At 68.5% G+C, this 230,686-nt stretch carries 169 protein-coding genes, 4 tRNA genes and 3 pseudogenes (1 of these 176 cut by a window edge); 109 read left to right on the top strand and 67 right to left on the bottom strand.

Annotated elements, in window-relative coordinates:
- The 10 genes from A6745_RS00855 to A6745_RS00810 all read left to right on the top strand — a co-directional run.
- A protein-coding gene (locus A6745_RS00855) for a branched-chain amino acid ABC transporter permease (RefSeq protein WP_066123657.1) crosses the window boundary here: on the top strand, positions 1-953 show its 3' portion. 322 nt of this gene lie to the left of the window's left edge; the window shows 953 of its 1,275 coding nt (coding positions 323-1,275); the start codon falls outside the window, past its left edge; it ends in the stop codon at positions 951-953.
- Positions 950-1,705 carry an ABC transporter ATP-binding protein gene (locus A6745_RS00850; protein ID WP_066122450.1) on the top strand — a complete coding sequence of 252 codons (756 nt, stop codon included), beginning with the start codon at positions 950-952 and terminating at the stop codon, positions 1,703-1,705. Before A6745_RS00855 ends, A6745_RS00850 begins: the two co-directional genes overlap by 4 nt.
- 41 nt (positions 1,706-1,746) lie before the next feature.
- Positions 1,747-2,451 (top strand): ABC transporter ATP-binding protein, encoded by a 705-nt coding sequence (locus A6745_RS00845; protein WP_066123654.1) that lies wholly within the window; start codon positions 1,747-1,749, stop codon positions 2,449-2,451.
- 40 nt (positions 2,452-2,491) lie between these two features.
- Positions 2,492-3,433 carry a BKACE family enzyme gene (locus A6745_RS00840; protein WP_066122449.1) on the top strand — a complete coding sequence of 314 codons (942 nt, stop codon included), beginning with the start codon at positions 2,492-2,494 and terminating at the stop codon, positions 3,431-3,433.
- A 127-nt stretch (positions 3,434-3,560) separates the two neighbouring features.
- On the top strand, positions 3,561-4,532 hold the full coding sequence (locus tag A6745_RS00835) for a Bug family tripartite tricarboxylate transporter substrate binding protein (RefSeq protein ID WP_066122446.1): 972 nt from the start codon (positions 3,561-3,563) through the stop codon (positions 4,530-4,532).
- Between the two features lie 127 nt (positions 4,533-4,659).
- Entirely contained in the window at positions 4,660-5,709 is a 1,050-nt protein-coding gene (locus A6745_RS00830) for a tripartite tricarboxylate transporter substrate binding protein (protein ID WP_407922711.1), read from the top strand.
- 14 nt (positions 5,710-5,723) lie between these two features.
- Positions 5,724-6,368, top strand: a complete 645-nt coding sequence (locus tag A6745_RS00825; protein WP_066122440.1) for a flavin reductase family protein — start codon at positions 5,724-5,726, stop codon at positions 6,366-6,368.
- A 39-nt stretch (positions 6,369-6,407) separates the two neighbouring features.
- Positions 6,408-7,025, top strand: a complete 618-nt coding sequence (locus A6745_RS00820) for a glutathione S-transferase N-terminal domain-containing protein (protein WP_066122437.1) — start codon at positions 6,408-6,410, stop codon at positions 7,023-7,025.
- A 20-nt stretch (positions 7,026-7,045) separates the two neighbouring features.
- Entirely contained in the window at positions 7,046-7,660 is a 615-nt protein-coding gene (locus A6745_RS00815; RefSeq protein WP_066122434.1) for a carboxymuconolactone decarboxylase family protein, read from the top strand.
- A complete protein-coding gene (locus A6745_RS00810; protein WP_066122431.1) occupies positions 7,657-8,562 on the top strand; it encodes an amidohydrolase family protein in 906 nt (301 codons plus the stop codon). Before A6745_RS00815 ends, A6745_RS00810 begins: the two co-directional genes overlap by 4 nt.
- 13 nt (positions 8,563-8,575) lie before the next feature.
- Here the strand turns inward: A6745_RS00810 and A6745_RS00805 are convergent, their stop codons facing one another.
- The 6 genes from A6745_RS00805 to A6745_RS00780 all read right to left on the bottom strand — a co-directional run bounded on the left by A6745_RS00805 (position 8,576) and on the right by A6745_RS00780 (position 16,322).
- Positions 8,576-9,538: a LysR family transcriptional regulator gene (locus A6745_RS00805; RefSeq protein ID WP_066122429.1), complete on the bottom strand. Its 963-nt coding sequence runs from the start codon at positions 9,536-9,538 to the stop codon at positions 8,576-8,578.
- A gap of 82 nt (positions 9,539-9,620) precedes the next feature.
- On the bottom strand, positions 9,621-10,592 hold the full coding sequence (locus tag A6745_RS00800; RefSeq protein ID WP_066122426.1) for a Bug family tripartite tricarboxylate transporter substrate binding protein: 972 nt from the start codon (positions 10,590-10,592) through the stop codon (positions 9,621-9,623).
- A 35-nt stretch (positions 10,593-10,627) separates the two neighbouring features.
- Positions 10,628-12,973, bottom strand: a complete 2,346-nt coding sequence (locus A6745_RS00795; RefSeq protein WP_066122423.1) for an acyl-CoA dehydrogenase — start codon at positions 12,971-12,973, stop codon at positions 10,628-10,630.
- Positions 12,970-14,193, bottom strand: a complete 1,224-nt coding sequence (locus A6745_RS00790) for a CaiB/BaiF CoA transferase family protein (RefSeq protein ID WP_066122420.1) — start codon at positions 14,191-14,193, stop codon at positions 12,970-12,972. The genes A6745_RS00795 and A6745_RS00790 overlap by 4 nt, the downstream gene beginning before the upstream one ends.
- Positions 14,194-14,281: 88 nt before the next feature.
- A complete protein-coding gene (locus A6745_RS00785) occupies positions 14,282-15,079 on the bottom strand; it encodes an enoyl-CoA hydratase/isomerase family protein (RefSeq protein WP_407922710.1) in 798 nt (265 codons plus the stop codon).
- A 22-nt stretch (positions 15,080-15,101) separates the two neighbouring features.
- The gene (locus A6745_RS00780; protein ID WP_066122417.1) at positions 15,102-16,322 is read right to left on the bottom strand and encodes a CaiB/BaiF CoA transferase family protein; all 1,221 of its coding nucleotides are present in this window, start codon (positions 16,320-16,322) and stop codon (positions 15,102-15,104) included.
- Between the two features lie 344 nt (positions 16,323-16,666).
- Between A6745_RS00780 and A6745_RS00775 the strand changes: the two genes are divergently transcribed.
- The 4 genes from A6745_RS00775 (at position 16,667) to A6745_RS00760 (ending at position 20,755) form a co-directional block, all read left to right on the top strand.
- Complete coding sequence (locus A6745_RS00775; protein ID WP_156513238.1) at positions 16,667-16,891, top strand: hypothetical protein; 225 nt, start codon at positions 16,667-16,669, stop codon at positions 16,889-16,891.
- 100 nt (positions 16,892-16,991) lie between these two features.
- Positions 16,992-17,912 carry a LysR substrate-binding domain-containing protein gene (locus tag A6745_RS00770; protein ID WP_066122411.1) on the top strand — a complete coding sequence of 307 codons (921 nt, stop codon included), beginning with the start codon at positions 16,992-16,994 and terminating at the stop codon, positions 17,910-17,912.
- Between the two features lie 153 nt (positions 17,913-18,065).
- On the top strand, positions 18,066-19,610 hold the full coding sequence (locus A6745_RS00765; protein ID WP_066122408.1) for an acetolactate synthase large subunit: 1,545 nt from the start codon (positions 18,066-18,068) through the stop codon (positions 19,608-19,610).
- 164 nt (positions 19,611-19,774) lie between these two features.
- Positions 19,775-20,755, top strand: coding sequence for a Bug family tripartite tricarboxylate transporter substrate binding protein (locus A6745_RS00760; protein WP_082852827.1), 981 nt, complete (start codon positions 19,775-19,777; stop codon positions 20,753-20,755).
- Positions 20,756-20,826: 71 nt separating this feature from the next.
- Here the strand turns inward: A6745_RS00760 and A6745_RS00755 are convergent, their stop codons facing one another.
- A complete protein-coding gene (locus tag A6745_RS00755) occupies positions 20,827-22,047 on the bottom strand; it encodes a pyridoxal phosphate-dependent aminotransferase (protein ID WP_066122402.1) in 1,221 nt (406 codons plus the stop codon).
- A 215-nt stretch (positions 22,048-22,262) separates the two neighbouring features.
- Here A6745_RS00755 and A6745_RS00750 point away from each other — a divergent pair, with 215 nt between their 5' ends.
- The 4 genes from A6745_RS00750 to A6745_RS00735 all read left to right on the top strand — a co-directional run bounded on the left by A6745_RS00750 (position 22,263) and on the right by A6745_RS00735 (position 25,727).
- A complete protein-coding gene (locus A6745_RS00750; protein WP_066122399.1) occupies positions 22,263-22,802 on the top strand; it encodes a DUF6314 family protein in 540 nt (179 codons plus the stop codon).
- A gap of 57 nt (positions 22,803-22,859) precedes the next feature.
- A complete protein-coding gene (copC, locus tag A6745_RS00745) occupies positions 22,860-23,216 on the top strand; it encodes a copper homeostasis periplasmic binding protein CopC (protein WP_066122398.1) in 357 nt (118 codons plus the stop codon).
- A gap of 4 nt (positions 23,217-23,220) precedes the next feature.
- A complete protein-coding gene (copD, locus tag A6745_RS00740) occupies positions 23,221-24,099 on the top strand; it encodes a copper homeostasis membrane protein CopD (protein ID WP_066122396.1) in 879 nt (292 codons plus the stop codon).
- 188 nt (positions 24,100-24,287) lie between these two features.
- Complete coding sequence (locus A6745_RS00735) at positions 24,288-25,727, top strand: NAD-dependent succinate-semialdehyde dehydrogenase (protein WP_066122390.1); 1,440 nt, start codon at positions 24,288-24,290, stop codon at positions 25,725-25,727.
- A 102-nt stretch (positions 25,728-25,829) separates the two neighbouring features.
- Here A6745_RS00735 and A6745_RS00730 read toward each other — a convergent pair whose 3' ends face one another.
- Both A6745_RS00730 and A6745_RS00725 read right to left on the bottom strand, forming a co-directional pair.
- On the bottom strand, positions 25,830-26,330 hold the full coding sequence (locus tag A6745_RS00730; RefSeq protein WP_066122387.1) for a GNAT family N-acetyltransferase: 501 nt from the start codon (positions 26,328-26,330) through the stop codon (positions 25,830-25,832).
- A gap of 142 nt (positions 26,331-26,472) precedes the next feature.
- Positions 26,473-27,432, bottom strand: coding sequence for a LysR family transcriptional regulator (locus A6745_RS00725; protein ID WP_066122384.1), 960 nt, complete (start codon positions 27,430-27,432; stop codon positions 26,473-26,475).
- 229 nt (positions 27,433-27,661) lie between these two features.
- Between A6745_RS00725 and hydA the strand changes: the two genes are divergently transcribed.
- The 8 genes from hydA (at position 27,662) to A6745_RS00685 (ending at position 35,422) form a co-directional block, all read left to right on the top strand.
- Positions 27,662-29,158, top strand: coding sequence for a dihydropyrimidinase (gene hydA, locus A6745_RS00720; RefSeq protein WP_066122381.1), 1,497 nt, complete (start codon positions 27,662-27,664; stop codon positions 29,156-29,158).
- Between the two features lie 62 nt (positions 29,159-29,220).
- Complete coding sequence (locus A6745_RS00715; RefSeq protein WP_066123645.1) at positions 29,221-30,072, top strand: transporter substrate-binding domain-containing protein; 852 nt, start codon at positions 29,221-29,223, stop codon at positions 30,070-30,072.
- 28 nt (positions 30,073-30,100) lie between these two features.
- Entirely contained in the window at positions 30,101-30,853 is a 753-nt protein-coding gene (locus A6745_RS00710; protein ID WP_066122378.1) for an amino acid ABC transporter ATP-binding protein, read from the top strand.
- Complete coding sequence (locus A6745_RS00705) at positions 30,853-31,530, top strand: amino acid ABC transporter permease (RefSeq protein ID WP_066122375.1); 678 nt, start codon at positions 30,853-30,855, stop codon at positions 31,528-31,530. Before A6745_RS00710 ends, A6745_RS00705 begins: the two co-directional genes overlap by 1 nt.
- Positions 31,531-31,544: 14 nt before the next feature.
- Positions 31,545-32,213, top strand: a complete 669-nt coding sequence (locus tag A6745_RS00700; RefSeq protein WP_066122374.1) for an amino acid ABC transporter permease — start codon at positions 31,545-31,547, stop codon at positions 32,211-32,213.
- Between the two features lie 94 nt (positions 32,214-32,307).
- Positions 32,308-33,261, top strand: a complete 954-nt coding sequence (locus A6745_RS00695) for a dihydrodipicolinate synthase family protein (RefSeq protein WP_066122369.1) — start codon at positions 32,308-32,310, stop codon at positions 33,259-33,261.
- Positions 33,262-33,332: 71 nt separating this feature from the next.
- Entirely contained in the window at positions 33,333-33,992 is a 660-nt protein-coding gene (locus tag A6745_RS00690) for an aspartate/glutamate racemase family protein (protein WP_066122368.1), read from the top strand.
- A 5-nt stretch (positions 33,993-33,997) separates the two neighbouring features.
- Positions 33,998-35,422, top strand: a complete 1,425-nt coding sequence (locus A6745_RS00685; protein ID WP_066122365.1) for an FAD-binding oxidoreductase — start codon at positions 33,998-34,000, stop codon at positions 35,420-35,422.
- A 217-nt stretch (positions 35,423-35,639) separates the two neighbouring features.
- On the opposite strand, the gene A6745_RS00680 is transcribed toward A6745_RS00685, so the two are convergent.
- The 4 genes from A6745_RS00680 to A6745_RS00665 all read right to left on the bottom strand — a co-directional run bounded on the left by A6745_RS00680 (position 35,640) and on the right by A6745_RS00665 (position 39,962).
- Positions 35,640-36,404 carry an SDR family oxidoreductase gene (locus A6745_RS00680; protein ID WP_066122363.1) on the bottom strand — a complete coding sequence of 255 codons (765 nt, stop codon included), beginning with the start codon at positions 36,402-36,404 and terminating at the stop codon, positions 35,640-35,642.
- Positions 36,401-37,357, bottom strand: a complete 957-nt coding sequence (locus A6745_RS00675) for a 3-hydroxyacyl-CoA dehydrogenase NAD-binding domain-containing protein (protein ID WP_066122354.1) — start codon at positions 37,355-37,357, stop codon at positions 36,401-36,403. The genes A6745_RS00680 and A6745_RS00675 overlap by 4 nt, the downstream gene beginning before the upstream one ends.
- A 76-nt stretch (positions 37,358-37,433) precedes the next feature.
- Positions 37,434-38,123: a class I SAM-dependent methyltransferase gene (locus A6745_RS00670; RefSeq protein ID WP_082852826.1), complete on the bottom strand. Its 690-nt coding sequence runs from the start codon at positions 38,121-38,123 to the stop codon at positions 37,434-37,436.
- Between the two features lie 378 nt (positions 38,124-38,501).
- A complete protein-coding gene (locus A6745_RS00665; protein WP_066123639.1) occupies positions 38,502-39,962 on the bottom strand; it encodes a phospholipase D-like domain-containing protein in 1,461 nt (486 codons plus the stop codon).
- A gap of 163 nt (positions 39,963-40,125) precedes the next feature.
- Here A6745_RS00665 and A6745_RS00660 point away from each other — a divergent pair.
- Positions 40,126-40,201, top strand: a tRNA-His gene (locus A6745_RS00660).
- 325 nt (positions 40,202-40,526) lie between these two features.
- Positions 40,527-41,420 (top strand): LysR family transcriptional regulator, encoded by an 894-nt coding sequence (locus A6745_RS00655; protein WP_066122352.1) that lies wholly within the window; start codon positions 40,527-40,529, stop codon positions 41,418-41,420.
- 63 nt (positions 41,421-41,483) lie between these two features.
- Here the strand turns inward: A6745_RS00655 and ligD are convergent, their stop codons facing one another.
- The 3 genes from ligD to A6745_RS00640 form a co-directional block, all read right to left on the bottom strand.
- Positions 41,484-44,027: a DNA ligase D gene (gene ligD / locus A6745_RS00650; RefSeq protein ID WP_066122348.1), complete on the bottom strand. Its 2,544-nt coding sequence runs from the start codon at positions 44,025-44,027 to the stop codon at positions 41,484-41,486.
- 2 nt (positions 44,028-44,029) lie between these two features.
- Complete coding sequence (ku, locus tag A6745_RS00645; protein WP_066122345.1) at positions 44,030-44,953, bottom strand: non-homologous end joining protein Ku; 924 nt, start codon at positions 44,951-44,953, stop codon at positions 44,030-44,032.
- A 223-nt stretch (positions 44,954-45,176) separates the two neighbouring features.
- A complete protein-coding gene (locus A6745_RS00640) occupies positions 45,177-47,267 on the bottom strand; it encodes a TonB-dependent siderophore receptor (protein WP_066122342.1) in 2,091 nt (696 codons plus the stop codon).
- 206 nt (positions 47,268-47,473) lie between these two features.
- Here A6745_RS00640 and A6745_RS00635 point away from each other — a divergent pair, with 206 nt between their 5' ends.
- Positions 47,474-47,671 carry a hypothetical protein gene (locus A6745_RS00635; RefSeq protein ID WP_066122339.1) on the top strand — a complete coding sequence of 66 codons (198 nt, stop codon included), beginning with the start codon at positions 47,474-47,476 and terminating at the stop codon, positions 47,669-47,671.
- Between the two features lie 116 nt (positions 47,672-47,787).
- Positions 47,788-48,060, top strand: a complete 273-nt coding sequence (locus tag A6745_RS00630) for a hypothetical protein (protein WP_156513237.1) — start codon at positions 47,788-47,790, stop codon at positions 48,058-48,060.
- 13 nt (positions 48,061-48,073) lie between these two features.
- Here the strand turns inward: A6745_RS00630 and ypfJ are convergent, their stop codons facing one another.
- A complete protein-coding gene (gene ypfJ, locus A6745_RS00625) occupies positions 48,074-48,916 on the bottom strand; it encodes a KPN_02809 family neutral zinc metallopeptidase (protein ID WP_066122333.1) in 843 nt (280 codons plus the stop codon).
- Between the two features lie 49 nt (positions 48,917-48,965).
- On the opposite strand from ypfJ, the gene A6745_RS00620 reads away from it, so the two are divergent.
- From A6745_RS00620 to A6745_RS28495, 6 genes and pseudogenes are all read left to right on the top strand, one after another.
- Positions 48,966-49,595 carry an L-threonylcarbamoyladenylate synthase gene (locus tag A6745_RS00620; protein ID WP_066122329.1) on the top strand — a complete coding sequence of 210 codons (630 nt, stop codon included), beginning with the start codon at positions 48,966-48,968 and terminating at the stop codon, positions 49,593-49,595.
- Between the two features lie 100 nt (positions 49,596-49,695).
- Entirely contained in the window at positions 49,696-50,343 is a 648-nt protein-coding gene (locus A6745_RS00615) for a site-2 protease family protein (RefSeq protein ID WP_066122325.1), read from the top strand.
- A 242-nt stretch (positions 50,344-50,585) separates the two neighbouring features.
- Complete coding sequence (gene dapA / locus A6745_RS00610) at positions 50,586-51,491, top strand: 4-hydroxy-tetrahydrodipicolinate synthase (RefSeq protein WP_066122322.1); 906 nt, start codon at positions 50,586-50,588, stop codon at positions 51,489-51,491.
- Positions 51,492-51,506: 15 nt separating this feature from the next.
- Positions 51,507-52,634: an outer membrane protein assembly factor BamC gene (bamC, locus tag A6745_RS00605; protein WP_066122318.1), complete on the top strand. Its 1,128-nt coding sequence runs from the start codon at positions 51,507-51,509 to the stop codon at positions 52,632-52,634.
- A gap of 120 nt (positions 52,635-52,754) precedes the next feature.
- Positions 52,755-52,871, top strand: a pseudogene (locus A6745_RS28910) (integrase arm-type DNA-binding domain-containing protein); the annotation flags it as partial.
- Positions 52,872-53,254: 383 nt separating this feature from the next.
- Positions 53,255-53,581, top strand: a complete 327-nt coding sequence (locus A6745_RS28495) for a hypothetical protein (protein WP_156513236.1) — start codon at positions 53,255-53,257, stop codon at positions 53,579-53,581.
- 242 nt (positions 53,582-53,823) lie between these two features.
- Here the strand turns inward: A6745_RS28495 and A6745_RS00590 are convergent, their stop codons facing one another.
- The 3 genes from A6745_RS00590 to A6745_RS00580 form a co-directional block, all read right to left on the bottom strand.
- Complete coding sequence (locus A6745_RS00590) at positions 53,824-55,023, bottom strand: cupin domain-containing protein (protein WP_066122311.1); 1,200 nt, start codon at positions 55,021-55,023, stop codon at positions 53,824-53,826.
- 44 nt (positions 55,024-55,067) lie between these two features.
- Entirely contained in the window at positions 55,068-57,704 is a 2,637-nt protein-coding gene (gene mutS / locus A6745_RS00585; RefSeq protein WP_407922709.1) for a DNA mismatch repair protein MutS, read from the bottom strand.
- A 177-nt stretch (positions 57,705-57,881) separates the two neighbouring features.
- Positions 57,882-58,106, bottom strand: a complete 225-nt coding sequence (locus A6745_RS00580) for a transcriptional regulator (RefSeq protein ID WP_066122306.1) — start codon at positions 58,104-58,106, stop codon at positions 57,882-57,884.
- A gap of 325 nt (positions 58,107-58,431) precedes the next feature.
- Between A6745_RS00580 and A6745_RS00575 the strand changes: the two genes are divergently transcribed.
- The 6 genes from A6745_RS00575 (at position 58,432) to A6745_RS00550 (ending at position 64,700) form a co-directional block, all read left to right on the top strand.
- Positions 58,432-59,370: a LysR family transcriptional regulator gene (locus A6745_RS00575; protein WP_066122303.1), complete on the top strand. Its 939-nt coding sequence runs from the start codon at positions 58,432-58,434 to the stop codon at positions 59,368-59,370.
- 120 nt (positions 59,371-59,490) lie between these two features.
- Entirely contained in the window at positions 59,491-61,623 is a 2,133-nt protein-coding gene (locus A6745_RS00570) for an FUSC family protein (RefSeq protein ID WP_231885865.1), read from the top strand.
- On the top strand, positions 61,613-61,807 hold the full coding sequence (locus tag A6745_RS00565; protein ID WP_066122300.1) for a DUF1656 domain-containing protein: 195 nt from the start codon (positions 61,613-61,615) through the stop codon (positions 61,805-61,807). The genes A6745_RS00570 and A6745_RS00565 overlap by 11 nt, the downstream gene beginning before the upstream one ends.
- Positions 61,800-62,729 carry an efflux RND transporter periplasmic adaptor subunit gene (locus A6745_RS00560; RefSeq protein ID WP_066122296.1) on the top strand — a complete coding sequence of 310 codons (930 nt, stop codon included), beginning with the start codon at positions 61,800-61,802 and terminating at the stop codon, positions 62,727-62,729. The genes A6745_RS00565 and A6745_RS00560 overlap by 8 nt, the downstream gene beginning before the upstream one ends.
- Before the next feature lie 9 nt (positions 62,730-62,738).
- Positions 62,739-64,262: an efflux transporter outer membrane subunit gene (locus A6745_RS00555; RefSeq protein WP_066122294.1), complete on the top strand. Its 1,524-nt coding sequence runs from the start codon at positions 62,739-62,741 to the stop codon at positions 64,260-64,262.
- A gap of 33 nt (positions 64,263-64,295) precedes the next feature.
- The gene (locus A6745_RS00550) at positions 64,296-64,700 is read left to right on the top strand and encodes a hypothetical protein (protein WP_066122291.1); all 405 of its coding nucleotides are present in this window, start codon (positions 64,296-64,298) and stop codon (positions 64,698-64,700) included.
- Positions 64,701-64,786: 86 nt separating this feature from the next.
- Here the strand turns inward: A6745_RS00550 and A6745_RS00545 are convergent, their stop codons facing one another.
- Positions 64,787-65,551 carry an AraC family transcriptional regulator gene (locus tag A6745_RS00545; protein WP_066122288.1) on the bottom strand — a complete coding sequence of 255 codons (765 nt, stop codon included), beginning with the start codon at positions 65,549-65,551 and terminating at the stop codon, positions 64,787-64,789.
- 95 nt (positions 65,552-65,646) lie between these two features.
- Between A6745_RS00545 and A6745_RS00540 the strand changes: the two genes are divergently transcribed.
- Both A6745_RS00540 and A6745_RS00535 read left to right on the top strand, forming a co-directional pair.
- Complete coding sequence (locus A6745_RS00540; RefSeq protein ID WP_066122285.1) at positions 65,647-66,363, top strand: class I SAM-dependent methyltransferase; 717 nt, start codon at positions 65,647-65,649, stop codon at positions 66,361-66,363.
- A 91-nt stretch (positions 66,364-66,454) separates the two neighbouring features.
- Positions 66,455-66,973: a lipocalin-like domain-containing protein gene (locus tag A6745_RS00535; protein WP_066122282.1), complete on the top strand. Its 519-nt coding sequence runs from the start codon at positions 66,455-66,457 to the stop codon at positions 66,971-66,973.
- A 93-nt stretch (positions 66,974-67,066) separates the two neighbouring features.
- On the opposite strand, the gene A6745_RS00530 is transcribed toward A6745_RS00535, so the two are convergent.
- Together A6745_RS00530 and A6745_RS00525 are read right to left on the bottom strand one after the other, a co-directional pair.
- Positions 67,067-67,555, bottom strand: a complete 489-nt coding sequence (locus A6745_RS00530) for an NUDIX hydrolase (protein WP_066122280.1) — start codon at positions 67,553-67,555, stop codon at positions 67,067-67,069.
- Positions 67,556-67,592: 37 nt separating this feature from the next.
- Positions 67,593-68,504: an NAD(P)-dependent oxidoreductase gene (locus A6745_RS00525; RefSeq protein WP_066122277.1), complete on the bottom strand. Its 912-nt coding sequence runs from the start codon at positions 68,502-68,504 to the stop codon at positions 67,593-67,595.
- Positions 68,505-68,663: 159 nt separating this feature from the next.
- Between A6745_RS00525 and A6745_RS00520 the strand changes: the two genes are divergently transcribed.
- A complete protein-coding gene (locus tag A6745_RS00520; protein ID WP_066122274.1) occupies positions 68,664-69,104 on the top strand; it encodes a MarR family winged helix-turn-helix transcriptional regulator in 441 nt (146 codons plus the stop codon).
- Between the two features lie 31 nt (positions 69,105-69,135).
- On the opposite strand, the gene A6745_RS00515 is transcribed toward A6745_RS00520, so the two are convergent.
- Positions 69,136-70,263: a transketolase-like TK C-terminal-containing protein gene (locus tag A6745_RS00515; RefSeq protein WP_066122271.1), complete on the bottom strand. Its 1,128-nt coding sequence runs from the start codon at positions 70,261-70,263 to the stop codon at positions 69,136-69,138.
- Between the two features lie 105 nt (positions 70,264-70,368).
- Between A6745_RS00515 and A6745_RS00510 the strand changes: the two genes are divergently transcribed.
- Positions 70,369-71,037 (top strand): glutathione S-transferase family protein, encoded by a 669-nt coding sequence (locus A6745_RS00510; protein WP_066123633.1) that lies wholly within the window; start codon positions 70,369-70,371, stop codon positions 71,035-71,037.
- Between the two features lie 28 nt (positions 71,038-71,065).
- On the opposite strand, the gene A6745_RS00505 is transcribed toward A6745_RS00510, so the two are convergent.
- The 4 genes from A6745_RS00505 to A6745_RS00490 all read right to left on the bottom strand — a co-directional run bounded on the left by A6745_RS00505 (position 71,066) and on the right by A6745_RS00490 (position 92,063).
- Complete coding sequence (locus A6745_RS00505) at positions 71,066-72,343, bottom strand: MFS transporter (protein ID WP_066122270.1); 1,278 nt, start codon at positions 72,341-72,343, stop codon at positions 71,066-71,068.
- Positions 72,344-72,607: 264 nt separating this feature from the next.
- Positions 72,608-73,360 carry a SapC family protein gene (locus A6745_RS00500; protein WP_066122269.1) on the bottom strand — a complete coding sequence of 251 codons (753 nt, stop codon included), beginning with the start codon at positions 73,358-73,360 and terminating at the stop codon, positions 72,608-72,610.
- 9 nt (positions 73,361-73,369) lie between these two features.
- Positions 73,370-90,301 (bottom strand): two-partner secretion domain-containing protein, encoded by a 16,932-nt coding sequence (locus tag A6745_RS00495; protein ID WP_066122265.1) that lies wholly within the window; start codon positions 90,299-90,301, stop codon positions 73,370-73,372.
- A gap of 31 nt (positions 90,302-90,332) precedes the next feature.
- Positions 90,333-92,063, bottom strand: a complete 1,731-nt coding sequence (locus A6745_RS00490) for a ShlB/FhaC/HecB family hemolysin secretion/activation protein (protein WP_231885864.1) — start codon at positions 92,061-92,063, stop codon at positions 90,333-90,335.
- Positions 92,064-92,597: 534 nt separating this feature from the next.
- On the opposite strand from A6745_RS00490, the gene A6745_RS00485 reads away from it, so the two are divergent.
- The gene (locus A6745_RS00485; protein ID WP_066122262.1) at positions 92,598-92,807 is read left to right on the top strand and encodes a dodecin; all 210 of its coding nucleotides are present in this window, start codon (positions 92,598-92,600) and stop codon (positions 92,805-92,807) included.
- Between the two features lie 244 nt (positions 92,808-93,051).
- Here the strand turns inward: A6745_RS00485 and A6745_RS28490 are convergent, their stop codons facing one another.
- Positions 93,052-93,417: a hypothetical protein gene (locus A6745_RS28490; RefSeq protein WP_156513235.1), complete on the bottom strand. Its 366-nt coding sequence runs from the start codon at positions 93,415-93,417 to the stop codon at positions 93,052-93,054.
- A gap of 27 nt (positions 93,418-93,444) precedes the next feature.
- On the bottom strand, positions 93,445-93,993 hold the full coding sequence (locus A6745_RS00480) for an NADPH-dependent FMN reductase (protein WP_066122259.1): 549 nt from the start codon (positions 93,991-93,993) through the stop codon (positions 93,445-93,447).
- A 327-nt stretch (positions 93,994-94,320) separates the two neighbouring features.
- Between A6745_RS00480 and A6745_RS00475 the strand changes: the two genes are divergently transcribed.
- The gene (locus A6745_RS00475) at positions 94,321-94,905 is read left to right on the top strand and encodes an antibiotic biosynthesis monooxygenase (protein WP_066122256.1); all 585 of its coding nucleotides are present in this window, start codon (positions 94,321-94,323) and stop codon (positions 94,903-94,905) included.
- Between the two features lie 171 nt (positions 94,906-95,076).
- On the opposite strand, the gene A6745_RS28485 is transcribed toward A6745_RS00475, so the two are convergent.
- The gene (locus A6745_RS28485; RefSeq protein WP_156513234.1) at positions 95,077-95,214 is read right to left on the bottom strand and encodes a hypothetical protein; all 138 of its coding nucleotides are present in this window, start codon (positions 95,212-95,214) and stop codon (positions 95,077-95,079) included.
- A 383-nt stretch (positions 95,215-95,597) separates the two neighbouring features.
- On the opposite strand from A6745_RS28485, the gene A6745_RS00470 reads away from it, so the two are divergent.
- From A6745_RS00470 to A6745_RS00450, 5 genes are all read left to right on the top strand, one after another.
- Positions 95,598-96,908, top strand: a complete 1,311-nt coding sequence (locus tag A6745_RS00470) for an imelysin family protein (RefSeq protein ID WP_066122253.1) — start codon at positions 95,598-95,600, stop codon at positions 96,906-96,908.
- Between the two features lie 278 nt (positions 96,909-97,186).
- The gene (locus A6745_RS00465) at positions 97,187-98,536 is read left to right on the top strand and encodes a di-heme oxidoreductase family protein (protein WP_407922714.1); all 1,350 of its coding nucleotides are present in this window, start codon (positions 97,187-97,189) and stop codon (positions 98,534-98,536) included.
- Positions 98,537-98,641: 105 nt separating this feature from the next.
- Positions 98,642-99,727 carry an imelysin family protein gene (locus A6745_RS00460; RefSeq protein ID WP_066122250.1) on the top strand — a complete coding sequence of 362 codons (1,086 nt, stop codon included), beginning with the start codon at positions 98,642-98,644 and terminating at the stop codon, positions 99,725-99,727.
- A 2-nt stretch (positions 99,728-99,729) separates the two neighbouring features.
- The gene (locus A6745_RS00455) at positions 99,730-100,854 is read left to right on the top strand and encodes a DUF1513 domain-containing protein (protein WP_066123628.1); all 1,125 of its coding nucleotides are present in this window, start codon (positions 99,730-99,732) and stop codon (positions 100,852-100,854) included.
- Between the two features lie 145 nt (positions 100,855-100,999).
- On the top strand, positions 101,000-101,896 hold the full coding sequence (locus A6745_RS00450) for a mechanosensitive ion channel family protein (RefSeq protein ID WP_082852825.1): 897 nt from the start codon (positions 101,000-101,002) through the stop codon (positions 101,894-101,896).
- An 81-nt stretch (positions 101,897-101,977) separates the two neighbouring features.
- On the opposite strand, the gene A6745_RS00445 is transcribed toward A6745_RS00450, so the two are convergent.
- Positions 101,978-102,769, bottom strand: coding sequence for an IclR family transcriptional regulator (locus A6745_RS00445; RefSeq protein ID WP_066122247.1), 792 nt, complete (start codon positions 102,767-102,769; stop codon positions 101,978-101,980).
- A 161-nt stretch (positions 102,770-102,930) separates the two neighbouring features.
- On the opposite strand from A6745_RS00445, the gene A6745_RS00440 reads away from it, so the two are divergent.
- A complete protein-coding gene (locus tag A6745_RS00440; protein WP_066122244.1) occupies positions 102,931-103,923 on the top strand; it encodes a tripartite tricarboxylate transporter substrate binding protein in 993 nt (330 codons plus the stop codon).
- 324 nt (positions 103,924-104,247) lie between these two features.
- A complete protein-coding gene (locus A6745_RS00435) occupies positions 104,248-106,227 on the top strand; it encodes a BCCT family transporter (RefSeq protein ID WP_066122242.1) in 1,980 nt (659 codons plus the stop codon).
- On the opposite strand, the gene A6745_RS00430 is transcribed toward A6745_RS00435, so the two are convergent.
- Positions 106,228-107,010 (bottom strand): RNA methyltransferase, encoded by a 783-nt coding sequence (locus A6745_RS00430; RefSeq protein ID WP_082852824.1) that lies wholly within the window; start codon positions 107,008-107,010, stop codon positions 106,228-106,230.
- 97 nt (positions 107,011-107,107) lie between these two features.
- Here A6745_RS00430 and A6745_RS00425 point away from each other — a divergent pair, with 97 nt between their 5' ends.
- The 3 genes from A6745_RS00425 (at position 107,108) to A6745_RS00415 (ending at position 110,611) form a co-directional block, all read left to right on the top strand.
- Entirely contained in the window at positions 107,108-107,893 is a 786-nt protein-coding gene (locus A6745_RS00425; RefSeq protein ID WP_066122238.1) for an inositol monophosphatase family protein, read from the top strand.
- Positions 107,894-108,130: 237 nt separating this feature from the next.
- Entirely contained in the window at positions 108,131-109,726 is a 1,596-nt protein-coding gene (locus A6745_RS00420) for a TerC family protein (RefSeq protein ID WP_066122234.1), read from the top strand.
- Between the two features lie 24 nt (positions 109,727-109,750).
- A complete protein-coding gene (locus A6745_RS00415; protein ID WP_066122231.1) occupies positions 109,751-110,611 on the top strand; it encodes an undecaprenyl-diphosphate phosphatase in 861 nt (286 codons plus the stop codon).
- A gap of 21 nt (positions 110,612-110,632) precedes the next feature.
- Here the strand turns inward: A6745_RS00415 and A6745_RS00410 are convergent, their stop codons facing one another.
- Entirely contained in the window at positions 110,633-111,586 is a 954-nt protein-coding gene (locus tag A6745_RS00410; protein ID WP_066122230.1) for a LysR family transcriptional regulator, read from the bottom strand.
- Positions 111,587-111,664: 78 nt separating this feature from the next.
- Between A6745_RS00410 and A6745_RS00405 the strand changes: the two genes are divergently transcribed.
- From A6745_RS00405 to A6745_RS00365, 9 genes and pseudogenes are all read left to right on the top strand, one after another.
- Complete coding sequence (locus tag A6745_RS00405) at positions 111,665-112,675, top strand: alpha/beta fold hydrolase (RefSeq protein WP_231885862.1); 1,011 nt, start codon at positions 111,665-111,667, stop codon at positions 112,673-112,675.
- A 48-nt stretch (positions 112,676-112,723) separates the two neighbouring features.
- Positions 112,724-113,698: a Bug family tripartite tricarboxylate transporter substrate binding protein gene (locus tag A6745_RS00400; protein WP_066122227.1), complete on the top strand. Its 975-nt coding sequence runs from the start codon at positions 112,724-112,726 to the stop codon at positions 113,696-113,698.
- A 266-nt stretch (positions 113,699-113,964) separates the two neighbouring features.
- Positions 113,965-114,645, top strand: coding sequence for an RraA family protein (locus A6745_RS00395; protein WP_066122224.1), 681 nt, complete (start codon positions 113,965-113,967; stop codon positions 114,643-114,645).
- On the top strand, positions 114,642-115,844 hold the full coding sequence (locus A6745_RS00390; RefSeq protein ID WP_066122220.1) for an aminotransferase class I/II-fold pyridoxal phosphate-dependent enzyme: 1,203 nt from the start codon (positions 114,642-114,644) through the stop codon (positions 115,842-115,844). The genes A6745_RS00395 and A6745_RS00390 overlap by 4 nt, the downstream gene beginning before the upstream one ends.
- Positions 115,845-116,020: 176 nt before the next feature.
- On the top strand, positions 116,021-116,737 hold the full coding sequence (locus A6745_RS00385) for an ABC transporter substrate-binding protein (RefSeq protein ID WP_231885893.1): 717 nt from the start codon (positions 116,021-116,023) through the stop codon (positions 116,735-116,737).
- Positions 116,738-116,784: 47 nt separating this feature from the next.
- Entirely contained in the window at positions 116,785-117,471 is a 687-nt protein-coding gene (locus tag A6745_RS00380; protein ID WP_066122215.1) for an amino acid ABC transporter permease, read from the top strand.
- A complete protein-coding gene (locus A6745_RS00375) occupies positions 117,464-118,156 on the top strand; it encodes an amino acid ABC transporter permease (RefSeq protein ID WP_066122212.1) in 693 nt (230 codons plus the stop codon). Before A6745_RS00380 ends, A6745_RS00375 begins: the two co-directional genes overlap by 8 nt.
- Positions 118,157-118,175: 19 nt before the next feature.
- Positions 118,176-118,913 (top strand): amino acid ABC transporter ATP-binding protein, encoded by a 738-nt coding sequence (locus A6745_RS00370; protein ID WP_066122209.1) that lies wholly within the window; start codon positions 118,176-118,178, stop codon positions 118,911-118,913.
- Positions 118,914-119,074: 161 nt separating this feature from the next.
- Positions 119,075-120,006 (top strand): annotated as a pseudogene (locus tag A6745_RS00365) (LysR family transcriptional regulator).
- Between the two features lie 101 nt (positions 120,007-120,107).
- Here the strand turns inward: A6745_RS00365 and A6745_RS00360 are convergent.
- From A6745_RS00360 to A6745_RS00350, 3 genes are all read right to left on the bottom strand, one after another.
- Entirely contained in the window at positions 120,108-120,887 is a 780-nt protein-coding gene (locus tag A6745_RS00360; RefSeq protein ID WP_066122206.1) for a UDP-2,3-diacylglucosamine diphosphatase, read from the bottom strand.
- Positions 120,880-121,389: a peptidylprolyl isomerase gene (locus tag A6745_RS00355; protein WP_066122204.1), complete on the bottom strand. Its 510-nt coding sequence runs from the start codon at positions 121,387-121,389 to the stop codon at positions 120,880-120,882. The genes A6745_RS00360 and A6745_RS00355 overlap by 8 nt, the downstream gene beginning before the upstream one ends.
- 131 nt (positions 121,390-121,520) lie before the next feature.
- On the bottom strand, positions 121,521-122,210 hold the full coding sequence (locus A6745_RS00350) for a tetratricopeptide repeat protein (RefSeq protein WP_066122203.1): 690 nt from the start codon (positions 122,208-122,210) through the stop codon (positions 121,521-121,523).
- Between the two features lie 324 nt (positions 122,211-122,534).
- On the opposite strand from A6745_RS00350, the gene cysS reads away from it, so the two are divergent.
- The 8 genes from cysS (at position 122,535) to A6745_RS00310 (ending at position 132,582) form a co-directional block, all read left to right on the top strand.
- The gene (gene cysS, locus A6745_RS00345) at positions 122,535-123,998 is read left to right on the top strand and encodes a cysteine--tRNA ligase (protein WP_066122200.1); all 1,464 of its coding nucleotides are present in this window, start codon (positions 122,535-122,537) and stop codon (positions 123,996-123,998) included.
- 24 nt (positions 123,999-124,022) lie between these two features.
- Complete coding sequence (locus A6745_RS00340) at positions 124,023-124,658, top strand: DNA-3-methyladenine glycosylase family protein (RefSeq protein ID WP_066122199.1); 636 nt, start codon at positions 124,023-124,025, stop codon at positions 124,656-124,658.
- Positions 124,659-124,699: 41 nt separating this feature from the next.
- Positions 124,700-125,665, top strand: coding sequence for an acetyl-CoA carboxylase carboxyltransferase subunit alpha (locus A6745_RS00335; RefSeq protein ID WP_066122197.1), 966 nt, complete (start codon positions 124,700-124,702; stop codon positions 125,663-125,665).
- Positions 125,666-125,714: 49 nt separating this feature from the next.
- A complete protein-coding gene (gene tilS, locus A6745_RS00330; protein ID WP_066122191.1) occupies positions 125,715-126,734 on the top strand; it encodes a tRNA lysidine(34) synthetase TilS in 1,020 nt (339 codons plus the stop codon).
- 239 nt (positions 126,735-126,973) lie between these two features.
- Positions 126,974-128,239 carry an aspartate kinase gene (locus A6745_RS00325; RefSeq protein ID WP_066122188.1) on the top strand — a complete coding sequence of 422 codons (1,266 nt, stop codon included), beginning with the start codon at positions 126,974-126,976 and terminating at the stop codon, positions 128,237-128,239.
- A gap of 88 nt (positions 128,240-128,327) precedes the next feature.
- Positions 128,328-128,421: transfer RNA gene (locus A6745_RS00320), tRNA-Ser, on the top strand.
- 172 nt (positions 128,422-128,593) lie between these two features.
- Positions 128,594-130,267: a VRR-NUC domain-containing protein gene (locus tag A6745_RS00315; RefSeq protein WP_066122186.1), complete on the top strand. Its 1,674-nt coding sequence runs from the start codon at positions 128,594-128,596 to the stop codon at positions 130,265-130,267.
- The gene (locus tag A6745_RS00310) at positions 130,264-132,582 is read left to right on the top strand and encodes an ATP-dependent DNA helicase (protein ID WP_066122183.1); all 2,319 of its coding nucleotides are present in this window, start codon (positions 130,264-130,266) and stop codon (positions 132,580-132,582) included. Before A6745_RS00315 ends, A6745_RS00310 begins: the two co-directional genes overlap by 4 nt.
- Before the next feature lie 9 nt (positions 132,583-132,591).
- On the opposite strand, the gene A6745_RS00305 is transcribed toward A6745_RS00310, so the two are convergent.
- Positions 132,592-132,957, bottom strand: coding sequence for a winged helix-turn-helix transcriptional regulator (locus A6745_RS00305; protein WP_066122180.1), 366 nt, complete (start codon positions 132,955-132,957; stop codon positions 132,592-132,594).
- Positions 132,958-133,048: 91 nt separating this feature from the next.
- On the opposite strand from A6745_RS00305, the gene A6745_RS00300 reads away from it, so the two are divergent.
- Together A6745_RS00300 and A6745_RS00295 are read left to right on the top strand one after the other, a co-directional pair.
- Positions 133,049-133,375 (top strand): nuclear transport factor 2 family protein, encoded by a 327-nt coding sequence (locus A6745_RS00300; RefSeq protein WP_066123622.1) that lies wholly within the window; start codon positions 133,049-133,051, stop codon positions 133,373-133,375.
- The gene (locus tag A6745_RS00295; RefSeq protein WP_066122177.1) at positions 133,375-134,154 is read left to right on the top strand and encodes an SDR family oxidoreductase; all 780 of its coding nucleotides are present in this window, start codon (positions 133,375-133,377) and stop codon (positions 134,152-134,154) included. The genes A6745_RS00300 and A6745_RS00295 overlap by 1 nt, the downstream gene beginning before the upstream one ends.
- Positions 134,155-134,321: 167 nt before the next feature.
- Here A6745_RS00295 and A6745_RS00290 read toward each other — a convergent pair whose 3' ends face one another.
- From A6745_RS00290 to A6745_RS00280, 3 genes are all read right to left on the bottom strand, one after another.
- Positions 134,322-143,327, bottom strand: coding sequence for a two-partner secretion domain-containing protein (locus tag A6745_RS00290; protein ID WP_066122174.1), 9,006 nt, complete (start codon positions 143,325-143,327; stop codon positions 134,322-134,324).
- A 53-nt stretch (positions 143,328-143,380) separates the two neighbouring features.
- Entirely contained in the window at positions 143,381-144,961 is a 1,581-nt protein-coding gene (locus tag A6745_RS00285) for a ShlB/FhaC/HecB family hemolysin secretion/activation protein (protein ID WP_066122170.1), read from the bottom strand.
- Positions 144,962-145,668: 707 nt separating this feature from the next.
- Positions 145,669-146,283, bottom strand: coding sequence for a DUF938 domain-containing protein (locus A6745_RS00280; RefSeq protein ID WP_066123621.1), 615 nt, complete (start codon positions 146,281-146,283; stop codon positions 145,669-145,671).
- Between the two features lie 350 nt (positions 146,284-146,633).
- Between A6745_RS00280 and A6745_RS00275 the strand changes: the two genes are divergently transcribed.
- The 4 genes from A6745_RS00275 (at position 146,634) to A6745_RS00260 (ending at position 158,802) form a co-directional block, all read left to right on the top strand.
- A complete protein-coding gene (locus A6745_RS00275; protein ID WP_066122167.1) occupies positions 146,634-147,041 on the top strand; it encodes a Zn-ribbon domain-containing OB-fold protein in 408 nt (135 codons plus the stop codon).
- A complete protein-coding gene (locus A6745_RS00270) occupies positions 147,038-148,210 on the top strand; it encodes a thiolase (protein WP_066122165.1) in 1,173 nt (390 codons plus the stop codon). The genes A6745_RS00275 and A6745_RS00270 overlap by 4 nt, the downstream gene beginning before the upstream one ends.
- Before the next feature lie 350 nt (positions 148,211-148,560).
- Positions 148,561-150,318, top strand: a complete 1,758-nt coding sequence (locus tag A6745_RS00265; protein ID WP_066123616.1) for a ShlB/FhaC/HecB family hemolysin secretion/activation protein — start codon at positions 148,561-148,563, stop codon at positions 150,316-150,318.
- An 84-nt stretch (positions 150,319-150,402) separates the two neighbouring features.
- On the top strand, positions 150,403-158,802 hold the full coding sequence (locus A6745_RS00260) for an MBG domain-containing protein (RefSeq protein ID WP_197488065.1): 8,400 nt from the start codon (positions 150,403-150,405) through the stop codon (positions 158,800-158,802).
- Between the two features lie 69 nt (positions 158,803-158,871).
- Here A6745_RS00260 and A6745_RS00255 read toward each other — a convergent pair whose 3' ends face one another.
- The 3 genes from A6745_RS00255 to A6745_RS00245 form a co-directional block, all read right to left on the bottom strand.
- The gene (locus A6745_RS00255) at positions 158,872-159,261 is read right to left on the bottom strand and encodes a hypothetical protein (RefSeq protein WP_066122160.1); all 390 of its coding nucleotides are present in this window, start codon (positions 159,259-159,261) and stop codon (positions 158,872-158,874) included.
- Positions 159,262-159,392: 131 nt separating this feature from the next.
- Entirely contained in the window at positions 159,393-160,373 is a 981-nt protein-coding gene (locus A6745_RS00250; protein WP_066122157.1) for a Bug family tripartite tricarboxylate transporter substrate binding protein, read from the bottom strand.
- A 117-nt stretch (positions 160,374-160,490) separates the two neighbouring features.
- Positions 160,491-162,701, bottom strand: coding sequence for a putative bifunctional diguanylate cyclase/phosphodiesterase (locus A6745_RS00245; protein WP_066122150.1), 2,211 nt, complete (start codon positions 162,699-162,701; stop codon positions 160,491-160,493).
- 285 nt (positions 162,702-162,986) lie between these two features.
- On the opposite strand from A6745_RS00245, the gene A6745_RS00240 reads away from it, so the two are divergent.
- From A6745_RS00240 to otsA, 4 genes are all read left to right on the top strand, one after another.
- Positions 162,987-163,409, top strand: a complete 423-nt coding sequence (locus tag A6745_RS00240; RefSeq protein WP_066122147.1) for an HIT family protein — start codon at positions 162,987-162,989, stop codon at positions 163,407-163,409.
- A gap of 231 nt (positions 163,410-163,640) precedes the next feature.
- On the top strand, positions 163,641-164,552 hold the full coding sequence (gene ppk2, locus A6745_RS00235; protein WP_066123612.1) for a polyphosphate kinase 2: 912 nt from the start codon (positions 163,641-163,643) through the stop codon (positions 164,550-164,552).
- A gap of 248 nt (positions 164,553-164,800) precedes the next feature.
- Complete coding sequence (gene otsB / locus A6745_RS00230) at positions 164,801-165,577, top strand: trehalose-phosphatase (protein WP_066123610.1); 777 nt, start codon at positions 164,801-164,803, stop codon at positions 165,575-165,577.
- Between the two features lie 60 nt (positions 165,578-165,637).
- Complete coding sequence (otsA, locus tag A6745_RS00225; protein ID WP_066122144.1) at positions 165,638-167,065, top strand: alpha,alpha-trehalose-phosphate synthase (UDP-forming); 1,428 nt, start codon at positions 165,638-165,640, stop codon at positions 167,063-167,065.
- A gap of 81 nt (positions 167,066-167,146) precedes the next feature.
- On the opposite strand, the gene A6745_RS00220 is transcribed toward otsA, so the two are convergent.
- From A6745_RS00220 to A6745_RS00195, 7 genes are all read right to left on the bottom strand, one after another.
- On the bottom strand, positions 167,147-168,193 hold the full coding sequence (locus A6745_RS00220; protein WP_066122141.1) for an NADP(H)-dependent aldo-keto reductase: 1,047 nt from the start codon (positions 168,191-168,193) through the stop codon (positions 167,147-167,149).
- Positions 168,194-168,357: 164 nt separating this feature from the next.
- On the bottom strand, positions 168,358-168,819 hold the full coding sequence (locus A6745_RS00215; protein ID WP_066122138.1) for a hypothetical protein: 462 nt from the start codon (positions 168,817-168,819) through the stop codon (positions 168,358-168,360).
- A gap of 216 nt (positions 168,820-169,035) precedes the next feature.
- Positions 169,036-169,539 carry a hypothetical protein gene (locus A6745_RS00210; protein ID WP_066122133.1) on the bottom strand — a complete coding sequence of 168 codons (504 nt, stop codon included), beginning with the start codon at positions 169,537-169,539 and terminating at the stop codon, positions 169,036-169,038.
- A 90-nt stretch (positions 169,540-169,629) separates the two neighbouring features.
- A complete protein-coding gene (locus A6745_RS00205) occupies positions 169,630-170,220 on the bottom strand; it encodes a TetR/AcrR family transcriptional regulator (protein WP_066122128.1) in 591 nt (196 codons plus the stop codon).
- A gap of 215 nt (positions 170,221-170,435) precedes the next feature.
- On the bottom strand, positions 170,436-171,353 hold the full coding sequence (locus A6745_RS00200) for a DnaJ domain-containing protein (RefSeq protein ID WP_066122125.1): 918 nt from the start codon (positions 171,351-171,353) through the stop codon (positions 170,436-170,438).
- A gap of 31 nt (positions 171,354-171,384) precedes the next feature.
- Positions 171,385-171,642, bottom strand: a complete 258-nt coding sequence (locus A6745_RS27565; protein ID WP_082852819.1) for a hypothetical protein — start codon at positions 171,640-171,642, stop codon at positions 171,385-171,387.
- 35 nt (positions 171,643-171,677) lie between these two features.
- Positions 171,678-172,622: a M14 family metallopeptidase gene (locus A6745_RS00195; protein WP_066122122.1), complete on the bottom strand. Its 945-nt coding sequence runs from the start codon at positions 172,620-172,622 to the stop codon at positions 171,678-171,680.
- 172 nt (positions 172,623-172,794) lie between these two features.
- On the opposite strand from A6745_RS00195, the gene A6745_RS00190 reads away from it, so the two are divergent.
- The 4 genes from A6745_RS00190 to A6745_RS00175 all read left to right on the top strand — a co-directional run bounded on the left by A6745_RS00190 (position 172,795) and on the right by A6745_RS00175 (position 174,796).
- Complete coding sequence (locus A6745_RS00190) at positions 172,795-173,025, top strand: DUF3820 family protein (RefSeq protein ID WP_066122119.1); 231 nt, start codon at positions 172,795-172,797, stop codon at positions 173,023-173,025.
- Between the two features lie 153 nt (positions 173,026-173,178).
- Positions 173,179-173,496, top strand: coding sequence for an ArsR/SmtB family transcription factor (locus tag A6745_RS00185; protein ID WP_197488064.1), 318 nt, complete (start codon positions 173,179-173,181; stop codon positions 173,494-173,496).
- Positions 173,497-173,556: 60 nt separating this feature from the next.
- The gene (locus A6745_RS00180; protein WP_066122116.1) at positions 173,557-174,669 is read left to right on the top strand and encodes an alkene reductase; all 1,113 of its coding nucleotides are present in this window, start codon (positions 173,557-173,559) and stop codon (positions 174,667-174,669) included.
- Positions 174,670-174,719: 50 nt separating this feature from the next.
- Positions 174,720-174,796 (top strand) — tRNA-Arg (locus A6745_RS00175).
- A 117-nt stretch (positions 174,797-174,913) separates the two neighbouring features.
- On the opposite strand, the gene A6745_RS28480 is transcribed toward A6745_RS00175, so the two are convergent.
- Both A6745_RS28480 and A6745_RS00170 read right to left on the bottom strand, forming a co-directional pair.
- Entirely contained in the window at positions 174,914-175,063 is a 150-nt protein-coding gene (locus tag A6745_RS28480) for a hypothetical protein (protein ID WP_156513232.1), read from the bottom strand.
- Positions 175,064-175,449: 386 nt separating this feature from the next.
- The gene (locus A6745_RS00170; protein WP_066123604.1) at positions 175,450-176,259 is read right to left on the bottom strand and encodes an AraC family transcriptional regulator; all 810 of its coding nucleotides are present in this window, start codon (positions 176,257-176,259) and stop codon (positions 175,450-175,452) included.
- A 177-nt stretch (positions 176,260-176,436) separates the two neighbouring features.
- Here A6745_RS00170 and A6745_RS00165 point away from each other — a divergent pair, with 177 nt between their 5' ends.
- The 3 genes from A6745_RS00165 (at position 176,437) to A6745_RS00155 (ending at position 181,265) form a co-directional block, all read left to right on the top strand.
- Positions 176,437-177,687, top strand: coding sequence for an MFS transporter (locus A6745_RS00165; RefSeq protein ID WP_066122113.1), 1,251 nt, complete (start codon positions 176,437-176,439; stop codon positions 177,685-177,687).
- Between the two features lie 221 nt (positions 177,688-177,908).
- Positions 177,909-178,367, top strand: coding sequence for a type III secretion system chaperone (locus tag A6745_RS00160; RefSeq protein WP_066122110.1), 459 nt, complete (start codon positions 177,909-177,911; stop codon positions 178,365-178,367).
- A 27-nt stretch (positions 178,368-178,394) separates the two neighbouring features.
- Entirely contained in the window at positions 178,395-181,265 is a 2,871-nt protein-coding gene (locus tag A6745_RS00155) for a hypothetical protein (RefSeq protein WP_066122109.1), read from the top strand.
- 27 nt (positions 181,266-181,292) lie between these two features.
- Here the strand turns inward: A6745_RS00155 and A6745_RS00150 are convergent, their stop codons facing one another.
- Both A6745_RS00150 and A6745_RS00145 read right to left on the bottom strand, forming a co-directional pair.
- Positions 181,293-182,447, bottom strand: coding sequence for an aminotransferase class V-fold PLP-dependent enzyme (locus A6745_RS00150; protein ID WP_066122108.1), 1,155 nt, complete (start codon positions 182,445-182,447; stop codon positions 181,293-181,295).
- A 26-nt stretch (positions 182,448-182,473) separates the two neighbouring features.
- Positions 182,474-183,448 (bottom strand): tripartite tricarboxylate transporter substrate binding protein, encoded by a 975-nt coding sequence (locus tag A6745_RS00145; RefSeq protein ID WP_066122105.1) that lies wholly within the window; start codon positions 183,446-183,448, stop codon positions 182,474-182,476.
- 232 nt (positions 183,449-183,680) lie between these two features.
- On the opposite strand from A6745_RS00145, the gene A6745_RS00140 reads away from it, so the two are divergent.
- From A6745_RS00140 to A6745_RS00120, 5 genes are all read left to right on the top strand, one after another.
- Entirely contained in the window at positions 183,681-184,385 is a 705-nt protein-coding gene (locus A6745_RS00140) for an STN domain-containing protein (protein WP_066122102.1), read from the top strand.
- On the top strand, positions 184,382-184,897 hold the full coding sequence (locus tag A6745_RS00135; protein WP_066122099.1) for an RNA polymerase sigma factor: 516 nt from the start codon (positions 184,382-184,384) through the stop codon (positions 184,895-184,897). The genes A6745_RS00140 and A6745_RS00135 overlap by 4 nt, the downstream gene beginning before the upstream one ends.
- Before the next feature lie 97 nt (positions 184,898-184,994).
- Positions 184,995-185,972, top strand: a complete 978-nt coding sequence (locus tag A6745_RS00130) for a FecR family protein (protein WP_066122096.1) — start codon at positions 184,995-184,997, stop codon at positions 185,970-185,972.
- 176 nt (positions 185,973-186,148) lie between these two features.
- Positions 186,149-199,234, top strand: a complete 13,086-nt coding sequence (locus A6745_RS00125; RefSeq protein WP_066122093.1) for a filamentous haemagglutinin family protein — start codon at positions 186,149-186,151, stop codon at positions 199,232-199,234.
- 108 nt (positions 199,235-199,342) lie between these two features.
- Positions 199,343-199,419 (top strand) — tRNA-Arg (locus A6745_RS00120).
- A gap of 72 nt (positions 199,420-199,491) precedes the next feature.
- Here the strand turns inward: A6745_RS00120 and A6745_RS00115 are convergent.
- Both A6745_RS00115 and A6745_RS28475 read right to left on the bottom strand, forming a co-directional pair.
- Positions 199,492-199,977, bottom strand: coding sequence for a lysozyme inhibitor LprI family protein (locus A6745_RS00115; RefSeq protein ID WP_197488063.1), 486 nt, complete (start codon positions 199,975-199,977; stop codon positions 199,492-199,494).
- Positions 199,978-200,057: 80 nt separating this feature from the next.
- Positions 200,058-200,489, bottom strand: coding sequence for a hypothetical protein (locus A6745_RS28475; protein ID WP_156513231.1), 432 nt, complete (start codon positions 200,487-200,489; stop codon positions 200,058-200,060).
- 242 nt (positions 200,490-200,731) lie between these two features.
- Here A6745_RS28475 and A6745_RS00110 point away from each other — a divergent pair, with 242 nt between their 5' ends.
- The 5 genes from A6745_RS00110 to A6745_RS00090 all read left to right on the top strand — a co-directional run bounded on the left by A6745_RS00110 (position 200,732) and on the right by A6745_RS00090 (position 206,375).
- A complete protein-coding gene (locus tag A6745_RS00110) occupies positions 200,732-201,226 on the top strand; it encodes a MarR family winged helix-turn-helix transcriptional regulator (RefSeq protein WP_066123600.1) in 495 nt (164 codons plus the stop codon).
- A gap of 331 nt (positions 201,227-201,557) precedes the next feature.
- The gene (locus A6745_RS00105) at positions 201,558-202,772 is read left to right on the top strand and encodes an ABC transporter substrate-binding protein (RefSeq protein WP_066122090.1); all 1,215 of its coding nucleotides are present in this window, start codon (positions 201,558-201,560) and stop codon (positions 202,770-202,772) included.
- A 36-nt stretch (positions 202,773-202,808) separates the two neighbouring features.
- Positions 202,809-204,737: an ABC transporter permease gene (locus A6745_RS00100; RefSeq protein ID WP_066122087.1), complete on the top strand. Its 1,929-nt coding sequence runs from the start codon at positions 202,809-202,811 to the stop codon at positions 204,735-204,737.
- A gap of 31 nt (positions 204,738-204,768) precedes the next feature.
- Entirely contained in the window at positions 204,769-205,545 is a 777-nt protein-coding gene (locus A6745_RS00095) for an ABC transporter ATP-binding protein (RefSeq protein WP_066122084.1), read from the top strand.
- A 56-nt stretch (positions 205,546-205,601) separates the two neighbouring features.
- Complete coding sequence (locus tag A6745_RS00090; RefSeq protein ID WP_066123595.1) at positions 205,602-206,375, top strand: ABC transporter ATP-binding protein; 774 nt, start codon at positions 205,602-205,604, stop codon at positions 206,373-206,375.
- Here A6745_RS00090 and A6745_RS00085 read toward each other — a convergent pair.
- From A6745_RS00085 to A6745_RS00075, 3 genes are all read right to left on the bottom strand, one after another.
- Complete coding sequence (locus tag A6745_RS00085; protein ID WP_066122081.1) at positions 206,365-209,340, bottom strand: cytochrome c; 2,976 nt, start codon at positions 209,338-209,340, stop codon at positions 206,365-206,367. The genes A6745_RS00090 and A6745_RS00085 overlap by 11 nt on opposite strands.
- Entirely contained in the window at positions 209,337-209,816 is a 480-nt protein-coding gene (locus tag A6745_RS00080; RefSeq protein WP_066122076.1) for a (2Fe-2S)-binding protein, read from the bottom strand. Before A6745_RS00080 ends, A6745_RS00085 begins: the two co-directional genes overlap by 4 nt.
- Positions 209,817-209,913: 97 nt before the next feature.
- A complete protein-coding gene (locus tag A6745_RS00075; protein WP_066122073.1) occupies positions 209,914-211,071 on the bottom strand; it encodes an FAD-dependent monooxygenase in 1,158 nt (385 codons plus the stop codon).
- A 313-nt stretch (positions 211,072-211,384) separates the two neighbouring features.
- Between A6745_RS00075 and A6745_RS00070 the strand changes: the two genes are divergently transcribed.
- The 5 genes from A6745_RS00070 to A6745_RS00050 all read left to right on the top strand — a co-directional run bounded on the left by A6745_RS00070 (position 211,385) and on the right by A6745_RS00050 (position 216,983).
- The gene (locus A6745_RS00070; RefSeq protein ID WP_066122070.1) at positions 211,385-212,137 is read left to right on the top strand and encodes a maleate cis-trans isomerase family protein; all 753 of its coding nucleotides are present in this window, start codon (positions 211,385-211,387) and stop codon (positions 212,135-212,137) included.
- Positions 212,138-212,153: 16 nt separating this feature from the next.
- Complete coding sequence (locus tag A6745_RS00065; protein WP_066122066.1) at positions 212,154-212,966, top strand: alpha/beta fold hydrolase; 813 nt, start codon at positions 212,154-212,156, stop codon at positions 212,964-212,966.
- 78 nt (positions 212,967-213,044) lie between these two features.
- Entirely contained in the window at positions 213,045-214,082 is a 1,038-nt protein-coding gene (locus tag A6745_RS00060; protein WP_066122060.1) for a M29 family metallopeptidase, read from the top strand.
- Between the two features lie 26 nt (positions 214,083-214,108).
- Positions 214,109-214,765 carry an isochorismatase family protein gene (locus tag A6745_RS00055; RefSeq protein ID WP_066122057.1) on the top strand — a complete coding sequence of 219 codons (657 nt, stop codon included), beginning with the start codon at positions 214,109-214,111 and terminating at the stop codon, positions 214,763-214,765.
- On the top strand, positions 214,728-216,983 hold the full coding sequence (locus A6745_RS00050; protein ID WP_066122054.1) for a xanthine dehydrogenase family protein molybdopterin-binding subunit: 2,256 nt from the start codon (positions 214,728-214,730) through the stop codon (positions 216,981-216,983). The genes A6745_RS00055 and A6745_RS00050 overlap by 38 nt, the downstream gene beginning before the upstream one ends.
- A 30-nt stretch (positions 216,984-217,013) precedes the next feature.
- Here A6745_RS00050 and A6745_RS00045 read toward each other — a convergent pair whose 3' ends face one another.
- The 7 genes and pseudogenes from A6745_RS00045 to A6745_RS00015 all read right to left on the bottom strand — a co-directional run bounded on the left by A6745_RS00045 (position 217,014) and on the right by A6745_RS00015 (position 228,719).
- Positions 217,014-218,213, bottom strand: a complete 1,200-nt coding sequence (locus tag A6745_RS00045; protein ID WP_066122053.1) for an acetyl-CoA C-acyltransferase — start codon at positions 218,211-218,213, stop codon at positions 217,014-217,016.
- Positions 218,214-218,312: 99 nt separating this feature from the next.
- Entirely contained in the window at positions 218,313-220,703 is a 2,391-nt protein-coding gene (locus A6745_RS00040) for a 3-hydroxyacyl-CoA dehydrogenase/enoyl-CoA hydratase family protein (protein ID WP_066122050.1), read from the bottom strand.
- An 83-nt stretch (positions 220,704-220,786) separates the two neighbouring features.
- Positions 220,787-222,091, bottom strand: coding sequence for an OmpP1/FadL family transporter (locus tag A6745_RS00035; RefSeq protein ID WP_066122047.1), 1,305 nt, complete (start codon positions 222,089-222,091; stop codon positions 220,787-220,789).
- A 124-nt stretch (positions 222,092-222,215) separates the two neighbouring features.
- Positions 222,216-224,150, bottom strand: coding sequence for a 3-hydroxyacyl-CoA dehydrogenase NAD-binding domain-containing protein (locus A6745_RS00030; RefSeq protein ID WP_066122045.1), 1,935 nt, complete (start codon positions 224,148-224,150; stop codon positions 222,216-222,218).
- 107 nt (positions 224,151-224,257) lie between these two features.
- Positions 224,258-225,553 (bottom strand): annotated as a pseudogene (locus tag A6745_RS00025) (acetyl-CoA C-acetyltransferase); the annotation flags it as partial.
- Positions 225,554-225,644: 91 nt separating this feature from the next.
- Positions 225,645-227,987, bottom strand: a complete 2,343-nt coding sequence (locus tag A6745_RS00020) for an acyl-CoA dehydrogenase (protein WP_066122044.1) — start codon at positions 227,985-227,987, stop codon at positions 225,645-225,647.
- 48 nt (positions 227,988-228,035) lie between these two features.
- Entirely contained in the window at positions 228,036-228,719 is a 684-nt protein-coding gene (locus A6745_RS00015; RefSeq protein ID WP_066122042.1) for a TetR/AcrR family transcriptional regulator, read from the bottom strand.
- A 342-nt stretch (positions 228,720-229,061) separates the two neighbouring features.
- On the opposite strand from A6745_RS00015, the gene epsC reads away from it, so the two are divergent.
- Both epsC and A6745_RS00005 read left to right on the top strand, forming a co-directional pair.
- Positions 229,062-230,006 carry a serine O-acetyltransferase EpsC gene (epsC, locus tag A6745_RS00010; RefSeq protein ID WP_066122039.1) on the top strand — a complete coding sequence of 315 codons (945 nt, stop codon included), beginning with the start codon at positions 229,062-229,064 and terminating at the stop codon, positions 230,004-230,006.
- Positions 230,003-230,686 (top strand): NAD-dependent protein deacetylase (locus tag A6745_RS00005; protein WP_066122033.1); only part of this gene is annotated, 684 nt, incomplete at its 3' end. The genes epsC and A6745_RS00005, both read left to right, overlap by 4 nt.

Raw genomic sequence — 230,686 nt, 5'->3', positions numbered from 1 at the left:
GCAGCGGCACGTACTTCGCCATGATCACGCTGGCGATCGCCGAACTGGTGCACTCGCTGGCGCCGCACCTGAAGGGCATATTCGGCGGCGAAGCGGGCATGTCCACCATGCGCATGCCCTCCCTGGGCCTGGACTTCGGTTCCATCACGCAGGTGTACTACCTGACGCTGGCCTGGGTGCTGCTGTCGATGGCGCTGCTGTATCTGTACACCCGCACCCCGCTGGGCCGGCTGACGCTGGGCCTGCGTGAAAACAGCCACAGGCTGCGCTTCCTGGGCTATCACGTCCACGGCATCGCCACGCTGGTTTTCGCGCTGTCGGCCATGTTCAGCGGCATCGCCGGCAGCCTGCAGGCGATCTCCAACGAGTCGGCCAATTACGTGGTGTTCGACCCGGCGCTGTCGGCCGCGGCGGTGCTCAATACCTACATCGGCGGCGTGCAGGTCTTCCTGGGGCCCGCGCTGGGCGCGGCGCTGATGACGTTCTTCGGCTACGCGGCGTCCGACCTGACGCGATCCTGGCTGTTGTATCAGGGCATCGTGTTCGTGCTGGTGATGATGTTCATGCCCGCCGGCCTGAGCGGCCTGCCGGGCCTGGCGAGCCGGCTGTGCGAACGGCACGGCGCGGCCCGCATGCTGCCGGTGTTTCTGATGGCGGCGGGGGCGGCGGCGGCGCTGGCCGCGGGCACGGTGTTCGTCGTGGAAATGCTGCAGCGCCTGTTCTCGCAGGAATACCGGTCGATGCTGCGGCTCGATCCGGCCGCGCCGTGGCCGCCCGTGGAACTGCTGGGACATGCGTGGCAGGCCGGGGCCGTGGCCACCTGGGCCGTGCCTGCCCTGCTGCTGGCGGCCGGCGCACTGCTGGCCTGGGGCTGCCGCAGGGGGATGGCGGCATGCGAGACGTCTGTGTCCTCGGCCCCGCGCGGCGGGCACGCCGCCAAGGAGATCGCATGATGGCGGCCGTACTCAGCCTGCAGGGCCTGCGCAAGTCCTTCGGCCCCACCGAGATCATCCGTGGAGTGGACCTGGAGGTGCGCGAGGGCGAGCGCCATGCGCTGATCGGACCCAACGGCGCGGGCAAGTCCACGCTGTTCCACCTGATGTCCGGCCAACTGGCGCCGACGTCCGGATCGATCCGGTTCGAGGGCCGCGAGATCGCGGGCCGTCCGCCGCGCGCGATCAACCGGTGCGGCGTGGCGCGGTCGTTCCAGATCACCAACATCTTCCCGCGCCTGACCACGTTCGAGAACGTCCGCCTTGCAGTGATGCGCGCGCACGGGCTGCAGTACACGTTCTGGAAGTTCGTCGACGGCGACGCCCGCGTCCGCGACGAATCGCTGCGGCTGCTGGAGGACGTGCGGCTGGGGGCAAGGGCGTCCGCCATCGCCGGCGAGATGGCGTATTCCGAGCAGCGCTCGCTGGAGATCGCCATGACGCTGGCTTCCAATCCGCGGCTGATCCTGCTGGACGAACCCATGGCGGGCATGTCGCACGAAGAGACGGCGTACACGGCCGAGCTGATCCGCAAGGCCGCCGCCGGCCGCACGCTGATGATCGTGGAGCACGACATGGACGTGGTGTTCGCGCTGAGCGACCGCATCAGCGTGCTGGTGTATGGCCAGGTGGTGGCCACGGGCACGCCCGACGAGATCCGCGCCAATGCCGCCGTGCGCGAGGCCTATCTGGGCGGCGAGGGGCAGGCATGAGCGCCCCGCACGGAGGTGTATCAGTGAACCCGAACGATGCCATGCTGCTGGGCGTGGAGAACCTGCACGCGCATTACGGCAAGAGCCATGTGCTGCATGGCGTGGACCTGCATGTGGCGCGCGACGAGGTGGTGAGCCTGCTGGGCCGCAACGGCTCGGGGCGTTCCACCGCCATGAAGGCCATCATGGGCCTGGTCGCACCCACGTCCGGCCGCGTGCGCCTGCTTGGCCGCGACCTGGCGGGGGAACGGCCCTACACGATCTGCCGCGCCGGCGTGGCGTACGTGCCCGAAGAACGCGAAGTCTTTGCGAACCTGACGGTAGACGAGAACCTGCACATGGGCCAGCAGCCGCCCGTGGCCGGTGCGCATCGCTGGACGGTCGAGCAGATGTTCGACTACTTCCCGCGCCTGAAGGAGCGGCGCAATACCAAGGCCGGCAGCATGTCCGGTGGCGAACAGCAGATGCTGACCATCTGCCGCTCGCTGCTGGGCAACCCGCTGGTGATGCTGATCGACGAGCCCACGGAGGGCCTGGCGCCAATGATCGTGGCACAGGTCGGGGAATGCATCCAGGACATGCACCGCAAGGGGGTGTCCGTGTTGCTGGTCGAGCAGAAGCTGACCATCGCGCTGAAGGTCGCCACGCGCGTCTGCGTAATGGGCCATGGCCGCATCGTCTTCGAAGGCAGCCCGCGGGACTTGGGTGAAAACCCGTCGCTCGTCTCCCAATGGCTGGCCGTGTAGCCGGCGCCCGCCGGCCTCAACCCAGGCAATCGATACTCACATGAAGAGCAAACAGGAAAAAGTCATCATCTCGTGCGCGGTCACAGGCTCGGTCCATACGCCGACCATGTCTCCGTACCTGCCCCTGACGCCCGGGCAGATCGCCGAGCAGGCCATCGAGGCCGCGCAAGCGGGCGCGGCCATCCTGCACCTGCATGCGCGCGATCCGCGGGACGGCCGCCCCACGGCCGATCCGGCCGTCTTCGACCAGTTCATTCCACGCATCCGCGATGCCACCGATGCGGTGATCAACATCACCACGGGCGGCAGCACGCGCATGACGCTGCAAGAGCGTCTGGCCTATCCGCTGCAGGCCAAGCCGGAGATGTGCTCGCTGAACATGGGCTCGATGAACTTCTCGATTCACCCCGCCGCAAGGCGCATCGGACAGTGGCAGCACGACTGGGAGCAGCCCTACGTGGAAGGCATGGAAGACCTGATCTTCCGCAATACCTTCCGCGACATCCGCCACATCCTGAAGGTGCTGGGCGAGGAGTGCGGCACGCGCTTCGAGTTCGAGTGCTACGACATGGGCCACCTGTATAACCTGGCGCATTTCGTCGACGAGGGACTGGTGCGGGGGCCACTGTTCATCCAGAGCATCTTCGGCATCCTGGGCGGCATGGGGCCGGACCCCGAGAACCTGGTCTCCATGAAGACGACCGCCGACCGCCTGTTCGGGCGCGACGGCTACCGCTTCTCGGTGCTGGGCGCCGGCCGCCACCAGATGCCGCTGGTGACGATGGGCGCGATCCTGGGCGGCAACGTCCGGGTTGGACTCGAGGACAGCCTGTATCTGTCCAAGGGGCAATTGGCCCGGTCCTGCGCCGAGCAGGTGTCCCGCATCCGCCTGATCCTGGAGGCGCTGTCGCTGGAGATCGCCACGCCGGACGAAGCGCGCGCCATGCTGGGCCTGAAAGGGCGGCAGGCCGTGGGATTCTGACGCGCGGGGCATCCCCTCTCCGGCGTCCACCCCTGCATAACTGCTATGCCGCCTGGCGCCTGCCGTCGGGGCGTGCGGCCTACTACCATGCCGACTGTCGAAAATCACTTACAAGACAGGAGACGACATGACACTCGCGCGCGCGATCGCCGTTCTGGGGCTTTGCCTGGGCGCATCCGGGGCCGTATCGGCGGCCGGCTATCCCGACCATCCCATTCGCCTGATCGTGCCCTTTCCCGCGGGCGGCGCCACGGACCTGATGGCCCGGGCGCTGGCGCAGGGCCTGGGCGAGAAGCTGGGCCAGTCCGTGGTCGTCGAAAACCGCGGCGGCGCCGGTGGATCGATCGGCGCGGAGGCCGTTGCCAATGCCGCGCCCGACGGCTACACGCTGCTGTACTCCACCATGGGCGTGCTGACGATCAATCCGTCGCTGTATCCCAAGCTGCGCTACGACCCGCAGTCGAGCTTCGCGCCCATCGCGATGACCAACCTGACCTCGAACCTGCTGGTGGTCAGCAAGGCATTGCCGGTGAATTCGGTGGCCGAACTGGCGGCCTATGCGAAGCAGCATCCCGGAGAACTGACCTTCAGTTCCTCGGGCAACGGCACCACGAGCCATCTGGCGGGCGAGATGTTCAAGTCGACCGCCCAGGTCGACATCCGGCACATCCCTTACAAGGGCACCTCGGGCGCCATCAACGATTTCCTGGCCGGGCGCATCTCGATGATGATCGACACTTCGTCGAACTTCATCGAACAGGTCAAGGAAGGCAAGATCAAGGCGCTGGGGGTGACGCGCCGCGAGCGCCTGCCGGTGCTGCCGCAGGTGCCCTCGATCTCGGAGACGCCAGGATTCGAGAGCTATGAAGTCAGCCTGTGGTCAGGCGTGCTGGCGCCCGCGCATACGCCGCAACCCATCATCGACCGGCTGAACCAGGAACTGCGCGGCGTGATGACCGCGCCCGACATGGTGCAGCGCATGGCTTCCTACGGCATCCAGACCACCTACAGCACGCCGCAAGCGTTCTCCGAGCGCATCCGGGTGGACGGCGAGAAGTGGGCCAAGGTGATCCGCGAGTCGGGCGCCAAGGCAGACTGATCCCAAGGTCTCGCTCCGCGAATGCGGCGGCGCCGTGCATAGCTGCTATGCCAGCCCCGGCATGGCGCCGGGCGGGCATGCCGCCTACGATGCTGCTCATAAAAGCCATCACAGGATCGGAGACAGCATGAGCAAGGTGTGCGTGCCGCGCGCGGCAGGAAAGGGTGGAACGATGACGCCATGGCGGTTCGGGCGAGCATCCGCCTGGCTATCGGCGTTTCTGGTGTCAGGGGCCGCCGTCACCGCAGGCGCGCCTTGCGCAGCCACGGCGGCCGAGGCCGCCTATCCCACCAGGCCGATCACCCTGGTCAATCCCTACGCGGCAGGCGGCCCGGCCGATCTGCTGGCCCGCAGCCTGGCCCGGGGCCTGGAGCAACGGCTGGGCCAGACCGTGATCGTGGAGAACAAGGCGGGCGGCGGCGCTTCCATCGGCACCGGCTACGTGGCCCGCGCCAAGCCCGATGGCTACACGCTGCTGCTGGGCACTTCCGCCGGCCACGTGGTGACGCCGCTGATGCAGAAGACGCCGTACGACGGCGTGGATGGCTTCGCCTTCTGCTCGGTCGTGGCGGTGCAGCCCATCATGCTGGCGGTCAATCCCGCGCTGGGCGTGAAGAGCGTGGCCGACCTGGTCAAGCGCGCGAAGGCCGAACCGGGCAGGCTCAGCTATGGCTCGGCCGGCGTGGGCGGCGCGACGCACCTGGGGGCCGAGCTGTTCCAGCAGGCCGCGGGCGTCAAGCTCAACCACATTCCCTATCCCGGCGCCTCGCAAGCCATCAACGATGTCGTCGGCGGACAACTGGACATGGTCATGCTGAACCTGTCGGCCAGCCTGCCATTCATCCGCCAGGGGCGGCTGGTGGCGCTGGGCTATGCGGCGCCGGCGCGTTCGCCGCTGCTGCCCGACGTGCCCACGCTGGACGAGGCCGGCGTGTCCGGCGCGCAGTCAGCGACCTGGTACAGCCTGGCCGCGCCGGCGGGTACGCCGGACGCCATCGTGAGCAGGCTCAGCGATGCCGTGCGCCAGGTCAACCAGGATCCGCGGTACCGCCGCGCCATGCAGGACCAGGCGATCGAACTGATGGGATTGTCCCCCTCGGAGGCCCAGGCATACGTGAGAAAGGACCGCGCCGACATGCGGGCGCTGCTGGGCCGCCTCGGTCTGCTGGCCAAATAGGCGGAGGCATACGCATGAACTTCGATTTCAGCGAACTGGCGTCCGCGGATGCGTTCAAGCTGCTGGCCAGCGTGGTGGTGCCCCGCCCCATCGCGTGGGTGGTCAGCCAGTCGGCACAGGGGCAGTTGAACGCCGCGCCGTTCTCGTTCTTCAACGTGGTCAGCAGCGACCCGCCCATCATCGCGCTGGGCATCGGTCCGCGCGGCGGCCAGTTGAAGGACACCTCGCGCAATATCCTGGACAGCGGCGAGTTCGTGGTCAATGCAGTGTCCGCCGAACTGGCCGAGCACATGAACCACACCAGCCTGGACTACGAGGCCGGCGTGGACGAACTGGCCCGCGCGGGCCTGCAAACCGCGCCGTCGCTGAAGGTATCGCCGCCACGCATCGCGGCGAGCCCCGCGGCCCTGGAGTGCCGGACCTGGCAGGTGATCGAGGCCGCGCCCCGGCGCGTGATCGTGCTGGCGCGCGTGGTGGCGATGTATCTGCGCGATTCGGCTCTGGCGGGCACCGGCAGATTCCATGTGGATACGCCCAGCCTGCATCTGCTGGGCCGCATGCAGGGGGCGGGCTGGTACGCCCGCACCACCGATCTGTTCCAGATGCGCGCGCCCGATGCGGCCAACGACCCGCTGGTGCGTCCCGCGCAGGGGCATTGATCCGCTCGCGCCGGCACCGAAGAACACACTGGAGACATCATGAAGTTGCATTGGTCCCCCCGCTCGCCCTTCGTACGCAAGGTGATGATCGTGCTGTACGAAGCCGGCATCGAAGACCGCGTCACGCTGGTGCGCACGCCGGTCGCCATGGACAAGCCCAATCTCGACCTGATTCCGGACAACCCGCTGATCAAGCTGCCCACCCTGGTGCTGGACGATGGCACGGCGGTCTATGACTCCGCCGTGATCTGCGCCTACCTGAACGAGCTGGCCAACGCCGGCCTGATGCCGTCCGAACCGCGCGCGCGCCTGACGGCCGAGCGCCGCCAGGCGCTGGGCGACGGCCTGATGGATGCGCTGCTGCTGTACCGGCAGGAGCGCAACAAGCCCGCCGAACGCCAGACGCCTTCCTGGCTGGCGTCGTTCGCATTGAAGACGTCGTCGGTGCTGGACGCGCTCGAGAAGGAGGCCCCCGGTTTGCAGGCCGCGCGCCTGGACCTGGGCCTGATCGCCATCGGCTGCGCGCTGTCTTATCTGGATTACCGTTTTCCCGACCTGCCGTGGCGTGACGGACGCGCGGCGCTGGCCGGCTGGCATCGCGGTTTCTGCGAGCGTCCGTCGGTGGCGCGCAGCCAGCCCGACGACGCCGCCGCCTGACCCCATTTCAAGGATTTTCGATGAGCCGTATTCCCTTGCCCGACCCGCAGGACATGAACGACGCGCAGCGCCAGGTGTACGAGCGCATCGTGTCCGGCCCGCGCGGCCGGCTGGTGGGGCCGCTGCGCGCGGCCCTGCACAATCCCGAGCTGGCCGAGCGCTGGCAGGCCTTCGGCGCCTTGCTGCGTTTCGGCACGAGCCTGCCGCCGCGCGTCAGCGAGCTGGCCATCGTGGTCACCGCGCGCCGCTGGAACAGCCAGATCGAGTGGCACATCCACGCGCAGGCGGCCGCCGATGCCGGCATCCCGGCCGCCGTGCTGCGGGACATCCAGGCGCGCCGCGCGCCCTCGTTCGAGACCGAGGCCGATGAGGTCGCCTACGAGTACGCACGGCAGATGCAGGAGACCGGCCAGGTGGCGCCGGGTTGGTACCAGCGCGCGGTGTCGCTGTGGGGCGCCGTGGGAGTGGTGGAGCTGACCGCCGTCATCGGCTACTACACGCTGGTCTCCATGACGCTGAACGCGCATGAGATTCCGATGCCGGATGGCGCGCCCGAGCCGCTGGACGTGCCCGTCGAACACGGCATCCCCGCGTTGAGCCGCCTGGCGCCGCTGCCGGGCAAGGAGCAGGCATGACCACGGACGCGACGCAGCCCACGCCCTATGTGCCCGCGCACACCGAGACGCCGCGCATGCCGGATCGCCCGCGCCATGTGCTGCCGCCGAACGCTTGCGATGGCCATTGCCATGTTTTCGGCCCCTACGACCGGTTTCCGCTGCAGCATCCGTCCAGCTATGCCGCACCCGATGCGCCGGCGGCGCGGCACCGGCGCATGCTGGACACACTGGGCGCGCAGCGCGGCGTGCTGATACAGCCTGCGCCCTACGGCACCGATCCGTCCGCGTTGCTGGACGCGCTGGCGCAGGGGCAGGGCCGTCTGCGCGGGGTGGCGGCCGCCGATCCCGGCGTCAGCGATGCCCAACTGGCCGCCTTGTACGAGGGCGGCGTGCGCGCGCTGCGCTTCGTCGAGGCGCGCGATCCGGCGGGCAGGCTGTTTCCCGGCAGCGTGGGCTTCGATCAGTTGCCCGTGCTGGCGCCTCGGTTGAAGGCGCACGGCCTGCATGCCCAGCTGTGGGCGCCGTGCGACGTGTACCTGCGCCATCTGCCCGGCCTGGCGCGGTTGGGCATTGCGCTGGTCATCGATCACCTCGGCAGCCTGGTCCCGTCGCGCGGGCCGGACGACGCGGTATTCCAACTGCTGCGCGGCCTGCTGGCCGACGGCGGGATCTGGATGAAGCTGACGGTCTGCCGCGTGGGCAAGGCGCCGGATTACGCGGATGCCCGCTATCTGCACGACGCTTTCACGCAGGCCAACCCCGACCAGGTGCTGTGGGGGTCCGATTGGCCGTTCGTGCGCATGGGCGACAAGGCGCCCGCGGCCGATGCGCTGGTGGACATGGCGTGGGAGTGGCTGGGCGACGATGCGTTGCGCCACAAAGTGTGGGTGGACAATCCGGAGCGCCTGTACGGGTTCTGAGAACGGCGGCGCGTCAGGGGCCGACGTGCCAGACGCCTTCGCCGCCGATCTCGCGGGCCAGGGCTTCGATCTGGCTGGCGACTTCCGTCACCGTGCGGCCAGGCCCCTTCGCCCGGGCATACGCCATCGATATCACGCGGCCCATGGCGGGGTTGCGCAGCATGGCGATGCTCAGGCGGCCTTCCTGCACCTCCTGCCATACCGCGTGCAGTGGCAGCACCGTGTACATCTTCTCGTGCTCGACGATGGATTTCATCAAGGGCAGCGAATCGGCCTCGATCAGGGGGGCGATGGTGATCTTGCGCGCCCGCGCCAGGCCGTCCAGCGCGTTGCGCAATCCGTTCGGCGCGCCCGGCAGGATGAAGGGCAGGCCGTCCAGGGCCTCGAAATCGATGTGGCCGGATTGCGTGCGCGCATCGCCGGCCGCGCCCACCAGATAGGAATCCACGTAGGCCAGCGCGGTTTCGCCGGGCGGGGATTTCTCGCCATAGCGGTACAGGATGGCGATGTCGACGCGGCTGTCGGTCAGCCATTCCTCGATCTGGCCGCTGGAACCTTCCAGGATCTTCAGGTGCACCTTGGGAAACTGCTGCCGCAGCCGCGAGAACAGGCGGCGTATCAGCGGATGCGAGGTCGAGGGCAGCAGCCCCAGCGTGACTTCGCCAGCGGGTTCACGCGCCTGGCCGTTGACTTCCAGCTCCAGGCGTTCGGCGTTCTCGAGCAAGGTGCGCACCAGGGGGAACAGGCGTTCGCCCACTTCCGAAAGATGCACGCCGCGCCCGGTGCGGTTGAACAGGCGTGCGTTGCACTCGCGCTCCAGCGCGTTGATGCGCCGGCTCAGGACCGACTGGTCCTGGTCCAGGTGCAGGGCCGCCCGGGTGATGCTGCCCAGTTCGGCGATGGCGACGAAGGCGCGCCATTTGTGCAGGTCTGCGGTCAGGTCCAGGCTGGGACCCGCGGCTTTGGCGGATGGCATGGTGGCGATGGCTTGGCGTCTACAGGCCCGAGAAGGGGCGAACACACTATACGGCAGGCCGCGCGCGGGCCGGCGCGCACCGCTACTGCAGGCCCAGTTTGCCCTTGCGGATCACCTCGCCCCATTTCCTCGATTCCGCTTCCATCAGCGTCCGGTATTCGTCGGGCGTGCTGGCCTGCGGCACGGCGCCCTGGTCGATCATCTTGCGGCGCAGGTCGGGGTCCCGCAGCGACTCGGCGATGGCGCGGGCCATGCGTTCGACGATCTGCGGTGGCGTGCCGGTGGGGGCGATGACGCCGTAGTTCGATTCGACCATCACGCTGGGATAGCCCAGCTCCTTCGTGGTGGGCACGTCGGGCAGGCCCTCGAAACGCGTGGCGCTGCCCACGGCCAGGGCGCGCAGCTTGCCGGCCTTCAGGAAACCCATCACCGCCGACGCATCGCCCGGGAACATCTGCACCTCGTTGGCCAGCAGGGCCGTGACGGCCGGCGACGCGCCCTTGTAGGGCACGTGCATGATGTCGATCTTCGTTTCCTGCCTGAGCAGTTCGGCCGCCAGGTGCGGGGTCGTGACGTTGCCTGCCGAACCATAGTTGTACTTGCCCGGCTCCTTGCGGGCGGCCTCGATGAAGCCTTTCAGCGTGGTCTCGGGCATCGAGGGGTTCACCATGAACACCATCGGAATGCGCGCCACCAGCGAGACGTACTGGATCTTCGAGACGTCGTACGGCGTCTTCATCACGTGCGGCAGGCCCGAGATGGCGCCGGGCACGCCGAAGCCGAAGGTGCTGCCGTCGGGCGTGGCGCGCACGGTGGCGTCCACGCCGATGGTGCCCGAGGCGCCGGCCTTGTTCTCGACCACGATGGTGGTGCCCAGCTTCTGTCCCAGGGTGGGCGCCAGCAACCGCGCCAGACCGTCGACCGACCCCCCGGGCGGGTAGGGCACGATCATGCGGATGGGCTGGTCGGGCCACGCGGCGGCGGCCAGGGTGCCGCACAGCGCCAGCGTGACGCCGGCCATGGCGCGGGCCAGTGCGTTCAGGGGCTTCTTCATGATGATGTCTCCGTTGTGGGCGCGTCGCGCGCCTGTTATGCGTCCTGCAGTCCCAGCACCTGCTTGGCGTAGAGGTTGCGCTGGATTTCGTTGGTGCCGCTGAAGATGGTGGCCGCCAGGGCATTCACGTACGGCGCCAGGGGGTACACCTTGCCGTGGCGTTGCGCCATGGCCGCGCCGCCGTGTTCCTCGCACGCCTGGATCAACAGCGCGCCCAGGCGTTCATGCGTTTCCGTCGCCCAGATCTTCAGCAGGGACAACTCGGGCGGCAGCAGCTTGCCGGCCCGCGCCATGTCCGCGAACACCTCGTAGGTGGCGGCCAGGTCGGCGGCATCCAGGCGCAGTTCGTTCAGCCGGTCGCGGAAGGCCGGGTCGGCCAGCAGGCCGCGCTGGCGGGCCACGGCATAGATCTGCTGCAAGGCATGGTTGGCGTGCTTGGGGCTGCCGCTGAACAGGCGCTCGAAGCCCAGCAGGGCCTTGGCGATGGTCCAGCCGGCGTTCAGGTCGCCCACCAGATTGGCGCGTGGCACGCGCACCTGATCGAAGAAGACCTCGCAGAATTCCTCGTGGCCCGACAGCGTGCGGATCGGGCGGCGGGTGACGCCCGGGCTGTTCAGGTCCACCAGCAGGAAGCTGATGCCGGCCTGCTTCTTCACGGTCTTGTCCGTGCGCACCAGCATGAACATGTGGGTGGCGTCCTGGGCCAGCGTGGACCAGGTCTTCTGGCCGGTCACCACCAGTTCGTCGCCGTCGATCAGGGCTTCGCAGCGCAGCGAGGCCAGGTCGGACCCGGCGTTGGGTTCGGAATAGCCCTGCGCCCAGACGTCCTGGCCGGACAGGATGCGGGGCAGGAAGCGCTCGCGCTGTTCCTGCGTGCCGTAGCGCAACAGAATGGGGCCGAGCATGACCAGGCCCTGGTCGGGCGCACGGGCCACGCCGTGGCGTTCGGCCTCTTCGATGTAGGCGATCAGCCGCGCGGGAGACAGCCCCATGCCGCCATGTTCCCTGGGCCAGGACGGCGCGATCCATCCCTGGCGCGACAGGGTGTGGTACCAGTCCTTGATCTCGTCCCAGTGCAGCCGCCAGGGCACGTGGCGCAGGTGTTCGGGGTAATGCGCCTGGAAAAAGCGCCGCAGCATGGCGCGAAACGCCTCCTCGGGCATGGCGTTCCAGTCGGTGCCGGCCTGGCCAGCCTCGTGCGCGAAATCCTCCGTGTCCGGGGCGGATTCGCCATGGCTGTCCGGCGGCGCGGGCTCGGGCGCCAGCGCGCCGTAGCGTTGGCGATGCGCGGTGGCGTTGCCCAGCCACGCGGCATGATGCAGCGCGCTGCCGAAATACAGGCTGACGTCGCATTCTTCCGTGTAGCCGATGGCGCCGTGCAATTGCACCGCCAGCCGGGCCGCCTGCAGGCTGGCCTGCGCGGCGCGCGCCTTCACGCGGCTGGCCGCGATGCGATGGGCGCGCGGCTCGCCGCTCTCCGGCAGGGCCGCTCGCAGGCTGTTTGCGGCCAGTTCGATCTGCATGGCCGCGTCCACCAGGCGATGCTGCAGGGCCTGGAAACTGGCCAGCGTCCTGCCGAACTGTTGGCGCGTGTTCAGATAGCCCACCGTGTCGGCCAGCACCTGGCGGGCGGCGCCGATCATCTCGGCGGATTGCAGCAGCCGGCCCAGGTCCAGCGCGGCGTCGACGGCTTCCAGCGCCTGGACATTGCCCAGCAAGGCCTGTGGCTGTACGTTTTCCAGCATGAGATGGCAGGCCGGCGCGCCATCGGCGCGCGCGTGCGGCACGACCGTGATGCCCGCGGCATCCGCCGGCACGAAGAACAGGGCGGGACCGGATTCGCTGTCCGCCGACACCAGCCAGCCGTCCACGTCCGCGCCCGGCATGACGTGGCGCTTCTCGCCATTGAGCACATGGGCGCCGTCGCGCGGCGTGGCGGTGACGCCGAAGGCGCCAGCGGGCTCGGCGGCTTCGAGCTGGCCATCCGATTCCTGCCAGGCCAGCCCCACCAGCCATTCGCCGGCAATGATGCGTTCCAGCAGCGCCGCGCGGTGCGCCGCACCCGTCTGGCCCGTCAGGCGCGCCAGCACGCCGGTCGGCAGCACGGCGGCCGCCAGCAGCGGCTCCGGCAACTGCGCGCGGCCGGCTTCCTCCAGCACGGCGGCCAAGGCGGCCGCGCCCAGGCCCAGTCCGCCCAGCGCCTCCGGCACGTTCATGCCCAGCCAGCCCATCTCGGCGATTTCCCGCCACACCGCGCGGTCGGCGGGGGCTGCCAGGCGCTTGCGGGCCTTGTGGTCGCGGCGGCGCAGGAAGTCGCGGGCGCTGTCCCGTATCTCTTCCACCAACGTTTCGTCGCCTGCCAGGGCGAGCGGCGCGTTCATACGATGCCCTCCGCACGCAGCCCGGCGATCTCCTCGGCGCTCAGGCCCAGTTCTTCCGCCAGCACCGCCTCGGTGTGTTCGCCCAGCATCGGGGGCGCGGTTGCCACGCCGATGGGCGTGTTCGAGAAACGGATGGGATTGCGGATGTAGGGCATCTCGCCCAACCGGGGATGGGGCATGCGCCCCAGCATCTGGCGATGGCGTATCTGAGGATCCTGGAAGACCTGTTCCATCGTGTAGATGGGGCCGCAAGGCACCTTGGCCTGCTCCAGCGCCTGGTTCCAGTCGGCCACCTTGCGCCGTTTCATCGCGGGCTCCAGCAGGGCCGACAGTTCGGCCTGCGCCGCCGCGCGCCTGGGGTTGGTGGCGAAGCGCGCATCGTCGGCCAGCCCGGGCAGGCCGATCACCTGGCAATAGGCGCGGAACTGCGTGTCGTTGCCCACCGCCACCATCAGGTGGCCGTCTTCGCACTCGAAGGCGCGGAACGGCGCCGTGATCTGCGAGGCCGAGCCGGTGCGGGCGGGTTGCTGGCCGCTGGCCAGGTAGTTCATGCCGATGTGCGACATGGCGGCGATCTGCGAATCCAGCAACGCCAGGTCGATGTGCTGTCCCTGGCCCGACACCTGGTCGCGGTGGCGCAGCGCGGCCAGGATGGCGCACACCGCGTAGAAGCCCGCCGTCAGGTCCGACACCGAATAGCCCGCCTTGACCGGGCCCGCGCCCGGCTCGCCGTCGGGCACGCCCGTCACGCTCATCAGGCCGCTCATGGACTGGAAGATCGGATCGTAGCCGGGCAGGTGGCTATAGGGGCCGTCCTGGCCGAAGCCGGTGATCGAGCAGTACACCAGGCGTGGATGCAGCGCCGACAGGGCGTCGTAATCCAGCCCGTAGCGGCGCAGGTCGCCCGCCTTGAAGTTCTCGATCAGGATATCCGCCTTTCCCGCCAGCCGGCGGATCAGCGCCTGGCCCCGCGGACGCGCCATGTCGATGGTCAGCGAACGCTTGCCGCGGTTCATCGCCACGAACGACGAGGTTTCGGTGCCGGGCCTGCCGTCCGGGCCGGGCATGGGATAGCCCTGGTGGCGCACGTCGTCGCCCCGGCCGGGACGCTCCACCTTGATGACCTCGGCGCCGAAGTCCGCCAGCATCTGCGCGGCCCAGGGGCCCGAGAACACGCGGCTGAGATCCAGCACCTTCACGCCTTGCAGCGCTCCTGCCATATCGTCTGTCTCCTTCCTCGTTGCCATCGCGCCCGCGCCGCGCTGGCGGCGGCTCGCGGCGGGCGCGCGGTGATATCGCGCAGGCCGGTCAGCGGCCCTGGAACACGGGTTCGCGCTTTTCCAGGAAGGCGCGGCGCGCCTCCTGTGCGTCCTCGGTCCTGGCGATGGCGGCCGTCATGTCCTGTTCGTAGCGGTAGCCGTCGCGCAGGCTCATCTCCTCGATGGCGTTGAGCGTCTGCTTGGCCAGCATCGAGGCCAGCGGGCTCTTCGAGGCCAGTTCGCGGGCCAGGTCCATCGCCCGGTCCATCAACTGGTCCGCCGGCACCGAGGCTTCCACGATGCCCAGGCGGTACAGTTCGTCGCCGTCCACCCGCAGGCCCGTCAGCATCATGCGGCGCAGCCGCGAGTGGCTGAAGAGGCGCATGCCATGCCGGCCGCCGCCCAAGAGGCCCACGTTGATCTCGGGCAGCCCCACCGTGGCGGTCGAGGCCGCCAGCAGGATGTCGCACGAGGCCACCATCGCCAGCCCCGCGCCCAGCGCCGCGCCGTTGATGGCGCCCACCACCGGCTTGCTGCATTCCCGGATCGCATGGAAACACTCGCGGGTGCGGCGCGAATGCTGCGGCAGGTCGCCCGGCCCCTTGATGGTCGTGGCGCGGTTCTTCAGGTCGGCGCCCGCGCAGAAGGTCTTGCCCTGCCCGGACAGCAGCACCGCGCGCACCTCGGGCGTCTCCGAGATGCGGTCCAGCACCCAGGACAGCTCGTTCATCATCTCGGTGGACAGCGCGTTGACGGGCGGATTGGCCAGCAGGATGACGGCCACGCCGTCTTCCAGGCGCACGTCCAGCGCGGTGTAGGGGCCCGTCAGGGCCTCGGGCATGCTCATGGGTGTCTCCCCCCTGGGGTTGTCAGATGATCTTTCGGGCGCGGTAGTCTTCGATCCGGGCATCGCTCAGGCCCAGTTCGGCCAGCACCTCGTGCGTGTGTTCGCCCAGCAGCGGGGGCGCGCGGTCCACGCGCAGGTCCGCGCCGCCGAAGCGCAGCGGCGTCATCACCTGCGGCACCAGGCCCGCCGCCGGATGCGGCAGATGGCGCAGCATGCCGCGGTGCACGACCTGCTCGTCCTCGAACACCTCGGCCACCGAGTTGATCGAACCGGCCGGCACGCCTGCGTCCTTCAGCTTCGCCAGCCAATGGGCGCGCGGCTGGCTGGCCAGGATCTCGTCCAGGATGGGGTCCAGCTCGGCCTGGTTCCTGACACGCCGGCCATTGGTGGCGAAGCGTTCGTCGCGGGCCAGCTCGGGCCTGCCGATCACGTCGCACAGCGTCACGAACTGCGCGTCGTTGCCCACCACGATGATGATGTCGCCATCCGCGCACGCGAAGGTGCGCTGCGGCTGGATATTGGGGTGCGCGGTGCCGGTGCGCCTGGGCACGCGGTTGCCCAGCAGGAAATTCATCGCCTGGTTGGCCAAGAGACCGACCTGCACGTCCAGCATGGCCACGTCGACGTACTCGCCACGCCCCGTCTGCGTGCGGCGCAGCAGCGCGGCCACGATGCCCAGCGCCGCGTACACGCCCGTGCTCAGGTCCACGATGGGCACGCCGACCTTCTGCGGGCCGCCGCCCGGCTTGTCGTCGCGTTCGCCCGTCACGCTCATCAGGCCGCCCATGGCCTGGATGAGGAAGTCGTAGGCGGGTTCCGCCGCGCGCGGGCCGGTCTGGCCGAAGCCCGTGACCGAGCAGTACACCAGGCGCGGATTGACCTCGGACAGCGATTCATAGTCCAGGCCCAGCCGGGCCAGCGTGCCGACCTTGTAGTTCTCCAGCACCACGTCCGCGTCGCGGCACAGGGTTCGGACCAGTTCCTGGCCCTCGGCCGTCTGCAGGTCCAGCGTGATGGAGCGCTTGCCGCGGTTGGTGGCGACGAAATAGGCGCCGTCGGCGGTGTCCTCGCCGTCCTCGTCCTTCAGGAACGGCGGCCCCCACGACCGTGTGTCGTCACCGCGTCCGGGACGCTCGACCTTGATGACGTCGGCGCCCAGGTCCGCTAGGATCTGGCTGGCCCAGGGGCCGGCCAGCACACGGCTCAGATCCAGCACCTTGATGTTCGATAACAGCGGCTGCAAGGCCTACTCCCGGGGAATTCTGACGATGACGCCAGTCTAGGAATCCCCGGGCCGAGCAGGCAGGGCCGGCGGCGGCATAGCTGTTATGCGGTTTGCATCACGCATCCGGGAGTACGCTGGGGGCCGTTCATCACCCGGCGGCTGACACGCATGACGCAAGGCTTCGATTGCTCCCCGGACCGTCCGCTGCCCGCCGATCTTCTCGCGCACTTCCGGCGCATCCAGGCGCAAGGCCTGGCGACCCCGCGTCCGGACAGAACCGCCTGCTCGCCGAGGCGGATGCGAGGATGCCTGCGGGGCAACGGGCATTCCATCCCCTGGTCCGGGTGCTGGATGGCGTTGCATTGGACGATCCGCAGACCAGCAATCGCCATCTCTACGTCATGGCGGGGCCGTTGCGCGGGTCGGTATTTTCCCTTTCGCACGACGACGCAAGCCGCGTGGTGTATGCATCGCTACCGGACTATCTGGCTCAGGCCCGGCTGGCGCGCGATGACGGCGCATTGCTCGAAAACCGCCATCCCGAGGTTTCTCCCTCCGCCGGGGATCAACCGGCACTGGCTGCGTGATGCGGGCCTGCGTGGCAACGGTGGGCGGCATCGAGGCGGCGCTCGCGCGGACCGCTTAAACTCGGTCGGTTCGCCCCCTCTCGCCCTGGTGACCTGAATCATGCGCCGCATCCGCACGCCGAGCATGGCCGCGCTGAGCGCGTTCGAAGCCGCTGCCCGCCACGAAAGCTTCACCCTGGCCGCCCGTGAGCTTTCCCTGACGGAAAGCGCCGTCTCGCGCCAGATCAGCCTGCTGGAAGCGGGGCTGGGCGTGTCGCTGTTCATCCGCGTCAAGCAGCGCGTGACGCTGACCCGCTCGGGCCGCCTGTACAGCGAGCAGGTGCGCGAAGCCCTGCGCGCGCTGCGGCGCGACACGATGTCCATCGCCGCGCACGGCAGCGGACGCGGCAACCTGGAGCTGGCCGTGCTGCCCACGTTCGGGCAGGAGTGGCTCATTCCGCGCCTGCCGCGCTTCTATGCGGCGCATCCCGACATCCGCATCAACATGGGGGTGCGGACCGCGCCTTTCTCGTTCGAGGAAGAACACTTCGACGTCGCCATCCACCATGGCAAGCCGGTGTGGCCGCACGCGAAGCTGGAGCTTCTGTTCGGAGAACGCATGATCGTGGTCGCGCGCCACGACCTGATCGGCGGCCGCATCGAGCGCGCCGAGGACCTGTGCGAGTTCCCCTTGCTGTACTCGACGACACGGCCCGAGTCGTGGCGGCAGTGGTTCGATGCCGCGGGCGTGCCGTTCAGGCCCGATGCCGTGCACAGCGCGGGGTTCGAACTGCAGTCGCTGGTGGTGCGCGCGGCCGAGTCGGGCCTGGGCGTGGCGCTGGTGCCCGAGTTCTTCGTGCCCCAGTCGGCCTGGGACAACGGCCTGGTGCGGGCGCACCCACTGGCGTTGCCGGGCGAGGACGCCTATCAGCTGTCCTATCCGCTGGAAATGCACGACAAGTACCCCTTGCAGTGCTTCCGGCAGTGGATCCGCGCCGAGGCCAGGCAATTCGCGCTGGAACAGCAATTGCCCACCTGGTGACGCATTGTCCTCATCGTTATCCCTAGTTGTCCCAGGGCGAGACTCGATGTTGATGAGTAATACTCATTACATGGCAACTATTTATTGCTTTACGCCGGCCCGCTGCGCGCCAAAAATGGATCGGTTCTGGGCAAATTATTCGGAGATCCCCTGATGAATGGCGCGAAGAGCCTGGTCAAGACGCTGCTGGCAGCCGGCGTCGACACGTGTTTCGCCAACCCCGGCACCAGCGAGATGCACTTCGTGGCCGCGCTGGACCAGGTCCCCGGCATGAAATGCGTGCTGGGCCTGCAGGAGAACGTCGTCACCGGCATGGCGGACGGCTATTTCCGCATCGCCCGCAAGCCCGCCTGCACGCTGCTGCACTGCGGCCCGGGCCTGGCCAACGGCATGGGCAACCTGCACAACGCGCGCCGCGCGCGCAGCGGCATCGTCAACATCGTGGGCGACCAGGCCACCTATCACCGTCCGTTCGACGCGCCGCTGACCGCCGACACCACCGGCATGGCGCGGACCGTGTCGCAATGGGTGCGCACCAGCATGCGCAGCGAAGACCTGGGCCGCGACGCGGCCGAGGCCATCGCGGCCGCGCAGGTATTCCCGGGCCAGATCGCCACGCTGATCCTGCCCGCCGACACCTCGTGGAACGAGGGCGGCGTGGTGGGCGCGGCGGCCAGCGTGCCGACGCCGCCGGCCATCGACGGCAACGCCATCGAGAACGCGGCGCGCACGCTGCGCCAGCATGGCAAGGACACCCTGATCCTGCTGGCCGGCCATGCCGTGCTCGGCGAGGCGCAGAAGCTGGTGTGGCGCGTGGCGCGGGCCACCGGCGCGGCCGTGATGGCCGACTACGTCACCGCGCACGTCTCGCGTGGCCGCGGCCGGCTGCAGCTCGAACGCGTGCCCTACGTGATGGAAGCGGCGATCAAGGCGCTGGAGCGCTTCAGGCACATCATCCTGGTCAACGCCAAGGGGCCGGTGGGCTTCTTCGGCTACCCGGGCATGCCGTCCGAGCAGTACGCGCCCGACGCGCAACTGCACGTGCTGTCGCGCCCCGACCAGGACCCGGTGCAGGCGCTGGCGGGTCTGGCGAAGGCGCTGAATGCGCCGGAAGCCGAGATTCCCGATCCGGGGCCGCGTCCCGGGATCGCCACGGGCGCGCCCACGCCCGAGGGCCTGGCGCAGACGCTGGCGGCGCTGATGCCCGACCACGCCATCGTGTCCGACGAGAGCGTGTCGTTCGGCCGAGGCTTCTACAAGTTCACGCACGCCGCGCCTCCCAACGATTGGCTGCACCTGGCGGGCGGCGCCATCGGCGACGGCCTCCCCGTCGCCACGGGCGCGGCCATCGGCGCGGGCAAGCAGCGCCGCGTGATCAGCCTGCAGGCCGATGGCTCGGCCATGTACTCGCTGCAATCGCTCTGGACGCAGGCGCGCGAGCAACTGCCGTGCACCACGATCATCCTGAACAACAGCAAGTACAACATCCTGATCGGCGAGTACAAGAACGTGGGCGCCACGCCCGGCGCCACGGCCATGAGCATGCTCGACCTGGGCAACCCCGGCATCAGCTGGGTCGGCCTGGCCAACGCGATGGGCGTGGAGGGCGCCCGCGCCACCACGCTGGAGCAGTGCGCCGACCTGATGAAGAGCAGCTTCGGCAGGGCGGGGCCGTTCCTGATCGAATTGATGATCTGACGGCGGCGCGTGCGGTCCGGGCGGGCGCCGTGCACCGTACACGGCGAGGCGCCCGAAAAGGAGGACCGGATCGACTGCGCATGCCGAATGCGGCAGCGCACTGGCGGCAGCCCGGAAAGAGGCGCGGGCCATGACAGCCTCGGCAGCATAAGGAGACAACACCCATGAAAACAATGTCGATCGTGAAAGGCCTGGCGGCCCTGGCGCTGGCGGCCGCGAGCGTCGCGGCCCAGGCGCAGGCATATCCCGCCCGGCCCATCACCCTGATCGTGCCGTATCCCGCGGGCGGCACCACCGACTTGGCCGCGCGCATCATCGCGCAGGCCATGGGGCCGTACCTGGACCAGTCCATCGTGGTGGAAAACCGCGCGGGCGCCGGCGGCAACATCGGCATGGGCATCCTGAAGCGTTCGCCCGCCGACGGCTACACCATCGCCATGGGCACCGTCGGCACGCAGGCGATCAACCAGTCCATCTATCCGGACATGCCCTTCGACGCGGCCAAGGATTTCGCGCCCTTGGCGATGGTGTTCACCACGCCCAACGTCATCGCGGTGCGCAAAGACTCGCCGATGAAGACCCTGCAGGATCTGTTGGCCAAGGCGCGCGCCAGCAAGGACCGCCCGATGACGTACGGTTCGCCTGGCGTGGGCTCCTCCGTGCACCTGACGGGCGCCTATCTGGAGCAGATGGCCGGCATCAAGATGCTGCATGTGCCCTTCAAGGGCGTGGCGGCCTCGATGCCCGCGCTGATCGGCGGCCAGATCGACATCCTGATGGACAACCTGCCCAGCACCCTGGCCCAATTGAAGGATGGCAGCCGCGTGCGCGCGCTGGCCGTGACCTCGGCGCAGCGTTCGGCGGCCTTGCCCGACGTGCCCACCGTGGCCGAGTCTGGCCTGAAGGGCTTCGACGTGACGGCCTGGTTCGCCCTGTATGCGCCCGCCGGCACGCCGGATGACGTGCAGAAGAGGCTGATCGACGCCGCGAACAAGGCGCTGGCCTCGCAGGGCGTGAAGGATCAGTTTGCCGCGCTGGGCGCCACGCCCGGCACGATCAGCGGCAAAAAGCTCGGCGCCTTCGAGGCCAGCGAACGCAAGCGCTGGAGCGCGCTGATCAAGGAGAGGAACATCACGGTCAACTGAGGGCTCGATCGTCCGGCATCGCTCCACGGGCGAACGGCGGCGCGCACGCGGCCGCGCGGTCTGCCAGGGACTCAGCCTTCCTTGCGCAGGCGCGCCAGGAAGCGCTCTATGCGGCCGATGGCTTCCGTCAGGTCTTCCATGTTGGGCAGGAACACCATGCGGAAGTGGTCGTGGTTGACCCAGTTGAAGCCGGTGCCCTGGACGATCAGCACGCGTTCCTGGTCCAGCAGGTCGTAGGCGAACTGCTGGTCGTTCTGGATCGGATAGACCTTGGGATCGAGCCTGGGGAACAGGTACAGCGCGCCCTTGGGCTTCATCACGTGCACGCCCGGGATCTGCGTCAGCAGGTCGTAGGCCAGGTCGCGCTGGCGGCGCAGGCGGCCGTTGGGGCCGACCAGGTCGTTGATGCTCTGGTAGCCGCCCAGCGCCGTCTGGATGGCCAACTGGCCCGGGGTGTTGGAGCACAGGCGCAGCGAGGCCAGCATGTTCAGGCCCTCGATATAGCCTTGCGCATGGCGTTTCTCGCCCGACACCACCATCCAGCCCGCGCGGTAGCCGCATGCACGGTAGTTCTTGGACAGGCCGTTGAAGGTCAGGATCAGCACGTCGTCGCACAGCGAGGCCATGCTGATGTGTTCGTGCCCGTCGAACAGCGTCTTGTCGTAGATTTCGTCGGCCAGGATGACCAGGCCATGCTCGCGCGCGACCTGGATGATCTCCAGCAGCGTTTCGCGCGGATACAGGGCGCCCGTGGGGTTGTTCGGGTTGATGACCACGATGCCGCGCGTGCGCGGGGTGATCTTGGCGCGGATGTCGGCGATGTCGGGCAGCCAGCCCGATGCCTCGTCGCACAGGTAATGCACCGGACGGCCGCCGGACAGGCCGGTGACGGCGGTGTACAGCGGGAAGTCGGGCGAGGGGATGAGCAGTTCGTCGCCGTCGTTGAGCAGCGCGTTGATGCTCATCGAGATCAGCTCGGAGGCGCCGTTGCCCAGGTAGACGTCGTTGACGTCGACGCCCTGGACGCCCTTGCTCTGCATGTAATGCACGACGGCCTTGCGCGGCGCGAACAGGCCCTTGCTGTCGGTATAACCGGCGGCATCGGCCACGTTGCGGATGATGTCCTGCACGATCTCGTCCGGCGGCTGGATGCCGAAGGCCGCCACATTGCCGATGTTCAGCTTGATGACCCGCTGTCCCGCCTCTTCCATCTCCCGCGCTCGGTCCAGCACGGGACCGCGAATGTCGTATGCAACGGCGTTGAGTTTGGTCGACTTGTCTATGACTTTCACGACGAATAATCCTACGGGGGGAAGAGAGCGGTTGGCCGGCCATGATAAATCATGGCAAGCGGGCGACGCGGACTGTCCGGAATCTGGATGACAAGGTGTCATGGTGGACCGGCCGGAAAGCGCGAAAGCGGTACGCTATCGGCTTCGCGCGTCTTTTTTGCGGCGCGTCCGTACCGTGTCCCCGTTTCTTCCGCCGCCAGCCGGCGTGCCGCTCCATGATGAATCCCTCCGCAGACCCCCAGGCGCGTTCCCGTCAGGCCGAGGGGGGCTGGTCGGCCCCGAACGTGCTCGGCCGCCTCAGTGGCGCCTGGACCTTCGAGCGGGGCATTTCCAACCAGGCCAACATGACCGGACGGGCCCGTTTCCTGCCGGGCCAGGGCGATCACCTGCGCTACGAAGAGTCGGGCACGCTGATCCTGCCCACCGGGCAGGCGATCCAGGCGCACCGCTCCTACCTGTATTTCGCGCTGGAGAACGGCTTCAGCGTCTGGTTCGACGAGCCCGAACCCCGCCTGTTCCACGAAGTGCGGCTGGCCGCCGCCGGCGACGTGCTGCGCGGCGCGGCCACGCATCCGTGCGGGCGGGACCAGTACGACACGGTGTACGAGTTCCGGCCCGATGGTTCGTTCCTGATCCGCCACGACGTGAAGGGGCCGCGCAAGGACTATGTCTCGGTGACGGTGTTCCGCCGGGATGAATCCCCCTCGGCCCCTGGGGACCTGTCGCCGGATGGTTTTGGGCAGCCGTCAGCCTGACGGTCTAAGCTGCCTTCTGGCGCGGCACGGGCCGCGGCAGTCACCGGAGTATCGAAGATGAAGAAAGCCCTGTTGGCCATCGCGGCCGCCGTGCTGGCCCCTCAACTGGCCTGGGCGCATGCGCACCTGGACAAGTCCACCCCCGCCGCCAACAGCGCCGTGGCCTCGCCGGCATCCATCAGCGCCACGTTCACCGAGCGCCTGGAACCGGCGTTCTCCAGCCTGTCGGTGACGGGCGCGGACGGCAAGGCGGTGGATCTGGGCCGGGCCGCGTTGGACCCAGGCGATGGCAAGACGCTGGTGCTGACGGTGGGCAAGCCCCTGCCGCCCGCGGACTACAAGGTGACGTGGAAAGTGCTGTCCAAGGACGGCCACAAGACGAACGGCCAATGGGCCTTCACCGTGAAGCCCTGATTCCGTGAGCACGCTGGAGACGGCCAACGTCGTCTGCCGCTATCTGGCTGCCCTGGCGCCGATGCTGGTCTTCGGCGGACATTGCATGCTGGCCGCGTGCGGCCGGTGGCCAGCCGCCGCCCAATTGGGGCTGCGCCTGCGGCCGCTGTGGCGGGCGTTGGCGGTGGCGGGCCTGCTGGCGACCCTGCCGCTGCTGGGCATCCAGGCGGCCTCGATCACCGGCGATCCGGCCGGGATGACGTCGCCCGGCACGCTGTGGCAGGTGGCCAGCCAGACCGCCTACGGCCAGGCGTGGATGGCCAAGGCCTGCGCCGCGGCCGCCCTGTGCGTGGCGCTATGCCTGCCGGGCGTGCGTGCCCCGGCGTGGCTGGCGGTGCTGTCCGGCTGCGCGCTGGCCGCCACGGCCGCCAGCGGCCATGCCCGCATGGACGACGGCCTGCTGGGCCTGGCGCACGTGCTGAACAACATCCTTCACGTCCTGTGCGCGGCATTCTGGCTCGGCGCGCTGGCGGTGGTGCCGCCGCTGCTCGGCCTGTGGCGCACGCATCGCGGGCTGGCCGTGCCCATGCTGATGCGGTTTTCCACGCTGGGCCATGTTGCCGTGGCCGGCGCCTTGCTGACCGGAGGCGTGAATGCCTGGCTGATCCTGCGGCGGGTGGGCGTGGATGCCGGCTCCGCCTACCAGCAATGGCTGGCCGCGAAGATCCTGGCGGTGCTGGCGATGGTGGTACTGGCGCTGGTCAATCGGTACGTGCTGGTGCCGCGGCTGGCGGGCGACGCCGGTGCGCTGCGCCGGCTGCGCCGGCAGACCGCGTATGCCTTGTGCGCGGGGGCGCTGGCGGTTCTGAGCGTGGCCGTGCTGGGCACGCAATCGCCTGGATGAACGGGCGGCTTGGTGCAGGCCCGGGGGTGGCGGATAATGATCCCCTGTTTTCCCCGATGCGGGGCGTGTTCCGCGCACCGGGCAAATGGCCGCGCGGGGTTACGCGATCCGGGCCGGCAGTGATAGTCTCTTGCCCGATACCGGCGGCGTGACGCCGCGGCACCCAGACACAACCTTATGGAGATGGCATGAGCAACTACCCCGACACCCTGCTGTTGATCGACAACGAGTGGCGCGAAGCCCGCGGCAACCAGCGCATCGACGTCGTCAACCCCGCCACCGGAAGCAAGATCGGGCAGGTGGCCAGCGCGTCGCGCGAAGACCTGGATCTGGCCCTGGCCGCCGCCCAGCGCGGTTTCGAGACCTGGCGCAACATGTCGGCCCACGAGCGCTGCGCCATCATGCGCAAGACCGCCGTGCTGGTGCGCGAGCGCGCCGAGGCCATCGCCCGCCTGCTGACGCAGGAACAGGGCAAGCCGCTGGTCGAGGCCAAGGGCGAAGTCATGGCCGGCGCCGACATCATCGACTGGTTCGCCAACGAAGCCCTGCGCGTCTACGGCCGCATCATCCCGGCCCGCAACGTCAATGCCCAGCAGATGGTGCTGAAAGAGCCCGTCGGCCCCGTGGCCGCCTTCACGCCCTGGAACTTCCCCGTCAACCAGATCGTGCGCAAGATCGGCGCCGCGCTGGCCTCGGGCTGCTCTTTCCTGGTCAAGGCCCCGGAAGAGACTCCCGCTTCGCCCGCCGCGCTGCTGAACTGCTTCGTCGACGCCGGCATCCCGAAGGGCGTGGTCGGCCTGGTGTTCGGCTCGCCGGCCGAGATCTCCAGCTACCTGATCCCGCACCCGATCATCCGCAAGATCACGTTCACGGGTTCCACCCCGGTGGGCAAGCAGCTGGCCGCGCTGGCCGGCCAGCACATGAAGCGCGTCACCATGGAACTGGGCGGCCACGCGCCGGTGATCGTGGCGCAGGACGCGGACGTCGAACTGGCCGTCAAGGCGGCGGGCGCGGCCAAGTTCCGCAACGCCGGCCAGGTGTGCATTTCGCCCACCCGCTTCCTGGTGCACAAGGACCTGAAAAGCCAGTTCGAGCAGGCCATGGTGGCCCACGCCGAGAAGCTGAAGCTGGGCGACGGCCTGGCCGAAGGCACCACGCTGGGCCCCCTGGCCAACGACCGCCGCCTGTCGGCCATGGACAAGGTCGTGAAGAACGCCGCCGAAAAGGGCGCCCGCGTCGCCACCGGCGGCGAGCGCGTCGGCAATGCCGGCAACTTCTTCGCGCCCACCATCCTGACCGACGTGCCGCTGGACGCCGACGTGTTCAACGAAGAACCCTTCGGCCCCATCGCGGCCATCCGCAGCTTCGAGAACCTCGAAGACGCCATCCTCGAGGCCAATCGCCTGCCGTTCGGCCTGGCCGCCTACGCCTTCACGCGTTCGTTCAAGAACGTCACCGAACTGTCGCGCCGCCTGGAAGTGGGCATGGTCTGGATCAACCAGCCGGCCACTCCGTCGGCCGAACTGCCTTTCGGCGGCGTGAAGGATTCGGGCTACGGCACCGAAGGCGGGTTCGAGGCGCTGGAACCCTATCTCGTCACCAAGGCGGTGTCGGTGGTGGGCGTCTAAGCCTGCCGCCACGCGCGTACGGCGGGCTTCTCCGCCCGCCTGACGCGCTCCTCGTCGCGCAGGTTCTGGAGCACGGCGGGGGAACCGCGCGGCCCGTGCCGCTCAGCCGTTCAGCGTCATCATCATTTCGTGCCAGGCCATGCCGCCATGGTTCGAGGCGGACGGCTTCACGTAGCGGTAGCCGAGCTTTTCGTACAGCGCGACGTGGCGGTCCCTGCACATCAGGTGGATGGTCTTCTTGCCCATCTGGCGCATCTGGGCCACGAAGGCCCGCATCATCCGCGTGGCATGGCCCTTGCCCTGTTCGGCGGGGTCCAGCACCACCGACATGACGACGACGTTCGGGGCTTGCGGATCGTGTCCGACCAGTTCCTTGAAGGCCTCGTCGGACATCACGACCTCATGCGCGCAGCCGGAATTGATGAAGCCGATGACGCGGCCCGCGCGTTCCAGGATCAGGAAGCCTTGCGGATACCGCGCGATTCGGGTGGCGATCTTTTCCCGGGTGGCGGCTTCGTCGCCCTCGTAGGCCGAGATTTCGATGGCGTGGCAGCGGTCGGTGTCCTGCGGCCGGGCCTGGCGGAAAGCGACTTCGTGATCCATGGCGATGCGTGCTCAAAGACGGATTGAAACCCGCCTATGCTAGTGCAATGCCGGGATGCGTGCGCCGGGTCGGGCCGTGCCGCCACATCCTTCCGGCTTGCACACCCGCGTGGCCGAGGCCGGGAATTTCCCCAGCGTCGTTTCAGCCGCGCGCGGTCTTGCCTGGCGCATCATCCATGGGCGGCGGCACGGCGGGAGGCATTTCCGCGTGGCCGTCCTTGCGGATCACTTCCTTCAACGTATCGATGAACGACTGCGATATCTGCGACAAGGGCTCGTCGCGCAGCCGCACCAGATAGGCCTTGAGCGCCGGCCCGTCCGCGATGGGCCGCGTGACGAAGCGGCTGGCCGACCAGCTGCGCGCCGAGAACTGGTCGACCAGCGCCACGCCCGCGCCGGCCTGCACCAGCGAACACGCATTCTGCGGCGATCCCACTTCCACCACCGGCCGCAGCGAGATGCCGGCGGCGTCGCACATGGCCTGCACCATCTGGCCGAAGGGCGAGGTCTTCTCGTACGAGATGAAGGGATAGGGCAGCAGGTCCTTGATTTCCAGGATGGCGCGGCGCGACAGCGGGTGGTTGTAGGGGCAGATGCATACCAGGCTGGCATCGGCCAGCTCTTCCTGCTCCAGGTTGGGGTGATGGATGGGCAGGATGGTGATGGCCAGGTCGGCCTGGCGCTTGACCAGCCGGTCGGTCAGCGGCAGGTGCGTCAGGTAGTGGAACGTGAGCTTCACGTTCGGATGCGTGTGCCGGTAGCTGGCGATGGCGGTGGGGATGAGCATCTGGCCGATGCTGGGACTGGCCACGATGTTGAGGATGCCTTCCTGGTGCTCGAACAGTTCGCGCGCCATGTCGTTCACGCGCTGTACGCCGTCGTAGACGATCTCGACCTCGTGGAACAGTTTCCTGGCCTCTTGCGTGGGATGCAGGCGGCCGCGGATGCGCTCGAACAGCGCGAAGCCGATGCGCTGCTCGGTGTGCGACAGCAGCCGGCTGACGGCGGGCTGCGAGACGAACAGCAGCTCGGACGCGCCCCGGATGGTGCCGGTGATCATCACCGCGCGGAACACCTCGATCTGGCGAATGTTGAGCTTCATGCTGGATGGCTATTCGACCCAAGGGTTAACACCTATGCCGAGTTCGGCGATGAAGGTGCGCATGCAAGCGCCATTTTGCCCTGGAAAACAAAGGCCGTCCCATGCCGCAATGACGGGATACACGGAAAACCCTTAACACGGTGTTAAGGGTGGGCGTCAAAGAATCAATGGTCACGAGGGGGTTGGCGGGAACAGAATTTCCCTCGACACGGACATCGCGAGCCTCACCATGCAGCATTCGACAGACGCCACGCAGCCTTTCGACCTGGTCATCCGCAATGGCCGGATCTCCAACGCCGACCGCACCTTCCATGCCGATATCGGCGTGCGCGATGGCGTCATCGCCGGGATCGGCGAGAACCTGCCGGCGGGCAGGGAAGACGTCGACGCCAGGGGGCTGTGGGTGCTGCCGGGCGGCATCGACAGCCACACCCACATCGAGCAGTTGTCGGGCATGGGCGTGATGTGCGCCGACGATTTCTACTCGGGCACGGTATCGGCGGCCTTCGGTGGCACCACCACCATCCTGTCGTTCTGCGCGCAGCACCGCAACGACCGCATTCCCGACGTGCTGCGGGACTATTCGCGCCGGGCGCGCGAGAAAGCCGTCATCGACTACGGCTTCCACCTGATCCTGACGAATCCCGACGAACAGGCGCTGACGAAGGACCTGCCGGCGGTGATCGAGGGAGGCATCACGTCGCTGAAGGTCTACATGACCTACGACAAACTGAAGCTGGACGACTACGAGCTGCTCGACGTGCTGGCGGTGGCGGGCGAGTACGGCGCCATGGTGATGCTGCACGCCGAGAATCACGACATGATCCGCTGGGTGGCGCGCCGCCTGCTGGAACGCGGCCACAAGGCGCCGAAGTTCCACGCGGTGGCCCACGACCCGCTCGCCGAGTCCGAGGCCACGCACCGCGCCATCGCGCTGTCGAGGCTGGTGGATGTGCCGGTGCTGATCGTGCACGTGGCCGGCGGCGAAACCATCGACATCATCCGCAAGGCGCAGAACCTGGGCGCGCAGGTATTTTCCGAAAGCTGCCCCCAGTACCTGTTCCTGGAAGCCGGGGACTCGGACCTGCCCGGCGTGGAGGGCGCCAAGTTCTGCTGCAGCCCGCCGCCGGGCGACAAGGCCTCGCAAGAGGCGGTGTGGGAAGGCTTCAAGGACGGCACGCTGAACGTGTACTCGTCCGATCATGCGCCCTACCGGTTCGACGAGTCGGGCAAGCTGCCCAAGGGTGACGCCACCACGTTCAAGGAAATGGCCAATGGCGTGCCCGGCATCGAGCTGCGCCTGCCGCTGCTGTTCTCCGAAGGTGTGATGACGGGCCGCATGAGCGTAGAACAGTTCGTGGCCCTGACCGCCACCAATCACGCGCGGATGTACGGCCTGGCCCCGAGGAAGGGAGCGATCGCCGTGGGCGCCGACGCCGACCTGGTGCTGTGGGACACCGAACGGCGCACCACGGTGACGGCCGGCATGCTGCACGACCAGGTGGGCTACACGCCGTACGAGGGCCGCGAGCTGCGGGGCTGGCCCATCCAGGTGTACAGCCGCGGCCGCTGCGTGGTGAGGGACGACACCCTGCACGTCGAACGCGGCAGCGGACAGTTCATCGCCCGTTCGCGTCCGCAACCCGTCATCGAACGCCGCGCCGATCCGTCGCGCGGATTGTTCAGCCAATACGTCGGCTTGAAGCCGGCTGCCGAGAACAGATAAACGGGCAGCCCGGCTTCGGATTTCCAGCGCTTTCACTTGCACATCATTCAAGGGGAATGTCCATGCAAAGTCTCAATCTGTTCCGCCGTTGCCTGGTGGCCGGCGCCTTCCTGGCCTGCGCGGCAACCTCGTCCTTCGCGCAGAACACGCCGATCAGGACGGCCGTCGACGCGACCTTCGCGCCGCATGCCATGGCCAACCTGGGCGGCGGCGTGCAGGGCTTCAACGTCGACCTGGGCCGCGAGATCGCCAAGCGCCTGGGCCGCGAGATGAACATCGAACCGGCCGAGTTCTCGGGCCTGGTGCCGGGGCTGAACAGCCGCCGCTACGACTTTCTGATCGCGCCCGTGACGGTGACCCCCGAGCGCGCCAGGTCGCTGCTGTTCACCGAGGGCTATCTCGATACCGACTACACCTTCCTCGGCCGCAAGGACGCGCCGCCGCTGAAATCCCTGGAGGCGCTCAAGGGCAAGGTGATCGCGGTGAACAAGGGCTCGAACTACGAGGCGTGGGCCAGCGAGAACGCCGCCAAGTATGGCTTCCGCTATGACGTGTACGGCGGCAACGCCGATGCCGTGCAGGCCGTGCAGGCGTCGCGCGCCGACTACAACCTGGCCGGCACCACGGTGGTGGCCTGGGCCGCCCGGCAGAATGCCCGCCTGGCCACCAGCTACACCATCAAGACGGGCCTGGTCTGGGCGCTGGCGTTCCGCAAGGACGACGAGGAAGGCCGCGCGCGGGTGTCCAACGTGCTGAAGTGCATGAAGCAGGACGGCACGGTGAAGAAGCTGGCCGAGAAGTGGTTCGGCTTCACGCCGGAAGCCGGCAGTTGGGCCGTGCGCGTGGCGCCGGGCACGGGCGTGCCCGGCATGGAGGGCTACGACGCCACGCCCGTGACGCCGAAGTGCTCGTGATACCAGCCTGACCAGACCAGGAGGCGCCATGGGCACCCAAGTCATTCTCGAGATAGCCGACCTGTGCAAGCAGTACGGCGGCAATCAGGTCCTGCGCGGCGTCAGCCTGCGGGTGAACAAGGGCGAGCTGGTGTGCGTCATCGGCCCTTCCGGTTCCGGCAAGAGCACCATGCTGCGCTGCTGCAACCTGCTGGAAGTGCCGACCTCCGGCCGCATCGTGGCCAACGGCCATGACGTGATGGATGCGAAGACGGACGTGAACCGCATGCGCCAGGACGTGGGCATGGTGTTCCAGCAGTTCAACCTGTATCCGCACCTGACCGCCCTGGGCAACGTCACGCTGGCGCTGTGCAAGGTGCAGAAGCGCGGCCGTGCGCAAGCCGAGAAGATGGCCCGCGCGGCGCTGGAGCGCGTCGGGCTGGGCCACAAGGCCGGCGCCATGCCGTCGCAGCTGTCCGGCGGCCAGCAGCAGCGCGTGGGCATCGCCCGCGCCATCGCCCTGCAGCCGCAGATCATCCTGTTCGACGAACCCACCAGCGCGCTGGATCCCGAACTGGTCGAAGACGTGCTGAGCGTGATGCGCGAGCTGCGCGAAAGCGGCATGACCATGCTGGTGGTCACGCACGAGATGGCTTTCGCGCATGCCGCGGCCGACAGGGTCGTGTTCATGGACGGCGGCGTGGTCGTCGAGGAAGGATCGGCGCAGGACCTGTTCGAGCGGCCCCGGCAGCCGCGCACGCAGAGTTTCCTGTCGCGCTACGCAAGCAGGCTGGCCCATTGATGGAAAGCCTGAACGGTTTCTTCTTCACGTTCTTCAACATGGACGTCGCGGCGCAGTACGCGCCGGCGCTGGCGCGCGGCGCGCTGTTGACGGTTGCCACCGGCGCGGCGGTGGTGGTGACCGGCACGGCGCTGGGCATCGTGCTGGCCATCCTGCGCGCGTTGCAGTGGCGTCCCTTGACGTTGCTGATCGTTGCCTTCGCCGACGTGCTGCGTTCGCTGCCGCCGCTGGTGATCCTGATCGTCCTGTACTTCGGCCTGCCCGAAGCGGGCCTGCCGCTGTCGGCGCTGTTCGTGACCTGGTTCACGCTGTCGCTGGTGCTGGCGGCGTATGCCGAAGAAAGCGTGTGGGCGGGCATCTCGTCGCTGCCCGCGGGCCAGATGGAGGCGGCGCGCTCGACCGGCCTGAGCTGGTGGCTGGCGATGCGCTGGGTCGTGCTGCCGCAGGCCGTGCGCCGCGCCGTGCCGACGCTGACCAACCGCATCATCTCCATCACCAAGAACACCGCGCTGGGCTCGGTGGTGTCGTTGGGCGAGCTGCTGAACGCGGCGCAAGGGGCCAGCAGCCTGTCGGGCAACCCCACGCCGCTGATGATGGCCGCGCTGGCGTACGTGGTGATCTTTCTTCCGCTCGTGGTGTTCTCTCGCTGGCTTGAGCGGAACTGGGTACGCGGCTGAGGCCGGGAGCCGACATGGAAAACCTCATCCAGAGTTTCTTCAACCTGCAGACCTACCGGGACGTGTTCCCGTATCTGCTGCAGGGCCTGTGGACCACCGTGTGGCTGTCGGCCATCGTGATTCCGCTGGGCGCGCTGGCCGGCTTGCTGCTGGCCGTGGCGCTGACGCAATCCGGCAGCCGCGCGCTGCGCGGACTGGTGATCGCCTGCATCGATTTCTTCCGCGCGTTTCCGCCGCTGGTGCTGCTGATCCTCGTGTATTTCGGGTGGCCCTTCCTGGGGGTCGAGCTGGACAAGCTGACGGCGGTGATCATCGCCTTCTGCCTGAACAACGCCAGCTATTTCGCCGAGGTGTTCCGGGCCGGCATCGAGGGGGTTCCCAAGGGCCAGATGGAAGCGGCGCGCTCGACGGGCCTGGCCCGCTGGCAGGCGCTGCTGTACGTGGTGATTCCGCAGGCCACGCGCAACGTGCTGCCCGACCTGGTCGGCAACGGCATCGAGGTGCTGAAGCTGACGACGATCGCCAGCGTGGTGGCCCTGCCCGAACTGTTGCGCGCCGCCCGCGATGCGCAGTCGCTGCTCTACAGCCCGTCGCCCGTCGTGCTGGCCGCGCTGATGTACCTGGCGCTGCTGTGGCCGCTGACGCGCTGGCTCGGCCGCCTGGAGCACAAGCGGGCGCGCTGACCGGGGCATGCCTTGTCGATATGCGGGGCGCCCTCCTCGTGAAGACATGATGCCCCGCGCGGGCCAACCGAATTTTCATGGAGTGATTCCAGACATGCCAACCGAACAGAACAACCGCCTGACCGAACAGGCATCCGGCGTCTACATCATTGCAGCCACCCCGTTTGGAGACGACGGCGAGGTCGACCTGTACAGCGTCGACAGCCTGACGGATTTCTACCTGGAGCAGGGCGTCACCGGTTTCACCATCCTGGGCATGATGGGCGAGGCGCCCAAGCTGAGCGAGGCCGAGACCACGCAGGTGATGGCGCGCATCATGAAGCGCGTGGCGGGCCGGGTGCCCGTGGTGGTGGGCGTCAGCCACCCCTCCAACCGGCACGTCGAACGCCTGTCGAAAGAGGCGATGGACCTGGGCGCCGCCGGCGTCATGCTGGCGCCCGTGCCGAACCTGAAGACGGACGAGCAGGTCTACGGCTACTACGCCGGGGCCCTCGACACGCTGGGCCCCGGCATTCCCGTCTGCCTGCAGGATTTTCCGCAGGCCACCGGCGTGCACATGTCGGTGCCGGTGGTGCACCGCCTGGTCGACGATTTCGAACAGGTCGTGATGCTCAAGCACGAAGACTTCCCCGGCATGCGCAAGCTGAGCCAGATCCGCCAGGCCAGCGACGCCGGCGAGCATCGCCGCGTCAGCATTCTGGTGGGCAACGGCGGCCTGTTCCTGCCGCAGGAAATGCTGCGCGGCGCCGACGGCGCCATGACGGGCTTCGCCTATCCCGAAATGCTGGTGCGGGTGTGCGCGCTGTTCGACCAGGGCAGGCCGGAAGCGGCCGAGGACCTGTTCAACGTCTACCTGCCGTTGCTGCGCCATGAGTTCCAGTACGGCATCGGCCTGGCGCTGCGCAAGGAAACCCTGCGCCGCCGCGGCGCGATCCGCTCGGCTTTCGTGCGCAGACCCGGCCCGCGGCTGGACAGGACGGACCTGGACGAATTGACGCGCCTGACCGCGCGCCAGGAGGCGGCGCTGGCGAAGTTCGAGGCCCGGTGATCGAGCCAGGCGGGATCGGGCCGTCATCGCGGCCCGCCGATAAACGCGTGCGGAGCCGCCCAGGAGGCGTCATGGCGAAGAAGCTGTATGTCATCAATCCCAACAGCAACACGGCGGTCACGGCGGGCATCGATGCCGCGCTGGACGTGTTGCGCCAGGAGGGCGGCCCCGTCATCGAATGCGTGACGTTGGCCGAGGGGCCGCCCGGGGTACAGACCCAGGCGGACGTCGATCGGGCGGCGGTGCTGGTGCGGGCGTTCGCCGAGGCGCACAGGCCGGATGCGGCGGGTTTCGTCACCGCCTGCTTCAGCGACCCGGGGCTGCATTCGCTGCGCGAGATCCCGGGCATGGTCTCCATGGGCATCAGCGAGGGCGCCGCGCTGACCGCGATGACGCTGGGCCAGCGCTTCGGGGTCATCGCGATCCTGGAGGCCTCGATTCCCCGGCATCTGCGCGCCTGGGCCGCGATGGGCGTGTCCTCGCGCCTGGCGGGCGAGGTGTCCATCGGCCGCACGGTGGCCGAACTGGCCGACAGCGACGCCACCCTGGCGGGCATGGCCGCCGCCGGCAAGGTGCTGCGCGACACGCACCGCGCCGACGTGCTGGTCATGGGTTGCGCCGGCATGGCGCGCTTTCGCGAAAGCTTGCAGGACGCCGTGGGCCTGCCGGTGGTCGAGCCCAGCCAGGCCACGGTGGCCATGGCGCTGGGCCGCCTGCGCCTGGGCTGGTGAGCGCCATGGAAGCCTTTCCCCATCATCACTCGCAGTTCCTGCAGCGCCTGCATGCCATCGTGGGCGATGCGGGATTGGTGGCGGATGCGGACCAGAAGGCCGCCCACGACGTCGACTGGCTGAAGAAGTGGCGGGGCCGCAGCAGCGCCGTGGTGCGGCCCGCCAATACCGGGGAAGTGTCGAGGGTGATGCGGCTGTGCCACGACACGCGCACGCCCCTGGTCACGCAGGGCGGCAACACGGGCATGAGCGGCGGCGCGACGCCCGACGACAGCGGCGCGCAATTGATACTGAGCACGTCGCGCCTGCGCGCCATCCGCGACGTGGATCCGCTGAACAACACGCTGACCGCCGAGGCCGGCGTGCTGCTGGCGCACGTGCAGGAGGCCGCGCGGCAGGTGAACCGCTATTTTCCGCTGAGTCTCGGCTCCGAAGGCAGTTGCACCATCGGCGGCAATCTGGCGACGAACGCGGGCGGCATTGCCGTGCTGCGCTATGGCAATACGCGCGACCTGGCGCTGGGCCTGGAAGTGGTGCTGCCGGACGGCCGCATCTGGAACGGCCTGCGCGCGCTGCGCAAGGACAACACCGGGTATGCGTTGCGAGACCTGTTCATCGGCTCGGAAGGCACGCTGGGCGTGATCACGGCTGCGGTGCTCAAGCTGTATCCGAGGCCGGCCGCGCGCGCGGCGGCCTGGATCGGTTGCGCCGGCATGGAGGCGCTGTTGCAGGTGCTGGCGCTGATGCGCGAGACCTGCAGCGACCGGCTGGTGGCGTTCGAGATGATGACCGAGCAGTCCGTGCAACTGGTGATGGGCCACGTGGCCGACGTGCGGCGTCCTCTGGAAAGCCCGCATCGCTTCCACGCCCTGATCGAACTGGCCGACACGCGCGAGGCCGGCCTGGCGCAGATGCTGGAAGGCACCCTGGAAAGCGCCATCGCTTCCGGCTGGGTCGAGGATGCCGCCATCGGCGTGAACCTGGCGCAGCGGCAGGCCTTCTGGAAAGTGCGCGAAGGCATCTCGCAGGCGCAGGTGCGAGCGGGCAAGGCCATCAAGCATGACATCGCCTTGCCCATCTCGCGCCTGCCGGGTTTCGTCGATGCCGCCTGCGCGGCGGTGCGCGGCGAACTGAAGGACGCGAAGATCATCAACTTCGGCCACTTGGGCGATGGCAACCTGCACTTCAACGTGCTGATGCCGCTCGCCATCCCGCCCGCCGAGATGGCGAGCACCGTGCAGCGCCTGAACCGCGTGGTGCACGATCTGGTGAACGAGGCGGGCGGCAGCATCAGCGCCGAGCATGGCGTGGGCCAACTGCGGCGCGACGAGCTGCGCCACTACAAGTCCGCCGTGGAGTTCGACCTGATGATGCTGCTGAAGCAATCGATGGATCCGAACCAGATCATGAACCCCGGCAAGCTGCTTTGAGTTTCCCGGCGTAGAGGATGTAAAGAGGTGGATCCCGGAATCGCCGGCCAGACGGCGAACTCCTGGCCGGGCGTGGTCGTGCCAATTCCCAATCCGGGCCGGCCGAACGCGTTGCGCACCAGCCCGCCGGCCTGGCGCGAGGATCGTCCGGTGGAACTGGTGGCCGCCGACCGCGCCGCCACGATGCCGCCGGGCCGTCTTCGCATGCGCAAGGGGATCACCCCGCGTACTGCATGTCGTTGTCGATGGGCAGCATCTGCCCCGAGATGGACTTACCGGCGTCCGACGCCAGGAACAGCGCCAGCGCGGCGATATCCTTCGGATCGACGAAACGCCGCAGCGATTGCGCCGCCATCGCTGTCTCGCGTTCGTCGTCCACCGAGCGTCCGCTGACCGAGGCGCGCCCGGCCAGCACGTTCTCGATGCGCTCGCCCGCCACCGCGCCAGGCAGGATGGCGTTGACGCGGATGCCGTCCTCGCCCAGTTCGCGCGACAGCGTCTTGGTGAAGCCGATCAGTCCCCACTTGCTGGCCGAGTACGCGCTGCGGTTGGAATAGCCATAGCGGCCCGCCACCGAGGACATCACGATGATGCAGGCCTGCCGCGACTGCTTCAGGAAAGGGATGGCCAGCCGAGTCACATTGAATGTGCCGGACAGGTTCACGCGCATCACCTGATCCCAGGCGATGGGATCATAGTGTTCCACCGGCGAGGTGGGTCCGGCGATGCCCGCGTTGTTGACCAGCACGTCCAGGCCGCCCATCAGCCGGATGGCCGTGGGTACGGCGCGTTCGATGTCTGCCAGGTCGCAGACATCGCAACGCGAGGTGCGTATGCCCGGCAGCTCCCGGGCCAGCGCGGCCAGGCCCGCATCGTCGATGTCCAGCACACAGACCTGGTCGCCGGCCGCGGCGAAGGCGCGCGCGATCTCGCGGCCGATGCCGCCCGCCCCCGCGGTGATCAGGACTTTCCTGCCGCTCATGCCGCGGCGTCCGGAGGCAGGCTGGTCGCCGCCTTCAGGCGCAGCAGCTCGATCAGGACCTTGTCGCGCCGCGTTTCCAGCCAGAACGGGGTGAGATTGCCGGTGGCCTCGTCCACGCCTTCGACGACCTTGTCCTTCAGCGAGTCGCTGAGCACCGGTTGGCCCAGGTCCTTCCACCAGTCTTCGATGGGGCCGCCCAGGTGCGCCAGCATGTGGTCGATGCCGCCATTGCCGCCGGACAGGTGCATGTTCAGGAAGGGGCCCAGCAGCGCCCAGCGCAGGCCCGGGCCGTGCGCGATCACGGTGTCGATGTCGGCCACGCTGGCCACGCCCTGGTCCACCAGGTGAAAGGCCTCGCGCCACAACGCGGCTTGCAGGCGATTGGCGATATGGCCGCTGACCTCGCGCTTCACATGCACGGGACGCTTGCCCAGGTCCGTGTAGAAATCCATGGCGCGCTGGATGGCTTCGGCGGAGGTCTGTTCGCCGCCGCAGACTTCGACCAGCGGAATCAGGTGCGGGGGATTGAAGGGATGGCCCAGCACCACCCGCCCGGGATGCACGCACGCCTGCTGCATCGCCGTGACCGACAGGCCGGACGAGCTGGAGGCCAGCAGCGTCTCGGCCGGCGCGGCGGCATCCATGCGGCGGAACAGATCCACCTTCAGGTCGATGCGCTCGGGCGCGCTTTCCTGCACGAAGGATGCATCCGCGACAGCCTCTTCCAGCGACGCCGTGAAGCGCAGGCGGGCAGGGTCGGCGCCGGGCGACAGGCCCAGCGCCTGCATGGTCGGCCATTGCGCGGCGACGCGCGCGTGCAGGGCGGACTCCGCCCGCGGGGACGGGTCGGTGGCGACGACGTCGTAGCCGCGGGCCAGGAACAGCGTGGCCCAGTTGGCGCCAATGACCCCGGTCGAGACAATGGCGACTTTCTTCGTGTTTTGTGCGTGCATCTGGTCTCCTCCTGACCGCCTTTTTTAGCGGGATGATGAACAGTACCATCCTGGCGGCAACAGCAGACCGTCGATCTCAATCAATCCAGCGCCTGCGCCGCGTGATCTTCCAGACCTGCGCCGGCGGCACGTTGAGATATACGACACGCGTGCGGCGCGCGCGCAGGCCCAGGCGCGAGAGCGCGCGCGGCGAGATCGGACAGCGCCAGCCATACGTGAACAGATAGCAGGCCCCGCCCGGTTGCAGGTGCGAGAACGTGCTGCGCATGATGTGCGCCTGCTGGCGCACCGGGAAATTCAGCAGCGGCAGGCCGCAGACGGCCGATGCGGCCTGCCGGCCGCCGAACAGCGGCACGGCCATCAACTTGCCGGCATCGGCCTGGCAGACCTGCGCGCGCGGAAAGCGTTCGGCCAACTGCCGGGCGAAGGCCTCGTCCATCTCGATCAGCGCCAGGTCTTCCTGCGCCACGCCGCGCGCCAGCAGGGCGCGCGTGAAGACGCCGGTGCCGCTGCCCAGCTCCAGCACGGGGCCGTCCTCGGGCCGGATCTCGCGCGTGATGGCGGCGGCCAACGCGGGACTGGACGGCAGCACGGCGCCGATGCCCCGGGGGTTGGCGCGCCAGGCGCGGTAGAAATTCCATTGTTCGGTCAGCCAGCGCGAAGTGGCGCCGGGCTCGCGCTCGGGGCGGCACTGGCTGACGCGCTGCCAGAATATGCCGAACAGGGCGTACAAGGGATCGAGGTGTTGCCGGACTCTGTATGTCATTGTGCGGTTCCTGAACTCGGTGGAGACGCCGGCCGCTGGGCGCGGGGGCCGGTGCCCGGGATGGGAGCGGAAGCAATGGGCGCCTGGCCGGGGGGCTTCACGCGAAAGGACGTTGCTGTCAGGCGGCCCTTGCATGGAAAAGTTCCGGATCGTCGACGCCGAGGGGCGCGGCCCCAGCAGGCCGCGCCGGCCGGTGGTGGAACGATCCGCTGCCGGGACCGCATCGTTTCGGTGCGGGCATCGTCCAGGCACGAGGGCGGGACGCCGGGCGGTAGAGGGCCCACGATGCCCACGGCGACGCGCGGGCGGGCGATGCGGGGCGCATGTGGGCGGGCGCGCCGGGCAGGTCCCTAGCGTATCAAACGTCGAGGCCCTCGATCAAAGATAGGGGGTCGCCAGCCAGATCACGCGGTTGCGCAGGCGCTGCGCGAAGGGCATGCCGCGCAATTCGTCCAGCGTGACGCGGTGCGCGCCGCCGATCAGCGTGTCGATGCGGCCGCCGATCCAGAGCGCCAGGTCGTGGTCGTAGACCTCGGTATCCAGCTCGAAATTCAGCCGCAGGCTGCGCGGGTCCAGGTTGGACGAGCCGATGTAAGACCACGAATCGTCCACCGTCATCAGCTTGGAATGGTCGAACGGCCCGTGCGTGCGCCAGACGCGGCAGCCGGTGCGCACCACCTGGTCCAACTGCGCCGTCATGGCGTAGTTGACCAGCCGCAGGTTGTTCGAGCCCGGAATCACGATGTCCACCTCGATGCCGCGCCGGGCCGCGGTGGCCAGCGCGCCGATCAGCGTCTGGTCGGGCAGGAAGTAGGGCGACTGGATGCGCACGTGGCGTTGCGCCACCGCCAGCGCGCCCAGCAGCATGGCATGCGTGGAACCCAGCGCGCGGTCGGGGCCCGAGGGCACGCAGCGCATGGGCACCGTGCCCGCGCCGCGCGCCAGCGACTTGGGAAACCAGTCCTCGCCTTGCAGCGTTTCGCGGGTGGTGAAGTTCCAGTCATGCGCGAACACGGCGCTCAACTGGGCCACCACGGGGCCTTGCAGGCTGAAGTGGGTGTCGCCGTTGGTGCGGTCGCCGGACAGGGCATGCACGAAGGCCGCGCGCACGTTCATGCCTCCCGTGAAGCCCCGCACGCCGTCCACCACCAGGATCTTGCGGTGGCTGCGCAGGTTGGCATAGGGCATGCGCAACAGGCCCAGCGGGTTGGTCATGAAGCGCGCGGTGGGCACGCCCGCGCGCGCCAGCATGCGCACGATGGGCGGCCGCGAATAGTGGCTGCCGATGGCGTCGATCAGCACGCGCACCTGTACGCCGCGCTTGTGGGCCTCGATCAGCGCCAGGGCCAGTTCGCGGCCGACGGGGTCGTTGTCGAAGATGTAGCTTTGCAGGGCGACGCTGCGTTTGGCGGCATTGATGGCCTCCAGCATGGCGGGATAGGCGTCGTCGCCGCCCGCCAGCGGCTGGATGGCGTTGCCGCCGACCAGCGGAAAGCGGCTGACCTGATCGCCCAGGAGGCGCAGCGAGGCGAACTGCGCGGCGCTGTAGGGCACCACGTCGATCACGTCGCGCGATTCCAAATGGCCCGCGTAGTCCAGCATGGCCTGGTCGCGCTGCTGCGACATGCGGGTCTGGCGGGTGCGGTTGATGCCGGCCGCCACGTAGAACAGGGCGCCGAATAGAGGCGAGAACAAGGCCAGGCCGACCCAGCCGATGGCCGCGCGCACGTCGTGCTTGGTCATGGCCGCATGCACCGCCGCGGCGGTGCCCGCGATGATGCTGAAGGCCAGCGCGACGTGCGGCCAGTAGCGGGTGACGAAATCCTCGAAGGCGTCCATGGGCATCGTGGGTGTCCTGGGCGGGGGAGGCGCGCCGGGGCCTAGGCCCTGGCACGGGGACGGATAGGTGCCACAAGGATAGCAAAGGAGGAGGCTGCAGATTTTTGACAGTCCATTTGGCGGGTGCGAAAAAGCTGTGCTATAGTTTCGCTTCTTTGCAGCGGTGGCTGTAGCTCAGTTGGTAGAGTCCTGGATTGTGATTCCAGTTGTCGTGGGTTCGAGCCCCATCAGCCACCCCACCGAATTTGCGAGAAATCGTTAGAAAAAGGCACTTGCGCGAAAGCGCAAGTGCCTTTTTCTTTCCCTCATCGAAACGGGAGCCGTCGTGGGGAGCGGTACGGTTTTCGGTAGAGGGGTGTCGAGCAGGACGAGCGCTTTTTCTGTGCCACGCGGCGCAGGCCGGTACCGGAACCCTGCCGGACGGGCCGGGATGCCATAAAGCATAAAGAGGAAGACACACTCCGCCATGCTCTGTCCCTAAAAATGGAAGGCAGGGGGTTATGCTTCGTCATGGCCCGGCGTGCCGATGACGCGCACTCCGGGCGGACCTTTCTTCCGCCTACGATGCACTTCGACCTCGCAGACATCCAGCTTTTCATCCACGTCGCCGAATCCTCCAGCCTGACCAAGGCATCGCGACGGGCGCACCTGTCGCTGCCTTCGGTCAGTTCGCGCATCAAGGCGCTGGAAGGCCAGCTCGGAAGCGTGCTGCTGTACCGCACCCACAGCGGCGTGGAACTGACGCCGTCCGGGCATCGCCTGTACGACCATGCCCGCGCCATCATGCGCAACGTGGATGCATTGAAAGGCGATTTCAGCGCGGGCGGCATCGACGCCACGGGCCGCATCCGCATCTTCGCCAACACCACCGCCGTCAACGGCTTCATGCCCGAGATCCTGGCGCCGTTCCTGGCCGAGCGGCCCGCCATCGTGGTCGACATGCAGGAGCGCAATACGCGCGACACGGTGCGCGCGGTGGCCGAGGGCTCCATCGACCTGGGCATTACCGCCGGGCCCGTGGCCGCACAGGGCCTGGAGCGCATTCCGTTCTATACCGACCGGCTGGTGCTGGGCGTGCCCGTGGGGCACGAACTGGCCCAGCGGCAGGACGTCTCCATCCTGGATTCACTGGAGTATCCGCACATCAGCCTGCACGACAACAGCACGCTGCTGACCTTCCTGCGCGACCAGATCGAGGCCAGCGGCCGGGCGTTCGCCCTGCGCATCCAGGTGCCGGGTTTCGAGTCGGTGTGCCGGCTGATCGAGGGCGGGGCGGGGGTCAGCGTGATTCCCGAGTCGACGGCGCGGCGCTACCAGCGGTCGATGGCCTTGCGGTTGGTGCCGCTGCAGGAGCCGTGGGCGGTGCGGCAACGGGACATCCTGGTGCGGGATCTGCAGGCCTTGCCGACCTACATCCGCGCATTGGTGGACGCGGTGGCGGCTTACAGGCAATTCTGAACGGAAGTATCGCGATAAGCCTCCTGGTTCGGCGCCGCCGGCCGATCCGTGAGACGACGGGGGCTATCTGAAATCCAGCGCCTTCATGGCCTTGCCCAGCGATTGGGCCGCATAGTCTTCCCAGGGCTCGTTGCCGACATCCAGGCGCTCATGGATGCCGGAGATCGTCCAGTGCGCCGAACTCGATAGGCCGGGCAGTTCGTCCCAGGCAATCGGCACCGAGATGCCCAGCCCGGGGCGGGCGCGGGCGGACCAGGCGGCGACGGTGGTGGCGCCGAAGCCGTTGCGCAGATAGTCGACGAAGATCCTGCCCACGCGGTTCTTCGGGCCGCTCTTGGCGACGAAGCGGTCCGGCACGGTGCTGGCGAGGTGGCGGACGATGGCTTCCGAGAACTGGCGGACGGTGTCCCAATCGTATTGTCTGCGTAGCGGGACGACGACGTGCAGGCCCTTGCCGCCGCTGGTCTTCAACCAGCATTTCAGGTGCAGTTCGTGCAGCAGGGCTCGCAGCAGCCGCGCGGCTTCCTGCATCGCCTTCCACGGCACGCCTTCGCCGGGGTCCAGGTCGAACAGCATGCGGTCGGGACGGGCGATGGCGGTCTTGACGGCGTTCCAGGTGTGGAACTCGACGACGTTCATCTGTGCCGCGGACAGGATGCCCAGGCCGGACATCACTTCCATCATGGGGGGATGGCCGGGACTCAGCTTCCGGGGCAGCGGCTTCACGCCGGCGATGTCGTGGTCGAGGTGCTTCTGGAAGAACTGCTGGTGATCGACGCCTCGAGGGGCTCGCATGAAGGCGACGGGGCGTGCCTTCAGATGCGGCAGCATCAGCGGGGCGACCCGTCCGTAGTATCGGGCCAGGTCCAGTTTGGTCAGGCCCGTGGACGGGTCGATGACGCGGTCGGGGTGCGAGAGTTTGCCGATGCTTTCGCGCGGCGATGCCGTCTTCGCGCGAGGGGCCTTGCCGGCGTGGGCGGACCGGGCCGGCGTCGTTCTGGCAGCCTGCCTGCCGCCAGTGTCCGCCGGTGCTTCAGGCTCGATGCGCCGCGGATCGAGCGCCTGTTCCCGCGTGACGGCCTGCGCGGGCTTGTCGGCGCGCAGGCCGCGGAACACGGGGTGGCGCGCATGGCCGGACTGGGTCCACTCGCTGAACGACACCTCGGCCACCAGCTCCGGCCGTACCCATTGAGGACGGCCTTGCACGCCCTTGGCGCTGGCCAGGGGGCAATCGCCGGTGCGCAGGGCGTCCAGCCGTTTTTTCAGGCGCGCCAGCAGCGCGTCGTCGAAGCCCGAGCCGACGTTGCCGGCATAGCGCAGCTTGCCCCTTTCGTCGTGCACGGCCAGCGCCAGCGCGCCAAAGCCCACGCGGCTGCCCTTCGGCGCGGTGTAGCCCACCACCACGAACTCCTGCCGTTGGCCGCATTTCAGCTTGATCCAGCTGTCCGAGCGGCGCGACACGTACGTCGAATCCCGCCGCTTGCCGATGATGCCTTCCAGGCCCATGCGGCAGGCCGAGGCCACCAGGTCCTTGGGACGGGCGTCCAGCGCCGCGCTGAACTGCACGGCCTTGCGGCGGATGGGCGCGATCATCTCTTCGAGCAGCGCGCGCCGCAGGTGCAGCGGTTCGCCGCGCAGGTCGCGGCCCGCCACGTAGGGCATGTCGAAGGCGAAGAACTGGATGCGCGCGGGGCGCTCGGCGTCGAAGGCGTTCTGCAGGGCCTGGAAGCTGGGCACGCCGTTTTCCTCCATGACGACGATCTCGCCATCGATCCAGCCGTCGGCCCTGGCGCGGCCCAGCGCCTGCGCGATCCGCGGCAGCCTGGCGGTCCAGTCGTGGCCGTTGCGGGTGTACAGCCGCACTTCGCCTGCCTCGATACGGGCCAGGATGCGGTAGCCGTCGAACTTGAGTTCGTACAGCCAGTCTTGCGGCGAAGCGGGGGCGTGTTCCACGAGGGTGGCAAGCTGCGGGGACAGGGTCCGGGGCAGCGCGCAGGATACGCCGGGCAGGTCGTCGCCGGATGCCTCGGCGCCGCTTTTCTCCGGCTTCCCGGTTGCCTTGCCGCGCAAAGGCACCACGCTGTCCGGCATCTCGTCCACCACGCTGAAATCTCCCTCGTCGCGCGCGAACGCGTCGCGATCCTTGATCAGCAGCCAGGTCGGCTTTTTCTCATCCCCGCGCAGTCTCACCAGCGCCCATTCGCCCTGCATCTTCGACCCATGCAGCGCGAATTTCAGATGCCCCTTGCGGTAGCCCTGGCGCGGATCGCCCAGCGGTTCCCAGGTGCCTTCGTCCCAGATGATGACCTTGCCCGCGCCATACTGGCCCGCGGGGATCTCGCCTTCGAACTGGTTGTAGGCGATGGGATGGTCCTCGACCTGCACGGCCATGCGCTTGATGGAAGGGTCGTAGCAGGGGCCCTTGGGTACGGCCCAGCTCTTCATCGCGCCGTCCAGTTCCAGCCGCAGGTCGTAGTGCAGCCGCGTGGCCCAATGCTTCTGGATGACGAAGGCAGGCTGGCGCGCGTTGGCGCGGCCGCCACCCTTGGGTTCGGCGGTGACCTTGAAATCCCGTTTCTGCCGATAGGTCTTCAGGGCGGCGGGCATGGTCAGGCCGCCTTGCGAGCGCGGGTTCCTGTCTTGGCGGCCGGTTTCTTCGACGCGCGCTTGGCGGGCGTCTTCCTTGCCGCCTTCTTCGCGGCGGGCTTGCGCGCCGCCTTCGACGATGCCCCTCGCTTGCCCTTCAGGCTGCGCTGCAGCAGCTCGGTCAGGTCGATGACGTTGTCGCCCTCATAGCGCGGCGTCTCCTCCTGCGGCTCGATCACGGTCTTGGTCTTGCCGGCCTTCACCTTCTTGTCCACCAGTCCCATGATGGCGTGGCGGAATTCGTCCTTGAAGTCGTCCGGATTCCAATCGCCGGACATGTCCTCGATCAGCATGCGCGCCATTTTCTGCTCGCTGGCGCTGGCGGCCATGCCCTTGGCGCCGGCGCGGGGCAGATCCAGGTCGGACAGCGGCCTGACCTCGTCGCCCCAGCGCATCAGGTTCAGCACCAGCGCGTCGCCAGCCGGTATCAATGCGGCCAGGTGCTGCTTGGTCTGGATGACGACTTTGGCGATGCCTATCCTGCCGCTCTTGGCGAGCGTGTCGCGCAGCAGCGCGTACACCTTGTGCCCCTTGTTGATCGGCTCGATGTAGTAGGGGCGCTCCAGGTACACGAACGACACCTGCGCCGCCTCGACGAACATCTGGATCTCGATGGTCTGCGTGGTGCGGGGGTAGGCCTGCTCGATCTCGCCCTGCGAGAGGATCACGTACTCGCCCTTTTCGTACTGCACCCCCTTCACGATGTTCTCGCGGTCGATCTCCTTGCCCGTGCGCTTGTTGATCCGCTTGTAGCCCACGGGGTCCATCGACCGCTTGTCCAGCCAGTCGAAGTCCACGCCGGATTCCGTGGCGGCCGTGTGCAGGCCGACGGGGATATGAACCAGGCCGAACGAGATCGCGCCTTTCCAGAGGGTGCGTGTGGCCATCGTGTCCTCCTGATGTGATCGAGGCTTGCAAGGGGACGTCTGGTCAGCAACCCGCGTGCCTGGCGAGCCCAGGGACGGGTGTGCACCGCCGCGTCGTCCCTGGGATTGCTGCGCGAGGCGCCGCCCCGGCGCGGCGCAGGCACGTCTGGTTGCGGTCCACGGATCGACGGCGAAGCGGCGAGCAGGGCGGGCCGGGGCGCCCGGCCGGCCTCGTGGGCGATGGTCAGTAGCGATACCCCAGCGTCATCATCGCCGTGCGGCCATCGCCCAGCGCGACCGCTTGCGCCAGGCCGCCCGAGTAGTAGTCCTTGTCGAACAGGTTGCGCACGGTCAGCGCGGCGCGCCAATGCGCGGCGTTGTACGCCACGCCGGCATCGAACACCGTGTAGCCGGGGATCTGGTAGCCGTACGCATGCCGCGTGCTTTCGCCGCGCAGTCCGCCCGTGAACTCCCAGCCCAGCGCCTGGCCGCGCGGACGGAAACGGGCCGTCAGGGTATAGCTGTGGCGCGGCACGTTGTTCAGCCAGTCGCCTTCGGTCGAGACGGCCTGGCCGCCGTCGTCGGTGATCACCGCCGCCGTGTAGGCATAGCCGCCCATCAGGCTCAGTCCGTCGCCCAGGTCGGTCACGATGCCGATCTCGCCGCCGCGCGTGCGCTGTTCGCCGACGGCGATGCTGAATCCATCGTTCAACGGATCGGACTGCAGCACGTTGCGCCGCCGCAGGTCGAACGCCGCCACGGTCAGCGAGGTGCTGCCGTCGCCCAGGTCGATCTTCATGCCGGCTTCCCATTGCGAGCCCTTTTCGGGATCGAAGAGGCTGCCGTTGGCATCGGTGCCGCTGTTGGGATAGAACGACGAGGCATAGCTGAGGTAAGGCCGCACGCCTGGCAGCAATTCGTACATCACCGCCGCCGAACCCGTGGTGGCCTGCGACGGGTTGTCGCCTCGGCTGCCGTTCAGGCGGTTGTCCGTGTAAGTCGCCGCGTCGTCGCGACGCAGGCCCGCCACCACGCGCCAGCGTTCGCCCAGGCGCATTTCGTCGCGCAGGTAGACGCCCACCGAGCGCACCGTCGTCGCACTCCGGGTGCGCGGCGTGGCGGGGCAGCGGATGGGCGAACCATAGACCGGCGCATAGACGTCCAGCGAGGCCAGCGTGCAGTTGTACTGCAGGGCGTTCTCGCGGGTGCGCAGGTAGTCCGTGCCCACGGTGATCGTGTGCTCGCCCAACGCGGTGTCGAAGCGGCGTTGCGCATGGGTGTCCACGGTGAACGTGTCGCCGTTCCAGTACTGGTCCTGGGCGCTGCGGCGCAGCGTACGGTTGTCCGCGCCCAGCACTCCGTTGGTCGCAAGCTGGCCGGTCATCGAGAACTCCTGCCAGCGCAGGTTCTGGTTCACGGTCCAGCCGTTGTCGAACCGGTGGGTCAGGGCGTAGCCCACGCGGGTCTGGAAGGCGCGGTACGGATCCTGTCCCGGTTCGCCGGTGAAGCGGTTGCGCGGAATGTCGCCCAGCGGGTTGGGCAGGACCGAGCCGGCCAGCGGCAACCCCTGCTGGCGGATGTAGCGGCGTTCCTGATAGCTGGTCAGGATGGTGAAATCGGTGCGTGCCCCCAGGTCCAGCGACAGCGACGGGGCGATCCAGCGGTTCTTGAACCACACGTAGTCGGTGGCGTCATGCGAATTCATGGTCAGGGCATTGAGCCGGAATGCCGCGCGGCCGTTGTCCGACAGCGGCGTGCCCATGTCCACCGTGCCCTGGTAGAGGCTGTGGCTGCCGACGGTGACGTCCGCGTTGGCGAAGGCATCGGCCCGCGGGCGCTTGCTGACCATGTTGACCAGCCCCCCCGGCAGCACCAGGCCATACAGCATGGACGCCGGCCCTTTCAGCACTTCGACCTGTTCCAGGCCGAACAGCTGTTCGGCGACGCGATTGGAGGCCGCGGTGCGCAGGCCGTCCAGGTAGAGCGAATCCGAGGCCACCTGCCCACGGATGATCAGATCGTCCCAGCCACGCCGGCCGAACTGGTTGCTGACCACGCCGGGCACATTGTGCAAGGCATCGGCCAGCGTCTGCGCCTGCTGGCTGTCCAGCACGGCGCGCGGCACCACGGTGATGGACTGCGGTGTTTCCGACAACGGCGCCGAGGATTTGCCGACCCGGGGCGGCAGCACGGGATTGAAGGTGCCCGTTTCACCGTCCGCCGTCACCTGGACGGACGGCAGCTCGGCGACGGGGGCGGCGGATTGCGCCAGGGCGAGCGCGGCAGGAAACAGTGAGAGGCCGGCGAGGGCGCCACGCAGCAGAGGAGATGGCATGGGAGAAGGCGACAGCTTGTCGAAGATGAGGGGCCGCCGGGCGGCTCGCAAGCCGGCGGCGGAAAACCAGGAATTGTATTGATAACAATTATCGTTTGTGTTGTTGTGTTGTTGCTTCGCAACAATGCAATTCTCCGCTGGCGTTCTTCCCGTCGCTCAGGCACGGGTATTGCTGGAAAGAACCCTCCCAACCCGGAGGACTTTCCATGAAGAATGACCATTCCAGCCAGGCTGATTCCCCACACCGTCCGACGCCCGCCAGCGGGGCTCACCAGAAGGACCAGGACGAGCGCATACGCAGCCGTAGCGCGGATCCTGGCCAGAGCAGCTATGGCGGATTCAAGGGAGAGGACACGCGCCGCCAGGCCCAGGACCTGGGCGAGTCCGGCAAGGGCGAGCACTGATTCATTGCGAGCGCCCTACAGGGAAAATACTGTTCTGTCCCTGTAGCGGCACTGCGACATTCGTGCATTCATGACAGCCATTGCGCGGTATGCTCGACGTCAGAGAGGACGTCCGAGTGAACCAGAACAATTTGATTTACAAGGGGTATCGATTGACGGCCAAGGTCGTCAGAGGTCCCCTTGCGACGCTGGCCGAAGCGCCCAGCGGTCCGGTGTTCAGGGCCACGGTACTGGTCGTTCCGGCCAGCGCAGTGCAGGACCCGGGCGATGAATATCCGGTGCCTTGTTTCGACAACGGCGGTTTCGTCTACAGCCCGCGCGAGGCGGTGCATGCGGCCGTATGTCACGGCCAGCACATCGTCGACGGGATGATGGGCGTGCAGTCCTAGCCAGTTGCCCCGCCTACAGGCGCTGCGCGCCGAAGGTGTCGCACTGGCTCAGGTCCCCGCTGTCGTAGCCCCGTTTGAACCAGCGCACCCGCTGCGCGGAACTGCCGTGGGTAAATGCGTCGGGCACCACATATCCCTGGCTGCGGCGCTGCAGCGTGTCGTCGCCGATGGCGCTGGCGGCATTCAGGCCCTCCTGGATATCGCCGTCCTCCAGGATGTGCCGGGCCTGGTCCGCGCGCCGCGCCCACAATCCCGCATAGCAGTCCGCCTGCAGTTCCATGCGGATCGACAACGCGTTGGCCTGCGCGGGATTGCGTTGGCGCAACTGGGCCACGCGGTCGGCGGTGCCCAGCAGGTGCTGCACATGGTGGCCGACCTCATGGGCGATGACGTAGGCCTGCGCGAAGTCGCCCGGCGCGCCGAGCTTGCGCGACATCTCATTGAAGAAGCCCGTGTCCAGGTAGACCTTGCTGTCGGCCGGGCAGTAGAACGGTCCCATCGCCGACTGGCCGGTGCCGCAGGCGGTCGGGGTGGCGCCGCGGAACAGCACCAGGGTGGGCGGGCGGTATTGCCGGCCGAGCTGTTGCTGGAATATCGTGCTCCAGGTGTCTTCGGTTTCGCCCAGCACACGGGCGACGAACCGGGTCTGTGGATCCGTGGCCGCCGGCTGGCGCGTCTGCTGCACGGCGGGCCCCTCGGCCATCTGCAGCACGACGGACGGATCGACGCCGAAATACGCCGCGACCAGCGCCAGGACGATGGTCCCGATGCCGATGCTGCCGCGGCCCAGCCGGGGCCCCCCGCCGCCTCGGCGGTCTTCGATGTTGCTGCTTTCCCGTGAATCGTCCATGCGCATGATGTGTCTCCGGCCGTACGCCGCCCCTGGGCGGTGTTAGGATAATCGCATGGCTCTGCTTCTTTCCATCCATCCAGAAAACCCGCAGCCGCGGCTGATCAAGCAGGCGGTGCAATGGCTGCGTGACGGCGGCCTGCTGGCCGTGCCCACCGATTCCAGTTATGCGGTGGTCGCGCGGCTTGACGACAAGGCCGCCGCCGACGCGCTGCGCAGGCTGCGCGGGCTGGACGAACGTCATCACCTGACGCTGCTGTGCGGCGACCTGGCCGAGATCGGGCAGGTCGCGCGCGTCGACAACCAGCAGTACCGCCTGCTGAAGGCCGCCACGCCGGGACCCTGGACGTTCATCCTCGAAGCCACGCGCGAGGTGCCGCGCCGGGTGTCGCATCCGTCTCGCAAGACCATCGGCATCCGCGTGCCCGACCACAAGGTGGTGCATGCGCTGCTGGCCGAGGCCGGCGAGCCGCTGCTGTCGACCACGCTCATCCCCCGCGGCGAGGAAGATGCCCTGAACGACCCCGAGGACATCGCCTCGCGCTACGCCCACGAGCTGGCGGCGGTGGTCGACGCGGGCGCCTGCGCCCAGGCGCCCACCACGGTGATCGACCTGACGGGCGATACGCCGGAAGTCGTGCGCGTGGGCCGGGGCGATCCCGCGGCGCTGGGGCTGGCCGCTTGAGGCGCCGCGCCGTCTCCGCCTTCCCGTCCGTTTCCCGAATCGTTGCCAGGGCCGCGCCGTCATGGGCATGCCTTGGCCGCGCACTACAATCGCCCTCGCTATGAACGACATCATCCAGACCATCGCGGTCTATGCCATCCCGGTGATCTTCGCCATCACCCTGCATGAGGCCGCCCACGGCTACGTGGCGCGCATGTTCGGCGATCCGACGGCCTATCAGGCCGGGCGCGTCAGCCTGAATCCGGCCCGCCACATCGATCCCATCGGCACGCTGCTGGTGCCGGCGCTCATCCTGCTGACTTCCAAGGTGCTGGGCGGCGCGGGCCTGCTGTTCGGCTGGGCCAAGCCCGTGCCCGTCGATTTCGGGCGGCTGCGCCGTCCCAAGAAAGACATGCTGTGGGTGGCGCTGGCCGGACCGGCCGCCAACATGGTGATGGCGCTGCTCTGGACCTTCGCCCTGCGTGCCTACCTCGAAAACGGCACGCAGGAGGGCTTCTGGTTCGAGATGGCCATGGCCGGGGTGAACGTCAACCTGGCGCTGATGGCGCTCAATCTGCTGCCCGTGCCGCCGCTGGACGGGGGCCGGATCGTCTACAGCCTGCTGCCCAACCGCGCCGCCTATCAGTACGGCCGCATCGAGCCCTACGGCCTGGTGATCGTGCTGGTGCTGCTGGCCACCGGCACCCTGTGGGTGGTGCTGGGGCCGATCCTGGCCCTGGGCCGGCAGGTCGTCACCTGGTTCCTCTAGCGCCGGTTTTCATAGGGAGCGGGCGGATATCCGCCCCGGACAATATCCGGTAAACTCTTCGGTTTAATCGGTTCAGCCTGGGTGCCGTGTGCGCCCGGGTGGTTCGGCCAGGCGGCGGGAATGGGTACGGCATCGCCGTATCGCATGGGCGCCAGCCAGGCTGGTCACAGTCAAGCCGGGGACGACGTATCCCTGGTGATTACGCCGGGGACAGGACGTTCCCGGATGCGGAGTTACCCCGAATGGTCTCTACTGCTCGCGCTGCGGATCCCGTCTTCCAAGGCAGCATGGTCGCATTGGTCACGCCCATGCGTCCCGATGGCAGTCTCGATGTCGACGCCTATCGCGCGCTGATCGACTGGCATGTCGCCGAAGGCACCGACGCGCTCGTCGTGGTCGGCACCACCGGCGAGTCGCCCACCGTGTCCATGGACGAACACGCCGAGCTCATCCGCATCGCGGTCGAGCATGCGGCGGGCCGCATCCCGGTCATCGCCGGCGTCGGCGCCAATTCCACCGACGAAGCCATCCACCTGGCGCGCCATGCGCTGGCCGTGGGCGCGCACGCCGGCCTGTCCGTGGTTCCGTACTACAACAAGCCCAACCAGGAAGGCATCTACCGTCATTTCCGCGCCATCGCGGAAGCGGTCGAGCTGCCCACGGTGCTGTACAACGTGCCTGGCCGCACCGTGGCCGACATGAGCAACGATACCGTGCTGCGCCTGGCGCAGGTGCCCGGCATCATCGGCATCAAGGACGCCACCGGCGACATCGCCCGCGGCGCGCTGCTGCTGCGCGAATTGCCGGACACCTTCCAGGTCTTCAGCGGCGACGATCCCACTGCCGCCGCCCTGATCCTGCTGGGCGGACGCGGCAACATCTCGGTTACCGCCAACGTGGCGCCCAGGCTCATGTCCGAGCTCTGTGCCGCCGCTTTGGCCGGCGACGTGCCACGCACGCGTGAACTTAATGCGCGCCTGGCTCGTCTCAACAAGGCTTTGTTCGTCGAAGCCAACCCGATCCCGGTCAAATGGGCGCTCGCCCAGATGGGCCGCACCGAACTGGGCTATCGCCTGCCGCTGGTCGAACTTGGGGACGCACACCACGCTACGGTGCGCACCGCCCTTCAGGAAGTCGGCCTGCTTTAATACGTGAGGACTTGTATGAACAAACGTCATGCCGGCTTGTCGGCATTGATGGTCTTGACCCTGCTGTCGGGCTGCAGCGAGGTCAATCAGGTGCTGGGCACCGATGAAGCGATCGACTACAAGAGCACGCAGCGCGGGCAGCCCCTGAGCATTCCGCCCGACCTGACCCAGGCCGCGTCCGATCCGCGCTATCGCGCGCCGGCCGGTGCTCCGACCACGTATTCGCAATACCAGCAGCAGGGCCAGGCCCAGCAGCAGGCCGCCGCCACGCCGCAAGGCTCGAACGTGCTGCCGTCCCGCACCGACATGCGTGTCGAGCGCGACGGCAACGTGCGTTGGCTGGTGGTCGATCGTCCGCCCGAGGAAGTGTTTCCCAAGGTGGTCGACTTCTGGACGGACACCGGTTTCGCGGTCAACCAGAACAACCCGCAGGCTGGCCTGATCGAGACCAACTGGGCCGAGAACCGCGCCAAGATCCCGGAAAGCTGGCTGCGCCAGGCCCTGGGTTCGGTCATCGACATGGCGTTCGATAGCGGCGAGCGCGAGAAATTCCGCACCCGCGTCGAGCGCGTCAACGGTCACACCGAGATCTACATCAGCCACCAGCAGATGCTGGAGAAGCGCTATGGCGCGGACCAGGGCCAGGTCGAGTGGACGCACGGCAAGGAAGACCCGGGCCTGAATGCCGCCATGCTGGCGCGCCTGATGGTCTACCTGGGTACCGACACCGATCGCGCCCGCCAACTGCTGCAACAGGCCGAAGCCCGTCCGCAGCAGGCCGTGGTGCAGCAGGAAGTGCGCGCACAGGGCGCGCTGCTGGTGGTCGACGAGTCCTTCGAGCGGGCCTGGCGCCGCGTCGGCATCGCGCTGGATTCCGGTGGCTTCACCGTGGACGACCGCGATCGCACCGCGGGCGACTACTACGTGCGCTACCTGGATACGGACACGGGCGCCAAGCGCGAAGATCCCAATATCTTCAGCCGCATGTTCGGCGGCAAGCCGGCCACCGCGCCGCAGTACCGCATCCACCTGTCGTCCAGCGGTTCGCAGACCCAGGTCACGGTGCTGGACGCCAACGGCGCGCGCGACACCGGCACCACCGCCCAGCGCATGCTGAGCGTGCTGCGCGACAAGATGATGTAAGCATCACGCTGCGGGCCCGTTCTGGCGGGCTCGCGGCGGGCGGGGCGGTCGCCGCTGCGTTGCCTGCAAAAAAACCGGTGAGCATTTGCCATGTTCACCGGTTTTTTTTGTTCACGATGACTCCAGTACCGCTCGAACGCGGGCGAGCGCCGCAAGCCCGCCCTGGGCCAGTACGGGGAACTGACCGTCGATCAAGCGCGCACGATGGCGCAGGAGTGGCTGGCCGAGGTGCGCCGCCCGCAGTGTCAACGCGCCGATGACGGCCAGCGCTCCCTCAAGGACGACAAGCGGCAGTCGTGCGTCCCGGCTACTGCCGTCGGGCTCGCGGACTGCGCCCCGTGCTTCGGGCCGAATCACCGCCATGCGGCGCTGATCCCTGACGCCTTCGGCCTGGATCGTTGATCCGGGCCTGCGCGTGCTGCGCACTTGCCCAGGGCGGGCATGGGGCTGAGTGGGGCGTAGGCGGTCTTGCTGTTCCCTTCACCGTATCACGGCGTCCGCAGCCAAATGATCAGCCCGCGTGCCGTGTGGACACGCGGGCTGATCGCGAGATGGGCGGGGAGGATGCCCAGGCGGACCGGCGTGGGGGTCGCGGTGACTCTGATACGCGTCACCGGTCCATGCGGCCTGGCATCCGGCCTGCCGGTACGTGGCCGGCAGGCCGGGAGAGCGATTACGACGAAGGCGTCGTCGAACCGCCCGAGCCACCTGTCCCGCCGGTGCCGCCGGCCGGAGCGGGCGAGCTGGGTGCGGGCGTGGTGGGCGCCGGGGTCGACGGAGCCGGGCTGCTGGTGGACGGGGCCGGGGTGCTGCTGGCCGGGGGAGCCGCCTCTTCACTCTTCTTGCAAGCGCTCAGCGAAACGGCGGCAACCATGGCGGCAGCGAGAATCAGCGATTTGCGCATCATCATGTCGAACTCCTCTTTGATTGAGATATATGGCCCTTAGGGGAAACCATGACTCAGGCTACAGGAATCCGTCAGACGCGACCGTTTGGAAATTAAAGCGGTGGCATCCCAATCGCAACAGATCTTGCGTGTCGGTGTCTTGGATGTGGAAATGTCACCGCCCCCTCAGAGTCGCTAGCGTTCTGTGGGATGCGGACACGCGCAGGTGTCAGGATGCTACGAAAACGGCCCCGCAAGGCCGTTCGCCGTTGTTTTCGCACAGCAAGAGCCGTTCCGGCGGCCTCAGGCCGGGCGGTAGTGCAGCCAGCCGTCGTCCAGCCATTGCGTCAGCAGGTCGCGGGATTCTCCGTCCAGCTTGCGGCATGCCGGGTCGGCGCAGCGCAGTTCGCGCGCATCGGCCAGGGCGCGCAAGGCGGCGGACGGGGCGACGGGCGCGGTCTCGCCGTTGATGAAGAGCTGCTTGCCGCGATACAGCATGCGAGTGCGGCGGTCGAGCACCAGGCGGCCGGCGTCGGGCCAGTCCTGCGCCAGGTCGGGCGCGTCCTCGCCGGGACCGTCGAACACGCTGAGGCTGTTGGGCTCCGTCAGCCAGCAGCCGAGGAAGCGCGCCGCCAGGGCCTCGTCGAAGCGCAGCTTGTTCAGCGTGTCCAGCGTGGCGTCGAGCAGGGCGTCGGGCAAGGCGGCCGGCGTCGCCGTGGCCGGCTGGCCGGGATCGCGGTACAGGCCGGCGGGGGCCGGGCCGGGCAGCGGCGGCTCGCCGTACGGACCGCTGGGCTGGCCCAGCCGCGCCATGGCCTGGTCGCCGGCGGCCTCGAGCAGGCCGCGCACCAGGGTGGCCAGGGTGGGTGCCCGGAAACCGATCGAGATGGTCATGCAGTCGTCGTCCAGCGCCACGCCGTCGTGCGCGGCCTGGGGCGGCAGGTAGAGCATGTCGCCGGGTTCGAGGATGTGTTCTTCCTCGGGCTCGAAGTGGCTGAGGATCTTCAGCGGCAGGCCGGGTTCGAGCGACAGGTCGCGCTGGCGGCCATAGCGCCAGCGGCGCCGGCCGCAGGCCTGCAGCAGGAACACGTCATAGCTGTCGAAATGCGGGCCCACGCCGCCGCCGGTGGAGGCGATGCTGATCATGATGTCGTCCAGCCGGGCGTCGGGCACGAAACGGAAGCGCCGCAGCAGGTCGCTGGCGGCGTCGTCGTGCAGGTCCACGCTTTGCACCAGCAGCGTCCAGTCGGGCTCGGCGGGCTTGGGCAGGCGCGCGAAGGGGCCGTTCTCCATCTGCCATTGGCCTGCTTCGCGCCAGATCAGGCGGGACTCGACATCGTCGCGGCGCGCCATGCGCCTGAGTGCGGCGGCGGGCACCGGCGGCTTGAAGCCGGGGATGGCCTGGCGGATCAAGAGCGGCTTGCGCTGCCAGTAGCGGCGCATGAAGGCCTCGGGCGTCAGGCCGCCCAGCAGCGTGTCGGGTTGGCCGGGCGCAGGCGGCATGCGGGAAGCGTCGGACTGCGCAGCAGCGGTTCGGGAGGGTCGTTTCATGCCAGATGGGCCTTCAGGCGGTACAGGGCGTCCAGCGCTTCGCGCGGAGTCAGGGTGTCGGGGTCGATGCCGGCCAGTTCGTCGCGCAGGGCGTCCAGCGCGAAGGCGGCGTCCTGGCGGTCGGTCTGGGCCTGCGCCTGCGCGTCGGCATCGATGGCGGCGGCGAACAGGCCCAACTGCGGCGTGGGCGCGCCCTGGGCTTCCAGGCGCTCGAGTTCGCGCGAGGCCTGGCGGATGACCGCGGGCGGCACGCCGGCGCGTTGCGCGACCTGGATGCCGTAGCTGCGGCTGGCGGGGCCTTCGCGCACTTCGTGCAGGAACACGATGCCGCCGGCCGACTCGGCGGCGGCCAGGTGCACGTTGGCGGCGGTGGCTTGCTCGGACGGCAGGCGCGTCAGCTCGAAATAATGGGTGGCGAACAAGGTAAGCGCGCGGTTGTGCGACAGCAGCCGGCAGGCGATCGCCCAGGCCAGCGCCAGCCCGTCGTAGGTCGAGGTGCCGCGGCCGATCTCGTCCATCAGCACCAGGCTGTGCGGCGTGCTGGCCGACAGGATGGCGGCGGCCTCGGTCATCTCCATCATGAAGGTGGAGCGCCCGCCGGCCAGGTCGTCGGCCGCGCCGATGCGGGTGAAGATGCGGTCGATGGCGCCGATGCGGGCGCGGGCGGCGGGCACGAAGCTGCCGGTGCGCGCCAGCAGCACGATCAGCGCGGTCTGCCGCATGTAGGTCGATTTGCCGCCCATGTTCGGGCCGGTGATCAGCAGCATGCGGCGCGTGGCGTCCAGGCGGCAGCCGTTGGGCGTGAAGCGCTCGATGGCGCGTTCGACCACGGGATGGCGGCCGGCCTCGATCTCGATCTCGGCATCGCCGGTCAGCTCGGGCGCGACCCAGGCGTGGCGGCGCGCGTGTTCGGCCAGCGCGGCCAGGGTGTCGAGCTCGGCCAGCGCCACCGCGCACCAGGACAGCGGCATCACGTGGCGGGCCAGCGCGTCCAGCAATTGCTCGTAGAGCCATTTCTCGCGCGCCAGCGAACGGTCCTGCGCCGACAGCACGCGGTCTTCCCAGGTCTTCAGCTCGGGCGTGATGTAGCGCTCGGCGTTCTTCAGCGTCTGGCGGCGGCGGTAGTCGTCGGGCACCTTGTCGGCCTGGCCGCGCGTGACTTCGATGTAGAAGCCGTGCACGCGGTTGAACTCGACGCGCAGGTTGTGGATGCCCGTGCGCTCGCGCTCGCGGGCCTCGATCTGCATCAGGAAGTCGCCGCCATCGGAGGCCAGTCCGCGCAGTTCGTCGAGTTCGGCGTCATACCCTTGGGCGATGACGCCGCCGTCGCGGATCTGCACCGACGGTTCGGCGGCGATGGCGCGTTGCAGCAGCGCGGCCAGTTCGGGATCGGGGCTGAGGTGGCCGGCCAGTTCCTGCAGGCGCGGCGTGGCGGGTTGCAGTTGCCCGAGCAGCGCGTGCAATTGCGGCAGCGCCGCCAGTGCATCGCGCAGGCTGGCCAGTTCGCGCGGACGCACCGAGCGCAGCGCCACGCGCGAGGAGATGCGCTCCATGTCGGGGAACGGATTCAGCGCCTGGCGCAGGGAGTCGAGCAGTTCGTCGGCGCCGAACGCCTGTTCGGGATGCAGGCGGGCTTCCAGCAGCGCGGTGATGGCCTGCTGGCGGGCTTGCGCCGGCGCGTTCTCGCGCAGTGGATGATGCAGCCAGCGGCGCAGCAGGCGGCTGCCCATGGGCGTGCGGCAACCGTCGAGCAGCGAGAACAGCGTGGGCGAGTCTTCGCCGGCCAGCGTCTGCGTCAGTTCCAGGTTGCGGCGGGTGACCGGGTCCAGCACCACGTATTGGCCGGGACGCTCGGCCGTGATCAGTTGCACGTGCGACAGGGCCTGCGACTGCGTGCGCGCCGCGTAGCGCAGCAGCGCACCGGCCGCGCAGATCGCCGCGGGCATGTCCTCGATGTCGAAGCCGCCCAGCGTATCGGTCTTGAAATGGGCCAGCAGGTGGGCGCGCGCACCGTCGCGTTCGAAATGCCAGTCGGGCACGCGCGACAGGGCGCCGTCGAAGCCGGTGATCGGATCGGCGCCGTCGGCGCAGATCAGTTCGGCCGGCGCGATGCGGGCCAGTTCGGATTCGAGCTGCGCGGGTGCGCATTCGGTGACGCGGCATTCGCCGCTGGCCAGGTTCAGCCAGGCCAGGCCGACGCGGGGATCGCGCGCCTTGCCGCTGGCCCATACGGCGGCCAGCGCGCGGTCGGCCTTGGCCGGCAGGAGGGCGTCGTCGGTCAGCGTGCCGGGCGTGACGATGCGCACGATGCGGCGTTCGACCGGCCCCTTGGAAGCGGCCGGATCGCCGATCTGTTCGCAGATCGCAACGGATTCACCCAGGGCCACCAGTTTCGCCAGGTAGGACTCCATGGCGTGCACGGGCACGCCGGCCATGGGGATGGGCGAGCCGTTCGACGCGCCGCGCTTGGTCAGCGTGACGTTGAGCAGGCGCGCGGCGCGTTCGGCGTCTTCGTAGAACATCTCGTAGAAATCGCCCATGCGGTAGAACAGCAGCAAGGGACCTGCCTCGGCTTTCAAGGCAAGGTATTGCTGCATCATGGGAGTATGTCCAGACACGTCTGTTTTTTTCATCAAAATCAATGGCTTATGTGTTTCTATGGCTTCGTGGTGCGGTGTGGGTATGGATGCGGGCCACGTGGCGCATGCCGCCGCCCTGCGCGGTGGAGGCTTCACGCGCCGGCGGTCGAGGCGCAGCGGCACGTTCCGTCCGAGCCCGCATGGGCCGTTGCCCGCGCCATTTGACCTGCCTCACGTGGAATCGTCATGGTGGCGGTCGAGCGTCCATTGATTGGTCTTGAGCATGAACAGCTCGAACAACCCTGGCGGCATGGCCCGGTCTCCCGCCTCCCATTGCTGCCAGCCGCGCAGCGACGACCGGACGACATTGGCGGCTTCCGCTTGCGTGAGCCCCACCACAAGGCGGGCAGTACGGATGGCATCCGGTTTCGGGGCGTGGGGTTTCGCGGCGGTCATGGTGCCGGTCGCAAGGTGCGTGGCAAGGAAGCGGTCAGGGGCGGGACGTAGCGGGCGATGTTACGCTCATTGCGCGTATTCGTCCATGTCCGCTTGCGCGCCTTCTCTTTCAAGCCGGGGGCGCTGGAAGGCGCTCGTCGAGGGGGCATCGACCCTCTCATGGCGAAGGAGGCGCGCCGCGCTGGCCGCACGCCGCCCAGTGGCGGCCGGTAAAGGCCTGGGCCTGCACGCCACGAGTGCGTGGGACGCACGGATATCTTCGTGCTTCTCATCGGACGGACATGGGTTTAGGATTGCGCTGGACGAAACCGGACTGACACACGCGATGGAGCATCCCGACCTGAACCTGCTGCTCGCGCTCGACATCCTGCTGGAAGAGGGCAGCGTGGTCGGCGCGGCCAGGCGGATGAACCTGAGCCCTCCGGCCATGAGCCGCACGCTGGGCCGCATCCGCGAGACACTGGGGGATCCGGTGTTCGTGCAGGCGGGGCGCAAGCTGGTGCCGACGCCGCGGGCGCTGGCGCTGCGCGAGCAGGTGCGCGCAGCGCTTGAGCAGGCAACCCAGGTGCTGGCGCCCACCCCTGAGGTCGATCTCAAGGCACTGGAACGGCGCTTCAACGTGCGGGCCAACGACGTGTTCGTCGGCTTGCACGCGGGCCGCCTGCTCGAGGCGCTGGCGGCCGAGATGCCGCGCGCCGTACTGCGGTTCTCGCCCGAGGAGGACGACGTGGACGATGAGGCGCTGCGCAGCGGGCGGATCGACCTGTTCATCAGCGCGTCACGCAAGCTGGGCCCGGAAATCCGCGTGCAGCCTTTGTTCTCCACCGCCTTCGTCGGCATCGCCCGCCAGGGCCATCCGATCTTCGAGGATGACATCACGGCCGAGCGGCTGACGCGCTGGGGCCACATCGGCGTGTCGCGGCGCGGCAAGTCCTCCGGCCCGATCGATGCCGCCCTGCAGGCGCTGGACCTGCGCCGGCATGTCGCCCTGGTCGTCTCCACGCCGTTCACCGCCTTCTTCGCGTTGCAGGATTCCGATCTGCTGCTGCCGCTGCCGGAGCATCTGGTGGACAGTGCGCTGGCGGCAGGCCTGCGCATTCGCGCGTTCGATCTGCCCATCCCGCTGGAGACGGTGGTGTTCACCCAGGCGTGGCATCCGCGTTTTCAGAACGACCCCGCGCACCAGTGGCTGCGCCGCACGATTCGTGATCTCTGCGATGACGGTGAAGCCCTGGATTCCAGGCGCGGCAAGGCCAGGGCATAGGATGCGACCGCGCGCTCGATCAGTGCGTCGTGCGCAACTGTGGATTCAGATAAAGTCACTTTTCTGAACGATGGCTCCCCCCTAAAGTGATGCCAATGATCACTGCAGGAAAGGGTTATCGTGCGTCCCGCGACAGTTTCGCCGGTGCCTGCGGGCACTCCCGTTTCGGCCCGTGGCCGGCTGATCGCCGCGCTGGCCCGCGGGCTGGCACGGCTGGATCCCGCCACGCCGCGCGTGGCCTATGTCCTGCGCTCGGTTCTGGCGGCGCTGCTGGCGCTGACGGTCGCCTATTCGCTTGAGCTGGAGATGCCGTACTCCGCGGCGACGACGGTTCTGCTCGTGCTCAACCCCTTGCAGGGGGCCGTCATCGGCAAGGGCAGCTGGCGGTTGCTGGGTACGCTGGCGGGCATGGTCGCGGCCCTCGCGCTGATGGCGGCATTCGCGCAGATGCCGTGGCTGTTCGTGCTGGCCGATGGTTTTTGGCTCGGAATCTGCGTGGCGGCCATGAGTCTGCTGCGTCACTTCCGGGCCTACGGCGCGGCGGTGGCGGGCTATACGATTGGCTTGGCCACGCTGGGAGCCATGCAGCATCCCGAGCACACGTTCGAGCAGGCCGTGGGCAGGACGGCCACCGTGGCCATCGGCGTCATCTGCCTGGGATTGGTGTCCGCGCTGTTCAGCCGGCGCAGTGCGCGGGGCAAGCTCGAAGCACTCGTTGGACGGCTGGCCGCCGGGACGGCAAACGCCATCGCGTCACGGCACGAGACATCGAACGAAAGCGGCGGCGCCGGCACGTCTGCACGGATTGCGCCGGAACAGCGCAGGCTCATGGCCGAAATCTATGGCGTCGACGATCTGCTGGCGCTGGGCAAAGCCGAATCGGCCGACCTGGCGCAACGCGCCGTCGCCGTGCGCCATGCGATGGCATCGCTGTTCGCCGCGCTGGCCGGCGGCGCGCCGCCGTTGCCGGCGCACGGCGCCAGTGCGCGGGCATTGCGCACCTTGCAGCCGGCGCTGGAAAACGCATGGCGTGATGCGGCGCAGGCACTGGCGGGCGGCGCGCCAGGAGTCGAACCGGCGATAGCGCAATTGCGCCAGGCCCGCGCGCGGCTGACTGCGGCCCTTGCCGAGCCGGCCCTGGACGACCCCGCGCAAGAGGCCGCATTGCAGATCGCCGGCGACCGGCTGATCGAGCAGATCGACGACTATCTGGCCGCCCTGGCTGGCATCGCCGCGCTGCATCGCCCGAGCCCTCGCGGCGCGGCGCATCCCGTGCGCTTTCACCGGGATACGGCGGCGGCGCTGCGCAACGGCTTGCGCGCGATGCTGGTGCTGGTCTCGGCAGGCGCGCTCTGGATCGCAACGGGCTGGCCCGCCGGGGACGTCATGGTGCTGATCATCGCCCCTTATTGCGCGCTGCTGTCTCCCTCGCCCGATCCCGCCGCGGGTGCGTTTCAGTTCTTGAAGGGAACCCTGTACGCCATCCCCGCGGCGTTCCTGTGCGCATTCGGCGTGCTGCCGCACATAGAGGGGATGGCGCTGCTGTCGGCCGTGCTGGCCCTGTTCTGGCTGCCCGGCATCTATGCCACGAGCGTTCCCGCGCACACCCTGGCGGGGCTCGCCTATCTCGTTGGATTCAATACGCTGGTCGCCGCGGACAATCCGATGCATTACGACCTTGCACGGTTCATGAACTGGTCGCTGGCCTGGTTCGCCGGCACCGCGCTGACGCTGCTGGGATTCAGGATCGTCCTGCCGCGCGATCCGGTTCGCGACATCGAGCGGCTGCGCCGCCGCATCCGTGACGAGGCCCTGGCTGTCCTGCGCGGGGGCGCGGCCGACCGCCGCCTGTGGCAACTGCGCCAGCAACATCGCATGGCACAGCTCGGCGCCATGCTCAAAGCCCAGCCCGCCACGATGGACCATGCGATTGGCGACGCGCTGGCAAGCTTGCATCTGGGCCGCGAGCTGCTGCGGCTGCGCCAATGGCTCAGGCAAGCACCGCCCGCATCGGCCATGCGCCCGTTGGTGACCACGGCGCTGGACCGGATGGCCCGCCGCGCGGACGCTCCCCTCAAGGCCGCCGGCCACGCACGCCGCGCCGCGCTCGGCCTGCGGCGAATCGTCACGGACGGCGCCCCGGGGGGCGACCGGCACCGCCTGGCCGCCACGCTGATCGACATTGCCGCGCTGCTGGAAGGCCACGCCGGCTATTTCTCCCCGCTAACCCAGGGTCCTGCCCATGCTCAGTGAAGTCGCCGTGGCCGGCATCTATCTGCCGCCATTCCTTGTCTATGCCTGCATCGCCCTACCGCTTTTCCTCGGACTGCGTTTCCTGCTCGCGCGCGGCGGCGTGCTGCGCTGGGTCTGGCATCCCGCACTGTTCGAGTTTGCCCTTTCACTTTGCCTGGTTTCGCTTCTGATTCTGTATGTCTAGTGCCTCCTCCCTCTTGAAGCCCGCCGCGAAGGCGGCCCTGACACTGTTGGCCGTCGCCGCGGCGGGGATGCTCGTCACCGCGCTCTGGCGGGCATACGTGCTCGCCCCCTGGACCCGCGACGGCCGCGTGAGCGCGCAGATCGTGGGCATTGCCCCCGAGATAAACGGCACCGTGATCGAGGTGCCGCTGATGGATGACCAGTACGTCAAACGCGGCGACGTGCTCTATCGCATCGACCCCGAGCGTTTCGAACTCGCCGTGGCCCAGGCCGAGGCGCAACTGGCGGCGGCCACGGCCGCGCTGAGCCAGAAGCGGGACGATGCGCGGCGCCGCCAGGGCATGGATGGCCTGGTGCCACGCGAGGACATCCATCACGCCGCTCAGGCCGTCGCCATTGCCGAAGCCGAGCAGCGCCGCGCGCGGGTGGCGCTGGACGTGGCGCGCCTGGACCTGGAGCGCACGACCTTGCGGGCTCCCGTGGATGGATACGTGACGCACCTGCGGTTGCGCCGAGGCGACTACGCGGTAGCCGGGCATCCGAATATTGCCTTGCTCGACGCGCACAGCTTCTGGATCACGGGCTACTTCGAGGAAACCAAGCTGCACGGCATCCATCCAGGCGCGCCCGCACAGATCCGCCTGATGGGATTCGACGACCTGATACACGGGCATGTCGCCAGTATCGGACGCGGCATCACGAACGCCAACGAAATGGCCGATGCCCAAGGCCTGCCCAGCGTCGAGCCGAGTTTCAGCTGGATACGCCTGGCCCAGCGTATTCCGGTCCGGGTCGAAATCGACCAAGTGCCCGCGAGCATCGTCCTTGCCGCCGGGATGACGTGCAGCATCGGGGTCGGCCAGCCGGGACAGGAGCGCGTGCCCGAAGGGCGTCTGGCCATGCTGCTGCACCGTTGGTTGTAGGCCGTCGTCATGAAATTCCCATTCTTGCCACGCTTGCGCCGCGCAGCCGTTTGCCGCGCCCGCTTGGCCGCGCTGGCCACCGCGCTCCTGACGACCCTGCCGGGCTGCACGGCGGTCGGCCCGGACTATCATCCGCCCCAGGTCGACCTGCCGGCGCGGTGGACCGAACCCCACGGGAGTTTTGCGGTCGCGGATCGTGAGCGCCTGCGGACATGGTGGCGGGCATTCGGCGATCCGATGCTCGATCGCCTGGTCGACCAGGCGCTGGCCAACAACCAGGATCTCGGCATCGCCCAGGCGCGGCTGCGGCAGGCGCGCGCCGAGCGCGTTCAGATCGCGTCCAGCCTTCAACCGGCCATTTCGGCCGGGGCGGCGGCGGATGCCCTGCGTTCCAGCAAGGCCCTGGACTGGCCGCCGGGGATCGGTCAATCCCGCACCTGGCGCGCGGGCTTCGACGCGAGCTGGGAGTTGGACGTGTTCGGTGGCACCCGGCGGGCCGTGGAAGCGGCCGACGCGGGTATCGACGCCTTGTCGGATGACCTCCATGCCCTGCAGGTCAGTCTGCTGGCCGAGCTCGCGGCCGACTACGCCGAGCTGCGCACGGCGCAGGCGCGCCTGGCCATCGCCCGCGACAACATCGGCAACCTGCGCGAAGGCGAACGCCTGGCCGAGCGGGCATTGCGGGGCGGCCTGGGCACGCCAGCCGAAGTCGCCCAAGCGCGCGCCGAGCGTGAAGCCGCGCAGGCGCAGCCGCCCGTGCTGGAGGCCGCGGTCGCGCGCCTGAGCCACGCCATCGGCGTGCTGGCCGGCGGATTTCCCGGCGATTGGCGCGCCGCGCTGGCCGAGTCCGCGCCTGTGCTGCCCGTGGCGCCGGCCTTGCCGTTGGCATTGCCGTCAGAGGTGATCCGCCAGCGTCCCGACCTGCAGGCCGACGAACGGCGCCTGGCCGCGGCCACGGCGCGGATCGGCGTGGCGCAGGCCGCGCGGCTGCCTCGCTTCAGCATTCCGTTGAGTCTCGGCACCACCGCCAGCCTGCTGCACGACCTGTTCTCGGGCGCGAGCCTGGCGTGGTCGGCGGGCGTGCAGGCTGGCCAGTCGCTCTACGACGGCGGCCGGGCGCGAGCTGGCGTCGCCGTGGAACAGGCCGGCGCGGCCGCGGCGCGGCTGGCCTACGAACGTGACATGCGGCTGGCGCTACGCGATGTGGAAGACGCCTTGACCACACTGAACAGCGAACGCCAGCGGCAAGCATCGCTGATGGCCGCGGTCGCCGACAGCCAGCAGGCGCTGGATCGCGCGACGCGGCTCTACCGCGGTGGCCTGAGCGCCTACCTGCCGGTGCTCATCGCCCAGCGGTCGGCCAATCAGGCCCGCGACGCGCTGGCACTGAGCCGGGCAGGCGAAGTGCGCGGCGCCATCGCACTGTACAAGGCGCTGGGCGCGGGCTGGCAGGACACGCCGATGGCCCGCTCCGCCGGCGCTTCCGATCCATCCGGCCAGCCTGCCGTGGCGCAAACGCCCGCCGCCCCGTGACCACCCTCCCTTTGTCCCAAGGAGTCCCTCGACATGAGCCTCGATCCCGCTATCTTCACCGTTCACGACATCCGCGAGTTTCCATTCGTGGTTTTCAACCAGGCCGCGGCAACGCCGGGGTATGCGCTTCAGTGGGAAACCGAAATGGAGGCCCTCTTGCGGCATGGCCAGCCGTTCGTCGTGGTGTACGACCAGCTCGGCACCGATGAGACCCACGAAGATCGCAAGCATCGTGGCCTCTGGCTCAAGCACAACAAGGAACCGCTGGGCCACGTCTGCAAGGCGCTCATCAGCATCGAGCCGGACGATGTTCGGCGGGCCGAAATCCTGGCCATGTCCGGGGTCACCGTCAAGGCCTTCGGCATTGCGCACGAGGTCGTCGCCACGGGCGGCGAGGCGCTGGCGCTGGCGCGCCGATTGACGGCCGTCCAAGGCTGAGAAGCCGTCTGCGCGCGGCAGGCCAGGCAAGCCGTTGCGGCCGGATGGCAAGCCGCGCCGCACGGGCCACGCCGCTTGCGTGCGTATCAATGCCGGGACTTGCTCTGGATCGGCGGATAACCATACTTGCGTGAAAACGCGCGCGAAAAGGCGGCTGGGCTGCCGAAGCCGACCATCGCGGCCACCGTTTTGACGCTGCGCCCGGACAGTAGCTTGGCCCGACCCAGCGCCAGCCGCCATCCGTTCAGGTAGGCGCCGGGCGACCGGCCGACGGTCTGCTTGAAGGCTGCGATGAACTGTCCGCGCGACATGTCCGCCAGGGCCATCAGATCCGCGATCCGCCAGTTGCGCGCGGGATCGTCATGCATCGCAATGAGGCTGACATGCAGCTTGGGATGGGCAAGCCCCGCCAGCAACCCGGCATCGACCGTGCCCACCGCGATCGCCTTGCGGATGGCCAACACCACGATGACCTCGCACAACCGCGCCCGGATCGAACCCGCGCCGCAGCGGGCCACTTTCACTTCCGCCACGATCAGCTTCGACAATGCCAGCAGCGGCAAGTCGTCAGCCAGCGAGAAGCACAGTTCATCAGGCAAGGCGCCGACGAGCGGATTGGCATTGCCCCCGAAATCCACTTTCGTGGCCGCGCAGAGGACCGCGCCTTGCGGCAGCGTGGCAGCGGATCGGGCCCGATAGAGCAAGTGGGTCGGTTCACCCTCACCCTTGAGATCGACGATGAGGAGATTGGCCTCCTGCACGCTGTCGCAATGCGTCGCGCACAGGGAAAAGGCATTCAGGAAGGCCACGAGCCGATCATGCTTTGGTTCAATTATCGAACTTTCGATCATGAATATTCTCAATGTGTTGATCGTAAGTCTTTTATCATGATGGGCAGTGGCGCACCAGCCGCCCCAAGATGCAAACACACCATGCAAGAGGCCGTATGACGCAGAGTTCCGCCCGCAAATTCGATGCTGCCCGCGCAGGGGAATATGCGTCCCAGAGCCGGATCGCGCTCGCGGGCTATGACGCTTGCCATGAACTCTCCGCCTGCATGCTGTCGGCTGCCCTGGGCGAAGGAAAGCCCGCGCGGGTCCTGGTGGTCGGCGCCGGGGGAACCGCGGGTGAAATCATCACCGCCGCGCGGCTGGAGCCGGCCTGGTCTTTCGTCGCCGTCGATCCATCGCCTCCCATGCTGGACCTGGCACGCGCACACCTGGACGCAGCGGGTATCCCGGATCGGGTGCAGACCGTCCTGGGTACGGTGCGGGAGATCGATTCAAGCGCCTCATTCGACGCCGCGATCATGATCGGCGTGCTGCACCACCTGCCTGAGGATGAGGCGAAACAAGAGATCCTGGCGCAGATTGCCGCGCGTTTGCGGCCCGGCGCCCCCTTGGTCATCGCCGGAAATTACCGGCCCTACGCTTCGCAACCCTTGCTGATGGCGGCCTGGGCCGCTCGGTGGCGAATGAATGGGGCGATGCCGGACGAAGTCCAATCCAAGATGAACAAGATCCTGCACGGCGCGCAGCCGCCTCAGTCGGAAGAGGCGGTGATTTCGCTGCTCGGGCAAGCCGGTTTCGTGGCGCCCCTGCGCTTCTTTGCCAGCCTGTTCTGGGGAGCGTGGCTGGCCCGGCGTGCTTCGACCGCGACGTAAACGGTCAGCGGCGCCTGATCGCGCGATGCGGCCTGCAACGGCCTTGACGCGGCCTTGTCCACCACCCCAGTAACGAGAAGGAAAGCAGTCCATGAATGGCCAGAAAATTCTCAAGCGCGGCCTGTTAGGCGCCGTTGTTTCAACCAGCCTGTCGTGGGCGGCGGTCTTGCCTGCCGACGCGGCGACGGTCGACCCCTCGATGGTCGGAACCTGGACATTGGTCGCCGCGGATGTGCTGCACCCCGATGGTTCACGGACACGCGACTACGGCGCCGCTCCCAAGGGCATGCTGATCATCGATGCGCAGGGACATTACTCGCTGCAGATTTTCAAGGCCGAACGTCCCCGGTTTGCCTCCGGCGACAAGAGCGTGGCGACACCCGCCGAGTACAAGGCGGCCGTCATGGGCTCCAGCACGCACTTCGGCACCGTCAGCATCGATCCGGCCAGCGCCACGCTGGCTTTCCATATCGAAAACGCCTCCTTTCCCAATTGGGAAGGACAGCAGCAGAAGCGGAACTACGAGCTCAAGAATGGCGAGCTGAGCTATCGCGTCGTTCCGCGGCCCAATGGGGATGTACCGATCTCTGTCTGGCGGAAAGTCGACTGAACAGTTCCCCGCCTGATGGAAGGCGGGGGCGGCCTGTCGCCCGGCCGGGCCGCTCGACAGGTCCAGGCTGACGTGACCGCGGCGCTGCGCCCGTCACGGCGGGCGGCTTCCACCTGGCGTGATCGCCCCTGGCGTCCGGGCAAGCCGCGCTCCTTCGCGGGCGACCCTGGCCACGTCGTGGCTGAGCGCCAGATCCGACGCATCCAGCGCATCGAGTGGAAACCATTGCGCGTCCAGCGCATCGTCGCCGCCAGCCGGTTCGCCGCCCAGGTAACGGCACAATACGGCCACCAGCAGAAAATGCTGGCGAAGCTCGCCAGACAGGGCGTGGTCAAAGGCATCGACCGCCGTGAACACCTGCCGCGCTTCGCCGCGGACACCCGTTTCCTCAAGCAGTTCGCGCTGCGCCGCCTGCTCGATGCTTTCGCCGAAGTCGATCTTCCCTCCAGGGAATCCCCAGCGGCCCGCGTCTGGCGGGTTGGCACGCCTGACCAGCAGGACGTGCTGGGCGCGGATGACGACGGCAATCGCCGCGGGAATGGGACGGCGCCCCGGGTCGGGCGTCCTCGGCGATCGGGCCATTGGGTATTCCCCGGACGGAACCGGGCCGCTCGATGAGTTATCTGGAATGAGGCGCTTCGGAAGGGGACGCACCGTCAGCCGTGCGTCGTTCCAGCGCGCGGATGACTGCGATCATGTCCTGTGTTCCCAGCCCCAGCGCTTCCGTTTCGCCATAGAGTGCATGGCAGACATCCAGTAGCGGCGATGCGATGCCCATGTGCCGCGCGGATTCCGCAACCAGGCGGCTGTTCTTCAACACATCGGTAATGGCCGCCTGCACCGAAAAATCCTGCGTGGCGAGCTTGCCTATCTTCACGCGCGAGACGTCGCTTGCCATCGGGCCGGCATTCAGCGCGTGCGCATATTGCTCCAGCGGGATACCGTGGCTTTGCGCAAAGTGCGTCGCTTCGGCCAGTCCCGTCACCATGGTGATGAGGAACAGGTTGACCGCGAGCTTCATCGTCAAGGCTTTGGGCACGTCGCCGCAGAGCACGCTTTCCCGACACAAGGGCCGGACCAGGGCTTGCACGGTCTGCACGTGTTCCGGCCGGCCCGCCAGCATCACGACGAGCTGCCCGGTTTCCGCCGGCTTGCGAGATCCCGATACGGGCGCCTCGACATAGTTTCCATTGTGGGCCTCGATCTCCGCGGCCAGCGACCGCGAGTACTCGGCGGATGTCGTGCTCATGTTCACGATCAGGTGCCCAGCGACCAGCGCCGCAAACCGGGGCGTTCCCCTGCCGAGAACGTCGTCTATCGCGCCTTCGTTGGCCAGCATGAGCAGAATGGTCTGGCATTTGGAGGCCAACTCCTCGGGACTGCCCGCGACGCCAGCCCCCGCTTCACGCAGCGTGTCGTACTGCGTGTTCGAGCGGCTCCACACCGTCAATGGTATGGCGCTGCGCGCCAGGTTGAGCGCCATGGGAGTGCCCATCACCCCCAAACCGATGAATCCGACATTCGTATGCATCTCACGGCTCCAGGAAAAGTGAAATCCGACCGATCTGGATCAAATCGGCATGGCGATGCGTGGGCAGCCAGTCGATTGATTGCAATTGCAATCTTCAGGGCTGTCATTCTAAGTCCGCTACAATTGCAAATGCAATAGTAAATACGAGAGGAGCTTGCCATGGCGAAGGGCGGAACGGATCTCTGGTTCTCGTTTGTGCGTGCCCATCGCTTGATGATCCGTGAGGTGGAGCGTCGTCTGGGGGCGGCCGGCTTGCCCGCCTACGCCTGGTACGACGTGCTTTGGGGGTTGGAAAGCGGGCCGGACGGAACGCGGCGCATGCACGAGCTCGCCGACGCGCTTGCGATAGAGCGCTACAACCTGACGCGTCTGGTCGATCGCCTGGAGCAGGAAGGGCTGGTCAAGCGTGCGCGCTCGGCCGAGGACGGCCGGGCCGCCTTTGCGACGATCACGAAAGAAGGGCGTGCGCTGCGCAGGAAAATGTGGAAAGTCTATGAAGGCACGGTCGCAGAGGTCTTTCTGAACCAGTTCAGCGTCGAGGAGCAAGACAGGTTTTCCGGGGCGCTGGATCGGGCCGCCGCGGCGGCGCGTGCCCAATGACTGTCTTGCCCGAGCGGGGCGGCGCCGGATTTCAGACCAGCGCATATCGTTTCAAGGCTTCCTCTGCCCGCCGCGTGGGCAGGCTGCCCTCATCGCAGAGCGCCTTGAGCGCGGCGGCCACGATCCAATGGACACCACGAGGACCGTTCGCTGCCCGGTGAGAGTCCGCCCCCAGGGCAATGAAGCGGGCGGGCACGAAGCCGCCGATCTGCTCGGCGACGTGCTGTCCGTACCCCGTGACGGCGAGCACAGGGGGCTGCCCCGGCCCAAGGCAACGCTGGAGGTGGGACGCTTTCTTATCCGATAACGGGTGGAGCATGTTCCAGCGTTCGACTTCGTAAGCTTCCCGGGCCAGGCGGGTATAGCTCGGGCAGCTCCAGACCTCGCAGGCCGCGCCCCAGTCTTCTTGCAGCAGATCCGCGGCCTGGATCACCTGCCCCAGGGCCTTGCCGGCGCCCAGCAACCGGATGACGGGGACATCCGGCCGGATGGCTGCCGTGATCCGATACATCCCCTTGTACGCATCATGCACATCGGCTCGCGATGGCCGGGGGACGTTGCCATCGTCATCGTGCAGGGTCAAATAGAAGAACCCTGGCTTATTGTCCACGTACAGTGTCTGCAGGGCGGCGCGCAGAATGGCGAGCGCTTCCTGGCCCGATGCGGGGTCGTAGGGAACGCCGTCCAGGCCGCCGGCCAGCCAGAGGGGAACGGCGGGCTGGACGCCTTTCGGCCAACGAGACGCGGTGGTCTCGGCATCGTTGCACAGGATGCCGCGATCGGCGGTTTCGTACATCGCCGCGCGCAGGCCGGCTACGGATTCGCAGCGCAGCAGGTACAGCAAGGGGACCTCGAAACGGCCTGGCCCCTGCCGGAACCAGAGAGGCCAGGCGCTGATGTTGCGCGGTGCGATGGCAATCTCGCCCGCCGAAGCCGCTTGCGCCGTCGAGGTTCCTGGAGAGGTCTTCACCAACCAGACGTTGCCGTGGGTGGCTTCGTCTTGAGCCAGGCGCCGGGCGATGGCCTGGACGGCGGCATAGGGGGTGGCGCCGCGGCACGCCCGCTCGATATCTTCCACCGCGAGTCTTTCGAGGCATGCAGCGGCCGCCAGCCGGGTTTGCGGCGCGGACGCGGACGGATAGGGGCGCTCCCGATTCATGATCGACCTCTGCGGATGGACTGGATTGCACGGCTCTGCGTCGTGCCTTACGATTGCATATGCAATGATTGCAATTGCAATTCAATTCGTCAACCGAGGATGGATATGGCGCCAGACACCGATCTTGCCTTTTTTACGGCGGACACCCCCAACGGGCAGAAAGTCAGCATCTTTCTCAAGGAGGCCGGACTGGTTTATGAACAGTTCGACCTCGATCTCGACAGGGGCGACCAGCATCGGCCGGATTTCCTGAAGATCAATCCCAACGGCAAGATCCCGGCCATCGTGGACTGGAAGAACGGCGTGACCGTCTTCGAGTCCGGTGCCATTCTTTCCTATCTTTCGTCGAGGACCGGGTGTCTGCTGCCCGCGACGCAAGCCGGGAACGTTGCCGTGCAGCAATGGCTGCATTTCCAGGTGGGCGGCATCGGTCCGATGCTGGGGCAGCTATGGTGGTTTCTGCACGCCTCGAAAACGGGGAATGCCGAGGCAATACAGCGATATCGGGAACAGTCGCTTCGTCTCTACCAGGTGGTGGATACCCGCTTGGCCGATTCCGCCTTCATCGCTTCGGATCACTACAGCATCGCCGATATCGCCGCGTTCACCTGGCTGAGAACCTGGAGCGAGCTGAATCTGGACATCGCGCCCTATTCGCATGTACGGCGCTGGCTCGATGTGATCGCCGCACGGCCGGCGGTGCATGCCGGGCTGCTGGCAAACAAGCCGCCCTCCAGGGCCGCGGCCGAGCGTCCGGCGTCCGGGAAGGGCTGAGCGGGCGCCGTGCCATATGGCGCACGGCCTATGCCGCCGAAGCGGGCTGGGCATCCGCCCGCTCGTTCTCCACCGCGCCCTGCACCATCTCTTCGGTCACCCGCAGTTCCACCCCCACCGGCGTCATCTGCGCGGCCGAGGCGAACGGCGCCACGGGGGTAGGCGGTGCATACTTGCTGCGCTGGCGGATGAAGGAGGCCAGCAAGGCCACGTTGAGCACCGCGAACGACAGGAACAGGCCACTGGCGCCCACCTGGTCCATCAGCCAGGAAATGGCCAGCGGACTGGCCGCCGAGCCGATGGAGTTGATCAGCAGCAGACCCTGGATCATGCGCACCAGTTCGTCCGCCGGGGCGCGGTCCGCGGCGTGGCTGACCGCCACCGGATAGACCGCGAAGACGCCGCCGCCCAGCAGGAACAGCAGCACCAGCAGCAGGGTGGGCGAGGGCGGCAGCGCCACGATGGCCAGCGACAGCACCAGGCAGAAGGCCGCCAGGGCAATCAGCACGGTGCGGCGGTCGCGGTGGTCGGACCAGCGGCCCACGGGGTACTGCAGCACCATGGCGCCCAGGATGGTGGCGGCCATCATCTGGCCGACCTGCTCGACGCTCATGCCGATGCGTTGCAGATACAGGGGCAGCAGGGTGTAGACGGCCGCGATGGCGATGCCCGAGCCGAAGCAGCCGGCCACGCCGGTGGGCGACATGCGCAACAGCATGCGCGGCGACAGCGGTTCGATGCGTTCGACCAGCGGCGACACACGCGGAATGATCACCATGGGCATGACCGACAGCGAGGCCAGCATGCCGGCGACCATGAAGGGAGCGGTGCCGCCCCAGCCGTCGATGGTGCCCAGCTTCAACTGGCCCAGCATGCCCGAGCCGTACAGCACGATCATGTAGACCGCCAGCAGGCGGCCGCGCAGTTTCTGGTCGCCCGCCAGCAGCAGCCAGCTTTCCACCACCAGGTACACGCCCACGATGGCCCAGCCGCAGATCATGCGCAGGATGAACCAGGCCGTGGGGTCGAGATACAGGCCCTGCAGCAGCACCGTGACGGCGATCAGCGAGGCGAAGCTGCTGTAGGCGCGGATGTGGCCGATGCGCACGATCAGGCGGTCGTTGAAGACGGCGCCTAGCGACAGTCCGATGAAATACGAGGCGGACACCATGCCGATGACGGTGGCCGAGACGCCCGCGGCATCCAGCCGCAGGGTGGTCAACGAGGAGATGAACCCGTTGCCGATACAGACGATGAACAGCCCGAGCAAGGGCCCGAGCACCAGGGCAAGCAACTGCCGTGACATAGCGTTCCAGAAGCGAGGAATGGCCGTGCGGAAGGCTCCGCGCGCCGGATGGTTCCCCCAGGCAACGCCCGCATCGGATTCTGGGTGCCGGTGCTGGAAAATTGCGCCGCGAATTTTACTCTCAAGAAGGATTCCGGGCGGAACGGCTTGAGCGCGGCTGTTGCGGCGATGCCGCAGTCACCGATGGGGCCACGCGAGGGGGTGGCCCCATCGGCGCGGAAAGCGGACCGGCGCCACGGCCGGTCTGGCTTCGCGCGGGGAGGATTACGCCTCGGGGGCGGCTTCCTGGGCGGCGGTCGGCTGGATCTGGTTGATCAGGGCGGGCCAGGTGTTGATCGACAGCAGGTGGCAGTAGACCAGCGGCAGCCAGCCGTTGGCGCGCCAGCGCAGGAAGGTCTCGTCGGGCAGCTTGTTGAACTTGGCTTCGTCGATCACCTTGAAGCCCGACATGGCCAGGCGCTCGCCGCCGGGCAGGGTGATGTCGGCGCGGTTCTCGATCAGCAGGTCGGCTTCGGCCAGTGCCTTTGCGAACTCCAGCGTGTAGGCGTGCTGGTTCTGGTAGTCGCGGCAGAACTCCAGGGCGCTGCGCGCCATGGCGGTGGGCTCGCCGGCGTCGTCGAAGAACGGGTTGTCGCGGCCTTCGACCACCGAGGCGGCCTTCTCGTCCACGCACAGCGTGAACTGGCTGCGGTCTTCGTTCTCCATGAAGATGAAGGGGTAGCGGCGGACATAGGCCGGGATGTAGGTGCCGGCGCGCCATTGGCCCTCGGCATCCACGAACAGGTTCTCCTGGCCACGCACGCCCAGCACCGCCACGGGCGTGGGCTGGTCGCCGTCGGTGAAGACGATGGGGAAGTGGCGGCAGGCCGTCGGCAGTTCGGTGGCCACCAGCGGCACCGCGTTGGTCTTGGCGGCGTAGGCGAATCCCGTATTGCCGGCCAGCGACAGGTTGGCGTGCACGCCGGCGGCCAGGGGACGGGGTTGCTCGTAGAACAGCGGAAGCGAAGTCGAAGTCATTTCTGGGTATCAGAGAGAACGTTGGGCATCGGTTTGGTCGCTCTGGTCGTCGGACGATTGCGAGCCACCGATGGCCGGTTGTTGCGACGATCCGGTCGGCGCCTGCAGTACCGAACCGTTGCCCGAGGGCACATTCAGCATGTTGACGTCGCCGGCGGGCAGTTGCCACGTGGTGGTGTCCGCGAAAGCCACCCTCAGGACCTGCGGGTCGAGATATGCGCCAAGCACATCCGGACCGTAGGCATCAGGTGTCACCGTACCACGGAACAGGGAGTCGGCCGTGGGCTTGGACGGCGCGATCCAGCGCGGCGCCGTCACGGCGGCCACGCGGTTGACGACATCGGTCGGGCCCCAGACGGCGCCGTTCATGTAGAACGGCGCGCCGGCCAGCGAGCTGGTGACCAGGGAGGCGGCGAAGGCGCCTGTCTTGGCGGCCAGCGTGCCGTAGACCTGCGCCGAGCCAGCGGAGGGCACGGCCAGGACGGCGACGTCGAGCTTGTGGCTCGGGTCGGCGTCGTTGATGCCGATGGCCAGGTTGCCGACGGCGCCCAGGGCGACGTTCAGCGTGGCCTGCGGGCCGATGATGCCGGTGGCGGTGAGGTCGCCGTTGGTGCGGATGACGGCGCTGTCGCCCTGGATGCGCGCGACGGCGCCCAGGTTGATGGCGCCTTGGTCCACCAGCAGTTGGGCCGGCAGCAGCAGGGCGGCGCCGCCGGTCTGCGAGAAGCCGGAGGCGGCGCGCACGGTGGCGCCCTGGGTGAAGGTGACGGAGCCGGCATTGTCGGTGTTGACGATGCGGATGGCGCCGTTCTCGGCGCTGACGTCGCCGCCGAAGGCGACGCTGCCGCCGGTCAGGTCGATGCTGTCGGCGGCCGTCAGCTTGCCCTGGTAGGTGGCCGACTGGGCCTGCAGTTGCTGCACGCGGTAGGCGCTGACGTCGCCGTTGAACACGATGGTGTTCACGGCTTGCAGGGTCAGGGCGCCCAGGTTGGTCGCGTTGCCAGCGGCCCGGATGTCGCCGTTGGCGGCGCTGAGCGACAGGTTGTTGCCCGCGCCGTCGAGGGTGCTGCCGAACACGATCGAACCGTTGCCGCTGGCCAGATCGCGCGCGCCCGTCATGGCCACGGCGCCGCCGTAGATCTGGTCGCCGGCCGTGGCGACCGAACCGCCGTCCATGGCGGTGGCGCCCTCGATGGCCAGGTCGCGCAGCGTGGCTTGTGCGCCGAGGTTGCCGCGGATGTCGGCATTGCCGGCGATGCGCAGGCCCTGCTGGCCCGCTTGCGCGGCGTCGGCGCCCGCCAGCAGCGTGACGGTGGCGCCGCTGAGCACGGTGTCGGTACCCAGCACGGCGCGTTCGCCGTAGGTCTGGGTGCCGGTGGTGTCGACCGAGCCGCCGTTGATCTGCAGCGTGCCGGCCTCGCTGGTGCTGACCGAGGCCGCGCGCACCGCGCCGTCGAAGCGGGTGTCGCCGCTGGCGTCGATGACCAGCGCGCCCAGGCGGTTGGCCGCGCCGACGGTGCCGGCGAAGGCGATGTCGCCGCCGGCCTGGACGGAGAAGTCGGCCGAGCCGTCGACAGTGCCGTCGAAGCCGATGTTGCCGCTGGCGCTGGCCAGGGCTTGCGTCGCCGCCAGGGTGACCGCGCCCAGGTAGGACTGGTCGCCCGTGGTGGCGATGCTGCCGCCGTTCAGGGCCGTGTCGCCATGGACCGTCAGGGAGGCCAGTGCCGCGTTGGCGCCGAACGTGCCACCCAGGATGGCGTTGCCGTCGATGTCCAGCGCGTAGGCGCCGTCGCCGCCGCCCAGCAGGGCGACCTGCGAGCCCGTCAGGGTGGTGTCGGCGCCCAGCAGCACCCGGCCGTCGTACTGTTGCGCCCCGACGGTGTGGACCGTGCCGCCGTCGATGGCGAGGGTGCCTTGGCCGGCCGCCTGAACCGAGGCCGCTTGCACGGCATCGCCGAAGCGGGTGAGGCCGGCGCTGTCGATCGACAGGTTGCCCAGGCGTGCGGCATCGCTGCCGACGGCGCCGCTGAATGCCACGTCGCCGTCCTGCGTGGCGATGTTCAGGTCATGGCTGCCCGACAGCGTGCCGGCGAACGAGACCGCGCCGCCCTGCGTGGCGAGCGACTGCGCGCCGGCCAGCGTGACGGCATCCTGATAGGACTGCGCGCCGGTGGTCGCGATGCTGCCCGCGTTCAGGGTGGTCAGGCCGGTCACCGTCAGGCTGGCCAGCCTGGCCGCGGCGCCGATGTCGCCGCCCAGCAGGGCATCGCCGGTGAGGGTCAGCGCATGGCTGCCGTCGGCGCCCGCCAGGATCTGGATCTCGGTGCCGCCCAGTCCGGTGTCCTGGCCCAGCGTGACGTGGCCCGCGTACGACTGGCCCCCGGTGGTCTGGATGCTGCCGCCGTCGATCGCCACGCTGCCCGTGCCGGTCTTGGACAGCGACGCCGCCCGCACCGTGTCCGAGAACGTGGTGGCGCCGGTGGTATCGATGGACAGGTCGCCGATCGTGGCGGCCGCGCCGATGGCGCCGCCGAACGAGACGTCGCCGCCGCCAGCCGTGACGGCCAGCGAATGCTCGCCTTCCAGCGTGCCGCCCAGGTGCACGTTGCCGCCCTGCGTGGCCAGCGCGACGTCCTGTCCCAGCGTGACCGCGCCCTCGTACGACTGGCTGCCGGTGGTGGCGATGCGGCCGGTGTCGATGGCGGTGGCGCCGGTGACGGCCAGCGAGGCCAGCGCGCGCGTGGCGCCCAGGGCGCCGTCCAGCGTTGCGTTGCCGTCGATGGTCAGCCCTTGCGCGCCCTCCGTGGCGGCGTCCGCGCCCTGGCTCAGCGTGATGGACGAACCCTTGAGCCTGGTGTTCGCGCCCAGCACGGCCAGCTCGCCGTAGTACTGCGTGCCGGTCGTGTCGACGCGGCCGCCGTCGATCGCCAGCGTGCCGCCCGCGTCGGTGTTGACGGAAGCGGCATAGACCGCGCCGCCCAGCGTGGTGGCGCCGCTGCTGTTGACGTCCAGCGCGCCCAGGCGGCCGGTGGTGTCGTTGCCCAGCGCCTGGGCGAAGGTGACGTTGCCCGTGCCCACACCGACGGTCAGGCCATGGCCGCCGTTGGCGGCGCTGGTCACGGTGCCGCCGAAACCGACGTTGGCGTTGTCGGTGCTGATCTGCAGGGCATGGTTCAGCGTGACGTTGCCTTGGTAGGACTGGGCACCGGCTGTCTGGATGGTGGCCGCGTCCAGGGTGGCGTTGCCGGTAATGGTCAGCGCCGCCAGGGTGGCGTTGCTGCCCAAGGCGCCGCCGATGCTGGCGTTGCCCTCGATGGTCAGCGCCTGCGCTTGCGCCGTGGCGCCGTCGGCGCCCTGGGCCAGCGTGACGGTGGTGCCCTTCAGGGTCGTGTCGGCGCCCAATACCGCGCGTTCGCCATACGACTGCGTGCCCGTGGTGTCCACGCGTCCGCCGTTGATCCGCAGCGTGCCCGGTGCGTCGGTGGTCACCGAGGCGGCGTAGACCTCCTGCTCGAAGGTGGTGGCGCCACTGTTGTCGACCACGAGCGCGCCCAGGCGGCCCGCGCCGGCGTCGCCCAGTGCTTGCGTGAAGGTCGCATCGGCGGTGCCGGTGGAGACCGTCAGGCCATGGCCGCCGTTGGCCGCGCTGGTGACGGTGCCCGAGAAGGCCACGGTGCTGTCCACCGTGCTGGCCGAGAGATCGCTGGTCAGCGTGACATCGCCTTGATAGGCCTGCGCGCCGGTGGTGGCGATGGTGCCCGCGCCCAGCGTGGCGTCGCCGGTGATGGTCAGCGTAGCCAGGGCGGTGTTGGCGCCGACGGCGCCGGTGATCACGCCATTGCCGCTGATCGTCAACGCGTGGGCGCCGTCCGCGCCGGCCAGCGTCACTGTTGTGCCCTGGAGCTGCGTATCCGCGCCCAGCAGGGCGCGTTCGCCGTAGGACTGGCTGCCGGTGGTGTCGACCAGGCCGCCGTTGAGGGCCAGCGAACCCGGCACATCGGTGGTGACCGACGCCGCACGGACTTCCCCGCCGAACGTGGTCAGGCCGGCGGTGTTCACCGTCAGGTCTCCCAGGCGGGTGGGGGCGACCGAGCGGACATAGGGGGTGGTGCTGGCGCCCACTTCGTTGAAGCTGACATTGCCCGCGTCCGTGGACGTGACGGTCAGGTCGTACTCGCCGCCCAGCCTGGCGGCGAACGTGACGTTGCCGGTCGTGGTGCTCAGCGTGTGGTCGCCTTCCAGGGTGACGTCGTATCCGTAGACCTGGTTGCCGGTGGTCTGGATGGTGCCGCCGCCCAGGCGCGCCACATCGTTCAGCGTCAGCGAGGCGAGTGCCGCGTTGGCGCCGATGGCGCCGCCCACGTAGGCATAGCCGCTGACGGTCAGCGACTGGCCGCCCGCCGTGGTGGCGTCGGCGCCCTGGCTCAGCGTGACCGAGTCCCCGGTCAGCGTGGTGTCGGCGCCCAGCACGGCGCGTTCGCCGTAGACCTGGCTGCCGGTCGTGTCGACCAGGCCGCCGTTGACGATCAGCGTGCCGGGGGCGTCGGTGGTGACGGTCTGTGCGTAGACCGCGTCGTTGAAGATCGTCTCGCCGGCGGTATTGACCGACAGGTTGCCGATGCGGCCGGTGCTGGGCGCGAGGGCGCCGAACACGACGAAGCGCGGCTGCACCACGTCGGCGCTGCCGATCTGGGCGAACGCGACGTCGCCACCATTGGTGGACGTGACCGTCAGGTCATAGGGGCCGGCCACCTCGCCGTCGAACGTGACGTTGCCGTTCTCCGTGGTCAGTGTCTGGTCGGCGCTCAGCGTGACGGCGCCCTTGTAGTGCTGCAGGCCGGTGGTGGCGATGGGGGCGCCTTGCAACTGCGCCGCGCCGTCGATGGTCAGGCTGCCCAGCTTGGTCCCGGCGCCGATGGCGCCGCCGATCGTGGTGTCGCCCACGATGGTCAGGTCGTGGTTGAATGCGTGGCTGTCGACGCCGCCGTCCAGCGTGACATGGCTGCCGCTCAACACGGTGCCCGCGTACAGGATGACCTTGCCGTTGTAGTACTGGGTCCCCGTGGTGGTGACGCCGCCACCGCCGATCAGGGTGATCGTGCCCGTGCCGATGCTGCTGAACGAATCGGCGCCGATCGCGCCCTTGAACAGCGAGTCGCCGCTGGTGTCCAGCGTCAGGGCGTGCGCGCCCGAGACGCCCGTCTCGAAGTCGATGGCGCCGCTGCCGGTGGCGATCGTCACGTCGCCGCCCAGGCTGGCGCTGCCCCACAGTGTGAAGCCGCCATTCTGGGTGGTGGTGTAGTTGCCGTTGAGCGTGACGTCGCCGCTGTAGCCCTGCCCGTTGCGGGTCGTCACGCTGGCCAGCGTGATGTCGCCGGCGCTGATGTCCAGTCCGCCCAGGTCGACGACACTGCCGTGCAGCGTGACGCTGCCGGTGCCGGCCTGCAGTTGGGTATACGCATCGCCGCCGGTGACCGTGCCGTCGATCTCGATGTCGCCGTTGGCGGCCGAGGTAATCAACTGGTGCCAGCTGCCCGTCAGCGCCAGGTCGCCCTGGATGTCGATGCTGCCCGCGGTCAGGTTGCCGTTGAGCGTGACATTGCCCACGTAGGTCTGGCTGCCCGAGGTGTCGACGCCGGCCAGCGTGATGCCGTTGCCCGTGATCGAGAGGCTGCTGGCCTGCGATTGGCCGATGTCCTCGCCGATCAGGACGTCGCCGTCGGTGGACGTCAGCGCGATGTGTCCGCCCTGGCCCGTCAGCGGATCGCCGATGCCCCGCGTCTTGCTGGCCTGCACCACGCCGCCGATCGTCAGGTCGTCGGCCGTGATCACGTGGATGTCGCCGTTCGTGGTGGCGGCGCCGTCCAGCGTGAGCAGGCCCGTGCCTTGCAGGTAGATGCTGCCCGTGCCCAGGACGGTGGCGCTGACGTGGGGCGCGCCGGTGGTGAAGTAGGCGTCGGCCGCGCCGATGCCGTCGCGGCTGGTCAGGTTCAGCGTGCCGGCGGTGATGCCGGCGCCACCGTCGGTGCCAGCCAGGCCGCCTTGCGTGGCGAGGAGGGTGACCACGCCCGCGGCGCCCCCGTCGATGTCGCCGACGATGATGTCGCCGTTGGTCGCCGTGATCGTGACCATCTTGGCGCTGCCGCTGGTGGACACCGCCCGGGCATCGATGCCTCCCGAGGCGTCCAGCCCGATGTCTGCCGCGCCTTCGATGCTCGTCGCGGTCAGGTTGCCGTCATTGCTGAGGTTGATGTTGCCCGTCCACGAAATCGTCGCATCCAGGTCGCCCGTGTTGTTGACCGTCAGCCACTGCGTGCTGGCGCCGGTCTGCGTGACGTTCAGGGTGCCGACTTCGCTGACCAGGACCGTGTCGCCGCCGACCGAGCCGGTCGACAGGTTCAGGGTGCCGGCCTTGACCCGGATGGTCTGCTCGCCGGCGGAGATGACATTGGTCGCGCCGATCAGCGTGACGGTGCCCGCGGCTTCGATGCCGGCGGTCTGCACCTTCAGCGTGCCGCCCGACTTGAGCAGCAGGTTGGTGCTGTCGATGCCGGCGCCGGCATCGAGGTCGCCGGCGGTGCGCAGGTAGACGGAGCCGCCGCCGCCCTGGTCGATCGCATTCAGCACCAGGGCCGCCGTGCCGATGTTGTTCAGGGAGATGACGCCGCTGCGCGAGGCGTGCAGCGTGCCCAGCGCGGACACGTCGGTGCGCAGGGCCACGCCGTCGCCGCTGGCCAGGTCGTACACCGACCCGAGATTGGCGCCCGTCAGGTTCAGGGTCTTGGCCGTGATCAGGCTGGTGGTGGGAGAGTTCGCGGTGATGTCGTTCTGCGCCTCCAGCGTGACGTCGCCCGCGTCACCCGCATTGATCTGGCCCGCCACGATGCCGCCGCCGGTGCTTTGCAGGGAGATGTCGCTGCCGGCGGCCGGCGCATCGATGAAGACGGCGTCCGCGTAGATGTTCCCGGCGGCGGTGATGCCGATCGGGCCCCTCACGGTGCTGACGCTGGTCAGTTGCACGCCCGCCGCATTGTCGTCGTCGATGTGGATCGCGCCCACGCCATCGACCCGGGCTTGCAGCACCGAAGCCGTGGTCTGGATCGTGTCGCGGCCGCCGGCCTCGGCGCCGCCGATGCCCGAGCCGGCGCCGAGGACGACCGAGTGGCCGGCCACGCGCGTGTCGGCGTTGCCGTCGTCCACGATGGTGCCGCCGGCCTGGAGGTACTGGAGCGAGACCATGCCGCTGCCGGCGTCGATGTTGCCGACGGTCAGGCGCTTGTTTGCCGTGCTGGCGTTGCCCACGACGGAGATGTCGCCGTTGGTCGCGATGGCGTTGGCGATCTGCAGGTTGCCCTGCCCGACGACGTCGATGGCGCGGCCCGACAGGTAGGCGAACACCGTGTCGCCGGTGCCCGACTTCAGGTACAGCGTGCCGGACTGGCTGCGGGCGTCGACGTGCTGCCCGCCCAGCGTCAGGCGGGCCACGCTGTGGCCGATGTCGCCCGTGGCGGCCACGGTAACGGTGCTGGCGCGGATCGTGGCGTCGCTGCCGTAGACGTAGATGTTGCCGTTGCCCGCGGTCATCGAGACGCGGCCGTTTCCGATGCCAGCCGTGACGTTGCCGGTGATGATGTAGCCGTCCGCGCTGACGGTGATGTCGTTGCCCTCCGCGTCGGTGAGGGACTGCGCGTTGGCCAGTTGCAGGCTGCCGGTCGAGGTGATGACCGTGGCGCCGTTGTTGACCGAGGTGGTCAGAGTACCGAGCAGGTCGCCCTGGTTGGCCAGGTACAGCGAGCCGTCGCCGGTCACCGTGGCAATCACTTGCTTGTTGCCGCCCTGGATCTGCAGGGCGGCGTCGCGCGTGCCGATGCCATCGGACGCGGTCAGCGTGATGCTGCCGCCGCCGCTGCCGCCGATCGCGGCGGGATTGGCATTGCCCTTGATGCTGCCGGCGCTGGCCAGCAGCGTCAGCGCGTTGTTGGCGCCGTATTGCAGTTGGCCCACCAGGATGTCGCCGCTGGTGGTCCAGACCGACAGGCCGCCGCCCGCCTTGACGTTCTCCAGGTCGAGGGTGCCGTTCTGCTTCAGCCAGATGCTGCCGCCCGCGGTTGCGGTGATGCTGCCGACCTGGGTGTACAGAGGGCGCACCCCGTCGCCGATGCCATGCAGCGTCGATTCGCCCGCATCCAGGATCAGCTTGCCCGCGGTGATCAGCGAGCCGGTGCCGGCGGCGCCGATCGAGCCCTCGCCGCCGGCCGTGCCCGAGGCCGCGCCGGCGGTCAGCGAGACGGTTCCCGTGTTGCCGACATCGATCTGGTCCACGCGGATGCCACCGTTGGCCACCAGCGAGAAGTTCAATCCATCGGCGGTCACTGTGTCCAGGGTGATGATGCCGTTGCTTTCGGTGCCTGCCAGCAGCACGTCGGCGCCCGCCGTCAGGCTGAGCGTGCCGCCGCTGGAGGAGCCGGCAGGCGTGGTGGTGCGGTCGATAGCCAGGTCGGTCAGCGTGCCGACGCTGTTGATGTAGATGCTGCCCGGATTGCGGATGCTCAGCGAGGCCGCGTCGACATTCAGCCGATTGCCGCTGTCGCCGATCATGCGGAAGGAGTCGAAGCCTGCCAGCAGCGTGACGCTCTGGCCCTTCACCAGGTTGCTGGGGTCGTTCGCGGCAATGTTGCCGCGCTGCGACGACAGTGTCACGTCGCCGCCTGCCTGCACATTGCCGACCGTCAAGGCGTAGCCGGCATTGCTGAGGTCCGCGGCCAGCGCAATGTCGCCGTCCGCCGTGACGTTGGTGGCATTCAGCGCATACTGTTCCTGCAGCGCGATGCTGCCGTCCGCGCCGTTGGCGGCCTGCGCCGTCAACGTCACGTTGGTCGTGCCGCCGCCGTAGGCGTAGGTCTGGATGGCGCTGTCGTTGCCGATGGAGCCGGCGGCTTTCAGGATGACATTGGCCGTGTCGCGGATCGTACCGCTGAGGATCGATCCGCCGCGGTTGTCGATGTCCAGCGAGTAGCCGTTCAGGTTGATCGACCCCAGGGCGATGTCGCCCACGTAGTTCACCAGCGAGCTGTCGCCCCGGCCGGTCAGGCCTTGCAGCGAGGTCGTGCCGTTCAGCGTGATGTTGACGCCGCCATCGCGCGAGTTTGCGGTCAGGCTGTCGACCCTGCTGTCGATGCCGTGGCCGGCGGTGCCGATGCTGGTGTCGCCAGACAGGCGCAGGTTGCCCGCCAGGATGCGGGTGTCCGCATCGCCGTCGTCGACCAGCGAGCTGTTCTGCGCGGACAGCGACACGTCGTCGTTGCCCACGTCGATGGCGCCGACCTTGATGCCGCGTGAGCTGGTGACGTTCAGCGCCATGCCGTCGGCGTCGCCGACATTCTTCAGGTACAGCGTGGAGCCGTCGTCCTCGGCCTCGAACGCCAGGCTGCCCAGGCCGTCGCGGGTCGGGGCATTGATGCCGTAGCTACGCGCGTCGTTGCCATACGCATAGAGCGTCAGCGAGTCCAGGTGCGTGTTCGAGTCGACGTAGACGTCGCCGGTGTTGTTGATGGTCAGCAACGGCGCGGTGATGCGCAGGCCGGCGCCATCGGCGCCGATGGCCGAACCGTTGGTCGTGGTCAGATAGACCTGGCCAGCGGTGATGCGATCGGTGCCCAGCGGATCCAGCACGGAGACGCCGAGGCTGGATTCCAGATTGACCGTGCCGCTGGTCAGCACGTCGATGTTGCCCACTTGCAGGGCATGCGTCGACCGGAAGGTGAAGTTCAGCCCCGTGTCGTCGGCGATGTTGCTCAGCTTGGTGGTGGTGCCATCGTCCGTGGCGGTGAACGCCAGCTCGGGCGCCGTGATGCCGTAGGCCACGGGCGTGCCCTGCGCCGCCGTGGCCCGCACCGTCAGCGACAGCAGGTCGCGGTCGTTGGCGACGTACGCATTGTTGCCGGCGATGATGGTCAGGTCGCGCGTGGCCGTGTTGATGATCGAGCCGGACGAACCGATCGTGCCGGTGGCGGACAGGGTGATCCTGTCGCCGCGCACGACGGAGGGAACGAAGTTGTAGTTGTTGATCGACGTGCCGCTCAGCGACAGCGAATGGCCCGCGCCCACGTCGATGGGGTTCATGCGCAGGATGTTGTCGCTGCTGAGCGTGAAGTCGATGCCGGTGGTGTCCGAGAGGCCGACGATCATCGCCGCGCCGTTCGAGTTGTCACCGAGACTGAGCGAGAGGCCTTCCGCCGTGACGCTCAGGAATTTGCTGCCCGCCGTGGCGTGCGAGACGCCGATGTCCAGGCTGAACAGGTTGCTGGCGTTCTGCACGGCCAGGCTTTCGCCGGTGCGCGTGGTGAGGCGGCGCGTGTCGGTCAGGATCGGCGTACCGTTGACGCCGACCGACTGCTGTGCCGACAGCGACAGCACCGGCGCGACGAAGCGGCCGGTGCCCGACTGGCTGATCGAGCCACTGGTGACGGCTACCGTGGCCGAGCTGCCGGCCTTGTTGTTCAACAGCGCCAGGTCTTTGTCGTTCGACACCCACAGGTCGTTGGCGACGTCCGACGACAGCGTATTGACGCTGATGTAGAGCGGCTGGGAGGGGATCTCGTTGTAGCGGCCCTGCACCGAACCGGCGATCAGGGTCAGGTCTCCGGTGCTGATGTCGGCCCCGCCGGGATTGCTGCCGCCAGTACCGGTGCTGGTGCCGTAGAGGATTCCATCGGTCTGGAGGGTGACCGAGCCGCCTGCGCCGGTCTGGACGTTGTCCACCGTCAGCGCGCGGTCGGAGGCGAAAGAGAAGTCGAGGTTGCCGCTGGTGCTGACGTCGGTCAGCGTCACCCCGGCCACGGAGCCCGAACTGGGCGAGTCCGACACCGAGAACGTCAGGCCGTCGGAGATGACGGCATAGCTGTTCTGCTGCGAATATTCGCGGTGCAGCGCCTCGATCGACAGCGAATCCAGCGTGCTGCCGCTGTTGTTCACCGCGATGCTGCCCTTGGAGGACAGCGCCAGGTTGGCGGTCGCGGTGCGCGCGGAGATCGAGGCATGGTCGCCCGTCGTGCCCAGCAGGACGCTGCCAGCCGTGATCGTGCCGCTGCCGCCGATCGAGGTATCCACATCCGTGGCGGTTTCGCGCGTCGTCAGCGCCACGGAACCCGCCGGGCCGGTGTTCAGGTTGTTGACCTGCAGGCGGGTGTTGACGTCCAGCGAGAAGTCCACGCTGGGCAGGGTGGCGTTGATCGTCGTGAGATACGAACCCTGGCTGATCTGCAGGGCCTGCCCGGCCCCCAGGCCCTGGAACGAATACGAGTTGGACAGCGGCGCCGAGTTGTAGTTGCGCTGCGTCAGGTCCAGGTCGATGCTCTGCAGGGCGGTGCCGCCATTGTCGATCTGGACTCTGTCGGTGGCCGTGATCTTCAGCGCCTGGGTGCTCAGGCGCATCGTGGTGCCGCCGATGCTGCCCGCGCCCGACATCTGGCCGTCCGGCGCGATGGCCGACAGCGAAACCGAGGCGCTGGTGATGCGTCCCGTGCCGCCGCTGACGCTGCGGATGTAGGAGTAGTAGCCGCCGCCTTCGGTGGACAGGCTGACCGAATTCGTCGTCGCGACGGTGTCGGTCTCGATGCTCTTGCTGTTGGTGAAGCTGAAGTCGGCCAGGCCCGCGCCGCTGATGTTCGACAGACGGTGGATGTAGCCCAGGTCGGTGATCGTATAGGTCTGGTCCGGCGCCGTGATGGCGAAGGTGCTGGTGGCCCGATTCGTATCGGTGCTGGTGATGGCCAGCCGGGACAGGGCGGTGTCGCTGGCCACGAACATGTTGCGGCCCGCGGTCAGGTCCAGGTCGGTGGTGTCCGACACCTGCAGGGCGCCGCCTTCGTCGGCCGAGCCCAGCGAGTAGCCACTGCCGGCCGACAGCGTGACCTTGCCGGCCCGGATGCTGCCGGGGTTCTCCAGGTCTTCGTTGGCGACGTTGCCGTTGGTGGCGGTCAGCTTGACCGAGCCGGCGGTGCCGACGTCGATGTCGCCCACCAGCACGCTCTTGTAGCCGGCCGTGAAGCTGAACGCCAGCGGGCTGGTGCTCAGCACCTGGGTCAGGTGATAGTAGGCGCCGTCGTCGCTCAGCGTGAACGTCTGGCCGGTGCCGGTGATGGCCAGCGTCCCCGCGCCGAACCCGGAGTGGGTGATGTCCAGGCTGGTGTAGGCCTGGTTGTTGTCCACCGCGATCTGGCCCGTCGCCGTCACCGCCAGGGCCGGCGTGGCGACTTGCAGATGCCTGTCGGCGGTGCCGATGTCGCCGCCCGCCGACAGCAGGACGTTGTTGGACGTGATGCGGGTGCTGGTGTCGCCGTCGTCGAGGATCGAGCCGATGGTGTTGGCCAGGCTGGTCGCGGCGGTGCCGCGCACGTTGCCGACCACCGTGTCGCCGCCGGTCTGCTTGTAGTCGAAGCGGCCCGTCGCGTAGATGGTGCTGAGCGTGGTGGTGCCGCTGCCCAGGTTGGACAGGAAGATGTTGCGGCCCGATTGGTGGGCATTCACCGTGAGGGTCAGCGGCGTCGTGCCATCCAGCAGGATGGCGCGGCGGTTGTTGTCGCCGCCGGGGGTGGTCAGGTCGGCGGCGCCGATGTCCTTCCACGCGGTCAGGCTGACGTTGCCGTTGGAGCGGATGATGCCGTAGCCATTGCCGTTGGCGATGGCGCCGGTGTCCGCGGCAAGGGTGACGCCGCCGCCGTAGCTTTGCACCGTGCCGGTCAGTGCCAGGTCGCCTTGCAGCGCGCTGATGGCGACGTCGCCCTGGGCGTAGATACCGCCGAGGTTGATGGTGTCGGTGTAATTGCTGGAGCCGGCCGGGCTGGGCAGGCGTACGTAGTAGCCGCCGTTGTTGGCGTTGCCGCTCAGGTAGGCGGTACGGACGTCGATCGCGTTGTCCGAGGCGCCGACCGCCTGGTTCGCGTACAGCGTGACCGAATCCGCCAGCAGCCACGTCAGCCTGGAGCCGTCGTCCTGGATCGCGCCGCTCTCCGCGTTCAGCGTGATGGAGCCGCTGGGGCTGGCGTCGACGTTGCCGACCGTGATGTTGCGGTCGCTGGTGAAGTTGAAGCTCAGCGAACTGCTGTCGCGCACCTCGCGCAGCGTGTAGCCGTCGGTGCTGTCCAGCACGTCGAACAGCAGGCTGGGCGCCCGCAGGCGCAGTTCGTTGACATCGGTGTCCGACGCATGGCGCGCCTCGATGGTCAGCGTACCGAGGTCGGCCACGCTGGTGGCATACAGGTTGCCCCGGGTGACCAGGGTCAGCGAGGACGCATTGGTTTCGACTTCGCGCACGCTGGTGCCGATGCTGCCCTGCAGGGCGGACAGCGTGATGTCGCCGGCCGTGACGCGCGTCTCGTTGTCGCCGTCGTCCAGGATGTCGCCGGCGCGGGCGGTGAGCTGGAGCCAGCCGCCGCCCTTGATGTTGCCCAGGGTCAGGTTGCGGTCGCCGCTGAAGCTGAACGCGGTCAGCGGCGTGCTGTACACCTTGTTCAGGTGATAGCCGTCGGCCAGGTCGGTGATGTCGAAGTCGAGATAGGGCGACGTGACGCTCAGCGTGTTGAGCACCGTGTCGTCGGCGTGCGTGTGGACGATCGACAGCTGGTCCAGCGACTTTTCGGTATTGTCGAGGTAGATGTCGGCGCCGCCGGTCAGCGACAGATCGGCGGTGCGGGTGCGCAGGCGCGTGGCGGCGTTGCCCAGGTCTTGCGTGGCGGATAATGCGACGCTCTGGCCGGCCAGCAGGTTGCCGGCCTGGCCCAGGATGGCGCCGTTGCCGGTCTCGATCGACAACGCGCCGACGCCGGCATCGATCTGGCCGGCCGTGACGTTGGCCTGCGACCGGACGGTGATGCCGCTGTAGGCTTTCAACGAGCTCAGGCGCGTGGCGTCGGCGCCCGTGTCCAGGTAGATGCTGCCGGCTTTGGCGACCACGGTGCCCGCGGCCAGCCGCAGCAGGGTTTGGCTCTTGCCGATGGTATAGGTGCCGGTGGCGTCGGGCGCCAGCAGCGTGACCACGCTGCCGGTGATCAGCGAGGTGCCGGTGCCGGTGATGTCGCCCTGCGTGGCGCTCAGCGCCACGGTGCCGGTGCCCGCGTCGATGGTGCCGCCATCGCCCAGGGCGATGCTCTTGCCGCTGAGGGATATCGCGCCGCCGCCTGAGCTGACGCTGCCTACCGTCAGGCCGCCCGTGCCGGTGATGGTGATCGTGTTGTTCTGGGTGCTGGCCTGGGCGATGCTCGCGTCGGCGTTGGTCGCCTCGATGGCGATCAGTCCGCCCGTGGTGACGGCATCGATGTAGGACGCGTTGCTGCGGATCGCGGCGCCGGGGCCGATACCTGTTTCGGCGCGCAGTATCAGGCTGTTGGCCGAGACGAGCGTGTCCGCGTTGCCGTCGTCCTGGATGTCGCCGGTTTCCGAGCGCAGTGACGCGCCGCCGGCCTTGACGTTGCCCAGTATCAGTGTGCCGACCGTGGCGGCCGACAGGGTGCCGGTGGTGTCGATCGTGCTCAGCAGGACCGGGGCCGCGCTCGTGTTGCGCAGATAGATGCCGGCGCTGTCGGCGCTGGCGGCCAGCGTCGCGGTGGAGATGTTCAGCGCCTGGCCCGCCGAGCCGATCGCGCCATTGGCCGCGCGCAGCGTCACGCTGCCGGCCTTCAGCATCGACAGCTCGTCCGTGGACGAGATGCCGCCGTTGGTCGAGGTCAGCGCGGCCTGGCTGCCGCCCGTCAGATTGATTTCCGTCACGGCGATGGAACGGTCGCCGGTGAAGGAGAAGTTCAGGTCCGTGGCGCTGCGCACGAGATCCACCGTGTAAAGCGAACCATCCTGCAGGCGGATGATCTGCGACGGCGTCTTGACCTGCAGCCAGTTGATGCGGTCGGCGTCGGCGTGGCGGTGGGTCAGCGTCAGGTCGGACAGGTCGGTGCCGCTCTCGACCGCGATGTCGCCGCCCGATCTGACCGCCAGGGTCGGGGCCTCGGTGTTGACGAAGCCCGAGGTCGAGCCGACGTTGCCGTTCTCGGCGCTCAGCGTGACGGCGCTGCCCTTGACGCGTTGCGGGTAGCCGCCGGTGTTGTAGATCGAACCGGACGTGCTCTGGACAAGCGCGGCGCCGCTGCCGGCATCGATGACATTGGCCAGGTTGATGTCGCCCGAGGCGCTCAGGGTGATGGCGCCGCCATTGCTGGTCAGCTTGCCGATGTTGTCCAGCTTGCTGCCCACGCCCAGGGCTTCCAGGGTGATGTTGCCGCCCTGGGTGCTGATTTCGGTGTTGCTGTTCTCGAACTTGATGCCGCCCGACTGGGTCGAGCGCAGTGTGAAGGTGTTGCCCGTGACGGTCTGCAGCGCGATCGCGTTCACGTCGCTGGCGATCGACACCAGGCCCGTGGCTTCCAGCTTGATGTTGGCATTGCCCGCCAGGCTTTCCAGCAGGCCCACCGACACGGTGTTGTCGGCCGCGTTCTCGTCGCCATTGTTGATGGTGCCGTCGGCGGCCGCGCCGTCCTGGTCGCCGCTGTTGCCCGCGACGATGCGCAGGTCGGTGGGGTCGATCAGCAGGGTGCCGGTCTTGCCCTTGGGAGCGCGCAGGTCGGCGTTGCCGGTCAGGCCGATGTTCTTCTTGCTGGAGACTTCCGCGAAGCCGCCGTCGCCGCCGTTGGCGCCGCCGCGTGCCGACAGGTCGCCCGCAAACGCCGTGGCCTCGTTCGACCACATCGTGACGCTGCCGCCGTTGCCACGGTCGATGGCATCGGCCTTGAGCTTGGCGCCGCGCGCCACGGACACGGTCTGTGACTTGCCGCTGAAGGCTGCCGAGCCGTCGTCGGGCTTGACGCCCAGGCTGCCCAGCGCGATCTCGCCGCCGCCGGCCGCGCCGGAGACCTCGACCACGGCATTGCCGGCGACCTTGACGTGTTCGCCGGTCACCACGACCTTGCCGCCGGTCTGGCCGGCGCTCTTCCCGCTGGCGTCCACGGTGCCGGCAACGTTGACGATGCCCGCATCGCCGCCCGACAGCACGATCTTGCCGTTCTTGGTGCCGACCGACTTGGCGCTGACGATGCCCTCGGTGTTGATGACGTTGTCGACGACGTTCTTGACGGCGCGCGCGGTCATCAGCACGGTGCCGCCATCGGCGCTGATCACGCCGGTGTTGTGCACCAGCGCCTTCACGGCCTTGCCGTCGGCGCCGACGGGCTGCTGGTCGACGACCGAGCTTGCGTCGAAGCTGAGCAGGCCGTCGCCCTGGAAGTCGACGGTGACGGTCTTGGCGCCGGCCAGGGCGACCTTGCCGAGCTTGGCCTGGATGACCCCGGCGTTCTTGACCGAGGGCGCCACCAGGGCGGCCAGGCCGCTGTCCTTGATGCTGATGGTGCCTTCGTTGACGATGGCGGCGTTGAGGTTCTTGGAGGCCTGGTCGAACTTGTAGTTGCCGGCCAGGAAATCCTTGTCGTTGATGTTGGCGGTGGTGGCGACCAGCCCGCCGACGTCGATGCGCGCGCCCTTGCCGAAGACGACCCCGTTGGGGTTGACCAGCATGACGGTGCCGTTGGCGTTGAGCTTGCCGAAGATGGCCGAGGGGTCGTTGCCGACCACGCGGTTGAGCGTGACGCTCTTGCTGCCCGGTTGACGGAAGTTGACCGTCTCGTTGGCGCCGATGCTGAAGTCCTTCCAGTTGATGATGGCCTTGCCGGTCGACTGGTTGATATCGACAGTACCGTTGCCACGGTCATTGATGGTGGCCGAGCCCGCGACCACGTTGCCGCCAGTGGGATTGGCGAACGCGGCGGGCGAGGCGATCGAGCCCAGCACCATGGCCAGCGTGCTCAACGCGGGCAGGGCGGAGACGGCGGTCTCTTTCTTGAGGTGCAGACGGCGGGCAGGCTTGGCAGCGGAGCGCTTGAGGGTGCGGGCTTGGGTCATGGTCGGTCTCGTCTCTGGTTCGCTGCGGTGCTTAGTACTGGGCCGAAATGCTGAAGAAAACGCGGGGGTTCTTGTCGCCCTGGGTGAGCACGTCGGAGCTCATGGGCTTGGCGACTTCGAGGGTGGCGTAGAGGTTCTTGGTCAGGTTGGCGCGCATGCCGGCGCCATAGGAAGAGAGTTTGGCGCGATCGAGTTCGGGGCTCTCGCTGCGCGACCAGAGGCGGCCGCCGTCGATGAAGGAGTAGACATGGGCGCCGTGCGACAGGAACGACTCCGAGGACACGGCATAACGCAGTTCGAGCGAGCCGGAGACACCGCTGTCGGCGGAGATCTCGCCGTCGTCGTAGCCACGGGCGAAGCTCGGCCCGCCGAGCGCGAATTCTTCGCTGGCCAGCAGCGGGCTGGCGCTGTACTGGCCGGCAAAGGTGGCGACCAGGCTGAACCGGTCGGTGAGCTGCTGCAGGCGGGTCAGTTCGGCGGTGAACTTGAAGAAGTCGGGCCGGCCCTTCACGCGCGAGGCCAGCTCGTTGCCTTCCTTGGAAGCGCCCAGGCCGTCGATGCCCTTGTGGAAGGTGCCGCGCACGGCGGTGATGCCGTTCCAGGAGTCGGTGCGGTCGTAGCTCAGGCCCATGCGCAGCACGCGCAACTTGTCGCGCGTGAAGGGCGTGTCGGTGATGTCGGTGGTGACGTTGCGGACTTCGAACTGGCCGACGGCGCGCAGGTTCTGCAGGCGCGAGCGGATGAGGGGATAGCTGGCGGTGGCGGCGTAGGACTCGACGTCGCTGGCGACGTTGAGATCGGCCAGTTCGCGGCCGGGCTTGCTCTTGGCGTAGCTGGCGGTGGCGCCCAGCGTCAGGCCGCTGCTGGTGGCCAGCATGTCGTAGCCGATGGAGGCAGCCTTGCTGCGGTAGGCCGGGGTGCCCAGGCGGCCGGTGACGGTGAGACGGTCGGCATTGGGGCCGAACGAGTTCAGGCTGAGCTGGGCCAGGGCCTCGCCCCAGCCGAGGTAGGGCGAGCCGCGGTTGTCGAAGCCGATGGAGGCGTCGAAGGGCTTGCGCTCGCTGTGGACGACGAGGGTGGAGCCGCCGACTTCCTTAGGCGAGGCTTCCAGGGAGGCGCGCACGGTCATGCCGGCCAGGTCGTTGGCCAGCAGCAATTGGCGTTCGACCTCGGCGACGTTGATGGGGCGCACGCCGCGCAGGCGCTGCACGAGCTTCTCGATGGCGGCCTGGGCGGGCCCGATGTCGCCGTCGTAGCGCACGTCGGAGATATAGCCTTCGACCACGCGGATACGGAAGACGCCGCCCTCGATGGTCTGCTCGGGAACGATGACGCGGGTGGTGACGAAGCCGTCGTTGCGGTAGCGCAGCTCGATGTCGTTGGCGACCTTGAAGGCATCGGCGACCGTGATGGTCTTGCCCAGCAGCGGCTGGTAGAGCGCGCGGATATCGCTGGCGGGGTACTGCGTGACCCCTTCGACCTGCATGCCGTTCAGCGCGAAGGTGAGCTTGTCGGCGCCGGCGGGGGCCTCGGAGGCGCTGCCCTGCTGGACGGAGACGGCGGGCGCGCCGGAGGTGCTCTGCGGCATGACGGGCTGGGGCAGCGAGCGGCCGGGTTCGGCGCCCGAGGGCAGCTGCGGCACGTTCTGCGCGGCCGCCGGAGCGCCCAGCGCCAGCGTCAGGGCCAGTGAGCTGCCGAGCCGGGCGGCCAACGGGGTCAGAGGGCGGGCGGACGGGCGGGCGGAAGCGTAGTAGCGCGGCATGAGGACTCGGGCGGCGATGGTCAGACCCAGACAGGGCGGCAACGACATTCGCAAACGGCGCAATGATCCAATTTACAAATAGTCGTATCTTTAAAAAAGCTGGATGCTATTTGACATATGTTTCAACCCTGAGTAAACAAAATTTTTACCTGGTCCATGCGGGGTAGATATTTATGCCTTCTATCGCCCTCTGGCAAGGCTCGGTTTTTAAAATCGAAAGACGGCAAAAACGTTGCAAAACGTCAACTGCAAAGGAATGCAAAGGTCGCCGAGGCGTGAAAAAAACGGGGACGCAATGAGGCCGCTAACGCCATTCCCTTGTCTTTGCAGGACCTCTTTCTTTGTTGAAGAGCGGGCGCTTCACCAGGACCCGGTTGCCCCGGTGGGGCGGCCGGATTTCCCGCCCTCCCTGCTGCGCCGGGCCCGCACGGATCGTGGTGGCGGCGGCACGGAACGTGCTGGTCACCGCACGCCGGCCCCTCGCGCGGACCTTCCCGCGGCGGGGGGCGCCGGCTCAGCCAGGAGGTCCACGCCATGTCCCAACACATCTACAAACAGATCGAGCTGGTCGGCTCGTCCACCACGTCCTCGGACGACGCCATTGCCCAGGCCATCGAGCGTGCCTCGAAAACCCTGCGCAACCTTGACTGGTTCGAAGTGACCCAGGTGCGTGGCCACATCGAGGACGGCAAGGTCGCGCACTGGCAGGTGGGCCTCAAGCTCGGCATGAGGCTGGAAGAGTAAGTCCGGCGGGGGGCAATCCGGGCACATTGGAAATACCGCGGCAATATTTTGACCAGCGCTTCCAAGTGCCTGTTGTTGAAGAGGATTTCCGAATTGTCAGACGCCTGTGCATAGCCTTGTCCACAACGCCGGTGGATAAATGGCCATGGCATGGCCCGGCGCCGGCCCGCCCCCCTCGCGGAGCTCGCGGGTACGGCTTTTCCGAGGCCGTTCGGCAACTTCGGGAAGAATTTGAGCAGTCCTTCTAAACCCTTGTTCCCGCAAGGATTTTCGGGATTGTCAGAGAGCTGTGCATAGGCTTGTCCACATCGCCGGTGGATAAGCCGCCTGTCGGCGCACGGAAAAGCTGCCTCATGACAGTTCCCTGTGGATAGCAGCCCGGCTGCACGGTTTCTGCCCGGCGTTTGTAACTACTTGAAGCGCAAGGACTTTCCCGACCTGCCCGCAGGCTGTCCTCAGCCTTATCCACATCTGCGGTGGAAAACCCTTTACTGTTCTTGACCTTTTTTTGCCCAAGGAACTCAGGGCTTTGATCTGTAAAGGAAAATTTTCCGGTTCTCCCGGTTGAACGGCGGGTTTTCCACACACGGCGGGGATAAATACGGGTCATCCCGTACCTTCCCGCCGCGAGGTGTCTTCAAGCGGTCTTATTCACCCAGGCGACGTAGCGGTCCATCCAGCCTTGCAGGAACTTGCGCGTGTCCTCGTTGGTGATCTGGAACTGGTCGTCGATCAGGCCTTCCTTCATCTGCAGGAACACCTCGGGGGTGGTCAGCAGGTTCACGCCTTCGGCGGCCAGCACGTTGCGCAGATGCTGCTGCGCCATGGCCGAGCCCGCCGCGCTGGGCGAGGCGCCGACGATACCGCCCGCCTTGCCCATCCAGACGTTCTGGCCCCAGGGGCGCGTGCCCCAATCGATGGCGTTCTTCAGGGCGGCCGGGATCGAGCGGTTGTGTTCGGGGGTGACGAACAGCACCCCCTGGGACTGGCTGACGAGCGTCTTCAGCTTGGCCACCGGTTCGGGCAGGTCGTTCTCCAGGTCCTGGTTGAACAAGGGCAGGTTCAAGTCCGCGAATTCGAAGCCGACTTCCTTGGGCGCCAGCTTTTCCATGGCCCGGGCCAGGCGCAGATTGATCGAACCGGAACGCAGACTGCCGACGAGGACGGCGATTTTGGTGGTGCTCATGGGCGCATTGCTCCTAGGTGAGGGTCGCCTCAGTGTAGAGAACGCTTTCCGACCATTCAACGGGCTCGCGCCGTCATTGCGCAACCCCTTGTTAGCGCAGGTTGAACAGCCTGGCGAGGATGCACCATGTCGGTGCAATATCTACGGGTAATCCCTGGGTTGGGGATTTGTGCGGTGCAAAAATCCTAGGAGTCGCAAGCAAACCGCAAGGCTTCCTCCCTGCCCCTGGCGCCGTGCTGCACCGCAAGGTTGGCACGTCTCTTGCTAGGGTTAATACGGACGCGCCAGCAGGCGTTTCCAGGCTGACCCGCTGCATAGGAGTCCATCATGTCCGCCGCCCGACCCCCCGTACCCGCGCCCATTCCCGTGACGATGCTGGTGACTCGCCACATCTCGCCGGATCGCTACAGCGATTTCCTGGCCTGGATGCGCCAGGGCGAGATCCTGGCGGCGGGATTTCCGGGCTTCCTCGGCTCGGGCGTGCTGCAGCCGCCCGAGGGCGGCGACCAATACCAGATCGTGCTGCGCTTCACCGACGAAGCCAGCCTGACGCGGTGGGAAGGCTCGTTGCCGCGCCGCATGTGGCTGGAGCGCGGCGCCTCGCTGGTGCGCGCCACGCACGAGACCCGCGTCAGCGGCATGGACAGCTGGTTCGGCCCGCGCGTCTCGGCGCCGCCGCGCTGGAAGCAGGCCATCAGCATCTGGGTGGCCTATTTCCCGATGCTGCTGCTGTTTTCCACGATCTTCAATCCCATCCTGAGCGCCTTGCCGCTGTTCTGGCGCGTGCTGGTCACCACGGCGTGCATGACGCCGGTGCTGTCGTTCGTCTGCATGCCCGTCATCACCCGGTTGCTGCGCGGCTGGCTGTATGCGGGGAACGGCCCGCGCGCCATGAAAGCGCTGCGTTCCTGACGCGGGCCGGCCCATGCGGCGGGCCTGATGAGAAATCGCCCGCGCCGAGGCGTCGGCGCGGGCGATTCTTTATTGCGTGAGCGAGGCGGATATCCGGGGGATGGCCGGATCCCTGGCTGGCGAGACAGCCGGCCCGGTGGCGGACGGGCCGTCCGCCCTCTGCCCGGCGTTTCAGCCGCGGCCCCCGGCCGGCGCGGCCGGCGCGCGCGCCAGTTGGGGCGCCAGGGGGCCGGGCACGGTGCGCTGCGGCGGATTGCCCAGCAGCTTCAGGCAGCGGCTTACATAGCGGTCGATGGTGTCCTGGGTCATGGCTACGCTCCGTAAAGATCAGGCGCAAGGTTTTGGGCCTGTACGGCGTATCAAGCAATACCTGTGCCATGTCTGTTTTCACGGGCGCGCGAGGGGCAGGGCAGCGGTGGGGTCCGATCTTTCGACGAAAAGCGCACTGGTCTGGTGCAATCCCGGGGATTCCGCACGCGGCAGGCCCCCGCGTGCCCCGCCTCGGCCTTGAGCTTGCGGGCCTCGGCCCGCGGCCCGCGCGCGGCGAGGCATTCCTTCTTGCTGACGCCGCGCCAACAATCAACTGACACCATTCTGAACAAAGAACGAATCTCGTTTACACTGCCAACTCTCGTAAGTTCACCCACACGCCGTCCGTCGCGGGGCGGGCGTGCAAACAACGGAGATTGTCGATGTACCAGTCGCTACGAGGCCTGCTGTACGGTGCTGCCCTGGTGGGGGCGCTGGCCGCGGCCGGCGCCCAGGCCGCGGTCGAGCCCAAGGCCGTCACGCGCCTCTATTCGGACATCGCCCTGGCGGGTTATGAAGATTCGCTGGCCACCGCGCGCACGCTGCGCCAGGCGGTCGATGCCCTGGTCGCCCAGCCCAGCGAGCAGACGCTGAAGGCCGCGCGCGATGCCTGGATCGCGGCGCGCGTGCCCTATCAGCAGACCGAGGCGTTCCGCTTCGGCAATCCCGTGGTCGACGACTGGGAAGGCAGCGTCAATGCGTGGCCGCTGGACGAAGGCATGCTCGACTACGTCGACGCCTCGTACGGCACCGAGAATGACGCCAACGCCTATTACGTGGTCAACCTGATCGCCAATTCCAGGATCTCGGTGGGCGGCAAGACCATCGACGCCTCGCGCATCACGCCCGAGTTGCTGTCCGAGGTGCTGCACGAGGCCGACGGCAACGAGGCCAACGTGGCCACCGGCTACCACGCCATCGAATTCATGCTGTGGGGCCAGGACCTGAACGGCACCGGCCCCGCGCCGGCCGACCGCAAGGGCACGCCGCAGGAGCGCCACTCGGGCAATCGTCCGCACACCGACTTCGACACCGGGAACTGCACCGGCGGCAACTGCGACCGCCGCGTCGAGTTCCTGAAGGCCGTCAGCGACCTGCTGGTCACCGACCTGGAAACCATGGTCGGCCACTGGAAGGCCGGCGGCGCCGCCCGCGAGGCCGTCGAGGCCGACCCCAAGGCAGGCCTGAAGGCCATGCTCACCGGCATGGGCAGCCTGTCCTATGGCGAACTGGCCGGCGAGCGCATGAAGCTGGGCCTGATCCTGGGCGATCCCGAGGAAGAGCACGACTGCTTCTCGGACAACACGCACAACTCGCATTTCTACAATCAGATCGGCATCCGCAACGTCTACACCGGCGCGTATACGCGCGTGGACGGCAAGACGGTGCGGGGCGCCAGCCTGTCCGACCTGGTCAAGGCCCGCGACGCCAAGCTCGATGCCGAAGTGCGCGCGCGCCTGGAGGACACCGTCAAGGCCATGCAGGCGCTGAAGACGCGCGCCGAGACCATCGAGACCTACGACCAGATGATCGGCAGCGGCAACGCCGAAGGCAACGCGGTGGTGCAGAAGGCCATCGACGCGCTGGTCGCCCAGACCCGCAGCTTCGAGCGCGTGATCACGCTGCTGGACGTGGGCGAGGTCAAGGTCGAGGGTTCCGACAGCCTGGACAACCCGGCCGCCGTATTCAAATGAAGCCCGTGATGGTTGCGGCGGCGCTGGCAGCGCTTGCCGCGGTGACGCATGGGGCGGCGTCGGCCGCCCAGCCGGCGCAGGAGCGCGCGCAGCAGCACGAAGCGGCCCGGGATCCCAACGTCCCGGCCGGCCCCTCGCCGGCGCCGCAAGGCATCGCCGAGGCGGGCGAGGCCGCCGCCAAGCGCAAACGCACCGATCTCAATCCCAAGGACCAGGCGCGCGTGCGCCAGGTCACCCAGGCCACGGATGATTTCAGCCGCGCCGAGCCTTTCGAGCTGATGCAGGCCGGCGCGGCCACGGTGCGCCCGCTGATCAACGCCGACATCTTCTCGCTGCCCTCGGCCACGCTGGATTTCGAGGGCCGCCAGCGCTTCCAGATGGGCAACAGCCTGTTCCGCAAGGACTGGGTCTCGTCGCCGTCTTCCACCCAGGCCTCCGATGGCCTGGGGCCGCTGTTCAATGCGCGCTCCTGTCAGGCGTGTCACGTGAAGGACGGGCGGGGCACGGTGCCCGGCTTCGACCCCGTCGAGCGCAGCGACGCCGTGGCCCTGTTGATGCGGCTGGCCGTGCCGGCGCTGACCGAAGCCGACCTGCGCCGCATCCATACCGGCGAGATTCATTTCCTGCCCGATCCCGTCTACGGGGTGCAACTGCAGAATTTCGCGGTGGCGGGCCTGCCCGCCGAAGGCAGCCTGGAGATCGCATACACGCCGGTGGAGGTGAAGCTCAATGGCGGCGAGACCGCCACGCTGATGCGGCCCGCCTATCGCATCGGGAACCTGGGCTACGGCCCCATGCGCGCCGACGTGCAGATGTCGCCGCGCCTGGCGCCGCCGATGATCGGCCTGGGCCTGCTGGAGGCCGTGCACGAGGCCGACATCCTGGCCAACGCCACGGCCGACCACGGCGATGGCGTGCGCGGCAAGCCCAACTGGGTGATCGACGCGCGCACCGGCAAGCCGGCGCTGGGCCGCTTCAACTGGAAGGCCAGCCAGCCCACGGTCGAGCAGCAGTCGGCGGTGGCGTTCTCCAACGACATGGGCCTGTCCACGCCGATGTTCCCCAGCCATTACGGCGAATGCACCCCGGCGCAGGCCGAGTGCTTCAAGATGCCGCATGGCGCGCAACCGCACCTGGGCGAGCACGAAGTGCCGGGGCCGTTGATGGACCTGGTCGCCGACTACGCCACCAACCTGGCCGTGCCGCAGCGCCGCGACGTCGACGACGCGCGCGTGCTGGCGGGCAAGAAGCTGTTCTACGAGGCCAACTGCGTGGCGTGCCACGTGCCCAAGTACGTGACGCGGCGCGATGCGGCGCGTCCGGAGCATCGCTTCCAGCTGATCTGGCCGTACACCGACATGCTGCTGCACGACATGGGCGACGGCCTGGCCGACGATGTGTCCGAAGGGCTGGCCTCGGGCCGCGACTGGCGCACGCCGCCGCTGTGGGGCATCGGCCTGACCAAGACCGTCAATCCCAACGCCACCTGGCTGCATGACGGCCGCGCGCGTACGCTGCTGGAGGCGGTGCTGTGGCACGGCGGCGAGGCCCAGCCCGCGCGCGATCGCGTGGTGAACATGACGCCTGAAGAGCGCGCCGATCTGGTGCGTTTCCTGGAGTCGCTGTAAGTGAAGGGGCCGCGATCATGGCGGGTCCTCGACGGGCGCGGCGGCGGGCATGCGCCCGCGCCGCGCCGCGCCTGTCCGCCCAGAGATGCAAAAGGAATCCAAACCATGTCCCTTCCGTTACGCAAGATGGTGGCGGCCGCCGCCTTGGGATGCGCCGCCGCGGCGCCCGCCGTGCAGGCCGCCGCCACGGCCCAGAGCCTGGGCCAGCGCCTGTCCGAAGGGTATGCCCGCCCGGCGTTCGCCGACTTCCAGAAGGCGGCCGGCAGCTTGCAGGCAAGCCTGAAGGACTGGTGCGCGGGCGGCCAGGCCGAGGCGGCTAAACGTGTCTCGGACGCTTTCGGCGAAACCGTGCAGGCCTGGACCGGCATCGAGTTCCTGCGCTTCGGTCCCCTGGTGCAGGGCAACCGCTACGAGCGCCTGGCCTTCTGGCCGGATCCGCGCGGCGTGGTGCTGCGCCAGGTGCAGGAGGCATTGGCCAGGAAAGACGAGACCTTGCTGGCCCCCGGCGCGCTGGCTACCCGCAGCGTGGCGGTGCAGGGCCTGCCGGCGCTGGAGTTCGTGCTGTACCGCGACGGCGGCGTGCTGCAGTCGCGCGATGCGCCGGGCTTTGCCTACGAATGCCGCTACGCGCAGGCCATCGCCGCCAATACCGGCGCGGTGGCCGCCGAACTGGTCCAGGCCTGGAGCCCGCAGGGCGATTTCGGCCGCCAGTTCGCTTCGCCCGCCGCCGGCAACGACCTGTACCGCAACAGCCAGGAAGTGGCCGCCGAAGCGGTCAAGGCCCTGTCCACCGGCCTGCAGTTCGCGCGCGACGTCAAGCTGCTGCCCGTGCTGGGCAAGACGCCGGCCGACGCCCGTCCGCGCCGCGCGGCCTTCTGGCGCAGCGACCTGACCGTGCCTTCCCTGATGGCGGGGCTGGATGGCATGGGCGCCTGGGCCGGGCACCTGACCGAGGCGTTGCCGCCCGACGGCCGCTGGACCGGCCAGGCCGTGCGTGACGAACTGAACCGCGCGCGCCAGGCGCTGACGGACGTGTCCAAGCCCATCGAACAGGCCGCCGGCGACGAGGCATCGCGCCAGCCGTTCACACTGGCCACGCTGGTGCTGAAGAACGCCAAGGACATCGTGGACCAGGATTTCGCCGCCGCCTTCGGCGTGTCCATCGGCTTCAACGCGCTGGACGGGGATTGAGCGTGCGGATCGACCGCCGCCGCTTCCTGGCCCTTTGCGCCGCGCTGGGCCTGCCGGGCACGCCGGCGGCCCGGGCGGCAACCCTGCGGCGGGCGGAGCGCGCCGATGGCGAACCTTGCTACGTCACCGCGCGGCGGCGGGCGGGCCGCTACGAGGCCGTGGTGCTGGACGCGCGCGGCGCCGACCTGCTGCAGGTGCCCATGCCGGACCGCGGCCACAGCTTCGCGCTGGACCCGGCGCGCGGCCGGGCGGTGGTGTTCGGCCGCCAGCCGGGTTTCTTCGCCGTGGCGTTCGACGTCGCGGGACGTCAGCCGCCGCAGCCCTTGCAGGCCGCCGAGGGCCGCCATTTCTACGGCCACGGCGTCTTCCTGCCGGATGGCAAGCGCGTGCTGGCCACCGAGAACGACTACGAGCGCGGCCGCGCGGTGCTGGGGGTGTATGACGCCTCCCCGGGCGGCCAGTACCGCCGCCTGGGCGAATTCGACGTGGGCGGCGTGGGGTCGCACGAGGTCGTCCTGCTGCCCGATGGCAAGACGCTGTGCGTGGCCAACGGCGGCATCCTCACGCATCCCGACTACGGCAAGCTGGAGCTGAACCTGGACGCCATGCGTCCTTCGCTGGTCTATCTGGACGCGGCCGATGGCCGCCTCCTGGAGAAGGTCGAACTGCGGGCCGCCTTGCATCAGTTGTCCATCCGCCATCTCGGGCTGGCGGGAGATGGAACGGTGTGGTTCGGTTGCCAGCACGTCGGGCCCGAGAGCGAGCAGCCGGCGCTGGTGGGCCGCCACCGGCGGGGCCGCCAGCCCGAGCTGTTTCACGGCCCTGCCCAGGCGCTGCGCGACATGCGGCACTACATCGGCACGGTGGCCGCCGACGCCAGCGGCCAGGTCATGGCCACCTCCAGCCCGGTGGGCGGGCAGGTGATGTACTGGGACGCGGCCAGCGGCCGCTGCCTGGGCATCACCAGGCTGCCCGACGGCTGCGGCGTGGCGCCGCACGCCCAGGGAAACTTTCTGGCCAGCAGCGGACTGGGCGTCATGGTCGAAGCCGGCCCGGGCATCGCGCCGCGCCCCGTGCGGCCCACCGACGGCGGACTGGCCTGGGACAACCACTTCCGCCGCCTGTAGCGGACGAAGCCCTTGCAGGGCGCGGGCGCAAACCGCTCCCCGCATCTGCTAGAGTCCCCCCTGCATATGCGTCCCCGCCAAAGGCCCGCGAGGGAAGGGGCGCACGGACGCACTCCCTTCTCTTTTCTTTTCCACGGGAACAATCATGGAAACTACCTGGAACGGGTTGGTCGGCATCTGGCCGCGCATATTCGACCTGGGCGTCAACCTGGCCGTCGCGCTGCTGATACTGTGCGTGGGCTGGTGGGTCTCCGCCCTGCTGGGCGGCTGGGTGCGGCGCATCGCCAGCCGCTCGTCGCACATCGACCGCACCATCATTCCGATGTTCTACGGCGCCGTCGTCTGGGCGGTGCGTGTGTTCACCATCATCGCCGTGCTGGCGCGCTTCGGCGTACAGACGGCCAGCCTGATCGCCGTCCTGGGCGCCGCCGGCCTGGCCATCGGCCTGGCGCTGCAGGGCACGCTGCAGAACATCTCGGCCGGCATCATGCTGCTGATCCTGCGGCCCATACGCGCCGGTGAGTACGTGGCCCTGAGTTCCGGGATCGACGGCACCGTCGACGAGGTCGGCCTGTTCCTGACGCGTCTGATCAAGGCCGACGGCATCACCGTCACGCTGCCCAACAGCACGGTCTGGAACGCCACCATCACGAACTACGCGCGCAACGCCAACCGACGCCTGGACGTGCCCGTCATCGTGCAGTACGGCGACGACGTCGACGACGCCATCGCACGCCTGCAGCATCTGGTCGCCGGCCATCCCGACGTGCTGCAGTCGCCGGCGCCGGTGGTGAAGGTCGAGGACTACCGCGACAGCGGCGTGCTGGTCAACGTGCGCCTGTGGACGCAGTCCTCGAATTACGGCGAACTGCGCTGGCAGATGCTGCGCATGGTGCGCAAGACGCTGGACGATGCGGGCTTCCAGTCCCCGGTGCCGATGCAGCGTGCCCTGTTCACGGCGGACAAGGGTGAGGCCGCCATGGCGGTGCAGGGTCATCCCGCATCGGGCAACGCGCCGCGCGATCCCGGCGCGCCGGCCTGACGCACCGGCCGCCTGGGCGCCCGGCGGCCCCGTCTCGGCTGGCCTGGCCGGGTGCCTCGCCGTTCTGCGGAACGGGCGGCTTCAGGCGCGCGGTGCCAGCCGGCCCAGTTCCGCCTTGATCCAGCCGGCGATCTCGCGCTGGCGCTGCGCCGGCATGCGGTCGATGATGGCCGTCACGCTCACCGCGAGCACCGGCGCGCCCTGCGCGTCGAGCAGGGCGCATCCGACGCCCAGCGCGCCGCGCACCGCATGGTTGCCCACCACCGAATAGCCGCGCGCGCGGGTGTTCTCGATCAGGCGCAGCATTTCGTTGGCGGTCATGCCGCCGTATTCGTCCAGTTTTGCGGAATTGCGCATGACGATGCCGTGCGCGGCGCGGTCGGGCAGGGCGGCCAGCAACGCCATGCCGCCCGATCCCACGCCCAGCGGCTGCCGCTTGCCGGCATACGTGGCCAGGATCTGCACGGGATAGCTGCCGATCTCGCGGTGCAGGCTGACGGATTCGTCGCCGTCGCGCACCACCAGGAACACCGCGTCGCCCGTGCGCTCGGCCAGGCGCCGCAGCGTGGGCAGCAACTGCCGCACGCGCGGATCGGGAGGGGTGAGTTCGGGTTCGGTATCCAGTTGGGCGCGATAGCGCTTGCTGCCTTCCATCGCCGTCACCAGGCCGGCCTCCAGCAGCGCCGCCAGCAGGCGGTAGATGGTGGGCCGCTGGATGGACGTCAGGCGAGCAATGTCCGTCACGCTCAGGCCGGCGCCGCCCTGGTCGCGCAGGGCGGCCAGCACCATCAGGCCGCGCCGCAGGGTGCGGGGACCCGCGCCGGAAGCATCCGGGGAAACGTCGGCGGCGCCTGCCGAATCGAGTTCTTGCATCGTGAATCGCCTTCCTGGGGGGTATCGGGAGGGGAAAACGCTAACAAGCCTTATGTCCATTGCATGGACTTTGCCTTGCCGGGCGCAGCGATGGTAGCGGACAATCGTGTCAAAGCATCTCAAACGTCCACGAGATGGACAATATTACTGGAGACTGATCCATGACCCTGGATTCCAAGCCCCGTCGCGGCCGCATGGTGGCCACACTGTTCGCCGGCCTGGCCGCTGCTCTGGCTTTCAACGCTCCCGCCCACGCCGAATACCCCGACAAACCGGTGCGCGTCATCGTCGGCTTCAGCGCCGGCGGCACCACCGACGTCATCGCCCGCATCATGTCCAAGGAACTGACCCAGTCGCTGGGCCAGTCCTTCGTGGTCGAGAACCGTCCGGGCGCGGGTAGCAACATCGCCACCGACCTGGTGGCGCGCGCCGAACCGGACGGCTACACGCTGCTGTTCGTGGCCGTCACCAGCGCCATCAACCAGACGCTGTACAAGAACGTCAACTTCAACCTGGTGAAGGATTTCGCCCCGGTGGCGCTGGGCGCCAAGGTGCCGAACATCCTGGTGGTGAACCCGTCGGTGCCGGTCAAGTCGGTCAAGGAACTGGTCGAATACGCCAAGAAGAACCCGGGCAAGCTGAACTTCGCGTCCTCGGGCAGCGGCACCTCGATCCACATGGCGGGTGAGCTGTTCAAGCAGCGCGCCGGCATCGACGTGCTGCACGTGCCGTACAAGGGCAGCTCGCCGGCCCTGACCGACCTGATCGGCGGCCAGGTGCAGTTCATGTTCGACAACATGCCGTCGGCCTGGCCGCACGCACAGTCGGGCAAGCTGCGCGCCCTGGCGGTCACGACCGCCCAGCGTTCGCCCAGCGCGCCCGACCTGCCCACCATGCAGGAATCGGGCTTCGCCAACTTCGACGTGTCGTCGTGGTTCGGCCTGATCGCCCCGGCCGGCACGCCGCCCGAGGTCGTCAACAAGCTCAACGCCGCCATGGTCAAGGCGCTGGACAAGCCCGAAGTGAAGAAGGCCTACGCCGACCTGGGCGCCGTGGCCCAGAAGACCACGCCCGCCGAATTCGCCGCCTTCATCAAGTCGGAAGTCGAGACCTGGGCTCCGGTGGTGAAGAACTCGGGCGCGACCGTCGACTGATCGCGCGCGATCGCTGCCGAACCGGCGCGCCTGCATGGCGCGCCTTTTTTTTTGCGCGGGGCCGTTCCAAGGCAAAAAAAGCGCCTCTTGAGGACGGCAAGCCGAAGGCGCGGCGTGAACTGCCCCCCGGGCCGCCCGCGGACATGGTCTAAGATAATGGGTCGCCTCAGGAAGTGCGTTCGGCGATTTGCTGTCTGAATCGCTTTCTTCCGCCCTCCCTCGGTGATTGAAGCATTGGCGCCATGACAGCGGAACGTGCGGCCTCCCACGCGCCTGCTTCGAAAGAGGGATCGGATCGAAAGCCGTCAATAGGAGACCCTCGTGATGCAAGACGACGTGTCGGTGGTACCGCCGCGCACCGGAGGCATTCTGCCGCAAGTGTTCTACCCGTCCGCTGGCCTGGTCGTGGCCTTGGTGCTGCTGTCTTTCATCGCGCCAGAAGCGACGCAATCGATGTTCGGCGCGGCCAAGGCCTGGGCGGCCAACGAGGCCGGCTGGTTCACCGTGCTGGCGGTCGCCGGCTTCCTGGTGTTCGTGGTGGCGCTGGGATTCAGCAACGTCGGGCGCCTCAAGCTGGGCCCCGACCACAGCACGCCGGACTACAGCTACAGCACCTGGTTCGCCATGCTGTTCGCGGCGGGCATGGGCATCGGGTTGATGTATTTCGGCGTGGCCGAGCCCGTGATGCACTTCGCCTCCCCGCCCGTGGGCGATCCCGAGACGGTCGCCTCGGCCCGGCAGGCCATGCGCATCACGTTCTTCCACTGGGGCATCCATGCCTGGGCCATCTATGCGGTGGTGGCGCTGTCGCTGGCCTATTTCGGCTATCGGCATGGCCTGCCGCTGCGCATCCGCAGCGCGCTGTATCCCCTGATCGGTGATCGCATCCATGGACCGATCGGGCACGCGGTGGACACCTTTGCCGTGCTGGGCACCATCTTCGGCCTGGCCACCTCGCTGGGCCTGGGGGTCATCCAGATCAACTCCGGCTTGCAGCATCTGTTCGGCGTGCCGGTCAGCACGGGCACCCAGGTCATGCTGATCGCGGGCATCACCGCGGTCGCCACCGTGTCGGTCTTCACCGGCCTGGACCGAGGCGTGCGCCGGCTGTCCGAATTCAACATGATCCTGGCGGTGGCGCTGCTGCTGTTCGTGCTGCTGACGGGGCCGACCGTCCACCTGCTGCAGGCGTTCGTCCAGAACACCGGCATCTATGTGTCCAACGTGTTCGGCATGACGTTCAATCTGTACGCCTACGAGCCGACCGACTGGATCGGCGGCTGGACGTTGTTCTATTGGGGCTGGTGGATCGCGTGGTCGCCCTTCGTGGGCATGTTCATCGCGCGCATTTCGCGCGGGCGCACCATCCGCGAATTCGTGATCGGCGTGCTGCTGGTGCCCCTGGGCTTCACGTTCCTGTGGATGACGATCTACGGCAACACCGCGCTGCACATGATCCTGGCCGACGGCGCGACCGACCTGATGGCGGCCGTGTCGGCCGACAGTTCGGTGGCGATCTACAGCTTCCTCGAACGGTTGCCCCTGGCCGGCATCACCTCCGCCGTGGCCACGCTGCTGGTGGTCATCTTCTTCGTCACGTCGGCCGACTCGGGCGCGCTGGTCATCGACATGCTGTCGTCCAAGGACGACGGCGAGTCGCCCGTCTGGCAGCGGATCTTCTGGGCCGTGTCGGTCGGGGCCATCGCCATCGCCTTGCTGATCGCGGGCGGGCTGACCTCGCTGCAGGCGGCCACGATCGCGTCGGCGCTGCCGTTCACGGTGGTGATGATCCTGGCATGCCTGGGCATGCTGCGGGCCATGCGGCTGGACGTGGCCAAGCGCGAGGCGATCCGTACCGCGCGCGCGGTGCCGGGCGCGACGGGCGCCGACTGGAAGGGACGGCTGCGCGCGCTGGTGCACCAGCCGCGCCAGCAGGAAGTGGCCGCCTTCCTGGCCGAGAAGGTCCGTCCGGCGCTCGACGAGGTCGCGGCGGAACTGCAGAAACAGGGCCTGCAGGCCCGGACCGAGGCGGGAACCGACGGGCGCGTATGGCTGGAAGTGGGGCACGGGCAGGAAATGGATTTCTTCTATTCGGTCCGTCCGCATCCCTACAACCCGCCCTCCTTCGTGGTCGAGGACCCGCGCCGCAGGCACAAGCAAGGCGACGTGTACTACCGTGCCGAAGTGCACCTGCGCGAAGGCGGGCAGGACTACGACATCATGGGGTGGCGCAAGGAAGAGGTCATCCATGACGTCCTCGACCAGTACCACCGCCACATGCACTTCCTGGACGCGGTGCGCTGATTACTTGCGCTTGCCCCGGGCCGTGGCCAGCATCGCCGTGCATACGCCGCGCAGCATGTCCACCTCGTCGCGCGTCAGCGCCTGGCGGCTGAACAGGTGCCGCATGCGCGGCATCAGTTTCTTGGGATGGGCGGGATCGAGGAACCGCACGGCGACCAGCGCTTCTTCCCAGTGGGCCAGCAGCCCCTGCACGGCCGCGCCGGGAGCCGGCTCGGCGCCGCTCTCGGCCTGGCTGGGCGGGGCGGGCGGCAGCATCGGCGCGCCGCTGGCCGCCAGCAGGGCGTAGCGCATTTCCCAGGCGGCCAGTTGGAGCGCCTGCGCCACGTTCAACGAGCTGTATTCGGGGTTGGCGGGGATGTGGCAGATGCGGTGGCACAGGGCGATCTGGGCGTTGGTCAGCCCGGCGCGCTCGGTGCCCAGCACGATGGCCACGCTGCCCTCGGACGTTTCGTCCATGTGCCGGCTGGCCAGGTCGGCCGCCTGGCGGATGTCGCAGGGGGGAGGCCCCAGGTCGCGCACCCGGGCGGTCAGGGCGAAGGCCAGCGTGACGGGCGCCAGGGCCTCTTCCAGGGTCGCGTACACCCGCGCCCGTTCGAGCACGTCGCCCGCGCCGCTGGCCAGCGCCAGGGCTTCCGGCTGCTCCAGCATGTCGGGAAACCGGGGCTCGACCAGCACCAGTTCAGAGAAGCCCATGGTCTTGATGGCGCGTGCCGCCGAACCCACGTTGCCAGGGTGGCTGGGCTGTACCATGATGAAGCGGACGCGGGAAAAAGCTCGATTCATTTAAAATGTTGTGTTTGGCCCTGCAGGCCTGCCTGGTTTCGTGCCCGTTGGTGGCGATCCGGCAGGTGGCCCTTATCGCTTTTCCGTACGGAATTCTATGCATCCGATGCTCAATACCGCCATCAAGGCGGCCCGGCGTGCCGGCACCATCATCAATCGCGCCAGCCTCGATCTGGAACACCTCACCATTGCGCGCAAGGGGCCGCGAGATTATGTCACGGAAGTCGATCGCGCCTCGGAAGAGGCCATCGTCGAAGTCCTGCAGACGGCCTATCCCGACCACGCCTTCCTGGGCGAAGAGTTCGGACAGCAAGGCGACGAGAACGCGGAATTCCAGTGGATCATCGATCCCCTGGACGGCACCACCAATTTCATCCACGGCCTGCCCATCTACGCCGTGTCGATCGCGCTGCTGCACCGCGGCCAGGTCTCGCAGGCGGTGGTCTACGACCCGACCCGCAACGAACTGTTCACGGCCAGCCGCGGCAGCGGCACCTTCCTGAACGACCGCCGCGTGCGCGTCACGGGCCGCACCCGCTTCCACGACGCGCTGCTGGGCGCGCACTGGGCAGGCTCGGCCGGCCCCGACGGCGGCGCCGCGCGCTTCCGCGACATGGCGCAGGGCTGCTCGGGCGTGCGCCGCCTGGGCTCCACCGTGCTGGACCTGGCCAACGTGGCGGCCGGCCGCCTGGACGGCTTCTGCGGCGTGGGCCTGAAGCCCTGGGACGTGGCGGCGGGCAGCCTGCTGGTGCTGGAAGCCGGCGGCCTGATCTCCGACTTCGAAGGCGAGCAGGGTTGGCTGAAGTCCGGCGACGTGCTGGCCGGCAGCCCCAAGATCTTCACCCAGATGATGGGCAGCCTGCAGCCCAGGCCGGCCGCCTGACGGCATCGCCGCTTCGTACGGCCGGCCCCGGGCCGGCTTTTTTGATGCCGGGCCGTTCCGTGCGCGAGGCGACGCCGCCCGCGCGGGCATCGGCCGCATTCCCGCCGCCCACGCCGGCGGCCGGGCCGCCCGCCTCGCCTGCGCGTGGGGTTTCCCCGCGGTTGGCGGTGCGGTCGCGCCAAGGCTGTCACACGATTTCTTGTACGATTACCGGTTTCCTACTTCCCGGAGCTCCTGATGGAGTGGCTGCTGGACCCCGCTGCGTGGGTCGGCCTCCTTACCCTGGTGGTCCTCGAGATCGTCCTGGGTATCGACAACCTAATCTTCATCGCCATCCTGGCGGACAAGCTGCCGCCGTCCCAGCGGGACCGCGCGCGCATCCTGGGCCTGAGCCTGGCGCTGGTCATGCGCCTGGGGTTGCTGTCCGTCATGTCCTGGCTGGTCACCCTGACCGAGCCGCTGTTCTCCGTCGGACCCGCTTCGTTCTCCGGGCGCGATCTCATCCTGATGATCGGCGGCCTGTTCCTGCTGTTCAAGGGCACCATGGAGCTGCACGAGCGCATCGAGGGCGGCCATGCCGAGCACGCCGGCGGCCCGCGCGTCTATGCCAGCTTCTGGGTCATCGTCACGCAGATCGTGGTGCTGGACGCCGTGTTCTCGCTGGACTCCGTCATCACCGCCGTGGGCATGGTCGACCATCTGGCCATCATGATGATCGCCGTGGTCATCGCCATCGGCATCATGCTGGTCGCCTCCAAGCCGCTGACGCGCTTCGTCAACAAGCATCCCACCGTGGTGGTGCTGTGCCTGGGCTTCCTGCTGATGATCGGCTTCTCGCTGCTGGCGGAAAGCTTCGGCTTCAAGGTGCCCAAGGGCTACCTGTACGCGGCCATCGGCTTTTCGGTGGCCATCGAGGCCCTGAACCAGGTGGCGCGCCGCAACCTGCTCAAGCTGGACGCCCGCCGTCCGATGCGCGAGCGCACCGCCACGGCCGTGCTGCGCATGCTGGGCAAGCGTCCGCCGGCCGCGGGCGACGAGCCCGCCGAGCCGGCCGCCGAGAGGCCCGACATGCAGGCCTTCGGCGTGGAAGAGCGCAACATGGTCAGCGGCGTGCTGACCCTGGCCGAGCGCAGCATCCACTCGATCATGACGCCGCGCAACGACATCACCTGGATCAACATCGACGACGATGCCGGCGAGATCCGGTCGCAGCTCGACGCCTCGCCGCACAGCTTCTTCCCGGTGTGCCGGGGCTCGCTTGACGAAGTCATCGGCATCGGCCGCGCCAAGAGCATGGTGGCGCAGCTGATCACCGAGGGCCGCATCCGGCGCGACACCCTGCGCGATCCGATCATCGTGCACGAGAACACCGGCATCCTGGTGCTGATGGACACGCTCAAGCGTTCGCGCGGCCAACTGGTGCTGGTCACCGACGAGTTCGGCGCCATCGTGGGCCTGGCCACGGCCATCGACGTGTTCGAGGCCATCGCGGGCGAATTCCCCGACGAGGACGAGATGCCCGACATCGCCGTCGAGCAGGACGGCGTCTGGAAGATCGACGGCGCGGCCGATCTGCATCATGTGGAACAAGTGCTAGAGGTCGAGGGCCTGATCGACGAGTCCCAGGACTACACGACGCTGGCCGGCTATCTGCTGGCGCGCTTCGGCCACCTGCCGCAACCCGGCGACGCCTGCGAATTCGACACCCCGTACGCGCGGCTGCGCTTCGAGGTGCTGCAGCTCGACGGCCGCCGCATCGCTTCCGTCCGGGTCGAGAAACGCCCCTACGAGCCCACCGATCCCGATGCGGCGCCCGAGGGCGGCGACGCTTAACTTTTCCGGTCCTCATCCATCCACATGTCAGACGGCACGCTATACCTGATCAAGGCCTTCGTTCTCGGTATCCTCGAGGGCCTGACCGAATTCATCCCGGTGTCCAGCACGGGACACCTCATCCTGTTCGGCGACCTGATCCATTTCGAATCCAGTTCGGGCAAGGTGTTCGAAGTCGTCATCCAGCTCGGTTCCATCCTGGCCGTCATGTGGATCTTCCGCGCCCGGCTGTGGCAGCTCGTCGCGGGCACGCTGCGCGGCGAGCGCCAGGAAGTGGCGTTCACGCGCAACCTGATCGTCGCCTTCCTGCCGGCGGCGGTCGTCGGCGCCATCTTCATCTCCGCCATCAAGCGCCTGTTCTACGCGCCGGAAGTGGTGGCGGTGACGCTGGTGCTGGGCGGCCTGATCATGCTGTGGGTCGAGCGCCGCACCCATCACACGCCGGGCGACCAGCCCGGCGCGGCCGACGATACGGCCTCGGACGAGCGCGCCACGGCGCATACGCTGGAGCAGATCACCTGGAAGCAGGCCCTGGCCGTGGGCGTGGCGCAGTGCCTGGCCATGATCCCGGGCACCTCGCGTTCGGGCGCCACCATCATCGGCGGCATGATGGCCGGCATCCAGCGCAAGACGGCCACCGAGTTCTCTTTCTTCCTGGCCATGCCCACCATGCTGGCCGCCGCAGTCTACGACATGTACCGCAACATGAGCCTGCTGACCTCGCACGACCTGTCCGCCATCGCCGTGGGCTTCGTGGCGGCGTTCTTCAGCGCCTTGCTGATCGTGCGCGCCGTGCTGCGCTTCGTGGCCAACCATACCTACCGCATCTTCGCCTGGTACCGCATCGCGCTGGGCATCGTGGTGGCGGCGGTGCTGATGGCCTGATGGCCGCGGGCTGGCGGGCGTTCAGTCCGCGGCCCCATCCGCGTCGGCGTCGCGGTACAGCGCGCCGATGGCCTCCCAGAGGCCGCGCGCATGCACGGTATCCAGCGTGCCCTGGCACGCATACAGGCGGACATCGATATCGATGTCCTCTCTTTTTTCGCCTGCGCGCACGATGCGGCCGTGCAGCAGGTCTTCGCGCACCAGGCTCAGCGGCAGCCAGGCCAGTCCCATGCCCTGGCGCACCATGGCGTGCAGCGAGTCGGCCAGGTCGGCCTCGTACACGGTGTAGAGCTGGTCGCGTCCCCCCGCGGCCGCCAGCACGCCGTCCAGGATGGCCCCCAGCGCCATGCCGGGGGCATAGGCCAGATAGGGCACCCGGGGCTGCGCGCCGCCGCGCGGCAGGGCGAACTTCGGATAACCCGACACCAGCGGCGCCGAGACGGCCACTATGGCGTCGCGCCCCACCGAGCAGGACAGCAGGTCCTGCATGCCGGGCGGAATCGCGCCTTCGGGGGCGTGCCCCAGCATGAAGTCGGCCTGGCGCTGGCGCAGCATTTCCAGCCCCGGCCGCAGGCTGGTGGTCTTCACTTTCCAGATGGCTTCGCCATAGGTGCCGCGCAGGTCGGCGATCAGCCGCGGCAGCAGCGTGTGCGACAGCGTGCGGCCCGCGGCGATGACGATGGTCGGCAGCGTCCGGTCGGGCTGCTGTGCCAGAACGGCACGGGTGTTGCGCAGAATAGCTTCGATCTGGCGGGCGGCCGCGGCCAGCGCGCGACCTTCGTCCGTCAGCGGGCTGTGGCGGGCGCCGCGCGTGGCCAGCGGCGCGCCGGCCCATTCCTCCAGGGCCCGCAGACGCCGGCCGAATGCGGGATGCGTGATGCCACGCAGTTGCGCGGCCCGGCTCAGGCTGCCGGCCTGGCCCAGGGCCAGCAGGTCGCGCAGCAGGGCCAGGTCCAGGTCTTTCGGTGTCTCCATGGCGAGCGTCTCTCGATGTTTGGTCTGTGCCAATCCGGCACAGCTTACTGCATCCCGTCCGAAAGGAATCGCATCGGCATGGATACACTGCACGGCAATCGAGCGATCCGCGCCATGTCTCACGTCTCCCTACGCAGCATCCGTTCCCATTTCTTCGGCGGCGCCACCGCGACGGTGCGTGGCTTGCCTGTCGAACAGCGCGCCGTGGCCGCCGGCTTGCCTCGGCCCGTGGACATGAACGGCACCTACAGTGTCGGACAGATGTACGCCATGCACTACGCCTTGGCGCGGCCCCGCTTTCCGTTCCCGGTGGTGCTGTGGCATGGCGGCGGCATGACGGGCGCCCAGTGGGAGTCCACGCCGGATGGCCGTCCTGGCTGGCTGTGGCGCCTGCTGGAGGCCGGTTTCGACGTCTGGGTATGCGATGCGCCCGAGCGCGGCCGGGCCTCTTGGGCCATGTATCCGCAGGTCTACGAGGCGGCGCCGATCTTCCGCAGCCACGAAGAGGCCTGGGAGCTGTTCCGCGTGGGCCCCGGTGAGGCCGTCCCGGACGGCGCGGACACGCCGAACGCCACCGCCCCACGGCTCGCCCCTCACCCCGGCACGCAATTCCCGGTCGAGCATTTCGAACGCTTTGCGTGCCAGTTCGTGCCGCGCTGGCTGGAGCATGGCGACATGACGCTGGCCGCCCATGACGAACTGATCGCGGCCGTCGGGCCGTGCATCGTCATGGGACACAGCCAGGGAGGCGGCCACGCGGCCCATGCGCTGCAACGGCACCCTGGCACCGTGCGGGCCACCGTCATGCTCGAACCCACGGGGATGCCGGCCGACGCCGCGGCCACGCCGGCCCAGGTGCCCCAGTTGGTGCTGTGGGGCGATTACCTGGACCACAGCCCCCTGTGGCGCAGCTACCGGGAGTCCGTGGACCGGCACGTCGAGGCGTTGCGGCAACGCGGCGCACCCGTCGCGGTGCTGGACCTGCCCGCCGCCGGCCTGCATGGCAACAGCCATGCCTGCATGCTGGACCGAAACAGCGACGAGGTGCTGGGGCACGTCGTCGCATGGCTTTCCAAGGCATTGGAATAGCCCATGCCGCCCCCCTTAGAAAGATAGTAAACACAGGAGAGACCCAGCATGTTCAAGCGTTCCATCGCGGCCCTGGCCGCCGCCGGCGCCCTGTTCGGCGCGTCGCCCTCGGCCATGGCCAAGGACTACCCGGCCGAACCCATCCGCCTGATCATCCCGTTCGCGCCGGGCGGCACCGCCGACATCGTCGGCCGCCTGTTCGCGCAGAAGCTGGGCCAGAAGCTGGATGGCACCGTCATCGTCGAGAACAAGGCCGGCGCCGCCGGCGTCATCGGTTCGCGCTTCGTGGCCGAAGCCAAGCCCGACGGCTATACGCTGCTGCTGGCCTCGTCCAGCACGCACGCCGCCAACCCGGCCATCTACGCGAAGCTGCCCTACGACGCCGTGGCGGATTTCACGCCGATCACGCAGATCGTGTCCGTGCCGGGCGTGCTCAGCGTCAACGAGGACGTCAAGGCCGCCACGCTGGCCGACCTGATCGCCGATTCCAAGGCCAAGCCCAACCAGTACACCTACGCCTCTTCGGGCGCGGGCACGCTGGGGAACCTGGCGATGGAACTGCTCAAGAAGAACAGCGGCGCCGAGATCATGCACGTGGCCTACAAGGGCGCCGGCCCGGCCTTCAACGACGTGATCGGCCGCCAGGTCTCGATGATCTGGGAGCCGCTGCCTTCGTCGCTGCCGTTCATCAAGTCGAACCGCCTGCGCGCGCTGGCCGTGGCCTCCGCTCAACGCCTGCCCGAGATCCCGGACGTGCCGACCTTCGCCGAAGCCGGCATCAAGAACTACGACGTATCGGCCTGGAACGGCCTGCTGGGCCCCAAGAACATGCCCGCCGAGCTGTCGGACAGGATCTACAAGGCCGCGGCCGAGGCGTTGAAGGATCCCGAGCTGCGCCAGCGCTTCAAGGAGCTGGGCGGCACCGTGGTGGGCAATACCCCCGATCAGTTCAAGGCGGTGATGACTTCGGAAATCGCCAAGTGGAAGGACGTGGCGGCCAGCGCGAACATCAAGCTGGACTGATCGGCACCGAAAGCTGGACGGATCCGGCCTGAGAGCCGGACCGATCGAGCGAGGCAGCAAGCATGGCGAAGCAGCAGCGGCGAAGTCTCAGGACTTCGCCGCTTTTTCTCGTGGCAAAACGCCGGCTGCTACGAATAAGGGTTTACCCTGAACGTATTGATGCGCGAATTTTTTTCGTGAATTCCTCAGAATTTATATCGTTTTGAGGAAGCGGCTACCAGGGCTTGTAATGCATGCCTTCTCCAGTACGGCATGAGTTCCTCCCCATGAGTTCTATCGGTTTTCGCATTCTTCCCTTGCCGCAACCCCCGGTGGCGGACGACATCGTGGCGGGTTTCGCCGAGATCGGCTCCGCCCAGGTCAGCGACTGCATGGGCCGCCTGTACGGCGTGCGAGGCCTGCGCGCGATGCATGCCGGCGCGTCCCGCATCGTCGGCCGCGCGGTCACGGTCAAGACCCGTCCGGGTGACAACCTGATGATCCACAAGGCGATCTCGCTGGCGGGGCCGGGCGATGTCCTCGTGGTCGACGGCGGCGGCCAGACGGCCAACGCCCTGGTCGGCGAACTGATGGCCATGGATGCCGAATCGCGCGGCATCGTCGCCTTCGTCATCGACGGCATGATCCGCGACCTGGACGTGTTCCAGCAAGGCAAGTTCGGCTGCTTCGCGCTGGGCGCGGCGCACATGGGGCCCTACAAGGACGGCCCGGGCGAAATCAACGTTCCCGTGAGCATTGGCGGGCAAGTCGTGTGCGCGGGCGATGTCATCCTGGGCGACGCCGACGGCGTGCTGGCCATTCCGGCGGCCCAGGCCGCCGACGTGCTGGCCGCCGCCCGCAAGAAGGAAGCGGACGAGCAGGTCACCAAGGAAAAGCTGCGTTCGGGCACCTACACCAAGCCTTGGGTCGACCGCGCCATCGCCGAGAAGACCGGAGGCGCGAAATGAGCATCGTCGCCGACAAGATCAGGCGCATCAAGCTGTCGCCCAGCGTGGCGACCCGCGCCATCGTGGCCCGGCTGCGCGAGGAAGGCCGCCGCATCATCGACCTGACGGTGGGCGAGCCCGACTTCGCCACGCCCCGGCACATCTGCGACGCCGCCATCGCGGCCATGCAGCGCGGCGAGACCAAGTACCCGAATTCGCAGGGCACGATGCCGCTGCGCCGCGCGGCGCGCGCGCGCCTGCTGGAAGAGACGGGCGTCGACTATCCCGAGGACCGCATCATCGTGGGCACGGGCGCCAAGCAGGTCATCTACAACGGCCTGGCCGCCACCCTGAATGACGGCGACGAGGTCATCATCCCCGCGCCGTACTGGGTGTCCTATCCCGACATGGTGGCCGTCAACGGCGGCGTGCCCGTCGCCGTGGCCGCCACGCCCGCCGAGCAGTACAAGCTGACGCCCACCGCCCTGGAAGCCGCCATCACGCCGCGCACCAAGTGGCTGATGATGAACGCGCCCAGCAACCCCACCGGCGCCATCTACACGGCCGACGAGTGGCGCGGCCTGGTCGAGGTGTTGAAGCGCCATCCGCACGTGTGGCTGATGACCGACGACATCTACGCGCGCCTGAACTTCACCGGCACGCCCACCGTGCATCCGCTGCAGCTGGCGCCGGAACTGGCCGGCCGCACCCTGGTGGTCAACGGCGTGTCCAAGGCCTACGCGATGACCGGCTGGCGCATCGGCTACGGCGCCGGCCCGGAAGAACTGATCAAGGCCATGGCCATCCTGCAATCGCAGAGCACGTCGGGCGCCTGCTCCATCAGCCAGGCGGCCGCGACCGAGGCCCTGTCCGGCCCGCAGGATTGCGTGGCCGAGTTCGCCCGCACCTACAAGGCGCGCCGCGACGCCGCCGTCGCCGCGCTGACCGGCGCGGCCGGCCTGTCCGTGGTGGTGCCCGAGGGCGCGTTCTACGTGTTCCCGGACTGCAACGGCGTGATCGGCAAGCGCACGCCGGATGGCACGGTGCTGGCCACCGACACCGACTTCGTGCACTACCTGCTGCGCGAGGCCGGCGTGGCGGTCATCGACGGTACGCCCTATGGCGTGCCGGGCACGTTCCGCCTTTCTTTCGCGGCCGCGCTGGAAGATATCCAGCAAGGCTGCTCGGCCATCCGCGCGGCGTGCGAACGCCTGGCCTGAGCGCAAGCCGGGCCGGCGGCGGGCGCCGCCGGCCTTTCGTTCCGCATCACCACCACACAAGGGGATTCAATATGAAGTTGCTGGCTACTGTCACCCTGGGCCTGAGCCTGGGGCTGGGCCTGTTCAGCGCCGCCGCGCACGCCGACCAACTGGCCGACATCAAGTCGCGCGGTTCGTTGACCTGCGGCACGCTGGGCACCTCGCAACCGTTCAGCTACCAGGACAACGCCACGCGCACCGTCGTGGGCTATGACGTCGACATGTGCAAGCTGGTCGCCGACAAGCTGGGCGTGAAGGTCGAGTACAAGCTGCTGTCCGTCGCCGCCCGCGTGCCCGAGCTGAACGAAGGCCGCGTCGACATCCTGGCCGCCAACCTGGGCTACTCGCCGGACCGCGCCGAACAGATCGCCTTCAGCCACGCCTATTACGTCAGCCCGCAGAAGCTGCTGGTGCGCAAGGATTCGGGCCTGGACACGATCGAGTCGGTCAACGGCCGCCGTATCGCCGCCACCAAGGGCTCCAGCTCCGAGCGTGAAATCAAGCGCATCATGGACAAGTCGCAGGTGCTGGGCTACACCGACAGCTCGGCCGCCTACCTGGCGCTGCAGCAGAAGAAGGTCGACGCGCAGTTCGCCTCGGAACTGGTGCTGGTCCGCCTGGTGCTGCAAAGCCCGCCCAACGCGCCCGTCACCGTCATCGACAAGTCGGTGTTCGACGAATCGTGGGGCCTGGGCATGCGCAAGTCCGAGCCGGCGTTCATCGCCGCCGTCAACAAGATCCTGGACGAGGCCGAAGCCTCGGGCGAAGCCGCCAAGCTGTTCGACAAGTGGTTCGGCGACGCGACGCCGTACAAGCTGAAGCGTTCGTTCAAGATCGCGCCCATCGCGGGCTGATCCGCCATCGGCGCCGCCTCGCGCGGCGCCGTTTCCGGAGTTTTCGCGTGTTGCTAGAAACACAATTTCTTTCTCAGCTTGCCGACGGCATGCTGACGACGGTGCAGCTGTTCCTGGTGTCGTGGGTGCTGGCCTTCACCCTGGCGGTGCTGCTGGTGCTCATCCGCAGCACCGAACTGTGGCCGTGCCGCCTGTTCGTCAGCGCCTATGTCGAGTATCACCGCAACGTGCCCCTGCTGGTGCAGGTGCTGTTCTGGTACTTCGGCATGCCCGAGCTGCTGCCCGAAGTGGTGCGCGAGTGGCTGTACGCGCACAACGCCGAGCTGTCGCTGGCGGCGATCGCGCTGGGACTGGGCTCGGCCGCCTACATCGCCGAGGACATCCGCAGCGGCCTGCGCGCCATCCCGTTCACCCAGTTCGAGGCCGCCCGCGCGCTGGGCTCGTCCTATCTGCAATGCATGCGCCACGTGATCGTGCCCCAGGCGTTGCGCATCTCGATTCCGCCGCTGGTGGGCCGCGCGCTGCTGCTGTTCAAGAACACCAGCGTGGCCATGGCCATCGGCGTGGTGGAACTGACCTACCAGGCGCGCGAGATCGAGAACGAAACCTATCGCACCTTCGCCACCTTCGGCGCCGCCACGATCATGTATCTGCTGGGCTCCTTCCTGTTGATGTACATCGGCTCGCGCATCTATGCGCGCTACAGCCTGGGCAAGGGAGGCGGCCGTGCTTGATATCCTGAACCAATACTGGCCCATGCTGCTGGTGGGGCAGTACCCCAACGGCCCGCTGGGCGGCCTGGCGCTGACGCTGCTGCTGGCCTTCCTGGGCCTGGTGCTGTCGTTCCCGCTGGCCCTGCTGATCGCCATCGCGCGGGTCAGCCCGTACCGCTGGATCGCCATCGGCAGCCGCCTGTTCGTCAACACGGTGCGCGGCATGCCGTTGCTGATGCTGATCTTCTGGGCCTATTTCGCCGTTCCCAAGCTGACGGGCGAGTCGATCAGCGGCTTCTGGACGCTGGTCTGCGCCCTGGTCATCTACGAAAGCGCCTATCTTTCGGAAGTGGTCCGCTCCGGCATCGAGGCGATCCCGAAGGGCCAGATCGAGGCCTCGCGCTCGCTGGGCGTGGGCTACTGGACGACGATGCGCCGCGTGATCCTGCCGCAGGCGCTGTTCAACGTGCTGCCCAGCATGACCAGCCAGTTCGTGTCGACCATCAAGGAAACCTCGCTGGGCTATGTGATCAGCGTGAACGAACTGACGTTCGCCGCCAACCAGATCAACAACATGGTGCTGACCCAGCCCCTGCAGGTGTTCGGCATCCTGGCCATCATTTACTTCCTGGTGTGTTTCAGCCTGAGCCGCAGCGTGGCCTGGCTGGAAGGCTGGGTCCGCCGCAGCCGCAGCATGCCGGCCTGACGGTCAAAGGAATCGAATCATGATAAAGCTCGAAGGCGTCAACAAGTGGTATGACGCGCATCATGTCCTGAAGGACGTCGACCTGGATGTCGCGCGCGGCGAAGTGCTGGTGGTGTGCGGCCCCTCGGGGTCGGGCAAGTCCACCCTGATCCGCACGATCAACCGGCTGGAGCCCATCGGCGGCGGCCGCATCCTGATCGACGGCCAGGATATCCACGCCAAGGGCGTGAACATCAACCGCCTGCGCCAGGGCATCGGCTTCGTCTTCCAGCAGTTCAACCTGTTTCCGCACATGAGCGTGCTGGACAACGTGACGTACGCCACGGTCCACATCCTGAAGACCCCGCGCCGCGAGGCCGAGGCGCAGGCCGCGCAGTTGCTGGAGCGCGTGGGCATGGGCCACAAGGCCGAGGCCTATCCGGGCGCCCTGTCGGGCGGCCAGCAGCAGCGCGTGGCGATCGCCCGCGCGCTGGCGCTCAAGCCGCCGGTGATGCTGTTCGACGAGCCGACCAGCGCGTTGGATCCGGAAATGGTCGGCGAAGTGCTGCAGGTGATGAAGTCCCTGGCGCGCGACGGCATGACCATGGTGTGCGTGACCCACGAAATGGGCTTCGCGCGCGAGGTCAGCGACCGCGTGATCTTCATGGACGCCGGCCAGATCCTGGAGGCCGCGACGCCCGCGGAGTTCTTCACGGCGCCGCGTCATCCGCGCGCCCAGCGCTTCCTGGCGGACATCATCGCGCATCACCCGGCATGACGGGCGTGCGTGACGCCGGGCAGCCGGGGCCGGCCGGACGGGATCCGGATTCGCCGAGCGCGGCCCGGCCTGGCGCGGCCCGACGGGATTTCACCGAGGGGCAGGGGATTGCCGCCGGTGGTATGGTTGGACTCTCCCATCGCCCGACCGCTCATCCGGCCATGTACACCCTGAAGCAACTGGAGGCGTTCTACTGGAGCGCCGTGCTGGGCAGCTTCAGCGCCTCGTCCCGCAAGCTGCACGCCACGCAGTCCGCGGTGGCCAAGCGCGTGGGCGAGCTCGAGGGCTTTGCCGGCATGCCGCTGTTCGAGCGGCGCGCCAAATCCCTGGTCCTGACGCAGCACGGCCGCAAGCTCTTCGAGCGCGCGCGCGCGAGATGCTGGAACTGAACAGCCGTATGGTGCTTGAAATGGCCGATCCGTCGCGCTTCGAGGGCAGCGTGCGCCTGGGCGTGACCGAACTGGTGGCGCTGACCTCCCTGGCTGGCGTCATCGGCGAGCTGAACCGGCTGTATCCCAAGGTGCAACTGCTGCCCGAAATCGAAGGCGGCATCACGCTGTACGAGCGGCTGCAGCGCGACGAACTCGACCTGGCCATCATGCCGGGGCCGTTCTGGAGCTACGAATACGAGTGCGTGCACCTGGGCTCGGTGGTCAACGTATGGATGGCCAGTCCGTCGCTGCCGCTGGATCCCTCGGCCGACCTCTCGCCCGAGGACCTGGCGCCGTTTCCGGTGATCAGCCAGCCGTCGAACTCGGCGCTGTCGCATCTGTACGATGCCTGGTTCGCCGAGCAGAACCTGTCGGTGAAACGCGTGCTGACCGCCAACAGCCTGGGCATGATGGCGCAGTTGGCGATGCTGGGACTGGGGATCAGTTATCTGCCGGGCGCGTATTTCGCGCCGCTGGTGGCCAGCGGCGCGCTGTGCCGGCTGCGCGTGCGGCCCGACCTGCCCACCATCAACTACTACGCCGTCCACAAGAAAAGCGCGATCAATCCGGTGATCAACACCGTCATCGACATTGCGCGGCAGGCTTGCGATTTCGAGGTGGCGGGCTCGTTCCTGCCGATGGCGCCGCCCAGGCCGGGCTGACATCCGCCGCGGCCAGCCACCCCGGCCGCGCGGCAGCGGGACATCTCGTTCCCGCAGGCGGGGCAGTCAGCCCTTGTCCGAAAGGCTGCCGTCCTTCGGCTTCAGTCTTCCGACGCGTCGCCGAGATCGTAGAACTGCGGGCCGTCCTGGTCGATGACCAGCCAGCCGCCGCGCGCTGAGCCGTGGTCGCAGTCCCAGTCGGGCAGCACCCAGCGCTCGCATTTCCTGCCGTCGATCATCAGCACGTGGCGGTCGGGGCGGTGCGTGTGGCCATGCACCATGAGGGCCACGTCCGCGTCACGGAAGGCGGTCTCGACCGCGCCCGCGTTCACGTCCATGATTTCCGTGGTTTTCGCCTGGTTGGCCGCCATGCTTTCGCCGCGCGCCTGCTGGGCCATCTGCAGGCGCTCGGGAATGCTCTTGGCCAGGAACTGCTCTTGCCAGCGGGGATCGCGCACCATGGCGCGGAACTGCTGGTAGGCCGCATCGTCCGTGCAGTACTCGTCGCCATGGCTGAGCAGCACGCGGCCGAAGCCGGTGTCCAGCAGCGCCACGTCGGGCAGCAGTTGCGCGCCCACGGCCCGCGCCAGTTCGGCGCCCATCAGGAAGTCGCGGTTGCCGCGCCCCAGGTACACCGGCACGCGCGCGGCGGTGGCCTGCAGGCCGCTCAGGGCCTGCGCCAGCCAGGGCGGCGCGGCGCGGATCACGTCGTCGCCGATCCAGGCATCGAAAAGATCGCCCGGCAGCAGCAGGGCCGCCGCCTCGTTCGCCGCCACGTCGAGAAAGGCGAGGAAGGCCTCTTGCGTGGCGGGCGTGGCGGGACCCAGGTGCACATCGGAGGCCAGCCAGGCCGGCCCCTCCGGCAGCACCAGATTATTCAAGGATCTCAGCCTTGGTGATGACCACGTCCTCGGTCGGCACGTTCTGGTGGAAGCCGCTGTTGCCCGTCTTCACGCTCTTGATCTTGTCGACCACCTCGGTGCCTTCGGTGACCTTGCCGAATACCGCGTAGCCCCAGCCGTTGGGGGTGGGGGCGGTGAAGTTCAGGAAGTCGTTGTTGGCGACGTTGATGAAGAACTGGGCGGTGGCCGAGTGCGGATCGCTGGTGCGGGCCATGGCCAGGGTGTACTTGTCGTTCTTCAGGCCGTTGTTGGCCTCGTTCTCGATGGGAGCGTGCGTGGGCTTCTGCTTCATGCCCGCTTCGAAACCGCCGCCCTGGACCATGAAGCCGTCGATCACGCGGTGGAAGATCGTGCCGTTGTAGAAGCCTTCCCTGACGTAGGTCAGGAAGTTCTCGACCGACTTGGGCGCCTTCTCGGCGTCCAGCGTGATGACCATGTTGCCTTGGTTGGTTTCCAGTTTGACGCGGGGATTCGTGCTCATTTGTGATGTGCCTTTGGAAGCAGAGGGGGAGGGGGCGGCCGGCTGGGCGCCGGCGCCGGCGGGCAGCAGGGCCGCCACGGTGACCGCGCACGCCGTCAGGCGTCGCAGGGAGAGCGGGAGGCGAAAACTCATTATTGCCGTTTTTCCTTCAGCAGATTTTCGATTTCCTGCGCTTTGTCCTTCGCGCCGGGGGCGCCTTGGCCACCGGCCTGCCGGTACGCGCGCAGGGCCATCAGAAGTTGGAGGTCGCCCAGGTTGGCGCGCGCGTCGGCGTAGGTCGGATCGGCGCGCAACGCCATGTTCAGAGCGTCTTGCGCGCGGTCCAGTTCGCCGCGCGTGGCGTACAGGGCAGCCAGGTTGTTCCACGGCTCCGGCAATTCCGGAAAGCGCGTGGTCATGTCAGTGTAGACGTCAATCGATTCCTGCGTGCGGCCCAGCGCGGCCAGGGCGCGCGCGTGCTGGAACATCAGTTGCACGTCGGTGCCGCGGGTGCCTTGCCGGTCGCGTTCGGCCTGCCGTTTCTCGATCAGCGCCAGCGCCTCGTCGTTGTGGCCCTGGGTCAGCAGCCGTTCGATGCGGTCGGTGACTTGCGAGGGGGCGGGATCCAGCCGCGTGTCGACGCCGGGCTTCAGCGTTTCGAGCAGGTTGGCCAGGCCCTCCCAGCCGCCGTCGGGCGGGATGGGGTCGAGCGTGGTGAGATTGGCGTTCGGCGAGAGGTGCCCGCCGCCGGCGCCGCTGCCGCCCCGGGCGGATTTCGCGTGGGCGAAAAGAGGGGCGGCGCTGAGCGCCGCCAGCAGCAACGCGATGGGAAGACGCGGCATGTTGGGTTCCGTTGTGGTCGGCATCGGCGGACACGCTGGGCGCGCAACCGGGCCGCTTGCTATACTTGACGACCGCCATTTTAGCCCCGGTTGCGTTTCTGGCATTGCATGCCCCGACAACGCATCCGACATTGGCATGTCCTGGCCGGGGGGCTGGCAGGGGCTGATGGGCGGCTGGAAGGATGTGGCCGCCCGGGGGCACGCCCCGCGTTCAAGGGGGGCCGCCATCCAGGCCGCCGCCCGCCGGGCAGGCCTCGGCCGTTGCGCGGGGCGGTTCATCCCGACGCCATCCGAAGAATACATTTGCCACACACACAGGGCGCCATGCTTCACATCTACAACACACTGTCGCGTGCCAAGGAACCGTTCAAGCCGGCTACCGCCGGTCAGGTGGGCATGTACGTGTGCGGCATGACGGTCTACGACTATTGCCACCTGGGGCACGCGCGCATGCTGGTGGCGTTCGACGTGGTGCAGCGCTGGCTGCGCGCCAGCGGCTACCAGGTCAATTACGTGCGCAACATCACGGACATCGACGACAAGATCATCCGCCGCGCCGTCGAGACCCACCGCCGCATCGGCGAGGTCACCGAGTTCTACATCGACGCCATGCACGCCGACGAGCGCGCGCTGGGCGTGCAGACGCCCGACAACGAGCCCCGCGCCACGCAGTACGTGGGAGAAATGCTCGACATCATCGGCCGCCTGCGGGAAAAGGGCCTGGCCTACCAGGCCGACGACGGCGACGTGAACTACGCCGTGCGTGGCTTCGAAGGCTACGGCAAGCTGTCCGGCAAGACGCTGGACGACCTGCGCGCCGGCGAACGCGTGGCGGTGGGCTCGGCCAAGCGCGATCCGCTCGATTTCGTGCTCTGGAAATCGGCCAAGGCCGAAGAGCCCGAAGACACCAAGTGGCAGTCGCCCTACGGCATGGGCCGCCCGGGCTGGCACATCGAGTGCTCGGCCATGAGCCGCTCGCTGCTGGGCCTGCCCCTGGACATCCACGGCGGCGGCCCCGACCTGAAATTCCCGCACCACGAGAACGAGATCGCGCAGACCGAAGGGGCCTTCGGCGGCAGCCTGGCCAACGTCTGGATGCATTGCGGCCCGCTGATGGTCGACGCCGACAAGATGTCGAAGTCGCTGGGCAACTTCCGCACCATCCGCCAGACCGTGGCCGATGCCGCCGAGCTGTCCGACACCGAGGCGTCCTACCAGGCCAATCCGCGCGAAGCGGAAATGCTGCGCTTCTTCATCGTGCGCAACCACTACCGCAGCCCGCAGAACTACACGCCCGACAACCTGCTCGATGCGCAGAACGCGCTGGACCGCCTGTACCAGGCGCTGCAGAACGTCGCGCCCGACCCGCAGGGCATCGACTGGAACGAGCCCCAGGCACAGGCCTTCAAGGCCGCGATGGACGACGATTTCAATTCGTCGGGTGCCGTGGCGGCGCTGTTCGAACTGGCCTCCGAGGCCAACCGCACGCGCAGTGCGCGCAGCGCCGGGCAGTTGAAGGCGCTGGCCGGACTGATTGGCCTGCTGCAGCAGGATCCCGCCGACTACTTCAAGAAGTCCACCCGCTACGGGGCCCGCGGCGCGCAGCCGGCCGGCGCCGCCGGGGGGGCGCTGGACGAGGCCGCGATCGAAGCCCGCATCGCCGCCCGCGCCGCCGCCAAGCAGGCGCGCGACTTCGCCCTGGCCGACCGCATCCGCGCCGAACTGCACGCGGCCGGCATCGAACTCGACGACAAGCCGGGCGGCGTGACGCAGTGGCGCCGCGCCTGACCGAACCCGGAAGCTTTTTTCTTCATGTCCAGCGCTGAACCCGTCATCGTCAAGCCCGACTATTGGGAAGAGGCCGTCGCCCATCTGGTGCGCGACCGCATTCTCAAGAAAGTCATCCCGCAGCACCCTGAAACCTGGCTCAAGCCGGCGGCCACGCCGTTCGTGACGCTGGCGCGCGCCATCGTGGGCCAGCAGGTCTCGACCAGCGCCGCCCAGGCCACCTGGACGCGCTTCATCGAGGCCGCGGGCAAGCGGCCCACCCCCGCCTCCGTGCAGCGCCTGGGCCTGGAAGGCCTGCGCGAGGCTGGCCTGGCCAAGCGCAAGGCCGAGTACGTCCAGGACCTGGCCGAGCATTTCGCCCAGCGCAAGGTGCACCCCGAGAAGTGGGCGGCCATGGGCGACGAGGACGTCATCGCCGAGCTGGTGGCCATTCGCGGCATCGGACGCTGGACAGCGGAGATGTTTTTGATCTTCAATCTGCAGCGACCGGATGTCCTGCCCTTGGACGACCCTGGGTTGCTCAAGGCAATCTCGTTACACTACTTCAGCGGCGAACCCGTCTCGCGCTTCGAGGCCCGTGAGGTCTCGCTGGCGTGGCAGCCCTGGCGTACCGTGGCAACCTGGTATCTGTGGCGCAGCCTGGATTCCCTCCAGGACTGAGCCGCCCCGCCAGGCGCCCTTCAACGGAACCACACACATCGATGCGCAATACTTTCCTTGAATTCGAACAACCGCTGGCCGAGCTTGAGAACAAGATCGAGCAGCTGCGCTACGTGCAGGCCGACTCCGCCGTCGACATCTCCGACGAGATCGGCCGCCTGCAGCAGAAAAGCCAGACGCTGGCCAAGGAAATCTACGGCAAGCTGACGCCGTGGCAGACCGCCCTGGTCGCCCGCCACCCCCAGCGTCCCTACACGCTGGACTACGTGCGCGAGATGTTCACCGATTTCCACGAGCTGCACGGCGACCGCATGTATGCCGACGACCAGTCCATCATCGGCGGCATGGCGCGCTTCAACGGCACGCCGTGCATGGTCATCGGCCACCAGAAGGGCCGTGACACGAAAGAGCGCGCCGCGCGCAATTTCGGCATGCCGCGTCCCGAAGGCTATCGCAAGGCCCTGCGCCTGATGCGCCTGGCCGAGAAATTCCAGATGCCCGTGTTCACCTTCGTCGACACGCCGGGCGCCTATCCCGGCATCGGCGCCGAAGAGCGTGGCCAGTCCGAAGCCATCGGCCACAACCTGTACGCCATGGCCGAGCTGAAGGTGCCCGTCATCTGCACCATCATCGGTGAAGGCGGTTCGGGCGGCGCGCTGGCCATCGCGGTGGGCAACGCCGTGCTGATGCTGCAGTACGCCACCTACTCGGTCATCTCGCCCGAGGGCTGCGCCTCCATCCTGTGGCGCAGCGCCGAGAAGGCGCCCGACGCCGCCGAGGCGCTGGCCATCACGGCCCCGCGCCTGAAAGACCTCGAACTGATCGACCGCGTGGTCAACGAGCCCATCGGCGGCGCGCATCGCGATCCGCGCGTCATGGCCCGCCTGCTGCGCCGCGCCCTCGGCGACTCGCTGCGCCAGTTGCAGGGCATGACCGCCGACCAGCTCATCGAGCAGCGCGTGCAGCGCGTGATGTCCTACGGCCGCTTCCAGGAAGCGCGCGCCTGACGGGCGCGTGGCGCGGGCCCGGCCGGTGAAACCCCCTCCGAGCCCCGCCATGCCTTCCTCCGAATTGCCCGATTGCCCGGCTGCGCTGATCCAGCCGCTGCGCGAGACGCTGCTGGCCTTGCCCAGCCGTCCCGCGCGCATCGCCGCCGCCGTCAGCGGCGGCGCCGACTCCGCGATGCTGGCCGTGGCCGCCGCCCACGTGGCGCGCGCGCAGGGCATCGAACTCCAGCTGTTCCACGTCCACCACGGCCTGCAAGCCCAGGCCGATGGCTGGGCCGAGCACGTTGACGCCCTGGGCCGCATGCTGGGCGTGGCCGTCGTGCAGGCGCGCGTGCAGGTGGCGGGCGACAGCGGCAAGGGCATCGAGGCCGCCGCGCGCCAGGCGCGCTACGCCGCGCTGGCGCGCCTGGCGCGCGAGCACGGGGTGGCCGACGTGCTGCTGGCCCATCATCGCGACGACCAGGCCGAGACCGTGCTGCTGCGCCTGCTGCGCGGCGCCGGCCTGCAAGGCATGGCGGCGATGGCCGCCGCCAGCATCCGTGACGGCGTGCGCTATCTGCGGCCCTGGCTGGGCACGGGCCGCGAGGCCATACGCGCGGCGGCCGCCCGGCTGGCCGACGAGCGCGGCTGGCATGCCGTCGACGATCCCACCAACGCCGATCCCCGCTATACCCGCGCCGCCGTGCGCACCCGCCTGGCGCCCGTGCTGGACGAGCGCTGGCCCGGCTGGCAGGCCATCGTGGCGCGGCATGCCCGCCACATGGCCGAAGCGGCGCAAGTGCTCGATGAAGTGGCCGAGGCGGATCTGCAAGGGTTGGAGCCCGGTCCGGACCGCGGCAGTTTCTCGCTGGCCGCGTGGCGCAGGCTGTCGCCGGCGCGCCAGGCGCACGTGCTGCGCTATTGGCTGGCCCGGCAGGGCGTGGCCATGCCCAGCGATGCCCGCCTGGCCGACCTGCTGCGCCAGTTGCGGCAGTTGCATGCCCTGGGGCACGACCGGCAGTTGCGCGTCGAGCACGCGGGGCTGGCGGTGCGCTGCCATCGGGGCCGCGTGTGGGTCGAGCCGGCCTGATCGCGGGCCCGTTGACAGGCGCTTCGCGGATTCCGGAGCGCTGGCGGCGGCAGGGTCCGGCCTGCGCCAGATCAATCGAAACCGCCGTGATCGAACCGGATTCCGCGAAGTTTTCTGCGGAAAATACGGCATTTCCCGGATTTCCCGCGCCCAAATCTTTACCAGCGCGTTAAAATCCTGGGTTTTGCCCGTCTTTGCCAGCAGTCGTGTGGCGGGCTTCCAGCCAGAGTACGAGATAGATGTCCCTCATCGTTCACAAGTACGGCGGTACCTCGATGGGCTCGGTCGAGCGCATCAGGAACGTGGCGCGCCGCGTCGCGAAGTGGCACGCCGCCGGCCACCAGGTCGTGGTCGTTCCTTCCGCCATGGCCGGCGAAACCAATCGCCTGCTGGGCCTTGCCCGCGAAATCGCCTCGCAGCCCGACGGCCGCGAACTCGACATGATTGCCGCCACCGGCGAGCAGGCCAGCAGCGGCCTCCTTGCCATCGCGCTGCAGGCCGAAGGCGTGCAGGCGCGCAGCTATACCGGCTGGCAAGTGCCCGTGCGCACCGATTCGGCCTACACCAAGGCCCGCATCACCTCCATCGACGACGCGCGCATCCGCGCCGACCTGGACGCCGGCCGCGTGGTCGTGGTCACGGGCTTCCAGGGCATCGATGAAGAAGGCCACATCACCACGCTGGGCCGCGGCGGTTCCGACACCTCGGCCGTGGCCGTGGCGGCCGCCATCGGCGCCGACGAGTGCCTGATCTACACCGACGTCGATGGCGTCTACACCACCGACCCCCGCGTCGTGCCCGAGGCGCGCCGCATGTCCGTCGTCTCGTTCGAGGAAATGCTCGAGATGGCGTCGCTGGGGTCCAAGGTGCTGCAGATCCGCTCCGTCGAGTTCGCGGGCAAATACCGTGTGCCCACCCGGGTCCTGTCGTCGCTGACCGACCCGCTCATCCCGCTCGAAGAAGAAATGGTCTCGGGCACGCTGATTACTTTTGAGGAAGACGAAAAAATGGAAGCCGCCGTTGTCTCCGGCATCGCCTTCAGCCGCGACGAAGCCAAAATCACCCTGCTGGCCGTGCCGGACAAGCCCGGCGTCGCCTATTCGATCCTGGGTCCGGTTGCCGCCGCCAACATCGACGTCGACATGATCGTGCAGAACCAGTCTGTCGCCGGCACCACCGACTTCTCGTTCACGGTCAACCGCAACGAATACCAGCGCGTGGTCGACGTGCTCAAGCGCGAGGTGATTCCCGCCGTGGGCGCGCGCGAACTGGCCACCGACGAGAAGGTCGCCAAGGTCTCCATCGTCGGCATCGGCATGCGCTCGCACGTCGGCGTGGCCAGCCTGATGTTCCAGACGCTGTCGCAAGAGGGCATCAACATCCAGATGATCAGCACCAGCGAAATCAAGACCTCGGTGATCATCGACGACAAGTACATGGAACTGGCCGTGCGCGCGCTGCACAAGGCATTCGGCCTGGATCAGGCGCCCGCTGAAAAGGCCTGAGGCTGGAGAATTTTGCTTCCCGGTGCGTAAATATCGGCACCTGTGGAACATAAGGGCCAAGAAAGTCTGATAGAATCTTGGTCTCTCTGGAGGCGTGGCCGAGTGGTTGAAGGTACTCCCCTGCTAAGGGAGCATGTGGGCAAAAACCTGCATCGAGGGTTCGAATCCCTCCGCCTCCGCCAGAATTGAAAACCCCGTGACTTGCGTCACGGGGTTTTTTCTTGTGCGCCCGGCAGGGACGCGCTTCTCGCGGGCAGGCGCGTTCATTTTCGGCGTGCGGCGGCGATCGCGTTCGGGGTATGATGCGACTGGATAAATATCCAGTCATCCGGCATTCTCCGTTCCGCATGCGGCATGTTTCCCGAGCACCGCTACTACTACCTGCACAACTTCCAGCAAGCCCTGGACTGGCTGGCCGCGCGCTATGCCGATGTGCTCGGTCCCGCCGAGCAGGAGTTCCTGCGTGCATTCCCGGCTTTGCCCATGGCATCGCGGGCATTGCTGGTCCGCTTGCTCATGCGCCGCCACACGGTGTTCCGCGCGCAACGCTTGCAATACGAGGAAATCGGGGCGGTCGCGCCGGCCGCCGAACCCCTGCTCGCGCTGGGCTGGCTGCGCGCCGATCCCGTCCTGCCTTGGTCCGGCTGGGCGGCCCTGCACACCAAGGACGAACTGGCCAGGCGCTATCCGCAGGCGGTCCTGCGTCCGGCATTGCGCAAGCCCGAGCTGTTGACCGCGCTGCAGGCGGCATTGGGCGAACCGAACCTCCGGCCCTGCAGTGCCTGGGGCGCCGGGCCCGACGAAGCCATCTGGTCGGTCGAGGTCGCGCCGCTGGTGCGGCGCCTGCGCCTGATGTTCTTCGGCAATCTCGACCAGGCCTGGTCCGAGTTCGTGCTGGCCGACCTGGGCGTCTTCCAATACGAGAAGGTCGCGATCGAGGCCGGCAACCGCGCCTTCCAGTGCGCGGCCGACGTCGACGTCTATCTTGCCTTGCAGGATGTCCGCGATCAGCTCGATGCCGCCCAACCGGATCAGGCCGCCGCCCTGCATGCGCGGTTGGCCGCCTGCGAAACCGCCGTGCCCTGGCTGGCGCGCCGGCGCGCCAAGGTGTGGTTCCGCCTGGGACAATGGTGCGAGCGTGCCGCCGATTGGCAGCAGGCCGAACGGGCCTATCGCGCCAGCGTCCACCCCGGCGCGCGCCAGCGGCTGATCCGCGTGCTGGAGCGCCAGCAACGGTTCGCCGAAGCGCATGCGCTGGCCGCACAGGCGCTCGATCACGCGGAAAGCGAGACCGAGCGGCAACTGGTCCGCCGCATGATGCCGCGCCTGGCGCGCCAGACGGGCGGGGCAGCGCAGCCGAGGCGAGCCGGCTTGCCCTTGGCCCCATCGATGCTCACGCTGCCGCAGCCCGCCGATGACGCCCGCGTGGAACGCGTCGCGGGCGATCACTTCGCCGGCGAGGGCGCCCGCGTGCATTGGGTCGAGAACGGCCTGATCAATTCGCTGTTCGGGCTGTTGTGCTGGGACGCCGTTTTCCTGCCCGTGGCCGGCGCCTTCTTCCATCCCTTCCAACGCGGGCCCGCCGACCTGCACGAGCCAGGCTTTCGCGCGCGCCGGACGCAGGCGTTCGATGCCTGTCTGGATACCTTGCGGACAGGCGGCTATCGCGCACGCATCCTGGCGCGCTTCCAGCAGAAAGCGGGCATCCAGTCGCCTTTCGTCTCCTGGGGCATGCTGACGCCCGAGTTGCTCGAACTGGCGCTCGACTGCATCCCCGCCGAACACCTGGCGCTGTGGTTCGCGCGGCTGCTCGACGACCTGGCCGCCAACCGGTCCGGCCTGCCCGACCTGGCGCGCTTCTGGCCCGCCGAGCGGCGCTACGAATTGATCGAGGTGAAGGGACCGGGCGACCGCCTGCAGGACAACCAGATCCGGTGGCTGGAATACGCCGTGGCGCACGATTTGCCGGTGCGCGTCTGCCACGTGCGCTGGGCCGTTTGCCAGGAACCCCAGGAGCAGGCCGCATGAAGCTCGATGTGGCCGTACGCACGCTGTGCGACTTCACCGCGCGCGCGGGCGACCTGGATTCGCGCTTCACGCCCGCGCCCACGGCGCTGGAAGGCATGGCGGGCCATGCGGTCATCGCGCAACGGCGGCCTGCCCATTTCGAGCACGAGGTCGTGCTGACGGCGGCCCATGCCGGCCTGACGGTGCGCGGCAGGGCGGATGGCTACGATCCGCGGGAATCCCGTGTCGAAGAGGTGAAAACCTATCGCGGCGATCTCGATGCGCTGCGCGACAACCAGCGCGCGCTGCACCGCGCGCAGGCGCGGGTGTACGCCCACATGCTGTGCGTGGCGCGGGAACTGGCCGAGATTACCGTGGCCGTGGTGTATTTCAACCTCGACACCGAGGCCGAGACGGTGCTCGCCGAGACCCTGCCGGCCGGCGCATTGCAGGCATCGTTCCAGGACATGTGCGAACGGTATGCCGACTGGGCCCGGCACGAGCGCGCGCACCGGGAGGCTCGCGACGGGGCACTGGAGGCGATGGCTTTTCCGCACGGCAAGATGCGGCCCGGGCAGCGCGAGCTTGCGGTGGCCGTGTATCGCGCCGCGCGCGATGGCCATCCCGTCATGGCGCAGGCGCCGACGGGCGTGGGCAAGACGCTGGGCACGCTGTTTCCCTTGCTCAAGGCCTGCGCCACGCAAGGGTTGGACAAGGTGTTCTTCCTGTCGGCGAAGGGACCAGGGCATGGACTGGCGCTGGATGCCGTGTCGCGGTTGCGCACGGCGCAGGCCGACGGGCTGCCGCTGCGCGTGATCGAGCTGGTGGCGCGCGAGAAATCGTGCGCGCATCCCGACCGGGCCTGCCATGGCGAGTCCTGCCCGCGTGCGCGCGGGTTCTACGATCGCCTGCCGGCCGCGCGGGCCGCCGCGCTGGCGGACCCCGGCACGACGCTGGCGCGCGCGGCCGTGCGCGCGGTGGCCGATGCCCACGGCGTCTGCCCGTATTACCTGGGCCAGGAACTGGCGCGCTGGAGCGACGTGGTGGTGGGCGACTACAACTACTGGTTCGATTCGAACGCCATGCTGTACGCGCTGACGCTGGTGCACCAATGGCGCGTGGCGGTGGCCGTGGACGAGGCCCACAACCTGCTGGAACGCGCCAGAAGCATGTACAGCATCACGCTGTCCACCGAGGATGTCCGCGCCGCGCGCGCCGTCGCGCCCAAGGCCCTGCGCAAGCCGCTGGATGGGTTGCTGCGTTCGTGGCGGGCCTTGCAGAAAAAGCAGCAGACGGACTACGCCGCCTACGACATGGTGCCGGGCGGCCTGCGCGACACCGCGCAGCGCGCCAGCGCGGCGCTGGCCGAGCACTTTGCCGGCGCGGCCGGCTCGCCGGACGATCCCGCGCTGGCGCTGCATTTCGCGTTGCTGCAGTTCGGCCGCCTGGCCGACGGCTTCGGCAATCACGCGCTGTTCGACCTGACGATCACCGGCGATGCCAGTCCGCTGGGCGGGCCCGCGTCGCAGGTCTGCATCCGCAACGTCGTGCCCGCGCCGTACCTGGCCGCGCGGCATGCGGCGGCGCGCTGCACGGTGCTGTTCTCCGGCACGCTCAGTCCGCCGGATTTCCACCTGGACACGCTGGGCCTGCCCGCCAGCACGGGCTGGGTCGACGTCGCCGCGCCGTTCTCGGCCGAGCAGCTTCGCGTGAGCGTCGTGCCGGGCGTCTCCACCCGCTGGCGCGACCGGGCGCGTTCGCTGGCCCCGATCACCGACCTGGTCGCCGCGCAGTATGCGGCCCGGCCCGGCAACTACCTGGTGTTTCTCAGCAGCTTCGCCTACCTCGAACAGGTGGCGCGGCGCATGGCCGCCGCCCATCCCGACGTGCCCCAGTGGTCGCAGGCGCCTCGCATGAACGAAGACCAGCGTGCCGACTTCCTTGCCCGCTTCACGGAAGCGGGGCGCGGCGTGGGGTTCGCGGTATTGGGCGGCGCCTTCGCCGAGGGCGTGGATCTGCCGGGGCGGCGGCTGATCGGCGCATTCGTCGCCACGCTGGGCCTGCCGCAGGTCAACCCGGTCAACGAACAGATCCTGGCCGCCATGGGCGCGCGCTATGGCCAGCAGATGGCCTATGACTACACCTATCTTTATCCCGGATTGCAGAAAGTGGTGCAGGCCGCGGGCCGCGTGATCCGCACCGAGACGGATACCGGAACGGTCCATCTGATCGATGATCGTTTCCGCCAGCGCAAGGTGCGGGCGCTGTTGCCGACCTGGTGGCGGGTCGGCATCGCGTCGAACGCCCTGGACCGGCCCTCGCACGCGCCCGCCTGAGCGGCGGTATCAGCCCGCGGCCTCGCCGCGCTGCGGGCGTTCGGCGCACCCGGCGTCGCGCTGTTCCGCCCATTTCAGCATGCCGTCCAGCGCGGGACACAAGGCCTGGCCCCATTCTGTCAGGCGATATTCGACCTTGGGCGGCACCTGCGGATACACCTGCCTGGAGACGATGCCGTCGGCTTCCAGTTGGCGCAACTGCTGCGCGAGCATTTTCTGTGAGATGTCCGGGATCAGCTTCTCAAGGTCTGAGTAGCGCCGCACCTTGCCATCGAAAAGATGGAAAAGGATGATCAGCTTCCATCGGCCTTCGAGCAGCCCGATGACGTCCTCCACGCCTTGAGCGGCGGACTGCGGGGTGTATACCTTTCTCATGGCTCAGTCGCTCACTTTTTCGTGCGTTCTTGTTGGCGGGAGGGCTCGTGATGAAAATAGCCGTACGGTGAACTATAGCGAGAACGCGATCATGTCCCTTGCACTACCCACCCCCGTTTCCCTTTACTTCGAGATCAGCAACGGCGCGGATGCCGGCGGGCTGGTCCGCTGCTTCGCCAGCGATGCCGTGGTCGTCGACGAAGGTCGGACACACCAGGGACTTGCCGCCATCCAGTCCTGGCAGCGCGAGGCGAAGCAGGCCTTCGATTACACAGTGCAGCCCTCCGACGTGAAGCAGGATGGAGACCGCCTGACGGTGACGACGAATGTCGAGGGAAATTTCCCGGGCAGTCCGGTGGCGCTCGATCATGTCTTCGAGCTCGCGGCGGACAAGATCACCTCGTTGGAGATCGGCTGATGACCCTGTCCATGGAACTGCAAGGAAAACGCGTGCTGGTGACCGCGGGTACCAAGGGCGTGGGCAAGGCCGTCGTCGGCCTGTTTCGGGATTCCGGCGCGAAGGTGTTGACCACTGCGCGCGAGGCGCCCGCAGACGGGCTGGCCGACGTGTTCGTCGCGGCCGATCTGACCACTCCTGGCGGGTGCGATAGCGTGGCGCAGGCGCTGATCACTCATTTCGGTGGCGTGGATATCATCGTTCACGTATTGGGCGGGTCGAGCGCGCCGGGAGGCGGCTTCGCGGCCCTGGACGACGAGGCCTGGCAGCGCGAGCTGAATCTCAACCTGCTGCCCGCCGTTCGCCTGGATCGGGCCTTGCTGCCTGGCCTGCTGGAGCAGGGCGCCGGCGTGATCGTCCATGTCACGTCGATCCAGCGTGCGCTGCCCTTGCCCGAGTCCACGACGGCATATGCCGCGGCGAAAGCCGCGCTGTCGACCTATAGCAAAAGCCTGTCCAAGGAAGTCGCGCCGCGAGGTGTCCGTGTCGTGCGCGTGGCGCCTGGGTGGATCGAGACCGAGGCGTCCGTGGCGCTTGCGCAGCGCCTGGCCCTGCAGGCGGGAACCGACTACGAGGGCGGCAAGCAGATCATCATGAAATCGCTGGGCGGCATACCGATCGGCAGGCCGTGCACGCCGCTGGAGGTCGCCCATCTCATCGCCTTCCTGGCTTCGCCGCTGGCGGGCGCCATCACGGGCACGGAACATGTGATCGACGGCGGCACGATACCCACAGCCTGAGGCAGGGCCTGCTCACCCTGCAAGGAGCCTCGCACAGCCGGGGAACCGGGCGGCAGGCGAGGCATGCGCATCGTTGATGCGCCGCCAAAAAGAAAGCGGCACTGGCCGAAGCCAGTGCCGCTTTTGTTTCACCGATTCACCCGGGAGGGTGAATCAGCGGCCGGGGATCAGAGGCCCGACACGTCGATCAGCTTCTTGCCCATCGGACGCGGGTTCAGCGGGTCCAGCTTGATGCTGTCGTTCAACTGGTTCACGATGCCGGGCTTGAGCACTTCCTGGGCCTGGATCAGCTCGTTGGAGAAGCGGCCGCCTTCGACCAGCGTGCCGCCGACCGGCAGGTCGGAGAAGCGCACCACCGTCAGTTGACGCGTATCACCCAGCAGCGAGCTGGCCAGATCGGCGTTGGCGTTCGGCGAGTCGATGTTCACGACGCGGCCTTCCACCGCGTTGCCGCTGGTGTTGCCGTTGACCACGTTCTGGCCGCGCAGGGTCACGGTGCCCACGTTGCCGCCCTGGCCCGTCGAGATGCTGTTGACGGTGACCGTGTTGGCCGCTGCGTAGGTGATGTTGCCCGTGCCGGACGAGGTCTTGGCCGAGCTGGCCATGTCGATGTTGCCGCCGCTGTTGACGGTGACGTTGCCGGAACGCATGGCCACGACATTGCCCGACTGCTTGACGTCGCCAGCGGCCTGCAGCGTGATGTCGCCACCGCCGGTGTTGCTGACGTTGCCGTTGACGGCCAGTTGGCCCGCCGTGTTCACCACCACATTGCCGCCCGTGGCCGAGGTGTTGCCCAGCGACAGAGTGCCCTGGTTCAGGTTGTTGAGCTGGGCGCCGCCGTTGCCGGCTTGCGCCGAGACCACGTTGGTGCGCAGGTTCAGCGCGCCGTTGGCATCGCCCATGCCCACGCCGGCGTTCAGCAGCACGTTCTGCGCCGTGATCGCCGAGGAACCCTGCACCGCGTTGCGGATCGAGCCCTGAGCGGCGTTGATGGACGCCGTCTGCGTGCCTGCATTGACCTGGTCGACAACCACGTTGCCGGTGCGGCTGGTCACGTCGATGTCGCCGTTGCTGGCGGTGGCCGTCAGCCTGGCCAGGCCGTCCTGCTCGTCGATGGCGATGGCCTGGCCGTTGGCGGTCAGCGTGTTCACGTTGGTGCCGGCGTTGACGTTGCCCGAGGCGGTCAGGTTGGCCGAGTCGGCCACGATGCGGGTGCCGGCGTTGCCGTCATCCTGCAGCGAACCGGCCTCGGTGGTCAGCGTGGCGTTGCCCGTGGCGTTGACGTTGGCCACCGTGGCGTCGCCCTGGCGGACCACCAGGGTGGCGTCGCCGCCGCCGGTGCTCAGGTTCGACACCGTGACCGCGTTGGCCTGGTCGATGCTGGCGTTGCCGGTGGCGGTGCTGGCGTCGATCGTCTTGACGTCGGTGACCAGCGCGCCGCGCTCGCCGTTGCCGATGCCGGTGCCCGCGGACAGTTGCAGGTTGCTGGCCACGACGTTGGCTTGCGAGACCGGCAGGGACAGCAGGGCAACGCGGTTCAGCACGTTGTTGCGGACCTCGCCTTGCGTGATGGCTTCGCCGGCCTGCAGCGACACGTTGTTCGCGCCGTAGCCCGCGTTGACGCTCTGCACGTCGATGCTGCCGGCCGCGCTGACCGCGATGTTGCCGCTGTCGGTGCGCACCGAGCGCAGGGTGGTCGAGCCCGATTCGCGCAGCGCGATCGTGGCGCCGCCGCCGTAGGCATTGGCGTTGATCGTGTTGGCGCGCGTCGCGGCGTCGATGCCGTTCTGGGCCGTCAAGTACAGCGTGTCGGCCTGGATGCGGCCGTCGGCGCTGCCCATTTCGATGCGGCCGTCGCTGTACAGTTCGGCCGAGCCCTGGGTGGCCTGCACGTCCTTGGCGCTGATGTTGCCGCCCGCCGAGAGGTAGACCGAACCGTTGGCGGCGATCAGCTTCTCCAGCGAGATGGCATCGGCTTCGCTGACGTTGATGTCGCCGGCGCCGGTGTTCTCGGCGGTCAGCTGGTTCACCGAGGTGTTCAGCGTGGAACCGCCCGCGCCGATGCCGGTCGCGGCCTTGGCGGTCAGCGTGGCGGCCTGCACGTGCTGGTCCACGCCCGCGTTGGCCAGGATGGCGCCCGCGTCCGACGTCAGCGCGACGTTGCCGCCGGTGGTGCGGATGTCGTTGACGGCGATGTTGCCCTGGGCCTTGTAGGTCACCGAGCGAGCGGCGCCCGCCGTGGTGCGGGTGCCCTCGGCCATCGTGATGCCTTCGGCGCCGCCGGTGGCGGACACGTTGCCGGTGGTGGCGGTGACGTCGGCGTTCTGGGCCACGTGCTTGCCGGCCGAGACGGCGACGTCGCCGGTCGCCGATTGCACCTGGTCCTGCAGCGTGACGTTGCCGTCGGTGGACTTGACGTCCACGTTGCGGCCTGCCTGCAGGCCGTAGGTCAGGACGTTGCCGGAGGCGTCGTAGGCGAGGGTGCCGTTGGTGCCCGCGACCGAGCGGGTGCCCTGGGCCATGGTGATGCCGTCCAGGCCGGCGCGCACCTGCACGCTACCCGCGGTGGCCTGGGTGTTGGCCTGCTGGCTGATGCCGCCGTTCAGCGCGGCCAGCGCCACGTTGCCCGTGGCCGAGGTGATGGCCGCGTTCTGCGCGATGTCGCCGTCGTTGCTGGTGACGTTGATGCTGCCGCCCGCCGTCAGCACCTGGGTGCTGACGTCGCCATCGGCGGTGTAGGCGATGGTCTTGCCGGCGCCCGCCGAGGTGGTGGTGCCGGCGGCCATGGTGATGCCCTGGCTGCCGCCGGTGACGCTGACGTTGCCCGCGGTCGCCGTGGTGTTGGCGTTCTGGGTGACGCCGCCGGCCGAGCCGGAGGTCAGCGCGATGTTGCCGGCCGTCGAGGTGATGGCGTTGAACTGCGTGACGCTGCCGTTGTTGCTGGTGACGTCGACGTTGCCGCCGGCCGTCAGGGTGCGTGCGGCGATGTCGCCATCGGCGGTGTAGGTGATGGCCTTGCCGACGCCCGCCGAGGTGGTGGTGCCGGCGGCCATCGTGATGTTGCCGGTGCGGTTGGCCGACGAGGCGTTGCCGGTGGAGGCCGTCAGGTCGACCTTGCCTTCGGTGGCCGTGATGCCGGCGTTCTGGGCCAGCGCGCCGCGGGTCGTGCCCAGGGCGATGTCGCCGCGGTCGGCGGTGACGGTGGCGTCCTGCGTCAGGCCGGTGGCGGCCTGCAGCGCGATGTTGCCGGCCAGGTCGTCCGAACCCGTGGTGGCGACCGCGTTGGACACGGTCATCTTGCCGCCCATCGCGGTCACGTTGATGTCGCCGGTGGCTTGCAGGCCGATGACGTCGTCGATCACGGGAGCGAACGGGGGCGGCGGCGGCACGTCGGAGAACGCTTCGTTCGCGCGGGCCAGTTGGCCGATGGTCAGGTCGCCCGCCAGGTCGTTGACGGCGATGCCGCCCGTGCCGCCGTCGGCGGCCAGGGTGGCGACGTTCACGTTCAGCGCCTTCGTGCCGCCGATGCCCTGGTGGCCGCGCATCGCCAGCGTGCTGGCGGTGATGTTGGCCTGGGCGTCGGCGCGTGCGTTCAGGATCTGGCCGTCCACGGCGGCCAGCACGACGCCCTTGCCGGCGCCGCTGGCTTCGATGGTGTCGACGTTCATGTTGCCGGTGGACACCAGGCTGACGTTGCCGTCGGTGGTGGCGACACGCTTGACGTTCAGCTCGCGGTCGGTCAGCTCGGCATTGTCGGCCTCGATGATGTCGATGTTGCCGCTGCCGGTGGCCGTCAGGTTGTTGGCGCTGACGCGGATGCGGTCCTGGTCGCTGGTGACGCCGGTGTCGCCGATGTAGGTGCCGGCCTTCAGCACCAGGTTGTCGGCGCTGATGTAGCTGCTGGACACCGTGCGGCCCAGGTCGCGCGAGATGCCTTCGCTGGCTTCCAGCGTGGCGGTGCGGTTGGCGCCTTGCAGCGAGACCTGGCCCACGGTCATGTTGTCCGAGGTCTTGACCGAGGCATCGCCATCGGCCAGCGCCATGGTGTCGACCAGCAGGTCGCCGCCCGTGTTGACCACGCTCAGGTTGCCCGGCGCGTCGATGCCGGCGGCCAGCTGGCGCACGTTGGTGTCCAGCGTGGCGTTGCCCTTGGCGACGATCTCCAGGCGGTGGCCCGACACGTCGGCCACGTCGTCCTGGCCGTTGGTGATGGCGCCGCCGCTGACCAGGCGGACGGTATCCGTGGTCTTGTTGCCGCCGGCGATGGCTTGGTTCACGGCCAGTTCGCCGTCCGTGGCCAGCGTGATGCTGTCGGCGGCGGTGACGCCGCTGACGGCGCCGGCCGTGCCGATGGTCAGCAGCGCGCCGCCATTGGCGTTGGAAATGTAGGCGCCGCCATCCGCGGCCTGCGCGGCCAGCGTGGACGTCTGGGTGTAGACGGTGTTGTCGGTCAGCGGATTGCCATCGACGTCGTCGCCGATGCCGCGGCCGGCCGTCATGGACAGCAGCGGGGTGATCAGCTTGCCGCCGGCGCCCACGATGTCGTCGCCCGCCTTCAGCGTGATCGACTTGTCGCTGACCACGTTGCCGACGACGCCGATGCTGTTGGCGGCAGTCGCGTCGATGAGCTTGCCCGACGCCACGGCGATGTTGCCCAGGCCCAGGTTGCTGTCCGACTTCAGGTACAGGTCGGTGTTCAGCGTGCCGTTGATGTTCAGCTGGTTGGCGCTGATGCCCAGGGGCTTGGCGGCCGAGCTGTCGATGTCCTTGTTCAGGACGACGGCGGTCTGGCCCTGCTCCAGCACCTTCATGGCGGCATCGCGGGCGATCTGGGCGCGGTAGAGCGCGACGCTGATCGTGTTGAACGATTCAGCCGTCACGTCGCGGTCCAACTGCGACTTCAGCATGTCGCCCAGCGCGGTGGTGACCCCGGCCAGCGCCTGGTCCAACTGGTTGTTCATGTCGGCCAGTTCGCCTTCCTTCGGATCCAGCGTCAGGCGCTGGAACACGTCGACGGCGGTTTGCGCGATGGACAGGGCCAGGTCGATGCCGGCGAACACCAGGTCGGCGCCGCCGTCACCGGAGAACGGAATGGCCTGCGCGCCAGCGGCTGCGAAGGAGGCGGCGTTCTTGGCGATGCCGGCCGCCGTCAGCACGTCGTTCAGCGCCTGGAAGGTGGCGCTCAGGGCGTCCACCTGGGCTTGCAGCACGTTCACGTCGCGCTGCGTGGCGTTGGCGTCGGCCTGTGCCGCGGCCAGCTTGGCCTGCGCCTCGGCCAGGGCGCGCTGGTAGGTGCGCAGTTCGGCCTCGTAGACGTTGAACATCGTCTGCGTGCTGTTGACCTCGGCCGCTTTCTCCGTGTAGTTGTTGCCCAGCACTTCACGGACGTACTTGGCGTCTTCCAGGTCTGGCGTATGGGCTTCGAGCGTGACGACGTTGCCGCGGATGTTCTCCGTCAGCCCGTTGCCGTCGATGATGATGCCTTTGTGGGAGATGACCGAGACATTGCCCGTCGTACCCGCGTCCAGCAGGCCGATGGTGATGTTGGAAGCGGCTTCCAGGTTGATGTCGCCGCCGTGCGAGGTGATGTTGCCGGCCACGATGGCGCCCAGGTAGCCCAGGCGGGATTCGCCCAGCGCACGCAGGTCGGCGTCGCCGCCGTTGCCTTGGGCATCGGCCCACAGCTCGATGGTGTCGGCCGTGTTCAGGAAGACGATGTGGCCGCGCGTGGCGATCAGTTCCAGCGAACCGCCCGTGTCCATGCGGATCGTTCCGCCGTTCTGGCTCAGGATGGTGATGTCGGTGGCGGTGATGGAGACCTTCGAGGCGCCCTTGTTCTGCAGCGAATCGGCGTCGACGATGATGGCGCCGGTATTGGCGGCGCGCACCGTGCCCGAGCCGCCCGAGGCAGCCAGGTAGTTCACGTCCAGCGCCAGTTCGCCGTTGTTGCCCACGCCGCGATCGGCGGCCACGTTCAGGCGGCCAGCCGTGATGTTGGCGGCCGTCTTGTCGTCACGCGCGTCTTCGATGCTGCCGGTGCTGGCCAGCGTCACCGTGGAAGAGCCCGCCGTGATCTTCTTGACCTGGATGCCGGCGTTGGCGCCGCCGCGGTTGGCGATGCTGACGTTGCCGTCCGAACCCGCGGTGGTGGCACGCTCGACCAGCAGCGGACGGTTGCCGTTGTTGACGACGTAGATGCCGCCGTTGATGGTGTCGATGACCAGCTTGTCGACCTGCATCTGGATCGCGTTGGCGTCACCGGTCTGGCCGAACGAGCGGGCGTTGGCGGTAAGGGTGCCGGCGATGATGTTCTGCGCGGGGCTGCCGGTGGCGCGCGTCGCGCCGCCGGCCATCGTCAGCGTGATCTCGCCGCCGGCCTGCAGCACGCCCAGGGCGGCGTCCGCGGACAGGTTCAGGTCGATCGTGGTGTTGGTGCCGTTGGCGATGGCGTCCAGGCGGGTCAGCGAGCCGATGTTGGCGGCGTTGATGTTGCCGTTGGTCGCCGTCAGGTTCAGCGCGCCGGTCGTGGTGGTGCCCAGCGCGCGTTCGGCCGAGCCCACGCTGCTGCCCGAGACGGTGACCGAGGCGCCGCTGATACGGCGGTCTTCCGCGGTCTGCACCGAGCCCGTGGCGGTCAGGGATACGTTGCGCGTGGCCTTGACGTTGTCGATCACCAGGTCGCCGCTGGTGCTGCCCAGCGTCACGTCGCCCGCGCTGCCGGCGGCGGTGGCGTCCAGCGTCAGCGTTGCGGCCGTGTTCTGGGCCACCGTGAAGGCGCCGTTGCCGGCCGCGCCCTTGATGGTCGACGCGGCGGTGCGGTCGAACGTGATGGCATCGGTGGCTTTGGCGTCGATCTTCTCGGCGGTGACCAGCGTACCGGTTTCCTGCGTGATCGAACCCAGCGCGCTCAGCGTCAGGCCCTTGGCGGCGGTGATGTTGCCGCGCAGGTTGATGGCGTCCTGGGCCGTCAGGGCGAGCGTCTGCAGCGTGCCGCCGGCGCTCAGCTGTTTGGTGGCGTTGTCGTACTTGGCTTCGCCGCCGGTGTAGGACACGGCGACGGTGCCGCGCACGGTCGTGGCGTTCAGGTCTTCCAGCGCACGGTCGTTGGCAATGTAGGTGCCCGCGGTGACGGCGGTGGTCGCGGTGGTCAGGCCGCGCACACTGGTTTCCAGGCGGTTGGAGGCGCTGCCGATGTCGTTGCGCGCACGCACTTCCAGCGTGTCGGCGGTCACGTTGTTCGCGTCGCCGTTGTTGTCGGAAACGCTGCCTTGGCCGACGGTCAGGGTGACGTTGCCGCCAGCGGCGTCGATGCTGCCCAGGCGCAGGTTGCCCTGCGACACGTCGACGCTGACGTCGTTGCCCGTGCCCTGCGCGGTGATCGATTCGACCGTCAGGCCGTTGTTGTCGCTGAGGTGCACGGCGCCGTTGCCGGCCGCGGCGGCCACGCTTTCGGTGCGCAGCTGCGCTGCTGCGCCCGCGCTGCCGATCGCGCCGGAGGCCTTCAGGTCCACGCGCTTGGCGGTCAGGGTAGCCGACGCGTTGGCGGAAACGGTCGTGCCGCCGTCGTCGCTGGCCACCGTGGTGACGATGCTGCCGCCGGTGGTTTCCAGCGCGATCTCGGCCCCGGCCGCCAAGGCCCCGCCCAGCGTCACGTTGCCGTCCGAGGTCAGGCGGATCTTGGTCGTGCCCGGATCCTGGTTGCTCAGGGTCACGGTGCCGTCGGCGTTGGAGATCGGCAGCAGCGAGCTGGTCGTGGTGGTGCCGTTGTTGGTCGTGCTGACCGCCTGCCCGGCGGAGATGGCGCCCAGCACCAGGTCGCCGCCCGTGTTGGCGATGTTGATGCTGCCGTCCTGCGTCGACGCGGCCAGGCTGCGCACGCTGGTGCTGATGGCCTGGCCGTCGGTGCCGATGCTCTGGTCGGAGACCAGGTTGGCGGCCCAGGCGGTCACGTTGGTGCCGCCGTTCAGGCCCGTCATCGCGCCGTTGCGCGCGGTGATGATGGCGCGGTACTGCGTATCGCCGTTCACCACGCCCGTGGTCACTTCCTTCAACTGCACGCCGCCATCGACGTCGGTGACGACCACGTGGCCGCTGGCGGCCTTGGCGGTCAGCGTCACGGCATCCACGCGCAGGGCCTGGCCCTCGGCGCCCACCGATTTGCCGGCGCCCGTGACTTCCAGGCGCAGGTCGTTGGCCTTGGTGACGCTGTTGGCGCCCGTGGTGATGCTGTCGGTGGCCACCAGGCTGGTGTCCACGCGGCCCACGTCCTGGCCGACGGTCAGGCCCTGGATCTTGCCGTTCTGGCTGATCTCGGCGCCCGCGACGTCCACCAGCGACGTGGCTTCGACGATGCCTTCGTTGGAGACCAGCGAGGACATCAGGCCGCTGACCTGGTTGGCCGTCAGGGCCACGGTGCCGGCGGTGATCTTGCCGGTCGCCGAGTTGGTGACGCCGGCCTTGTTGCCGCTGGTGCCGGTAGCCGTCAGCGCGTCGGCCGACAGGTTGATCAGGTTGTTGCCCGTCAGGTCGATCGTGGCCTTGTTGCCGGCGGCCAGGGTGACCTTGCCCAGTTGCGCGACGATCTCGCCGTTGTTGTCGACCGAGGTGGCGACCAGGTAGACGAAGCCGTTGTCGGCGGCGGTGATCTTGCCGTTGTTGGTGATCTTCTGGCCGGCGGCGGTGTCGGAGAAGGCCAGTTGGCTGCCGTTGGCGATGAAGGCGTCGATGGCGCCCTGCGAATCGTCGCTGAGCTTGAGCGTGGTGGCCAGCAGGCTGCCGACGTTGATCTCGGCGCCGGCGCCGATCAGGATGCCGTTGGGGTTCAGCAGGAACAGTTTGCCGTTGGCCTGGAGCTGGCCCAGGATCTCCGAGGCGGCCGGACCGGTCACGCGGTTGACGGCGATGGCGTTGGCGTTGTTCTGGATGAACTGGACCAGGTCGCCGGCGCTGACGCCGAACTTCTGCCAGTCGATGAACGCGCGGTCCGTCGTCTGGTTGATCTGCAGGCCGTTCAAGATGGCGGTGATGGCCGCGTTGCCGCCGCGCACCGTGGCGTCGCTGACGGTGGGCGTCTGGGCCGCGGCGCCGAAGCCCGCGCCCATCAGGGCGGCGGAGACGGCGGACAGAATGAAAGTCTTGCGCACGTCCTGGCGTGCTTGCTTCTTGCTGGACATTGTTCGTTACCTGAAATTTTTGCGTGGATGAGGCGCGGTGTCGCTGTCGTTGATCAGAAGCGGTAGCGCGCTTGCGCGTACACGGCTTCGCCCTTGCCATCTTGGTCGCCGATCGGCGTCGTCACTTCCAGGCGCAGTTCCAGTGCATCGATGGGCAGCGCCTGCACGCCGAGGGTGGCGCCCGTCAGGTGCGCGTTCGAATCCTGGTTGATGAACGGCGTGCGGATGAAGATCCGGCCGTGGTCCACGCGCGCGAAGGCCTGGTAGCGGCTGTTATCGGGCAGCACCTGGAAGCGGGCTTCCAGGCTGGCCGTGTAGCCGCTGTCGCCGGCGTAGTACGAAGGCATGTAGCCGGCCACCGAGGACACGCCGCCGATGGTCCATTGCTCGGCCGACACCAGCGGGGCGGTCGAGTACTGGCCCGACAGGCGCGGCGTCAGCGTCCAGCGCGAGGCGATGCGCTCGATGCGCGCCACGTCGAACGTGAACTTGGTGAACTTGTTGTCGCCGCCCGAATACGCACGGCTGGACAGGGGGCTGTTGTCATCCATGCCGCCCAGCGCGTCGCCCAGGCCGTAATGCATCTGGATCTGCGCCAGCGTGCGGCCGGACAGGCCGGTGTCGTCGAACGTCAGGCCGAAGCGCAGCTTGCGGATCTCGTCCTTCGAGGTCGTGGTCGACAGCATCTTCTGTTCGAGGTCCGAGCTTTCGAACCAGGCTTCCGCCGTGTAGATGCGGCGGGCCGATCGCACGAAATCATGGCTGACGCCCAGGCCCCAGCCCGAGTTGTCGCCCTTGATGTCCAGGACCTGGTATTCCTTCCCGACGTTGACGTTGCCCTTGGAGTAGTAGCCCATCACCTTGGTGCCGAGCGCGTTCACGGGCAGGGAGTACATCAACGAGCCGTACTTCAGGTCGCCGGCGCCCAGGGACTTCATGCCCACGAAGCCCAGCTCGTCGCCGCGGCCCGTCAGGTCTTCGAAGTTCACGCGCGGAATCAGGCGCCACTGCCCGGTGTTCTCGCTGCCGTAGTTGTTCACCTCGACCATGCCGGTGATGCGCTTGGCTTCGGTCACGTCCACGAACAGGTCGGTCGAGCCGGCCTGCGTGCCGGGTTGCAGGCGCGACGTCACGGTGATGCCCGACAGGCGGTTCAGGCGCGTCAGCGCGCGCTCGATCTGCTCCAGCGAGAACGGCTGGCCCTGCACCACGCCTTCGGCCGCCAGGGCGCGTTCGACGCGGTAGGACGGGAAACGCGGGTTGTTCTGGACCGTGATGTTGCCGAGCCAGCCTTCCAGCACCGTCAGTTGCAGGGCGCGGTTGTTGCCGAACTCCTGCTGCGGCACCACCACCTTGACCAGCGTGTAGCCCTGGGCGTGGTAGTGGGCTTCGATCTTGGCGGCCAGGCCGCGCATGCCTTCGAGCGTCAGCGGGTGCCCGATGTCGTTGGCGATGATGGCGCTGAGCTGGTCGCTGGTGTAGGCCTTGTTGCCTGAGAAGGTGACGCTGCTGACCATGACGCTGGCCTGGGCAGCATTGGCTTGGGTCTGGGCAGCGGCGGCGAGGGTGGCCAAGGCGAAGGAAACGCCGAGGGCGCAGCTGGCCAGCCGGACGGAGAGTTGCTTGGTGGACATAAAACCCTGTTGTGACTACGACACTGAATCGATGGCGCGCAAAGACCCGGCCAGGCGGCCAAGCGAAGGCCGCTGGAGGGGGTAAGCGCAGTGGGATTGAAAAAAGGGGCCAGAGCCCGGCGTGCGGACTTTGTCTACGGAAGGAGTCGGCTCCTTTTCCTGCTGGAAGAGTGGGCCGGACCGTAGGGGATCAGCGGTGAAACAAGAAAGCTCACGATTGCGCACATATCTGCGTCCAGCAGGAGAAGCCAAAGCTGGGCTTGCTGCCGGTTTCGTTGCAAGGAAAGGACACCAAATACAACAAAACGTGTCTTAAATATGTTCGCACATCTATGACGGTTCACACAACAGGATACTTCAAATGTTTTTAGATATAAAAAATATTTCTACGTAAAAGCGATTTTTATCGGTTTATTTCGCTTTTTTGCAGGGAAAAATGCCGGAAGATCGGTAACCAGACAGTGCGTCTGTTGCTCGGTGACAACGTGTGGTTACATCTTTGTAGGTCGTGTGACAGCCAGCGAGCGCATGGTGTTTTTCAGGGACGGGTTGCCGGTGGCAAACCGGAATCGGCGTGGCGAACGGCGGCGCGCAAGGCCGCCAGGCCTGGCCGATGCCCCTCTGGCCGGTGGCCGGGAGGGAGGGAAGCATTCGGGATGTATTCGCGCCGGGGCGCTATCGCCGTGCGCGCCTCGGCAGGCCGGCGGTCAGCCGGCCGTGAAGATCACGCTCAGGTTGTTCGCCGGCATGTCGATCACGGGGCCGGCGGCCAGGCCGCGCCTTGCGGCCTCGGCTTGGACGTCCTCGAGGTTCCGGACGCCGAAGGCCGGATCGCGTTGCTTGAGCCACTGGTCGAAGGCTTCGTTGCTGGGGGCGGTGTGCAAGCCGCCACGGCGATACGGGCCGTACAGGTACAGCACGCCGCCTGGGCGCAGCAGGCGGGCCGCGCCGTCCAGCAAGGCGGGCGTGGTGTCCCAGGCCGAATAGTGGATGACGTTGCAGCAGACGATGGCGTCCACGGACGTCACGCCCCAGTCCGTTGTCTGCACGTCGATCACCCGCGGCGGTTCGACGTTGCCCGCGCCGGCGTGGTCGATCCAGGCCTGGATCGACGGCAGCATTTCCGCGTTGCCTTCGCTGGGCAGCCACGTCCAGCCCGGCTGGGCCTGCGCGAAGAACACCGCGTGTTCGCCCGTGCCGCTGCCGATCTCCAGCACCCGGCCCGAGGCGGGCAGGGTCCGTTGCAGGACGTCGAGGATGGGCTGGCGGTTGCGTTCGGTGGCGGGGGCGTAGCGGCGCAGGTCGGGATCGGGATTCGGCACGTTGGGCGGCAAAGCGGAAGCGATACGCGATGGTAGCAGGGGCGCCGATGCCGCCTGTTGCATGTGCGAGGCTGGGTGGCATTTCGAGGCGCTGGAGTGCCGACTGCACGCCGAGGCCCACGCCGGGATGCGCGGCCAGATAGTCGCGCACCCGCGGCGGCAGGTAATCCGTGACTTGGGCCAAGCCATGGGCTGCGGGCGGCAATGGAATGACCGCCGCCCGGTCGTTCCAAGAAAGCCCCGGCGCCCAGTGTTAAGCCCCGCAAAACCCGGCCTAAGCAAAACAAGATTGCGGCCTGCTTGCCCTGCACCGCACAATCGATCCACGGTCACAAGAGGAGATGCAAGCCATGTCGCAGAAGCCGGGTACGCCCCAGGGCAGCCAGCCCGCCGGCCCCGAAAAGCACTATCACGACCTGTTGTCGCAGGGCCGGTTCCAGATCCAGCGCTGCCATGCCTGCAAGCAGGCCGTGTTCTATCCGCGCGCCATCTGCCCGCACTGCGGCGATCCCAGGCTGGACTGGTTCACGCCCTCGGGCAAGGGCACGGTCTATTCCACCACCGTGGTGCGCCGCCGCGCCGAACATGGCGGCGACTACAACGTCGCGCTGGTCGACCTGGCCGAAGGCCCCCGCATGATGTCCCGCGTGGACGGCATCGCGCCCGAGGCCGTGAAGATCGGCATGGCGGTACAGGTGCGGCTTATCGATACGCCCGATGGCAAGCTCGTGGTGTTCCAACAGGAGGGCCGGGCATGATCGATCCCAAATTGCGCGGCGCCACCGCCATCGTGGGCGTGGGCCATGCCGGCCTGGGCGAGGCCCATGGCTACACCGAAATGGAGATCCTGGTGCAGGCGGCGCAACGCGCCGTCGCCGACGCCGGCCTCACCATGCGCGACATCGACGGCATCGCCACCGCCAGCGTGGCCTCGACCATGTGGGTCATGCCCGTCATCGAGCACCTGGGCATCCGCCCCACCTTCATGGACAGCACCATGATCGGCGGCTCCAGCTTCGTGGCGCATCTCATGCCCGCGTTGCAGGCGCTGGCCAGCGGGCAGTGCAACGCGGTGCTGGTCTGCTACGGCAGCACGCAGCGCACGTCCACGCTGAACCGCGCCGAGATCGGCGCCGCGCGCCGCAAGCTCGACCCGCAGCCGTACGAAACGCCGTACAACCCCCTCAGCCCGCTCAGTTCCTACGCCATGGCGGCGGCGCGGCACATGCATCAGTACGGCACCCGGCGGGAGCACCTGGCCGAGGTGGCCGTGGCCGCGCGCAAGTGGGCGCAGCTCAACCCCGAAGCCATGATGCGCGATCCGCTATCCATCGACGACGTGCTGTCCGCCCGCATGGTGTCCGATCCGCTGACCGTGCGCGACAGTTGCCTGGTCACCGATGGCGCAGGCGCTTACGTGCTGGTGCGCGCCGACCGCGCGCGCGACCTGCCCAACAAGCCGGTCTACGTGCTGGGCAGTTCCACCGCCTGCTGGAACCGCCAGATCTCGTCCATGGACGACCTGACGGTCACGGCCGCCGCGCAGTCCGGCCCCATCGCCTTCGGCATGGCCGGCCTGAAACCGGCCGACATCGACGTGCTGGAGCTCTACGACGCCTTCACCATCAATCCCATTCTGTTCCTCGAAGACCTGGGTTTCTGCAAGAAGGGCGAGGGCGGGCCGTTCGTGTCCGATGGCGCGCTGGCCCCGGGCGGGCGGCTGGCGGTCAATACCAACGGCGGCGGGCTGTCGTGCACGCATCCAGGCATGTACGGCATGTTCATCACCATCGAGGCCGTGCGGCAACTGCGCGGCGAAGCCGGCGAGCGGCAGGTCAAGGGGGCGAAGACGGCGCTGGTGCATGGCAACGGCGGCACCTTGTCCAGCCAGTCCACCGCCATTCTGGGTACGGCCGAGACTTTGTAACCCGGGGCCGATAAGCAAGGGTTTCTACTAGGTTTTTACCTGTCAGGATGGAAACATCCTCTGTTGCCACGCGTTATTTCGATAATGCGTGGCATTTTTTTCTGAACTTTACATTTCTTTTGGAACTTGATGCCTGTGAGCAGTTACTGACGCCCGATCACAGGAAGGGGTTCGCCCCGAGCCGTGTTTCCTTCCGTCTGGCTGGCGGCCTCCAGGAACGGCGCCGGATGCGCCGCCACGGCCTGACCGGTGGCGGCGGGCAGCCCTTCGCAATAAAGACCGTGGTCGAGGGGCCCCAGCCGTCGAACCGGGGCACTCCACGTACAAGCATCATCGAGATGAAGAAAACCATGCATACAGCAGTCTGGCGTCGTTCGCGCCTCCTGGCGGTCGCGTTGGCCGCGGCGTTCCCCTTGCAGGCGGTCTGGGCCCAGGCCGCCATCGAACGCCACGAGCCCGAAGTGCCGCGCCAGGCGCCCGCGCCGCTGCGCATCGACGAGCAGGATTATGGCCGCGCCGACGACACGCCGCTGGGCGTGGACCTGGCCGGCGTGCACCTGATCGGCAAGGATGCGCCGGTGGCGCAGCAGCCCGCGGCCGGCATCACGGGCGTGCCCGCCAATGCCGATGCCGCGCGGATGCGGGCCGCGTTGTCCCCATTCGTGGGCCAGCCTTTGTCGCTGTCCCTGGCCGGCCAGATCCAGGCCGCCATCGCCAAGGTGTACCGCGACAGCGGCTATCCCTTCGTCTCGGTGACCTTGCCGCCCCAGGAATTGACGGGCGGCGTGCTGCAGGTGCGCATCATCGAGTTCAACATGGGCCGGGTGTCGGTGGCCGGTGGCGATCCGGCCGAAGCCGCGCTGGTGCGGCGCGGCTTGCGCGTGTCGCCCGGCGGCCGCATCGACGCGGGCGCCTTGCAGGAAGACCTGGACTGGCTGAACCGCACGCCGTACCGCCGCGCCGAGGGCGTGTTCCAGCCGGGCGAGCAGACCGCGCTGAGCGACCTGGGCGTGAACCTGACCACGGGCAAGTCGTGGCAGGTGTTCGCGGGCTGGGCCAACAATGGCTCCGAAAGCACGGGCAAGGACCGCTACTCGCTGGGCGCCAATGCGTGGTTTCCCAGCCTGAACGGCACCATCGTGTCGTACCAGCTGACCACCAGCGACAACGCCTGGAGCCAGGGCCGCATGACCCTGGAAGGCGGCGAGTATCCCAAATACCTGAGCCACGCCGCGCGCATCATCATCCCGACCGCGCCGCGCCAGCAACTGGAAATCGCGCCGGGCTTCGTGGCCACGCGCGAGCGCGCCAACGAGTTCTTCGCCTTCGAAAGCCGGGCCTTCGAGCTGCCGGTGATCTATCGCTCGGCCATTTCCAACATCCTGCCCGGGCATTACTGGGGCGACATCTACGGCGGCTTCGAGTTCAAGTCGCTGTCTCGTACGGCGTATTTCGACGATATCAACGTCGGCAGCGGCAGCGCCAAGCTGTTCCAGTTCGTGCTGGGCTGGAACCGCGACCTCACCGACGACTACGGCCGCACCTCGATCGATGCGCGCCTGAAGTACAACCCGGGCGGCATCGCGTCGGACAACGACGCGCGCACCTGGAGCAGCTTCACCAACGGCCGCATCGACGACGTCACCTATGCGTACCCGGCGCTGGACCTGACGCGTGTGACCACGCTGCCCCATGGCCTGAACTGGGTCAGCAGCTTCTCGGGCGTGCTGGCCAGCCAATCGTTGCCGGACACCGAGCGGATGTCGCTGGGCGGCTTGTACGCGGTGCGCGGGTATAACTTCGATGACGTCAGCGTGGACAGCGGTTTCGTGTGGCGCAACGAACTGCGCCTGCCGGGCGTGCCGGTGTTGTCGCGGACCACGGGCGTGGCCGATGGCGTGTCGCCGTTCGTGTTCTTCGATCTGGGTTCGGGCAAGGACCGGTTCACCAGGCGGCGCACGACGCTCAGCGGCGTGGGCGCGGGGCTGGACTACGACCTGGCGCGCTACCTGTCGACGGGCGTCACGTTCGGCTATGCGCTGCGCGATGCCGGGCTGACGCAGTCCGGCGACTGGAACGTCCAGGCGCGGGTGACGTTGCGCTATTGACGTATTGCCCGGCAGGCGCCGCGCCGCGCCGCGGGTTCATCGAGACAACAAGCAGGCTGAAGCAGCATCTCCAGAGGAATGGCAATGGCTATCCAGGCACACAAGACCGCAATTCGTCGCACGTCCATCAACCGTCTTGCTTCGGCACGCCCTGGACATCGGCCATTCACGTTGACGCTGGGCGCCGTGCTGGTGGCCAGCGCCTTCCTGCCGCAGACGGCCACGGCCGCGGGGCCGGCCCTGCCGACGGGCGGCCAGTTCGCGGGCGGCAACGGCACGATCAGCCAGTCGGGCAACACGCTGACGGTGAATCAGGCGTCGAACCGGGCCATCATCAACTGGAACGGGTTTTCGGTGGGCGAGGCGGCGGCCGCCCGTTTCAACAACGGCAACGGCGCCACGCTGAACCGCGTCACGGGCAATACGGCCAGCCGTATCGACGGCAATCTGTCGGCGTCCGGCAGCGTATACCTGGTCAACCCCTCGGGCGTGGTCGTGGGTCCCAAGGGCACGGTCAACACGGGCGGCACGTTCGCCGCCTCCACGCACGACGTGGGCAACCAGCAGTTCATGCAAGGCGGCGACCTGACCTTCAAGGGCGGCAGCCAGGCGCAGGTGATCAACGCGGGCACGATCCGTTCGGCGCAGGGCGACGTGGCGCTGATCGCGCGGCGGGTGGAGAACAGCGGCACCATCGAAGCGCCGAATGGCACGGTGGCGCTGGCCGCGGGCTATGAAGTGCTGATGCGCGACGCGGCCGATGCGGACGGCAAGCTGTCGGTGAAGATCGGCGGCGGCGATACCGAGGCGTTGAACAGCGGGGCGATCCGCGCCGCGCAGGCCGAACTGCGCGCCAACGGCGGCAACGTGTACGCGCTGGCCGGCAATACGCAGGGGGTCATCAAGGCCACGGGCACGGCGTCCAAGGGCGGGCGCATCTTCCTGACTGCGGGCGATACGGGCACGGTGCAGTCCACCGGCACGCTGGAGGCGCGCCACGCCAGCCAGGGCGGCACGGTCACCGTCACGGGCGGCAATGTCGAGGTGGCGGGCACGATCGATGCGTCGGCGACGGCGGCGGGCGGGCAGGGCGGCCAGGTGGTCGCCATCGCCGGGAATGCGGCGAAGTTCTCGGGCACGATCAAGGCCGAGGGCGGGCAGGGCGGCAAGGGAGGCTTTGTCGAGACCTCGGGCAAGAAGCACATCGAGATCAAGGATTCCACTCGCGTGTCCACGCAGGCCCAGGGTGGGCAAACAGGCCGATGGCTGGTCGATCCGGACGACCTTGTCGTCGACGACATCGCCAACGGCGGCAACGTGTCTGCCGACACCATCATGGCCAGCCTGGCGCAGACCAACTTCGAACTGGTCACCGGCAACGGCTCCTCGGGCAATGGCGACATCACCGTCAGGCAGGCAATCTCCTGGGACAGCGGCAACACGTTGTCGTTGCTGGCGGCGCGCAACATCGCGATCAACGCCGCCATCACGGGCCGCAATGGCGGCCTGACCTTGACGCCAGCGGCGGCGGGCCAGATCACCACCAGCGCGGCCGGCGCCATCGACGTCGGCACGTTCTCGCTGACGCAAGGCATCTGGAACCAGATCGGCGGCACGCTGCCGGCTTTCTCGGCGCGCGATTTCCGGGTGGCCGATGGGGCCAGCTTCGTACGCCTGCTGGGCGGCGACGGCGCGTCGGGCACCCCCTGGCTGATCGGCGACGTGTATGGCTTGCAGGGCCTGCGCAGGCTCTCGGTGCCGGGCGGCCCCAACGGCTCCCAGGCATTTGCGCTGGCCAATGACATCGACGCCTCCGGCACCCGCCTGTGGAACGGCGGCAAGGGGTTCCTGACGATCCAAGGCTTCGGCGGGGTGTTCGACGGCACGGGCCACGTCGTCGACGGCTTGACCATCAACCGCCCCGACGAGACCTATCAGGGCCTGTTCGAACAGGGCGGCCTCGGTGCGGTCTTCCGCAACGTCGGCCTGACCAACGTCTCCATCACCGGCAACCATGTCGGCGGGGCGCTGGCCGCGCGGCTCAGCGGCGGCTCGGTCACCAACGTCTACGTCACAGGTTCCGTCGCGGGTCAGGACACGACCGGCGGGCTGGTGGGGTTGGCGGATCAGGTCACCTTCCAGAACGTCACCTCCAGCGCGGCGGTGTCCGGCCAGGTCGAGGTCGGCGGGCTGGTCGGGCGCATGCGCGCGGGCCTCATGTCCGGCGCCTATGCCACCGGCAACGTGTCCGGCAGCCAGGGCGTGGGGGGGCTGATCGGGTACAGCGGGCTCGGCTACGGCAATCCCATCCAGGGCGGGACGCTGAGCAACGTGTATGCCTCGGGCGCGGTGTCGGGCATCTTGGACGTCGGCGGCCTGATCGGCTATGCCGGCCAGAATACCTCGGCGTCGAATGCCTACTGGGACGTCGACAGCACCGGCTACACCGTGGCTGCCGGATCGGGCTTTTCGGTATCCGCCACGGGGCTCGGCAGCACCAGCGCCTACGCCCAGTCGAGCTATGCCGGCTTCGACTTCGGCACGACGTGGTTCATGATCGACGGTTCGACGCGGCCCATGCTGCGCAGCGAATATTCGACCACGCTGCGCACGGCGCACCAGGTGCAGTTGATGGCGATGGACCTGGGGGGGGCCTACACGTTGGGCAACGACATCGACATGTCGGCCACGCGCCTGCTGTCCGACGTGTGGCGCACCGACCTGGGTTTCGTGTCGATCGCGGGCGTGTTGGGACAACGCTTCACTGGCTCGCTGGACGGCGGCGGCCATGTCATCGATGGCCTGTACATCCGCAGCGTGGGCAATGTGGGTGCCGGCTTGATCGGCCAGGGCGACAGCGCGACGGTGCGCGCCCTGAGCCTGGCCAACGTTTCCATCGATGGCGGGGGCGCCACCAACGTCGGCGCGGTCATGGGGCTGCAAAACGGGGGGCTGGTCGAGGACGTCGACGTGACGGGGTCGGTGACGGGCGGCATCAACACGGGTGGCGCCGTCGGGTATCTCGATCTCGGCGGCAATGTGACGAATTCGCGCTCGGCCGCAACCGTTGCCAACACGGCGGGAACCAGCGGTGTGGCGGGCGGGCTGGTCGGCACGCTGAACGACGGCACGATACAGGGTTCGTTCGCATCGGGCGACGTGTCCTCGACGAATTATGCGGGTGGACTGGCCGGACATGTGTTCGGCACGGTCGTTGCAAGCGGCGCGACCGGCGCGGTCAGCGGCGAGACTGCCGGCGGACTGGCGGGAGATGTCACGGGCACGGTCCTGCGGAGCTACGCCACGGGTTCGGTCACCGCCACCGAGGTTGGCGGCGGCTTGGCCGGCATTCTGGCCGCCGGTGGCCTGATCGGCGACGCCTATGCGATGGGCGCGGTCTCCGGCGGTGCGATCGCCGGTGGGCTGGTCGGTCTGTCGGCCGGGAACATCGTGAATACGTATGCCACGGGGTATCTCTCTGGCGCCGGCGTCAAGGGGGGGCTGGTGGCAAGCGCCTCCCAGGGAACCGGCTCCATCCTGTCGTCGTACTGGAACTTCCAGACCACGGGTCTGAACAGTACATCGGGCGGCGGCACGGCGATGACCACGGCGCAGTTGCAGGGCACGTTGCCGCCCGGCTTCGACCCGCAAACCTGGAGCACGGGCGCCGGGCTGTATCCCTATCTGCAATGGCAGTTTGCCTCGGGCGAAACGCCCAAGGCCGTCAGCGGCACCGTGACCACGGCCGGCGGGGCGGCGGCCGGCGCGGGGGGCAGCGTGATCGTGGCGTCGCAGGGCGCGCAGGCGGGCCAGGGCTCGATCGGCGCCAACGGCTATTTCTATGCCTTGACGGCCCCGGATGCCGTGGACGACAACGTCCTGGCCTATCTGCACGGCATGCCGCAGAAGGGCGCGACGTTCAACGACCAGGGCATCACCAGCGGCCTGGCGCTGCGCACCGGCGAACTGGGCATCACGACGTCGGCCAGCAGCGTGTCGGCCACCATGGCCGCCCTGTCGGGCGCGATGGGGGACCTCGCGTCCGGCACCGACCTGGACTTCATCGGGCCCCTGGGCGGCAGCGTGCTGTCGACCAGCCAGGGTGTGGGCCTGGATCTTCAGGCTGGCGCCTCCGCGTATCTGCTGAATGGCGATATCACTGCCTCGGGCGCCTTGTCGGTGGCCACCTCCGGCCTGTTCGGCGTCAGCGGAGACATCACGCTGACCGGCGCGCAGGGGCTGGTGCTCAGCGGCAACGCGAGCTGGGCCGATGCCTCGTCGCTATCGCTGGTCGCCCCGCAGGGCCTGACGCTGGCGGGCTCGATCGACGCCGAGGACGGCGCCTTCAGTATCGACGCGGGACAGGACATCACGCTGACCGGCAACACCGCGATCGATGTCGACACCTACCGGCAAACCGGCGCGGGCGCCTGGCGCCAGGTGGGCAGCACGCTGCCCGCCTTCTACGCGCGCGATTTCCAGCTCGACGTCGCGTCGGGCGCGCGTTTCCTGCGCGCGCAGGGCGGTACGGGCGCCGAGGCCACGCCGTATCGGATCTTCGACGTCTATGGCCTGCAGGGCATCGTGGCAGGGGGCGGGTACTACGCGCTGGCGGGTGACATCGACGCCAGCGGCACGGCGTACTGGAACAGCGGCGCGGGCTTCGTGCCCATCCAGGCCTTCGACGGCTCGCTGGACGGGCAGGGCCACGCCATCGATGGCCTGAGCGTCACGGTCACCGGCCTGTCCCAGGCCGGCCTGTTCGCCAGCCTGTCGTCCGCGCAGATCCGCGACCTGACCCTGAGCAACGTCCAGATCACCGGCAGCACGACGACCGGTGCGCTGGCCGGGCTCATGGCTGGCGGCACGGTGGACAACGTCAGCGTGACGGGTACGGTGACGGGCAATGGCGGCACCGTTGGCGGGCTGGTGGGCATGGCACGCGAAGATGCCAGCATCTCGAATTCGCACGCCAGCGCCGATGTGTCCGGCGGCCTCATCGTGGGCGGGCTGGTGGGCCACGTCAACGGCGCGATCATCGACAACGCCTACGCCACGGGCGACGTGTCCGTTGTTGTCGGGCCGGCTCTGGGTGCTGGCGGGCTGGTCGGCTATCTGGAAGGCGGCAGCGTCTCGAATGTCCATGCCACGGGCACGGTCAGCACCAGCGCGGGCGTCGATGGGACGCTGGGTGGACTGGTCGGTTATGCCGTCCAAAGCGCCATCGCGGATGCTTACGCGACCGGCGATGTGACCGCCCAGGGCGATATGTTCGGCTACGGCGGCGGACTGGTGGGCACGCTGATCGAATCCACGATAGACCGGTCGTTCGCCACCGGCCAGGTATCCAGCAGCGCCAGCGGCGGCGCGCTTGCCGGCGGCCTGGCCGCGCTCATGCAAGGTCCGTCGGCGGTGCGGGGCAGCTACGCCTCCGGCGCCGTGTCGGTGCTTTCCGCCGCGGCCACCGATGCCGTGGCGGGCGGTCTGGTCGGCGCGATGATGGGGGGCACGATCAGCGATGCCTATGCCACCGGCGCGGTATCCAACGCGGCTGTGGCGTCGGGCGCCTACGCGGGCGGCCTGGCCGGCCTGCTGGCGGGCGGCTCCATCAGCAATTCCTACGCCACGGGCGCGGTATCGGGCGCGGCCCCGCAGCAGGGGGGATTGGCCGGCGGCATCGATGCCGCCGACCCGGCGACGCCGCCCACGGTCAGCGCGTCCTTCTGGCTGGACAACGGCAGCCAGGACAACGGCCTGGGCACGCGCCTGACCCTGGCGCAGTTCCAGGACCTCTCCACGTACGCCGATGCGGGCTGGGACATCGATGATGCGGGCGGCACGGGCAAGGCATGGCGCATCTACGGCGGCCATACCGGCCCGCTGCTGCGCAGCTTCCTGAAAAGCGTGACCGTGACGGCTGCCGATGCGTCCAAGACCTACGACGGCAACGCCTACCAGGGCGCCTTCGCCTATACCACCTCGGATGCCTTGGCGGTATTGCAAGGCAGCCTGGGCGAGGACCTGACGGGCGTCAATGCCGGTACGTATACGATTGCCAACGGGCTGTATTCGGGCCAGACGGGCTACGACATCGTGATGGTGGACGGCACGCTGACGATCAGCAAGCGCGGCATCACCGTCACGGCTGACGACGCCTCGCGCGTCTACGGCGATGCCGACCCGGCGTTCACCTACACCGTGGGCGGCGCGGGCCTGGTCGGCAGCGACACCTTGACGGGCGCATTGGCCAGCACGGCGAATGCGGCCAGCGATGTGGGCAATTACGGCATCACGATCGGCACGCTGGCCGCGTCGGACAATTACGACATCACCAGCTTCACGGGCGGCACGCTGACGGTGGGCAAGCGCGCCATCAGCATTGTGGCGAACGATCTGTCGCGCGATTATGGCGATGCCAATCCCGCGCTGACCTATACCGTGGGCGGGCTCGGCCTGGTCAATGGCGACGCCCTGTCCGGCGCGCTGGCCACGGCGGCGGGCGCGGCCAGCAACGTCGGCGCCTACGGCATCCTGCAGGGCACGCTGGCGGCCTCGGGCAACTACGACGTGACCGGCTTCACGGGCGGCACGCTGACCATCGGCAAGCGCGCCATCAGCATCACGGCCAACGATCTGTCGCGCGACTACGGCGATGCCAATCCGGCACTGACCTATACCGTGGGCGGGCGTGGCCTGGCCAATGGCGATGTGCTGTCCGGCGCGCTGGCCACGGCGGCAGGCGTCACCAGCAACGTCGGCGCCTATGGCATCCTGCAAGGCACGCTGGCGGCCTCGGGCAACTACGACGTCACGGGCTTTACCGGCGGCACGCTGACCATCGGCAAGCGCGCCATCAGCATCACGGCCAACGATCTGTCGCGCGACTACGGCGATGCCAATCCGGCACTGACCTATACCGTGGGCGGGCGTGGCCTGGCCAATGGCGATGTGCTGTCCGGTGCGCTGACCACGGCGGCAGGCGTCACCAGCAACGTCGGCGCCTACGGCATCCTGCAAGGCACGCTGGCGGCGTCGGGCAACTACGACGTCACGGGTTTCACCGGCGGCACGCTGACCGTGGGCAAGCGCGCCATCAGCATCGTTGCGAACGATCAGTCGCGCGATTATGGCGATGCCAATCCCGCGCTGACCTACACCGTGGGCGGCCGGGGCCTGGTCAATGGCGATGCCTTGAGCGGCGCGCTGTCCACGACGGCGGGCGTGACCAGCAATGTTGGCGTCCATGGCATTCTGCAAGGCACGCTGGCGGCGTCGGGCAACTACGACATCACGAGCTACACGGCCGGCGCGTTGAGCATCGCGCCGCGCGCCTTGGTCATCGATGCCGATGGGCAGACGCGCGTCTACGGGGATGTCAATCCGGCGCTGACCTACACGGTGGGCGGCAAGGGGCTGGTCAACGGCGATGCGCTCAGCGGTCAACTGGCCACGGCGGCGCAGCAAACCAGCGACGTGGCTAGCTACGGCATCACGCAAGGCACGCTGGCAGCCTCGCCGAACTATATGGTGACGTACAACGGCGCCGATCTGGTCATCACGCCGCGCACGATTTCGGTGACCGTTACGGCCGACGGCAAGGTGTACGACGCGACCCGGGCCGCGACCGGCAGCGTGGGCCTGGCAGGCGTGCTGTTCGGCGACGCGGTCACGGCCGACGGACGCTTCCTGTTCGCCGACGTCAACGCGGGCACGGGCAAGCGCGTGGACGTGTCCGACATCGTGCTGGCAGGCGGCAAGGCGGGCAACTATGTGCTGGCCTCCAACACGGCGGCCACCTCGGCGGACATCACGCCCCGCGTGCTGGTGGTGACGGCCAACGGCCTGAGCCGCCAGTACGGCGATGACAACCCGCTGTTGACGTACCTGTTGGGCGGCCAGGGGCTGGTGGGCGGGGACACGCTGGGCGGCGCCCTGGCCACCACGGCAACGGCGCGCAGCGATGTGGGCAGTTACGGCATCGCGCAAGGCACGCTGGCGGCATCTTCCAACTACGAGGTGCGCTACGTGGGCGCGAACCTGCTGGTGACGCCGCGCTCGCTGACGGTAACGGCCGATGACCAGAGCCGCATGACCGGACAGGTCGATCCGGCGCTGACCTGGACGGTCAGCGGCGGCAGCCTGGCCGCGTGGGACAGCCTGGCGCAGGTGGTCTCCGGCCAGTTGGCGCGCGAGCCCGGTGATGCGTTGGGCCGCTATGTCATCGGGCAAGGCAGCCTGGCGGCGTCCGCCAACTACGCGCTGGGCTTCGTGCCGGGCACCTTCACGATCGTGCCTGGCGGGCTGTCGCAGGTGCCGGCAGGGCTGTACCGCACGCCGTTCGAGGATGGTGGCCAGCCGCGCATCGCGGGGCAGGAGCCCGGCCCGCGGGAGCGCGACGACGGATGCGGAAATGGCGTGGCGGGCGGCGGCGTGCACCCGTGCAATCGGGCCTTGGGATCGTGGCTGCGCGTCAGCAGCCGATAGCTTGATCCTGCCGGTCGGGCACGACCCCTCGCAGGGCCCGTTTCGGGGCCTTGCGCGGAGCCGCCGCGCTCAGGCCGGCGCGTCCACCAGCAGCCTGGCCGCCAGCGGCCGCACGCGCCGGTCGACGAAGTATCCGCCGCCTTCCACATACCGCAGGAACACGCGCGTGCACATGGCGCATTCCCACACGTCGCTGCGGTTGGCCGGGAACCAGCGCGGTGCGATGGGCGCGCCGGGCGACCAGAAATGCGTGCCGGCCGGGTGGTATTCCTCGAACGTGGGTTCGTCGTAGGCGGACTCACGCAGCGTGCCGATCTGCCGCAGTTGGCTTTCGGGAAAGGACACCGGTTCGCTGGTCCAGGCGTCGGACAGCGAGGTCAGGCAGGCACAGGGCTGCGTGACGGCATCGGAGCGGGCCGCCAGTGCGGCGATGGCGGCGTGGTCGAGAAACGGCTGCATGCGGGTCCGGAGTAAGCGCGGGCCATGGCGGCGCACGCCATGTGACGGGCGATAGGCCGGCGAAGGCGCCGCAATGAAAAACGGCGAGCCGACTATGCGCCGTCTCGCCGCCATGCGTCAACCCGCGCGCGTCAATCGACCGTGGCGCCGGAGGCCTTGACGGCCGCGCCCCACTTCACGATGTCCTTGGCGATGAAGTCCTGGTATTGCTTGGGCGTCATCACCATGGGTTCCACGCCCAGGTCGGCCAGTTGCTTCTTCACGTCCGGCGACGCGAGCACGGCCTGCACTTCCTTGTTCATGCGCTGGGTCACGTCGGCAGGCAGGCCGGCGGGGCCCAGCAGGCCATACCAGGGCTGCGCGTCGAAGCCCGGGATGCCGCTCTCGGCCAGCGTGGGCACATCGGGCAGCGCGGCCGAGCGCTGGGCGCCGGTCACGGCCAGCACCTTCAGGTTGCCCGCCTTCACCTGCTGCATGATGGGCAGCGGATTCTCGAAAGCCAGCGGCACCTGGCCGCCCACCAGGTCGTTCAGCAACGGCCCCGAACCCTTGTAGGGAATGTGCTGGATCCTGGTCTTGGCGGCCACGTTGAACATCTCGCCGATGATGTGCTGGGGCGTGCCCGAGCCGGCCGAGCCGAACGACAGGTCGCCCGTCTTGCCCTTGGCGATGATGTCGTTCAGCGAGGTCAGGCCGGACTTGGCGTTGACGGCCACCACGAAGCTGGTCCGCGCCAGCGGCGAGACGGCCGTGAAGTCGCTCTCCGGCTTATAGTTCAGTTTGGAATACAGCGTGCCCGCGATCACGATGGGGCCGCTGGCCGCCAGCAGGAAGGTGTAGCCGTCCGGCTTGGCCTTGGCCACCAGGTCCGTGCCGATGTTGCCGCCAGCCCCGGCCTTGTTCTCGACGATGACGGTCTGGCCCAGCTTGTCGCGCAGGCGGCTGGCCAGCAGGCGCGCCAGGATGTCGGTGGTGCCGCCGGGGGCGTAGGGCGACACGATGGTGATCGGCCGGTCGGGCCACTTGTCTTGCGCGGCCTGCGCGGCGGGCAGGGCGGCGCAGGCGGACAGGGTGAACAGCGCGGCCAGGCGGCGCAGGGGGATACGGCTCATGGTGTCTCCTGATGTCATGGTGATAGTGCGTCCCCATGGTACCGAAGCCCAAGGCGCGCGACATCAGGCATTACCCGCCGCCAGCGCCCTGAAGCGGCTGGCGGCGTCGACCGGCATTCAGGCGCGCATTACGGCGGGCGCCGCGTCCTCCAGTCCGTACATCTGTGCGAATTGCGGCACGGGAATGGGGCGGCTGAACAGATAGCCTTGCCCCTCGGTGCATCCCGCGTGGCGCAGCGCATCGAGCTGCGCACGCGTCTCCACCCCTTCGGCGATGGCTTCCAGATGGAAGGTGCGGGCCATGTCCAGCACCGCACGGATCACCGACGCGTCCTGTTCCGATTCCAGCATGCCTTGCACGAACGTGCGGTCGATCTTGATGCGCGTCAGCGGAAAGCGCTTGAGCAGCGACAACGAGGCGTACCCCGTACCGAAATCGTCGAACGCAATGGATACGCCGTGTCGATGCAGCCGCCGCAGCGCCTCCAGCACCAGCTCGTCGTTGTCCAGCGCGATGTTCTCGGTGATCTCCAGTTCCAGCGCCTGGGGCGGCAGACCGTGGCGCGCCAGCACGCGGATCACTTCTTCCGCCAGGTCGCCCACGTGGAACTGCGCGCCGAACAGGTTGACGCCCACGCGGAAATCGGGCGCGCCGTCCGCGCGCCAACGCGCCGCCTGCGCGCACGCGTCGTCCAGCACCCAACTGCCCACGGTGGCGGCCAACGGGCCGCTTTCCAGCGCGGGCAGGAAGGCCGCGGGTTCGAGCAGGCCACGGCGGGGATGGCGCCAGCGCAGCAGCGCCTCGGCGCCGACCAGCGCGCCATCGGACAGCCGCACCTGCGGCTGGTAGAACATCACGAACTCGCCGTCGTTGACGGCCCGGTGCAGTTCCATGCCGTGCAGCCGGCGCGCGGTGGCCTCCATGCGCAGCGCCGGCACGAAGGCGTAGGCCTGGCCGCGCCCGATGTCCTTGGCCCGGGCGAGCGCCAGATCGGCATCGCCGATCAGCTCCAGCGCTTCCTGGGCTTGCAGCGGCGCCACGGCGACACCGCAACTGATGGCCGCGTTGATCTCGTCGTGGCCGGCGTCGATGCGCTTGCCGATCGCGGCCACGGCGGCATGCGCGATCGCCATCGCCTGGTCGCGCGTGTCGATGCCGGGCACCAGCAGCGCGAAGTCGTCGCTGCCCAGGCGCGCGGCCGTGGCGTCCGGCCCGCCGATGAACTGCAAACGGCGGCCGACTTCCCGCAGCACCGCGTCGCCCACGGCGTTGCCCAGGGTGTCGTTGATGTCCTTGAAGCCGTCCAGGTCGAGCATCAGCACCGTGGCGGCCAGCGGCTGCATCAGCGTCTCTTCGACGCGGCGGTAGAAGCACGCCCGGTTGGCCAGCCCGGTCAGCGCATCGGTATGGGCCAGGCGGCGCAGTTCTTCCTCCTCCTGCCGGCGTGCGCTGAGATCCTGCAGATGGGCATTGAACGTCAGGCGGTCACGCTCGCGCCAGCAGAACAGCGAGATCCCCAACTGGAAGGTGGTGCCGTCGCGGCGCAGGCCATGCAGGGAAGCGGGCATGGCCAGGTCGTCGACCGAACCCAGTTCCACCGCGCGGCGCACCAGTTCCCGGAACGCGGGGCGGTCGCGCTCGAGCAGCAGGCTGTCGACGCTGCGTCCCGCTCCGGCGGATTGGGCATGGCCATGCAGCGACGCTGCCGCCGAATTCCAGGACACGATGTTGCGCTGCTCGTCGAACCAGACCACGGCCGTGGACGAGTCCCTGGCATAGTCATCGAAGGGGCGGCGGGTCTGCTCGGCCGAGATTTCGATACGGCGCAGTTCCATGCGGTCGGCCGCCATGCGGGCCAGTTCGCGCAATCGTTCGCAATCCTCGGCGGTGAAATCGTGGTGAGGCCGTTCGTCGATGATGCACAGCGCACCCAGCGCATGTCCCGACGGGGAACGCAGCGGCGCGCCGGCGTAGAAGCGGATCTTGCCCAGCGCGGCCTCGGAGACGGCGCCGACGACCAGGGGGTTGTCGTGGAATCGCTCATCCTGCAGGGCGTCGGGCACCACCATGACCTCGTCCTGATTGATCGCGTGCGCGCAGAACGACACGTCGCGGCGCGGATCGAACCGTTCGATGCCGGTGGCGGCCGCCAAAAAAACGTGCTGGCTGCCGATGAGATTGACCGCCGCCACGGGCATGCCGAACATGCGGGCCGCGATTTGTACGACAGGGTCCAGGCTGGGTAGTGGACGATCACTGCTCAGGCCGTATTCCGCCAGCGCCTTCAATCGGGCGCTCTCTGATGCCGGGATCTCGGGGCACTTCATCTGGGCCTCCTCTGTATTCATCCGTGGGCGGTGAAATGGGGGTCAGGAGCCAGCTTTCGTACGCATCCTGCCAACCACGGATATGTCACGACAGTGACTTATAACATCCGGTAACAAAAGGTGGAAGCGGCAAACACTCGTTCAGCATGCCGTGTTCCCGGTGTGGCGTCCATCCCCAAATGGGGGACGCCGTGATGGCCGTGGCCGGCTTGCTACTATCGGGCCTTCGCGCGGTTGGCCCGCCGCGGGCGGCCTGCGATCCCCTAACATCCCCCAGGAGCAACCATGTCCGGCTACGACGACAGCAACATCTTCGCCAGAATCCTGCGCGGCGAAATCCCGTGCCACAAGGTCTACGAGGACGACAGCACGCTGGCCTTCATGGACATCATGCCGCGCACCGACGGCCACACGCTGGTGATCCCGAAGGCGCCGGCGCGCAACCTCTTCGACATCGCGCCCGAGCCGCTGTCCGACCTGATCGTGAAGACGCAGCGCATCGCCATCGCGGCGCGCGCGGCATTCCAGGCGGATGGCCTGACGCTGCAGCAATTCTCCGAGCCGGCGGGCGGGCAGGTGGTCTTCCACCTCCATTTCCACATCCTGCCGCGCTTCGAAGGCGTGGCGCTGCGCCCGCATACCGGCGAGATGGCGAACCCCGAACTGCTGGCCGGGCACGCGGCGAAGATCCGGGCGGCGCTGGGTTGATCGTTTTCCTGGCCGAAGCCTGCCCCTGATGGGCGGCATTCGCCGGCCTTTTCCGGCTGAAACGGCTGTCCGATCAAGCTCTGGCAGCCGTTTCACATAGGTGTCATCCGAACGACATAAATTGTGCGGACGCATCACGCCGCCGGCGGACGGACTGCCCGGTCCCCGCCGGTTTTCGCTGAGCCGGGCCGATGCGCCCCTGGCCCAGCCCTTACTTGCCTGATGGACATCATGAGCGACCGCGACACCCTCTCCGAACAGACCCGCCGCCTTTACGCAGAAATGATCGACAGCCTCGACGAAGAGCTGGAGATGGAAATGGACGACGAACGCCTGGACGCGATGGCGCCCAGCGATACGTCCGACGGCGACATCGACCGCCGCATCTACTTCCGCGAACTGCTGCGCCTGCAGGGCGAGCTGGTCAAGCTGCAGGACTGGGTCGTGCACAAGAAGCTGAAGATCGTCGTGCTGTTCGAGGGCCGCGACGCGGCGGGCAAGGGCGGCGCCATCAAGCGCATCACCCAGCGCCTGAACCCGCGCGTGTGCCGCGTGGCCGCGCTGCCCGCGCCCAACGACCGCGAGCGCACCCAGTGGTACTTCCAGCGCTACGTGTCGCACCTGCCGGCCGGCGGCGAAATGGTGCTGTTCGACCGCAGCTGGTACAACCGCGCCGGCGTCGAGCGCGTCATGGGCTTCTGCACTCCCGACGAGTACGAAGAGTTCTTCCGCAGCGTCACCGAGTTCGAGAAGATGCTGGTCCGCTCGGGCATCATCCTCATCAAGTACTGGTTCTCGATCAGCGACGAAGAGCAGAACCGCCGCTTCCTGGCCCGCGTGCACGATCCGCTGAAGCAGTGGAAGCTGTCGCCGATGGACCTGGAGTCGCGCCGCCGCTGGGAGGCCTACACCAAGGCCAAGGAAGAGATGATCGAGCGCTCGCACATCCCCGAGGCGCGCTGGTGGGTGGTCGAGGGCGTGGACAAGAAGCGCGCCCGCCTGAACTGCATCCAGCATCTGCTCGAACAGGTGCCCTACGGCGAGGTCGAGCATCCCAGCATCGTGCTGCCCGAGCGCGAGCATCACCCCGACTACATCCGTCACCCGCTGCCGGGCGACATGTTCGTGCCGTCGAAGTACTGATGGCACGCGGGATCGGCTGCCGGCCGATCCTTGCCACGGCGCCGTCCACGGGCGGCGCGTTGTCTTTCAGCCGCCGCCTGGGGGCCGGGCATTCGTCATCGCCTCCCGGATCGCGCAGGAAACCGGATACGCCTCGATACGCCTTGGCGGCGTCCCTGGCGGTACTCTGTTCCATCATCAGGACGCGCGACGTCCGTCATCATGCTCTGCCGTTCCTCGCGCGCCGTTCATCGACGCGCAGGTATCCCATGCTGGCATCCCCCGAATCCCGCCAATCCGCTGTCGCCGTTCCCCCCCCCTTGCCCGACCCGGCGCGTACGGCCTTGTTCCTGGACGTGGACGGCACGCTGGCCGAACTGCGTGACCAGCCTTCCCAGGTGATCGTGCCTGCCTCCACGGTGGCGGTGCTGGGACGGCTGCATGCGGCGCTGCGCGGCGCGGTCGTGATCCTGTCCGGGCGTGCGGGCGACAGCATCGACGCGTTGCTGCGGCCCTTGGCCCTGCCGTACGGCGCCAACCACGGGGCCGAACGCCGTGATCTGGCGGGCCATATCCATCGTATCGATGCGCCGCCAGGCCTGTCCGAGGCGCTGGCGGCCCTGCGCCGGGGCGCGGCCGATTGGAACGGCGTGCTGATCGAACCCAAGCCGCTGGGCGTGGCCGTGCACTACCGCATGGCACCGGATCGGGGCGAAGACGTGCGCAGTCTGGTGCGGGACGTGGCGGCCCGGCATGCTGGCCAGTTCGACGTGCAGCCCGGCAAGATGGTCTTCGAACTCAAGCCGCATGGGGTGGACAAGGGCGCCGCATTGCGCGAATTCATGCAAGGCACGGCACTTGCTGAGCGGATTCCCGTGATGGCCGGCGACGACCTCACGGACGAGTCGGCGTTCGTCGCGGCGCAAGCGGCCGGCGGGTACGGCATCAAGATCGGGGCGGGCGATTCCGTCGCGCCCTGGCGATTGAGCGGCCCCGCCGACCTGGCGCGCTGGCTGTGCGCGCTGTGCGCCAAGAGCGGTCAGTAGTCCGTCGCGTCGTCCTGCTCGCCATCGCTTTCATCCAAGAACAACGAACGGGAGTGCACCATGAGCAGATTGATCGTCGTATCGAATCGCGTCACCCAGGCCGCGTCGGGCAAGGCCACTGGCGGCCTGGCCGTCGGCGTCTACGACGCCTTGCGCGGCTCCGGCGGCATGTGGCTGGGCTGGAACGGCGAGGTCGCCGAAGACGGCGCGCAGATCGAGGTTTCCCACGCCTCGCACGACGGCATCGACTACTGCACCTTCCCGCTGGCCAAGCGCGACTACGACCGCTTCTACCGCGGCTTCTCCAACGCCACGCTGTGGCCCACCTTCCATTACCGCGCCGACATCAGCAGCTACCAGCGCAAGGACTACGAAGGCTATCTGCAGGTCAACCGCGATTTCGCGCGGCGCCTGGCGCCGCTGCTCAAGCCCGACGACATCATCTGGGTGCACGACTATCACCTGCTGGCGTTCGGCCGCTTCTGCCGCGACCTGGGCATCCAGAACCGCATCGGCTTCTTCCTGCACATTCCGTTCCCCGGGCCGGAAGTGTTCCGCACCGTGCCGCCCAACCGCGAACTGGCGCAGGCGATGTGCGCCTACGACCTGCTGGGATTCCAGACCGGGGCGGACCAGCAGGCCTTCGGCGATTACTGCGAGCGCTACCTGCAGGCGCAGCGCGCCGGCAACGTGCTGTCGTTGCAGGGGCGCCTGGTGCGCACGGGCGCCTATCCCATCGGGATCGATCCCGCGTCGGTCACCGAGATGTCGCGCGCCAACCGCTCGCGCCAGGTCGTGGCCCTGAAGTCGGGCCTGGCCGACCGCAAGCTCATCATCAGCGTCGACCGCCTGGACTACAGCAAGGGCCTGGTCGAGCGCTTCAATGCGTTCGAGCAACTGCTGGAGCACGGCCCGGGCCATCGCGGGGCGGTGTCCTTCGTGCAGATCGCGCCGTCGTCGCGCTCCGACGTGCTGGGCTACAAGGAAATCCGCCGCGAGCTGGAACGCGCCGCCGGCCGCATCAACGGCAAGTGGGGCGAACTGGCCTGGACGCCGCTGCGCTACATGAACCGCTCGTACGAGCGCTCCGTGCTGATGCCGCTGCTGCGCGCCTCGCAGGTCGGTTTCGTCACGCCGCTGCGCGATGGCATGAACCTGGTGGCCAAGGAGTACGTCGCGGCGCAGCCGCCCGACGATCCCGGTGTGCTGGTGCTGTCGGAGTTCGCGGGCGCGGCGCGCGAGATGGAGGATGGCGCGCTGCTGGTCAATCCCTATGACATCGAAGGGATGGCGCTGACGCTGGACCGGGCGCTGCGCATGTCCCTGGCCGAGCGGGCGTCGCGCTACGAATCGCTGATGAAGCGGTTGCGCGGATATGACCTGGCGAAGTGGCGGGACACCTTCCTGGCCGACCTGCGCGACGCCAGGCAGCCGCGCATCCTGCCAGGAGACCGCGCCGCGACGGAACTGAAGGCGGTGGGTCTGTAGCAAGGCGGCGCCACATGGAAGGCGCCCGGCCCGCAGGCGCGGGCGCCGCGCGACGCGGCGCTCGCGCCCTTGCTTCCGCGCTCAGGGCGCCGGGTTCGGGTACTTCGTATGAATGGCTTCGATGCCCTGCAGCACGTCCTCGTCGAGCGTCACGTCCACGCTCTCGATGTTTTCCTTCAACTGTTCCAGCGTCGTGGCGCCGATCAGGTTGCTGGTGACGAACGGGCGCTGGTTCACCCAGGCCAGCGCCATCTGCGCGAAAGAAAGACCGTGCTGCTTCGCCAGCGCGGCGTACGCTTGCGCCGCCGCTTCCACCTGCGGATTGCTGTAGCGCGTGAAGCGCGTGAACAGCGTCAGGCGCGCCCCTTCAGGACGCGCGCCGTTCAAGTACTTGCCGGCCAGCACGCCCATCGCCAGCGGCGAATAGGCCAGCAGGCCCACGCCTTCCCGATGCGAGAATTCGGACAGGCCGATCTCGAAAATGCGGTTCAGCAGGCTGTACGGGTTCTGGATGGACGCCACGCGCGGCAGGCCGGACTCGGCATGCTTGATGAACTGGCCCAGGCCCCACGGCGTTTCGTTGGACACGCCCACGTGGCGCACCTTGCCGGCGCGCACGAAATCCTGCAGTACCTCCAGGGTTTCGGCGATGGGCACCGTGTGTTCGTCCTGCACCCACGGATAAGCCAACTGGCCGAAGGTGTTGGTGGTGCGGTCGGGCCAGTGCAGTTGGTACAGATCCAGGTAGTCCGTCTGCAGGCGCTTCAGGCTGGCGTCCAGCGCGGCGGTCAGGTTCTTGCGGTCCAGGAAGGTCTTGCCGTCGCGGATGTGGCCAGGGCGCTTGGGATCGCGCACCGGCCCGGCCACCTTGCTGGCCAGCACGATGTCCTGGCGGCGGCCCGTCCTGGCCAGCCAGGTGCCGATGTAGGTTTCGGTCAGGCCCTGGGTTTCGGGCTTGGGCGGCACGGGATACATCTCGGCCACGTCCACCAGGTTCACGCCGCGCTCCAGCGCGTAGTCCAGTTGGGCGTGCGCGTCGGCCTCGCTGTTCTGTTCGCCCCAGGTCATGGTGCCCAGGCCGATCAGGCTGACATCGAGATCGGTACGGCCGAGTTTGCGGTATTTCAAGGGAGGCTCCGGAGGGATTGGGGGAGGGCGCGCGCAGTGGCCGCGCCGGTAGCCGGATGGTACTCCCGTCGTCGCAATCAGAACCTGAAAGCGGCGGCCGCGCCGTCCATGCCTTGCACATCGTGTGAGGCGCGGCTTCCCGCCATGCGCTGCCGGCGATCTGCTCAGAACCCGGCGGCCGTGCGGCGGCGCTGGCGGGCACGTTCGAAACCGCCGTCCAGGCCGGCGCTTTCGACAGGGGGAACGTTCAGGCGCCGCGTCATGGGCGGCAGCATGGCGCCGAAGCTTTCCACGGGTGGATTGCCCAGGGCCACGCGATAGGGTTGCAGCGGCAGCAAGGCATCCGCCGAACCCGATTGCGCGGCGCTGTACTGCGCGGCGGCCGGTTGATACTCGGTGATCGCGCGATGCATGCGCTCATCCGCGTACTGGTCGCGCAGCAGGTCCTGGTTGATCGGCGTGGTGTCCGCGATGCCGGTGGGCGCGGCGACGGTGTTCACCCGTGCGGTTTCCTCGGCCGCCTGCTGTGCAGCGACAGCGGTGGCGGCATCGGCCGCGGCCGTGCGGCGCACGGCGCGCGCCGCGTGCACGTAGGGGCTTTCCAGTGGAGCGATCGGTGACAGCATGGCGACCTCCTGCTTGTGGCCTGGCGCCCGCACGGCGGGCGTCAGGACCGTTTTGATCCCTCGACAGTAAACCTGAAACGGCGTGGGAAAACGTTTCATTTTGGAAGCGCGGAATACGGCGCGTCTCCTTGACGTGTCGTACCGTTGCGGCGGGCGCTCGCCTGCCGCGCGTGCCTCGTTGCTGGCCCGGCAGGCATCAGCGTCCAGGGGACGGCCTCAGCCGAACGAACGTGCCTTGCGCTGCGACCGGATCCCCCATGCCTGCACCCCCGCGCCCAGCACGAAAATGACCAGCCATGCCAGCAGCGCGCCTTGCACCACCGGCGATTGCGGACTGTCCGCCAGCGGATGCGCGGCGGGCAGCCTTCTGAGCGTTTCGCCGATGCCGGGTACCAGCAGCAGAAAGAAACTGAACGACAGCGCGAACGGCGACAGATAGGCCTGGAACCGGCGCAGCAACGGAATGCGCGGCACCAGCCATCCGCCACCGACGACCAGCAGCGCCAGGATGCCCAGCGCATGGCCCGCGTTGAAACCGCCGGTGCTGGACAGGCCGAATGCGGTCAGGACCGACAGCGTCAATCCCCCGAGGTAGATCCGGCCAGCCGACGTGCCGCTGTCGATCTTGCGATAGCGGACGAAGCTGTAGATTCCGGCGGCGATGGGGATCAGGCTGATCAGGGTATGACCCAGGCCCAGGGCAGAGATGGGGTTCGGCATGAGGGTGACTCCTTAGTCAATCAACTAGTTGATTGGTTGTGCGGTTCAAAAAAACCGGGCGATGTCCCGGCGCGGATGCGAGCCTTGCTTTCAGGGGGGCGCGGTAAGCCGTCCGATGGCCGCCCGCGTGATCGTTTCGAAGGTTTCGGCATTGCCGAGCGCGCGGGCGGACAGCATCGCGCCATGCACGGTGGCCATGAAGGCATGGGCCTCGACGACCGGCGAGTCCTTCAGGCGAAATGTGCCTCGCGCCGATCCTTCCGTCATCACCGTGGCCAGCCAGCCGGACAGTTCCTCGAAGTACCCACGCACCTCGTGCGCGATCTCGCTGGGAATGGCGGGCAGTTCGGCGGCCAGCATGGCGCACAGGCAGAGGGGCATCGAGTCGTCACGGATGCACTGGGCCCAGAAACCCGTGTAGGCGTCCAGCCGGGCCCGTGGGTCGTCCACTTGCCGATTCAGCGCCGCCAGGCCGGCCAGGGCCTGGGCGCGGTGCATCCTGACCACGGTCAGCACCAGTTCGGCCTTGCTGGGAAAATGGTGATGGATGCTGGCCTTGCCGATGCGCACGCGCTCGGAAATGTCCGCATAGCTGAAACCGTTGTAGCCGCCCGTGGCCAGCAGCGCCTTGGCGTGCTCGGCGATTTCTGCTGCGCGAGGGGAGAGTTCTGCTGCTTCCATGTCTGTCGATGCGCCGTGGGCGGGCTGGGTAACCGCCACGCCTTCACGGCAAGTGAGGCAGGGCGTTGAAATCAGGTTGTCAATCTACTAGTTGGTCGGTTGGTTGTCAAGCGGGGTGCCTACTGCCGGGACGGGCCGCGCGGGCGCGGTGCCTGCCCGGGCCGGCGGTCAGCCGGCGTTGCCGTGGCGCCCGGAAACTTCCCGGGGGCAAGGCGTCAGCTCGACCGCCGGTTTACCTCTTCCAGCGCCGCCCGCAGCGCCGCGCGGGTCTGCTCGTTCAAGGGCTCGATGACGTCGAATCCCGAGATGTAGAGATGCAGGTCCCCGACCCGGCCGTTGGACGACCGCAGCCCTTCCTGGCGCACGGCGATCCACGTGCCGGGAGATACCCGGGACGGAATGCTGACGTTGATCGGCACGCCAAGCACGTCGATACGCGTGGGTCCGCCCAGCGCCGCGGCCAGGCAGTCCAGTTGTATGGGCACTTCGACATCCAGCCCCTGCAATGCCGCGCCCCGGCGATCCGGTTTGGTGTCCTGGATCACGCTGACGATCAGGTTGCCCCGTTTCGCGCCGCCATTCCCCTTGTGGCCGGCGCCGGCAATGGTGATGTCGTTGCCCGGCGCGGTTCTGGCGGGCACGGGCACGCCGATGCGAGCGGGGGTGTGGCGCATCCCCTGGCCCTGGCAGTCCGGGCATCCGGTCGTGTTCGTCCGGTGGCCCGTGCCCTGGCAGGTCTCGCACCTGCCCCAGACCTTGTCCGTGATCGAGAACACGCCGCCCTGGAACATTTCTTCCAGCGTCAGGCGGATGCGTGAATACTTGTCCAGCTTGCCGTCGTGGGGGGCGGGATCTTCCTGGGGCCCGTCCCCTTGAAACGGCGGCTCCGGCCATCCGTCCGGGCCCGGGCGGTTGCAGGTGCAACTGGCTGGCGCGGGTTTTCTGGCCCCGGTCAGGATTTCGTACGCGGCCTGGATCCGCTGGAAGCGTTCCTTCGCCTGCACGGACCCGCGGTGCTTGTCGGGGTGCGCCTTGCTGCGCAGCTTCTTGTAGGCCTTCTGGATCTGTTCGAGGGTGGCCGTGGGCGGCAGCCCAAGGGTCTCCTTGTAGCAGTGGAGGTCGCAATGGTTCATCGGTTCATCCCGGCGCAGGCGCAGGCCGATATCAGTTGCGATTGACCTGATCCTGCGCTTGCCGAACGAACCAGGGAAGGTTCAATCGTTCCCCTTCGCCCGACTGGATGGTCAGGCGCGGGCGCGACGAGCCTGGCGCGTTGTCCGGACCCTGCGCCGTTGAAGACGAACGGCTCCGGTAGTCGATATCGGTGGTTTGCCTGGGGGGCGTGCTCGTGCAGGCCGTGATCGACGCGCACGCGACCATGGCCAGTACGGGCCGCAACAATACTGATCGAAGTGTCTTCATGATGTCTGGTCTCTATTGCCGCACTGAACCCGGCTTCAGATCGCCAGCGTCAGGTATACGGCTTCGCGGCCGATCACCGGCGCCTGCGTGGGCATGAAAATGGTGCAGTCGTCACAGGGCGACCGGATCTCCTCGGTGCCGTTCATCGCGATCAACTCGTCCTTGCCGAACGTTTCGAAGCCGATCACGGGGCGCGTGAAACGGAACGCCTCGCTCTTGACCATGTGCACTTCCAGCAGGCGATAGCGCCGGGGCACGGGTGGGGCAGGGGCGTCGGCGGGCTTGTCGATGAGGCCCGTGTGCGCCAGCAGCCGGAGACAGACGTCGGTGGCCAGCTCGGACGCCGAACGCGCGAAATGGTGCCCGCATTCCACCACCAGCGAGCCGCCGCTGTCGGATTGCGGATCGCCGTGGCGCCCGTGGCCGATGACGGCGGTGCCCGGAAATCGATCCTGCGGCATCACCATATGCACCACGGGCGCGCCGATGGCGGTGGCCAACGCGGCGTTGCGGTCCATTTCGTTGTAGACCCAGAAGGGCTGCACAGGCGTGCGCGTGGAATGGATGTCCAGCACGATGTCGGCCGCGTCAACGACTTGGCGCAGCTCGCGGGCGCGGCGCAGTTCGGGACTCTGCTCGGCGCCGTCCAGCATGTCCGCCGACCAGATGCGGTTCAGGTTGTGCACCAACTGGCGGTTTTCGTAGGGCTTCTCGATGTCGAAGGCCTCGTAGGCTTCGACGTGGGCAAAACTGATGGTCAGGGTGCCGATCTTGGGGCGTATGCCCGCGTCCAGCAGATGGGTGGCCGCCACCATGCCGCAGATCTCGTTGCCGTGCGTGATGGCGTTGATCAGGACGTGCGGGCCGGGAACCCCGGATTCGAAGCGGTGCACATAGGGGATGCCGGTGTTGCCTTCGCGGTAGGCGGAGAGGTCGCGAGGGAGGACTTCGAGGGGGTAGGGATTTGAGTCGGTGGTCATCGGGGTTGCCTGTCAGTGTTCATGGTCGACGAGCCGGAGGATCGATGTCGTGCCACGCCTGCTGCTTTCCGGCGCGTGCCGTATCCACTCGGCAGCGCGGTCCGGCGGCGTCCTCTCGGGCCTGTATGATCAATAGGATGTAGGTTACGCCTCTTGGCTACAGTACACCGCCGTGAACGCCGAAGATCTTGAACTCCTGGTCACCTGGACCATGCCATACGGCAAATACAAGGATCGCTTGTTGGCGGATCTTCCCGGGCACTACCTGACCTGGTTTGCCCGTAACGGATTTCCGGAAGGGAAGCTGGGGCAGTTGCTGGCGTTGATGCACGAGCTCGATCACAACGGCCTGAAGCCGCTGCTGGAGCCTTTACGTGGCATCAGGATTACTAACCGAAGCTAAATTCCAGATCCCGGTGGTGTGAAAAATCCGAGCAGGTCAGATCGCCCTAGCCTGTGAGGCGAACTTTATTGTTGCCGCTGACGCATGGCAGGCTCCCGTCCTTGCATATCGAAATACAACGATATAAGATTCGCTAAATCCCAATACACCGATATGCCCCCCGCGACCCCGCCCACCATCGACCCCGACAGCATCCTCAAGGCCCTCGCTCACCCCGTGCGCCGCGAGATGCTGAACTGGCTGAAGGACCCCGAGAACCACTTCGCCGACCAGCAACACCCGCTCACCCTGGGCGTCTGCGCCGGCATGTTCGAGCGCTGCGGCCTTTCCCAATCCACCGTCTCCACCCACCTGGCCGTCCTGCAACGCGCCGGCCTGGTCAAGACCCGGCGGGTAGGGCAATGGGTGTTCTTCCAGCGCGACGAAGACGTCATCGCGGCGTTTCTCGCCCAACTGGGCCGGGATATCTGATCTCTTTTCCCCGGCGCGGACCCCCGCCCGCGTCATCCTCATCCCCCGAAGAGGTAAGCAATGCCCACGCTATTCGAACCGACGACCGCTGGCGACCTGCAACTGGCCAACCGCATCGTCATGGCTCCCTTGACGCGCAACCGTTCGCCGCGCGCCGTGCCGCAACCCATCACCGCTACCTACTACGAGCAGCGCGCCACCGCCGGCCTGCTGATCACCGAAGCGACCGCCATCTCGCACCAGGGCCAGGGCTATGCCGACGTGCCCGGCCTGTATTCCGAAGAGCAGCTCGCGGGCTGGAAGCGCGTGACCGACGCCGTGCACAAGGCGGGCGGCAAGATCGTCGTGCAGATGTGGCACGTCGGCCGCATCTCGCACACCACGCTGCAGCCCAACGGCGGCGCGCCCGTGGCCCCGTCGGCCATCCGAGCCAATGCCAAGACCTACATCATCAACGCCGATGGCACGGGCGGCATGGTCGACGTGTCCGAGCCGCGTGCGCTGGACATCGATGAGCTGCCCGGCATCGTCGAGGACTACCGCCGCGCCGCCCGCGCCGCCATCGACGCCGGTTTCGACGGCGTCGAACTGCACTCGGCCAACGGCTACCTGCTGGACCAGTTCCTGCGCTCGGGCAGCAACAAGCGCACCGACGCCTACGGCGGCTCGATCGAGAACCGCGCCCGCCTGATGGTCGAAGTGATGGACGCCATCACGGCCGAGATCGGCGCGCGCCGCGTCGGCATCCGCATCTCGCCGGTCACCCCGGCCAACGATGCCAGCGACGACCAGCCGCAACCGCTGTTCACCTACGTGGTGCAGAAACTGGCCAAGTACGACCTCTCGTACGTGCACGTCATCGAAGGCGCCACCGGTGGCCCGCGCGATCATCAGCAGGGCAGCACGCCGTTCGATTACGCCGCGCTGAAGGCTGCGTACCGCGCCGCCGGCGGCAAGGGCGCGTGGATGACCAACAATGGCTACGACCGCGAGCTGGCCGACCGGAAGGTCGAGAGCGGCGAAGCCGATCTGGTGGCCTTTGGCCGCCCGTTCATCTCGAACCCGGACCTGGTGCGCCGCCTGAAAGAGAATGCCCCCTGGAACGAGGGCGACCGCAGCACGTACTACGGCGGCGGCGAGCATGGCTACATCGATTATCCGACCCTGCCTTGAGAGCTGCCCTTGCGCACGTCTTTAAATGCGTGCTATAGTTTCACCTCTCAGCGCCCGTAGCTCAGCTGGATAGAGTACTTGGCTACGAACCAAGGGGTCAGGAGTTCGAATCTCTTCGGGCGCGCCAGATTAGCAGTACGCGGTAATAAAAACGGCCTGAAGGTTTTTCCTTCAGGCCGTTTTTCATTCTCTGCGCGGCACGTCCAGCGGCACGTCCAGCGCATCCAGCACCGCCTGGTAGACGTCAGCCGAAGAGCCAGTTAAGGCCCGTGCCCGTGACGACCAGCGCGGCGGCGATGCCCAGCAGCCACAGGAAGGTCTGGCCGTTCTCGTTATCCGGCTGGACGTCCGTTACGGTGTACTCGGATGCGTCGTTGTTGTTGGTCTCGTTCATGTTCCCGCCTCCTTTAATGCGTTCGTTAAACTGCGAACAATTCAAGGAAAACACTCCTATCCTGGGACGTCAACACCGGAAAACGGTGCCCGAGTCAAGCTTTGTGATTTTTGCGGAAACATGAGTTTTCGCGATCATCTCGCAGCAAATGCTTACAGATAGCAGAAAATAAAGGGGCGATTCACGCGCTCGCCATGCTGCACTGCACGAAAGCGGTTTGCCTGATTGTCCGAGAGGGACGGGGCCGCGCCACGGCGGCATGAGGTCGCGCCCCGCGGCCACAGGCGTCCGCTGGCCGGACTTGCCACGGGCCGCCGCCTTCCAAGGCACAGGACACCTCGGCGTTCACGGTTGCGCGAGCCGGGCGGCCCCCGTGCGCACCCCTCTTACTGCGCGCGTTCCCCGCGCATCTGCTGCGGCGTCGTGCCCAGCGCCCGCCGGAACATGGCGCTGAAGGCGCTGGGGCTGCTGTAGCCCAGTTCGGCCGCCACCCGGGCCACCGGCTGGCCCAGCGTCAGCCGGTGCAACGCATCGGACAGCCGCACCTGCTGCATCCATTGACGGTAATTCAGGCCCAGTTCGGCCTGGAACAGGCGGATCAGCGTGCGGCCGCTGGCGCCGACCTCGTCGCCCCAGTCCTCCAGGCGGCGCTCCAGGCCGGGCTGGTCGAGAATGGCGCGGCAGATGGCCTGCAGGCGGCGGTCCTGCGGCCAGGGGATCTGGATGGGCACGACGGGGGCGCTGCGCAGTTCGGTCAGCAGCAGGGCGGCGATCTGGCCGGCGCGGCCTTCCGGGGCGTAGGCGATGGGTTCGCCCGTCAAGGCCAGGATCAGTTCGCGCAACAGGGGCGGCACCTCGATCACCTGGCAGCGGTCCCACAGCGTGCGGGCGGCGTCCGCGTGCACGTACAGCGTGCGCATCGACACCGAGCCGAGCATTTCCACCGCATGGGACACGCCGGCGGGCACCCATAGCGCGCGCAGCGGGGGCAGGGTCCACAGGCCGTCCGGCGTGGTGACGCGCATGGCGCCCGACACGGCATAGACCAGTTGCGCGCGGCGGTGCGTATGCGGGCCGGTGTGGTCGTTGGAGACATACTCCTTGGCCATGGCCGTGACCATCTGCGGCAGGTCCTGGTAATCGTCGGCGCTGCGGCTGCGTGCCTGGTCGATATGAGCGGAAGAAGGTCGCCGCATGGGAGGCTGTGTCTTGAGGACGAGGAAGGATGCCGGCACGGCATTCGCCTTGTGGCAGTGCGGCAAGGGATGTCATTTTAGCGACGAAACTTGGCATTCCTGTGTGATCCAGCCTTCCTACACTGTCGCTTTGCCGCCGCGACGGCGGATTTTCGACCCTCCTCGACCCGCAACGCCATGACCACCCCGCAAGCCTCCGTCGCCGCGCCGGCGCCGTCCACCACCTCGTTCAAGGTGCTGGGCGCGATCAGCGTGGCGCACATGATGAACGACATGATCCAGTCCATTCTGCTGGCGATCTATCCGATGCTGAAGGACTCGTTCCAGCTCAGCTTCGCCGAGATCGGGCTGATCACGCTGGCCTATCAGATCGCTGCGTCGCTGCTGCAGCCTTGCATCGGGCTATATACGGACAAGCGGCCCACCACGTATTCGCTGCCGGTGGGCATGGGCTTCACGCTGGTGGGGCTGCTGATGCTGGCCTATGCGCCGTCGCTGCCGTATCTGCTGGTGGCCGCGGTGCTGGTGGGCACGGGTTCGTCGGTGTTCCATCCGGAGTCGTCGCGCGTGGCGCGCATGGCCTCGGGCGGCCGCCATGGGCTGGCGCAGTCGCTGTTCCAGGTGGGCGGCAACGTGGGCTCGGCGATGGGGCCGCTGCTGGCGGCGCTGTTCATCATTCCGCACGGGCAGGGCAGCGTGGCGTGGTTCTCGCTGGCGGCGCTGTTCGGCATCGTGGTGCTGGTCGGCATCGGCCGCTGGTATGGCGCCAACCGCGCGTTGCTCAAACCCAGGGCGCGCGTGGCGCGGCCGGGCGGCGAACTGAGCCGCAGCCGCGTGCTGGGCGCGCTGGCGGTGCTGGGCGTGCTGATCTTCTCGAAGTACTTCTACCTGGCCAGCCTGAACAGCTATTTCACGTTCTACCTGATCGACAAGTTCGACCTGTCGGTGCGTTCGGCGCAGTTGTTCCTGTTCCTGTTCCTGGCCGCCGTGGCGGTGGGCACGGTGGCGGGCGGCCCGATCGGCGACCGCATCGGCCGCAAGATCGTGATCTGGGTCTCCATCCTGGGCGTGACGCCGTTCACGCTGATGCTGCCGCACGCCAACCTGCTCTGGACGGGCGTGCTGGTGGTCGTCATCGGCCTGATCCTGGCCTCGGCGTTCTCTGCCATCGTGGTGTATGCGCAGGAACTGGTGCCGGGCAAGGTCGGCATGATCGCGGGGCTGTTCTTCGGCTTCGCGTTCGGCATGGGCGGCCTGGGCGCGGCCGCGCTGGGCCATCTGGCCGACGTCACCAGCATCCGCTATGTGTACGAGGTGTGCGCGTACCTGCCGTTCCTGGGCGTGGTGGCGATCCTGCTGCCGGACACGGAGGGTGACGGCCAGTCCCGTGACAAGGGGATGCCGGTGACGGCCGGCGCGTCGCGATAGACGGCCGGCGTTCCGGCTCAGGAACAGCGTGGAAAGAAAGCGCGGGGCGGTCTTCGGGCCGCCTTGTCGCACAGGCGGGCGCAGGGAACTTACCGGATGCGGGTGTTACCCACCCGGGATAGGTATCCCCTCCCGGCGCACGACCTGGCCAGCGGCGCGCCCGCCCGGCAGTGTGCTTCGCGCGCCGGTCTCTGACAGCGAGACGTACTGCAAGGAGAGACATGAGCACCGCTTCCTCCCACTTCGCCACCCTGATCGACGGGCTGAACCAGCGTACCGGCCTGGCGTTGCGCAGCACCGACGGCGCCTGCGCGTTCCTGGACAAGCAGGGGGCGTATTGGCAGCTGTCGCTGGGCATGGGCAGCGACCTGATCGTCATCGAATGCACGTTGGGGACGTTGTCGGATTGGCCAGCGCGCGTGGCGCTGCGCCTGCTGGAACTGAATACGCGGCACGACGTGCTGCGCGGCGCATCGCTCGGTGTCGATCCGGTCAGCCAGGATGTGCGCGCAATGTTGCTGCTGCCCATGGCCGGCCTGGATGCCGGCCTGCTGGAGAACGCCGTCTCGAACCTGATGGGCGTGCGCGACGCGGTGGCTGATGACCTGGCCGGTGTCGAGGGCGCGTCGAACGTGTCCGAGTTCGCTGAACGCCAGCCCGGTCCGCTGGATTTCGCCTGATCCGATTCGCCTTGACGAGACGCATCCATGTGCCTGAAACCTACGACAATCACGACGACGCATCAATCGACCTCGCCGGTCACGGACCAGATGCCCGTCACGCAGTCACCGCTGTCCGATGTGCAGCCCCAGGAGCCGGTGACGCCGACGCTAGACGTCGTGCAGTCTCCCACGCAGCCCTCGTCCATGCCATTGCAAGCCCAGGTCAAGCAGACCATTACGCCGTTGGGCGAGGCGCCGGACAAGCAGACGACGGGGCGCGCGGTTTCCCACAAGGCGCTGACGGATTGGAAGAACGACCTCAAGAAGCAGCCGGCGCTCAAGCCTGAGGTCGAGCAGATCTGGAATGCCCTGACGCGGGCCGACTACGTCGCCAAGAAAGGAAGCGGTGGCGATGCCACCTACGCGTTCCGATTCGGCGCGGCGCAGGCCGTCCACGACTTCAGGACCAGGAATCCGGACTTGAACCTGAGCGATACCGCGGTGAAGCACGTGCTTGCCTTCATCGAGAAGCATATGGTTCTGCATTCCAATATCGATGAGGCTTATGGCCGCATGACCGGCGGCAATCCGAAGGCCTTCCGGGATTGGTTCCATTCGTTCGCGGGAACGGTCAGTCTGCTCGGGGCGCGTTCGAGCGATACGGTGACGCCGAAGCTGTCGGCGCCGAAGCAGCGGCAATTGATCAAGGCCGAGCTGATGCGTGGCCAGTTGCAGGCGACGTACACGCCCGGCGATGCGGATCGCCTGGGACGGTCCCTGTCGCCCCTCGTGCGCGAGGGATATGGCCGAGGCGTGAAAACAGGCCTGTGGATGGCGGCCGCGGCGGTGCGGACCGAACAGGTGAAGGCGGCGCTCGGGCCGCTTGGCTCGCAGTTGAACAAGTTCGAGGTCTATCCCGTCAACCACGCCTTTACCTACAACGGAACCGCACCGGTCACGGTGGCGGACGTTCCTGGCACCTTGGCGGGCGTACGCAGCGTCTATATCGAGTCGCTGGGAGTGCAGGTCGTTCATAAGGATATCGTCGACAAGGATATCCATGGTTTCCTGGGCGGCCGGGGACTGCGCAGTTCGGCCAGCGAGTGCGCGGAGCTCTGTGCGCAGCGCATGGTGGAGAAAATCGGGACGGGGGATGTCTCCGGCGCGCTGAAAACCTTGGACAAGGCGTTCGATGGCGTGAATGCCAAGGCGGTCAAGGAGGTGCTGGGTCAGGTCGAGCTGATGCCCAATACGCTGATCGCGCCGGATGGCGTCGACGCCCTGAGCCAGAGTTCACCGCAACAACTCCGGGAACTGAAAGACGCCTACGCCGCCTGCGTGAAGTCGGACACGCGCGACCTGCCGCTCTACCTGCGGCAGAACATTCAGGTCGTTCGCAACCTCATCGGCGACATCGACCGGTTCGGTGCGCCCGGCATGCCCGCCACGGTGTGCGCCGCGTTGACGGATGCGCTGCAACGCGCGTCCGAACTGCTGTCGCAGGCGCGGTTCATGGCGATGGACCTGAGCGGCAAGGCCGGTGTGCTGGAGCAGGACCGCTCGGTGATCATGCAGCGGGCGACGCAGCTGAATGAGCGGCTGTTCGGCGACGCGCCCCAGGACATGGAGGGGCATCTGCAACGCGGTCATGTGCGTGCGATGGAAAGCGATATCGCCACGCATGACAAGCATTTCCAGACCCTCGATGTCCTGCCCCAGGCGACGTCCCTGCACATGGAGCATTTCTATCAGGCCATGCAGGACATCCACCATGTCGTGCGATTCCAGAACGACTGGGCGGGCCGGGCGCCGGCATTGGACGGCGTCATCGGCGATCTGCTTTTGAAGCGACCGGAGCCCACCGCCCTGACTGGCGGCGATGCCGGCGTGCTGCGTGGCGCCCTCAAGGTCGAGAGTGCGCCACATGCACTGGCGCTGCTGGAGCAGATCCAGTCGTCGCTGAGCACCGAAGAGCTGAGTTCGGCGGCCATCCTCACCGGGGCGTACTATGAAACCCCGGCGCTTTTCCCAGGCGCCGCGGATATCGATTCGGTGGACAGCCCGGCATTGCGAGAAAAGCGCCTCATCGTCATGGAGCCGCATCCCAACAACGCCGCGAAGGTCGAGGTGCACCCGCATGATCCGGTCGCCTTGATCCAGAATGTCTTCGGCGTGCAGCGCGAGCATCCCTGCACGCTTGTGATCGATTGCACGCTGAACCACCTGGGCGAAGAGCAGATCGCTCGGGTGTTGCATGAGGCCAGGCCGCATATCGAGTCCGGGGTGTTGAATCTGGTGCTGGTGCAAAGCGGCACGAAGTTCTTCCAGAACGGCATGGATATCGTCAATATCGGCACCGCCGCCATTTTCAACAAGGGCGACAACTGGACCGGCTTCCAGGACGGCATGGATCAGGGAAGAATGCACGTGCCGGATGACGACAAGGGCTACATCGCCAGCATGCTGTCGGGGGGCAACGAACAGACGTCGATGGAGTACCTGTCCCGCGTGCGGCACAACACGTCGCAGTTGCGCGGCGAGCTGCTGCGCGACATTCCACCGGGCCACACGGGCGGCAATGCGTTCGAGCTTTGCGCGAACACCGATGACCGGACGGTCTATGTGGCATTCAGGCCGACCGACGCCTACGTTGCCAGGGTGCAGAAGAAACCGCTGGATCAGCTTACCGAAAAGGACAGGGCCGATGTGAACGTCAAGCTTTACACCGACAGGCTGTTGCCCGGGTTCAATGAGCTTGCGACCGTGGACCGCTCCAGTTTCGGCTTCAACGTCACCAACTTCGGAGAGTGCCACACGACGGTGCGCATCACGCTGGGCATCGAAGAGCCGGGCCTGTTGCAGGAGTACGCGCGCAAGCTCGTTGCCCTGGGGGAAAGGATCCACGCCGAGGGCTGAACCTACGCGCGGACGCCGGCGCAAGGGCTACGCCGGCGTTCTCAACCGATCGAGCAGCATGTCCAGCTCCTCTTCCGTGTTGTAGAAGTGCGGCGCCACGCGCACGCAGCCTTCGCGTGCCGAGGTGACGATGCCGGCGTCCAGCAGGTGTTGCCGGCACTGCGCGGCATCGCCATCGGGTGGAATGAAGGACACGATGCCGGCGCCGAATGCCGCGCGATCTGGCCCGCCGCGCAGGCGCAGGTCCTGGCGCAGCAGGCCCTCGGCCAGATAGGCCGTCAGGCCTTGCAGCCTGGCCGCCGCGCCTTGTGCACGCGCGGCGCGCAGCAGCTTCAGGCTGGCGGCCGCGCCCGCGATCAGGTGAAAGGGCAGGATGCCGGTTTCCAGCCGCGCCGCGCCGGGCAGCGGATCCAGCTCGAAATCCGCATAGGCCTCGCGCGGCACCACGCTGCGCGGCCCCGCGCCCGGCAGGGCCAGCCTGTCGCGCAGAGTGTCCGCCAGATATAGCCAGCCCACGCCTTGCGGGCCCAGCAGCCACTTGTAGCTGTGGGTGGCCAGCGCGTCGATGGGCAGGTCGGCCACGTTCACGTCCAGCGCGCCCACGGCCTGGATGCCGTCCACCACGAACAGCATGCCGCGTTGGCGGCACGCTTCGCCCAGCGCCACGATGTCCAGCACGCAGCCGCTGCTGAACTGCACCCACGACGCGCAGACCAGCCGCGTGCGCGGCGTGCAGGCGGCAAGCAATCGCCGGGCATCGACCCGGCCGTCCTGGCAGGGCACGCGGTGCACGCGCACCCCGTGCCGCTGCAAGGTCATCCAGGGCAGCACGGCCGAGGGAAAGTCGATGGCCGGCACGACGATTTCATCGCCTTCCATCCACGGCAACCCCGAGGCGAGCAGGCTCAGGCCGCCCGAGGTGTTGGGCGTGTAGGCGACCTGGTCGGCCCGCGCGCCGATGTAGGACGCGAACTCGGCGCGGGTGGTCTCGGCCAGCTCGTGCAGCAGGGGATGCTCCAGCGAGCCGCGGCGCGACTGCGCCGCCAGCCGCGCCGTGATGGTCTCCAGGCTGCGCGCGGGCAGGGGGCCCATGCTGGCGTGGTCCAGATAGGTCAGTTCCTGCGTGACGGGAAACTCGGCCCGCCAGCGGACCGGATCATAGGCAGTGAGCGCGGGATCCATGGAGGCTGGGTTCCTGTGTGAAGGGTTCAGTCGGCACGCATGTGCCCCTTGCGGACCACTTCGCCCAGGCGCTTGCGCTCGTCCTGCGCAAAGGCGGCGAAGTCGGCGCGCGAGCCGCCGCCCGGTTCGATGCTGCTCTGGGCCAGCGCGTCCCGCACTTCCTTGGTCTTCAGGGCATCGTCCACCGCGCGGGCCATCCTGTCCAGCACCGCGTCCGGCGTGCCCTTGGGCGCGTACAGGCCGGCCCAGTGGCCGATGCGCACCTGTGGAAAACCTTGTTCCGCCGTGGTCGGGATGTCGGGCGCGGATGCCAGGCGCTTGTTCCAGGTGGTGGCCAGGGCCTTCAGCTTGCCGCTTTTCACCAGCGGCAGCGTGACGATGCTGGCTTCGGACGTCAGGTCGGTCTGGTTGCCGATGACGGCCGTGACGCCTTCGGAACCGCTTTTGTACGAGATGGCCTCGATGGGCAGGCCAGTGTTCTGCTTCAGCATCTCGCTGACGAAATGCGGCGTGCTGCCGGGGCCGGCGGTGGAGAAGGTCAGGCGGTCGACCTTCTTGCTCCTGGCGTTCTCCACCAGGCTTTTCAGGTCGCGGGCCGGATTGTGCGGGTTGGCCACGATGACCGACGGCGTGACGGACAGCAGCACCACCGGGGTCAGTTCCTCGTCCTTATAGGGCTGGTCGGACCGGATCAGGCTGTTGGTGACGGTACCGTTGCTGCCCACCAGATAGGTGTAGCCGTCGGGCGTGGACCGCGCGACGTGGGCCGAGCCGACCACGCCGCCCGCACCGGGCCGGTTCTCCACGATGACGGATTGCTTCAGTTGCGCGCCCACGGCCTTGGCGAGGATGCGCGCCACCAGGTCGTTGGCGCCGCCGGCCGTGAACGGCGCCACGAAGGTGATGGGCTGGCTGGGCCAGTCGGCCGCCCGGGCCGGGCCGAATGTGCAGGTTGCGGCGGCCAGCAGGATGGTGGCCGCGGTCTTGTACGCGAATGGCATCGCAAAACTCCTTTGATCGCCGGCGCCCGGACGTGGCCTTGTTCTTCGGCCTTGGCCCGCGCGCGCGGTTTGGCGATCCCCGCCCGTATGGTAGCGCCATGCGCACACGCGTCATGTCCGTGTAACCTTTCGGTCATGACGTGTCCGTACCATGCGGGCTCTTCCCCGGTCGCCGTCCGCAGTCCGATTCGCGTCTCTCCATGAACCGAATGTCCGCCTTGATCCTGCCGTCATGCGTGTGCTGCGCGTGCGCATGGCCGCGCTGATCGCCGTGGCCGGGATGGGCGCTGCGTGCCTGGCTCCGCCATCCGCATGCGCATCCCAGGCGCCGGCGGAAGTATCCTCGCGGCCTGATCCGGTCTCGTCGGACGCGCAGGTTTTCGACCTGCCCGCCGCGCCGCTGCACGATACCCTGCAACGTTTCGGCCACCTGACGGGCCTTTCCGTCCTGTACGAGGCCGGCCTGGTCGCCCAGCGCCGATCCGCGCCGGTGCAAGGCAGCATGAGCGCCGACGCCGCCTTGCGCCGCCTGCTGGCGGGCTCGGGCGTGCGCGTGGGCTATGCCACGGGTCAGGTGTACACCCTGGCGGCCGAACCCGCCGCCAGCAGGCCGAAGCCGGATGCGGTGCTGCCCGAAGCCGACCGGCAACGCTATTACGCCCGCCTGCAAGGCCATGTGCTGCGCGCGCTGTGCGCCGATCCGCTGCTGCACACCGGCAGCTATCGCGTGGCGCTGCGTTTCCGCATCGACGGACGGCCGGCCATCGACCGTCTGCTGGTCGCCGCGACCACGCGGCCCGACATGGAGCCGCGCATCGCCGCTGCCCTGACCGGCCTGCCGGTGCTGGCGCCGCCGCCTGGGCTGGCCCAGCCCATCACCATGCTGCTGGCGCCGGGCGCCGGGGGCACACCGCGCGCCTGCGCGGGGGCGCCATGAGCGGCAAGGGCCTCGCGCAACTGCGAGAGCTGTTTGCCCAACGCTACGACACGCTGCGCACCCGCGTGGCGCGCCGGCTGGGCAATGCCGGCGACATGGCGGGCGATGCCCTGCATGAGGCCTACGTCCGGCTGGCCGAGAAGGGGGATCTGGACGAGGTGCGCCATCCGCAGAGCTATCTGCTGAACACCGCCGTGCACGTCGCCATCGACCGGCTGCGGGGCGAGTCGCGCGTGCTCAGCGAAAGCGAGATCGAGGATTTCCTGGACGTGCCCGACGGCGCGCCCGGGCCGGCCGAGACCGCCGAGGCGCGCGGCGAGATGCAGAACGTCTTCACCGCCCTCGAAGCCCTGCCGCCCCGCCAGCGTGACATCTTCCTATCCGCGCGCGTGCACGAGGTGTCGCGCGAGGAACTGGCCAAGCGTTGGGGCATCTCGGTGCGCCAGGTCGGCCGCGAGCTGCAGGCCGCCCATGAGTTCTGCCTGCAGGCGCTTCAAGGGCGGGACGATTGATGGAAAAATCTGCAAGTATTGGTGTCGGGACGCCATTTTCATGGCCGATCCGCGTGGCGCCAATCGTCTATCCGTATAAGCCGATCCGTAAGCCCGCATGAACACCGAACCCGTCCATCCCGATCCGAGCACGCCGGACTGGGCCGCCCTGCAGCGGCAGGCCCATGCCTGGGTGCGCGAGTTCGCCACGGGCAAGCCCACGGTGGCGGACATGGCGCGGGTGAAGCAATGGCGCGCCCAAAGCGCCGAGCACGAGCGCGCCTGGACACAGGCCTGCCGCGACTGGAAGAAGCTGGGCATCCATGCGCAAGCCTTCGCCGAGCAGCGCCCCGAGTTGGCCCAGCCACGGCCCCGGCGCATCGACCGGCGCGTCTTCCTGGGCGCCGCGGCGTCGGCCTTCGGCGCGCTGGCGGTGGTCGGGATGGTGCGTCCGCCGCTGGGCCTGTGGCCATCATGGCGGGAATGGCATTCGGACTACCGCACGGCCACCGGCGAGCAGCGCCAGTTCACGCTGGCCCACGACATCCGCCTGAGCCTGAACACACAGACCAGCGTGGCCTTGCGCGGGCAGGGCGACCAGCCCGTGTTCGAGCTGGTCTCGGGCGAGGCCGCCGTATCGGCGGCGGGCGCGGCCTGCGAGGTGCTGGCCGGCCAGGGCCGCGTGCTGCTGACGCGCGGCGAGGTCGAGGTGCGCCGCCTGCCGGGTGACCAGGTGCGGGTGCGCTGCACCGAAGGCAGTACGGAGGTCTGGCATCCGACGCGCCGTATCACGCTGGTGGCGGGGCAGCAGGTGACCTACGACCCAGGCGGCATGGACGACCGTGCGCGGCCCGCGCCGCCGGTGTCGGCCTGGCGGCAGGGCATGGTGGTCTTCGACGACCAGCCGCTGTCCGACGTGGTGGACGAGATCAACCGCTACCGGCCGGGCCGCGTGATGCTGATGAATGACGCCCTGGCGCGCCGCCGTCTCAGCGCGCGGGTCAGCGTGCAGGCGCTGGACGAGGTGGTCGAGCACATCGAGCGCCTGTATGGGGCCAGCGTGCGGCGCGTGGGCGATCTGGTCATCCTGAGTTGATCGGGCGTGGCCGGCCCGGACGATGGGCGGGCCGTCTCATGCGCGTTGTCAAAAAAAATTCATCTTTCGGGATGGCCGATCCGCGAGGTCCCAGACGACTAGGACAACAGTAGGGCGCCCGGCCGCATCGGCGGCAAGCGGGGCCCGCCTCTGTCCAAGCCCAGGATTCCCGCCTCATGTCCATGCCTGCCCCGACTTCGATCTCTTTGTCCCGCGTGTCCTTGCCCGGAAGCGGCGAGTCCCGTCCACGCCTGACGCCCCTGGCATCGGCCCTGGCCGTCCTGCTGATGGCGGGCGGCCTGGCCGGCACCGCGCAGGCGGCCGGCGGTGCCTGGTTCGCGCAGTCGGGGGCCGGCAAGACCCATGCGGCGTCGGGCGCGACGCGAGCGTTGCAGGGGCTGCCGGCCTCGCGCGGCACGGCCGAGCAGCAGGCGCAGTCGCGCCAGCAGTTGCAGCGCTCGCTGGACAACGTCAACCGCACGGTGTCGGCCATCGCCGCGCAGCAGGCCGCCCAGGCGGCGGCGCGTGACGCGGCGCGCGGCGCGGCTTCGGACGTGCCGGATGGCCTGGTCAAGGGCGGCCTGTGGGACAAGGATGCCGCGGGCAATGCGCTGGCCTGGAGCGGTGCTGAGCGCGCCCGGCAGACCGGCAACACGGTCAACATCAAGCAGACGGCCAGCCGCGCCATCCTGAACTGGGACACCTTCAACGTGGGCCGCAACACCACGGTGCAGTTCCAGCAGCAGTCGACCGACGCGGTGCTGAACCGCGTGGTGGGCGCTGACGCGAAACCCAGCCAGATCCAGGGCGCCATCAAGGCGGACGGCACCGTGATGGTGGTGAACCAGAACGGCGTGGTGTTCGGGCCGAACAGCCAGGTGGATACGCGCAATCTGGTGGCGGCGGCGGCCAATATCACCGACGACCAATTCCGCAATGGCGGGCTGTACCGCGACAGCGGCCCCACGTTCACCGATGCGCTGGGCGCGATCCGCGTGGAGCGCGGCGCGGCCATCAACACGGCCACGCCCTCCTCGGCCACGGAGGGGGGCGGCTATGTGCTGCTGCTGGGCGCGGAAGTCGCCAACGCCGGCGCCATCACGACGCCCAAGGGGCAGACGGCGCTGGCCGCGGGCGACCACTTCACGATCCGCCGGGGGCAGAGCACGGATGGCAATGCCGCGTCCACCACGCGCGGCAGCGAAGTGGTGCCCAGCTACGTGTCTGGCAGCCTGGCAGGTGCCGTCGAGAACAGCGGTCTGATCACGGCGGCCACGGGCGATATCACGCTGGCGGGCCGCAACGTGGCACAGCGCGGTGCACTGCTGGCCAGTACGTCGGTGGATGCGCGCGGCACGATCCACCTGAAGGCCACGGGCGCGAATGCCTCGGTCACGCTGGCCGAAGGCGCGACCTCGGCCATCCTGATCGACGCCAATGGCGGCTCCGCCCTGGACAGCCAGCGCGCCGGCCTGCTCGCGCCGGCGGTGGCCACCTCCAATGCCGATGCCTATGCCGCTGGCGACGACATCCGCTACCAGCCGCGCGTGGAGGTGACCAGCGCCGGCACGGTCGAATTCCAGAACGATTCCATGACGCTGGCCACGGGTGGCCAGATCGTGGTGTCGGCCGCGCGGCGCACACTGGTGCGCGATGGCGCCAGGCTCGACGTGGCGGGTGCCGTGGGCGTGCAGGTGGCGATGGCCTCGAACACCATTTCGGTCAACATCCAGGGCAACGAACAGCGCGACGCCTCGGTCAACCGGGATGGCGCCAAGCTGAACAACAGCGACGTGTGGGTGGACGTGCGTGACCTGGTGTTCGTGCCGGCCGGCACGGGCGGCTATGCGTCCGATCGCTGGTATACGGCCGGCGGCCTGCTGGAAGTGGGTGGCTATCTGGGCACGCGCAACCGCACGGTGGGCGAGTGGCTGGCGCAGGGCGGCATGGTGCGCTTCGGCGGCGATGGCGATCTGGTCACGCAGTCGGGTTCGCAGATCAACCTGTCGGGCGGCACGCTGGACGTGCAGAGCGGCTACGTGAACCTGTCCTGGCTGCGTGGCACGGACAACCGCCTGTACGAAGTGTCGCGCGCGCCGGGCGATCTGCTGTACCAGGGCATGTACCTGGGCTATGAGGACACGCACGAGCGCTGGGGGCACACCAGGTATTACCGCAGCCCGCTGATCGCGCCGGAGCGCCGCTACGAGCAGGGCTACACCGTGGGCCGCGACGCGGGGACGCTGGTGGTCGACGTGGCCCATGCGGTGCTGGAGGGCGAGCTGGTCGGCGATACGTATCAGGGCCTGCGCCAGGACCAGGCCGCGCAGATCGACGTGGAGGGCTTCCTGCAGACGCAGCGTGCGGCGGCGCGCGGCGCGCAGTGGGTGGTGGGGTCGTACGACGCGTACTACCTGAAGCGCAGCGGCCGCCTGCAATATGCGCTGGGCGCGGGCGATATCCAGAACGTGGTGCTCGGTGGCAACGCATCGGCCATCGCCGACGCGCTGGACCTGACGGCCGCCTTGCCCGAGGACCGCCAGAACCAGGTCTATCTGGACGCGGGACTGTTGACCCGCTTCAGGCTGGGGGCGATCCGCATCGGCGCGGCCGATGGCATCCAGGTCGATGGCGCGCTGGAGGCCTTGCCCGGTGGCGAGATCGTGCTGTATGGCAATACGGTCACGGTCAATGCCGACCTGACGGCCCGGGCCGGCACGATCCGCGTGGGCAATGTGCTGAAGCAGATCGGCGCCAACAGCGCCGTCGAGGATCGTGCCGTGACCGCCGGCGTCGCGCCGGGCACGGTCACCATCGGACAGGACGTCACGCTGGACGCCAGCGGCCTGTGGGGCAACCTGCGCCTGGCGCCGCAAGAGGGCCATGGCGCCTTGCCGTACCTGAACGGCGGCACGGTGGCGGTGCGAGGCATGGGCGATGTGACCCTGTCCGCGGGCAGCGTGGTGGACGTGTCCTCGGGCGGCGCCATCCTGGCCGACGGCAAGCTGCGCGGCGGCAAGGGCGGCAACGTCAGCCTGATGGCCGATACGGGCGGCCTGGGCGATGCCAGCGGCCTGCTCACGCTCGACGGCCTGGTCCGCGGCCATGGCGTGTCGGGCGGCGGCACGCTCCAACTGGAGTCCGGCTCGTCCATCGCCATCGGCGGCGAGCTGCTGGAAACGGCGGGCGTGCTGGGAGCGGGTGAGACCGCGCCGGTGGACCTGGTCACGTTGCAGGACGTCCTGGTGCAGGCCGGGGCCCCGCTGCCGATCGACACGGCGTTCACGATGGACGTGGTGCTGCCGGGCATCGCCATGCCCGCGGCCAATCTGCGAGCTTCGGCCGCGCAACCCCTGGTGCTGGCGGCGGACTGGCAGCCGCCACGGCCCGGCAGCTCGGGGGGCAATTACGGCTTGTTCCTGGGCAGTGGCGGTTCCGTCAGTGTGCAGGTCTCGGGCGATATTCCGGTCATTCCCGCGGGCACCGCCATTGTGGGTTTTTTCGGCAGCATCGCCCAGGGCATGCAGTCCTACGTGCCGTCCGCCGAGGTCTTTCCCAACGGCATTCCCATCCAGGCCTCGCCGGTGGTGTATCGCGCGGGCGCCGCGGCGCCCCAGGCCGTCACCTACGCGTCCGGCACCCGCCTGCCGGCGGGCGTGCAGCTTGGCCAGGCGGTGCTGGTGCAGTCGCCGATGGCGTTGGATCCGGCCGTTCTGCAGACCGGCTTTGCCGCCTATGACATCAATGGCCACCTGGGCGTGGGCGTGGCCCGTGGGGCGCGGGTCGCCGCGGCGATGCCGGTCTATCGGCCCACGGCGGGCGTGCAACTGGCCGGCAACGCGGCCCAGGCGCTGGAGGTCTGGACGCCGCCGGCCTATCTCGAGGACCCCGCGGCGGGCGTGCTGATACAGCGCCAGGGCGCCGGCCTGACGCTGCGCGCCGAGCGATTGAGAGTGGGCGGCGGTCTGTATGTCGGCCAGGGGGCCGTGCTCGGCGTGGATCCGGGCGCGACGCTGTCCCTGCTGGGCGGCACGGGCACCAGCGTGAATATCGACGGAACGCTGCAGGCCTCGGGCGGCACGATCCGCATCGGCTTCGACGAACGGTCGCTGACTCCCGGCGAGCAGCAGACATGGCACCAGCGCGCCATTCACCTTGGCGGCACCGCCGTGCTGGACGTGGCGGCGCGCGCGCAGGTGCGGCAGGACGTGCAAGGCAACTGGTACGGCATCGTTCCCGATGGCGGCAGCATCCAGATCGGCGGTACGCAGGACTGGGCGGACACCGGCGAAGCGCAGGCCCCGCAACTGGCCATCGTGGTGGACCGGGGCGCGTTGCTGGATGCGTCGGGTGCATCCGGGGCGTTGACGATGGCGGGCAAGACCGCAGTGGCGGCCAGCGCGGGCGGATCCATCGTGCTGAAGTCCGCGTACAGCCTGTACCTGGATGGCACGATGCGCGCGGCATCGGGCGGCGCGCAGGCCGAGGGGGGCGTGCTGGCCGTGGCGCTGGAAACGCCCTTGCTGGCAAACCTGCCGGCGGCTGAGAACCTCATCCGCGCCCCGCGCGAGTTCATCCTGTCGCAAGCCTACCGCGACAGTTCGCCGGGCGACGCGCCATTGCGGTATGGGGTGGCCAGCCTCAGCGTGGACCAGGTGCGGGCGGGCGGCTTCGACAGCCTGTCGCTGCTGGCCGATGGCGTGCTGTCCTTCGACGGCGACGTGGCGCTGGAGATGCGCCGCAGCCTTGAACTCTATGCGGGCGCCTATGCGCTGTCCGATGCCGCGTCCGATGCGTCGCGCATCGCGCTGTCCGCGCCGTACGTGCGCCTGGCCGCGCCTACGCGTGCCGCCGGCGCCACGGGCAGCAACAACGAGATACTGCCCACGGTCACGGCCAAGGCGGGCGATCCGACGCGCCTGAGTGCCGCCGCCATGTCCATCTCGGCCGGCATGATCGACGTGCGCGATCGCGTGGCCTTCGGCGTCAGCGGAACGCTGAGGCAGGCCGGTCCCGACCTGCTGGTGGACCGTCGCGGCTTCGAGCGCGTGGATATCGCTAGCCGGGGGGATCTGCGCTTGCTGGGCGGATCGTCTCTCAACGGCCTGGGCGGCGACTTCACGACCGAGCTGGCCTCGGCGGGCGACCTCTTCCTCACCGCCGCGCAGATCTATCCGGCCACGGGCGTCGTCGCGCGGATCCGCGCGGCAGGCACGTTGTCGATCGCCCGGGCCGAAGGCGCCACGCCGGACTTGCCCTGGTCCGCCTTCGGCAGGCTGACCTTGGCGGCCAACGAGATCCTGCAAGGCGGTATCGTGCGTGCCCCGATGGGCTCGCTGACGATCGGCGCGCAAAGCACGAAGCGTATCGAGCTGCTGCCGGGCAGCATTACCTCGGTCAGCGGCGCGGGATTGGTGATGCCTTATGGCGGCACCGTGGACGGGCAAAGCTATCTGTACGCGGGCAACGAGGTCCGGACGGCGTTGGACGCCAGAAAGGGCGAAGGCGCGCTGGGCATCTCGCTGATGGCGGGCAGCATCGTGGGCGATGCCGGCGCCACCTTGGACGTGTCCGGTGGCGGAACGCTGACGGGCGCCGGGTTCGTGACCGGCCGGGGCGGGTCGGTGGACGTGCTGAACACTCCGCTGGCCAGCGTGAGCCCGGCCTATGCCTATAGCGATGCGGGCAATGCGGTGTATGCCATCGTCCCCACCGCCACGGCGCGCTATGCACCCCTGGCCGCCGAGGCGGGCGCCGGAGATCCCGCGATCGGGCAGCGGATCACGCTGGCGCAGGGCGTTCCTGGCCTGCCCGCCGGCACCTACACCTTGCTGCCGTCCACCTATGCATTGCTGCCCGGCGCGTTCCGCGTCGAACTGGGCGGCGCCGCGCCGGGCTCATCTCGCCAGGTCGCGCTGCGCGACGGCTCTTACGCGGCATCGGGCACGCTGGGCTATGCCGCCACGGATATCAAGGCCGGCATTCCCACGCAAGTGCTGCTGACGCCCGCCGATACGGTGCGCAAGCTGGCCACCTACAACGAAACCGGCCTGAACAGCTACCTGCGCGAGGCCAGTACGCGCCTGGGCGGCCTGCGGGGCTGGGTCAGCGACGACGCCACCACGCTTACGTTGAACTACACCCAGGTCATCCGCCAGGAGGGCCTGCCCATGCTGGCGTTCGACGGCATCGCGAGATTCGCCGCCGTGGCCAATACCGATGGCCGCAGCGGCACGCTGGCCGTGGCGGGCTCCAAGATCGACATCCATGGCGGCAGCATCGAGCCGGCCTATGTCGATGAGGGAACCGAAACCTCCGTCCCCAAGACGGCCGTGATCGCCGCCGAGGCGCTCAATGCTTTCCATGCTCCGCGCATGATGGTCGGGGGCACGCTCGCCATGAACAGCGGCGACACGTATGCGGAGATATCCGGCACCGGTGCGGTGCGCCTGCGCAGCGGCGCGACGCTTGCGGGCACGGAAGTCTTCGTCGTGGGCAATGCGATCACCATCGAGCAGGGGGCGGTCATCGACACGCGGGGTCGCGGCCTGCCCGACTACGACAGCGACAGCGGCGTCACCTACGCCACCAACGGCAGCAACCCGACTTCGGTCCTGGTAGTCTCCAATGGCCGGATCAACGTGCTCGCACCCGCCAGCAGCGGCAACACGGTGACCATCGGCAATTGCCTGGACACGTCCTGCACCGGCGCCACGGCCTTCTACAGCGACGGCACGCTCGCCCTGGCCACCGGCGGCGACCTGGCGCTGGCCGATAGCGTGCGCTATGGCGCCAAGCACCTGGTGCTGTCGGCATCGTCGATCAACCTGGGCGGCACGCAGGCCCTGGCCGATGCGGCCGCCGCGGGCGCCTTGCCGTCCGGCCTGACGATGAACCAGTCCGTGCTGGACCGCCTCCTGGCGGGCAACGCGGGCGAGAACATCGCGGCCTTGCAATCGCTCACGCTGAATGCGCGCGAATCGGTCAATGTGTACGGCGCCCTGTCGCTGGACACGACGTCCGCCTCGGGTTCGCTGGGCAGCCTGATGCTGGGCGCGCCGGCCATCTATGGCTACGGGCAGGCGGGCGACATCGCGACCATCCGTACCGGAGAGTTCACCTGGGCGGGAGCCGTGGCCTCGCGCGTCACCGCGGTGGACCTGCCCGCGTACACCGGCGCGGCCATGGCCGGCCGCCTGGGCACGGGCACGCTGGATATCTTCGCGCAACGTATCGTGCTGGGTGATCTTCCCACCAGCCGGCCCGACGGCACCCAGCAGGCCGAGCGCATCTCGCTGGGATTTTCCGCGCTGAACCTGAGCGCCAGCGAGCGGTTCTCGGTGGGCGGAAACGGCCTGCTGCGGGTGTTCCAGCAGCAGGGCGAGTACGTGGCCGGACAGGGCTATACCCGCACCGGCGGTGCGCTGAACATCGTCACGCCGCTGGTCACGGGCCGGTCGGGGGCGGTGGGTGCGATCATCGCGGGCGGCAGCATCGCGCTGTCGCGCAGCGGCGACAGCGCGGCTGCACAAGCGGTGAACGACCTGGGCGCGCGCCTGTCGCTGACCGGGCAATCCGTTTCCGTGGACACCACGGTGGCCTTGCCGTCGGGCCGCCTGGCCGTGTCCGCCGAGGGCGGCGTGTCGCTGGGCGGCCAGTCCGTCATCGACGTGGCGGGCCGCGAGACCGTCCTGATCGATGTGTCGCAATACAGCTGGGGCGGCGACGTGGCGCTGACCAGCGCCAACGGCGCGGTGACGCAGGCAGCGGGCTCGCTCATCGATCTGCACGCCATCAACAACCGTGCGGGCACGTTGGCGGTGACCGCGCTGGGCGACGGCGGGCAGGTGACGCTGGACGGCGACTTCCGGGGCGCGGCTTCGGGGCAGTACGCCACGGGCGGCAGCGTGGTGCCCTACGCAAACGGCCAGATCACGGTGCGTGCCAATACGCTGGCCGACTTCACGGGTCTGAACACGAGGCTGAATGCCGCGCAGATGACCGGCGCGCGTGGTTTCCAGATCCGCCAGGGCGACCTGGTGGTGGGCGACGAGGTGCGGGCATCGGATGTCTCGATCAGCGTCGACAACGGCAGCCTGACCGTGAACGGCCGCATCGACGCCAGCGGCTGGGAGGTCGGCAGCATCCGCCTGGCGGCGGGCCGCGACCTGATCGTCAATGGCACGCTGGACGCCCATGGCACCGGCCTGCGCCTGGACAGCTACGGCAAGATCATAGACAGCCCCAACCGCGCCATCGTCGACCTGACCAGCCGCGACGGCACGCTGACGCTGGCCACGGGTGCGGCCATCGACCTGCGCGCGGGCACCGACGTGCCCGTGGGTGCGGGCCAGAACGACGGGGTGGCCCGCGGTACGCTGGACCTGAACGTGCGGCGCGTGGGCACGAACGACGCGGCCATCCAGGTAGGCACGCCCGCGATCCAGGGCGCGTCGCAGATCGCCGTGAACGCCTTCCGTACCTATGGCGATGCGGACCTGACGCAGGCCGCGACGCCAGACGTTTCCGGCACCCGTGCGCACCTGATCGACCAGGCGTTCTTCGACACGGTCGTCGATCCGCACAACACCACCTACATGAATGCCGCGCTGGCCAATACGGCGCTGGGGTCCCGCCTGACCGGACTGGGCGGCTATCACCTGCGGCCGGGCGTGGAGATCCGCGCCAGCGGCAACCTGACGCTGACCAGCGACCTCGACCTGTCGAACTACCGCTATGGTCCCGAGGCCGACCGCACCAACGCCGCGCGCCGCGGCTATGGCGAGCCGGGCGTGCTGGTGCTGCGCGCCGGTGGCGACCTGACCCTGAACGGCAGCATCAACGACGGCTTCGCACCGCCTGCCGGCACGGACGAGGTGCGGGTCGACGACGGCTGGATCCTGACGCAGGGCGCCATGGTGAACGGGCAGCCCGAGCCCACAGTGTTCGGCAACGGGGTCGTCGTGCCCATCGACAGCGTGCAGCTCGAGACGGGCACGATATTCCCGGCGGGCAGCACGCTGAACTACGACCTGCCCGCGCAGGGCGTCTCGTTGCCCAACGGCACCGTGCTGCCCGTGGACATGACACTGGCCAGCGCGATGACCTTGCCGGCCGGCACCGTGCTGGCCGGGACCATCTATGCGGCCGATGGCTCGGTGGTCCATGCGGCGGGCACCGTCCTGCCGCAGGCCCTCGACCTGTCGCCCGGCATGACGCTGGGCGCGGGCACCACGGTGCGCGGGTTGTCGACGACATTCGCCGCGTTCACCTGGCCGCGCAACACCCGCCTGCCCGTCGCGTTGACGGCCAGCGGACGCCTGACGCTGGCGCGCGGGTCGCTGATTCCGTCGATGACGCGCCTGCTGCTGCCCGATGGCGAAGCCATCAATCTGCGCCCGGATGCGGGCGAGCATCAGGGACATAACTGGGCGGTCGCACCCATGCTCGGAACGGGCGCCACCAGTTGGGACCTGCGCCTGGTGGCGGGGGCGGACCTTGCGGCGGCCGATACGCGCGCCACGCTGCCTGGCAAGGGCGCGCTCGTGCTGGGCGATGCGCACGTCATGGCGGTATCGGCGGGCGGCGGCACCGGCCTGGTCTGGGGACCGGACGGGGCGGCATGGTGGGGCTTCGAAGAGGGGACGCCCGTTACCCAGGACTTGATCGACTGGGGATTCTGCGACGGTAGCGATGCCCTGTGCGTGACCGATCCCGCGCGTATCACTTACGTATATGGCCCCGCTGCCCCGGAGATCGGAGCCGTGCCAGGAGATCCCATCGAGCAGGTCATCATCGATAACGGGTACTGCGATTGGATGCCGGATCTGTGCATTCAGCAGATCAACCCGGTCAAACTGGTCAAGACGCCCATGTCTCCCCTGTTCAGCGTGGTGCGCACCGGCGCCGCCGATCTGGACCTGATGGCGGGCGGGGATATCCGCATGGAGTCGGCCTACGGGGTCTACACGGCGGGCCGGCAATCGGCGGCACTGACCGACGCCTCCGGCGCCGACCCCTACAACCTGGCGCGCAGCGCCCAGGCCGCCGGGCCCAACGCCAGCCAGTATGCGGATGCGCTGGCCGCCTGGCAGGCCTGGTATCCGGAGCAGGGCGGCAACCTGATGGTGCATGCCGGGGGGGATCTCGTCGGCGATATCTGGGGCAACACTTCCCAGAAGAACACGCATGGCGCCAGTTCGGCAGTGGGCAACTGGCTGTGGCGCCAGGGCACGGGCAGCACGGAAGGCGTGGAAGACATCGCGACCGCGTGGTGGATCAATTTCGGCGCCTACGCCCGCCCGCGCGGCGTCACGAACAACGACTTGCCAGTGGTGGTGGGCTTCACGGGCCTGGGCACGCTGGGCGGCGGGGATGTCTCCATCTCCGTGGACGGCGATGCCGGCATGCTGACCCGACGTGGCGACGGCCGCGCTGAAACGCAGCCGCGCAGCCAGGGCCTGGTGGTGGCGGTGGGTTCGACCGGTCGCGTGACGGACGATGGCCGTCTGGTGCTGACGGGCGGGGGCGACTTGTCGCTGCGTATCGCAGGCCGCCTCAATCCCGCGCTGGCGGCGGCGCAGTTGAATGAGTACGGCAACACGCAGAATGGCGACCTGAACGGTGTGATCACCAATCTGCGCGGCCTGACCGCGATGCGGGCCAGCGCAGTCGGCGGCGTGCAACTGGCCTATCGCGCTGGCGTCAATGCCTCGTTGGGCAACAGCGCCGACTTCATGGAGACGCGTGCCGTAGACCCCTACGTGGCCACGATCGCCAATAGCCAGGCTGGCATCACGCTGATGCCGGGCGACTCGGCCATGTATGTGGATACGCTGGGGGACCTCGTGCTGAACGCGGCGGGAGATGCCGGACGGGTCTCGACAGCCGATCTGTCGCCGTTGCGCATCAATGGGACGTCGTACGCCACGGGCCAGTCCTGGTTCTCGCTGTGGACGCCGAACACGGCGCTGCATCTGTTCGCCGCCGGGGGCAACCTGACGCCGGACGCGTCCCCCACGGATATCCGCGCGGTCGTCGAGGGCACCAACCTGAACCGGGCCGATGGCGTGATCGTCTATCCGTCCATTCTCGAGGCCACTGCCGCCACGGGCAGCGTCTACCTGGGTTATTCGACCACGGGCACCCTCAACCGGGCCGGCGCGCTACCGGGCCTGCTGTTGGCGCCGTCATCGCAAGGCTCGCTGTCGCTGCTGGCCGGCGATTCCATTTACGCTGGCGGATATAGCCTTGCCCGTTCCGGCGCGGATACGGCGCTGCCCACGCCGCTCGATCCCGCCTTCGCGCTGTTCGCGGGCACTACCGTGGTCACCAATGCCAGCCTGCAAGGGTCACTCGAAACCAGTGGCATGCCGCTGCGCGCGGCGGAGGATGCGCTGCCCCTGTTCGCCTTCGGCGCCGATACCGCGGGCGAGGTGAACGTCAACGGCGGCGTCACGCGTGTCCATGCCCGCGATGGGGACATCATCGGGCTGAACCTGGGCACGATGAAGACCTACACCGCGACCACGGGCCGCGTGCCGCTGACCTGGTACCGCTCGGCAGGCGTGCTGTCGATGCAGGCCGGCCGCGACATCGTGCGATCCAGCGTCGTCGCGATCAACGCCGACGCCACCGACGTGGCGCGCGTCGCGGTGGGCCGCGACCTGATCCACAGCACGCTGACGGTGGCGGGCCCTGGCCTGCTGGAAGTCAGCGCGGGACGCCACGTCCTGATGCAGGACAAGGCTTCGATCACCAGCCTGGGGCCTGTGGTGGCGGGGGATACGCGACCGGGCGCCGGCATCACGGTGCTGGCGGGCACGGGGACGAACGGGCCGGACTACGCGGGTTTCATCGACCGCTACATCGACCCCGCCAACCAGGCCGTCACCGGTATTGCGCTGGCCGGCCAGCCGGGCAAGGTGGTGACGTACTACGGGGGCGAGTTGACGCTGGCGCAATGGCTGGCGCGCGAGTTCGGCTACGACGAAGCGCGCGATGGCGATGCGCAGGTCTATCTGCGCATGCAGCAGGCCGTGGCGGACGCGCGCTACCAGCAGGCCACGGCGTCGGGCGAATCCGCCAGCCGCCGCGACCTGTCCCGCGAATACACCCAGGAAGGCCAGTCTCATTTGGTGAACTGGTTGCGGAACCGCTTCGGCACGGCCAATGGCGAGGGTGTGGTTTTCGACGCCGCCACGATGGATGCCCGTGCCTTCTTCGACGCCCTGCCGGCCGCGCAGCGCAACGTGTACGCGCGCCAGGTGTACTTCGCCGAGCTGAAGGCGGGCGGACGCGAGTACAACGATGCCGACGGCGTGCGCTACGGCAGCTACCTGCGCGGCCGCAACGCCATCGCGGCACTGTTCCCAGAACAGGCGGCATCCGGCGATGCCGTGCGCTACGACGGCGACATCATCATGTACGGCGGCTCGGGCGTGCACACGGCCTTCGGCGGCGATATCCAGATGCTGACCCCGGGTGGCCGGCAGGTGCTGGGCATCGAAGGCGTGTCCCCGCCGTCCACGGCCGGCGTGGTCACGCAAGGGCAGGGCGACATCCAGTTGTATTCGCTGGGCAGCATCCTGCTGGGCCAGAGCCGCATCATGACGACCTTCGGCGGCAGCATCCAGGCCTGGTCGGCCACGGGCGACATCAACGCGGGCCGGGGCTCCAAGACCACGGTGGTCTACACTCCGCCCAAGCGCGTGTACGACGACGCGGGCAACGTGACGCTGTCGGTGGACGTGCCCAGCACGGGCGCCGGCATCGCCACGCTGGCGCCGATTCCGGACGTGCCGCCAGGCGACGTGGACCTGATCGCGCCGCTGGGCACCATCGATGCGGGCGAGGCGGGTATCCGCGTGTCGGGCAACGTCAACATCGCGGCATTGGCGGTGGTGAACGCGGCCAACATCCAGGTGCAGGGCGAGTCCAAGGGCATTCCGGTGACGGCGGTAGTGAACACCGGCGCGCTGTCCAACGCCAGCGCGGCGGCCACCAGCGCGGCCACGGCCGCCCAGGATGCCGTGGCGCGCACGCGGGCCGCGGCGCAGCAGGCGCTGCCGTCCATCATCAGCGTGCAGGTGCTGGGCTTTGGTGACGGGCCGGCGGGAGGCGGTAGTGCTCCCGCAGGACAACGCCGGGATCCTGTGTCCTCGGGGCAGAGCGGGGCGCTGCAGGTGCTGGGGGCTGGCGAACTGAGTCCCGCACAATTGGCTCGGTTGTCGCCGGCAGAACGGGAGCGTCTGGGGATGTAATGAGGGGGAGAGGCGGATACAGCGCGCCATGCCGGACTATTTTTTCCATAGCATGACGAATCATTGGACAAATCCAAAAATGCTGCTATAATTTCGCCTCTTCACAAAGCGCCCGTAGCTCAGCTGGATAGAGTACTTGGCTACGAACCAAGGGGTCAGGAGTTCGAATCTCTTCGGGCGCGCCAGTTACAAAGAAAAAAGGGTCTCCAAATCTGGAGGCCCTTTTACTTTTCGGCTTGTCTTTGTGCCCGCTACCGCTACTGCGCCGTCGTCGGGCAGCTCAGGTCGCCTTCCTCGCACTGCATGTAGCTTTCCAGCGTTTCCACGCGGCGACGCGTCTGCTGTTCCAGGCATTGCGCGGTCACCAGCGGTTGCGCGGTGCCGCCCGTGGTGCCCGCGCTGACGAAAGCGCATTCGGCGTCGCGAAAGCCGATCCACGCGCGCTGCGCCTGGCGCAGGTGCCCGGCGCGGGCCGGGTCCTTCTTCAGCCGCCCCATCAGTTTGTCGTAGGCCGTGTTCAGTTCCGCATCGGTGGCCTTGTAGGCCTCTTGCGAGCACTGGTTCATCTCGGCCTGGGTCGTGGCGTTGTCGCACGACATGGCCGTGGCGGCCCGCGCGGTGCCCATGATGGCGCCCGCGGCGAGGCCGATGGCGAACGACAGGGCCAGGGTCAGACTCAAACTGCGCTTGCGCATGGGCGGCTCGCTTTCGATGGAAGACGTGGGCTGCGCCATGAAAAGCATCGCTTTTCCGGCGAGCAGGGTTCAGCCGATTCTATGGGCGGCAAGGGGCCTGGGATGGCAAGCGGACCTTTCTCTTTGTGTCAGCGCGATGCGGCCGTTGATAAGCGGGCGCCACGCGCCGGGGGGCCGCGCGCTCGACGCAGACCGCGCGCGCCCGGTTCCATCTGGCGGATGTCGCATCCGGACGTGTTCTTCGCGGCCGCCACGGGCGCGTTCTGCACCGCGGCCATCAGCTTGCCGACTTGGCGCGGCGTTCCAGGTCGTATTGCACGGCCGCGGTCGCGGTCCATCCCACCCTCGAACCGGGATCGGGCGCCCTGCATGATGAGTCGGTGGCCGCGAAAGCACCTTGGCGAGTCGCTGCCGACCATGGCCAGGCAGTCTGGCGATCCGACGCCATGCTGGACTTTGTTGCATTTCTCGCAGGCTGGCGCGCTGTTCCAGGTCGTCGATCCGCCGTGAACCAGGTCGTGGCGGGTCCAGTCCTGGCTGTCGTGACCGGATGAGGCCATGTGTGGTGTTCCGTGTCGAACTCAGCGCAGCAATTGCCGCGCGACGTCGGTGGCGGCGGCCCGCATGTCGGCGATCAGCGCGTTGGCCTGTGAGAGGCTGCCGCGACAAGTCGCACGCCTGCGCGCGCCAGCGCATCGCCGGCCCGGCCGCGCCGACGCATGCGTCGGTATACTGCCGGCAGGCCCGCGCGTGGCACTCGCGCGCGGGCCGCTCCGCCACGCTACTGCCCACGCCATCGTCCATGCCCCGTTCCAAGGAAGCATCGCGTCCCTCCTGCGGCCCAGACACGTCCGGTCTGTCCTACCAGTTCCCCGACCAGGTCGGCCATCTGCTGCGCCGCGCCTATCAGCGGCACATGGCGATCTTCCAGCAGACCATCCCCGATTCCCAACTGACCGCCGCGCAGTTCGTGGTGCTGTGCGCCGTGCGCGACCGGCAGGCGTGCTCGCTGGTCGAGGTCGTGAAGGCGACCGCCATCGACCAGGCCACGGTGCGCGGCGTGATCGAGCGCCTGAAGGCGCGCGAGCTGCTCGAGGTCTCGCATGATCCGGCCGACCGCCGCAAGGTGCTGGTCACGCTGACCGACGCGGGGCGGTCGCTGGTGGCGGAAATGGTGCCCTTCGCCCAGCGCATCACGGAAAGCACGTTCGGGGACCTGAATCCCGGCGAGCGCGTGGCCATCGTCTACTTGTTGCGCAAGATGAGCGAGATGGACGGCGCGGGCGCGCCCTCGTAACGAAAAATCGTGGCCGCTCAGGGTAAGTCCTAGGTCTTGAATTAAGCGTCAACGCTCGAATTTCCCTGATCGGGCATGCCCCGGAACAGGGCGGCGACACAAGGAAATGCCCCACGACGGGGCGGAAAATATAGCCTTAACACGCTGATTTATCGTCAATATTCGGGTTATCCCCTAGGGTTCCAAATATCCATCCCATTACCATGGTTATGAGGGATAATTGACCCAAGTCAATGCAAAATTTGAGTGTGTACGCTTTATCAGCGTGAGCCGCGCCGCCAACCGGACCGCACTCTGCGCATCGGCGCCGTCACTCTTCAAGGGGAAAACAATGAACGGTCGTATTCGTACTCTGCGCGCCCTGTCGGCCGCGGGCCTGGCCTGGTTCGCCATGGCGGCCACTGCGTCGTGGGCGCAGGGCACCATCAAGATCGGCGAGATCAACAGCTACAAGGCGCAGCCCGCCTTCCTGGATCCGTACCGCAAGGGCATGCAGCTGGCCCTGGACGAGGTCAACTCGGCGGGAGGCGTCAACGGCAAGAAGCTCGAACTGGTCATCCGCGACGACAACGCCAATCCCGGCGAGGCCGTGCGCGCCGCCGAGGAACTGGTCTCGCGCGAACGGGTCGACGTGCTGACGGGCTCCTTCCTGTCGCACATCGGCCTGGCCCTGACCGACTACGCCAAGCAGAAGAAGGTGTTCTTCCTGGCCAGCGAGCCGCTGACCGACAAGATCACCTGGGAGAACGGCAACCGCTACACGTACCGCCTGCGCACCTCCACCTATGTGCAGGTGGCGATGCTGGTGCCCGAGGCCGTCAAGCTGAAGAAGAAGCGCTGGGCCATCGTCTATCCCAACTACGAGTACGGCCAGTCGGCCGTCGCCACCTTCAAGACGCTGATGAAGGCCGCGCAGCCCGACGTCGAGTTCGTCGCCGAGCAGGCTCCGCCGCTGGGCAAGGTCGACGCCGGCAGCGTGGTGCAGGCCCTGGCCGACGCCAAGCCCGATGCCATCTTCAACGTGCTGTTCGCGGCCGACCTGGCCAAGCTGGTGCGCGAGGGCGAAACGCGCGGCCTGTTCAAGGACCGTCCCGTGGTCAGCGTGCTGAGCGGCGAGCCCGAATACCTCGATCCGCTGCGCGACGAGACGCCCGAGGGCTGGGTCGTCACGGGCTATCCCTGGCAATTCATCGATACGCCCGAGCACCAGGCCTTCCTGAAGGCCTACCAGGACAAGTTCAAGGACTATCCGCGCCTGGGCTCCGTGGTGGGCTACAGCGCGATCAAGTCGCTGGCCGAGGGCATGAAGCGCGCTGGCTCGGCGGACACCGAGGCCATGATCAAGGCGTTCGCCGGCCTGAAACTGACCATTCCGTTCGGACCCATCGAATACCGCGCGCTCGATCACCAGTCCACCATGGGCGCCTACGTGGGCAAGCTGGGCAAGCGCGACGGCAAGGGCGTGATGGTCGATTTCCGCTATGTCGATGGCGGATCGGTCATGCCGTCCGACGACGAAGTGCGCAAGCTGCGCAAGGGCGACTGAGGCCATCGCGCCTCGCTGATCAGGTGGTGTGCTGCCATGGATTTCACCGGTTTTCTCGCGCAGTTGCTCAACGGCCTGGCCGAGGCATCGTCGCTGTTCCTCGTGGCCGCGGGGCTGTCGCTGATCTTCGGCGTCACCCGCATCGTCAACTTCGCGCACGGCTCGCTGTACATGCTGGGCGTGTACGTGGCGTATTCGGTCGTCGAGCACATCGGCGGCTCGGCGCTGGGGTTCTGGTTCGGCCTGCTGGCCGCCTCGGTGCTGGTGGGCGTGTTCGGCGCGCTGGTCGAGATCCTGCTGCTGCGGCGCATCTACCGCGCCCCCGAACTGTTCCAGTTGCTGGCGACGTTCGCGCTGGTGCTGGTGATCAACGACGCCGCGCTGTGGATCTGGGGCGCTGAAGACCTGCTGGGCCGGCGCGCGCCGGGGCTGACCGGCGCCATCGACCTGCTGGGCAGGCAGTATCCCGTCTACAACCTGGTGCTGATCCTGATCGGCCCGGTGGTGCTGGGCCTGCTGTGGCTGCTGCTGACCCGCACGCGTTGGGGCACCCTGGTGCGCGCCGCCACGCAGGATCGCGAAATGCTGGGCGCGCTGGGCGTGAACCAGGCCTGGCTGTTCACCAGCGTCTTCGCGCTGGGCGCCATGCTGGCCGGACTGGGTGGCGCCGTGCAGCTGCCGCGCGAGCCCGCCAGCCTGGGGCTGGACCTGCGCTCCATCGGCGATGCCTTCGTCATCGTGGTGGTGGGCGGCATGGGGTCCATTCCCGGCGCCTATGTGGCGGCGCTGATCATCGCCGAACTCAAGGCGCTGTGCATCGGCCTGGGCAACGTTGCGCTGTTCGGCATCGACGTGTCGTTCTCCAAGCTGACGCTGGTGGTCGAGTTCCTGTTCATGGCGCTGGTGCTGGTGTTCCGGCCCTGGGGCCTGTTCGGCCGGCCGCAGGGCGCCAGCCGCAATTCGGCGCCGGCCGAGGCGCCGCTGCGTCCCGCGTCCGGCGGTGTCCGGGCGCTGGGGCTGGTGCTGCTGGCGGCGCTGATCGTGCTGCCGCTGCTGGACACGTGGCTGCCGTATGCGCCGGTGCTGGCCCAGGACATCCTGATCGCCGCGCTGTTCGCGCTCAGCCTGCATTTCATCATGGGGCCGGGCGGCATGCATTCGTTCGGCCACGCGGCGTATTTCGGCCTGGGCGCCTACGGCGCCGCGCTGCTGCTGAAGGCCGCGGCGCTGCCGATGGGAATGGCGCTGGTGTTCGCGCCGTTCGCCGCGGCGGCGGGCGCGCTGGTCTTCGGCTGGTTCTGCGTGCGCCTGTCGGGCGTCTACCTGGCCATGCTGACGCTGGCGTTCTCGCAGATCGTGTGGTCCGTGGTGTTCCAGTGGGATGACTTCACCGGCGGGTCCAATGGGCTGATCGGAGTGTGGCCGGCCGACTGGCTGTCGGGCAATGCCTACTACTACCTGGTGCTGGGCCTGGCCGCGTTGTCCATGCTGGTCCTGCGCCGCATCCTGTTCGCGCCGTTCGGCTATGCGCTGCGCGCGGGGCGGGATTCCATGCTGCGCGCCGACGCCATCGGCATCGACGTCAAGCGCGTGCAATGGGCCGCGTTCGTGCTGGCCGGAACGTTCGCGGGGCTGGCGGGGTCGCTGTTCGTCTTCTCCAAGGGCAGCATCTCGCCCGACGCGATGGCCGTGGGCAAGTCGGTCGATGGCTTGGTGATGGTGCTGCTGGGCGGCATCCAGACGCTGGCCGGCCCGGTGGTGGGCGCCGCGGCGTTCAACGTGCTGCAGGACTACGTGATGCGGCTGACGGAATACTGGCGCGCGCTGCTGGGCGGCGTGATCCTGCTGCTGGTGCTGGCCTTCCCGCAGGGCATCGCCGGCGCGTTCCAACAGCTGGCGCAGCGCCTGGGCCGCCGCGGCGGCAACAACCATGGCCTGTCGCTGGGTGCGCAGAAGCAGGCATGAGTCAACGCGCGCAGCGCACGGAGGTGCACCAATGAGCTTGCTGGAAGTCAGGGATCTCAACAAGTCCTTCGGCGGCGTGAAGGCCGTCAACGGCATCAATTTCGACCTGGCCGCCGGCGAACTGCTGGCCCTGATCGGACCGAATGGCGCGGGCAAGTCGACCACCTTCAACATGGTGGGCGGGCAGTTGCCGCCCAGTTCCGGGTCGATCACGCTCGACGGCCAGGAGCTTACCGGCATGCGTCCGCGCGATATCTGGCGCCTGGGCGTCGGCCGCACCTTCCAGATCGCGGCCACCTTCGCGTCGCTCACGGTGGCCGAGAATATCCAGATGGCGCTGCTGTCGCATCACCGCCGCATCTTCTCGCTGTGGTCGCAGGCCGGCCGCCAGTATCGCGGCCAGGCGCTCGACCTGCTGGAGCAGGTCGGCATGCGCGACCAGGCCGACAGGCCCTGCAGCGAGCTGGCCTACGGCGACGTCAAGCGCGTCGAGCTGGCCATGGGCCTGGCCAACGATCCCAAGCTGCTGCTGATGGACGAGCCCACCGCCGGCATGGCGCCGAAGGAGCGCAACGAGCTGATGGCGCTGACCAAGCGGTTGGTGGTCGATCGCCGCATGGCGGTGCTGTTCACCGAGCACAGCATGGACGTGGTGTTCGCGTACGCGGACCGCATGATCGTGCTGGCGCGCGGCAGCCTGATCGCGCAAGGCAGCGCGCAGGACATCCGCAATCACCCCAAGGTGCAGGAGGTCTACTTCGGCACCGGCAAGACGTTCGAGAAACCCGCCACGGGAGTGCCAGCATGAACCTGCCGAGCCGCCCCGAGGGCGAACACCGCGGCGCGCCGCGCGAAGGTATTCCAATGAGCGCCGTTGCGCAGACTTCCATCGAGGCCGGCCATGCCGCGTCCGCCGGGCCACTGCTGCAGGTCCAGGGCCTGAACGCCTGGTATGGCGCGGCGCACATCCTGTTCGACGTGGGATTCGAGGTGCGCCGCGGCGAGGTCGTGGCGCTGATGGGGCGCAACGGCGCCGGCAAGTCCACCACCATCAAGGCCGTGATGGGCCTGCTGGCCCGCCGCACCGGCCGCATCGGCTTCATGGGCCAGGACATCACGAACCGCCAGCCCTACGAGATCGCGCGCATGGGCCTGGGCTTCGTGCCCGAGGACCGCCGTGTCTTCACGGACCTGAGCGTGGCCGAGAACCTCGAGGTGGGCCGCCAGCCGGCGCGGCGCTGGCCCGATGGGGCCGAGGCCAGGCACTGGACGCCGCAGGCCTTGTACGAGCTGTTTCCCAACCTGGGCGCCATGCAGGACAGGCCCGGCGGCCAGATGAGCGGCGGCGAGCAGCAGATGCTGACGGTGGCGCGCACGCTGATGGGCAACCCCTATCTGGTGCTGCTGGACGAGCCGTCCGAGGGCGTGGCGCCCGTCATCGTCGAGCAGATGGCCCATATGATCCTGGCCCTGAAGGCGCAAGGCGCCAGCATCCTGCTGTCCGAGCAGAACGTGCATTTCGCCGAGCTGGTGTCGGATCGCGCCTATGTGCTGGAGAAGGGACAGATCCGTTATTCCGGCACGATGGCGGAACTGGCGGAAGACGAGGCCGTGCGGCGCGCCTATCTCACTGTGTAGCGGCCAGGCCTCGCGCCGCGGCGCGCAGCTCGCCCACGCGGCCGGCCACGTCCGTCCAGGCCGGCCGTTGCGGCGCGAAGCGCACGCGCATGTAGTCCACCAGTTGCGCCACCTGTGCATCGTCCAGGCTGCCGCCGAAGGCGGGCATGTATCCCAACCCCTCGCCGGCGGGGTCCGCGATGCCGTTCAGGATGACCTGGATCAGGTTGTCGGGCTTGTCGCTGTGCAGGTTGGTGTTCAGCGCCAGCGACGGCCGCGCGCCGAACAGCGGGGCGGCCGCGCGGGTCTCGTGGCAGGCCGCGCATGCACCCTGGAACAGGCGTTCGCCGCCGGTGGGGAACAGCCGGGCATCCGGCGCCGAGGCCTGTTCCAGCGTGTTTACCGCGGCCGCCTGCGCGGCAGCCTCGGGCGCGGGCGGATTCAGCGAGGCCAGGTACACCGCCATGGCGCGCACGTCCTGGTCGGGCAGCTCGGCCAGGCCATGGATGACGGGCGCCATCGGCCCGGCCGCCACGCCATGGCGTTCGGAGAAGCCCGTGCGCAGGTAGGCGTAGAGGTCGTCCTCGGTCCACGGCACCGGGGCGCGCGACAGCCCGTTCAGGGCCGGCGCTTCCCAGCCTTCGGCTTCGCCGCCGGCCAGCAGGGCGGAGAGGCCCTTGCGCTCGGCGCCCAGCGCGTTGCGCGGCGTGTGGCAGGCGCCGCAGTGGCCCGCGCCCTGCACCAGATAGGCGCCGCGGTTCCAGGCCAGCGATTGCGCCGGATCGGGCTGGTAGACCTGGCCGTCGTGGAACAGCAGGTTCCAGCCGGCCATCAGCGGCCGCAGGTTGTAGGGGAAGGCGAGGCGGGTCTCGGGCGGCTCGCTGCGCACGGCCGGCTGCGACATCATGTACGCATACAGCGCCTGCATGTCCGCCTCCGTCAGCTTGGCGAACGACGTGTACGGGAAGGCCGGATAAAGCTGCCGACCGTCGCGGTGCACGCCCTGGCGCATGGCGCGGTCGAAGGCGGCATACGACCAGTTGCCGATGCCGGTATCGGCGTCGGGCGTGATGTTGGTGCTGTAGATCGTGCCGAACGGCGTATCCAGCGCCAGCCCGCCCGCATTGGGCGTGCCGCCCGGCGCGGTGTGGCAGACCACGCAGTCGCCGGCGGCCGCCACCAGGCGGCCCCGTTCGATGGCCTGCGCGGAGTACAGGCTGAGGTCGGGCGCTGACACGGGGGCGATGGCGCCGCGCCACGGCAGCGCGGACATGATCAGGCCGGCGGCCGCGGCGGCGGCGCCGCCCAGCCAGGCATACGCGGATCGCCGCAGGCGCCTGGGCCGGTCCGCCGCGGCCAGCGACCGCCGGGCCGCGGCGCTGTCGAAGGGCGGGGCGCGCAGCCGCACGCCGGTGGCGTCGTAGATGGCATTGGCGACGGCCGCCGCGGCGGGCAGGGTGGCGGCATCCGACCAGGGCGCGGCGATCGGCGCCACGGCATCGCCGGCCGGCGCGATGCCGCCGGCGGGGGCGAGAAGGTCGACGGCCAGCGGCGGCGCGGCCTCTTCCCGCGCGGCGCGCGAGGACCCGCCGTCGAACGGCGCCTGGCCCGGCAGCAGGCGCCCCGCGGCGTCGCGAATGCGCGCGGCTGCCAGCGCGGCGGCCAACGCGGCGGTTGGCGCGCCGGGCGCCGTCCGCGCATCGTGGACGCCGTCGTTATCGTGGACGCCGTCGGCATCGTGGCCCACGACCACCCGCGACAGCGCGACGGCGCCGCTGTCGGCGTCCACGGCCACTTCCGCCACCCAGGCCGACCAGACGCGGCGCGCCGGTTCGGCGCTGTCGTCCAGCGTGCAGGCATAGGCGAAGCCGCGGCCCGTGCGGGCAGGGCGTTGCGCGGGGGCGCGCGAGGCGGCGGGTTCGCCATCGATGCCGGGCCATTGCGCCTGCCGGGCGACGCGCCGCACCAGCGCGGCGCCGCGCGCATCGTCCAGGTGCTGCAGGCGATACGCGACGGGATCGACGCCCGCCGCCGCAGCCGCTTCGTCGATGAAGGATTCCAGTGCGAACACGCGCGCCGGCTGCGTGGCCGCCCACAGCGCCGGCGACGCGTCCAGCGGGGCCCGCGCGGACAGGCCCACGCTGGCGTCGGCGAATGCGTAGTGCGGCGCCATGTGCCGGGGCGGCGGTGGCGCGACGCCATCCTGCCGGGCCAGCAGGCGCGCCATCGAGGGCCGCGCCACGCCGCTGCCGTCATCCTGCCAGTCCAGCGTCGCGATGGCGCCGCCCGCGTCCAGCGCGGCGCGCAACGTGTGCGCGGCGACGGGCATGCGCGGCGCGTGCGTTGCCGGCACGCGCACCGGGCGCCCCACGGCGTGCGCCAGCAACGATGCGTCAGCCGCGGCGTCCAGGGCGCAGGGGTGCGCGCGCTGCCCGGACGGCAGGGCATGGATGCGATCGGCGGGCAGGTTCCACAGCCGCGCCAGGTCGGCGCGCAGGGTGGCGGCCGGGGCGGCTGCCCAGACCATGAGATCGCCGTCCCGCCAGCTTGCGATGGCCCAGGTCCCCGCCTGGTCGACCGCCGGGACGGGCCATGCATACGTCGCCTGCAGCGTCGCGCCGCCGTCATGGCGGCCTTGCGGCGCCGGCGCGCCGGCCTGGCGCCGCCATGCGGCCGCGCGGGCGTTGGAGGCCTCGCCCTCGTCCCAGTCCAGCGCCAGGCGGGCGCCGGCCTGCCGGGCCAGTTCGGGCGTGGCGGCCACCACGCCCACGAAGCTGCCTTCCGCCACGACCGCGACCAGTCCGGTCATGCCCTGCAGGCCCGACCGGTCGATGGCGCGCAGCCGCGGGCCTGTGTAGCGGCTGCCGTCCCAACTGCCCCCGTCAGGCCGCAGCACGGCGCCGTGCAGCACCAGCGCCCCGCTGGGCGGCGCCAGGTCGGAGGCCCCCGCGGCCCGCATCGCGGCGCCAGGACGCGGCGCCGTCATGCCAGTCCCCGCGCGGCGGCGGCGCGCACGGCGGCCAGGATCTCCAGGTGCGTGCCGCAGCGGCACAGGTTGTATTGCAGCGCCTGGCGGATCTCGTCTTCGGTGGGATGCGGATTGTGCAACAGCAGGGCCTGCGCGCTCATGATCATGCCGTTCAGGCAGTAGCCGCATTGCGCGGCCTGGTGATCGATGAAGGCCTGCTGCACGGGGCCAGGGGCGCCGCGCGTGCCCAGCCCTTCCAGCGTGGTGATGGCGCGGCCCTGCACGCCGCGGATGGGCACCACGCAGGACCGCGCGGCCATGCCGTCGACCAGCACCGTGCAGGCGCCGCATTCGCCGAGCCCACAGCCGAACTTCGGTCCGTTGAGGGCCAGGTCGTTGCGCAGGACGTACAACAGGGGCGTATCGGGCGCCGTGTCGACCGTATGCGTGGCGTGGTTGACGGTGATCGTATGCGTGCGCGGCGTTGCGGTCATGGGCGGAGACGGCGATGCAAGCAGGGACTGTATCCGGCGCCGTCCCGCCAGGCCACGGGGATTTTCCCTGTGGGCCGGCCGGGCGGACGCGCGGGGCTCAGGCGGCGCTGCGGCGCGGCGCGCTCTCGACCAGCGGCACGTCGAACACGTCGTAACCGAAGCACCAGTCGGGGTTCTCGTTGGTGCGCAGCCAGGTGTTGTCGTGCGAGACCTTCTGCACGCGGCCCGCGCGTTCGGCGCGGTTGGCCTCGTACAGCCGGAAGGCGGCCTCGTGGTCGGACAGGCCCGCCTGCTGGAAGATGCGGGTCAGCATGGCGGCGTCCTCGATGGCCATGGCCGCCCCTTGCGCCATGTGCGGTTTCATGGGGTGGCACGCATCGCCCAGCAGCACGATGCGGCCTCGGCTCCAGAGGGGCAGCGGGTCGCGTTCAAGCAGAGGCCACTTCGTGACTTCGGGCGTGTGCTCGATGAGGGCCTGGACAGTGGGGTGCCAGCCGTCGAAGGCGTCGCGCATGGCCTGCACGCTGCTGGGCACCCAGCTCTTGGCCATGTCCCATTCGGCTTCGGGCACGCCCGTGACGTAATAGATCTCGTCGCGGCGGCTGGTGACGAAATACACCATCATGTGGCGGTCGTCGGACCACCACTTCACGCACATGTCGAAGGGCAGCGTGCCGCTGTCCAGCGGCGTGGGGAACACGGCGCGGTGTCCGACGTAGCCGGTGTACTTGGGAGGCTCGGGGCCCAGCAGGTGCTCGCGCACGCGAGAATTCACGCCGTCGGCACCGATGACGATGTCGGCCTCATCGACCGTGCCGTCCGCGAATTCCAGCCGCACGGCATCGCCGAGGTCGTCGATCTTCGCCAGGCGCTTGCCGAAGCGCAGCACGCCCGGGGGCAGGGCCTGCGTCATCAGCGCATGGAAGTCGCCGCGGTGCACGGTCAGGTAGCTGGCGCCATAGTGCGACAGGGCGTAGTCGCCCAGCGGAATGCGGGCCAGTTCCTCGCCGGTCTTCCAGTGGCGGCTGTACCAGAAGTCGGGGTGCGAACCCTGGCGGTTCAGTTCGTCCTCGATGCCGATGGCGCGCATGATCTTCATGACGTTGGGCCCCAGGTGAATGCCCGCGCCCAGCCGCGAGAAGGCCGGGGCCTGCTCGTACAGTCTGACGTCGAACCCCGCCCGCGCCATGAGCGCCGCGCCCGCGGTGCCGCCCAAGCCGGCGCCGATCACTGCGATTCTGGGTTTGCCTTGCACGATGTTTCTCCTGGAAAAGCGGCTTCGGACGGCCGGCGGATAGTAAAAACAAGTGTACACACTCAAATTTTTGAAGTAAACCATGTTCTTGTCCGGATGGGCGCAGGCGTTGCGCAAATGCCTGGGCGTGCCGGTGAACAAGCTTAAGTGCTGGTATTTGCTTAGGGTTTTCCCTTGTCTTTCCGTGTCGGAATCCATGCTTTCGAGACTTGCCAGTTCGGCGTACGACTGCAAGAATAGAGTGTATGCATTCAAATTGGCGGCCGGCCCGACGATGCTTTCCGGGCTGGTCTCCAGCGCCAGGAACCGCCCTATGACCAAGACCTACCGCATCGGCCAGATCGTGCCGAGTTCGAACACCACGATGGAGACCGAGATTCCCGCGATGCTGCGCGCGCGCGAGCTGATCCGTCCCGAGCGCTTCACCTTCCACTCCAGCCGCATGCGCATGAAGAAAGTGGTGAAGGAGGAACTGGCCGCGATGGACGCCGAGTCGGACCGCTGCGCCGTCGAGCTGTCGGACGCGCGCGTGGACGTGCTGGGCTACGCCTGCCTGGTGGCCATCATGGCCATGGGCCACGGCTACCACCGCGTCTCGCAGGAGCGCCTGACGGGCCAGACGGCGGCCAACGGCGCCAGCGCGCCGGTCATCACCAGCGCGGGCGCGCTGGTCGATGCCCTGAAGATCATGAGGGCGAAGAAGATCGCCGTGGTCGCGCCCTACATGAAGCCGCTGACCGACCTGGTGGTCAGCTACATCGCCAACGAGGGCTACGAGGTGCTGGACTACCGCGCGCTGGAGATTCCGGACAACCTGGACGTGGGCCGCCACGACGCCACGCGCCTGCCCGGGATCGTGCAGGGCCTGAAATACCAGGATGCCGACGTGATCGTGCTGTCGGCCTGCGTGCAGATGCCGTCGCTGCCGGCCATCGCCAAGGTCGAGGCCATGACGGGCAAGCCCGTGGTGACCGCCGCCGTGGCCACCACCTACGCGATGCTGGGATCGCTGGGCCTGGAGCCGGTGGTGCCGGGCGCGGGCGCGCTGTTGTCGGGCGCGTATTGAACACCGGGGAGCCGACATGAGTACCTTCCAATACGGCGCGCACGTGCACGCCAACGGCATCCGCCAGCACTACCTGCGCTACGGCGGCGCCAAGGCGGGCCTCGATCCCGTCATCATCGTGCCGGGCATCACCAGCCCGGCCGTCACCTGGGGCTTCGTGGCCGAGCGTTTCGGCGGGCGGTTCGATACCTACGTGCTCGACGTGCGGGGCCGCGGGCTGTCGCAGGCCGATGCCTCGCTGGACTACGGCCTGGACGCGCAGGCGGCCGACCTGCTGGCCTTCGCGCAGGCCCTGGGCCTGGCGCGCTACAGCGTCGTGGGCCATTCCATGGGCGCGCGCATCGGCATCCGCGCCGCGCGCACGCGGCCCGCGGCGCTGGCCCGGCTGGCGATGGTGGACCCGCCGGTGTCCGGTCCCGGCCGCCGTCCCTATCCCGCCAAGCTGCCCTGGTACGTGGGCTCGATGGCGCAGGCACGCGCCGGCATGACGGCCGAGGACATGCTGGCCTATTGCCCGACGTGGACCGAGGAGCAGCGCCAGTTGCGCGCCCAGTGGCTGCACACCTGCGACGAGCGCGCCATCCTGGCCAGCTTCGACGGCTTTCACCTGGACGACATCCACGCCGACCTGCCGTCGATCGAGGCCGGGCGGCTGCTGGTCACCGCCGAGCGCGGCGAGGTGGTGCGCGACGACGACGTGGCCGAGATCCAGCGGCTGGCGCCGGGCACGCAGCACGTGCGCGTGCCCGGCGCCGGGCACATGATTCCGTGGGACAACGAGCAGGGTTTCTACGCCGCCTTCGGCGATTTCCTGGGCGCGCGCCTGTAGCGGCGCGCCGCGCGGGCGTCGGACCGCTCCGATGCCCGTGGGGCAGGCAATAGGCCCGGACTGGGCAAGGAGAGCAGCATGCCGGTAAGCGACTATGAACTGATCCAGGCCTGGCAGCGGGTCCTGACGCTGTCGAAACTTCAGGCGGGGCAGGCCGTCACGGTGCTGACCAGCGCGGCCACGCATCCGCAGACGCTGTCCGCCGCGTTGATCGCGGCGCAGTCGATGGGCGCGGTCGTCAATCGCCTGGACCTGCCGCCGGTCAACGCAGAGAAAGCGCTCAGCCGCGACTCGCTGGCCTACCTGGGCACCACGCCGCTGACCGGCAACAAGGCCGCCATCGCGGCCCTGAAGGCCAGCGACCTGGTGCTGGACCTGATGACGCTGCTGTTCTCGCCCGAGCAGCACGAGATCCTGGCGGGCGGCACGAAGATCCTGCTGGCGGTCGAGCCGCCCGAAGTGCTGGCCCGGCTGGTGCCCACCGAGGCCGACCGGACCCGCGTGAAGGCGGCGGCGGCCCGCATCGAGGCCGCGCGCGAGATGACGGTGCAGTCCCCCGCCGGCACCGAGCTGCGCTGCCCGCTGGGCGAATTCCCCGCCATCAGCGAGTACGGCTTCGTGGACGAGCCCGGACGCTGGGACCACTGGCCCAGCGGCTTCGTGCTGACCTGGCCGGACGAGCGCGGCGCCAACGGCCGCATCGTGATCGACCGCGGCGACATCCTGCTGCCCCAGAAATCGTACGTGTCCGAGCCCATCACGCTGACCGTCGAGAACGGCTACGCCACCCGCATCGAAGGCGGCGTGGACGCCGAACTGCTGCGCGAGTACATGGCCACCTTCGATGATCCCGAGGCCTATGCGATCTCGCACATCGGCTGGGGCCTGCAGCCGCGCGCGCACCGCGGCGTGCTCGGCCTGTACGACCGCGAAGCGACCATCGGCATGGACGCCCGGGCCTACGAGGGCAACTTCCTGTTCTCGCTGGGCCCCAACAATGAGGCCGGCGGTAGCCGCGCCACGGCCTGCCACATCGACATTCCCCTGCGCGGATGCACGGTGAAGCTCGATGGTCAGGAAGTCGTCAGGGCGGGCAAGGTGCTGGACCGCGCCTGAACCCATCATCACAGGAAGACAAGCATATGGCCAAGCAGGAAGAGATCGCGACCTACGAACGGCAGGGCTTCGGCACGGCATTGCCGCTGCGTGCGCCATTCGGGTTGCTGATCGTCGATTTCGTCAATGGGTTCGCCGACCCGGCGCAGTTCGGCGGGGGCAACATCCCGCAGGCCATCGCCAGCACGGTGCCGCTGCTGGCCGCCGCGCGCCTGCGCGGCTGGGCGGTGGCGCACAGCCGCATCGTCTACGCCGACGACGATGCCGACGGCAACATCTTCAGCATCAAGGTGCCGGGCATGCTGACGCTGAAAGAGGCGTCGCCCGCCAGCGCCATCGTCCCCGAGCTCACCCCGGCCCCCGGAGAATACGTGGTGCGCAAGAACGTGCCGTCGGCCTTCCATGGCACCATGCTGGCCGCATGGCTGGCGCAGCGCGGCGTGCAGACCCTGCTGGTGGCCGGCTGCACCACCAGCGGCTGCGTGCGCGCCAGCGTGGTCGACGCCATGTCGGCGGGCTTGCGGCCCGTGGTGCTGGCCGACTGTGTCGGCGACCGCGCGCTGGGCCCTCACGAAGCCAATCTGTTCGACATGCAGCAGAAGTACGCCGCCGTGATGCCGCGCGACGCGGCGCTGGAGGTCATTCTTGCCATCGACGACGCGAGCGCCGCTGCACACGCCTAAGGCGTTGCACCAGCACCTGCTGGCCGACGCCAGCGCGCTGCTGATCGTGCGCGATCCGGCGCCGGGCGTTCGGCCCGCGCCCGGCCAGCCTGGCGCGGCGTCCGACTACGTGCGCGCCACGCCCGACATCTTCGTGGCGGTGCTGGCCGACGGCCGCGTGCAGGCCTTCAACGGCCACGTCGACCTCGGCACGGGCATCCGCACCTCGCTGGGGCAGATCGTGGCCGAGGAGCTGGACGTCGATCTTTCGCGCGTGAAGATGGTGCTGGGCCATACCGAGGCCGCGCCCAACCAGGGGCCGACCATCGCCAGCGCCACCATCCAGATCGCGGCCGTGCCGCTGCGCCGGGCCGCGGCGCAGGCGCGCGGATACCTGGTGCAGCGGGCCGCGCAGCGTCTGGGGGCGCAGCCCGGCTCGCTGACGGTGGAGGACGGCGTGATCGCCGCGCCAGGGGGCGAGCGCATCGACTACTGGACGTTGCTGCGCGAAGGCGGCACGATGCTGCGCCTGGCCGACGACGTGCCGGTCAAGCCCGCGCGGCAGTACCGCATCGTGGGCAAGAGCGCGGCGCGGGTGGACATTCCCGGCAAGGCTGTTGGCGAGCCCGTCTACGTGCACGACGTGCGCGTGCCCGGGATGCTGCATGGCCGCGTGGTGCGGCCGCCCTATGCCGGCCGCGATACCGGCGCGTTCGTCGGCCACAGCCTGATCGGGGCCGACGCGGGTTCGGTGGCGGATCTGCCGGGCGTGGTCCAGGTGGTCGTGCAGGGCGATTTCGTGGGCGTGGTGGCGCGGCGCGAGGAGCAGGCCGTGCGTGCCGCGCGGCAGTTGCGCGTGCGCTGGCGGACGGTGCCGCCTGCCCCCCCGCTGGACGACCTCGCCGCGGCGCTCAGGGCGCAGCCGGCCACCTTGCGGCCTTTGAAGGAAGAGGGCGACGTCGAGGCCGCGCTGGCGCGGGGCGAAAGCCTGTCGCGCCAGTATGTGTGGCCCTACCAGATGCACGCCTCCATCGGGCCGTCTTGCGCCGTGGCGGATTTCCGCGAGCAGGGGCTGACGGTCTGGTCCGGTACGCAGAACCCGCACATGCTGCGCATCGATCTGGACCGCCTGCTGGGCGTGGGAGAGGCAAACATCGAGATCGTGCGCATGGAGGCGGCGGGCTGCTATGGACGCAACTGCGCGGACGATGTCTGCGCCGACGCGGCGCTGCTGTCGCGCGCGGTGGGCGCGCCCGTGCGCGTGCAACTGAGCCGCGAACAGGAACACGCCTGGGAACCCAAGGGGGCGGCGCAACTGATGGAGGTGCGCGGCGCGCTGGACGAGCGCGGCAACCTGTCCGCCTACGATTTCGCCACGCGCTATCCGTCCAACGACGCGCCGCTGCTGGCGCTGCTGCTGACGGGCACGGTGGCCGCCGGGCCGCGCGTGCTGGAGATGGGCGACCGCACGGCCGCGCCGCCGTATCGCTATCCTCACCAGCGCATCGTCTGCCACGATATCCCGGCCATCGTGCGCGCTGCCTGGCTGCGCGGCGTGTCGGCCTTGCCGAACTCGTTCGCGCACGATTGCTTCATCGACGAATTGGCCGAACGGGCCGGCCGGGACCCGGTCGAGTTCCGGCTGCATCACCTGGACGACGCGCGCGCGGCGGACCTGCTGCGCGCGGTGGCGCAGCGCGCCGGCTGGCAGGCCGGCGCGACCGGATCGCGCGGGCAGCCCGGCGGTGATGGACTGTTGCACGGCCGGGGCGTGGGCTACGCGCGCTACGTGCACAGCAAATTTCCGGGCTTCGGCGCCGCGTGGGCCGCATGGGTGGCCGATCTCTGCGTGGATCCGGCCACGGGCCGCATCCGCGTGCGGCGCGTGGTGGTCGGCCAGGACACCGGCATGATGGTCAACCCCGACGGGGTCCGCCACCAGGTGCATGGCAACGTGATGCAGACCCTGAGCCGCACGCTGAAAGAGCGGGTGACGTTCACCGGCGCCGGCGTCGCCAGCCTGGAATGGGGCGCCTACCCCATCCTCGGCTTCGTGGAAGTGCCGGACGTCGACGTGGTGCTGATGCCCCGCCAGGACGAGCCGCCCATGGGGGCGGGCGAGTCCGCCTCGGTATGCGGACCCGCGGCGCTGGCCAACGCCCTGTTCGACGCCACGGGCCGGCGCTGGCGCGAGCCGCCCTTCACGCCGGAGCGCATCCTGGCGGGCCTGGCCGCTTGAACGCCGCCGCGCGGCCGCGCGGCGTGCCGCCTACAGCGCCTCGAAGATCCCCGCAGCGCCCATTCCGGTCCCGATGCACATCGTCACCATGCCGTACCTGCCTTTCGTGCGCCGCAACCCATGCAGCAACGTGGCCGTGCGGATGGCCCCGGTGGCCCCCAGCGGATGCCCCAGCGCGATCGCGCCGCCCAGCGGATTCACCTTGTCGGGATCCAGTTGCACATCCCGGATCACCGCCAGCGACTGCGCGGCGAACGCCTCGTTCAACTCGATCCAGTCGATATCCTGAAGTGTCAGGCCCGTCGTGGCCAGCACCTTCGGAATCGCCGCGGCAGGCCCGATGCCCATGATCTCGGGCGGCACGCCAGCCACCGCGAATCCGGCAAAGCGCGCCAGGGGCTGCAGATTGAACTCGCGCAGGATGCGTTCCGACACCAGCACCACCGCGCCCGCGCCGTCCGACATCTGCGAACTGTTGCCCGCCGTGACGCTGCCGCGCGCGGCGAACACCGGCCGCAGCTTCGCCAGGGCTTCCGGCGTGGTGTCGGCACGCGGGCCTTCGTCCCGGTCCGCCTGGCGCTCCACGCGTTTGGGCTCGCCCGACTTGCCGTCGGGCATCCAGGACACGACGGTGTAGGGCGTGGTCTCGGCCTGGAAGTGGCCGGCCTCGATGGCGGCGATGGCCTTGCGGTGCGAGGCCAGGGCAAAGGCATCCTGGTCTTCGCGCGACACCTTCCAGCGCTCGGCGACCTTCTCGCCGGTCAGGCCCATGCCGTAGGCCATGCCGAGATTCTCGTCGTGCTCGAAGATGGCGGGGTTCATCGCCACCTTGTTGCCCATGATCTGCGGCATGGCGCTCATGGATTCGGCGCCGGCACCGATCATGATGTCGGCTTCGCCCAGGCGGATGCGCGCGGCCGCGTCGGCCACGGCCTGCAGGCCCGAAGCGCAGAAGCGGTTGACGGTGACGCCCGCCACGCGGTCGGGCAGGCCGGCCAGCAGCAGCGCGATGCGCGCCACGTTCATGCCTTGCTCGGCTTCGGGCATGGCGCAGCCCGCGACCACGTCGTCGATGCGCGCGGCATCGAGCGACGGCACTTGCGCCAGCGCGCCGCGCAGTGCGGCGGCCAGCATGTCGTCGGGGCGGGTGTGGATGTAAAGGCCGTTGCGCTTGCCCACCGGCAAGCGCGTGGCGGCCACGATATAGGCTTCCTGCATGGTCTTGGTCATGGTCGGTTTCCTGTTTTTACCGCCGGGCCGCCCCAAGGGGAAAAGCGCCCCTCGGGGGGCAGCAGGCCGAAGGCGCGGCGTGGGGGCATTTTCATTGCCTTAGTTGCGCAGCGGTTTGCCGGTGTCCAGGGTGTGGCGGATGCGCGCCTGCGTCTCGGGCGTGCGCAGCAGCGCCACGAATTCGCGGCGTTCCACCGCCAGCAGCCAGGTCTCGTCCACGCGGGTGCCGGCATCGATCTCGCCGCCGCACAGGGCCACCGCGGCGCTGCGCGCCACGCGGTAGTCGTGCTCGCTTATCATGCCGCCGGCACGCATGTTGACCAGCACCATTTCCAGGTTGGCGATGCCGGTGCGGCCCGCCACCGGGATGCCGCGTACCGGCAACGGAGGCTTGTAGCCGGTATCGGCCAGCGCGCGCGCCTCCTTCAGCGCCACCCATAGCAATTCGCCCGGATGGAACACCACCGGATCGGTATCGGCCGCGTAGCCCATGTCGACCGCCTGCAGCGCGCTCTTGGCGACCTGGGCCGTGGCGATGTTCTGGAACACGGGTTGCAGGTATGGGAAAACTTCGTTGGGCGTGGCCGTGGCTGCGGCCATGGCGGCAGCCCGCGCCGCCAGCGCCTTGCTGCCGCCGCCCGCCGGGATCAGGCCCACGCCGGCTTCGACCAGGCCCACGTAGCTCTCCAGCGCCATCACGCGCCGGGCCGCGTGCATCATGAATTCGCAGCCGCCGCCCAGCGCCATGCCCTGCACGGCCGCCACCACCGGCACCTGCGCATAGCGCAGCGCCAGCGAGGTGTTCTGGAACGTCTCGACCGTGGACTCCAGCATGTCGAACTTGCCGGCCTGGCAGGCCTGGTAGACCTGTTCCAGGTTGGCGCCCAGCGCGAAGGGCGCGTCGTGCCACAGCACCAGCGCATCGAAATCGGCCTCGGCGCGCGCGACGGACTCGCGGATGCCTTCCAGCACCTCATTGCCCAGCACGTGGTTGCGCGTGGTGATCGACAGGATGGCCACGCCGGCATCGACCTGGGGCAGGTGCCACAGGCGCACGCCCGCGTTTTCCCACACGGTGGCGCCGCGGTCGGGCGTGGCCTCGCCGGCCACGGTCTCGGGGAACAACTGGCGGCCATACACCGGCAGCGACGAGCGTGGCCGCCATCTGCCATCGGTGGCGCGATACGAGCCTTCCGGCGCGTGCACGCCCTGGCGTTGCGGCTCCAGCACCCAGGCGGGCAGGGGAGCGTCGCTCATGGCGCGGCCTTGCTGCACGTCGTCGGCGATGGCGCGCGCGACATCCTGCCAACCCGCGGCCTGCCAGGTCTCGAAGGGGCCCTGGCTCCAGCCGAAGCCCCAGCGCATGGCCAGGTCCAGGTCGCGCGCGTTGTCGGCCACGTCTGCCAGGTGCACGGCGCTGTAGTGGAACAGGTCGCGGAAGATGCTCCACAGGAACTGCGCCTGCGGGTGCCGCGAGGCGCGCAGCTCGGCCAGCCGCCTGGCCGGATTGCGGCCGTGCAGGATGGTGGCGACCTCGTCGGCCACCTTGCCGCCGCTGGGGCGGTAGTCGCCCGTCTCCAGGTCCAGCACCTGGATTTCCTTGCCGGCTTTCCTGTAGACGCCCGCGCCACGCTTCTGGCCCAGCGCGCCGGCATCGATCAGGCGTTGCAGCCATTCGGGCGACTTGAAATGGCGGTGCCACGGGTCGGCCGCCAGATGCTCGCGCATGGTGCCGATGACGTGCGCCAGCGTATCCAGGCCCACCACGTCGGCGGTGCGGTAGGTGGCGCTCTTGGGCCGGCCGATCAGCGGACCGGTCAGCGCGTCCACCTCGTCGAAGCCCAGGTTCAGCCGCTGCGTGTGATGCATGGCGGCCAGGATGGAGAACACGCCGATGCGGTTGGCCACGAAGTTCGGCGTGTCCAGCGCGCGCACCACGCCCTTGCCCAGGCGGGTGGTCAGCCAGGTTTCCAGGTCGTCCAGCACCCGCGGCTCGGTGAACGAGGTGGCGATGAGTTCGACCAGCCGCATGTAGCGTGGCGGGTTGAAGAAGTGCACGCCGCAGAAACGCGGGCGCAGCGACTCGGGCAGGGCCTCGGCCAGCGACTGGATGGACAGGCCCGAGGTGTTGGACGCGATGGTGGCGCGCGCGTCGAGATGCGGCGCGATGCGCTCGTACAGCGCGGTCTTCCAGTCGAGCCGCTCCGCGATGGCCTCGATCACCAGGTCGCATTGGCCCAGTTTCGGCAGGTCGTCGTCGTAGTTGGCCGGCGCGATCAGCGCCAGCCGCGCCAGGCCGGCCAGCGGCGCGGGCTCGAGCTTCTTCAGGCCGTCGAGGGCTTTGCGGGCGACGCCGTTGCGGTCGCCCTCCTTGGCGGTCAGGTCGTACAGGGTGACGCGCACGCCCGCGTTGGCCAGGTGGGCGGCAATCTGCGCACCCATCACGCCAGCGCCCAGGACGGCGGCATGCTTGACGATGAACTTGCTCAAAACAACCTCCTCGTTGGTGGGGCGGACCCGATGTGGATTCATCGGGCCCGCCCGGGGCCGCGGCGCGGACGGCGCCGGACCGGTCAGAACCGCGCGGTGACCTGCACGCCCACGATGTTGCCCTTGCTATCGTAGCTGCCCGCCAGGCGGCCCTTCGACAACTGGTTGCCCGACGTGGTGTCGATGTCGGAGTCGCGCAGGTACAGATAGGTGTAGCCCACGTCGATGTCGATGTTCTTCGTGGCCTTGTATTGCACACCGGTGGAGAACCACCAGCGGTCGGTGTCCGGCAGCGAGGCCAGGCGGTCTTCCGCCTTGTGCACCGGCGACTGGTCGAAGGCCACCCCGACCTTCCACTTCCATTGCTCGTCGATCTGGTAGTTGGCGCCCAGCGCGATGCGCCAGGTGTCGCGGAATTTCAGCGGCAGCGAGTCGGACGGCCCGTTGCGGTTGGAGATGTCCAGCGACTGCAGGCTGCTCCAGCCCGTCCACGAGATGTCGCCCAGCAGTTGCCAGCGCGGCGTGAGCTGGTGCGAGGCGCTCAGGATGAGCTGGTCCGGCAGCTTCACCGTGGTGCTGGCCGCGTAGGACGCGGTGGTGGTGGCGCCGCCCGGCAGGGCGATGTCGTTGACGTCGGTGTTGCCCTTGGCGTCCTGTTTCATGGTCGATCGGTACGACACGCCGATGCGGGTGCTTTCCGTCGGCTGGAACATCACGCCGGCGTTCCAGCCCCAGGCGTCGCCATGCATCTTCAGGCGGGCGTCGCCGTTGGTGAAGATGCCAGCCGTGGGCACCAGCGGCACCACGGTCTTCTTCTGGTACTCGGCGTCGATGCGCTGCCAGTTGGCGCCGATGCCCAGCGACAATTGATCGGAGACCTTGTAGGCGATGGACGGGTTGATGTTGACGGTGGTGATCTCGAATTTGTTCGAGTGGTACTGGCCCGCCCAACCGCTGTCGTACTCCGTCATCAGGCCGAAGGGCGCACCCATGCCGATGCCCAGCCACCACTTCGGCGCCACCTGGTACGACAGGTACGCATTGGGCACCACGCCCAGGTGGCCCGCGTCGCCGCTGTTGCCGCCGGTGGGGGCGGTGCCGCCCAGCACGGTCGGATTGCGGCTGTTGCCGTTGTCGCGGAACTTGAACGACGGCCAGATGGCGTTGGCCCCCGCCGACACGTTGCCGCCGGGCAGATACGTCATGCCGGCCGGGTTGAAGTAGATGGTGCTGGCGTTTTCGGGATTGGCGGCCGAGCCCGCGTAGGCGTTGCCCAGGCCGCTGGCGTTCTGCTCCAGCAGCTGGAAACCGGCGGCATGGACGCCCACGCCGTAGGTGCCTGCGAGCAGGGCGGTGATGGCGTTGAGCGCCAGGAGGTGTTTGCGCATTTTCAGGTCTCCGATGGATATAAGTATTGTTGCCGGGCTGGCTTGCTTCCGCGGTCGCCGCAACCGCCCGATCGTTGTTGTGCCTGCGTTTACTACCTACCCGCCGGCAGGCCGGCGGGCGGGCTTATTCCGTTGTGGGCGCCGTGGGCTCCTGGGGGCGCGATCCATGCAGCGGACCGCCCGTATAGGGGGCATAGCCGGTGCCGAAGATCACGCCGGCGTCGGCCAGGTCCGCATCCGCCACGACGCCCGCCGCGACCTGCCGCCGCGCGCGTGCGATCAGCGGGGCGGTCAGGCGTTGCGCCAATCCCGGGGCGGCCCGGCCGGCTTCGCCGCGGGCGGGCTTGACGGCCTTGCCATCGCGCCACGTATAGAAGCCCTTCCCTGTCTTGCTGCCCAGCTCGCCGCGTTCGACGTGCTGCAGCAGGCAGCGGGGCGGCTCGGCGCCATCCGCCAGTTGGCGTCCGGCGGCCAGGGCGATGTCCAGCCCCACGGTGTCGGCCAGTTCGATGGGCCCCATCGGCATCCCGAATGCCGTCATCGCGGCGTCGATGGCGGCGGGCGCCATGCCTTCGTCCACGCAACGCATGGCTTCCAGCATGTAGGGCGCCAGCACGGCATTGACCAGGAAGCCCGGCGCATCCTGCACCGGCAGCGGCAGCTTGCCGATGGCGCCGACGAAGGCGCAGGCGCGGGCCTGCGCGCTGCCGTCATCGGCCGGGCCGCGCACCACTTCCACCAGCGGCATGCGCGCCACGGGATTGAAGAAGTGGATGCCGACCAGCCTCTGCGGCTGTGCCAGTTCCGCGCCCAGTTCCCGCAGGGGCAGGCTGGACGTATTGGTGGCCAGCAGCGCGCCGGGTTTCAGGCGCGGCTCGATCTGGCGGTACAGCGCGCGCTTGGCGTCCACCTGTTCGACGATGGCCTCGATGACCACGTCGGCCCGCGCGATCCCATGTCCTTCGGGATCGGGAATCAGGCGGTCGAAAGCCGCGCGCGCGGCGCGGCGATCCTTCAGCTTGCGCGCATGGAGCTTGCCCGCGCGTCCCAGCGCGGGTGCGATGCGCGAGAGGTCCTGGTCCTGCAGCGTGACGGTCAGGCCGCGCAGCGCGCACCATGCCGCGATGTCGCCGCCCATGGTGCCCGCGCCCACCACGTGCACGTGCGCCACGGCCGGCGTGCCGTCCGCCTTGCCGTGGGCCTTCAGGCGCTCTTGCAGGCGGAATACGCGCACCAGATTGCGCGCCGTGTCGGATGACAGGATGGCGTCCAGCCGCGCGGGCGCCAGCAGGGCATTGCCGTCGTGGTGCTCCCACAGGTCGAGGATGGCGCCAGGCGCGGGGTAGTGGCCTTGCGGATCCTTTTCGGCGATGCGCTTGCGCGCCTGCCGGGCCACCAGCCCCTTGAAGGGCGGGCGATTCATCAGGGCGGGGATGCCGCGCGCGCGGCGCGGCTTTTGATTCGACAGCACCTGATGGCGCGCGGCGGCATCGAGCAGGCGGGTCGGCACGCGGGCATCGGCCAGGCCCAGCGCGGCGGCGCGGCGGGCATCGATGCGCCGGCCGGTCAGCATCATGTCCAGCGCGGCCGGCGCGCCGATCAGCGCGGGCAGGCGCAGCATGCCGCCCCAGCCGGGCACGATGCCCAGCATCACTTCGGGCAGGGCCAGCGCGGTGTCGGGCTCGTCGGCCACCAGGCGATAGCGGCACGCCAGCGCCAGTTCCAGGCCGCCGCCCAGGCAGTGGCCGTGGATCAGCGCCAGCGTGGGATAGCGCACCGACGCCAGCCGTTCGAAGAGGTTCCAGCCGCGCGCGATCAGTTCGCGGGCCGCCTCGGGTCCATTCAACGCGGCGAACTCGTCGATGTCGGCGCCCGCGATGAAACCAGCCTTCTTGGCCGACCGGATCACCAGGCCGCGCGGCGGCTGGGCATCCAGCGCATCCAGCGTGGCCGACAGTTCGTGCATCACGGGGGCCGACAGTGTATTGACCGCGCCGTCCGCGCAATCCAGCGTCAGCCAGGCCAGGCCGTCCGCGTCGTGTCGCAGTTGCCAGTTCATCGCGCTTGCTCCGTGCCGGGCTGGGTGGGTTGGGTTGGGCTGGCGGACCCGGCCTGCGCGGCGTGCGCGTGCTCTGGGTCATGGGCCATGGCGGCTGGTTGGCCCGGCGCGGCGTCGTCGAGGGTCTCGACCAGCATCGCGCCGCCTTGGCCGCCGCCGATGCAGATGGCGGCCATGCCGCGCCGCAATCCCCGAGCGCGCAGCGCGCGCAGCAGGTGCAGCACGATGCGGGCGCCCGACGCGCCCACGGGATGGCCCAGCGCGATGGCGCCGCCGTCCACATTCAGCTTCTCCTGGTCCAGGCGGCCCCACGCCGGCGTGCCCAGGTGTTCGGCGCAATAGGCCTCGTCCTGCCAGGCGGCCAGGCATCCCAGCACCTGTGCGGCGAAGGCTTCGTTGATCTCCCACAGGTCCAGGTCGTTCAGGCGCAGTCCGTGGCGTTGCAGGATGGGCGTGGCCGCGTGCACGGGGCCCAGGCCCATCTGCGCCGGATCCAGTCCGGCCCATTGGCTGTCCAGGATGCGGCCCAGCGGCTTCAGGCCGTACTGGTCGACCGCCGCCTGCGAGGCCAGCAGCAGCAGCGCCGCGCCGTCGGTCACCTGCGAGCTGTTGCCCGCCGTGACGTTGCCCCACGGTTTGTCGAACACCGGGCGCAGCCTGGCCAGCCGTTCGGGGGTGGAGTCGTCGCGCACGCCGTCGTCCTGGTCGTGCAGCGTGCCCTTGCGCGGATCGACCAGCGGCGCCAGTTCGCCCTGCATGTCGCCGCGCGCGCGGGCCGCCAGCGCGCGCTGGTGGCTGCGCGCCGCGTAGGCGTCCATCGCGGCGCGATCGATGCCGAAGCGGGTGGCCAGGTTCTCGGCGGTCTGGCCCATCGACAGGCCGACCACGGGGTCTGTCAGGCCCTTGAGCAGTCCGATCACGGGCGCCAGCTTGCGGAAAGGAAACTGGCCCAGCGCGGCCAGCCGCGCGCCCAGGTTGCGCGCCGACGACCAGCGCGCCAGCCACTGCACCATCTCATCGGAGACCAGCACCGGCGCGCGCGACAGCGCGTCCACGCCGCCCGCCAGCACCAGATCGTGCCGGCCCAGCTGGATCGAGGCGATGGCGCTGTCCAGCGCCTGCATGCCCGACGCGCAATTGCGCATCACCGTCCAGCCCGGCACCTCGTTGCCGCAGCCCAGGCGCAGCGCGATCACGCGGCCGATGTTGACTTCGTCCGGCGAGGGCGCGGCGCAGCCGATCACCACTTCGCCCAGGGCATCGGGCGCGAAGGGCTGGCGCAGCAGCAGCGCGCGGCCAGCCTGCACGGCCAGGTCGCCCGCGGCGAAGGGACCCGGTGCGTTGCGGGCCTTGAGGAAGGGGCTGCGCGCCCCATCGACGACATAGACGGGCTGGAAGCTCATGCGGGATGTCCCTCTTCGCTGCGCGCCCGCCCTCCCGCCAGGGAAGCCGCGCGCCATGCTGGATGATCTTGCCGGATTGTGCCTGGCGCCATCATGCCGCCCGCGCCTGGTGTTCGCCGGCCGCGTCCTGCGCGCCCAGGTCGAACGGGAAGTCGTCCACCCGCACCACGCGGTCGCGCAATACGTTGCGCTGGCGCAGCAGCCTGTAGTCGTCATCCGACAGCAGGCTGGCTGCCCAGGCCGCCTCGGCCATGTCGCGTACGTTGGCGCGCGGATCGCCGTCCAGCGCGCCGCGCTTCTCGATGTCGCGCAGGCGGGCTTCGGCGGGCTCGGCGGCCAGGGTGGCGGCCAGCGCCTGCTCCAGCGCGCCGACCGGTTCGTCGATACTGTCAGGCAGGTAGCAGCCCTCGGTCAGGCGGTCGCGCGCCGCGCCCGGCGCGATCAGCAGTTGCGCCACCTTCTGGCCCAGCACGTCGCGGGGCGCGCGCTCGGGCATGCCCCAGGGGAACAGCACCACGCGCAGCAGTTCGGCCACGCCGCGTTGCGGCAGATTGTCCAGCACGCCGTTGGCGGCTTCCTGCAGCTTGTGCAGGGCATCCTGCATGGCCCAGTGCGCCAGCGGCGCGTCTTCCCGTTGGCGGCCCTGGTCTTCGTAGCGCTTGAGCACCGCGCTGGCCAGGTACAGCTGCGACAGCATGTCGCCCAGCCGCGCCGACAGCCGCTCGCGGCGCTTCAGGCTGCCGCCCAGCAGCAGCATGCACAGGTCGGCCAGCAGCGCGAAGCTGGCGGCATAGCGCGTCATGCGGCGATAGTACGTATGCATGGCCGGCGCCGCGCGGCCGGGCGCCTGCGCGAAACGCGCGCCCGTGAACGCCAGCCCCAGGGCGCGGGCGGCGTTGCCCAGCGTGAAGCGCACGTGGCCCCAGAAGGCCTTGTCGAAGGCTTCCAGGCCGCGTTGGAGGTCGTCGTCCTGCGCCGCGCGCATCTCGTCGAGCACGTAGGGATGGCAGCGGATCGCGCCCTGGCCGAAGACGATCAGGCTGCGCGTCAGGATGTTGGCGCCTTCCACGGTGATGCCGATGGGCGCCTGCTGGTACGCGCGGCCCAGGAAGTTCGACGGCCCCAGGCAGATGCCCTTGCCGCCGATCACGTCCATGCCGTCCACCACCACCTGGCGTGCGCGTTCGGTCACGTGGTACTTCACGATGGCCGAGACCACCGAGGGCTTGGCGCCCAGGTCGATCGCGCCCGCCGTCATCACGCGCGCGGCCTCGGTCAGGTAGGTGTTGCCGCCGATGCGCGCCAGCGCTTCCTCCACGCCCTCGAAACGGCCCACCGGCACGCGGAACTGGCTGCGCACGCGGGCATAGGCGCCCACGGTGCGCGTGGTGTACTTGGCCATCGCCGAGTTGGAAGAGGGCAGCGAGATCGAGCGGCCCGCCGCCAGGCATTCCATCAGCATGCGCCAGCCCTGGCCGGCGCGTTCCGGTCCGCCGATGATGAATTCCAGCGGCATGAAGACGTCCTGCCCTCGCGTGGGGCCATTCATGAACATGGCGCCCAGCGGCTGGTGGCGGCGGCCCGTGTCCACGCCGGGATGATCGTGCGGCACCAGCGCGCAGGTGATGCCCAGGTCGGTCTCGCCGCCCAGCAGCCGGTCGGGGTCGTACAGGCGGAAGGCCAGGCCGAGCAGCGTGCAGACCGGCGCCAGCGTGATGTAGCGCTTGTCCCAGCTGACGCGCATGCCCAGCACTTCCTGGCCCTGCCACTGGCCACGGCAGACGATGCCGTGGTCGGGAATGGCGGCGGCGTCCGAGCCCGCCCATGGGCTGGTCAGCGCGAAGGCCGGCACTTCGGTGCCGTTGGCCAGGCGCGGCAGGTAGTGGTTCTTCTGTGCGTCGGTGCCATAGTGCAGCAGCAGTTCGGCCGGCCCCAGCGAGTTGGGCACCATCACTGACACCGCCAGCGCGGACGAGCGCGTCGACAGCCGCGCGATCACTTCGGAATGCGCATAGGCCGAGAAGCCCAGGCCGCCGTATTCCTTGGGAATGATCATGCCCAGGAAGCCGTTGGTCTTCAGGTAGGTCCACAGCTCCGGGGACAGGTCTTTGCGCTGCTGGGTGATGTCCCAGTCGTCGGCCATGCGGCAGGCTTCGGCCGTTTCGTGGTCCAGGAAGCGCTGTTCGGCCTCGCTCAGTTGCGGCTTGGGATAGGACAGCAGCGTGTTCCAGTCCGGACGGCCGCGGAACAGCTCGCCTTCCCACCACACCGTGCCCGCCTCCAGCGCATCGCGCTCGGTGGCGGACATCTGCGGCAGCACCTTGCGGTACATCCGGAACACCGGCTTGGTCAGCAGGGCCTGGCGCAGCGGTTGCAGCATCAACACCGCGGCCACGGCGGCCACCAGCAGCAACAGGATCAAGAAGGCAAACATGAGGGAGTCTCCGGTAGTCGTTGTGCTTGTCGTGGGCGCCGGCCGGGGTCAGCCAGGCGCCAGCAGGGGCGGCAACGGCGCGCGCAGGCCGCCCAGCAGGAAGCTCATCAGGCGCGGCAGCAGCAGCGCGGGGTTGTCGGGCTGTTCGGCATCGTCGATGCTCCAATGCGTGACCAGCCGCAACGTGCTGGTGCCCATGATGGCGTACGAGGTGGCGCCCAGCATGAAGTGGAAGCGCCACATGATCTCGGCGCGCGGCACGTCGGGCAGCGAGGCGAACAGCGCGTTCTGGTAGCGCTGTATCACGTCGGCGTATTCATCGGCGAACAGTGTGCGGATGAATCCCGTGGGGTCGGTCATGGTGCGTTCGAGCAGCGGCAGGAAGTGCCGGCCGGCGTGCTCGGGATCGTTGGCCAGGCGCAGCAGGGTGCCGAAGAAGGCATCCAGTACCTGCGAGGGCTTCAACGGCTTGCCGCCGGCATCGGCCTCCAGGGCGTCCAGCACGCGCAGGCGTTCCTGGTTGACCAGCGCCAGGCTGCGTTTCAGCACCTCCTGCAGCAGGGCTTCCTTGCCGCCGAAGTGATAGTTGACCGCCGCCAGGTTGACGCCCGCGGCCGCGGTGATCTGCCGCATCGACGTGCCGTCGTAGCCGTGATGGGCGAACAGGGCCTCGGCGGCATCGAGGATGGCCTCTTGGGTGGAAGACGGCGGGGCGGAGGGCGTTTCCTTCATCTTCTCGGCTGATTCAAACGTTCGTTTGAGATTGATTATAGAGATTGTCATCCTGCTGAAATTCCTGATAATCCCTGACAGGGTTTACGCTTAGCCCGTGCCGGGGAGAATGCGGCGGCGCACAAGACCCCGCCGGCCTGTCGGCGACCCTGCCGGCTGGGCGGCTCAGCAGTTACAGTCGAGCCATGGTGCGTGCCCACGCGCCGTCCTTTGCGACGCGTTCGCGTCCGCGCATGACGGGACGGCGGCGCTTGCCGCACGCCATTTCCGTTTCTTCGCGAGGTTCACCATGTTTGTAGACGTTCGGATTTCCGCCTGTGCCGCCGGCCCGGAGGCACGGCAATGAGTCCCGCTTCCCTCCCGACGCAGCACTGGAATCTCGACGGCATCGTGTCCGGCCTGCGGGCCGCGCGCGTCGATTGGCGCGGACCGCACGGCCGCCTGCGCGAAACCTCAGCCGGCCGTGAATTCCCTTCTCCCGAGGGCCTGCGCCATGTCGTCAAGCAACTGTGCGGCGCGCTGTTCCCCATGCGCCTGGGGCCCATCGACCTGCGTGAGGAAGTCGAGGACTTCTACGTCGGCCATACGCTGGGCGAGGCCCTGGACGAACTGCTGCAACAGGTCTACCTGGAACTGCGCCACCTGAGCCGCGATGGCGACGAGCCGCGCGAGCAGACGCTGGAGCGCGCCGTGGCCATCACGCGCGCGTTCGGCGCCGAACTGCCCGCTGTGCGCCGCACGCTGGACCTGGACGTGACCGCCGCCTACCAGGGCGATCCGGCCGCGCGCAGCGTCGACGAAGTGCTGCTGTCGTACCCCGGCGTCACCGCCATGATCCACTTCCGCCTGGCGCACGTGCTGTACCGCCTGGGCGCGCCCATGCTGGCGCGCATCGTGACCGAGCTGGCGCACTCCGACACCGGCATCGACATCCATCCCGGCGCCACCATCGGCCGCAGCTTCTTCATCGACCACGGCACCGGCGTCGTCATCGGCGAGACCGCCATCATCGGCGACCGCGTGCGGCTCTACCAGATGGTCACGCTGGGCGCCAAGCGCTTCCCGCCGGGCGAGAACGGCGAGCTGAAGAAGGGCCTGGCGCGCCACCCGATCATCGAGGACGACGTCGTCATCTACGCCGGCGCGACCATCCTGGGCCGCATCACCATCGGCAAGGGTTCGACCATCGGCGGCAACGTGTGGCTGACGCGCAGCGTGGCCCCGGGCAGCAACGTCACCCAGGCCAGCCTGGTCAGCGACATGCCCGACTGCGGCCTGGGCGCATGACCGCATCGCTGCAGGACCTGCGCGCCTTCCTCGACGCGCATCCGCGCCTGTTCGTGCTGACGGGCGCCGGCTGCAGCATCGGCTCGGGCATCCCCGTCTATCGCGATGATGATGGCGCGTGGATGCGCAAGCCGCCCATCGACTTCCAGACCTTCATGGGTGGCGTGCCTGCCCGCGCGCGGTATTGGGCGCGCAGCATGGTGGGTTGGCGGCGCTTCGGCCACGTGCAGCCCAACGCGGCGCACCGTGCGCTGGCGGCGATGGAGGCCGAGGGCCGCATCGAGCTGCTGGTCACGCAGAACGTCGATGGTTTGCACCAGGCGGCCGGCAGCCATCATGTGGTGGACCTGCACGGCAAGCTGGATGAGGTGCGCTGCATGAACTGCGATTGGCGCGGTGCGCGCGAGGCCTGGCAGCAGACGCTGGTGGAGCGCAACCCCGGCTGGGCGGCGTTCGATGCGCCCGATGCGCCCGATGGCGATGCCGATCTGGATGGATTGGATTTTTCCTCGTTCGATATTCCTGCCTGTCCGCGCTGCGGGGGCATCGTCAAGCCCGACGTGGTGTTCTTCGGCGAAAGCGTGCCGCGAGATCGTGTCGAGCGCGCGCAGGCGGCGTTGGAGCGCGCCGATGCGATGCTGGTCGTCGGGTCGTCGCTGATGGTGTATTCGGGCTATCGG

The organism is Bordetella ansorpii (assembly GCF_900078705.1).
GTDB classification, from domain to species: domain Bacteria; phylum Pseudomonadota; class Gammaproteobacteria; order Burkholderiales; family Burkholderiaceae_B; genus Bordetella; species Bordetella ansorpii_A.
This window is presented reverse-complemented; position numbering and strand designations above follow the sequence as displayed.

Coding starts and splice junctions, on each gene's coding strand:
- A6745_RS00475 (WP_066122256.1), top strand. CDS start 94,321: ATGTCCGCCGCCCGACCCCCCGTACCCGCGCCCATTCCCGTGACGATG.
- A6745_RS00125 (WP_066122093.1), top strand. CDS start 186,149: ATGTCCATGCCTGCCCCGACTTCGATCTCTTTGTCCCGCGTGTCCTTG.
- A6745_RS00615 (WP_066122325.1), top strand. CDS start 49,696: ATGAACGACATCATCCAGACCATCGCGGTCTATGCCATCCCGGTGATC.
- cysS (WP_066122200.1), top strand. CDS start 122,535: ATGCTTCACATCTACAACACACTGTCGCGTGCCAAGGAACCGTTCAAG.
- A6745_RS00705 (WP_066122375.1), top strand. CDS start 30,853: ATGGAAAGCCTGAACGGTTTCTTCTTCACGTTCTTCAACATGGACGTC.
- A6745_RS00805 (WP_066122429.1), bottom strand. CDS start 9,538: ATGCCATCCGCCAAAGCCGCGGGTCCCAGCCTGGACCTGACCGCAGAC.
- A6745_RS00440 (WP_066122244.1), top strand. CDS start 102,931: ATGACCCTGGATTCCAAGCCCCGTCGCGGCCGCATGGTGGCCACACTG.
- A6745_RS00590 (WP_066122311.1), bottom strand. CDS start 55,023: ATGCCGCCTGCGCCCGGCCAACCCGACACGCTGCTGGGCGGCCTGACG.
- A6745_RS00065 (WP_066122066.1), top strand. CDS start 212,154: ATGAGTACCTTCCAATACGGCGCGCACGTGCACGCCAACGGCATCCGC.
- A6745_RS00355 (WP_066122204.1), bottom strand. CDS start 121,389: ATGAGCACGAATCCCCGCGTCAAACTGGAAACCAACCAAGGCAACATG.
- otsB (WP_066123610.1), top strand. CDS start 164,801: ATGCTGGCATCCCCCGAATCCCGCCAATCCGCTGTCGCCGTTCCCCCC.
- A6745_RS00130 (WP_066122096.1), top strand. CDS start 184,995: ATGAACACCGAACCCGTCCATCCCGATCCGAGCACGCCGGACTGGGCC.
- A6745_RS00715 (WP_066123645.1), top strand. CDS start 29,221: ATGCAAAGTCTCAATCTGTTCCGCCGTTGCCTGGTGGCCGGCGCCTTC.
- A6745_RS00750 (WP_066122399.1), top strand. CDS start 22,263: ATGATGAATCCCTCCGCAGACCCCCAGGCGCGTTCCCGTCAGGCCGAG.
- dapA (WP_066122322.1), top strand. CDS start 50,586: ATGGTCTCTACTGCTCGCGCTGCGGATCCCGTCTTCCAAGGCAGCATG.
- A6745_RS00240 (WP_066122147.1), top strand. CDS start 162,987: ATGTCCGGCTACGACGACAGCAACATCTTCGCCAGAATCCTGCGCGGC.
- A6745_RS00400 (WP_066122227.1), top strand. CDS start 112,724: ATGTTCAAGCGTTCCATCGCGGCCCTGGCCGCCGCCGGCGCCCTGTTC.
- A6745_RS00300 (WP_066123622.1), top strand. CDS start 133,049: ATGTCCCTTGCACTACCCACCCCCGTTTCCCTTTACTTCGAGATCAGC.
- A6745_RS00465 (WP_407922714.1), top strand. CDS start 97,187: ATGCAGGCCGGCGCGGCCACGGTGCGCCCGCTGATCAACGCCGACATC.
- A6745_RS00760 (WP_082852827.1), top strand. CDS start 19,775: ATGAAAACAATGTCGATCGTGAAAGGCCTGGCGGCCCTGGCGCTGGCG.
- A6745_RS00830 (WP_407922711.1), top strand. CDS start 4,660: ATGAGCAAGGTGTGCGTGCCGCGCGCGGCAGGAAAGGGTGGAACGATG.
- A6745_RS00020 (WP_066122044.1), bottom strand. CDS start 227,987: ATGTTTGCCTTCTTGATCCTGTTGCTGCTGGTGGCCGCCGTGGCCGCG.
- A6745_RS00155 (WP_066122109.1), top strand. CDS start 178,395: ATGTGCCTGAAACCTACGACAATCACGACGACGCATCAATCGACCTCG.
- A6745_RS00325 (WP_066122188.1), top strand. CDS start 126,974: ATGTCCCTCATCGTTCACAAGTACGGCGGTACCTCGATGGGCTCGGTC.
- A6745_RS00825 (WP_066122440.1), top strand. CDS start 5,724: ATGAACTTCGATTTCAGCGAACTGGCGTCCGCGGATGCGTTCAAGCTG.
- A6745_RS00790 (WP_066122420.1), bottom strand. CDS start 14,193: ATGGCAGGAGCGCTGCAAGGCGTGAAGGTGCTGGATCTCAGCCGCGTG.
- A6745_RS00655 (WP_066122352.1), top strand. CDS start 40,527: ATGCACTTCGACCTCGCAGACATCCAGCTTTTCATCCACGTCGCCGAA.
- A6745_RS00535 (WP_066122282.1), top strand. CDS start 66,455: ATGAATGGCCAGAAAATTCTCAAGCGCGGCCTGTTAGGCGCCGTTGTT.
- A6745_RS00145 (WP_066122105.1), bottom strand. CDS start 183,448: ATGCCATTCGCGTACAAGACCGCGGCCACCATCCTGCTGGCCGCCGCA.
- A6745_RS00265 (WP_066123616.1), top strand. CDS start 148,561: ATGCATACAGCAGTCTGGCGTCGTTCGCGCCTCCTGGCGGTCGCGTTG.
- A6745_RS00500 (WP_066122269.1), bottom strand. CDS start 73,360: ATGACTTCGACTTCGCTTCCGCTGTTCTACGAGCAACCCCGTCCCCTG.
- A6745_RS00350 (WP_066122203.1), bottom strand. CDS start 122,210: ATGCCGCGTCTTCCCATCGCGTTGCTGCTGGCGGCGCTCAGCGCCGCC.
- A6745_RS00170 (WP_066123604.1), bottom strand. CDS start 176,259: ATGCGGCGACCTTCTTCCGCTCATATCGACCAGGCACGCAGCCGCAGC.
- A6745_RS00670 (WP_082852826.1), bottom strand. CDS start 38,123: ATGACATACAGAGTCCGGCAACACCTCGATCCCTTGTACGCCCTGTTC.
- A6745_RS28480 (WP_156513232.1), bottom strand. CDS start 175,063: ATGAACGAGACCAACAACAACGACGCATCCGAGTACACCGTAACGGAC.
- A6745_RS00150 (WP_066122108.1), bottom strand. CDS start 182,447: ATGGATCCCGCGCTCACTGCCTATGATCCGGTCCGCTGGCGGGCCGAG.
- A6745_RS00580 (WP_066122306.1), bottom strand. CDS start 58,106: ATGACCGCCGCGAAACCCCACGCCCCGAAACCGGATGCCATCCGTACT.
- A6745_RS00140 (WP_066122102.1), top strand. CDS start 183,681: ATGCGTGTGCTGCGCGTGCGCATGGCCGCGCTGATCGCCGTGGCCGGG.
- A6745_RS00820 (WP_066122437.1), top strand. CDS start 6,408: ATGAAGTTGCATTGGTCCCCCCGCTCGCCCTTCGTACGCAAGGTGATG.
- ku (WP_066122345.1), bottom strand. CDS start 44,953: ATGGCCACACGCACCCTCTGGAAAGGCGCGATCTCGTTCGGCCTGGTT.
- A6745_RS00815 (WP_066122434.1), top strand. CDS start 7,046: ATGAGCCGTATTCCCTTGCCCGACCCGCAGGACATGAACGACGCGCAG.
- A6745_RS28490 (WP_156513235.1), bottom strand. CDS start 93,417: ATGACCCGTATTTATCCCCGCCGTGTGTGGAAAACCCGCCGTTCAACC.
- A6745_RS00285 (WP_066122170.1), bottom strand. CDS start 144,961: ATGTCCACCAAGCAACTCTCCGTCCGGCTGGCCAGCTGCGCCCTCGGC.
- A6745_RS00695 (WP_066122369.1), top strand. CDS start 32,308: ATGCCAACCGAACAGAACAACCGCCTGACCGAACAGGCATCCGGCGTC.
- A6745_RS00530 (WP_066122280.1), bottom strand. CDS start 67,555: ATGGCCCGATCGCCGAGGACGCCCGACCCGGGGCGCCGTCCCATTCCC.
- A6745_RS00160 (WP_066122110.1), top strand. CDS start 177,909: ATGAGCACCGCTTCCTCCCACTTCGCCACCCTGATCGACGGGCTGAAC.
- A6745_RS00525 (WP_066122277.1), bottom strand. CDS start 68,504: ATGCATACGAATGTCGGATTCATCGGTTTGGGGGTGATGGGCACTCCC.
- A6745_RS00700 (WP_066122374.1), top strand. CDS start 31,545: ATGGAAAACCTCATCCAGAGTTTCTTCAACCTGCAGACCTACCGGGAC.
- A6745_RS00430 (WP_082852824.1), bottom strand. CDS start 107,010: ATGAATCGAGCTTTTTCCCGCGTCCGCTTCATCATGGTACAGCCCAGC.
- A6745_RS00165 (WP_066122113.1), top strand. CDS start 176,437: ATGACCACCCCGCAAGCCTCCGTCGCCGCGCCGGCGCCGTCCACCACC.
- A6745_RS00340 (WP_066122199.1), top strand. CDS start 124,023: ATGTCCAGCGCTGAACCCGTCATCGTCAAGCCCGACTATTGGGAAGAG.
- A6745_RS00665 (WP_066123639.1), bottom strand. CDS start 39,962: ATGGACGCCTTCGAGGATTTCGTCACCCGCTACTGGCCGCACGTCGCG.
- A6745_RS00510 (WP_066123633.1), top strand. CDS start 70,369: ATGGCGCCAGACACCGATCTTGCCTTTTTTACGGCGGACACCCCCAAC.
- A6745_RS00405 (WP_231885862.1), top strand. CDS start 111,665: ATGGATACACTGCACGGCAATCGAGCGATCCGCGCCATGTCTCACGTC.
- A6745_RS00110 (WP_066123600.1), top strand. CDS start 200,732: ATGCCCCGTTCCAAGGAAGCATCGCGTCCCTCCTGCGGCCCAGACACG.
- A6745_RS00540 (WP_066122285.1), top strand. CDS start 65,647: ATGACGCAGAGTTCCGCCCGCAAATTCGATGCTGCCCGCGCAGGGGAA.
- A6745_RS00480 (WP_066122259.1), bottom strand. CDS start 93,993: ATGAGCACCACCAAAATCGCCGTCCTCGTCGGCAGTCTGCGTTCCGGT.
- A6745_RS00215 (WP_066122138.1), bottom strand. CDS start 168,819: ATGCTGTCACCGATCGCTCCACTGGAAAGCCCCTACGTGCACGCGGCG.
- A6745_RS00295 (WP_066122177.1), top strand. CDS start 133,375: ATGACCCTGTCCATGGAACTGCAAGGAAAACGCGTGCTGGTGACCGCG.
- A6745_RS00620 (WP_066122329.1), top strand. CDS start 48,966: ATGGCTCTGCTTCTTTCCATCCATCCAGAAAACCCGCAGCCGCGGCTG.
- A6745_RS00850 (WP_066122450.1), top strand. CDS start 950: ATGATGGCGGCCGTACTCAGCCTGCAGGGCCTGCGCAAGTCCTTCGGC.
- A6745_RS00785 (WP_407922710.1), bottom strand. CDS start 15,079: ATGAGCATGCCCGAGGCCCTGACGGGCCCCTACACCGCGCTGGACGTG.
- A6745_RS00275 (WP_066122167.1), top strand. CDS start 146,634: ATGTCGCAGAAGCCGGGTACGCCCCAGGGCAGCCAGCCCGCCGGCCCC.
- tilS (WP_066122191.1), top strand. CDS start 125,715: ATGCCTTCCTCCGAATTGCCCGATTGCCCGGCTGCGCTGATCCAGCCG.
- A6745_RS00195 (WP_066122122.1), bottom strand. CDS start 172,622: ATGACCACCGACTCAAATCCCTACCCCCTCGAAGTCCTCCCTCGCGAC.
- A6745_RS00205 (WP_066122128.1), bottom strand. CDS start 170,220: ATGGAAGCAGCAGAACTCTCCCCTCGCGCAGCAGAAATCGCCGAGCAC.
- A6745_RS00335 (WP_066122197.1), top strand. CDS start 124,700: ATGCGCAATACTTTCCTTGAATTCGAACAACCGCTGGCCGAGCTTGAG.
- A6745_RS00680 (WP_066122363.1), bottom strand. CDS start 36,404: ATGAGCGGCAGGAAAGTCCTGATCACCGCGGGGGCGGGCGGCATCGGC.
- A6745_RS00035 (WP_066122047.1), bottom strand. CDS start 222,091: ATGCGCAAACACCTCCTGGCGCTCAACGCCATCACCGCCCTGCTCGCA.
- A6745_RS00310 (WP_066122183.1), top strand. CDS start 130,264: ATGAAGCTCGATGTGGCCGTACGCACGCTGTGCGACTTCACCGCGCGC.
- A6745_RS00640 (WP_066122342.1), bottom strand. CDS start 47,267: ATGCCATCTCCTCTGCTGCGTGGCGCCCTCGCCGGCCTCTCACTGTTT.
- A6745_RS00305 (WP_066122180.1), bottom strand. CDS start 132,957: ATGAGAAAGGTATACACCCCGCAGTCCGCCGCTCAAGGCGTGGAGGAC.
- A6745_RS00765 (WP_066122408.1), top strand. CDS start 18,066: ATGAATGGCGCGAAGAGCCTGGTCAAGACGCTGCTGGCAGCCGGCGTC.
- A6745_RS00425 (WP_066122238.1), top strand. CDS start 107,108: ATGCATCCGATGCTCAATACCGCCATCAAGGCGGCCCGGCGTGCCGGC.
- bamC (WP_066122318.1), top strand. CDS start 51,507: ATGAACAAACGTCATGCCGGCTTGTCGGCATTGATGGTCTTGACCCTG.
- A6745_RS00260 (WP_197488065.1), top strand. CDS start 150,403: ATGGCTATCCAGGCACACAAGACCGCAATTCGTCGCACGTCCATCAAC.
- A6745_RS00690 (WP_066122368.1), top strand. CDS start 33,333: ATGGCGAAGAAGCTGTATGTCATCAATCCCAACAGCAACACGGCGGTC.
- A6745_RS00390 (WP_066122220.1), top strand. CDS start 114,642: ATGAGCATCGTCGCCGACAAGATCAGGCGCATCAAGCTGTCGCCCAGC.
- A6745_RS00445 (WP_066122247.1), bottom strand. CDS start 102,769: ATGCAAGAACTCGATTCGGCAGGCGCCGCCGACGTTTCCCCGGATGCT.
- A6745_RS00800 (WP_066122426.1), bottom strand. CDS start 10,592: ATGAAGAAGCCCCTGAACGCACTGGCCCGCGCCATGGCCGGCGTCACG.
- A6745_RS00710 (WP_066122378.1), top strand. CDS start 30,101: ATGGGCACCCAAGTCATTCTCGAGATAGCCGACCTGTGCAAGCAGTAC.
- A6745_RS00180 (WP_066122116.1), top strand. CDS start 173,557: ATGCCCACGCTATTCGAACCGACGACCGCTGGCGACCTGCAACTGGCC.
- A6745_RS00410 (WP_066122230.1), bottom strand. CDS start 111,586: ATGGAGACACCGAAAGACCTGGACCTGGCCCTGCTGCGCGACCTGCTG.
- A6745_RS00810 (WP_066122431.1), top strand. CDS start 7,657: ATGACCACGGACGCGACGCAGCCCACGCCCTATGTGCCCGCGCACACC.
- A6745_RS00725 (WP_066122384.1), bottom strand. CDS start 27,432: ATGAAGCTCAACATTCGCCAGATCGAGGTGTTCCGCGCGGTGATGATC.
- A6745_RS00505 (WP_066122270.1), bottom strand. CDS start 72,343: ATGTCACGGCAGTTGCTTGCCCTGGTGCTCGGGCCCTTGCTCGGGCTG.
- A6745_RS00460 (WP_066122250.1), top strand. CDS start 98,642: ATGTCCCTTCCGTTACGCAAGATGGTGGCGGCCGCCGCCTTGGGATGC.
- A6745_RS00795 (WP_066122423.1), bottom strand. CDS start 12,973: ATGAACGCGCCGCTCGCCCTGGCAGGCGACGAAACGTTGGTGGAAGAG.
- A6745_RS00085 (WP_066122081.1), bottom strand. CDS start 209,340: ATGACGGCGCCGCGTCCTGGCGCCGCGATGCGGGCCGCGGGGGCCTCC.
- A6745_RS00030 (WP_066122045.1), bottom strand. CDS start 224,150: ATGAACTGGCAACTGCGACACGACGCGGACGGCCTGGCCTGGCTGACG.
- A6745_RS00060 (WP_066122060.1), top strand. CDS start 213,045: ATGCCGGTAAGCGACTATGAACTGATCCAGGCCTGGCAGCGGGTCCTG.
- A6745_RS00395 (WP_066122224.1), top strand. CDS start 113,965: ATGAGTTCTATCGGTTTTCGCATTCTTCCCTTGCCGCAACCCCCGGTG.
- A6745_RS28495 (WP_156513236.1), top strand. CDS start 53,255: ATGCGGCCTGGCATCCGGCCTGCCGGTACGTGGCCGGCAGGCCGGGAG.
- A6745_RS00470 (WP_066122253.1), top strand. CDS start 95,598: ATGTACCAGTCGCTACGAGGCCTGCTGTACGGTGCTGCCCTGGTGGGG.
- A6745_RS00450 (WP_082852825.1), top strand. CDS start 101,000: ATGGAAACTACCTGGAACGGGTTGGTCGGCATCTGGCCGCGCATATTC.
- A6745_RS00100 (WP_066122087.1), top strand. CDS start 202,809: ATGGATTTCACCGGTTTTCTCGCGCAGTTGCTCAACGGCCTGGCCGAG.
- A6745_RS00420 (WP_066122234.1), top strand. CDS start 108,131: ATGGAGTGGCTGCTGGACCCCGCTGCGTGGGTCGGCCTCCTTACCCTG.
- otsA (WP_066122144.1), top strand. CDS start 165,638: ATGAGCAGATTGATCGTCGTATCGAATCGCGTCACCCAGGCCGCGTCG.
- A6745_RS00315 (WP_066122186.1), top strand. CDS start 128,594: ATGTTTCCCGAGCACCGCTACTACTACCTGCACAACTTCCAGCAAGCC.
- hydA (WP_066122381.1), top strand. CDS start 27,662: ATGCAGCATTCGACAGACGCCACGCAGCCTTTCGACCTGGTCATCCGC.
- A6745_RS00185 (WP_197488064.1), top strand. CDS start 173,179: ATGCCCCCCGCGACCCCGCCCACCATCGACCCCGACAGCATCCTCAAG.
- A6745_RS00090 (WP_066123595.1), top strand. CDS start 205,602: ATGAGCGCCGTTGCGCAGACTTCCATCGAGGCCGGCCATGCCGCGTCC.
- A6745_RS00200 (WP_066122125.1), bottom strand. CDS start 171,353: ATGAACCATTGCGACCTCCACTGCTACAAGGAGACCCTTGGGCTGCCG.
- A6745_RS00575 (WP_066122303.1), top strand. CDS start 58,432: ATGGAGCATCCCGACCTGAACCTGCTGCTCGCGCTCGACATCCTGCTG.
- A6745_RS00770 (WP_066122411.1), top strand. CDS start 16,992: ATGCGCCGCATCCGCACGCCGAGCATGGCCGCGCTGAGCGCGTTCGAA.
- A6745_RS00550 (WP_066122291.1), top strand. CDS start 64,296: ATGAGCCTCGATCCCGCTATCTTCACCGTTCACGACATCCGCGAGTTT.
- A6745_RS00250 (WP_066122157.1), bottom strand. CDS start 160,373: ATGAGCCGTATCCCCCTGCGCCGCCTGGCCGCGCTGTTCACCCTGTCC.
- A6745_RS00045 (WP_066122053.1), bottom strand. CDS start 218,213: ATGACCAAGACCATGCAGGAAGCCTATATCGTGGCCGCCACGCGCTTG.
- A6745_RS00560 (WP_066122296.1), top strand. CDS start 61,800: ATGTCTAGTGCCTCCTCCCTCTTGAAGCCCGCCGCGAAGGCGGCCCTG.
- A6745_RS28475 (WP_156513231.1), bottom strand. CDS start 200,489: ATGGCCTCATCCGGTCACGACAGCCAGGACTGGACCCGCCACGACCTG.
- A6745_RS00270 (WP_066122165.1), top strand. CDS start 147,038: ATGATCGATCCCAAATTGCGCGGCGCCACCGCCATCGTGGGCGTGGGC.
- copC (WP_066122398.1), top strand. CDS start 22,860: ATGAAGAAAGCCCTGTTGGCCATCGCGGCCGCCGTGCTGGCCCCTCAA.
- A6745_RS00115 (WP_197488063.1), bottom strand. CDS start 199,977: ATGCTTTTCATGGCGCAGCCCACGTCTTCCATCGAAAGCGAGCCGCCC.
- A6745_RS00635 (WP_066122339.1), top strand. CDS start 47,474: ATGAAGAATGACCATTCCAGCCAGGCTGATTCCCCACACCGTCCGACG.
- A6745_RS00515 (WP_066122271.1), bottom strand. CDS start 70,263: ATGAATCGGGAGCGCCCCTATCCGTCCGCGTCCGCGCCGCAAACCCGG.
- A6745_RS00415 (WP_066122231.1), top strand. CDS start 109,751: ATGTCAGACGGCACGCTATACCTGATCAAGGCCTTCGTTCTCGGTATC.
- A6745_RS00520 (WP_066122274.1), top strand. CDS start 68,664: ATGGCGAAGGGCGGAACGGATCTCTGGTTCTCGTTTGTGCGTGCCCAT.
- A6745_RS00490 (WP_231885864.1), bottom strand. CDS start 92,063: ATGCCGCGCTACTACGCTTCCGCCCGCCCGTCCGCCCGCCCTCTGACC.
- A6745_RS00565 (WP_066122300.1), top strand. CDS start 61,613: ATGCTCAGTGAAGTCGCCGTGGCCGGCATCTATCTGCCGCCATTCCTT.
- epsC (WP_066122039.1), top strand. CDS start 229,062: ATGAGTCCCGCTTCCCTCCCGACGCAGCACTGGAATCTCGACGGCATC.
- A6745_RS00135 (WP_066122099.1), top strand. CDS start 184,382: ATGAGCGGCAAGGGCCTCGCGCAACTGCGAGAGCTGTTTGCCCAACGC.
- A6745_RS00845 (WP_066123654.1), top strand. CDS start 1,747: ATGCTGCTGGGCGTGGAGAACCTGCACGCGCATTACGGCAAGAGCCAT.
- A6745_RS00840 (WP_066122449.1), top strand. CDS start 2,492: ATGAAGAGCAAACAGGAAAAAGTCATCATCTCGTGCGCGGTCACAGGC.
- ppk2 (WP_066123612.1), top strand. CDS start 163,641: ATGAGCGACCGCGACACCCTCTCCGAACAGACCCGCCGCCTTTACGCA.
- A6745_RS00055 (WP_066122057.1), top strand. CDS start 214,109: ATGGCCAAGCAGGAAGAGATCGCGACCTACGAACGGCAGGGCTTCGGC.
- A6745_RS00835 (WP_066122446.1), top strand. CDS start 3,561: ATGACACTCGCGCGCGCGATCGCCGTTCTGGGGCTTTGCCTGGGCGCA.
- A6745_RS00735 (WP_066122390.1), top strand. CDS start 24,288: ATGAGCAACTACCCCGACACCCTGCTGTTGATCGACAACGAGTGGCGC.
- A6745_RS00495 (WP_066122265.1), bottom strand. CDS start 90,301: ATGACCCAAGCCCGCACCCTCAAGCGCTCCGCTGCCAAGCCTGCCCGC.
- A6745_RS00210 (WP_066122133.1), bottom strand. CDS start 169,539: ATGCCGAACCCCATCTCTGCCCTGGGCCTGGGTCATACCCTGATCAGC.
- A6745_RS00675 (WP_066122354.1), bottom strand. CDS start 37,357: ATGCACGCACAAAACACGAAGAAAGTCGCCATTGTCTCGACCGGGGTC.
- ypfJ (WP_066122333.1), bottom strand. CDS start 48,916: ATGCGCATGGACGATTCACGGGAAAGCAGCAACATCGAAGACCGCCGA.
- A6745_RS00080 (WP_066122076.1), bottom strand. CDS start 209,816: ATGACCGCAACGCCGCGCACGCATACGATCACCGTCAACCACGCCACG.
- A6745_RS00730 (WP_066122387.1), bottom strand. CDS start 26,330: ATGGATCACGAAGTCGCTTTCCGCCAGGCCCGGCCGCAGGACACCGAC.
- mutS (WP_407922709.1), bottom strand. CDS start 57,704: ATGAAAAAAACAGACGTGTCTGGACATACTCCCATGATGCAGCAATAC.
- A6745_RS00685 (WP_066122365.1), top strand. CDS start 33,998: ATGGAAGCCTTTCCCCATCATCACTCGCAGTTCCTGCAGCGCCTGCAT.
- A6745_RS00015 (WP_066122042.1), bottom strand. CDS start 228,719: ATGAAGGAAACGCCCTCCGCCCCGCCGTCTTCCACCCAAGAGGCCATC.
- A6745_RS00290 (WP_066122174.1), bottom strand. CDS start 143,327: ATGTCCAGCAAGAAGCAAGCACGCCAGGACGTGCGCAAGACTTTCATT.
- ligD (WP_066122348.1), bottom strand. CDS start 44,027: ATGCCCGCCGCCCTGAAGACCTATCGGCAGAAACGGGATTTCAAGGTC.
- A6745_RS00485 (WP_066122262.1), top strand. CDS start 92,598: ATGTCCCAACACATCTACAAACAGATCGAGCTGGTCGGCTCGTCCACC.
- A6745_RS00245 (WP_066122150.1), bottom strand. CDS start 162,701: ATGAAGTGCCCCGAGATCCCGGCATCAGAGAGCGCCCGATTGAAGGCG.
- A6745_RS00370 (WP_066122209.1), top strand. CDS start 118,176: ATGATAAAGCTCGAAGGCGTCAACAAGTGGTATGACGCGCATCATGTC.
- A6745_RS00435 (WP_066122242.1), top strand. CDS start 104,248: ATGCAAGACGACGTGTCGGTGGTACCGCCGCGCACCGGAGGCATTCTG.
- A6745_RS00255 (WP_066122160.1), bottom strand. CDS start 159,261: ATGCAGCCGTTTCTCGACCACGCCGCCATCGCCGCACTGGCGGCCCGC.
- A6745_RS00095 (WP_066122084.1), top strand. CDS start 204,769: ATGAGCTTGCTGGAAGTCAGGGATCTCAACAAGTCCTTCGGCGGCGTG.
- A6745_RS00070 (WP_066122070.1), top strand. CDS start 211,385: ATGACCAAGACCTACCGCATCGGCCAGATCGTGCCGAGTTCGAACACC.
- A6745_RS27565 (WP_082852819.1), bottom strand. CDS start 171,642: ATGAAGACACTTCGATCAGTATTGTTGCGGCCCGTACTGGCCATGGTC.
- A6745_RS00555 (WP_066122294.1), top strand. CDS start 62,739: ATGAAATTCCCATTCTTGCCACGCTTGCGCCGCGCAGCCGTTTGCCGC.
- A6745_RS28485 (WP_156513234.1), bottom strand. CDS start 95,214: ATGACCCAGGACACCATCGACCGCTATGTAAGCCGCTGCCTGAAGCTG.
- A6745_RS00545 (WP_066122288.1), bottom strand. CDS start 65,551: ATGATCGAAAGTTCGATAATTGAACCAAAGCATGATCGGCTCGTGGCC.
- A6745_RS00105 (WP_066122090.1), top strand. CDS start 201,558: ATGAACGGTCGTATTCGTACTCTGCGCGCCCTGTCGGCCGCGGGCCTG.